Raw genomic sequence first — 227,438 nt, forward strand, 5'->3', positions numbered from 1 at the left:
CGACGGGGTGCGGGCCGGGGTGCTGACCGAGGACTCCCCCGTTCTGCCCGCCCCGGTGCCCGGGGGTGCGCGGGTCGAGCTGTGGGTGGAGTCCCTGGGGCGGGTCAGCTACGGGCCCCGGCTCGGGGAGGCGAAGGGGCTCACGGGCGGGGTGCTGCACGAGCGGCAGTACGTGCACGGGGTGCGGGCGGTGGGGGTGCCGCTGGGGGCGTTCGAGGAGGCGTCGGCGGTGCGGGGCGTGCCCGCGGGCGGTGCCGCGCGGGGCCGCCCGGGGCTGTACCGGGGCGTCGTCGAGGTGGGCGTCCCCGGTGACGCCCACCTCGAACTTCCCGGCTGGACGCGGGGGTTCGTGTGGGTGAACGGCTTCTGCCTCGGGCGGTACTGGGAGGTGGGGCCGCAGCGGGGGCTGTACGTGCCGGGGCCGGTGCTGCGGGAGGGGGCGAACGCGGTGTGGGTGCTTGAGGTGGAGGGGGTGGGGGGTCCGGCGGAGGTGCGGCTGGGGTAGCCCTCGCGGTGCGCCCCAGGCCCGCCCCTTCCCGATCCGGGGCCGCCGCCCCCGGGCCCCCGCTTTTCGGCGCTCCGCGCCTCGTCCTCAAACGCCGGACGGGCTGAAACTGTCGCCGGTTGCGGCGACATGTCAGCCCTCCGGCGTTCGAGGAGCGGGGTCACGCCTCGCGGACCTCGAACGCGTCCAGGACGAATTCCGCCTTCCCGTCTCCCCTGACCTTGCGCAGGCCCACCCAGGCCTCGCCCTCCCCCGGCGCGGTGAACTCGTAGGTGTGGGTGGCGGGGGCGTGGGCCGCCGGGAGGGGTTCGCGGGAGAGTTCGCGGGGGTCGGGGGTGTCGACGGCGGTCACCCAGGCGTACTGGCCCGCGGTCTCGTTCTCGTAGCGGAAGGACACCCGGTAGCGCTTCCCGGCGGCGAACCGGACGGTGTGCGGCACGGTGCGGTAGACGAGGCCCTCGTTCTCGCCGCGGGACTTGAGGGACTGGCCGCCGTCCACGACGTCGTCGACGGCCTTGCCGTTCCAGCCGCGCTGGGTGAACGGGGCGTGCCGCTGCGCGATGTGGGTGCGCGGGTCGGTGACTCCCCCGGCGTCGCCCTTGACGAAGGGCCCCCAGCCCTGGGGCACGTGCTCGAAGTCCTCGCGGCACAGGACGCCTCGGGGCAGGCGGGGCGCGGGCGCGGCGGGCACGACGCGGACGTTGTCGAAGCGGACGCGGGCCCGCCCGGGGGCGGCGCGCAGCGCGAGTCGGACGGGGCCGCCGCCCTCGGGCACGGTGAAGGGGGTGAACAGGCGCTGGAAGCGGGTGCCGTGCTTGCGGTCGGCGGCGACGTGGTTCCCGGCGGTGGAGGTGGCGGTGCGGTTCGCGGCGGTGACGCCGTCGGCGGTGCGGACCTCCAGGGTCGCGGTGCGCTCCTCGCCCGCCCGCTCGCCGACTTCGACCTGGACGGAGGCGACGTACGGGCCGGGGGCGAGGCGGCGCAGGCGCTGGGTGACGGAGGCGGCGGCGCCGGGGGCGATGACCAGTTCGTGGTCGCCCAGGGCGCTGCGGACGACGGTGGCGGGCCCGGTGGCCTGCCAGGCGTCCAGGGTGCCCGCGTGGAAGCCGGGGTCGCGCAGTGGGGTGCCCTGGCCCCAGTCGGGGTCGGGCAGGGCGCGGGGGCGGGTGCGGTACACGACGTAGGGCTGGTCGGCGCGGGCGTCGACGGTGATCTTCCCGGCGCGTACGGGCAGGGCGCGTTCGTGGACGCGGCCCTGGTCGGTGAGGCGGTACAGGTGCACGGTGCGGGTGCCCGCCCAGCCGCGGGGCAGGGTCCAGCGGCTGCTGCCGCCGCGGGGGTTGTAGTGGTAGAGCTTCGCGGGGTCGGTGGCGCGGCGGGGTTCCCAGGGCAGCAGGTAGGTGCCGTCGTCGTAGACGGGGTGGCCGTCGGTGGTGATGCGGCGGGTGCCGCCGGTGTCGGTCACGGAGGTGGCGCCCGCGCCGAAGAAGGTGATCTCGTGTGCGGTCCAGGTTCTGATGGGGTGGGCCTGGAGGTACTTGGCGGGCAGCGCGTGGGTCCAGATCAGCCGGTGGAACGCGGTCCAGTCGGTCTTGCCGACCCAGCCCTCGTAGTTGCCCATGCGGGCGATGCCGAGGAGGGTGGGCCACTTGTCGGCGAAGACGTCCTTCTGGTGGTGGCGGATGAAGCGGATCAGCTGGGAGTTGATGCCGCGTGAGGTGTCGGGGCCGTAGTCGGTCTCGGTGGCCCAGTGGGACCAGACCGCCGAGCGTTCGAAGCCGTGGCCCCATTCGGTGGTGACGGTCCAGCCCTGGTCGCGCAGGGCGCGCTGGAGGCGGTCGGAGGTCCAGCCGGACTCGCGGAACACGTCGATGTAGAGGGTGTCGAGCGCGCGGTGGGTCTCGCGGCGCAGGTCGGCGAAGCGGCCGGCGATGTCGCCGGAGACGAGGTCGCGGCGCTGGTCGATGCGGTAGCTCTGGTCGAGCCAGTCCCACTGTTCGTTGCTCTTGTCGACGAGCTTCTCGGAGAAGGCGCGGGCGACGGGGTAGGACTCGGTGGCGTTGACGTGGACGCCGAAGTCGCTGTTCCACTCGGCGCCTTCGCGGAGCAGGGTGTTGAGGTCGTCCAGGCCGCCTGCGCGGGTGTTGTAGTTGCCCGCGTAGTCGGGGTGGGCGGAGTCGTGGCCCTCGGACTGGTAGCCCTTGAGGAGGGTGTACTGGCGCAGGCCGTCGGTGGCCAGGTGGATGCGTTTGACCTCGTCGAGGGTGGCGAGGAAGGGGTTGGTGGCCTGTGAGGCGAAGTTGAAGGGGATGTGCGGGACGACGCGCAGGTGCTGCTCGTCGGCGCCGAGGGGGTTCACCATGATGTCGCGGAAGGCGATCGCGGCGTCCTGCCAGTCGACCTTGCCGTCGCCGTTGCGGTCGCCGGTGACGACGACGGTGGCGTAGGGCAGCGGTTCGGTGGCGTCGACGGGCGCGGTGGCGGCGCGGTGGGTCCACTGGCCGGGGGTGAGGCGGGCTTCGGTGCGGCCGTCGGTGCGGAGGGTCTGCCGCCACAGGCGGCCGTTGTCCCAGCTGGTCTCGGCGGTGGGCTTGTCGTAGACGGTGTTGGTCTCGACGGCGCCGCCGAGCCGGTCGTGCGCGAGCACGGCGTAGGCGCAGCCCGTGGGTGCCTGGGCGGGGGTGTCCGCGGCGAGCCGGACCAGGGTGTCGCCGCTCTTGGCCTTGTCGAGCTGTACGCGGGCGGCGAGGAGGGTGGCGCCGGGCTGGTCGCTGCGGACGGATAGCAGGGCGAGGCCGGGCACGCGGAGGGTGCCGACGCGCAGGGCCGCGGTGTCCCGGATGCGGGTGACGCGCCAGTGGACCTGGCGGCCTTCGACGGAGATCTCCACGTCGACGCGGGTGCCGCCGTCGAAGGTGAGGACGTAGGCGGCGCGGTCGTCGTGGGTGGTCGCGGTGACCTGTGGGGTGTGCTCCTCGTCGTCGATGAGGAGCGTGGTGACGGGGTCGGGCTGGGCGTGCAGCACGGCGCCGCTCGCACGGTCGGTGTACGACACGACGCGCGGGAAGGCGGTGGCGACGCGGACGTCGAGGGCGGCCGAGCGCAGCACCGCCTCGTCGGCGCGCGGACCGGCGGCGGGCCCGGTGGGCGCGGCGTGCGCCGTGGGCGCGCCCACGGCGGCGCCCAGTGAGGCGAGTGCTCCGGTGGCGACGACGGCTCTGCGGCTCGGCCCGGACGGCTGTGACGGCAGCATGAACGCACCCCTTGGTGGGACGGAATTCGTGACGGTCACGATGCGCCGGGGGCGCGGGGGGCGCCCATGGACAAAGGAGCGGAAGGTGTTGGACTAAGCGCGGGCCTCGGCGTCAGCAGCGCCCCGAAGGATGAGCGCCCCAAAGCGGGAGCGCCCCAAGGAGGCAGCGCCCCAAAAGGGGCGCGGGGAACTGCGCGACAAGCCACAACGCGCCCGCAGCCGAACAACGGCTCAGCACAGCGCAAGCGCACCGGCGGCTCAGGCCGGATCCCCCTGCCCGTACGGCAGCACGGCGCGAACCTCCCAGCCCCCGCCCGGGCGCGGCCCCGCCGCAAGGTGCCCGCCAAGGGCCCGCACACGTTCCGCCAGGCCGACGAGGCCGAACCCGCCCCGGTCGCCGGGGCCGGGCGACGGCGCCGGGGCACCGTCATCAGTGACCCGGACCTCAAGGCCGCCCTCGGCAAGGCGCACGGTGACGCGGACGGCGGTGGCGTCGGCGGCGTGTTTGCGTACGTTGGTGAGCGCTTCGCGCACGATGTGGTGGGCGGTGGCCGCGAGATCGGCCGGAAGGCGTTCCTCCAGGCCGTGTTCCACCTCAACCGTCACGGGTGGCCCGGCGACGGCACCGGGCCGGGCGAGCGCGCGCAGCTCGGCGAGCCCCGGCAGGGGCGCCGTGCGCGCCTCGCCCTCGCGCAGGACGCGCACCAGGCGGCGCATCGCGCCGAGGGCCGCGTCGCCCGCGTCCGCGATGCGGGTGAAGGTGTCGGCGGTGGCGGGCGCCGCGGTACCAGCGGTGCCTGCGGTGCCCGCGGTGTAGGACGCGGCGCGGGCCTGGACGACGATGCCGGTGACGTGGTGGGCGACCAGGTCGTGCAGCTCCCGGGCGAGGTCGAGGCGTTCGGCGGCGCGCGCGGCCTCCATGTCGCGCACCCGCTGGGCCTCCGTGCCGCGCAGCAGCAGCGAGAAGGCGCTCACCACGGCGGCGAGCGCGGAGAACAGGAGCGTGAACCGGCCGGGCGCGGCGTCGCGCACGGGGGCCGCCGCGCAGGCGAGGGCGAGCAGCGGCCCGAGCACGGCGGCGCGCCGGGCGGGCAGCCGCAGCAGGACGCCGGTGAGCAGCACGAGCAGGGCGACGGCCTCGCCCAGGCCCCAGACGGCGAGCGGCCGTCCGCCGGCGAAGACGTACAGGGTGGCGGCCCAGGAGACGCCGGCGGCGGTCCAGGCGCGGGCGGTGAGCGAGGGGCGGGGCCACGGCACGGCGCACAGGCAGGTGACGGTGCCCGCGGTCAGCAGCGCGGCGCGCGGCTCGGTGGGGTTGCGGGTGAGGGTGAGGCTCTCGACGAGGACCAGGAGCACGAGGGCGGCGGCGAGCAGCAGCCGGGCGGCGGGGCGCAGCGCGGGGTGCCGGTCGAGGGCGGGCGGTCTCAGGGCGGGGCGCACGGCGGGCTCACGGGGCCTTGGTGGCGAGTCCGCTCTCCCAGGCCCAGGCGGCGATCTCCACGCGGTTGCGGGCGGCCAGTTTGGCCTGGACGTTCGCGAGGTGGGACTTGACCGTGGACAGGGACACGTACAGCTCGGCGGCGATCTCCGCGTTGGTGCGGCCGCGGGCGAGGGCGCGGACGACGTCCCGCTCGCGCTGGGTGAGGGGTTCGGCGGGACCGGGGGCCGCCTTGCGGGGGGCCAGTTCGCGCAGCAGGCGCACGGTGATCGCGGGTGAGACGAGGGCGTCGCCGACGGCGGCGGCCCGGACGGCCTCGACGAGCATGGCGGGGCTCGCGTTCTTCAGGAGGAACCCGCAGGCGCCGCCGTGCAGTGCGGCGTGAACGTATTCGTCGAGGTCGAAGGTGGTGACGATGACGATGCGGGGGCGGCTGCCGCGGGCGGTGAGGCGGCGGGTGGCCGCCAGGCCGTCGAGGCGGGGCATGCGGATGTCCAGGAGCAGGACGTCGGGGTCGTGCTCCTCGACGGCGTCGAGCGCGGCCTGGCCGTCGACGACGTCGGCGAGCACCTCGATGTCGGCCTGGCTCTCCAGGATCATGCGGAAGCCGGTGCGGACCATCTCCTGGTCGTCCGCGATGACCACCGTGATCGCCATGTGCCGCTGCCTCGCCGTCGCCTGTCTCGTACGCGACGAGTGTCCCATATGTACGCGCCCGGGGTCGTACTCCTGTGCGGGCGGCGGGCCCCGGTCGCACCCGGGCGGGGCGGGCCCCGGTGGCGGCACGCGGAGAGCCGGGCCCCGGTGGGGGCCCGGCTCCGGCACGCGTCGCTCACCGCGTCCGCATCGCGGTGGCGGGGCGGTGCGTCAGAGCTGGTTGGCGTACTTGGTTATGTCGGCCGCGAAGGTCGACACCTCGGTGTAGACGCCGGGGTAGGCCGGGCGGGCGCAGCCGTTGCCCCAGCTGACGATGCCGACCTGGACGTACTGGCCCGCGTCGTCCTTGCGGAACATGGGGCCGCCGGAGTCGCCCTGGCAGGTGTCGACGCCGCCGACGCCGAGCTTGCCCGCGCAGATCTCCTCGCCGGGGATGATCTCGCCGTTGTACGCGCGCGAGCAGTCCGCGTCGCTCACGAACGGCACGGTGGCCTTGAGCAGGTAGCGCTGCTGCGCGCCGCCTTCGCGGGCGGCGCCCCAGCCCGCGATGGTGAAGTTGCCGTTGTTGTACTTGGTGTCCGTGGCGATCTTCAGCGTGGGCTGGTTGATCGGCTTGGCGAGCTTGATGAGCGCCCAGTCCTTGCCGCTGCCGTTGTAGCCGGGGGCCTGCAGGACCTTGGTGGACTTGACCTTGATGGCGCTGGAGCTCTGCAGGTCGACGACGCCGCCGGTGGCGGTGATGGAGGTGTTGTTGCCGGAGCCGTCGACACAGTGCGCGGCGGTGAGGACGACGTCCTGCTTCAGCAGGGAGCCGCCACAGCCCATCGACAGGCGGACCATGAACGGGAACTCACCCTGCGCGGCGCGCGTGCCGCCGACGACCTGCTGGCCGGGGGTGGGGCCGGGGTGCGGGGCCGCCTGGGCGGCGACGGGCTGCAGGCTGAACCCGGCGAGGGCGATCGACCCGAGGACGGCGGCTCTCTTGACTCCACGAAGCTTGTCGGTCTTCAACGTGCTGTCCCTTCATGGGAGGTGTGGGGGGTTGCGCAACGTGACGGGCCCACGCCGCACGCGCCGGAGCACTGCGTGGCATGAGCCCGCCAAAGCGTTGTTGGATTATGAGGAGGCCCGCGCACGGCCGACAAGGGGCGGTTTTCGGCCAGGCGTTGACTTTCGGGCTGGTTACGGACGCGAACAACACCCGTACAGTAGGGACGAGTTGGGATGATCCACGCGGGGTCCGGCAGCGGATCCCGCCGCGGCCCAGGGGGGACGACGTGGCCAACGACCGGCCCGTGGAGCACGGCTACCCCCATCTGGAGACGGTCCGCTCGGCCGTCACCGCGCTGTACAAGCGGCTCTCGTACGACACCGTCCACTCCTTCGACACCAGCGTGGCGCCCGCGGACGTGGCCTTCGGCGACGAGGACGACCTGCATCTGGGCGCGCAGCGGGTGGCCCGCGAGCTGGTGCGGCACCTGCGGCTGCCCGACGCGCGCGTGATCGTGTCGTTCCGCGAGATGGAACACGCCGCGTTCGTCGAGCTGACCGCGGGGCCGGAGTACTTCATCGAGCTGAACGACCGCTTCCGGCGCCATCGCCGGGACGTCGGGGCGGCCCTCGCGCACGAGGTGATGCACGTCTACCTGCACCGCCTCGGCCTGTCCTTCCCCGGCACCCGCGCCAACGAGATCCTCACGGACACCGCGACGACCTACCTCGGCGCGGGCTGGCTCCTGCTTGACGCCTACCGCGAGGACGGCGCGTCCTCACAGAAGCTGGGCTACCTCACACCGGAGGAGTTCGGCTACGTGCTCGCCAAGCGGGCCCTCGCGTTCGGCGAGGCGCCCGAGACGTGGTTCACCAGCGCACAGGCGTACACCGCGTACACGCGGGGCCTGGCGCAGGCCCGCCGCGACGAGCGGCAGCCCCCGCTGAGCGCGGCGGGCTGGGCGGGGCGCCGCCGCTACGCCAAGGACCGGCGCTACGCCCTCGACCACGGCTCGGGGCCCCGGACCGGCGGGCCGTACTCCTTCTCCCGGCCCGACGCTGCGGGGCCGCTGCGGGTCGCCTTCCCCTGCCCCACGTGCCACCAGCGCATCCGCCTGCCGGCGCGGGGGCGGGTGCGGGCCCGCTGCGCCCTCTGCCACACGATCCTGGACTGCGACACCTGAGCGCGCCGGGCCGGAGCCGCGCGAGAGCGCCGACACAGCTGACTGACCGTCAAAAACTCGGCGCGTCCGCCTTCCCCCTTCAAGACCCCCTCGCTACCGTCCGCCACGACCGGACGACTACGGCGGCGGAAGGCGGACCGATGCGCGGCAGCACTCGCACCCTCACGGCGGCCACGGCCGTCGTCGTGGCACTCGGCCTCGGCGCCGCGCCCGCCGCGCCCGCGCCGGGCTCCTCGCACGTGGCCCGGCAACCGGCGGCAGGGCAGCTCCCGCTCCAGGGCGCCGTCAACGTCCGTGACGTGGGCGGCCACCGGACCTACGACGGCGAGCGGGTCCGCAGCGGCCTCGTCTACCGCGCCGACGCCCTCACCCGGCTCACCGGCGCGGACGTCGCCGTCCTCGCCGGGCTCGGGCTGCGGACGGTGGTGGACTTCCGCGTCGCGGAGGAGGTCCGTCACGACGGCCCGGACCGGCTGCCCGCCGGGCTCGCCGCCACCGCGCGGCCGGTGCCCGACAACGGCCTCTTCCAGCAGCTCATGACCGTGCTCGGCTCCCGCGACCCGGTCAAGCAGGAGGAGCTGCTCGGCGGCGGCAGGGCCGAGGCCTTCATGCGGGACGTGTACCGCGCGTTCGTCACGGACGCCACGGGCCGCGCGCACTTCGCGGCGACGCTGCGCGACCTCGCGGCCGGGGGCTCCGCGCCGCTGCTCTACCACTGCACGGCGGGCAAGGACCGCACCGGCTGGCTGACGTACGTCCTGCTGCGCGCGGTCGGCGTGCCCGAACGGACGGCCACGGAGGACTACTTGGCGTCCAACACCTTCCGCGCCGCGTACGACGCCGGGGTGCGCGAGTCGCTTCGGCAGGCGGGCATCATGCTCAGGCCGGAGCTCCTCATCCCGCTCCAGGAGGTCCGTACGGACTACCTGGACGCGGCGCTCACCGAGGCGACCCGGCGCTACGGCGGCTTCGGCGGCTATCTGACCAAGGGCCTCGGCCTGGCCCCGCGCACCCTGCTCGGCCTGCGCGAACGTCTGGTCGGCTGAGCCGCCGCGGGCCCGCGGCGGGCGGTCAGAGCGCGCGCGGGGCGACGATCCCGAGCTCCCGCGCCGCCTTCAGCCAGCGCGGGAACTCCCCCACCAGGCGGTCGTACAGGACGTCGTCGGGCACCGCGCGCGGCTTCTCGCCCGCGTGGAAGAACCCGGCGTTGTCGACGGCCCGCCGCTGGGGCACGGCCAGGTCGTCCAGGCGCCGCAGATAGTCGAACTGCCTGCTTCCGGGGTCGCCGAACCCGATGAACGTCCAGAACATCGGCAGCTTCGCGGCCTTGCACAAGTACCGCTCGGCGGCGGCCTTGTCGAGGGGCCCGCCGTCGGTCTGGAAGACGACGAGCGCGGGCGCGGGCGGGCCGCCGCCCGTGCTCCGCGCGTGCTCCACCGCGTCCAGGTAGTGCTCGATGACGGCGTCCATGGCCAGGTGGTAGTTGGTCTTGCCCATGTGGCCGAGGCCGCGGGCGATCTCCTCGATCCGGCCGTGGTGGCGGGCCAGTTCGACCTCGGCGACGGCGTCCACGTCCGTGGAGAAGAACACGGTGGGCACGACGCCGTCGTCGTCCAGGTGCGCGGACAGGCCGAGGACGCGGTCGGCGAGCGCCTGGACGCTGCCGTCCTTGTAGTACGGCCGCATGGAGCCGGAGTGGTCGACCACCAGATAGACGGCGGCCCGCTCGCCCGCCAGGCCGTGCGCGCGCACGGAGGCGCCCGCCGTCTTGTAGAGGCTGACGAGGGCGGGTGCCGTCTCCTCGACCTTGCGCAGGCTGATCGCCGCGGTCATGCCGGGCCCTTCAGGAAGTCGACGGCCAGGCGCAGGAACTCCTCGGCCCGCTCGGCGAAGGCCAGGTGGCCGCAGCGCGGGAAGACGTGCAGGCGCGCGTCAGGCATGGCCTTCAGGGCGACGAACGCGCCGTCGAGCGGGTTCACACGGTCCTCGCGCCCCCAGGTCAGGAGCGTCGGCCGGGTGACGCGGTGCGCCTCGCGCCACAGCAGCGCGCCCTCGGGCCACCGGGCGAACGCGGCGCCGACGCGCTGGGCGCCGCGCCGGGCCTCCGGGTCCAGGGCGGCGGCGTACCGCTCCTCGACGAGGTCGTCGGTGACCGACGACGGGTCGTGGACGAGGGTCGTCAGGAACGCCCGCATCCCCTCGCGCGTCGGCTCGGGCGCCGCGCCGAACTCGATGAGCCGTCGTACGCCTTCGGGCGGGTCGGCGGAGAAGACGTTCAGGGAGAGGCCGCCGGGCGCCATCAGCAGCAGCCTGTCGGCCTTGTCCGGGTGGTCGAGGGCCAGGCGCACGCAGGCGCCGCCGCCGAGCGAGGTGCCCGCGAAGTGGGCGCGGGCGATGCCCAGTTCGTCGAGGAGCGCGGCGACGGCGGCGGCGCTGAAGGAGAAGAAGTCCCGGTCCGGCTCGGGCTTGTCGGACGCGCCGAAGCCGGGCTGGTCGACGAGGAGCGTGCGGAAGTGGCGGGCGAAGCCGGGCAGCAGGTGCCCGAAGGTCGACCAGGCGGAGGCGCCGGGGCCGCCGCCGTGCAGCATCACCAGGACGGGGGCGGCGGGGTCCTGGGGGCCTGCTTCGTGGTAGCGCAGCCGCAGGCCCTTGGCCCCGGCCACGCGCGAGGTGCCCTCACGCGTGAGGTCCGCCCCGCTCATCTCGCTCGTCACGCCCCCATCCTCCCCCACCTGGCCACCCGCCCCGCACCGGGACGGGTGGCGGCGGCCGGGAGGGTCAGGGCGTGGCGTCGCGGAAGGACGGCAGGGCGAAGATCCTGGTCTTCGCCCCGTCCGACATCAGTTCGACGAGGGGCAGCACGAGGTCCCACAGGTCGCGCTTGTCGACCTCCCGGGCGAGCCCGTCGAGGTCCTCGTCGCCGAGGGCCCCGGCCCGCTCCGCGACGACCCGCCGCGAGGGCTCGGGCAGGGCCTCCACGAGGGGCAGGAACTCCGCCCACAGGCCGGTGGCCACCACGGCGGGCACGACGCCTTCGAGGACGCCCGGCTCCCGGAGCGCGGGCAGGGCCGCGACGGTGCGCCGCTCCTCGTCGGACAGCAGCGCGACCAGCGGGAGCAGCGACTCCCACAGCCCTTGCGCGGCCACGGTCGTGACGAGCGCGTCGAGGTGCTCGGCGGGCCGGGCCGCCGCGAGCGAGGCGATCCGCCCGCGCTGCTCGCCGGTGACCGCCCCGGCGACGGCGAGCGCCTCGGGCCACAGGCCGTCCCTGGCGGCGGCGGCGATGACGGCGGCGAGCCGCTCCTCGCCCATCAACGCGACGATCCGGCCGAGGCGTTCGGGGTCGTCGACGAGGAAGCCGGTGCGCAGCACGGCCGCGTCGTCGACCTGCGGCAGGATGCGGCTCAGCGCCGAGTCCCGCAGATGGCCGACGAACCGCCCCATGGTGAGGTGGTCCTCGCGCCCGGCGAGTTCGAGGGCGATGCGGACGACGAGGCCCTCGTCGAGCCGGTCGACGATGCCGCTGATGCGCCGCGGGTCGAGGTGCCCGCAGGACTCGGCCGTGAAGGCGACGGGGAGCTTGTCGATGATGTCGGCGGCGCGGGCCGGTTCGAGGCGCCCGGCGACGGCCGCGGCGAGCCGGGGCCCGAGCGCCTTCTGCGAGATGGCGGCGGCGACCCCGGCGGGCACCAGCTTGGTCGCGGAGGCGATGCGGTCGAGCATCTCCGGCGACCGGTCGAAGAGCGCGGCCACGCAGTCGGCGCGGAAGCGGCGCACGTCGTCGGCGGGCAGCTCCCCCAGGAAGGCGAGGTCGGCGGGGTCGGCGTCGAGGAGGCGGGCGGTCTTCAGGGTCTCGGCCCTGGCGCGCAGCTTGTCCATGGTGTCCACGCCCCCTAGCGGAAGAGGATCCGGCGGACCGGGCCGCGGGCCAGGGCGGGCACGAGCTTCAGGGCCTCCTCGGCGGCCTCGCCGAGCCCGGCGGCCCGGCGTTCGCGCTCGCGGCGCAGCGCGGTGGCGAGCCGCTCGATGTGTTCGGGCGCCAGCCGCCCGACGCCTTCCGGGGGTTCGGCCCCCAGCTCCGTCTTCAGCTGCTCCACTGCTCGGGTGCTCACGGGGACCTCCCACGACGCGCGGCTGCTGCGGGTTCGCGTCCCGAGCGTGGAGCGGAATTGAATAATAGTCAATAGCGGGGACGGGCCGTCGGCGTCCGGCGTCCGCACCCGTACGCTCGGCCGCCGCACCCGTACGCTTGGCCGAATGAAACGCGCTGGTCTGCTTCTTCTCGCGGTCGTCCCCCTCACCCTCACCGCGGTCGCGTGCTCCGAGGACGCCGGGAAGGACAGGCCCGCCGCCGCGCGGCCGTACGACGAGGACGGTTCCCCGGCCGACCGGCGCACGGACGACGAGCGGCTGGCGAAGCTGCCTGCGGGGCTCGCGGCGCCCGCGAAGAAGGAGCTCGCGATGCGGCTCGTCGCGAGCGCGGAGAACTCCACGCTCGACTGGCGCGGCCAGTACGGCTACGTCGAGGACATAGGCGACGGCCGCGGCTACACCGCGGGCATCATCGGCTTCTGCACCGGCACCCATGACCTCCTGGAGCTCGTCGAGGACTACACGAAGGCCCGCCCGGACAACGGCCTGGCCCGTTTCCTGCCCGCCCTGCGCGCGGTCGACGGCAGCGACTCGCACGCGGGCCTGGGGCGGCCCTTCACGCGCGCGTGGGCGCGGGAGGCGCGCGTCACCGCCTTCCAGCGGGCGCAGGACGCGGTGCGCGACCGCCTCTACTTCGACCCGGCGGTCCGCGCCGCCAAGCTCGACGGGCTCGGCACGCTCGGGCAGTTCGTGTACTACGACGCGATGGTCATGCACGGCCCCGGCACCGGCCCGAAGGCCTTCTACGGCCTGCGCGACGCCGCGCGCAGGAAGGCGAAGACCCCCACGGACGGCGGCCCGGAGAAGACGTACCTCGACACCTTCCTCGACGTACGCCGCACCCTGATGAAGACCGAGAAGTCCCACCACGACACCACCCGCATAGACACAGCCCAGCGCCGCTTCCTGCGCGAGGGGAACCTGGACCTACGACCACCCCTGACGTGGCAGGTCTACGGGGAGACGTACCGAACGGGAGCGCCCTGAAGGGGCGCGGGGAACTGCGCGATCAGCCACAGCAAACCCGCAGACGAACGACGGCACGCCACGGGCCCGGACTCCACGAGGAAATCCGGGCCCGGGACGGGCGTACAGAACCGGTCAGCCCTTGACGGCCCCGGCCGCGAGGCCGGAGCCGAGGCGGCGGTGCACGATCACGAAGAAGATCATCACCGGCAGCGTGACCAGCGTGGAGCTGGCCATGACGGGCCCCCAGGAGGTGGTGTTCTCACCGAAGAACTGGAAGATGCCCACGGCCGCCGTGTACTTGTCGCTGCCCTTCATGAAGGTGTACGCGAACACGAACTCGTTCCACGCCGTGATGAAGGCGAAGATCGAGGTGGCCACCAGGCCCGGCGCGACCAGCGGGAGCAGCACGGACCAGAACATGCGGAACCAGGACGCGCCGTCGATGTACGCCGCCTCCTCGACCTCCTTGGGCACCGCCGCGACGAAGCCGCGCAGGGTCCAGATCGCGAACGGCAGCGACAGCGCGATGTACACGACCGAGAGGCCGAGCAGCGAGTTGAGCATCTCGAAGTCCCGCATCTGGATGAACAGCGGGATGACGAGGGCCTCCAGCGGCACCATCTGCACGATCAGGACCATGATCAGCACGGAGGTGCGGAACTTGAACTTGAACCGGGCCACCGCGATCGCCGCGAACAGCGAGAGCACGGCCGCCGCGGCGATCGTGGCGACGCCGACGATCGCCGAGTTCAGCAGGTACTGGCCGAAGTTGCCCCGGTCGAAGACGAAGTCGAAGTGGTCGAACGTCAGGCCGCTCGGCAGCAGGTCCGAGCCGCGCGTGATCGCCTTCGGGTCCAGCGCCGTGGACACCATCCAGTAGACGGGGAACAGCGTGAAGACGAGGAGCGCGATCACCGCGACCGGCAGACCGATGCGTGAGGCGAGCGTGGTACGGCGGACACTCACAGTTCCTCCTCCCCCTGCCGGAACAGCGTACGGATGTAGATGACGGTGATCACGAGCAGCAGCACCGTCAGCAGGACCGCGGCCGCGGCGCCCGTGCCGTAGTCGTTCTTGGCGAAGGCCTCGATGTACGAGTAGACGCCGAGGTTGTAGACGTCCGGATTGGAGCCGCTGCCTCCCGGCATCAGGAAGACCTGGGTGAAGACCTTGAAGTCCCAGATGGTGGACAGGATGGTCACCACCAGGAAGACCGGCCTGATGCTCGGCACGGTGATCTTCCAGAACCGCTGCCAGGCGTTGGCGCCGTCGATCTCGCCCGCCTCGTACAGCTCCTTCGGGATGGTGAGCAGCCCGGCGAGCACGGTGATCGCGACGAACGGGAAGCCGTGGTGCACGACGTTGATCGTCGCGATCCCGTAGAACGGCAGCCGCTCGGTGAACCAGTTGGTGGTCTCCGCGTCGATCAGGCCGAGCGAGTCCGCGACCTGGCTGACCATGCCGTCCTGCGGCTGGAACAGCCAGATCCACACATACGTTCCGGTGACCGCGGGCATCGCCCACGCGGCCAGGATGGACACCGAGCAGATCAGCTTCCACGTCGGGCCGAGCCGGTTGAGCAGCAGGGCCACGAGCGTCCCGAGCGCGACGGTCAGACCGACGCAGGCGAACGCGAAGAACACCGTGTTCGGCAGGACCGTCTTCCACAGCAGGTCGCCGGTCAGCAGGTCCTTGTAGTGGTCGAACCCGATGTACGTGCCCTCGCCGCCGCCGAACTTGACCTTGTAGTCCTGCAGCGACAGCTTGCCGACCTGGATCAGGGGCCACAGGAGCAGCCCCACGAGCACGATCAGCGCGGGCGTGAGCAGCAGCCAGGGCCGGGTGAGAGTGACCAGTTTCTTGCGGCGGCGCGCGGCTTCGGCGCCACCGTCGTCGGATTGCGGGCGGACCGAAGGCGTGACCTCCGGCCCGTCACTGACGAGCGTGTCTTTCACGGCGTGACTCGTCTTTCGCTTACTTGTCCTTGGCGAAGATGTCGTCCATGTCCTTCGCCGCCTTGTCCGCGGCCTCCTGGACGGACGACTTGCCCGTGAGGATCGACTGGACCATGCCGGTGATGACCTGCGAGGCCTGGATCTCTCCGTACGCCTTCGTCTTCGGAACGGTGGCGCCGGCCTCGATCATCTGCTTCGCGAACGGCTCGACCAGCGGGTCCTTCTGGGCCTCGATCTTCTTCAGCTCGGAGTTCTGGCCGGGGAAGTAGTTGGTCTGCTTGGCCCACTTGGCGGCGAACTCACCGGTGGTCATCAACTTGACCAGCTCCCAGGCGAGTTCCTTCTTGTCCGTGTTGAACGCGGACAGGTACGAGCCGCCGAGGAAGGACTTGCTCATGCCGCCGTTCTGGCCGGGGATCGGCACGGCGCCGAGCTTGCCCTTGAGCTTCGGGTTCGCCTCGATGATGGCCTTGGGGGTCCAGTTGCCGCCGACCGACATGGAGATCTCGCCCTTGTTCCAGGCGTCGCCGACCTCCTTCTCCGTCCAGGTGTTGACCTTGGCCGGGGAGACCTTGTCCTTCCGCGCCAGGTCCGTGTAGTACGTGAGGCCCTTCACGGCCTCGGGCGAGTTGATCGCGGACTTCCACTTGTCGCCCTGCTGGGTGGCGAGTTCACCGCCCGCGCCCCAGACGAAGGCCGTCGCGAACATCTCCGCGCCGCCCGCCACCGGGAAGGCGATCTTGTCCGGCTCCTTCTCCTTGAGCGTCTTCGCCGTCTCCTGGAGCTCCTTCCAGGTCGTCGGCGGCTTCAGGTTGTGCTTCGCGAAGACGTCCTTGCGGTACACGATGGACCGCACACCCGCGTACCACGGCATGCCGTACTGCTTGCCGTCCAGGGTGCCCGCGTCCTTCAGGCCCTCCACCAGGTCGTTCGACAGGCCCGACTTCTTCAGGTCGTCGGAGACGTCGACGAGCGCGCCGGTCTCGGCGAACTGCGGCACCCACGTCGTGCCGACCTCGGCGACGTCCGGGACCTGGTCCTCGCCGCCCTCGATGGCCGTCGTGAACTTCTTCTGGGCGGTGGCCCACTGCTGGTACTCGACCTTGATCTTGGCGCCGGTCTTCTTCTCGAAGGCCGCGCCGACCTCCTTGAAGAAGGGCCGGGGGTCGGGGTTGGTCCCCTCCATGATCCAGACGGTGAGGGTCTTGCCCTTGCCCTCGGTCTTGCCGCCCTTGCCGCCGTCATCGCCGCACGCGGTTGCGGTCAGACCGAGCGTCAGGGCGATACAACCCGCCGCGATGACACGTCGCTTCATGCCGGCCCCCTTCAGGTTCTTGTAGTGGGAGCGATTGTGCTCACGCAGGGTGTTGGCGGTCTAGACCCTTTCGGGGAAGCGGCCGAACCGTAATCACCGTTGCGCGGTGCGCTATCGCTGTGCTTCGACGGTGTCCTACGGTGTCGCCGTGCGGCGGAACGGCTCCGCGGTCCCACCCGTTTGCCCCACATCTGCCGCCCGCCGGGCGACACCGGGCCCCTCCGGGCCCGCCCCGCCCCACGGCTCCCACCGGGCCTCTGGCCTCGGGCGGCGGGGCTCTGGCGGCGGGCGGTGGGGCTCCGGCGGCGGGGTCCGGGGCCGCCGCGCCGTGCCGTGCTCCCCTCATCCCGCCGGTCCGGCGCCCCCCGCTGCCGCGCCGGGTTCCTTTCCCACCCGCCCACCGTTGCGCCGGGGCCGCGCGGGGCCGGGGCGCCGCGGCGGAACCGTGCCGGACGGGGCGACGGGGTTACCCACCGTGGGCCCCGCCACCCACCCCCGCCCCGGCGGGAGCTGGAGCACGGCGGGGCGCACCACGACCGGGCACATGGGCACTACCGCACCAGGGGCATGACCCAGCCACCGGCCCGGTCCGGGGCGAGGCCGCGGTGCGGCTGGGGCCGTGGGGAGGTGGGGGGTGCGGGTGGGTGGGCCGGTGTCGGCCGCGCGGAGCGTGGCGTTCTGTTCGCCGTCCCGCAGGAAACAGGGGCGCGGCCCGAGGCATCGCAGCAGGAGGCCGCCGGGGCGGCCCGTGGGAGGGCAGGCCGAGCCGGGCACGCCCAGGGCCCCGCCGGAGGGAGGACCGGCCCGGGGAAGGGCGGGGAGGGTGCGCGGCGCCTGCCATAGGTCCGGTCGGGGACACGGCAGACGCCACGCTCAGTTCCGTACGCCGTTGTACGGGACAATCAGGGGCCGGACCGCCGGGGAGGCGGTCCGACGGGTCAGACCGTCAGGGACCGGTCCGTGGGACGGATCGGGGCCGGAAGGTCACTCGCACCGGTGAGGAAGCGGTCCACTCCCCGCGCGGCCGAGCGCCCCTCGGCGATCGCCCAGACGATCAGGGACTGGCCACGGCCCGCGTCACCGGCGACGAAGACGCCCGGCACGCTGGTGTGGAAGTCACCGTCACGGGCAATATTGCCACGCTCGTCCAGGTCGATGCCGAACTGGTCCACCAGACCGTTCTCCCGGTCCGTACCGGTGAAGCCCATCGCGAGGGTGACGAGCTGCGCCGGAATGCGCCGCTCCGTGCCCGGCTTCTGCGTGAGCTTGCCGTCCACGAAGGCGACCTCGACCAGGTGCAGCCACTGCACGTTCCCGTCCTCGTCGCCCTCGAAGTGGGTCGTGGAGACGGAGTAGACGCGCTCGCCGCCCTCCTCGTGGGCGGAGGTCACCTTGTACAGCATGGGGAAGGTCGGCCAGGGCTGTCCCGCGGCCCGCTCCTCGCCGGGCCGGGGCATGATCTCCAGCTGGGTCACGGACGCCGCGCCCTGGCGGTGCGCGGTGCCCACGCAGTCCGCCCCGGTGTCGCCGCCGCCGATGACGACGACGTGCTTGCCCGCGGCGGAGACGGGCGTGGTGACGTAGTCGCCCTCCTGGACCTTGTTGGCCAGGGGCAGGTACTCCATGGCCTGGTACACGCCCTTGAGCTCGCGGCCGGGCACCGGCAGGTCGCGGGCCGTCGTGGCGCCCGCCGCGATGACCACGGCGTCGTACCGCTTGCGGAGCTTCGCCGCGTCGATGTCGCGGCCGACCTCCACGCCGGTGCGGAACTTCGTGCCCTCCGCGCGCATCTGCTCGATGCGCCGGTTGATGTGCCGCTTCTCCATCTTGAACTCGGGGATGCCGTAGCGCAGGAGGCCGCCGATGCGGTCCGCGCGCTCGTACACGGCGACCGTGTGACCGGCCCGGGTGAGCTGCTGGGCGGCGGCGAGACCGGCCGGGCCCGAGCCGATGACGGCGACCGTCTTGCCGCTCAGCCGCTCCGGCGCCTGCGGGGCCACGTCGCCCGTCTCCCACGCCTTGTCGATGATCGAGACTTCGACGTTCTTGATGGTGACGGCGGGCTGGTTGATGCCGAGGACGCACGCGGACTCGCAGGGGGCCGGGCAGAGCCGCCCGGTGAACTCCGGGAAGTTGTTCGTGGCGTGCAGCCGCTCGGAGGCCGCGGACCAGTCCTCGCGGTAGGCGTAGTCGTTCCACTCGGGGATCAGGTTCCCCAGCGGACAGCCGTTGTGGCAGAAGGGGATGCCGCAGTCCATGCAGCGCGAGGCCTGCTGGGAGATGATCGGGAGCAGCGAGCCCGGGACGTAGACCTCGTTCCAGTCCTGGACGCGCTCGCCGACCGGGCGGGTCTTGGCGACCTCGCGGCCGTGGTTCAGAAAGCCCTTGGGGTCAGCCATGGGTCGCCGCCTCCATCATCTTCTCGGTGATCTCGGACTCGGAGAGCCCGGCTCGCTCGGCGGCGTCCTTGGCGGCGAGCACTGCCTTGTACGTGCTGGGGATGATCCTGCTGAAGCGGGTCACGGCCACGTCCCACTGGGCGAGCAGCTTCTCGGCGACCGTGGAGCCGGTCTCCTCCTGATGGCGGCGCACGACGTCGTGCAGCCACTGCTTGTCGGTGTCGTCCAGGGGCTCGACGGCCGCCAGGTTCCCGGCGTTGACGTTGGCGCGGTCGAGGTCGATCACGTACGCGATGCCGCCGGACATGCCGGCCGCGAAGTTGCGGCCGGTCTCGCCGAGGACCACGGCGTGGCCGCCGGTCATGTACTCGCAGCCGTGGTCGCCCACGCCCTCGGAGACCACCGTGGCGCCGGAGTTGCGCACGCAGAAGCGCTCGCCGGTGCGGCCGCGCAGGAACAGCTCGCCGCCGGTCGCGCCGTAGGCGATGGTGTTGCCCGCGATGGTGGAGTACTCGGCGAGGTGGTCGGCGCCGCGGTCCGGGCGGACGATCACGCGGCCGCCGGAGAGGCCCTTGCCCACGTAGTCGTTGGCGTCGCCCTCCAGGCGCAGCGTGACGCCGCGCGGCAGGAAGGCGCCGAAGGACTGGCCCGCCGAGCCGGTGAAGGTGATGTCGATGGTGTCGTCGGGCAGGCCCGCGCCGCCGAACTTCTTCGTCACCTCGTGGCCGAGCATGGTGCCGACGGTGCGGTTGATGTTGCGGATGGCGACCTGGGCACGGACGGGCTGGGCGTCCTCCTGGGTGTGCGCGGCGAGCGCGTCGGCGGCGAGCCTGATCAGCTCGTTGTCGAGCGCCTTCTCCAGGCCGTGGTCCTGCGCGACGAGCTGGTGGCGCACCGCGCCCTCGGCCAGGTCCGGGACGTGGAACAGCGGCGCGAGGTCGAGGCCCTGGGCCTTCCAGTGGTCGACGGCCCGGGTGGTGTCGAGGAGCTCGGCGTGGCCGACGGCCTCCTCGATGGAGCGGAAGCCGAGCTCGGCGAGGAGCTCGCGGACCTCTTCGGCGATGAACTCGAAGAAGTTCACGACGTACTCGGCCTTGCCGCTGAAGCGGTCGCGCAGCGCGGGGTTCTGCGTGGCGATGCCGACCGGGCAGGTGTCCAGGTGGCAGACGCGCATCATGACGCAGCCGGACACCACGAGCGGCGCGGTGGCGAAGCCGAACTCCTCGGCGCCGAGCAGCGCGGCGATGACGACGTCGCGGCCGGTCTTCAGCTGGCCGTCGGTCTGCACGACGATGCGGTCGCGCAGGCCGTTGAGCAGCAGCGTCTGCTGGGTCTCGGCGAGGCCGAGCTCCCAGGGGCCGCCCGCGTGCTTCAGGGAGGTCAGCGGGGACGCGCCGGTGCCGCCGTCGTGGCCGGAGATGAGGACGACGTCCGCGTGCGCCTTGGAGACGCCCGCGGCGACGGTGCCGACGCCGACCTCGGAGACCAGCTTGACGTGGATGCGCGCCGCCGGGTTGGCGTTCTTGAGGTCGTGGATCAGCTGGGCGAGATCCTCGATGGAGTAGATGTCGTGGTGCGGCGGCGGGGAGATGAGGCCCACGCCGGGCGTGGAGTGCCGGGTCCTGGCCACCCACGGGTAGACCTTGTGGCCGGGCAGCTGGCCGCCCTCGCCGGGCTTGGCGCCCTGGGCCATCTTGATCTGGATGTCGTCGGCGTTGACCAGGTACTCGGAGGTGACGCCGAAGCGGCCGGAGGCGACCTGCTTGATGCTGGAGCGGCGCGCCGGGTCGTAGAGGCGCTCCGGGTCCTCGCCGCCCTCGCCGGTGTTGGACTTGGCGCCGAGCTGGTTCATGGCGATGGCGAGCGTCTCGTGCGCCTCGCGGGAGATGGAGCCGTACGACATGGCGCCGGTGGAGAACCGCTTGACGATCTCGGAGGCGGGCTCGACCTCGTCGACGGGCACCGGCTGCCGGTCGCTCTTGAGGGCGAACAGGCCGCGGAGCGTCATCAGGCGCTCGGACTGCTCGTTCACGCGGTCCGTGTACTGCTTGAAGACGTCGTAGCGGCGGTTGCGGGTGGAGTGCTGGAGGCGGAAGACCGTCTCGGGGTCGAACAGGTGCGGCTCGCCCTCGCGGCGCCACTGGTACTCGCCGCCGATGTCCAGGGCCCGGTGCGCGGGCGCGATCCCGGAGGCCGGGTAGGCCTTGGCGTGGCGGGCGGCGACCTCCTGGGCGACGACGTCGATGCCGACGCCGCCGATCTTGGAGGTGGTGCCGTTGAAGTACTTCTCCACGAAGGACTCCTCCAGGCCGACGGCCTCGAAGACCTGCGCGCCGCGGTACGAGGCGACGGTGGAGATGCCCATCTTGGACATGACCTTCAGGACGCCCTTGCCGAGGGCGTGGATGAGGTTGCGGATGGCCTGCTCGGCCTCCATGCCGGGCAGGAAGGTGCCCGCGCGCACCAGGTCCTCGACGGACTCCATCGCCAGGTACGGGTTGACGGCCGCGGCGCCGAAGCCGATGAGCAGCGCGACGTGGTGGACCTCGCGCACGTCGCCCGCCTCGACGAGCAGGCCCACCTGGGTGCGCTGCTTGGTGCGGATGAGGTGGTGGTGGACGGCCGCGGTGAGCAGGAGGGAGGGGATCGGCGCGTGCTCGGCGTCGGAGTGCCGGTCGGAGAGCACGATCAGGCGGGCCCCGGCCTCGATGGCGGCGTCGGCCTCGGCGCAGATCTCCTCGATGCGGGCGGCGAGGGCGTCGCCGCCGCCGTGCACCCGGTACAGGCCGGAGAGGGTCGCGGCCTTCATGCCGGGCATGTCGCCGTCGGCGTTGATGTGGATGAGCTTGGCCAGCTCGTCGTTGTCGATGACCGGGAAGGGCAGCGTGACGGAGCGGCAGGAGGCGGCGGTCGGCTCCAGGAAGTTGCCCTGCGGGCCGAGCGAGGAGTGCAGCGAGGTGACGAGCTCCTCGCGGATGGCGTCCAGGGGCGGGTTGGTGACCTGGGCGAACAGCTGGGTGAAGTAGTCGAAGATCAGCCGGGGGCGCTCGGAGAGGGCCGCGATCGGCGTGTCCGTGCCCATCGAGCCGATCGGCTCGGCGCCGGCCTTGGCCATCGGGGCGAGCAGCACGCGCAGCTCTTCCTCGGTGTAGCCGAAGGTCTGCTGGCGGCGGGTGACGGAGGCGTGGGTGTGCACGATGTGCTCGCGCTCGGGCAGGTCGCCGAGCTCGATGGTGCCCGCTTCCAGCCACTCCGCGTACGGCTGCTCGGCGGCGAGCCCGGCCTTGATCTCGTCGTCCTCGACGATGCGGTGCTCGGCGGTGTCCACGAGGAACATCCGGCCGGGCTGGAGGCGGCCCTTGCGGACGACCTTGGCCGGGTCGATGTCGAGGACGCCGACCTCGGAGCCGAGGACGACGAGGCCGTCGTCGGTGACCCAGTAGCGCCCGGGGCGCAGGCCGTTGCGGTCGAGGACCGCGCCGACCTGGGTGCCGTCGGTGAAGGTGACGCAGGCGGGGCCGTCCCAGGGCTCCATCATCGTGGAGTGGTACTGGTAGAAGGCGCGCAGGGCGGGGTCCATGGAGGTGTGGTTCTCCCACGCCTCCGGGATCATCATGAGCACGCTGTGCGGCAGGGAGCGGCCGCCGAGGTGGAGCAGTTCGAGGACCTCGTCGAAGGACGCGGAGTCGGAGGCGTCCGGCGTACACACCGGGAAGGTCCGCTCCAGCTGCTCCTGGGTGCCGAACAGCTCGCTGACCAGCTGCGACTCCCGGGCTCGCATCCAGTTGCGGTTGCCCCGCACGGTGTTGATCTCGCCGTTGTGGGCGACGAAGCGGTAGGGGTGCGCGAGCGGCCAGCTCGGGAAGGTGTTGGTGGAGAAGCGCGAGTGGACGAGGGCGACCGCGGTGGCGAAGCGGCGGTCGGACAGGTCCGGGAAGAAGGGCTCCAGCTGGCCGGTGGTCAGCATGCCCTTGTAGACGATCGTGCGCGCGGAGAGCGACGGGAAGTAGGTGGCGGCCTCGCGCTCGGCCCGCTTGCGCAGGACGAAGGCCTTGCGGTCCAGGGCGAGCCCGGTGCTGTCACCGGCGGTGACGAACAGCTGGCGGAAGACCGGCATGGTGGCGCGGGCGGTGGCGCCGAGCAGCGTCGGGGCGACGGGCACCTCGCGCCAGCCGAGGACGGTCAGGCCCTCGTCGGCGGCCAGCGTCTCGATGTGTGAGACGGCTTCGTCCGTGCCGTGCGGGGGCAGGAAGGCGATGCCGACGGCGTACGCGCCCGCGGCGGGCAGCTCGAAGCCCGCGGCCTCGCGCAGGAACGCGTCCGGGACCTGGAGCAGGATGCCCGCGCCGTCCCCGGAGTCCGGTTCGGAGCCGGTGGCGCCGCGGTGCTCCAGGTTGCGCAGTACGGTCAGCGCCTGCTCGACGAGCTCGTGGCTCGCCTCACCGGTGAGGGTGGCCACGAAGCCGACACCACAGGCGTCGTGTTCGTTCCGGGGGTCGTACATGCCCTGCGGGGCGGGGCGACCGTCCATGGGCGACCAGGCGTCGGAACGCATCGGCACTCCCGTCGTCGTGGTGGGGCACCTCCCAGGCTCTGGGGGCGCGGGCGGCGAGGGACGACGTTGGCCCTGGCGAAATTTCGTGCAGGTTACATGATGGGCCGCTTCTCGAAAAGCGGATACTTCATTCCAGTATCTGGACAGCGCCCTGGGGATGGAGGGCGGCGAAAGGGGGCCGGAACAGGCAGATCGGTGACCGTCGGCCCGGAGCGACCACAGGCCTCATTGCCCGCAGCGCTTACGGCTCATGCCCGGCGGTCAGCGCATCGAAACAGTCCAGAAACGGATACTTGTGCGGCATTCCGCATACCCGTGCGATCGGTCATCCTACGGCCGTCCCGAAGAGGCTGCCCAGGGCGTACGTCACACCCGCCGCCGCCCCACCGAGCACGAGCTGCCGCAGCCCGCTGAACCACCACGAACGGGCGGTCACCTTGGCGACGACGGCGCCGCACGCGAACAGGCCGACGAGCGCGAGCAGCACCGCGGGCCACAGCGCACTGGCGCCCAGGAGGTACGGCAGCACGGGCAGGAGCGCGCCGAGGGCGAACGAGCCGAAGGACGAGACCGCCGCCACGACCGGCGAGGGCAGGTCGCCCGGGTCGATGCCGAGCTCCTCGCGGGCGTGGATCTCCAGGGCCTGCTCGGGGTCCTTCGACAGCTGCCGCGCCACCTCGCGGGCGAGCGCGGGCTCGACACCGCGGGACTCGTAGAGCGCGGCCAGCTCCTGCTCCTCGTCCTTGGGGTGCTTGCGCAACTCGCGGCGCTCCACGTCCAGTTCGGCCTGCACCAGCTCGCGCTGCGAGGCGACGGACGTGTACTCGCCTGCGGCCATGGAGAACGCCCCGGCCGCGAGCCCGGAGAGCCCGGTGATCACGATGGTCTGCTGCGACACGGCCCCGCCCGCGACGCCCGTCATCAGGGCGAGGTTGGACACCAGGCCGTCCATGGCGCCGAAGACGGCCGGGCGCAGCCAGCCGCCGTTGACGTCACGGTGGGTGTGGTTGTCCCGGTGCGCCTCGTGCAGTGTCGCTTCGGTCTCGATGATCGCCATGGTGCGGCCCCCTCATAGTCGCGCTGAACGTTTCGACGTCGCTCTGGAATCCCGTCGGTGAAACCCCGTCGGCGATCTCGAAAGTACGCGCGAAAAATCGCTCCCGCCAGCAAGGAAGGCCGTACTTACCTGCGAAAACACACCCCTGTGGGCCCGCGCGGGCGGCCCGCGCGGAGCCGTCGCGGACATGCCGAAGGAGTGATGCTGAGCGCCTGCGTGCTCACATGAGTGGCTCGGCGTGGCAGGGATGCTCCCAGCACGACTCAGCGGCACGCAGCGGCACGCAGCGGCACGCAGAAGTACTCAGCAGCACTCAGCGGTTCTCAGTGGTTCTCAGTGGTTCTCAGCGCGATGGGAGGCAGGGCATGGCGTCCATCGCCTGTGTTCCCCCGGTCCCGGCGCCCGACGGCGCGGGCGGCCTGCGCGAGCGGGCGCGCGGAGCGATGCTCGGGCTCGCGGTCGGCGACGCGCTCGGCGCGCCCGCCGAGAATCTGAAGCCGTCCGAGATCCGCCGCCGTTGGGGCCGCATCACCGGGTACGTCGCCGAGCGCCCCGCGGGCACGGACGACACCGAGTACGCGATCTTCTCCGGCCTGCTGCTCGCCCGGCACGGCTCGGCCCTCACCGTCGCGCACGTCGAGCACGCCTGGCACCGGTGGATCGCCGACCTGGACGAAGGCCCCTTCCGGGGCGCCGGGTTCAGCGAACGCGGCACCCTGGAGAACCTGCGCAGGGGCCTGGCCGCCCCCATCTCCGCCCAGCACCGGCACGCCTGGAGCGACGGCCTCGCGATGCGGGCCGCGCCCTTCGGCGTCTTCGCCGCGGGGTGCCCCGCGGAGGCGGCCCGTCTGGTCGCCGTCGACGGCACCGTCAGCCACGACGGCGAGGGCATCCACGGCGGCCGGGCCGTCGCGGCGGGCGTCGCGGCGGCGATGGCCGGGGCCCCGGTGGAGTCGGTGGTCGCGGCGGCCCTGTCCGTCATCCCGTACGACTCCTGGACCGCGCGCTCCCTGCGCCGCGCCGTCGCCGTGGCCCACCGGGGCGAACGCGCGGTCCGCTCGGCGGTCGTCATCGGCGGCTACCCCTGGACGGACCTGGCCCCCGAGGCGGTGGGCCTCGCCTTCGGCGCGTACGCGGCCGCCGAGGGCGACTTCGCGGGATCCGTCCTCACCGCGGTCAACATGGGCCGCGACGCGGACACGACCGCGGCGGTCGCGGGCGCCCTGGCGGGCGCCACCTGCGGCGCCGCCGCCATCCCCCCGGAATGGTCCCGGGCGATCGGCCCGGTAAGGGGCACCTGCCTCCCTTCCATGCGGGGCCACCACGTACTGGAGGTGGCGGAGCTCCTAGCGTCCGTCTCCGCTGTGGGCAATCGTCCCGCAGGGCGAGTGGGGTCTCCCCTGCTCGAGCGAAGCCGAGAGCTTGGGGAAGGGTGGGCACAGCCCGAGGTGCCGAGCAACCGTGCAACCAAGCCCCGGGGCCCGGGGCGCAGCCCCGGCAAGCGGGCCCTGGACGGAGCCCAGGTCGAGGGCCTCCTGCTGGGCCTGGCCGCAGGCGACGCGGCCGGTTGGCCATCGGCCCGGCACAGGGCGACCCGCATGCCCGACTGGACCCGCCGCCTCACCCGCGAACTGGACACCTTCGCCGAGCACAACGCCACCACCACCCTCCCCGTCCCCATCGCCCTCAACCAGCCCCCGGAACCCCTGCGCCTCGGCCCCTCGGACGACGCCGAATGGGCCGCGCTCACCGCCGAATCCGTCCTGCGCGCGGCGGACGGCACCCTCGACCCCGCCCTCACCAGGGACCGCCGCACCCGCGCCACCCTCGCCCTGTCCTGGAACACCCTCGCCAGCGAGGTCGCCGCCGCCGCGGCCCGCGCCCCGGAGGTGGAGTCCGCCGTCCTGCCCCTGCGCGCCCGCATCTCCGTGCGCGCGGGCCTGGGCAACCTGGCCGCGGGCCTCACCCCGCCCGCCACCGGCCACGACAACCCGCACTTCTTCGACGACGCGGCCTGCGTACGCGCCTGCGTCCTCGCCCTCGTGCACCCCGGCGACCCCGAACGGGCCGCGGGGCTCGCCGAGTTCGACGCCCGCTACACGCAGGACGGCGACGGCGTGCACGGCGCCCGCGCGATGGCCGCGGCGGTCGCGGCCGCCCTCAGCGGCGCCGGACCCGACGCCGCGGTGGCCGCCGCCCTCGCCCAGCTCCCCGAGCACACCGAGATCGGGCGCAACGCCCGGCACGCCGTGAAGCTCGCCCGCACCTGCGCGCCCGCCGCCGACGCCACGTTCGCCCTGGTCCCGCTCCTGGAGCACGAGATCGTCGACCACGTCTACAGCTACGGCATCGCCGCCGCCGAGACCGTCCCGGTCGCCCTGGCCCTGGCCGTCGCGGCCCGCGGACGGGTCCGCGAGGCGGTGCCCGCCGCCGCCTGTCTGTCGCGCGTCGCGGACTCGGCGCCCGCGCTCGCCGGGGCCCTGACCGGCGTCCTGGGCACGGCCGCCGCGATCCCCGACAGCTGGCGCGCGTCCTGCCGCACCCTGTCGGGCTGTGCCCTGCCCCGCCTCGCGGGTACCGACCTGGTGGAGCTGGCCGGACAGCTGACCCGTACGAACTGACCACCCAGGAGGGCGATCCAGACATGACACCACCGAACAGGACGCCGCTCGCGGACCGTGTCACCGGCGCCCTCGTGGGCGCGGCCGTCGGCGACGCGCTCGGCGGCCCCGTGGAGGGCTACTCCCCCGAGCAGATCGCGGACCGGCACGGCGGCCCGGTCCACGGCGTCGTCGGCCCCTGGCACGGCGACGAATGGCGCACCGCCCGCCCCGTCGCCCCGTACCACAAGGGCGACGGACACGTCACCGACGACACCTTGATGACGCACGCGCTCGTCCGCGTGTACGCCGCCGTACGCGACCACTTGGACGCGTACGCGATCGCCGACCACCTGGTCCCCGACCTGATGACGAACCCGCGCTGGATCCCGGAGCTCGAAGCCGAGGCCCTGCCCCTGCACCGCCTCTTCCTCGCCGAGAAGTGGCTCGTCACCCGGCTGCACTACGGCCACGTGGACCCCCGCGAGGCGGGCACCGGCAACATCGTCAACTGCGGCGCGGCGATGTACATGGCGCCGGTCGGCCTGGTCAACGCCGCCCACCCCGAGGCCGCGTACGCCGAGGCCCTGGACATGGCGGGCGCGCACCAGTCGTCGTACGGACGGGAGGCGGCGGGCGTCTTCGCGGCGGCCGTGGCGGCGGCCTGCGCCCCCGGCGCCACGCCCACCACGGTGATCGACACCTGTCTGGCCCTCGCGAAGGACGGCACCCGGGCGGCGATCGAGGCGGTGGTGGACGCGGCGGCCCGCCACCGCGCGTACGAGACGGCGCTGCGCCCGCTGCGCGCGGCGGTCGCCCCCTTCGACACCGTCGGCCCCGACTACCGCGCGCCGTCCCTGGGCGCCCGCCGCCCCTCGCGGCTGCACGCCATCGAGGAACTCCCCGTCGCCCTCGGCATGCTGCTGATCGGCGACGGCGACTACCGCGCCACCGTGCTCGGCTCGGTGAACTACGGCCGCGACTGCGACTCGATCGCCACGATGAGCGGCGCGCTCGCGGGCGCCCTGCGCGGCGAGGCCGCCGTCCCGCCCGACTGGTCGAAGCGGGTGGCCGAGGCGAGCCGTCTGGACCTGCACGCCCCGGCCCGCGCCCTGACGGCGGTCGCCGAGGAGGTCTTCGCCAAGGACCTGGCCCGCCGCCGCGCCCACGAGCACGCGTTCACGTCCCTGACGGGCGGCACCCCCTGATGCGCCTCACCTGGCTCCAGGCCGAGGACCTCCTCACCCACGAACTCCGCCAGGCGGAGGAGGAGGGCCGCGACGTCACCGCGGCCCGGGCCCGCTGGCTGGCCGCGGGCGGCGACCCGACCCCGCCCCACTCGGGCGCGTCCCCCCGTCCGGCCCCACCCCGCCTGCGGGCCCTGGCGGAAGACCTCTTGGCGGAACTGGACGGCGCGCAAGCGGACATCCAGCCCGTCCGGCGTGTGAGGACGAGCGCGCAGCGCGATGAAGCGGGGTGCCAGGGGCGGCAGCCCCTGGTTTCGGGAAGGGGCGGGCCAGGGGCGCCCCCGCGAGGGCACCGCGCCCGCGTCCACGCGGCCTGGCTCGGCAGAGCCGCGGGCTGCCTCCTGGGCAAACCCGTGGAGAAGCTCCCCCGGCACGCCATCCGCGCCCTCGCCGAAGCCGCAGGCAACTGGCCCCTGACCACCTGGTTCACCGCCCGGGGCGTCCCGCCCGAGCTCCTCGCCCGGCACCCCTGGAACCGCCGCTCCGCCCCCACCTCCCTGGCCGAGAACATCGACGGCATGCCGGAGGACGACGACCTCAACTACCCGCTCCTCAACCTGCTGCTCCTGCGCCGCCACGGCCCCGGCTTCACCACGGCGGACGTGGCCGCGCTCTGGCTCGACGAACTCCCCGCCGCCCGTACCTTCACCGCCGAGCGCGTCGCGTACCGCAACCTCCTCAACGGCGTCGTACCGCCCCGCACGGCCCGGCACCGCAACCCGTTCCGCGAGTGGATCGGCGCCCTGATCCGCGCCGACGTGCACGGCTGGACCCACCCGGGCGACCCCGCGGCGGCCGCCGAGCAGGCCCGGCGGGACGCGTGTCTGACCCACACCGGCAACGGCGTGTACGGCGCGATGTTCGCGGCGGCCACCATCGCCCGGGCCGCGTCCGGGAGCGGCGACGTGCACCACTGCCTGGCTGCGGGTCTGACGGTGGTTCCGCCGGAGTCCCGCCTCGCCCGCGCGGTCGGGCACGGCATCGAACTGGCCCGTACGACACGCCGCTTCGACGACGTCGCCGACGCCCTGCACACCGCGTACGGCCACTACCACTGGGTCCACGTCGTGCCGAACGCGGCCCTGCTCGCCGCCGCCCTCACCCACGCCGACGGCGACTTCACCGGCTCCATCACGCGCGTGGTCTCCGGCGGCTGGGACACGGACTCCAACGGCGCGACGGCCGGTTCGGTCGCGGGCCTGCTCGCCGGGCACCCGGACGCGCTCCCGGCCCGCTGGACCGCCCCGCTGAAGAACCGCCTCGCCACGTCCGTCGGCGCCTTCGACGGCGTCGGCTTCGACGAACTGGCCGATCTGACCACGGAACTGACGCACCATCACCAGCACCCTCACCCCGTAGAGGAGACGTCCCCCTGATGGCCCCCCACATCGTCGTCCTGGGCAGCACCAACATGGACCTGGTCGCCTACGTGCCCGAGGCCCCGCGGCGCGGCGAGACCGTCACCGGCCGCGCGTTCCGCACCTTCCCCGGCGGCAAGGGCGCCAACCAGGCCGTCGCCGCGGCCCGCGCGGGCGCCACGGTCTCGATGGTCGGCGCGGTCGGCACCGACGCCTTCGGCACCCAGCTGCGCACGGCCCTTGAGCACTCGGGCGTGGACACCGACCTGCTGCGCACCGTGGAGGGCACGACCGGCACCGCGCACATCGTCGTCGACGACGACGGCGGCAACGCCATCGTCGTCGTGCCGGGCGCCAACGCCACCCTGACCGCCCTGACCCACGGCGACGAGGCGCTCATCACCTCGGCCGATCTGCTCCTGCTCCAGCTGGAGGTCCCGCTCGACGGCGTCGTCGCCGCCGCGCGCCACGCCCGCGAGCACGGTGTGCGCACCGTCCTCACCCCGGCTCCCGCGCAACCCGTCCCGCCCGAACTCCTCGACGCCACCGACCTGTTGGTCCCCAACGAGCACGAGGCCGCCGCCCTCACCGGGGCCGCGGACCCGCACGCGGCGGCCCACGCGCTCCTCGACCGGGTCCCGGAGGTCGTCGTCACGCTCGGCGCCGAGGGCAGCCTGTACGCGGCGCGCGGCGCCGAACCCGTCACGGTGCCCGCGCCCCGGGTCACGGCCGTGGACACCACGGGCGCGGGCGACACCTTCGTGGGCGCCCTCGCGGTGGCGCTCGGCGAGGGCAGGCCCATGCCGGCCGCGCTCGCCTGGGCCACGGCGGCCGCCGCGCTGTCCGTACGGCGGCCGGGCGCGGCCGCGTCCATGCCCTACCGCGCGGAGATCGACGCGGAGATCGACGCGGGGTCCGGCGCCCGGGCCGAAGCGGCGGCGGACCGGTGACGCGGCCCCCGCTGGACGGCCTGCGCGTCGTCGACCTCGCCACCCTCTTCGCGGGGCCCCTGGCCGCCACCTTCCTCGGCGACTTCGGCGCGGACGTCATCAAGGTCGAGCACCCCACGCGCCCCGACCCGTCCCGGGGCCACGGCCCGGCGAAGGACGGCGTCGGCCTGTGGTGGAAGCTGCTCGGCCGCAACAAGCGCACGATGACGCTCGACCTGTCGACGCCCGGCGGCCGGGCCACCCTGCTGCGCCTGGCCGCCGACGCGGACGTGCTCGTGGAGAACTTCCGCCCCGGCACCCTGGAGAAGTGGGACCTGGGCTGGGAGGAGCTGAGCGCGGCCAACCCGCGCCTGGTCCTGGCCCGCGTCACGGGCTTCGGGCAGTTCGGGCCGTACGCGCGCCGCCCCGGCTTCGGCACCCTCGCCGAGGCGATGAGCGGCTTCGCCGCGGTGACCGGCGAGCCCGGCGGGCCGCCCACGCTGCCGCCGTTCGGCCTCGCGGACTCCATCGCGGGGCTCGCCACGGCGTACGCGGTGATGACGGCCCTCGCGGCCCGCGAGCGCACGGGCCGGGGCCAGGTCGTCGACATGGCGATCATCGAGCCGATCCTCACGGTCCTCGGCCCGCAGCCGCTCTGGTACGACCAGCTGGGCCACGTACAGCCGCGCACCGGCAACCGCTCGACGAACAACGCGCCCCGCAACACCTACCGCACGGCCGACGGCGGCTGGGTCGCGGTGTCCACGTCGGCCCAGTCGATCGCGGAACGCGTCCTGCGCTTGGTGGGCCGCCCCGAGCTGACCGACGAGCCGTGGTTCGCCACGGGCTCCGGCCGCGCCGCGCACGCCGACGTCCTCGACGAGGCCGTCGGCTCCTGGATCGCCCGGCACACCCGCGCCGAGGTCGTCGAGGCCTTCGAGAAGGCGGAGGCGGCGGTGGCCCCGGTCCAGGACGTACGGGACGTGATGACGGACCCGCAGTACGCGGCCCTGGGCACCCTCACCACGGTCCCCGATCCGGAGCTCGGCCCGCTGCGCATGCAGAACGTCCTGTTCCGCCTCTCCGAGACACCCGGCGCGATCCGCTGGGCGGGCCGCCCGCACGGCGCCGACACCGACGAGATCCTCACCGGGCTCGGCCTGACGGCCGCGGAGATCGCTTCGCTGCGCACGGCGGGCGCCCTGTGAGACCGCATCCGCTGACCTGGCTCTACGTCCCCGGCGACCGGCCCGAGGTGGTGGCCAAGGCGCTGGTGGCGGGCGCGGACGTGGTGATCGTCGACCTGGAGGACGCGGTGGCTTCCGACCGCAAGGCATACGCCCGCGCGGCCACCGCCGAGCTGCTCGCCGAGCCGGGCCCCGTACCGGTCCACGTCCGCGTGAACGCCCTCGGCACTCCCCCGTCCGACGCCGATCTGGCGGCGCTCGCCCCGCTGCCCGGCCTCGCGGGCCTGCGGCTGCCCAAGGTCGCCTCGGCCGCCGACGTGATCCGCACCGCCGAGCGGGCCGCTCCCCGGGACGGCGGCGCCCCCGCCCTGTACGCCCTGCTTGAGTCGGCCCTGGGCGTGGAGCGGGCCTTCGCCGTCGCGACCGCCCATCCGGCGCTGCGCGGTGTGTCCATCGGCGAGGCGGACCTCCGCGCCGACCTCGGCGTACGGGACGAGGCGGGTCTGGACTGGTGCCGCTCCCGCGTGGTCGTGGCCGCCCGGGCGGCCGGACTGCCGCCGCCCGCCCAGTCGGTCTACCCCGACGTCCGCGACCTGGACGGCCTCACGGCGTCCTGCGCCCGCGGCCGCGCCCTGGGGCTGCTGGGCCGCGCGGCGATCCACCCGCGCCAGCTGCCGGTGATCGAGCGCGCCTATCTGCCGACACCGGAGGAGGTCGAGCGGGCGGAGGATGTCCTCAAGGCGGCGGCCGCGGAACAGGGGGCGCAGGCGCTCCCCGACGGCCGCTTCGTGGACCGCGCGGTGGTGGAGCAGGCCCACCGGACGCTCGCCCTGTCCCGCCGCACGCCGTAGCCGCCCCTGCCTCAGCCCTTGGAGGCGGACTCCGCCTCGCCGTCGGACCCGGCCTTGTCCAGGCCGACCTTCGCGGCCCCGGCCTTCTCGGCCCCGGCCTTGGACACGGCGTCCGAAGGCTCGGCCTTCTCGCTGTCGGGGGCGGCTCCGCCGGGAAGCGGCTCCACGATCTCCTCGCGCCCCGGCCGCAGCCGGGCCGACAGCACGAGGTACACCACGGCGAGCACGAAGACCAGCAGCGCGGTCCAGTTGTTCAGGCGCAGGCCGAGGAATTCGTGCGCGTCGTCGACGCGCATGTACTCGATCCAGAAGCGGCCCACACAGTACGAGGCGACGTACAGCGCGAAGGCCCGGCCGTGGCCCAGCTTGAAGCGCCGGTCCGCCCAGAGCACGAGCAGTCCGACGCCGACGCACCACAGCGACTCGTACAGGAACGTCGGGTGGTAGGTGCCGGGGACGCGGCCGTCGTCCGAGCTGGTGATCTTCAGCGCCCAGGGGACGTCGGTCGCCCTGCCGTACAGCTCCTGGTTGAACCAGTTGCCCCAGCGGCCGATCGCCTGGGCGAAGGCGATGCCGGGGGCGAGCGCGTCGGCCCAGGCGGGCAGCGGGATGCCGCGCCTGCGACAGCCGATCCAGGCGCCGACCGCGCCGAACGCGATCGCGCCCCAGATGCCGAGGCCGCCCTCCCAGATCTTGAAGGCGTCCACCCAGTCACGGCCGTCGCCGAAGTACAGCTGGTAGTCCGTGATCACGTGGTAGAGGCGGCCGCCGACCAGGCCGAAGGGCACCGCCCAGACAGAGATGTCGGCCACGGTGCCGGGCTGCCCACCACGGGCGACCCACCGCTTGTTGCCGAGCCACACGGCGACGAACACGCCGATGATGATGCAGAACGCGTAGCCGCGCAGCGGGATGGGGCCGAGGTCGACCACTCCGCGCGAGGGGCTGGGGATGTAGGCAAATTCCATGGCAGGGTCGACGCTACCCTGCCGGGCGGGGGCGGCGGCAACCAGCCCGACAACGGGTCCGTAACAGGGGCCCGGCGGCGGGTCAAGATCCGGTCGCCGCCGGGCGGGCGCCCGCTAGCCGTTCGCCTTCTCCACGGCGGCCTTGAGCTTGGCGGGGGTCAGCGGGTTCTTCTGGTCCCCGAAGATGTTCTTCCCGTCGAGCAGGACCGTGGGCGTGCCGCGCAGGCCGGCATCCTCGAAGGCCTTGTCGGACTTGGTCACCCAGCTGTTGTGCGTGCCGTCGGTGACGCACTTCTTGAAGGCGGCGGTGTCGAGTCCCCCGACCTTGCCCGCGAGCTCGATCAGCTTGTCGTTGTCCGCGAAGGCGTCGTCGGTCTCCATGGGCTGGTTCTCGAACAGCACGTCGTGGTACGGCGCGAACTTGCCCGCGTCCTGGGCGCAGGCCGCGGCGTTGGCGGCGCGCAGGGAGCCGGAGCCGCCCATGTTGTCGTCGATGAGGGTCGCCAGGTGGTACTGGACCTTCAGGCTGCCCTTGCCCACGAGGTCGTTGATCGTCGAACGGTAGCCGTCCTCGAACTGCTTGCAGGCCGGGCAGCGGAAGTCCTCCCAGACGGTGAGGGTGGACTTGGCGCCGTCCTTGCCCGACTGGATGGCCAGCTTGTCCTTGCCCGCCGCGCCCGTGGGGGCGACGAGCGGACCCGAGGTGTCCTTCTTCTTGTCGTCGTCCCCCGCGTTGGCCGCGAGCAGGCCGCCGACCGCGGCCAGGGCCAGGACGCCGACGACGGCGGCGCTCACCAGCAGCGCGCGGCGCCGCTTGTCGCTTCTCTGCTGCCGCTCGCGCTCCTCGGCCAGGCGCTCCCGGGCCGTGCGCTTACCCTCACGGTTCTTCTCGCTCATACGGGACCAAACGAACCGGGGAGGCGCGAGCGCGCCTCCCCGGTCCAGGTCCACCCGTACGAGCTACCGCCCGTACTACAAGCCCGCGCGCACGCCCCGGGCCAGCTCGCCCGCGAGGTCGCGCACCGCCGCCAGGCCCGCCGCCTCGTCCTTCGCGTCGAGCATCCGCTGGACGAAGGCCGAGCCGACGATGACGCCGTCGGCGAAGCCCGCCACCTCGGCGGCCTGCTCGGCGTTGGAGACGCCGAGGCCGACGCAGACCGGCAGGTCGGTGGTGGCGCGGGTGCGCCGGACCAGGTCCGCGGCCTGCGCGCCGACCGAGACGCGGGTGCCGGTGACGCCCATCAGGGAGGCGGCGTACACGAAGCCGGAGCCCGCCGCCGTGATCGTCGCGAGCCGCTCGTCCTTGCTGCTCGGCGCGACGACGAAGACGGTGGCCAGGTCGTGCTTGGCCGCGTGCTCGCGCCACAGCGCCGACTCCTGGACGGGCAGGTCGGGCAGGATGCAGCCCGCGCCGCCCGCCTCGGCGAGCTCGGCGGTGAAGCGCTCCACGCCGTAGCGGTCGATGGGGTTCCAGTACGTCATGACGAGGACCGGCTTGCCCGTCGCCGCGTGCGCCTCGCGCACCGTGCGCAGGACGTCCGCGATCTTGACGCCGCCGCGCAGGGCGATGTCGTCGGCGGTCTGGATGACCGGCCCGTCGAGGACGGGGTCGCTGTGCGGCAGGCCCACCTCCACGACGTCCGCGCCGCCGTCGAAGACGGCCTTGATCGCCTCGATGCCGCCGTCCACGGTCGGGAAGCCGGCGGGCAGGTACGCGATGAGCGCGGCCCGGCCCTCGGCCCTGGCGGCGGCGAGGGTGTCGCTCAACAGCTGGACGTTGCCGCTCACTTGGCGTCCTCCTCGATCTCGGCGGTGCCCGCGGCGTCCGCGGCGACCTCGGCGTCGGTCTCGTACAGGCCGAAGTAGCGCGCGGCCGTGTCCATGTCCTTGTCGCCGCGCCCGGAGAGGTTGACGACGATCAGGCCGTCCTTGCCCAGCTCCCGGCCGACCTCCAGGGCGCCCGCGAGCGCGTGGGCGCTCTCGATCGCCGGGATGATCCCCTCGGTGCGGGAGAGCAGGCGCAGGGCCCGCATGGCGGCGTCGTCGGTGACGGCCCGGTACTCGCCGCGGCCGCTGTCCTTGAGGAAGGCGTGCTCGGGGCCGATCCCCGGGTAGTCGAGCCCGGCCGAGATGGAGTACGGCTCGGTGATCTGGCCCTCCTCGTCCTGCAGGACGTAGGAGCGCGAGCCGTGCAGGATGCCCGGCTCGCCCGCGGTCAGCGTGGCCGCGTGCTCGCCGGTCTCGACGCCGTGGCCCGCGGGCTCGCACCCGATGAGCCGGACGCCGGTGTCCGGGATGAAGGCGTGGAAGAGGCCGATGGCGTTGGAGCCGCCGCCGACGCAGGCGATCGCGGCGTCGGGAAGGCGTCCGGCCCGCTCCAGGATCTGCCGCCGGGCCTCGACCCCGATGACGCGGTGGAAGTCCCGCACCATGGCGGGGAACGGGTGCGGTCCGGCCACGGTCCCGAACAGGTAGTGGGTGTGGTCCACGTTGGCGACCCAGTCGCGGAAGGCCTCATTGATGGCGTCCTTCAGCGTGCGGCTGCCGGACTTCACCGCGATGACCTCGGCGCCGAGCATCCGCATGCGGGCGACGTTCAGCGCCTGGCGCTGGGTGTCGATCTCGCCCATGTAGATGGTGCAGTCGAGGCCGAAGAGCGCGCAGGCCGTCGCCGTGGCGACGCCGTGCTGGCCCGCCCCGGTCTCGGCGATCACCCGGGTCTTGCCCATCCGCCGGGTGAGCAGGGCCTGCCCGAGTACGTTGTTGATCTTGTGGGAGCCGGTGTGGTTGAGGTCCTCCCGCTTGAGGAAGACGCGGGCGCCACCGGCGTGCTCGGCGAACCTCGGCACCTCGGTGAAGGCGCTGGGGCGGCCCGTGTAGTTCACGAGCAGGTCGTCGAGCTCCCGGGCGAACTCGGGATCGGCCTTCGCCTTGTCGAACTCGACGGCCACCTCGTCGACTGCCGCGACCAGGGCCTCCGGGATGAACTTGCCGCCGAAGGCGCCGAAGTAGCCTTCGGCGCTGGGGACGTGACCCTCCGGGTCCGGGATGAAGAACTCGCTGGGCATGTGCTGGGTACCTCGTTGTCTGCGTGGGCGAACGTGAGTCAGCGTCTGCACGCCCGTACGCCGCCGCTCCGCGGCGGATCCTCCCACCCACCCGTTTGCTCCCGAGCGGCGAGGCGTGGGCCTCGGGGTCCAGGGGCGGAGCCCCGGTCTCGGGAAGGGGTGGGCTTGGGGAATCCAAGTCCGCCGCGACGGCGAGCAACCCCGGCAGACCGGTCCGGCGGTGCCGAACCAGCCGCGCGCAGGGGTCAGGGGCGCGCGCCGCGAGGGCGCCATCGCATCCCGTTGACCTGCCCGGGCTCGTCCCCGATGACGTACCGCACGCGCCGCCCGTGCACCCGCCGCGCGGGCGCCCGGCAGCCACGCGGCCGGCACCCGCGGGCGAGGCGGGCGTACGGGTCGCGCGTGGCGGCGAGGCGTTCGGCGGACACGGGCCGGGTCAGCTCCGGCCGTGCCGCAGGGCCGGGTGGGCACCCGCAGCGACCAGGTCGGACACGGCGGCCCTCGGGTCGCGGCCGGTGACGAGGGACTCGCCCACGAGCACCGCGTCGGCGCCCGCGTTCGCGTAGGCGATGAGGTCGTGCGGCCCGCGCACGCCGGACTCGGCGATCTTCACCACGGAGTCGGGCAGCTCGGGCGCGACGCGCTCGAACGTGGCGCGGTCGACCTTGAGGGTCTTCAGGTCGCGCGCGTTCACCCCGATGACGCGGGCGCCCGCGTCGAGGGCGCGCTCGGCCTCGTCCTCGTCGTGGACCTCCACGATCGGGGTGAGGCCGATGGACTCGGCGCGCTCGATCAGCGACTCGAGGGCGGGCTGGTCGAGGGCCGCGACGATCAGCAGGGCGAGGTCGGCGCCGTACGCGCGGGCCTCCCACAGCTGGTACGAGGTGACGATGAAGTCCTTGCGCAGCACCGGGATGTCGACCTTGGCGCGCACGGCCTCCAGGTCGGCGAGCGAGCCGCCGAAGCGGCGCTCCTCGGTGAGCACGGAGATGACGGCGGCGCCGCCCGCCTCGTAGTCGGCGGCGAGGCCGGCCGGGTCGGCGATCGCGGCGAGCGCGCCCTTGGACGGGCTGGAGCGCTTGACCTCGCAGATGACCTTGACGCCCTCACCGCGCAGCGCGGCCGCGCCGTCCTTGGCCGCCGGGGCCTTCGCCGCGCGCTCCTTGAGCTCGTCGAGGCTGACACGCGCCTGCCGCTGTGCGAGGTCGGCACGGACTCCGTCGATGATCTCGTCGAGCACACTCACGCGAGCGGCCCCCTTCCCTGCTTTCCGATGGTCACTGCGATGGTATCCGCAGCACGGCGTAGTACTCGCATCCGGTTGACGAGGCTCTCACTACCTGGACTCTACGCCGGTTCCGCGGCGGTCTCCCGGGGGCCGCTAGGGGTGCAGCCAGGACCCGAACGGCAGGTTGCGTACGAGGGTGAAGATCGCGAGGAGGGTGCCGACGGCCCACAGCTGGGCCCGGCCGAGCTCGATCCGCACGGGTCTGCCGCGCACCGCCCGGACGGCCCAGAGCACCCACAGGACGGCGAAGAGGCCGTAGCCGACGACGGCGACGGCGTTGGCGCCGAGGGCCGTGGCGAGGTCGCCGTGGGCGAAGGCGTACGCGCTGCGCAGACCGCCGCAGCCGGGGCAGTAGACGCCCGTGAAGTACAGCAGCGGGCAGGTCGGGTAGTGGCCCGGCTCGTTGGGGTCGACGGTGGCGACGTACGCGAAGGCGGCGGCGACGGAGCCGAGCACGCCGAGCGGCACGGCGAGGCGGCGCAGCGCGGGGCCCGCGCCCGTGGGCACGGCGGTCTCCTGTTCGGCGGTCACCGGGGCATTGTCCCCCGCGTACCGCCCGGGCGCCGTCCGGGCACCCGGGCGGTACGCCGACGGGGCGGCCGGACGTGTGTCCCGGCCGCCCCGTCGGCGTACGCGCGCGGTCAGCTCTCGGAGCCGGCCACCTGGGGCTGGTGCGGCTTCTGGCCGAGGCCGGCGAGGCGCATCGCGAAGCCGACGAGACCGCCGACGAGGATGACCGCCATACCGGCCCAGAAGCCCACGGGCTTCGCCATCACCATGAAGGCACCCGCGACGCAGAAACCGATGAAGGCGATGATGACACCGGTCCAGGCGGCCGGGGTGTGTCCGTGGCCATGTCCCGCCATGACTTGCTCCTCGTTAGCTGTGGCTGTGCGTGTGTTGAACGCTGGGTCCATTGTCCCGTACGCGGGATCATGCCCTGTGCCGGGGTGTCCCGGCCGGTCGGCACGGCCGCTAGCCGGCCTGTGTCGGGTCCTCGCCCCGGTCGATGGCCTTCCACAGGTCCTCGGGGCGGTCGGGGTCCGGGGCGCGGCGGGCGCGCGGGCGCGGGGCGCCGTCGCGCTCGTAGCGGCCGGACATGGCGGGCCAGGCGCGGCCGCGGGCCAGGGCGAGCAGCCCCGCGGCCAGGATGAGCACGCCGGCGGCCACGGCCGCGTACGGCCAGCCGGTGTGGCTGAGCCCGGCGACCTCGGCCGCGGCGCCGCCGGAGGCGGTCGCGGCCTTGTCGTCGAGGGCGGCGCGGTCGCTCGCGCCGAGCAGCGCCGCGACGGCGATGCCGACGCCGCTGAGGGCGAGCAGCGCCGACACGAGCACGCGCCCGGCGCGGCGGACGGCGAAGACCGCGACGAGCGCGGCCAGGCCGACTATCGCGAGCGCGGCGGGCACGCCCGTGACGTCGCTGCCCTTGGCGGTCAGCGGGAAGTCGCCGCCCGCGACGGCCGTGGAGCCGTGCGCCCAGGACTGCCGGGAGGCGAGCAGCGCGAGGGCCGCGCCCGCGGCGCCGAGCAGCAGGGCGGCGGCGAGGCTGCGGCGGCCGCCGCCGCGCGCGGTACGGCCCGCGGCGGCCTGGGGTGCGTCCTCGGTACGGGGCGTCGGCAGGGCAGAAGTCACCCGTCCACTATCCCTCACGGCCCGCGGCGGCGTGCAGGCGGTTCGCGGTATGGATGGCGCGGAGCACGGCGGCGGCCTTGTTGCGGCACTCGGTGTCCTCGGCGACGGGGTCGGAGTCGGCGACGACGCCCGCCCCGGCCTGGACGTAGGCGGTGCCCTCGCGAAGGAGCGCGGTGCGGATGGCGATGGCGGTGTCGGAGTCGCCCGCGAAGTCGAGGTAGCCGACGCAGCCGCCGTACAGGCCGCGCCGGGCGGGTTCGAGCTCGTCGATGATCTGCATCGCACGGGGCTTGGGGGCGCCGGAGAGGGTGCCCGCGGGGAAGCAGGCGGTGAGCACGTCGAAGGCGGAGCGGCCGGCGGCGACGCGGCCGGTGACCGTCGAGACGATGTGCATGACGTGCGAGTACTTCTCGATGGACATGAAGTCCACGACCTCGACGGAGCCCGGCTCGCAGACGCGCCCGAGGTCGTTGCGGCCGAGGTCGACGAGCATCAGGTGCTCGGCGCGCTCCTTGGGGTCGGCGAGGAGCTCGTCGGCGAGCTCCTGGTCCTGCTTGGGCGTGGCGCCGCGCGGGCGGGTCCCGGCGATGGGGTGCACCATGGCGCGCCCGTCCTCGACCTTGACCAGGGCCTCGGGGCTCGATCCGACGACGTCGAACCCCTCGAACCGGAGCAGGTACATGTACGGGGAGGGGTTGGTGGCCCGCAGCACCCGGTAGACGTCCAGGGCACTGGCCGCGCAGGGCGTCTCGAACCGCTGCGAGGGCACGACCTGGAAGGCCTCGCCCGCGCGGATGCGCTCCTTGATGTCCTCGACGGCGGCCTGGTACTCGAGGCCGCCCCAGCGGGCGGTGAACTCCGGCAGCGCGGAGGGCGGCAGGGCGGCCGGGGGCTGCGCGACGGGCCGCGACAGGTCGGCCTCCATGGCGTCGAGCCGGGCCACGGCGTCGGCGTGGGCCTCGTCGACGCCGGTGTCGAGGTCGTTGTGGTTGATCGCGTTGGCGATGAGCAGGACCGAGCCGTCCCAGTGGTCGAGCACGGCGAGGTCGCTGGTCAGCAGCATGGTCAGCTCGGGCAGGCCGAGGTCGTCGACCTCGCCGGGGCCGATCTTCTCCAGGCGGCGCACGATGTCGTAGCCGAGGTAGCCGACCATGCCGCCGGTGAAGGGCGGCAGGCCCTCGGACCCGGTGAGGTCGCGCGGGGTGTGCAGGGCGGCGACGGTGGCGCGCAGCGCGGCGAGCGGGTCGCCGGACGTGGGCACGCCGACCGGCGGGGTGCCCAGCCAGTGGGCCTCGCCGTCGCGCACGGTCAGGGCGGCGGAGCTGCGCACGCCGACGAAGGAGTAGCGAGACCAGAGGAAGTCGGCGCGGCCGTTCTCCGCGGACTCCAGGAGGAAGGTGCCGGGGCGCTCGGCGGCGAGCTTGCGGTAGAGCCCGACCGGGGTGTCGCCGTCGGCGAGGAGCCGGCGGCTGACGGGGATCACTCGGCGGTCGGCCGCGAGCTTGCGGAAGGTCTCAAGATCCATGGGGCGACCCTACTGGCCGAGCGGGAGCACGTCGGAGTCGAAGCAGGTGCGCGTGCCCGTGTGGCAGGCGGCGCCGACCTGGTCGACCTTGACGAGGACGGTGTCGGCGTCGCAGTCGAGGGCGACGGACTTCACGTGCTGGACGTGCCCGGAGGTGTCCCCCTTGACCCAGTACTCCTGGCGGCTGCGCGACCAGTAGGTGCAGCGTCCGGTGGTCAGGGTGCGGTGCAGCGCCTCGTCGTCCATCCAGCCGAGCATCAGCACCTCACCGGTGTCGTACTGCTGGGCGACTGCGGGGAAGAGGCCGTCGGCGCCGCGCTTGAGGCGGGCGGCGATCTCGGGGGCGAGGCTGCTGGGTGCGGGCGTGCTGCTCATGCCCGCCATTGTGCCGCGCCCGGGCGGCGCGCCCCGCGGAGGTCCACTGTGCGGACCGCACGCGCGGTCGTACGCTGGCTCCCATGTCGACCCATGCCAAGCGTGAACGACTCCTCCTCGCGGACCTCCTGGAGGCGGCGGGCCCGGACGCACCGACCCTGTGCGAGGGCTGGAGCACCCGTGATCTCGCCGCGCACGTGGTGGTGCGCGAGCGGCGCGCGGACGCCGCGGGCGGAATCGTGATCAAGCAGCTCGCGTCCCGTCTGGAGCGGGTGCAGGCCGAGTTCGCCGCGAAGCCGTACGAGGAGCTGATCCAGCTGATCCGTACGGGGCCGCCGCGGTTCTCGCCCTTCAACCTGAAGCAGGTCGACGAGGCGGCGAACGCCGTCGAGTTCTACGTCCACACCGAGGACGTGCGCCGTGCCGAGCCCGGCTGGACCCCGCGCGAGCTCGACCCCGTCTTCTCCGACGCCCTGTGGGCACGCCTGGAGCGCACGGCCCGCGTCATCGGCCGCAAGGCGCCCGTGGGCCTGGTCCTGCGCCGGCCCGACGGCCAGACGGCGGTGGCCCACCGCGGCACTCCGGTGGTCACGGCCACCGGGGAGCCCGCCGAGCTCCTGATGTTCGTCTTCGGCCGCCAGGAGGTGGCGGACGTGGAGCTGGAGGGCGACAAGGAGGCCGTGGCCAAGCTCCACGAGACCAAGCAGCTGGGCCTCTAGCGCCGCCGGGCGGCGGGGGCTCCGGGGCGGGTCAGCGCACCGGGTGGCCCGCCGTCCGCAGGGTCTCCTTCACCTCGCCGATCCGCAGGTCGCCGAAGTGGAAGACGGACGCGGCGAGGACCGCGTCGGCGCCCGCGGCCACGGCGGGCGGGAAGTGGTCGAGGCGGCCCGCGCCGCCGGAGGCGATGACGGGCACGGTGACGTGCTTGCGGACGGCCTCGATCATTTCGAGGTCGTAGCCGTCCTTGGTGCCGTCGGCGTCCATCGAGTTGAGCAGGATCTCGCCCGCGCCGAGCTCGGCGGCCCGGTGGGCCCACTCGACGGCGTCGATCCCGGCGGACTTCCGGCCGCCGTGCGTGGTCACCTCGAAGGTGCCCGACTCCGTGCGGCGGGCGTCCACCGACAGGACGAGGACCTGGCGGCCGAAGCGCTCGGCGATCTCGCGGATCAGGTCGGGGCGGGCGAGGGCGGCGGTGTTCACACCGACCTTGTCGGCGCCCGCGCGCAGCAGCTTGTCGACGTCCTCGGCGGTGCGCACGCCGCCGCCGACGGTGAGCGGGATGAAGACCTGCTCGGCGGTGCGGCGGACCACGTCGTAGGTGGTCTCGCGGTTGCCGGACGAGGCGGTGATGTCCAGGAAGGTCAGCTCGTCGGCGCCCTCGGCGTCGTAGACCTTCGCCATCTCGACGGGGTCGCCCGCGTCGCGCAGGTTCTGGAAGTTGACGCCCTTGACGACCCGGCCGTTGTCGACGTCCAGGCAGGGGATGACTCGGACGGCGAGCGTCACGATGGTGCTCCTTGAGGGACTTCTCGGAATGCTTCGAGTTCTGCTTCGACCAGGATGCGCGGGTCGACGAGGACCGGCACCCGGGCGGAGCCGCCCGCCCGGGTGCCGGTCATCGGGACACGGCCTCCAGGGCCTCTTCGAGGGTGAACGCCTTCGCGTACAGCGCCTTGCCGACGATGGAGCCCTCGACGCCCTGCGGGACGAGCTCGGCGATGGCGCGCAGGTCGTCCAGGGACGAGACGCCGCCGGAGGCGACGACCGGGCGGTCGGTGGCCGCGCAGACGGTGCGCAGGAGCTCCAGGTTCGGGCCCTGGAGCGTGCCGTCCTTGGCGATGTCGGTGACCACGTAGCGGGCGCAGCCCTCGGCGTTGAGGCGCTCCAGGGTCTCGTACAGGTCGCCGCCGTCGCGGGTCCAGCCGCGGCCGCGCAAGGTGGTGCCGCGCACGTCGAGGCCGACGGCGATCTTGTCGCCGTGCTCGGCGATGACCTTGGCGACCCACTCGGGGGTCTCCAGGGCGGCCGTGCCGAGGTTGACGCGGGTGCAGCCGGTGGCGAGCGCGGCGGCCAGCGAGGCGTCGTCGCGGATGCCGCCGGAGAGCTCGACCTTGATGTCCATGGCCCCGGTGACCTCGGCGATCAGGTCGCGGTTGTCGCCGGTGCCGAAGGCGGCGTCGAGGTCGACCAGGTGCAGCCACTCGGCGCCCGCGCGCTGCCAGGCGAGGGCGGCCTCCAGGGGGGAGCCGTACGAGGTCTCCGTGCCGGACTCGCCGTGCACGAGGCGGACGGCCTGGCCGTCGCGGACGTCGACGGCGGGGAGGAGTTCGAGCTTCGGGGCCGTGAGAGGGGCCATCAGAGGGTTCCGATCCAGTTCTTCAGCAGCTGCGCTCCGGCGTCGCCGGACTTCTCGGGGTGGAACTGCGTGGCCCACAGGGCGCCGTTCTCGACGGCCGCCACGAAGGGCGAGCCGTGCGTGGCCCAGGTGACCTTGGGGGCGCGCATCGCGGGGTTCGCGACCTCCAGGGTCCAGTCCTGGACGGCGTACGAGTGCACGAAGTAGTAGCGCTCGTCCGCGGCCAGGCCGCGGAACAGCTCGGAGCCCTCGGGGGCCTCGACCGTGTTCCAGCCCATGTGGGGCACGACGTCGGCCTTCAGGGGCTCGACGGTGCCGGGCCACTCGTCCAGGCCCTCGGTCTCGACGCCGTGCTCGATGCCCTGGGCGAAGAGGATCTGCATGCCGACGCAGATGCCCATGACGGGGCGGCCGCCGGACAGGCGGCGGCCGACGAGCCAGTCGCCGCGCACGGACCGCAGGCCCCGCATGCAGGCGGCGAAGGCGCCCACGCCGGGCACCAGGAGGCCGTCGGCGTTCATGGCCGTGTCGTAGTCACGGGTGATCTCGACGTCGGCGCCCACGCGCGCGAGGGCGCGCTCGGCGGACCGCACGTTCCCGAAGCCGTAGTCGAGGACGACGACCTTCTTGGCGGATCCGGCGGAGGTCAATTCCACACCTCCAGGCGGACGATGCCCGCGAGCAGGCACATGCCCGCGCCGATGGAGAGCAGTGTGATCAGGCTCTTGGACTGCTTCTGCTTGGCGAAGGAGTAGACGCCGCCGAGCAGGAAGAGCCCGACGAAGATCAGCATGGTGGAGATGCCGTTCATGCGGTTTACAGCGCTCCCTTGGTGGAGGGGAGGATGCCGGCGGCGCGCGGGTCGCGCTCGCTGGCGTACCGCAGCGCTCGCGCGAGGGCCTTGAACTGGCACTCGACGACGTGGTGGGCGTTGCGCCCGTAGGGCACGTGGACGTGCAGGGCGATCTGCGCCTGGGCGACGAAGGACTCGAAGATGTGCCGGGTCATCGTCGTGTCGTACTCGCCGATCATCGGGGCCAGGTTCTCGGGCTCCGTGTGGACGAGGTACGGGCGGCCGCTGAGGTCGACGGTGACCTGGGCGAGGGACTCGTCGAGCGGCACCGTGCAGTTGCCGAAGCGGTAGATGCCCACCTTGTCGCCGAGCGCCTGCTTGAAGGCGGCGCCGAGCGCGAGGGCGGTGTCCTCGATGGTGTGGTGGGTGTCGATGTGCAGGTCGCCCTCGGTCTTGACCGTGAGGTCGAACAGGCCGTGGCGGCCGAGCTGGTCGAGCATGTGGTCGTAGAAGCCGACCCCGGTCGACACGTCGACCTTGCCGGTGCCGTCGAGGTCGATCTCGACGACGACCGAGGTCTCCTTGGTGGTCCGTTCGACACGGCCTAGGCGGCTCATGCTCCCTGCTCCTTCTTGAGTGCGCGTACCGCATCGAGGAACGCGTCGTTTTCGGCGGGGGTTCCCGCGGTCACCCGCAGCATGCCGGGCACGCCGTTGTCGCGGACGAGGACCCCGTGGTCGAGGATCCGCCGCCAGGCGTCGTGGGCGTCGGCGAACCGCCCGAACTGGACGAAGTTGGCGTCCGACTCCGTCACTTCGAAGCCGAGGTCCCGCAGCCCGGTGACGAGGCGGTCGCGCTCGGCCTTGAGCTGCTCGACGTACCCGAGGAGGGTGTCCGTGTGCTCCAGGGCGGCGAGCGCGGTGGCCTGGGTGACGGCCGACAGGTGGTACGGCAGGCGCACCAGCTGGACGGCGTCCACGACCGCCGGGTCGGCGGCCAGATAGCCGAGGCGCAGGCCCGCGGCGCCGAACGCCTTGGACATGGTGCGCGAGACCACCAGGTGCGGCCGCCCTTCGAGCAGCGGGAGCAGCGACTCGCCGTGGCTGAACTCCACGTACGCCTCGTCGACCACGACCATGGACGGCTTGGCGGCCTGGGCGGCGTCGTACAGGGCGATGACGGCCTCGCGCGGCACGGCGTTGCCCGTGGGGTTGTTGGGCGTGGTGATGAAGACGACGTCCGGCGCGTTCCGCGCGATGGCCGCCGTGGCGGCCTCGACGTCGATCGTGTAGTCGTCGTTCCGCGGCCCGGAGATCCAGCCGGTGCCGGTGCCGCGCGCGATCAGGGCGTGCATCGAGTACGAGGGCTCGAAGCCGATGGCGGTGCGGCCCGGGCCGCCGAAGGTCTGGAGCAGCTGCTGGATGACCTCGTTCGAGCCGTTCGCCGCCCAGACGTGGGCGCGGGTGACCTCGTGGCCGCCGGTGCGGGTCAGATAGGCGGCGAGCTGGGTGCGCAGCTCGACGGCGTCCCGGTCGGGGTAGCGGTTCAGGGAGCGCGCGGCCTCGCGGACGCGCTCGGCGATGCGCTCGACGAGCGGCTCGGGCAGCGGGTAGGGGTTCTCGTTGGTGTTCAGGCGGACGGGGACGTCGAGCTGCGGGGCGCCGTAGGGGGACTTGCCGCGCAGTTCGTCGCGTACGGGGAGGGAGTCGATCCTTGTGTCGCTCACTGGCCGGGCACCTTCCATCCGAACCTGGCCTTGACGGCGGCGCCGTGAGCGGGCAGGTCCTCCGCCTCGGCGAGCGTCACCACGTGGTGGGCGACCTCGGCGAGGGCGTCGCGGGTGTAGTCCACGATGTGGATGCCGCGCAGGAAGGACTGGACGGACAGGCCCGAGGAGTGGCAGGCGCAGCCGCCGGTGGGCAGCACGTGGTTGGAGCCCGCGCAGTAGTCGCCGAGCGAGACCGGCGCCCACGGGCCGACGAAGATCGCGCCCGCGTTCTTCACCCGGTCCGCGACGGCGGGCGCGTCGGCGGTCTGGATCTCCAGGTGCTCGGCGCCGTACGCGTCGACGACGCGCAGGCCCTCCTCCAGGCCGTCCACGAGCACGACCGCGGACTGGCGGCCGCTCAGGGCGGGCGCGATCCGGTCCTCGACGTGCTTGGTGGCGGCGACCTGCGGCTCCAGTTCCTTGACGACCGCGTCGGCGAGCGCCACGGAGTCCGTGACCAGGACGGCGGCCGCGAGCGGGTCGTGCTCGGCCTGGCTGATCAGGTCGGACGCGATGTGCGCCGGGTCCGCGGTGTCGTCGGCGAGGACCGCGATCTCCGTCGGGCCCGCCTCGGTGTCGATGCCGATGCGGCCGGTGAAGTACCGCTTGGCGGCGGCGACCCAGATGTTGCCGGGCCCGGTGACCATGTTGGCCGGGGCGCACTCCTCGGTGCCGTACGCGAACATCGCCACGGCCTGGGCGCCGCCGACCGCGTACACCTCGTCGATGCCGAGGAGGGCGCAGGCGGCGAGGATCGTCGGGTGCGGCAGGCCGCCGAACTCCTTCTGCGGCGGTGAGGCGAGCGCCATGGAGCCGACCCCGGCCTCCTGCGCGGGCACCGCGTTCATGATCACGGAGGAGGGGTAGACGGACCGGCCGCCCGGGGCGTAGAGGCCCACGCGCTCGACCGGCACCCACTTCTCGGTGACCGAGCCGCCGGGCACGACCTGGGTGGTGTGCGGGGCGCGGCGCTGGGCGCGGTGGACGGTGCGGGCCCGGCGGATGGACTCCTCCAGGGCGGCGCGCACGTCCGCGTCGAGGCCCGTGAGGGCCTCGGTGAGCGCGGCCGCGGGCACCCGGACCCGCTCCAGGCGCACGCCGTCGAACTTCTCCGCGTAGTCGATCAGTGCCGCGTCGCCGCGATGATGCACGTCTTCGCAGATGGGCCGCACCTTCTCCAGGGCGGCCGCGACGTCGAAGTCGGCACGGGGCAGCAGGGCGCGCAGCGCGGGGCCCTCGGGGAGGGCCTCGCCGCGCAGATCGATTCGAGAGATCACATGGCCAATTCTCGCAGACGGCCGCGAGCGGCCTGTCGGCCGTATCAGTGAGTGATACGAGACGGTCCGCCACCGGGCGACGGGGCGCCCCGCGCCGGAGCCTTGCGTTCCGAATATCCGGCGCCGTCCAGCGGGAGCGCCCCGAAGGGGCGCGGGGAACTGCGCGACCAGCCACGGACGGCCCGCAGGTGCGACACGGCGCCTCCCGCGAAGCGCTAGCGTTCAGGCGGTCATGGAGCGGGCATGAACAGGTGTACGAGACACGGGCGCCCCAGAGCATCCACGGGAGGACGGCACCAGTGGTCGACGACACCGGCATCGGGGACCCCCCGGACGGGCTGACCGCCGCGGAGATCGGGATGTGGCAGGCGTTCCGCAACGGCACGGTGTACGACCTGAGGTCGGGCAACGCCACGGTCGACGATCCGCACGGCGCCCACCCCTGGGGCCCCGAGCGCAGCGTGCGGGCCCGCATCCTGGCCTGGCTGCTCCTCGACGGGCCGCCCGCGCTCGCGGGCCGGGTGTCGTCCCTGAAGCTCACGGGCGTACAGATCACGGACGTCCTGGACCTCGCGGGCGGCACGGTGGTGCCGTACACGGAGCTGAAGGGCTGCCGCTTCGAGAAGGAGGTCCTCCTGCCCGAGGCCCGCTTCACCACGCTGCGCATGGTCGACTGCTCCATCCCCCGCCTGGAGGCCGCCCGGCTGCACACCGAGGGCGATCTGCACCTGCCGCGCTGCCGGATCCACAACGGCATGCGCCTGACCGACGCCCACATCGGCACGGACCTGCTGCTCAACCAGGCCGTCGTCTACCGCGACCGGCGCACCCGCTCGCTGATGGCCGACGGCATGACCGTCGGCCAGGACCTCCAGGCCGAGATGCTGGAGTCGCACGGGGAGCTGCGCCTGCGCGGCGCGAAGGTCGGCGTCAGCCTGAGCCTGCGCGGCAGCCTCCTGACCAACCCCTACGGCCGCTACGCCCTGAACGCCCCGCAGCTCACCGTCGAGCGCACCCTGTACCTGACGCCCGCGGGGGTCGGCAATCCGCCGCAGACCAGCGGTACGACGCCCGCGCGCGGGACCCGCGTCCAGCGCTTCAGCTGCGAGGGCGGCATCCGCCTCGACGACGGGCGCTTCGGCGACGCGGTGGACTTCGGCCAGGCCCGCTTCACGCTCAAGGACGACCAGGAGGTGTCGCTGCGCCGGGTGCAGACGCCCGAGCTGCGCTTCCTCGGCGAGGCCCCGCAGCGCGGCAGGGTCGTCCTGTCCGGCGCCCGTGTCGTCAACCTGATGGACCGGGCGACGAGCTGGCCGGGCCCCGGTGCCCTCCAGATGGGCGGCTTCACGTACGAGAACCTCATCCCGCAGAGCGGCTTCCCGCTGTCGCGGCGCCTGGAGTGGGTGGCCGCGGCCACCGCCGAGTACAACCCGGAGCCGTACGAGAAGCTCGCCGCCGTCCTGCGCAACGGCGGCGAGGACGCCGACGCCCGCGAGGTCCTGCTCGCCAAGCAGCGCCGCCGCCGCGAGACGCTGCCGCTGGCGGCCAAGCTCTGGGGGTACGCCCAGGACTGGACCGTGGCCTACGGCTACCGGCCGGGGCGGGCCGCGCTGTGGATGGCGGTCCTGTGGGCGGCGAGCGCGATCGCCTTCTCCCGCGCCGACCACCCGCCCCTCAAGGAGGGCGAGCACCCCGACTGGAACCCGGCCCTGTTCGCCCTCGACCTGCTCCTGCCCGTCATCGACCTGGGCCAGGACACCTACTGGCAGCTCCGCGGCGGCTGGCAGTGGTTCGCGGCGGGCCTGATCCTGACGGGCTGGATCCTGGCGACGACGGTCGCGGCAGGCGCGACCCGCCTGCTCCGCAGGAACTGACGGCCCGGGGCACCGCCCGCGACGCCCCCGATTCGCGGCCGAACCGTTATGCGGCCCCGCACAACCAAGCCTTCGCCCCACCCGTCAACAGCAACGACCGCACCAGAACGTCCAGGCGTACGAGGGGGACCGCACATGCCGCTGCTGCGCGCCCTCATCCGCACGGCCCGCATGGTCCGGCACACCCCCCACCTGGCCGACGGCCTCCCCGCCGCCGACGAGGTGCTGCTCGACGTGCCGGACGACCGCCTCGGCCCGGCCCTCGTCGCCGCGGGCCGCGGCGACCACGGTCCGGCCGCCAAGCTGCTCGCCACCACCCGCGAGGCCGCCGAGTGGGAGAACCGCGACCGGTACGCCACCCGCCTCGCCGCCTTCGCCCGCTCCCGGCCCGAGTGGTTCGACGACTGGCTGACCGTCGCCCCGCACGACCCGGACGCCCTGCTGCTCAAGGCCGAGCTGGCGGTGGTGCGCGGCTGGGAGTCGCCCGCGCGCGCCGAGCTCCTGCGCGAGGTGAGCCCGCTGATCACGGCGGCGGCCGCGGCCGACCCGCGCGACCCCGTGCCCTGGCGCGTGGCCCTCGACCACGCCCGCGGCACCCACGCCTCGCACTCCGACTTCGAGGAGCTGTGGGGCCAGGCGGTGCGCCGCTCCTCGTACCACTACGGCTGTCACGCCTCGGCGCTGATGTACCTGTCGGCGGCCTGGTACGGCTCGCACACCGAGTGCTTCGACTTCGCGGAGCGCGCCGCCGCGGACGCGCTGCCCGGGTCGCTGATACAGGCGCTCCCGGTGCGCGCCGCGTTCGCGTACCTCGTGGGCGACGGCGGACGGCTGCCGCGCGGGCGCCTGGACGGGGCCGCCGACCTGGCCATCGCGCTCTCGGCCTCCTACGCCCCCGCCGACCCGTGGCCGGCCGAGGTGCGCAACCTCCTGGCGTACGTCCTCATCCGCCTGGAGCGCTGGCAGGAAGCGCTCGACCAGTTCCGGCTGATCGGCCCGTACGCGACCTCGTTCCCCTGGGACCGGATCGCCGACGACCCGCTCGGACAGTTCCTGGAGCTGCGCGACGGCGTCCGCATCGAGGTGGCCGCGCACACCCCGCTGCGGTCCGGACGCGGCCGCGCGGACGGCGGGGTCACCGGCGGCCGTTAGGCTTTCGGCTCGTGACGACCGTCCGGCTCCCCCTGTTCCCACTCAACTCGGTGCTGTTCCCGGGGCTCGTGCTGCCCCTGAACGTCTTCGAGGAGCGCTATCGCGCCATGATGCGCGACCTGCTCAAGTCTCCCGACGAGGACCAGCGGCAGTTCGCCGTCGTGGCGATCCGCGACGGCAGCGAGGTCGCACCGAGCGCGCCCGGCCTCCCCGACCAGACGACCCGGCCCGAGCAGGGCCCCGCCGCGGGCTTCGGCGACGACCCGCTGCGGGCCTTCCACGCGGTGGGCTGCGTCGCGGACGCGGCGACCATCCGCGAGCGCGAGGACGGCGGCTTCGAGGTGCTCGCCACCGGCACCACCCGGATGCGGCTGCGCTCGGTCGACGCCTCCGGCGCGTATCTGACGGCGGAGCTCGAACCGCTGCCCGAGGAGCCCGGCGACGAGGCGGGAGCCCTGGCCGAGGGCGTCCTGCGGGCCTTCCGCTCCTACCAGAAGCGCCTCGCGGGCGCGCGGGAGCGGTCCCTGTCGACGGGCACGGAGCTGCCGGACGACCCGTCGGTGGTGTCGTACCTGGTCGCGGCGGCCGCGGTCCTGGACACCCCCACCAAGCAGCGCCTCCTGGAGGCCGCCGACACGGCCTCCAGGCTGCGCGAGGAGCTGACGCTGCTGCGCAGCGAGACCGCGATCATCCGCAATCTGCCGTCGCTGCCCGCGACGGACCTCACGCGCGGCGCGACCAGCCTCAACTGACGTACCCCGGACGTATCCCGACGCATCCCCACGGGCAGGCGAAGTGGCGAAGAAGCAAAAGAAGTCCCAGACCGGCGGCACCCCGGCGACGGTCGCCCTCACGGGTGCGGGCGTCGCCTTCACCCTCCACGCGTACGACCACGACCCGTCCCACCCCTCGTACGGCGACGAGGCCGCCGAGGCGATGGGCGTCTCCCCCGACCGCGTCTTCAAGACCCTGGTCGCCGAGGTCGACGGCGAGCTGACCGTGGCCGTCGTGCCGGTCGCGGGCTCGCTCGACCTCAAGGCCCTGGCGGCGGCGGTCTCCGGCAAGCGCGCGGTCATGGCGGACCCGGCCGCGGCCGAGCGCACCACGGGCTATGTGCGCGGCGGCATCTCCCCCCTGGGCCAGCGCAAGAGGCTCCGCACGGTCCTGGACGACTCGGCCTCGGCCCACGCCACGATCTGCGTCTCGGCGGGCCGCCGGGGCCTGGAGGTGGAGCTCTCCCCCGCCGACCTGGCCACCCTCACCTCGGCGACGCTGGCCCCGATCGGGCGTGATTGACCCCTCGACGCCCTCGCGATCCTCGACTAGGACCACACCCATGTCGAAGAAAACGAGAAAGCGGAAGTGGCGGGTCAGGAAATCCAAGTCGAACCACGGCCGCCGCCCGGCCTGACCCTCGCGGTGGCGCCCCGGACCCGCCCCTCCCCGAACAAGGGGGCTCCGCCCCCTTGGACCCCCGTATCGGCGCTCCGCGCCTCGTCCTCAAACGCCGGACGGGCTGAAAGTCCCGGTGCCCGCCGGACGCCTTCTGCGGGCTCGCAGCCGACATCCGGTCCGCACCGGCGACGATTCAGCCCGTCCGGCGTTTGAGGACGAGCGCGTCAGCGCGATGAAGGGCGGGGTCCCAGGGGCGGCAGCCCCTGGTTCGGGAAGGGGCGGGTCTGGGGCGCACGCGAGGGCTCAGGCCTGTTCCTGGCGCGCCCCGTAGGAGGAGAACGGCTCCGGATCCCGGGGCCCGAAGAGCGCCGTGAGCACCAGGTGCACGATCATCGCGGCGACGGGCCACGAGAGCAGCACCCCCTTCGCGTTCAGCTCCATCGGCGCGTCGAACACGACCCCCCGGCCCACGGACCGCGCGTGCGCCACCACGTCCGTGTCGGGCCCGAACCACACGCCGACCTTCCAGGCGAGCACCGCCCCGAGCAGCGCCCCCGCGGCGAGCCCGACGACCAGCGGGATGCCGCCCCGCCGCCGCAGGAGGAAGACGACGAGCGCGCTGACGAAGCCGAACGCGAGCCCCAGCAGGGTGAACGTTCCGTCGACCCCGATGGCCTGCTCGCCCTCGGTGTCCTTGAGGTAGACCGCCTGCTTGTCCGCGATCAGCGGCACCCGGGGCGCGAGCCACAGCCACAGCAGGCCGAGCAGCACGCCGCTGACCGCCACCGCGGCCGCGATCACCGCGGCCTGCCCGATCTCGCGCTTCATGCCGGGCTCGCCCTCCTCGTGCCAGGTGTCGGCCTCGGGCCCCGGCTGGGGCGCGGAGGCCTGCGGCGCCTGCCAGGGATTGTGTTCGGGCTCGGGCTGCGGCGGTTGGGAGGGCGTCAGCGGTGCGGTCACGCACACATGGTGCCAGCTCTGCCTGAGAACCGCGCCACCGGACGGACGCGGCCCGCGCTCAGCGCACGGCCGCGCGCCGGTAGGCCCAGGTGGCGACGGTCAGCGAGACCACGCCGACGGCCGCGCACACCCCGAGGTCGAGCAGCACGACGCCCCAGTCGGGGTCGCCGCCGAAGGTGCGGGCGAGCGCCTCGACGCCGTACGTGGACGGCAGCAGGTCGCGCGCGTACTGGAGGAGGCCCGGCATCCGCTCGGCGGGCAGGACGCCGAGCAGGAGCGCCGCCGACATGCCCATCTGGCCGAGCAGCGTGGCCAGTTCCGGGCGGGGCGCGAGCAGCCCGAGGGCGGCGCCGAGCCCGGCGAGCGCGGCACCGGCGAGCGGGATCACCGCGGCGAGCACCCACAGGTGCGTCAGCGGCAGGCCGAAGAGCCCGCAGCCGACGACGGCCGTGACGATGGTGCCGGGCACGGTGAAGGAGGCGTACGCGGCGGCCGCGCCGAGCACGACGGCTGCGGGCGGCACGGGCAGCGTGGCGTAGTGGTCGAGCCCGCCGTCGGCGCGCAGCTGGCCGAAGTACTGGGCGAGCAGGTTCAGCGCGACGAAGGCCACGACGAGGACGGACGAGCCGGCCACGACCGCGCGGGCCTCGCTGCCGCCGTCCACGACCCCGCGCATGAGGATCATGATGCCGACCGACTGGAAGGTGGCAACGAAGAGCAGCGGGATGCGCGCGACCCGGGCCCGCGACAGCTGGGCGCGGTAGACCGCGGCCAGGGCGGGAAGCATCCGGGCCCGCGGGCCCAGCGGCGCCGCCACGTCCACCGCCGCCGCGCGGTCGTCCTCGGCCCGGATCACGGCCTCCAGGGGAACGGCACTCAACGGACAACCTTCCTGCAGACGTCCCAACGCTTCACGGCTCGGTCCCTCACGCCTTCACCAGTCCGTCCCCGCCGCGCCCGCCGAGGGCCAGATACACGTCCTCCAGGCTGGGCGTGGCCAGCGTGAAGTCGTCGAGCGCGGCGAAGGCGCCGCCGCCCGTGACCGCGGCGACGGCCGCCCTTGCCTCCTCCGGCGCGAGCCGCAGCGTCCAGCGGCGCCCGGACTCCACGGCGGACGACCGCAGCGCGGCGACCTCCGGGACGTCGACGGGCGCCCGTTCCCGCCACACGAGCTCCACCCGCACCTCGCCCGCGACCTTCTCCTTCAGGCCGGTGGGCGTGTCGCAGGCGATGACCTTGCCGTGGTCGAGCACGGCGACGCGGTCGAGCACGGTCTCGGCCTCGATGACGTTGTGCGTGACGAGCAGGACGGTCGTGCCGCGCTCGGCGCGCCGCCGGTCGACCGCGCCCCACACCGCGCGCCGCGCGACCGGGTCCATGCCGGTCGTCGGCTCGTCGAGCACGAGCAGCTGCCGCTCACCGACGAGGGCGGTGGCGAAGCAGGCGAGCCTGCGCTGGCCGCCGGAGAGCTTCTTCAGGGGCCGGGATGCGAGCTCGGTGAGCCCCAGCTCGTCGAGGACGTCGTCGCGCTGGGCCCGGGCACGGGCCGCGTCGAGGCCGCGCAGGCGCGCGGTCGTCTCGACGGCGAGGGAGACGGTCAGCTCGTCGAGGGCGGTCGACTCCTGGCCGAGGTAGGCGAGCAGCCGGGCGGCCCGCTCCGGGTGGCGCACGATGTCGTGGCCGAGGACCTCGACGCTGCCGCTGTCGGGGCGCATGAGGCCGGTCAGCTGGCGTACGAGGGTGGACTTCCCGGCGCCGTTGGGCCCGAGGAGGCCGAAGATCTCGCCGCGGCCCACCTGGATGGCGACGCCGTCGCTGGCGCGCACCTCGGGCGTCGCGGGCCTGCCGCGCCTGCCCCGGGCGGCGGGGTAGACCTTGACCAGATCGCGCACCACGCAGACGGCATCGCTGCCGTGCCCCTGCCGGAGCCCCCCTCGGACTGCCTGTGCCGCGCGCGTACTCACGAAGGACGAGGGTACGGGGTCGGCCGCGCGGCGGGGCGCGCGGGGCGGGCCTCACGCGTGTGTCCGGGCGCGCCGTGAACCCCGGGAGGGTTCTTATCCGGCCCTCGCCCCGGGCCCCACGAAACCCCTCACTCCCCGGCAGGCGCGTGCTCGGCGGCGGTACGAACGTCGATTTCCCGCCAGAATCCGGCACGGATCGCATAGCGGTCGTGCTCGTCGATCTGGTCGTCCTTGTGGGCGAGCAGCCCGAAGCGGGCGGCGTAGCGCAGCAGCTCGCCGTCGACGCGGTGCGGGATGCGCGGGTACATCGTGGACAGCTTCTGCAGGTTGTGCTGCTCGGGCAGGCGCGCCATCCAGCGGCGCGCGAAGACCTGCCCGACCTCGTACGGATCCCCGCCGACGGTGGTGATGTCCTCCTCGCGGTCGGCCCAGCGCTGCTCGGCCGTGGTGAGCTGGGCGAGCGTGGGCAGCGCGGCGGCCTCGGCGGACTCCGAGGGGGTGCCGGGGCGGTCGACCCAGCCCTTGTCCGAGGACCAGCGCAGGGTCGCGCTGGTGTGCTCCTTGCCCGCCTGGACGGGGCCCGGGCCGCGCAGGGCGGCGAGGTCCTTGGGGGTGGGGACGCCCTTGGCGGCCCGGTCGCCGTTCTCCTGGGCGCGCGGGGAGGCGGCCGCGTGCTGGGCGGCGGGCTGCTCGGCGGACTCCGCGGGGGCGGTGGTCAGGGCGGACTCGGGCAGCGGCGCGGAGAGGATCGCGGCGATCTCGGGCCGGGGCGCGGGCGGTGGCGCGCAGACGCCGCCGAGCTCCTTGGCGCGGACGGCCTTGGTGATCCAGGCGCGGTCGAGGACGCGCCGCTCGTCGGCCTCGGCGACGAGGTCCTCGGACTGGTTGTAGTCGCCGTCGGCGGCCTGGACGGCCCACAGGTGGACGGCGACGCCGTGCTCCTTGGCGGCCATCATGCCGGGCAGCAGATCGCCGTCGCCGGTGACGAGCACGACGTCGGAACAGGCGCGGTTGCGGGCCAGCTCCGTCAGCTCGGCGTGCATGGCGGCGTCCACGCCCTTCTGCGCCCACCGCCCGTCGCTGCGGGTCAGGGCGCCCAGGCGGACGGTCACGCGCGGCATGACGCGCAGCCTGCGGTGCTCGGGCTGCGGCACGCGGTCGGGCGCGCCGTCGAACCAGTAGATGCGAAGGAGCGGCCGCTCGGTGTCGGACTCGGCGCGCTCGCGCAGGCCCTGGATGAGCGCGGCGTGATCGACGGTGATCCTGGACCGGGACGGCTCTCCCGCGAGGAGGCTCGCGGCGGCTCCCAGCAGATACCCGGCGTCCACCAGGACGACGCAGCGGTCCACGCGATCCACCCTCTTTCCAGGTTGCCCGGCTTGCCCGGCCTTGCCCGAAAGCTCCCCACGGGTGCCCCGAACGGTCTCACCGGCACATGGCCGCGGACCTGCGGTCCTGGGGGTCACTTCGGGTTCGCTTCGAGTCTGCCCGACCTCGCGGAGGTTAACGGCTCGAAACTCGATCTTCGGCGTGGCGTATCCGCTCCGTACCCTCCGGCAGCCCCTATTACGCACGGTGAGTGCCCGAAATGCACGATTGTCACGCATATGTGAGTCTGGTCGCGTCCTGGCCCCCCGATCCTTCGCAGGAGGAAGATCAATATGGCCAAGAACAAGAACCGCGACCGGAACCAGAAAGCCGCGGCCCAGGCCGAGCGCGGTCAGCAGCAGGCGCAGCAGTCCTCGATGGAGGCCCAGGCGAAGTCCGCCGCCGAGGCGAACCCGGGCGATGTCGCCCGTAAGCACCGCGAACGCCGCTTCGGCCACAACTGACGCGGGCTCAGGCACACCGGAGGGGCGCACCCGATGCGGGTGCGCCCCTCAGCCGTGCAGTGCTCCGGGCCCGGCAGCGGGGCGGTCCGGCAGGCGGTCGGCCCGTTGACCCGGCAGCCGGTCAGGCCCGTCAGCCCGTCAGCCCGTCAGGCAGGACGGGCCGAGCAGCACCTTCAGGTCGCCGAAGAGGGCCGGGTCCGGCTTCACGCGGTGCCGGTCGAGCCGCAGCACCGTGGTCTTCTGCGCCCCCTGGAGCTTGATCCGCACCTCGCTGTTGCCCTTGTGGTGGCTGAGGATCTCGCCGAGCCGGGTGACCATCGGCGGGCTCACCTTCACCGTGGGGATGGTGATGAGGACCGGGGCGTTGGTGCCCGCGTTCGACAGGTCGGGGACCTGGAGCTCCATCGCGACGAGCCGGGGCACGTCCTCGCGCTTGTCGAGGCGGCCCTTGACGAAGACGACGGCGTCCTCGACGAGCTGGGTCGAGACCAGCTGGTAGGTCGCCGGGAAGAACATGCACTCGATGGAGCCCGCGAGGTCCTCGACGGTGGCGATGGCCCAGGCGTTGCCCTGCTTGGTCATCTTGCGCTGGAGGCCGGAGATGATGCCGCCGATGGTGACGACGGCGCCGTCGGAGAAGTCCCCGCCGGTGAGCTGTCCGATGCCCGCGTCGGCCTTGTCCGAGAGCACGTTCTCCAGGCCGAAGAGGGGGTGGTCGGAGACGTACAGACCGAGCATCTCGCGCTCCTGGGCGAGCAGATAGGTCTTGTCCCACTCGTCCTCGGAGAACTCCACGTCCAGGCCGAAGCCGGGCTCGCTGGAGTCGTCCTCGCCCATGCCGCCGAAGAGGTCGAACTGGCCCTCGGCCTCCTTGCGCTTGACCGCGACCACGTTGTCGATCATCGGCTCGTACTGCGCGGTCAGGCCCTTGCGGGTGTGCCCCATGGTGTCGAAGGCACCGGCCTTGATCAGCGACTCCGTGGTGCGCTTGTTGCAGGCGGCGGCCTCGACCTTGTCCAGGTAGTCGGGGAAGGAGGCGTACTTCCCCTTGGCCTTGCGGGAGCGGATGATCGCGTCCACCACGTTGGTGCCCACGTTCCGGACGGCTTCGAGGCCGAAGAGGATCACGTCGTCGCCCTGGGCGGCGAAGTTGTGCACCGACTCGTTCACGTTCGGCGGGAGGACCTTGATCCGCATGCGGCGGCACTCGTTCAGATAGACGGCCGACTTGTCCTTGTCGTCCTTCACCGAGGTGAGCAGCGCGGCCATGTACTCGGCCGGGTAGTTCGCCTTCAGATACGCGGTCCAGTACGTGACCAGGCCGTACGCGGAGGAGTGCGCCTTGTTGAACGCGTATCCGGCGAACGGGACCAGGACGTCCCACAGGGCCTGGATCGCCGCGTCGGAGTAGCCGTTCTTGCGGGCGCCCGCCTGGAAGATGCCGAAGTTCTTCTCCAGCTCCTCCGGCTTCTTCTTGCCCATCACGCGGCGGAGGATGTCGGCCTCGCCGAGGGAGTACCCGGCGATGATCTGGGCGGCCTTCTGCACCTGCTCCTGGTACACGATCAGGCCGTAGGTGAGACCCAGGGTCTCCTTGAGCGGCTCCTCCAGCTCCGGGTGGATCGGGGTGATCTCCTGGCGGCCGTTCTTGCGCTCCGCGTAGTTCGTGTGCGAGTTCATTCCCATGGGGCCCGGCCGGTACAGGGCCGAGACGGCGGAAATGTCCTCGAAGTTGTCGGGCTGCATCTGGCGGAGCAGCGAGCGCATCGGACCGCCGTCGAACTGGAACACGCCGAGCGTGTCACCGCGGCAGAGCAGTTCGAAGGTCTTGGGGTCGTCGAGCGGGAGGTCGAGCATCTCCAGGTCGATGCCCTTGTTGACCTTCACCATCTTGACGGCGTCGTCCATGATCGTGAGGTTGCGCAGGCCGAGGAAGTCCATCTTCAGCAGGCCGAGCGACTCGCACTGCGGGTAGTCCCACTGCGTGATGGTGACGCCGTCGGTGTGCCGCACCCAGATCGGGGCGTGGTCGACGATCGGCTCGCTGGACATGATGACGCCCGCGGCGTGCACGCCCATCTGCCGGACCAGGCCCTCGACGCCCTTGGCGGTGTCGATGACCTTCTTGACGTCCGGCTCGTTCTCGTACATCCCCCGGATCTCGCCCGCCTCGCTGTAGCGCGGGTGGGTGGGGTTGGTGATGCCGTCGAGGTCGATGCCCTTGCCGAGGACGTCGGCGGGCATGGCCTTGGTGAGGCGGTCGCCCATCGCGTACGGATAGCCGAGGACGCGGGCGGAGTCCTTGATGGCGTTCTTGGCCTTGATCTTGCCGTAGGTGCCGATCATGGCGACCTTGTCGGAGCCGTACTTCTCCGTCACGTACCGGATCACCTCGACGCGCCTGCGCTCGTCGAAGTCGATGTCGACGTCGGGCATGGAGATGCGCTCGGGGTTGAGGAACCGCTCGAAGATCAGGCCGTGCGTGATCGGGTCGAGGTCGGTGATGCCCATGGCGTACGCGACGATCGAGCCGGCCGCGGAGCCTCGGCCGGGGCCCACCGCGATGCCCTGCTTCTTGGCCCACATGATGAAGTCGGCGACGACCAGGAAGTATCCCGGGAAGCCCATCGAGATGATCGTGTCCATCTCGTACTCGGCCTGCTTCTGGCGGTCCTCGGGGACGCCGCCCGGGTAGCGGCGCTCCATGCCGCGGCGGACCTCCTCCTGGAACCAGGTGACCTCGGTGAAGCCCTCGGGGATGTCGAACTTCGGCATGAGGTCGCGCTTCTCGAACATGCCGGTGGTGTCGATCTGCTCGGCCACCAGGAGGGTGTTGCGGCAGCCCTCCTGCCAGGCGTCCGAGGAGTCGACGGCGTACATCTCGTCCGTGGACTTCAGGTAGTAGCCGGTGCCGTCGAACCGGAAGCGGTCCGGGTCCGAGAGGTTCTTGCCGGTCTGGATGCAGAGCAGGGCGTCGTGGGCGGTCGCCTCGTGCGCGTACGTGTAGTGCGAGTCGTTGGTGACCAGCGGGGGGATGCCGAGCTTCTTGCCGATCTCCAGGAGGCCGTCGCGGACCCGGCGCTCGATCTCGATGCCGTGGTCCATCAGCTCCAGGAAGTACCGGCCCTTGCCGAAGATGTCCTGGTACTCCGAGGCGGCCTTCAGGGCCTCGTCGAACTGGCCGAGGCGCAGGCGGGTCTGGAGCTCGCCGGACGGGCAGCCGGTGGAGGCGATGAGCCCCTCCGACCACTGGGAGATCGTCTCCTTGTCCATGCGGGGCCACTTCTGGAGCCAGCCCTCGGCGTACGCGTCCGAGGACAGCCGGAAGAGGTTGTGCAGGCCCGTCTTGTTCGCCGCCCAGATCGTTTTGTGCGTGTAACCACCCGAACCGGAGACGTCGTCCCGCTTCTGGTGGGGCTGGCCCCACTGGATCTTGCGCTTGTTGCGCCGCGACTCCGGGGCCACGTACGCCTCGATGCCGATGATCGGGGTGACCCCGGCCTTCTGGGCGGTGTGGAAGAAGTCGTACGCCCCGTGGAGGTTGCCGTGGTCCGACATGGCGATATGGGTCATGCCCATGTCGTTGCACGCCTTGAACATGTCCTTCAGCCGTGCCGCGCCGTCCAGGAGCGAGTACTGGGTGTGCACGTGCAGGTGCGTGAAGGGCGGCTTCGACACGGCTTGGGCCTCCAAGGAAAATGCTGCGGCGCGAAGCGCCTCGGTGAGGGGCGGTGGTCGGGTGACGGGAGGGCGCTCGGCGACAGGCTGCGGACAGTCTGGGGGGACAGCGGGGAAGTCTAGTCCGGGTCACTGACAGCCGAGCGGCACTCAGGAGTACGGTCGGGCGTTGGAAGAGGGCAGGGGGCACGGAACGCCTGTCCCATGTCATGCACCAGGAGGCACCCCGCGATGTCGGTCCCGCAGCCCACCGCCGAGCAGCGCGGCGAGGAGATCCTCGCCGTCTTCGGCACCGCTTTCGGCGAGCTGCTCGCCGCCGACCCCGCGGCGTTCCGGGTGAAGTTCCGGAAGATGGCGGCCTCCGCCTTCGCGTTCTACCGGGGCACGGCCTGCCTCTTCTACCACGACCTGGAGCGCGAGCACGCCGGGCGCGACGGCGGGGAGATACACACCGGACCGTACCTGGACGACCGCACGGGCCGGGTGTGGATCCACGGCGACCTGCACGCGGAGAACTTCGGCACGTACATGGACGCCCAGGGCCGCCTGATCTTCAACGTGAACGACTTCGACGAGGCGTACGTCGGCCCCTTCACCTGGGACCTCAAGCGCTTCGCCGCCTCGCTCGCCCTGATCGGCTACACCAAGGCGCTCAGCGACGAGCAGATCACCGGCCTGGTGCGGACCTACGCGGCGGCGTACCGCGCGCGGATCCACGACCTGGCGACGGACGCCAAGAGCGAGGAAGTGCCCCCCTTCACGCTCGACACCGCCCAGGGCCCGCTGCTCGGCGCGCTGCGCGCCGCCCGCTCCCTGACCCGCTTCGAGCTCCTGGACTCGATGACGGAGATCCGCGACTTCGAGCGCCGCTTCGCGCCGGGCGGCGGCTCCATCGAGCTGGACGCCGCCACGCGCTACAAGGTCCTCGCGGCCTTCGACGGCTATCTGGAGACGCTCCCGGAGTCCTCGCTGACCCGCCCGGACTCCTACCGCGTGAAGGACGTCGTGGGCCGCCGCGGCATCGGCATCGGCTCGGCCGGGCTGCCCTCGTACAACATCCTCCTGGAGGGCAACAGCGACGCGTTGGAGAACGACGTCGTGATCTACCTCAAGCAGGCCCAGACCCCCGCCGTCTCGCGCCATGTGACGGACGCCTCGATCCGCTCCTACTTCCAGCACGAGGGCCACCGCACGGTCATCTCGCAGCGCGCCCTGCAGGCGCACGCCGACCCCTGGCTCGGCTGGACCGAGCTGGACGGCGCGGGCCAGCTCGTCGCCGAGGTGTCGCCGTACGCGGTCGACCTGGACTGGTCGGACATCGACGACCCGGAGGAGATCGCCGCGGTGGTCGCCGACCTGGGCCGGGCCACCGCCGCGATGCACGCCGCGGCGGACGACGAGAGCGGCCACTCGGACCTGGTGCCGTTCTCCACGGAGCGGGCGATCGACGCCGCGATCGCGGCCGACGAGGCGGGCTTCGCGGACCTCCTCGTGGACTTCGCGCACGGCTACGGCGCCCGTGCGCGCGCCGACCACCAGGTCTTCGTCGACCTCTTCCGCAACGGACGGATACCGGGCCTGTAGGGCGCCCGCCGCCACGAGGGACCGCGTCGCCCGATTCACAGGGACCCTTTAGGGGTCCCTTACGACGGCCCGTGGGACACTCACTTCCGCGATGGACATATTCGGGACCCAGCTGAGAGTCGTGCGCGCGGCGCTGTTCACGACGGTCGTCGTGCTGCTGTCCGCCGCGTCGCACATCCTGCTGTCCCGGGCCCCGCTGCCGCTGACCACCTGCCTGGCGATCACGGCCGTCGTCTACGTCATCGCGTACGCCCTGGCCGGGCGCGAGCGCGGCTTCGGCAAGATCGCCGCGCTGCTCGTCCCGCTGGAGCTCGCCGCCGACACGGTCTTCACCACCGGTCAGCACGTCTGCTACGGCCAGGCCGGGGGCCCGGTCGCGGGCCCGCTGCGCTCCTTCGGCGTCGACGTGCTGTGCGGCGGCGCCGACGTCGGCACCCCGCTGGCCCGGATGGCGGGCGGCGAGCGGCTGCACGGCGCCGCCGCCCTGCTCGCTGACGCCGACCCGGGCGCGGCCTGGCTGCTGCTCGCCACGCACATCGGCGTCGGTCTCGCCGCCGCCGCCTGGCTGCACCGGGGCGAGCGCGCCCTCGCCCAGCTCCTTCGCGCGGTGGCCGCGGCCACCTTCCGGCCGCTCCTGATCGCCCTGGCCGTGGTGACCGCCCGGGTCGCCCCGGGGCAGCGCGCGCCGCGGCCCGTGCTCCGGGCCCGGGCGACGCGCACCCGGCTCTTCGTGCACTGCGTGGGACGGCGTGGACCGCCGTACTCGGCCGCTGTCGCCTGAGTACGCACGTCCCCCCTCACCATCACGGAGTACCACCATGAGCAAGCGCAACAGCCAGGGCGCCAAGCAGGCCGCCCGCGAGCGGATCCGCGCCCAGCAGGAGGCCGAGCGCCAGCGCGAGAAGCGCAAGCGGTCGATCATCGTCGGCGCGTCCGTCGTCGGCGTCATCGCCATCGCCGGCGGCATCGGCTACGCCGTCGTCCAGAACAACAAGCCCGGCTACTGGGAAGAGGCCAAGGACCAGAAGCTGGTCAAGCCCGCCAACACCTCGGGCAAGGACGGCACGACGATCGTCGTCGGCAAGGCCAGTGCCAAGAAGACCCTGAAGGTCTACGAGGACCCGCGCTGCCCGATCTGCGCCAGCTTCGAGCAGGCCGTCGGCCCGACCGTCGAGAAGGACCTCAAGGACGGCAAGTACAAGGTCCAGTTCGTCGGCGCGACCTTCCTCGACCGCAACTTCCCCGGCGAGGGCTCGCGCAACGCGATGAGCGCGCTCGGCGCCGCCCTGAACGTCTCCCCGGACGCCTTCCTCGCCTACAAGAAGGCCCTGTACTCCGCCGACAACCACCCCGCGGAGGACCAGGACAAGTTCAAGGACGACTCCTACCTCCTGAAGGTCGCCAACGAGGTGCCCGAGCTCAAGAAGAGCGCGGCCTTCAAGAAGGACGTCAAGGACGGCACGTACGACCGCTGGGCCCTGGCCGTGTCGGACGCCTTCAGCGACAACAAGGACGGCGTCGAGGGCACCCCGGCCTTCGTCATGAACGGCAAGCAGCTCAAGGGCGCCGACGGCCGCAACGCCCCGATGACGCCCGAGGACTTCACCAAGGCCGTGGACAAGGCCCTGAAGGCCTGACCGGGAGTCATCACGCAGACGCAGTAGACGGCTTGGGGAAGAGCGGGCGAACTTTTCGAGGGCGCCCGCTCTTTCCGCGTTACTGGTCCGTAGGGTTCGTCCTCGTGACCAGTCGAATAGACAACAACTCCCCCGCGGCCGCCGAGGACTCCGGCAGACCGCGGGCCGCCGCGCTCACACCGCGCCGCCGGACCGTCGTCAAGGCCGCGGCCGCCACCGCCGTCCTCGCCGCGCCGCTCGCGGCCGCCGGGACCGCCCGCGCCGCCGACGGCCCGGCCTTCGCGCACGGCGTCGCCTCCGGCGATCCGCTGCCCGACGGCGTCCTGCTCTGGACGCGCGTCACACCGACCCCGGACGCGGTGCCCGGCTCCGGCAAGGGCCCCGACGTGCAGGTGGGTTGGGAGGTGGCCGAGGACAAGGGCTTCACCCGGGTCGTCGGCCGGGGAACCACCACCGCGACGGCGGCGAGCGACCACACCGTCAAGGCGGATGTAAGGGGCTTGCGCCAGGCCACCACCTATTACTACCGCTTCTCCGTAGAGGGCGGTTCCACGGTGCGCTCGCCCGTCGGCCGGACCCGCACCGCGCCCGCGCACGACGCGGCCGCGCCCGGCGTCCGCTTCGGCGTGGTCTCCTGCGCCAACTGGGAGGCGGGCTACTTCTCGTCGTACCGCCACCTCGCGGCCCGCACCGAGCTCGACGCGGTCCTGCACCTCGGCGACTACCTGTACGAGTACGCGTCCGGCGGCTACGCCTCCACCCGCGGCCTGGTGCGCGAGCACCGCCCCAAGCACGAGATCGTCACGCTCGCCGACTACCGCGAGCGCCACGGCGTCCACAAGACCGACCCGGACGCCCTGGCGATGCACGCCACGCACCCGGTCATCGCGATCTGGGACGACCACGAGGTCGCCAACGACGCCTGGTCCGGCGGCGCGGAGAACCACCAGCCCGAGACCGAGGGCCCCTGGGCCGCGCGCGTGGCCGCCGCCAAGCAGGCGTACTTCGAGTGGATGCCGGTCCGCCCCTCCACCGAAGGCACCGTCTACCGCCGTCTGCGCTTCGGAAAGCTGGCCGATCTGCACCTGCTCGACCTGCGCTCGTTCCGCTCCCAGCAGGCCAAGCCCGGCAGCGGCGCCGTGGACTCGCCGGAGCGCACGATCACGGGGCGCGCCCAGCTCGACTGGCTGAAGGCGGGCCTGGCCTCCTCCGACGCCGCGTGGAAGCTGGTCGGCACCTCGGTGATGATCTCGCCGGTGGCCTTCGGCTCGCTCCCGGCGTATCTGCTCGCGCCGCTTGCCGAGCTGCTCGGCCTGCCCAAGGAGGGCCTGGCCGTCAACACCGACCAGTGGGACGGCTACACGCACGACCGCAAGGAGCTCATCGGGCACCTGCGGGACAAGGGCGTCAAGAACACGGTGTTCCTGACCGGCGACATCCACATGGCCTGGGCGAACGACGTGCCCGTCACGGCCGCCACGTACCCGTCGTCGCCGTCGGCCGCCACGGAGTTCGTCGTCACGTCCGTGACCTCCGACAACGTCGACGACTATCTGAAGGTGGCGCCGCACACGCTGTCGCTCGTCGGCGTCGCCGCCGTCAAGGCCGCCAACCGCCATGTGAAGTGGCTGGACATGGACTCGCACGGCTACGGCGTCCTCGACGTGACCGCCGAGCGCTCGCAGATGGACTACTACGTGGTCTCCGACCGCAAGGACCCCGAGGCCACGTCGTCCTGGGCCCGCTCGTACCGCACGCTCAGCGGGACGCAGAAGGTGGAGCGGGTGCGCGAGCCGGTGCGCTGACCGCTCGCCGGGCACGGTGCGGCGAGCGCCACACCGTGCCCCGCGGCGCCCGCTGGACCACCGCTAGAGGGTCTCCAGGAAGCCGAGGGCCGTGCGCCAGGTGGTCTCGGCCGCGTCGGCGTCGTAGTCGTCCAGGTCCGGGTCGGTGAACAGGTGGCCCGCCCCGGCGTAGCGGTAGACCTCCACGTCGGCGCCGGCCCGGCCCATCTGCAGGTACCAGGCGCTCAGCCAGTCGTCCGTCTCGAACGGGTCGGGCTCGGCGACGTGCAGCTGCACCGGCAGGCCGTCCACCGACGCGTTCTCGGCGATGTCGCTCGTGCCGTGCAGGAGCAGCAGGCCGCGCGCCTTGTCGTCGCCGAGCGCGAGGGTCTGCGCGACCGAGGCGCCGAACGAGAAGCCCGCGTAGACCAGGCCGCGGTCCGAGTACGGCGCCGCGGCCAGAACCGCACGTTTGAGGAGCTCGTCCCTGCCCACTTCTTCCTGGTGGGCCATGCCCTCCTCGACGGTGTCGAAGACGCGCCCCTCGAAGAGGTCGGGGGTCCACACCTGGTGGCCCGCCGCGCGCAGCCGGTCGGCCGCCGCGCGCACCGCGGGCCGCAGCCCGTACGTCGAATGGAAAAGCACGATGTTCATGGATCCATCGTGCCATCCGAGCCCACCCGCCCCACCTGCTCTCGATCGTCCCACCCGCTCCACCTACCCTCGGAGACATGGAGAACGTCCTGCGACCGTTGATCGTGGTCGGCGCCGTACTCGTGCTCACCCTGGCCGTCGGCTGGCTGGTGGACACGGCACTGCGCCGTGCCGACGCCCTGCAGCCGCAGCGTCCCCTGTGGGGGCTGCTCCGCCGCTGCCGCCTGCCCCTGCAAGTCGTCCTGTGCGCCGCCCTGCTGCGCGGCTCGTACGCGCACGCGCAGATCGCCGAGGACCACTCGGCGGGCATCGGCAGAGCACTCACCCTGGTCCTGATCGGCTCGGTGGCCTGGCTCGCGGTGCGGATCTCCACGGCGATAGTGGAAGCGTCGTACGCGCGCTACGCCGCCGCCCACCGCGACCCCGCCCGGGTGCGCCGCGTCCGTACGCAGGTGACGCTGATCCAGCGCGTCGTCGCGGCCCTGATCGGCGTGGTGGCGGTGGCCGCGATGCTGCTCACCTTCCCCGCGATGCAGGCGGCCGGGGCCTCGCTCCTGGCGTCCGCGGGCATCCTGGGCATCGTGGCGGGCGTCGCCGCGCAGTCCACGCTCGGGAACCTCTTCGCCGGGCTGCAGATCGCGTTCGGCGACATGGTGCGGATCGGCGACACCGTCGTCGTGGACGGCGAGTGGGGCACCGTCGAGGAGATCACGCTGACGTTCCTGGCCGTGCGCACCTGGGACGAGCGGCGGATCACGATGCCCGTCTCGTACTTCACGTCGAAGCCGTTCGAGAACTGGTCGCGCGGCGGCTCCCAGATGACCGGCACGGTCTTCTTCCACCTCGACCACACCGCCCCGGTCGCGGCCATGCGCGAGAAGCTGCACGACGTGCTGCGCGACTGCGCCGCCTGGGACGGCCGGGACTGGGGCCTGGCGGTCACCGACACCACGGTCAGCACGATCCAGGTGCGCGCGCTCGCCACCGCCAAGGACGCCGACGACATCTGGACGGTACGGGTCACGGTCCGCGAGCAGCTCGTCGCCTGGCTGGCCGAGCACCATCCGTACGCGCTGCCGCGGGTCAACACCGCCTGGGCGGAGCTGCCGCCCGACGACGCCCGGCCGCGGCCGACGCCGCCGCACACGCCGCGCACCGGCCGGGGCTGAGCCGGGCGCCCGTCAGCGCAGGCTGCGGACGTCGAGCTGGCGCAGGACCCGGTCCACGATCTCCGGGTCGGAGCCGGGCTCGCTGCGCGCGGAGAGGACCGCGTGCCGGGCCGCCGACATCATCTCGCGCTGGATGCGCTGGACCGCCTTGAAGCGGTCGACGCGCTTGGCGTACCGCTCGCGCCGCTCGTCGTCGACGATGTCCGGGCTGATCCGGGCGCCGATGTCGAAGGCACCGCGCAGCAGCCGCTCGGACAGCTCCTCGGGCAGCTCCTCGACCTCCTCGATCTCCCGCAGCCGGGCCTTGCCGGCCTTGGCTGCGCGCAGGGCGAGAGCGCGCTCCAGGGCCCGCTCGGCGTCGGTGTCCGCGCGTACGCCGAGCTTCTTCACCAGCCAGGGCAGGGTCAGGCCCTGGGCGACGAGCGTGGCCATGATCACGCAGAAGGCGATGAAGACGACCTCGTCGCGGCCCGGGAACGGAGCCCCGTCGTCCGTCTTGAGCGGGATGGCGAGGGCCAGCGCGACCGAGGCGACGCCGCGCATCCCCGACCACCACATGACGACGGTCTCGCGCCACGACATCGGGATCTCCTCGTCGTAGTCGCGCCGCTGGTGCAGTCGCTTGGCGAGCCACGTCGCGGGCAGCAGCCACAGCAGCCGTACGCCGACGACGACGGCCACGACCACGGCGCCCCAGCCGAGCATCCGCCACTCGCGCCCCTCGGACGTACCGAAGACGTTGTGCAGTTCGAGCCCGATGAGCCCGAAGGCGACGCCGGTGACCAGCGTGTCGACGATCTGCCAGAAGGACTGGCCGGTGATCCGGCCGAGCACGTCGTCGGCGTCGACGGCGTGCTCGGCCAGATAGAGCGCGGTGGTCAGGACGGCGAGGACGCCGGAGCCGTGCAGCTCCTCGGCGAGGACGTACGCGACGAACGGCACGAGCAGGGTCAGGCCCGTCTGGAGCGTCGCGTCGGCGAGCCGGCCCATCAGCTGGTTACTCAGCCAGCCGAGCGCGAGCCCCACGGCCACGGCGACGACCGCGGAGAGCACGAGCTGACCGGCCGCCGAGGGCCAGGAGAAGGTGCCGCTGACGGCGGCGGCGATCGCCACGTGGTAGAGCACGATCGCCGTGACGTCGTTGAACAGGCCCTCGCCCTCCAGGATCGACACCAGGCGCCGCGGCAGGCCGAGCGATCCGGCCACGGCGGTCGCCGCGACCGGGTCGGGCGGGGCGACGAGCGCGCCGAGGGCGAGCGCGGCGGCCAGCGGCAGGCCCGGCACGATCGCGTGCGCGACGGCCGCGACGGCCGCCGTCGTCACGAAGACGAGAGCGACGGCGAGCAGCAGGATGGGGCGGATGTTGGCGGCGAACTGCCGCCAGGACGTGCGCTGCACGGCGGCGTACAGCAGCGGTGGAAGCACCAGCGGAAGGATGAAGTCCGGCGGCACGTCCACGTTCGGCACGAAGGGCAGGTACGCGAGGACGATGCCCCCGAGCGTCATCAGGACGGGCGCGGGAAGCCCGAGCCGGTCCCCCAGCGGCACGGTCACCACGGCCCCCAGCAACAGGACGAGCAACAGCGCCAGTTGATCCACGGGTGCCCTCCGGGGCCGAGTCCTGCACGATCAGGACCTCAACCTTGCCACGGAAGGGGGCAAAGCGGGCGAATCACCCGCCCGCCCGGCTGCGTCCGGCTAGCGCAGCGCCTTGCGCATGGCCCGGTGCGGGATCCCCGCGTCGGGGAACTCCGGGCCGTACACCTCGTACCCCAGCCGTTCGTAGAACCCCAGGGCGCGCGTCTGCGCGTGCAGGTCGACGGCGCCGAGCCCGCGCTCACGGGCGGCGTCCTCGATGGCCCGGACCAGCGCGGCCCCGACCCCGAGCCCGCGCGCGGAGCACAGCACGGCCAGCCTGCCGAGGGCCCCCACGGTGGCGTCCCCGCCGTTCTTGACGGCCGCGGCCTCGCCCGTGAGGAGCCGGCCGGTGCCGACCGGCGCCCCGTCCTCGCGGCGCACCGCGAGCACGTGCACGGCCCCCGTGTCGTACGCGTCGTACTCCAGGTCCTCGGGCACGCCCTGCTCGGCGACGAAGACCTCCTTGCGGACGGCGAAACAGGCGTCCAGGTCCTCCTGGCCGACCGCGACCCGGCAGGTCACCGGGGTGTTCACTGGCTCTCCGCCCGCACCCGGTCGAGGGCCTGCTGGAGGTCGTCGGGGTAGCCGCTCGCGTACTCGACCCACTGGCCGTCCCCGGGGTGCTCGAAGCCGAGCCGCACCGCGTGCAGCCACTGCCGGGTCAGGCCGAGGCGTTTGGCGATCGTCGGGTCCGCGCCGTACGTCAGGTCGCCCACGCACGGGTGGCGGTGGGCGGCCATGTGGACGCGGATCTGGTGGGTGCGGCCCGTCTCCAGCTTGATGTCGAGCAGCGAGGCGGAGCGGAAGGCCTCCATCAGGTCGTAGTGCGTGACCGAGGGCTTGCCCTCGGCGGTGACCGCCCACTTGTAGTCGTGGTTCGGGTGGCGGCCGATGGGGGCGTCGATGGTGCCGCTCATGGGGTCGGGGTGGCCCTGCACCAGCGCGTTGTACCGCTTGTCGACCGTGCGCTCCTTGAACTGGCGCTTCAGCGACGTGTACGCCCGCTCGGACTTGGCGACCACCATCAGGCCCGAGGTGCCCACGTCCAGGCGGTGCACGATGCCCTGGCGCTCGGCGGCGCCGGACGTCGAGATGCGGTACCCCGCCGCCGCGAGGCCGCCGATCACGGTGGTGCCGGTCCAGCCGGGGCTCGGGTGCGCGGCGACGCCGATGGGCTTGACGATCACGACGATGTCCTCGTCGTCGTGCACGATCTCCATGCCCTCGACGGGCTCGGCGACGATCTGCACCGGGGCGGGCGCCTGCGGCATCTCCACCTCCAGCCAGGCGCCGCCGTGCACGCGCTCGGACTTGCCGGCGACCGCGCCGTCGACCAGCACCTTGCCGGCGGCCGCGAGCTCGGCGGCCTTCGTGCGGGAGAACCCGAACATGCGCGAGATGGCGGCGTCGACGCGCTCGCCCTCCAGGCCGTCGGGCACGGGCAGGGTACGGATCTCGGGAATCGTGCTCACCCCACGAGTATGCAGGAGGGGGCGGACACTCCCGTACCGAAGGCCCCGCGCGCGGGGCCTTCGGCGTGGGTCAGTCCTTGTGCACGGTCCCGTCCGGGTCAAGGCCGCGGAAGGAGAGCAGCACGATCAGGATGCCGCCGCAGACGATCGCCGAGTCCGCGAGGTTGAACACCGCGAAGCCCTTGGGGGCGATGAAGTCGACGACCGCGCCCTTGAAGACGCCGGGCGAACGGAAGATCCGGTCGGTCAGGTTGCCGAGCGCGCCGCCGAGCAGCAGGCCGAGCGCGATCGCCCACGGCAGGCTGTAGAGCTTGCGCGCGAGCCGGGCGATCACCACGATCACGCCCGTGGCGATCACCGTGAAGATGATGGTGTAGGCCTCGCCCATGCCGAAGGCGGCGCCCGCGTTGCGGATCGCGTTGAAACGCAGCAGGTCACCGACCACGTCGATCGGCTCGTGGTGCTCCAGTTTGGCGACCACGACCATCTTGCTGACGAGGTCGAGGGCGTACGCGACCAGGGCCACACCGAAGAGCACGGCGATCTTGCGCTTGCCCGTGGGCTGCTGTGCGCCCTCGGCGTCCTGACCGCCGCCCTCGGCGTCCTGGCCGCCGTCGGCGCCGTGCTCTGCCTCAGGGATGTCCGGCGTACCGATGATGCGCTCCGCCTCTGCCACGTGAATCCCTCAACCTAGGTACCTGACTGGGACGAGGGTACGACACACGCATAAGGCAGCCGGTTTCCAGGCCGCGCTCAGGAGCGCCGCTCCTGCTTCTGCTTGCACTCGACGCACAGGGTCGCGCGCGGGAAGGCCTGCATGCGGGCCTTCCCGATCGGGTTGCCGCAGTTCTCGCAGAGCCCGTACGTGCCCGCGTCGAGGCGCTCCAAGGCGCGCTCGGTCTGCTCCAGCATCTCCCGGGCGTTCGCGGCCAGGGCCATCTCGTGCTCGCGCGTGATGTTCTTGGTGCCGGTGTCCGCCTGGTCGTCGCCCGCGCCGTCCCCGGAGTCCCGCATCAGCCCCGCAAGGGACGCCTCGGACGCCTCGATCTCGGCACGAAGGCGCATCGTCTCCGCCATCAGCTCGGTCCGCGCCTCGGCGACCTCGGCCGGGGTCCACGGGTCCTCACCGGGCCGCACCGCGAGCTCGCCGGGCACGGTCGCGGCCCGCGCCTTCGGTACCGTTCCCGCCTTCGTCGCGGCTGCCGCCTGCTGCGTCGCCGTCGCCGTGCCCGGAGTCTTCTTCGCAACCACTGTCGTGGCTCCCGTCGTCTCCGCGGCCTGAGCCGCATCCTCGGCCGCGGGCGCGGCCGTCTTCTTGGCCGAACGTGTGCTGGTCCCTCGGTTCCTCGCCGTGGCCCCCGTCCCCTTCTTGGACGCACCACGACCCCCGCTCACCTCCCTGCCGGGGGCGGTACCTCCCGCCGCGCCCTCGCTCCCGGCCCCGGCCGCCGCCGTCTCGTCCGGTGCCTGCGGCCGGACCGCCGCTCCGGCCGACGCCGTCTTCTTGGCCGCGGCCTTCTTGGCAGCTGCCTTCTTGACCGGGGCCTTCTCGGCAGCCGCCTTCTCGGCGACCGCCTCCTTAGCCGCGGTCTTCTTGGTCGCCGTCTTCTTGGCTGTCGTCTTCTTGGTCGCGGCCTTCTTGGTCGCGGCCTTCTTGGTCGCGGCCTTCTTGGTCGCGGCCTTCTTGGTCGCGGCCTTCTTCGCCGGTGGCGCCTGCTCGGCGCCCGCCTCCTCGGGCGGGGCCTTCGCGGCTGCCTTCTTGCCCGCGGCCTCCTTGGTCGCCGTCTTCTTGGTTGTCGTCTTCTTGGTTGTCGTCTTCTCGGCTGTCGTCTTCTCGGCCGTCTTCTTCGTGACCGCAGCCGAGGCCGTCTTCGAAGCGGCGGCCTTCTTGGCGGGGGCCTTGGCGGAGGCCTTCGCCGGGGCCTTGGCGGCGCCCGCCTTCCCGGCCGGGGCTCCGGAGGCAGCCGCCTTCTCGGCGGCGGCCTTCGCGGCCGTCTTCTTCGGCCCCTCCCCGGCGGCGCCCGCCGCCCTGCCCGCCCGCACGGTCTTCACGGCGCGGGACGCCTTGCCGCCCCCTTCTCCGGCCGCCCCGCCGGCCCCCGCGGCTGTGGATCTGCTGGACGCCGACTGCTGTACGGCGGTCTTCTTCGCCACCATGGCCGCGGCCCCTTCACATATTGTGATCTTGCACGCGAATCGTGCTGGGACGATAAATCGACTCCAGGCCCGCGGCAACGGGGCACGCCGCCCGATTCGCCCGCCCCACGGGTGCCGCGCGGCGAGCCTTCATGCGTTGTGCCCAGCTCCCCGCCCCGTAATCCGCCGGCCGGGGCGCACCGGGACACGTTGGCGCACGTCTCGCCATTCGGGTCAGTACGCCCTTCGCACCCCGGACCGCCGGGGGCCCGTCGAAATCCGGTGGGCCGCCCCTCCCCGGGCGCCGTACACTGGCCGGAGCGAAAAGCTTGGATGGGGACGAGTAGCGACGTACGCAGCCATGAGCGACCCGGGGACGGTGCGAGCCCGGGGGCGAGCGCGACGTGAAGATCACCCCGGAGCCGCCGGAGGAAAGCCGCAGCCCACCGCCGCAGAGGCGGGGCCGAGGCGAGTAGAACCGGTATCGCGACCCCAATGAGGGGGTCGTCAAGAGCGCCACCGGCGCCACGACGGCCAAGGAGGGTGGTACCGCGGGAGCGCAGACAAGGCTCTCGTCCCTCCGACGGAACGGAACGCACGTCCGCCGGAGGAAGCGCGATATGACGCCGCCGCAGTACCGCCAGGTACCCGCCCAGGTCGACCTGCCCGCCCTCGAGCACGCCGTGCTCGACTTCTGGCGCGAGCAGAAGATCTTCGCCAAGAGCCTGGAGCAGTCCGAGGGCCGCCCCGAGTGGGTGTTCTACGAGGGCCCGCCCACCGCCAACGGCATGCCGGGCGCCCACCACATCGAGGCCCGTGTCTTCAAGGACGTCTTCCCGCGCTTCCGCACCATGCGCGGCTACCACGTGGCCCGCAAGGCCGGCTGGGACTGCCACGGCCTGCCCGTCGAGCTGGCGGTCGAGAAGGAGCTCGGCTTCAACGGCAAGAAGGACATCGAGGCGTACGGCATCGCCGAGTTCAACGCCAAGTGCCGCGAGTCCGTGACCCGCCACACCGACGCCTTCGCCGAGCTCACGACCCGCATGGGCTACTGGGTCGACCTGGACGACGCGTACCGGACGATGAACCCGGAGTACGTGGACTCCGTCTGGTGGTCCCTGAAGGAGATCTTCAAGAAGGACCTCCTCGTCCAGGACCACCGCGTCGCCCCCTGGTGCCCCCGCTGCGGCACCGGCCTGTCCGACCACGAGCTGGCGCAGGGCTACGAGACGGTCGTCGACCCGTCCGTCTACGTCCGCTTCCCCGTCACCGGCGGCCCCCTCGCGGGCGAGGCCGCCCTCCTGGTGTGGACGACGACCCCCTGGACCCTGGTGTCCAACACGGCCGTCGCCGCCCACCCGGACGTCACCTACGTGGTGGCCACCGACGGCAAGGAGAAGCTGGTCGTCGCCGAGCCCCTGGTCGAGAAGGCCCTCGGAGAGGGCTGGGAGACCACGGGCCAGACGTTCACGGGCACCGAGATGGAGCGCTGGACGTACCAGCGCCCCTTCGAGCTGGTGGAATTCCCGGCCGAGGCCCACTTCGTCGTCAACGCCGACTACGTGACCACCGAGGACGGCACCGGTCTCGTCCACCAGTCCCCCGCCTTCGGTGAGGACGACCTCAAGGTCTGCCGGTCGTACGGCCTGCCCGTAGTGAACCCCGTCCGCCCGGACGGCACCTTCGAGGAGGACGTCCCGCTGGTCGGCGGCGTCTTCTTCAAGAAGGCCGACGAGACGCTCACCCAGGACCTGGACGACCGCGGCCTGCTCTTCAAGCACATCGCGTACGAGCACAGCTACCCCCACTGCTGGCGCTGCCACACCGCGCTCCTGTACTACGCGCAGCCGTCCTGGTACATCCGCACCACGAAGGTCAAGGACCGCCTCCTCCAGGAGAACGAGAAGACCAACTGGTTCCCCGAGTCGGTCAAGCACGGCCGCTTCGGCGACTGGCTGACCAACAACGTCGACTGGGCCCTGTCCCGCAACCGCTACTGGGGCACCCCGCTGCCCATCTGGCGCTGCGAGGAGAACCACCTCACTTGCGTCGGCTCGCGCGCGGAGCTCACCGAGCTGACCGGCACCGACCAGACGGACCTGGACCCGCACCGCCCGTTCATCGACGACATCACCTTCACCTGCACCCACGAGGGCTGCTCCCTCGAAGCGGTGCGCGTGCCGGAGGTCATCGACGCCTGGTACGACTCGGGCTCGATGCCGTTCGCGCAGTGGGGCTACCCGTACAAGAACAAGGAACTGTTCGAGTCCCGCTACCCGGCACAGTTCATCAGCGAGGCCATCGACCAGACCCGCGGCTGGTTCTACACACTGATGGCGGTCGGCACGCTCGTCTTCGACAAGTCGAGCTACGAGAACGTCGTCTGCCTCGGCCACATCCTCGCCGAGGACGGCCGCAAGATGTCCAAGCACCTGGGCAACATCCTCCAGCCGATCCCGCTGATGGACCAGCACGGCGCCGACGCGGTCCGCTGGTTCATGGCCGCGGGCGGCTCCCCCTGGGCGGCCCGCCGCGTGGGCCACGGCACGATCCAGGAGGTCGTCCGCAAGACCCTCCTGACGTACTGGAACACGGTCGCCTTCCAGGCGCTGTACGCCCGTACGTCGAAGTGGGCCCCCTCGGACGCCGACCCGGCGCCCGCCGACCGCCCGCTCCTCGACCGCTGGCTGCTCGGCGAGCTGCACGCGCTCACCGACCAGGTGACGCAGGCCCTGGACGCCTACGACACCCAGCGCGCGGGCAAGCTCCTGTCGGCCTTCGTCGACAACCTCTCCAACTGGTACGTGCGCCGCTCGCGCCGCCGCTTCTGGCAGGGCGACAAGGCGGCGCTGCGCACCCTGCACGAGGTCGTCGAGACGGTCACGCGCCTGCTCGCCCCGCTGACGCCGTTCATCACCGAGCGCGTCTGGCAGGACCTGATCGTGCCCGTCACCCCGGACGCCCCGGAGTCGGTGCACCTGTCCACCTGGCCGGAGGCCGACCTGTCGGCCGTCGACCCGGAGCTCTCGCGGCAGATGGTCCTGGTCCGGCGCCTGGTGGAGCTCGGCCGCGCCTCGCGTGCGGAGTCGGGCGTCAAGACCCGCCAGCCGCTGTCCCGCGCCCTGGTCGCGGCCTCCGGCTTCGAGACGCTGGGCGAGGAGCTGCGCGCCCAGATCACCGAAGAGCTGAACGTGTCCTCCCTCGCCTCCCTCTCCGAGGTCGGCGGCTCCCTGGTCGACACCACCGCGAAGGCCAACTTCCGCGCCCTCGGCAAGCGGTTCGGCAAGGGCGTCCAGGCGGTGGCCAAGGCCGTCGCCGAGGCCGACGCGGCCGCGCTGTCCCTCGCCCTGCGCGAGGGCACCGCGTCCGTCGAGGTCGACGGCGAGACCGTGACGCTCGCCCCGGACGAGGTCATCATCACCGAAACCCCGCGCGAGGGCTGGTCGGTGGCGTCCGACTCCGGCGCCACGGTCGCCCTCGACCTGGAGCTCACGGACGAGCTGCGCCGGGCGGGCCTCGCGCGTGACGCGATCCGGCTGATCCAGGAGGCCCGCAAGAACAGCGGCCTGGACGTCGCGGACCGCATCGCCCTGCGCTGGACGTCCGCGGACGAGGCCACGGCGACGGCCCTCACGGACCACGCCGCCCTCATCGCCGACGAGGTCCTGGCCACGGACTTCGCCTCCGGCGACGCGGACGACAGCTACGGCGAGCCGTTCAAGGACGACTCCCTGAACCTGACGTTCCGCCTCCGCAAGGCGTAACCCCGACGACCGAAGGCCCGGTCCCGCCGAGCAAGCTGCCCGGCGGGACCGGGCCTTCGTCATGCCGTACGCGCCGCCGTGGGACACAGCGGGAACCGGGCAGCGCACCCACGACAGCGCACATACGGCCGTGCCCGCACGGCGGCACGCACACGGCAGTACGTACAAAAGGGCGGAGCCCCCGGGAAATCCGGGGGCTCCGCCCTGAACGCTGCCGACGCCTATGGCGTGGTGTCGCCCGTCAGTTGTCGTCCTCGTCGATGAGGAAGCCGCGCATCGGGGACGGAGCCTGCTGCATCGGCGGCTGGCCCTGCGGCCGCACCGGCGCCATCGGCTGCGTCATCGCGGGCGACATCTGCTGCTGGCCGCCGTACGACGGACCGCCCGCGGGCTGGTTGCCGCCCATCGACTGGTTGCCGCCGTAGGACGGGGCACCCGCACCGGCCGGAGCCATCGAAGGCGCCGGGGACGGCGGCAGCGAGGCGGTCGCCGGAGTACGCGGCGGAGCGAGCGAGTCGTCGGCCTGGGTCTCCAGCTGACGCAGCTGCGACTCCAGGTAGGACTTCAGTCGCGTGCGGTACTCGCGCTCGAAGCCGCGCAGGTCCTCGACCTTGCGCTCCAGGGTGGCGCGGGCGGACTCCAAGGAGCCCATCGCGACCCGGTGCTTCTCCTGCGCGTCCCGCTCCAGGGCGTCGGCCTTGGCACGGGCGTCCCGCTCCAGGCCCTCGGCGCGCGAACGGGCCTCGCCCACGATCTTGTTGGCCTCGGAACGGGCCTCGGCGATCGCCTGGTCGGCGGTCTGCTGCGCGAGCGAGAGCACACGGGCGGCGCTGTCGCCGCCGGGGCCCTGGCCGGGCTGCGGCATCTGCGGGCCGTGGCCACCCATGGGACCGCCCATGGGGCCACCCATCTGCCCCTGGCCCATGGGACCCTGACCCATCGGGCCGGGACCCTGCGGACCGCCCTGCGGGCCGTGCCCACTGGGGCCTGCGGGCAGCTGCGGCGCACCGCCGGGCAGCTGCGGCGGGCCGCCCATCGGGCCGCCCATCTGCTGCTGCGGCGGAACCGGCTGCGGACCAGATATTGCGGCGGGCACGGGCGCGCCGGGACCTCGCTGGTCCTGGGGGCCGCCTTCGGGGCCCTTGCGCATGTTGCCCTGCTGCTGGTTCTGCGCGGCCGCGCGCGTGGCGGCGGCCAGCTTGGCGCGCAGGTCCTCGTTCTCGCGGAGCAAGCGCGTCAGTTCGGCTTCGACCTCATCGAGGAAGGCATCGACCTCGTCCTCGTCATAGCCTTCTCGGAGGCGGACGGTCGTGAACTGCTTGTTCCGCACGTCCTCGGGGGTCAACGGCATCTCTTCACCTCAACGTAGTCGTCGGCATTCGGCAAGACCGTATCGTTCACAGCTGGCTCACGACGGTGATCAGGATGTAGACGATGATCATCAGTACGAAGAAGGACAGGTCGAGCGCCACGCCGCCGAGACGTAGCGGCGGAATGAACCGCCGCAGAAGCTTGAGCGGTGGATCGGTGACAGTGTAGGTGGCCTCCAGAACGACCACCATCGCCTTGCCGGGTTGCCATGAGCGGGCGAACTGGAAGACGTAGTCCATGACCAGCCGGAAGATCAGCACGATGAGGAAACACATCAGCGCGATGTAGATCACTTGCAAGACCACGCCCATGTCCGCGTTTCCCTCTCCCCTGCTTCTGGTCGCATCCGCGCTGAATCGGTCCGGTACTGCTGCTGTCTACTGCACTGCGTCTCAGCTCTGGTTGAAGAACCCGCCCTCTGCGATACGGGCCTTGTCCTCCGCCGTGACATCGACGTTAGCAGGCGACAACAGGAACACCTTCTGCGTCACTCGCTCGATACTGCCATGCAGACCGAAGACCAGACCGGCGGCAAAGTCGACAAGTCGCTTCGCGTCGGTGTCGTCCATCTCCGTCAAGTTCATGATCACCGGGGTGCCTTCGCGGAAGTGTTCCCCGATGGTACGGGCTTCGTTGTAGGTCCGGGGGTGAAGCGTGGTGATGCGGTAGGGCTCACGCTCGGACACGACCTTGGGCATGATCACCGGTGCGTTCTTCTCCAGGCTCTGACGTTCAGGTGTGATAGATGCCACGGGGGCGATTCGCGCCGGTCGTCCCGATTCGGCGGCAAGCGAAGCGGGTCGCGGCGCCGGGTCGCGCTGTGCCGGTGGCTGCACCACTCGTACCGATTCGTCCCGTTCCAAGTCGCGGTCGGCGAGGTGGGACTGGTGCGACTGGTGCGGTGGTTCGTGCCGCCGGCGGTCGCGCTCGGGCTCCGGCTCGGGCTCGAAATCGTCATCGGGGTCGAAGCCCCGGCCGTCGTAACCGTCGTCCTCCACGAGGCCGAGGTAGACCGCCATCTTGCGCATCGCGCCGGCCATGCTCTGAGTCCTCCGCTCTGTGGTGGATCGAGAGGGTCGTCACCAACTGCCCGCGATCCACGAGTCATCCCCGCTCAGCGGTGGGAATGACCATATTTTCTGCTGTGGTCCGACTTCCTGGCGACGTTACCCGAGCCCGCGTCGGACTCCGAGTACCGCTGTCCCGACGCGCACATGTGTCGCACCGGCCGCAACGGCCTGTTCGAGGTCCGCACTCATACCTGCCGACACCATGTTCGCAGCCGGATGGGCCACGCGCAGGGCAGTCGACAAAACCATCAGCCGCTCGAACGCCGCCTGTTGCCGTCCCGCGTACTCCCCGGTGAGCGGCGCGACCGTCATCAGACCGTCGAGCCGGAGCCCGGGGGCGTCGGCCACGAGACCGGCCAACTCTTCGATTCCGCCGGGGCCGACGCCGCCCCGCTCCCCACGCCCGCTCTCCCCGGCGTCGAGGGCCACCTGGAGCAGGCAGCCCACCTCACGCCCGGCGCGCACGGCCGCGGCCGAGAGCGCGGTGACGAGCTTCGGCCGGTCCACCGACTGCACCACGTCCGCGTAACCGACCACGGAACGCACCTTGTTGGTCTGCAGCTGACCGACGAAGTGCCAGTCGAGCGGCAGGTCCGCGCAGGCGGCGGCCTTGGGTGCCGCGTCCTGGTCGCGGTTCTCGGCGACGTGACGGACGCCGAGCTCCGCGAGCGCGCGTACGTCGCTCGCGGGGTAGGTCTTGGTGACCACGATGAGGGTCACCTCTGCACGCTTGCGCCCGGCGGCCGCGCAGGCCGCCTCGATGCGCTCTTCCACCTGCGCCAGATTTGTGGCGAGTTCCGACTTACGGTCCGTCATGCCCCATCAGTCCAGCCAGACATAGCCCGCGAGCCGACCGGTGACGCGGTCGCGGCGGTACGAGAAGTGGTCTCCCGACTCCAGCGTGCACACCGGCGACTGCTCCCGGTCGCGCACCCCGAGCCGCTCGAGCTGGGCGTGCACTCCGGCGGTCACGTCGACCGCGGGTGTGCCCCAGCTCGTGACGGCGTGCGCCGCGGGTTCCACGGCGGCGACGTCGGCGCGCATGTCCGCGGGCACTTCGTAACAGCGGCCGCAGACGGCGGGCCCGGTGCGGGCCACGATCCGGCCGGGCTCCGCGCCGAGGGCCACCATGGCCTCGACGGCCGCGGGCACCACTCCGGCGATCATGCCGGGACGGCCCGCGTGCGCCGCGGCGGCGACGCCCGCCACCGGGTCGGCGAGGAGTACGGGGGTGCAGTCGGCGGTCAGCACGGCGAGGGCGAGTCCCCGCTCGGCGGTGACGACGGCGTCGACCGCCGGAATCTCCTGGTCCGCGGGCCAGGGCCCGTCGACCACGGCGACGTCCCTGCCGTGCACCTGGTTCATCCAGACCACCCGTCCCTGGTCGATGCCCAGGGACTTGGCGGTCAGTTCGCGGTTGTGCAGGACGGCGTCGGGGTCGTCGCCGACCGCTCCGCCGAGGTTGAGCTCCGCGTACGGAACGGCGCTCACTCCGCCCCACCGGTCGGTGAAGGCGAAGTGCGCGCCGCTCACAGTGCTCGTTCCGGAGCGCTTGCCTATCACTTCAGGAAGTCCGGCACGTCCAGCTCTTCGGCCTGGCTGTCCTGGTGCAGACGGGTCGGCGGGACCTGCGGGGGCGTCACCGGCGTCGCGGGCGCCTCGTTCACCGGAGCCGGTTCGACGGGCTCCGGGGCCGGGGGCTCCTCGCGCGGAGTGACGCTGCCGAGGCCGCCGAAGGCCGGTCCCGGACGGGAGGACTCGGTGGGACGGCTCGCGGGAGCGGGCTCCTCGCGCTTGCTGGAGGCCGACCCCAGGACGTTGTCCCGCTTGGCCGGCGGCTGTCCGCCGTCGAACCCGGCGGCGATGACGGTGACCCGGACCTCGTCGCCGAGCGCGTCGTCGATGACCGCGCCGAAGATGATGTTGGCCTCCGGGTGGGCGGCCTCGCTCACCAGCTGGGCCGCTTCGTTGATCTCGAACAGGCCGAGGTCGGAGCCGCCGGAGATGGAGAGCAGCACCCCGCGGGCGCCGTCGATGGAGGCCTCCAGGAGCGGCGAGGAGATCGCCATCTCGGCCGCGGCCACCGCGCGGTCGTCGCCGCGGGCCGAGCCGATGCCCATGAGCGCCGAACCGGCCTCGGACATGACCGACTTGACGTCGGCGAAGTCGAGGTTGATCAGGCCGGGCGTGGTGATGAGGTCGGTGATGCCCTGAACGCCGGAGAGCAGGACCTGGTCGGCCGACTTGAAGGCGTCGAGCACGCTGACCTGGCGGTCCGAGATGGAGAGCAGCCGGTCGTTCGGGATGACGATGAGGGTGTCGACCTCTTCGCGGAGCTCGGCGATGCCGTCCTCCGCCTGGTTGGCGCGACGGCGGCCCTCGAAGGTGAACGGCCGGGTGACCACACCGATCGTCAGGGCGCCGAGGGAGCGCGCGATGTTGGCGACCACGGGCGCGCCGCCCGTGCCGGTGCCGCCACCCTCACCGGCCGTGACGAAGACCATGTCGGCCCCCTTGAGGACCTCCTCGATCTCCTCGCGGTGGTCCTCGGCGGCCTTGCGGCCGACGGCCGGGTTGGCGCCGGCGCCGAGTCCGCGGGTGAGTTCACGGCCGACGTCGAGCTTGACGTCGGCGTCGCTCATCAACAGGGCTTGCGCGTCGGTGTTGATGGCGATGAACTCGACGCCCTTGAGACCGACCTCGATCATCCGGTTGATGGCATTGACACCACCGCCGCCGACACCGATGACTTTGATGACTGCGAGGTAGTTCTGCGGTGCTGCCACGTCGAAGGCCTCTCGCCTCGAGTTACGTGTCGTCGTACCGCACTGCCGCGATACGCCGACTGATGCCGAATGGGACGGTCCGAATCGCCGACCCGAACCCTAACGCTGAAGTTTAGGGTTACCAGTGTGTCTGTTCCCTGGACTCTTCCGAACAGGACACTAAGTCGACAAGTGGCGCGCGTTCAACGAACACGCCGAACCTCCCGTTTTTCTTTTCACCCTATGTGATCAGGCGTAGCAATGCCCATCCAGGGTGCTGGCCTGCGCTGATGTACGTCAACTCGCCGATGACGCCGGGGCGGTGGGGACCGCCACGTCGAAGTGCCGTGCCTTGGGGACGGCTTTCATCAGGGCGCTCAGGGCTTCGGCCTTCATACGGCCGTTCTCGCTGCTCCCCCAGGCGACGGTGCGCCCGTCCGCCAGCTCCAACGAGATGGAGTCGTACGACCGGACCTTGACGGTGGTGGTCTCCGCGGCCACGGCGCCGGGCAGGTCCGTGACCACCCGGACCGCCTCCCGGCGCAGCCGGTCGGGGCCGAAACGGCGCAGGCTGGCGGCCGCGCCACCGGACCGATGCGGCGTCAGGACCAGCCGGGGGGTGTTCTTGGGAGCCTTGTCGACCGTGGCGAAGCGCACACCCTTGGCGTCCACTTCGACGAACTTTCCGCCCTTTTCGATGAGCAGGGCGGCGGTGCGTTCGGTCACCTTCAGGGTGATCCCGTGGGGCCAGGAGCGGATGACGTCGACCGAGTCGATCCGGGGCAATTCTCTGCGCAGCCGCTCCTCGACGGCGTCGGAGTCGACCGAAATCAGCGGTCCGCCCGTGCCGATCCCGGCCACCTCGCGCACCTGGTCCGGCCTGAGGACGACCGTCCCGGTCGCCGTGATCCGCTCCACGCGCAGCCAGGGCGAGGCGTAGAGCACCCAGACCGCGGCCCCGCCGAGAACGCACAGCAGGGCCGCGAGCAGGATCAGGGTGCGCGACTTCGGCAGCCGGGGGCGGCGCGAGCGGGGGCGGGGCGGGCCGGACTTGGGCCCCTGCCGTTCGGCGGTCTTCTGTCCGGCCACTCTCCCCTGCCTTCTCACGCGCTGCGGCGTGACGCAATCGCCTCGTGCACCATGCCGACGAGGAGGTCGTCGGCGTCCCTGCGGCCGAACTCCGAGGCGGCGCGGGACATCTCGTACAGGCGGTGCGGGTCGGCGAGCACGGGGAGCACCTGGGACTGGACCCATTCGGGCGTCAGTTCCGCGTCGTCGACCAGCAGTCCGCCGCCCGCCTTGACCACCGGCTGGGCGTTGAGCCGCTGTTCGCCGTTGCCGATGGGCAGCGGGACGTAGGCGGCCGGGAGCCCGACGGCGGAGAGTTCGGCGACGGTCATCGCGCCGGCGCGGCAGAGCATCATGTCCGCCGCCGCGTACGCGAGGTCCATCCGGTCCACGTACGGTACCGGGATGTAGGGCGGCATTCCGGGCATGTTCTCGACGTACGGCAATTCGTTCTTCGGGCCGACGGCGTGCAGGATCTGGATGCCCGCGCGCTGCAGGACCGGGGCGACCTGCTGGACGACCTCGTTCAGCCGGCGGGCGCCCTGGGAGCCGCCGGAGACGAGCAGGGTCGGCAGGTTCGGGTCCAGGCCGAAGGTGTCACGGGCCTCCGGGCGCACCTTCGCGCGGTCCAGCATGGCGATGGCGCGGCGCAGCGGGATGCCGATGTAGCGCGAGCCGCGCAGCTTGCTGTCGGGCGTGGAGACCGCGACGGCCGCCGCGTACCGGGAGCCGATCTTGTTGGCGAGGCCGGGGCGCGCGTTGGCCTCGTGCACCACGATCGGCACGCCGCGGCGCTTGGCCGCGAGGTAGCCGGGCAGCGCCACGTAGCCGCCGAAGCCGACGACGCAGTCCGCCTTGGTGCGCTCCAGGATCTGCTCGGCCGCCTTGATGGTGCCGCGCAGCCGCCCGGGCACCGTGATCAGCTCAGGTGTGGGCTTGCGCGGCAGGGGGACGGCGGGGATCAGGGCGAGTTCGTAACCGCGCTCGGGTACGAGTCGGGTCTCGAGGCCGCGCTCCGTGCCGAGGGCCGTGATGCCCACGGTCGGGTCCTGCCTGCGCAGGGCGTCTGCGAGGGCAAGCGCGGGCTCGATGTGGCCGGCGGTCCCCCCGCCGGCGAGTACGACATGCACCGAAATTCACCGCTCTCCGGACGAACGCGCCTTGACGCGCCGTCGCATCGTGTTCCATCTCACCCGAGGTTGCCGCATGGCCAGGGCCGCCTTCGCCGCGGGGTCCTGTCGCGCGAAGGCGATGAGGAGTCCGACGGCGAACATGGTCGGCAGCAGGGCTGAGCCTCCGTAGGAGAACAGCGGGAGCGGGACACCGGCGATCGGCAGCAGGCCGAGCACCGCACCGATGTTGACCACGGCCTGGGCCGTGATCCAGGTGGTCACACCTCCCGCGGCGTACCTCACGAAGGGGTCCTCCGTGCGTCCGGCCACGCGGATACCCGCATAGCCTAGAGCCGCGAACAGGGCGAGCACCGACAGTGTCCCCGCGAGGCCGAGTTCCTCGCCGGTGATGGCGAAGATGAAGTCGGTGTGCGGTTCGGGTAGTTGACCCCATTTTTCCACACTCGCGCCCAGTCCGGAACCGAAGAATCCGCCCGAGGCGAGGGCATAGATGCCGTGCACGGCCTGCCAGCAGGAGTCGCCGGGGCCCGGCTCGGTCGCGCCGATGCACTGCAGGCGCGCCATGCGGTTGGGGCTCGTCTTGATGAGGATCACACCGAGGACCGCCGCGATGCTCAGGACGCCCGCGAAGAGCCGCGTGGGCGCCCCGGCCAGCCAGAGCAGGCCGAAGAGGATCGCGGTGAGGATGATCGCCGTGCCCATGTCGCCGCCCAGCATGATCAGGCCGAGCAGCATGAAGGTGACGGGCACGAGCGGCACCAGCATGTGCTTCCACTGCGTGAGCAGCCGCTTGTCCTGTTTGCGCGCCAGTAGGTCGGCGCCCCACAGGACCAGGGCGAGCTTGCCGAACTCACTGGGCTGGAGCTGGAACGGACCGCCCAAATAGATCCAGTTCTGATTGCCGTTGACGCTGCGCCCTATCCCGGGGATCTGGACGAGGACCATCAGGAAGACGGACCCCGCGAGGATCGGGTAGGACAGCGCCCGGTGCAGCTTGAGCGGCATCCGCATGGCGATGAGCAGCAGCGCGCTGCCGAGCACCGCGGCGACGAACTGCTTGCGGAAGAAGTAGGAGGCGGGCAGGTTCAGCTGCAGCGCCTGGATCATCGACGCCGAGTAGACCATCACCAGGCCCAGGGCGGTGATCAGCAGGGCGGCGCCGAAGATCAGGTAGTAGGCGGTCAGCGGCCGGTCCCAGGCCCGCCGGGCCCGGACGTAGAGCCGCCGTACGGGGCTCTCGCGCGGCACCGGGGTGCTGCGCGGGCGGGCCGGCCGTTTCGGCGTACGCGGGGCCCGGGGCGTACGGACCGGGGCGCGCCCGGCCATCAGCGCCGCCCCCGAACGGCGCGCGGCCGTACCCGAGAACGCCCCCACACCCACAACGCCGACGCTTTCACGTGCCCTCCTCACGGTGCCGGGTGCCTGACGACGGCACCCGGCCCGGGTCCGTGTCAGGCGCTCGCGCCGAGTTCGCGAACCGCTTCCGCGAACGCGTCACCACGCTTGTTGTAGTTGGTGAACATGTCCATCGACGCACAGGCCGGGGCCATCAGGACGGTGTCCCCCGGCGCTGCGAGCCGTGCCGCCCGGCGTACCGCCTCGGCCATCGCCCCAGTGTCGGTCCGGTCGAGGTCGACGACCGGCACCTGTGGCGCGTGTCGCGCGAGGGCTTCCCTGATCAGGGCGCGGTCGGCGCCGATCAGGACGGCCCCGCGCAGCCGCTTCGCCGACGCGGCGACCAGCTCGTCGAAGGTCGCGCCCTTGGCGAGGCCGCCCGCGATCCACACGATCGACTCGTACGCCGCCAACGAGGCCTGGGCCGCGTGGGTGTTGGTGGCCTTGGAGTCGTCGACGTAGGCGACCCCGGCCACGTCGGCGACGTGCTCGATGCGGTGGGCGTCCGGGCTGAAGGCCCGCAGGCCGTCGCGGACGGCCGCCGCTTCCACGCCGAAGGCGCGCGCGAGCGCGGCCGCCGCGAGGGCGTTGGCGATGTTGTGCGGGGCCGGAGGCCGGACGTCGGAGACCTCGGCGAGCTCCTGGGCCTGCTTCTGGCGGTCCGGTACGAAGGCACGGTCGACCAGGATGCCGTCCACGACGCCGAGTTGCGAGGGGGCGGGCGCGGCCAGCGTGAAGCCGATGGCGCGGCAGCCCTCCTCGACGTCGGCCTCGCGGACCAGGTCCTCGGTGGACGGCTTGGCGGTGGCGTCGGCGTTGTAGACGCACGCGACCTGGTTGCCCTCGTAGATCCGGCCCTTGTCGGCGGCGTACGCCTCCATGGAGCCGTGCCAGTCGAGGTGGTCCGGCGCGAGGTTCAGCACGGCGGCGGAGTGCGCGCGCAGGGAGGGCGCCCAGTGCAGCTGATAGCTGGACAGCTCGACGGCCAGGACGTCGTAGGCGTTGTCGCCCTCCTGTCGCTCACCGCCCTCGGCCGAACGCGCTTCGCGCGCCGCCCTGTCCTCCAGGACGACGTCGACGATCGGCGTGCCGATGTTGCCGACGGCCGCGGTGCGCAGGCCACCGGCGCGCAGGATCGACGCCAGCATCTGCGTGGTCGTGGTCTTGCCGTTGGTGCCGGTGACGGCCAGCCAGGGGGCGGCTCCGGGGCCGCGCAGGCGCCAGGCGACCTCCACGTCGCCGATGACGTCGACGCCCGCCGCGGCGGCGGCCGCGAACAGCGGGCTGTCCGGCTTCCAGCCCGGCGAGGTGACGACGAGGCCGGTCCCCTCGGGCAGCGTCTCGGCGTCCCCGAGGCGCACGGCGATGCCCGCCTCGGCGAGCTCCGCGGCCCGCGCCCGGAGCGCCGGGCCCGAGCCGCCGTCCACGACGGTCACCGCGGCGCCGAGGCCCGCGAGGGCGCGCGCGGCGCTGACGCCGCTGACGCCGAGCCCGGCGACGGTGACGCGCAGCCCCTTCCAGGAGTCCTGCGAGGCGCTCACTTCTTGGCTGCCCATCCGGCGTAGAAGAGGCCGAGTCCGACGATGACGCACATGCCCTGGATGATCCAGAAGCGGACCACGACCAGGACTTCGGACCAGCCCTTGAGTTCGAAGTGGTGTTGCAGTGGCGCCATCCGGAAGACCCGCTTACCGGTCAGTCGGAAGGAGCCGACCTGGATGACCACCGACATGGTGATGAGGACGAAGAGGCCGCCGAGGAGCGCGAGCAGCATCTCCGTGCGGGAGCAGATGGCGAGGCCCGCGAGGGCGCCGCCGAGCGCGAGGGAGCCGGTGTCGCCCATGAAGATCTTGGCGGGCGAGGTGTTCCACCACAGGAAGCCGAAGCAGGCACCCATCAGCGCGGAGGCCACGACGGCCAGGTCCAGCGGGTCTCTGACCTCGAAACAGGCGGCCGGGTTGGTGAGGTCCTGGGCGTTGGCGCAGGACTCCTGGAACTGCCAGACGCCGATGAACGTGTACGCGCCGAAGACCATCACGGAGGCGCCGGTGGCGAGGCCGTCGAGGCCGTCTGTGAGGTTCACGCCGTTCGACATCGCCAGGATCATGAACAGCGCCCAGACGACGAACAGGACCGGGCCGATCGACCAGCCGAAGTCCTCCACGAAGGACAGCTTCGTGGACGCCGGGGTCTGGCCCCGGCCGTCGGCGAACTGCAGCGAGATGACGGCGAAGGCGATGCCGACGATGAGCTGTCCGGCCATCTTCGCCTTGGCGCGCAGGCCGAGCGAGCGCCGCTTGACGATCTTGATGTAGTCGTCGAGGAAGCCGACCAGGCCCATGCCCGCCATCAGGCCGAGCACGAGCAGACCCGAGATGGTGGGCTCGGCACCCGTGATGATCTTGCTCAGGAAGTACGCGATGAGGGTCGCCAGGATGAAGGCGATGCCACCCATGGTCGGCGTACCGCGCTTGCTGTGGTGCTCGCGCGGGCCGTCGTCGCGGATGTACTGGCCATAGCCCTTGCGTGCCAGGAGCTTGATCAGCAGGGGCGTCCCGACCAGGGTCAGGAAGAGCCCGATCACACCCGCGAAGAGAACTTGCTTCATCATCGGGCGTCAACTCCGCCCGTCGCGGTGCCGGCGGCGGTGTCCGCCACGAGCGTCTGCGCGACGCTCTCGAGGCCCACCGATCTGGACGCCTTCACCAGCACGACGTCTCCTGGGCGCAGCTCGCTGCGCAGCAGGTCGATCGCCGCCTGTGCGTCGGACACGTGCACCGACTCCTCACCCCACGAACCCTCGTTGTATGCGCCCAGTTGGAGCCAGGACGCTTCCCTGCCCCCGACTGCCACGAGCTTGTTCACGTTCAGCCGGACGGCGAGGCGCCCGACCGCGTCGTGCTCGGCGAGCCCCTCGTCCCCGAGCTCGGCCATCGGGCCGAGCACCGCCCACGTGCGACCGCCCTTGGCCTCTGCGGCCTTGCCCATGGCGACCAGCGCACGCAAGGCGGCGCGCATGGACTCGGGGTTCGCGTTGTAGGCGTCGTTGACGACCGTCACGCCGTCCGGGCGCTCGGTGACCTCCATACGCCAGCGGGACAGCGTGCCCGCCTCGGAGAGCGCGAGGGCGATCTCCTCCACGGACATGCCAAGGTCATGGGCGACGGCGGCCGCGGCGAGCGCGTTCGACACGTGGTGCTCACCGTACAGGCGCAGTCGCACGTCGCTGCACCCGGAGGGTGTGTGCAGCGTGAAGGCCGGCTGTCCGTTCTCCATGAGCCGGACATTCTCGGCGCGTACGTCGGCGTCGTCGGCCTCTCCGAAGAGCAGCACACGGGCCTGCGTGCGCGAGGCCATCGCGCGCACCAGCGGGTCGTCGGCGTTGAGGATCGCGGTGCCGTCGGCCGGGAGGCTCTCGACCAGCTCGCCCTTTGCTTCCGCGATCTGCTCGCGGCCGCCGAACTCACCGATGTGGGCGGAGCCGACGTTCAGGACGAGGCCGATCCGCGGCGGGGTGAGCCCGGTCAGGTACCGGATGTGGCCCTTGCCGCGCGCCCCCATCTCCAGGACCAGGAACCTGGTCTCCTCGGTGGCGGACAGGGCGGTCAGCGGCAGCCCGATCTCGTTGTTGAACGAGCCGGGCGTCCACACCGTCGGCGCCGCGCGCTGGAGCACCTGCGCGATCAGGTCCTTGGTGCTGGTCTTGCCCGCCGAGCCGGTGAGGGCCACGAGGGTGGCGCCGAGCCGGGTGACGACGTGGCGGGCGAGCGCGCCGAGCGCCGCCTGTACGTCGTCGACGACGACGGCGGGCACGCCGACGGGCCGCTGCGCGAGGACGGCCACGGCGCCCGCCGCGACGACCTGCGCGGCGTAGTCGTGGCCGTCGACGCGCTCGCCTGCGAACGCGACGAACAGGCCGCCGGGCTCCACCTCACGGGAGTCCCGGACGACCGGCGCGGTGACCCGGACCGACGGATCCGGTATGTCGTACGTCTGCCCGCCGACGACGGTGGCGATCTCGGCGAGGGAGAGGGCGATCACAACTTCATCCCTGGGTTTGCTGGATAGCTTCGCGAAGCACCTGGCGGTCGTCGAAGGGACGGACCACCCCGGCGATGTCCTGGCCCTGCTCGTGGCCCTTGCCCGCGACGAGGACGGTGTCGCCGGGCTCGGCACGGGCGACGGCCGCGGCGATCGCGGCGGCCCGGTCCTCGAAGACGGCGACCTCGGCGCGCTCGTGGGCAGGCACCTCCGCGGCGCCCGCGAGCATCGTGGCGAGGATCGCGAGGGGGTCCTCGGAGCGGGGGTTGTCGGAGGTCAGTACGGCGGTGTCGGCGAGCCGGGCCGCGGCGGCGCCCATCGGCCTGCGCTTGGTCCGGTCGCGGTCACCGCCGCAGCCGAGCACGATGTGCAGCTTGCCCTCGGTGACCTTGCGCAGCGCGCGCAGGACCGATTCGACAGCGTCCGTCTTGTGGGCGTAGTCGACGACCGCGAGGTAGCCCTGGCCCGCGTCGACGCGCTCCAGGCGGCCCGGGACGCCGGGCACCGCGGCCACGCCGTCGGCCGCGGTCTGCGGGTCGATCCCGGCGACGGCCAGCGCGACGATCGCGGCGAGCGTGTTGGCCACGTTGAACGGACCCGCCAGCGGCGACTTCGCGGCGATCCGCTCGCCCTTGGGGCCGACGGCGGTGAACGTGGAGTCCATCGGCCCCACCTGGACGTCCTCGGCGCGCCAGTCGGCGTCCGGGTGGCCCTCGGCGGAGAAGGTGGTGACCGGGACCTCGGACTCGGTCAGGAGCCTGCGGCCGTACTCGTCGTCGTAGTTGACGACGCCGAGCCGGGCGCGCCGCCGTGTGAACAGCTGCGCCTTGGCCCGGAAGTAGTCCTCCATGTCGGAGTGGAACTCCATGTGCTCCGGGCTCAGGTTGTTGAACACGGCCACGTCGAACACGCAGCCGTCCACGCGCCCGAGCACCAGGGCGTGGCTGGAGACCTCCATCGCGACCGCCTGGACGCCGCGCTCGCGCATCACCGCGAACAGCGCCTGCAGATCGGTGGCTTCGGGCGTGGTGCGCTCGGACTTGATGCGCTCGTCGCCGATGCGCATCTCCACGGTGCCGATCAGACCGGTGCTGCGGACCTCTCTGAGGCCGCCCTCCATGAGGTACGCGGTGGTGGTCTTGCCCGACGTACCGGTGATGCCGATCTGGAGCAGGTCGCGGCCGGGGTGGCCGTACACCGCGGCGGCCAGCTCGCCCATGCGGCCGCGCGGGTCCTCGACGACGAGGACCGGCAGGTCCGTGCCGACGGCGCGCTCGGCGCCCGTCGGGTCGGTGAGGATGGCGGCGGCGCCGTGGCCGGCGGCCTGGGCGACGAAGTCGGCGCCGTGCATGCGGGCGCCGGGCAGCGCGACGTACAGGTCGCCGGGGCGCACGGCGCGCGAGTCGTGGGTGATGCCGGTGACACCGGTGGCTCCCGGTGCGGTGCCCGGGGCCGTGGCCCCCAGCTGATCGGCGAGCTCCGCGAGGGGGGTGGCGGAGACCTGGGCCGGCCGGGGCGGTCCCGGATAGGTCACGGGAGCGTCCTTCTGGGTGGTTTGGGACTGATCAGCGTGTGGCACGGCGGTGAGCGTACCGGGCGTACCCCCGCTGGGGCCAAAAGGGAGGGGCCCTGGTGTGCGGTTCCCCGGATCCGGGGTGATCGTCGTCACGGCGGATCCCGCTCAGCGGCCCGGCTTGTCGGCGACCGGAGGGCGGCCGGGCGTCTCCGGTTTGCCCGGGGTGAAGGTGACCGGGAGGCGGGCGGGGGTGTGGCCGGTGGGCGGCACCTGGAGGGTCTTCAGGGAGAACTGCATGACCTTCTTGTAGATGGGCCCGCAGATCTGTCCGCCGAAGTAGCTGCCCTTCTTGGCGTTCTGGATGACGCAGTAGACGGTGACGCGCGGCTTGTCGGCGGGCGCGAACCCGGCGAAGGACGAGGTGTAGCCGCGGTAGCGGCCGGTCTGCGGGTCGACGCGGTTGGCGGTGCCGGTCTTGCCCGCGACGCGGTAGCCGGGGATGCGCGCCTTCGTGCCGGTGCCCTCCTCGTCGTCGACGACGGACTCCAGCATCCGCGCGACCGTGTTCGCGGTCTTCTTGCTGACGACGCGGTTCTTCCCGGGCGCGGGCGCGGGCGTGAAGCGGCCGTCGGGTCCCTTGGTGCCGCGCACGAGCGTGGGCTCGATCCGCACGCCGTCGTTGGCGAGGGTCGAGTACACGGAGGCCGCCTGCATGGCGTTGATGGAGACGCCCTGGCCGAACGGGATGGTGAACTGCTGCGAGGTCGACCACTTCTCGGGCGGCGCGAGGATGCCCTTGGTCTCGCCCGGGAACCCCAGTCCGGTGGGCTTGCCGATGCCGAACTTGCGCAGGTACGAGTAGAGGGTGCGGTTCACCTGCCGCTGGGTGTCGCCCAGCTCGCCGGTGGCCAGGATCGTGCCGATGTTGCTGGACTTGGCGAGCACGCCGTTGAGCGTGAGGTACCAGGTCGGGTGGTCGATGTCGTCCTGGAAGAGCCGGTCGCCGCGGTGCAGCCGGTTGGGCACGGTCACCCGGGTGTGGGGCGTCGCCGCGTTCTCCTCCAGGACGGCGGCCATCGACATGACCTTGGCGGTGGAGCCCGGTTCGTAGGCGTCCTGCACCGCCGCGTTGCCGAGGCTTCCGCTCGCGGCCCGGGACAGGTCGTTGGGGTCGAAGCCGGGCGCGTTGGCCATGGCGAGGACCTCGCCGGTGCGGGTGTCCTGCACGACCACGTAGCCGCGGTCCGCCCGGGACTTCCTGACCTGCTCGGTGATGGCGTCCTGCGCGGCCCACTGGATGTCGCGGTCGATGGTCAGCTCGACGTCCGAGCCGGGCACGGCGGGCTTCTCGTTGGTGCCCGCGGTCGGCACCTGGCGGCCGCCGGACTGGGCGTAGCGGATCTCGCCGGGCTTGCCCGCGAGGCCCTTGTCGAGCTGCTGCTCGATGCCGCCGCCGCCCTTGCCGTCGGCGTTGACCCAGCCCAGTATCCCGGCGGCCAGGTCGTCGTTCGGGTACACGCGCTTGCTGGTGGGCACGGCGAAGACGCCCGCGAGGACGTTGACGGCCGTGGCGTCGGCGTTGGCCTTGTCGGCGAGCGTGGCGCGCAGGTCCTTGATCTGCTTCCACACCTGCGGGGTCTCGCGCCGGGCGAGCAGGGTGAAGCGGGTCTTGGGCGTCCTGAGCTTCTTGGCCAGGACGTCGGCGTCCTCGTCGACGATCGGCGCGAGCAGGGCCGCGGCCTGCTCGGGCGCGTCCTTGATCTTCGTCTCCGCGGCCGTGAACAGCGTGGGGTCGGCCGTGATGTCGTACGCGTCCACACTGGTGGCCAGCTCGACGCCGCGGCGGTCGGTGATGGCCCCGCGCTCGGCGGCGATCTTGTGGCTGGAGTACCGGTTCTTCTCCGCCTTGGCGGCGTACGCGTCGGCGTCGACGGCCTGCACCTGGAGGAGCCGCACCACGAACGCCAGCATCACCAGGGTCAGGGCGAGGCTGACCAGGCGCAGCCGGGGCCGGGGGCTGCCCAGGCGCAGCGGCCTGGCCGCGGCCGGGCGCGGGCGGCGGGCGGGCCGCCGGCCCTGCTGGGGGCGGCGCGGCCCGCCGTCGCGGGCGGGCCGGACGGGGCGGGCCGGTCCGGGGACGCGGCGCCGGGGCGGCGGCTGACGATCCGTCACTTACGTCACCTGCCGGAGGTCGTGGGGGCGGGCTTCGCGGAAGGGGGCGGGGCGGCGCCCGGCGGGGCGGACCCCGGCGGGGCGGCGCCCGGCGAGGTGCCGCTCGCGGGCGGCACGGCGGCCGGGCTCGGCGCCGGGGACGGCACGGCCCCGGGCGTGGGCAGCGCCTCGGGGGCCTGCGGCGCCGGGGGCAGCGGCGCGGGCGGGCGGGCCGCGGACTCGCGCAGGGCCGAGGGACCCGGCGCGCTGCCGGGGACCCCGCGGACGGTGCCGTCGGGGTTCAGGAAGGCCGGGTCGCCGCCGGGGACCATGCCGAGCTCGCGGGCGCGGCGCTGGAGCGCGTCCGGGGCGGCGTACTCGTCGACCTCCCGCTGGAGCTGCTGCTCCTCGTCGGTGAGCTCCTGGGTCTCCCGCTTCACCTTGCTGAGCTGGAAGGACCCTTCGTTGAGCGAGGAGTTGAGCAGCAGGAGCGTGATCAGGCCGCCGCCGAGCAGCAGTACGACCAGGAGCATGAAGGGGGTCCGGGCGGCCTGGCTCGGGCCGCCGGGCAGCAGCCGCGCGAGCCGCGCCGCCCGCCCCCGGAGCTGCGGTCTCCTGCTCACGAAAGCCACCTCCTCCACGAAGCCACCTCGGTCATGCGGACCCCTCGCTCCCCTCGCTCCCCTCGCCTCCGCGAGCCGTCCCGCTCACGCGGGCACCTCGCGGACGCCTCTTACGGAGTGACGTCCTCGCGGATGCGCTGGGCTCCGCGCAGCCGCGCGGGCGCGGCCCTGCGGTTCTCCGCGATCTCCTCCTCGGTGGGCAGTTCGGCACCGCGCGTGAGGAGCTTGAGCCGCGGCTGGTACTCCTCGGGCACGATCGGCAGGCCGGGCGGCGCGGTGTTCGCCGCCCCGGCCGCGAACACCTGCTTGACCAGGCGGTCCTCGAGGGAGTGGTACGACAGGACGGCGATGCGGCCGTCCACGGCGAGCGCCTTCACCGCCGCCGGGACGGCCCGCTCCAGGACGCTCAGCTCGCCGTTGACCTCGATGCGCAGGGCCTGGAAGGTGCGCTTGGCGGGGTTGCCGCCGGTGCGCTTGGCGGCCTGCGGGAGCGCGTCCCTGATCAGCTCGACGAGCCGGGCGCTGTTGCTGAAGGGCTCCTTGTCGCGCTCGCGCACGACGGCGGAGACGATCCGCTTGGCCTGCTTCTCCTCGCCGTACGCGCGCAGGATCCGCACCAGCTCGCCCGCGGGGTAGGTGTTGAGGACCTCGGCGGCGCTCATGCCGGTCGTCTGGTCCATGCGCATGTCGAGGGGCGCGTCCTGGGCGTAGGCGAAGCCGCGGTCCGCCTCGTCGAGCTGCATGGAGGAGACGCCGAGGTCGAACAGGACGCCCTGGACGCGCGGGATGCCGAGCCGGTCGAGCACCTCGGGCAGCTCGTCGTAGACCGCGTGGACGAGGGTCGCGCGCTCGCCGTAGGGCGCGAGCCGCTCGCCGGACAGGCGCAGCGCCTCCTTGTCCCGGTCCAGGGCGACGAGGCGGGCCTCGGGGAAGGCGGTGAGGAGGGCCTCGCTGTGGCCACCGAGGCCGAGGGTGCAGTCGACGACGACGGCTCCCGGCCGGGTGAGCGCCGGGGCCAGCAGGTCCAGGCACCGCTGGAGCATCACCGGGACGTGTCGGCCCGCCCGTCGCCCAGCACCCTTATTGGGAAGCGCTTCGCGCCCTGTCACTTTGGGGCCCTCTCAGGTCCGGCGGGTGTCGTACGCACCGCCGGGTCCCCGCCCGCTCGGTGAAGGGGAGCCGGATGCCGGCGCCGGGGAGGCGGCGTCAGCCGACCGGGAGCGGGAGGAGGCCGAGCCGTACGTACGCGCCACGCACGTGGGGAATTCTGCGAATCTCCGGATGTACCAGCGGGGAGCAGGTCTCCGCTCCCGCTTCGCGTCACTTTAGTCCACCCTGTCTCGCGGTCAATCAACCGGCCTGCGCGGCGCGGCCCGGCCGGGATCACGTCCGCGATCAGCGCGACTTCACCCGTTCGGCGGGCCCGGGCGCCTCCCTGTGGGTTACCTCACAACAACGTTCGATGACGTTCTTTGTCCCCTCCCACGGCAGGCCCGCACCCGCGGTGACCACTACCGTCATAGTCATGACGACTTCCGCATCCCTCCCCACCGAGCCCGAAGGCGCCATAACCACGGGTGCCCGCGAGGACGCCACCGTCACCGACCGCCTGGTCGACGCGAACACGCGCTACGCGGCGGGCTTCACCGACCCCGGCATGGACGCCCGGCCCGTCCTCCGGGTCGCGGTCGTGGCCTGCATGGACGCCCGCCTCGACCTGCACGCCGCACTCGGCCTCGAACTCGGTGACTGCCACACCATCCGTAACGCGGGCGGCGTCGTCACCGACGACGTCATCCGCTCGCTGACCATCAGCCAGCGCGCGCTCGGCACCCGCAGCGTGGCCCTCATCCACCACACCGGCTGCGGCCTGGAGTCCCTCACCGAGGAGTTCCGGCACGACCTCGAGATGGAGGTCGGACAGCGGCCCGCGTGGGCCGTGGAGTCCTTCCGCGACGTCGACCAGGACGTGCGGCAGTCGATGCAGCGCGTGCGCACCTCGCCGTTCCTGCTGCACACCGACGACGTGCGCGGCTTCGTCTTCGACGTGCACACGGGCCTGCTGCGCGAGATCGACCCCGCCTGAGGCCGCGACACACCCGCCGGACACGAGCGGGGCGCCGACCGGGAACGGCGGCGCCCCGCTCGCGTGCGACCGCGGAGGGCCCGCGTGACCGAATCGACAGTGTGTGACCCCGAGGTACCGGGTACCGGACAATTTCCGGCACCCGAAACGCCGCAAGATCCGACATAACGGCGCCAGTTATCCACAGGCAAGTGACACGAACCGGTATGCCCAACAAGAATGCCTGTGTGGCGCCGCGCTGAACCATTCACGCGTGGTGTCCGTGTTTCGGGGTGGGCCGGTCCGCACGTGAGTGTCGGCCCGGGGAACCATGAAAAGAGGTGTCCCTTGCTCCTTGCCGAGCGTGGGGAAGGGCCGAGGAGGGCCGGGTGACGACCTATGACGATCGAGCGAGCCTCACAGATCTGACCGCCACGGCGGAGCGTGTCCGCGGGTCGGTCGAGGGTGTGATCGAGGGCAAGCCGGAGGTCGTACGGCTCTCGCTGACCGTGCTCCTCGCCGAGGGGCACCTGCTCATCGAGGATGTACCGGGCGTGGGCAAGACCATGCTCGCCAAGGCGCTCGCGCGGTCCATCGACTGCTCGGTGCGGCGTATCCAGTTCACGCCGGACCTGCTGCCGTCGGACATCACGGGTGTGTCCATCTGGGACCAGCAGCGCCGTGACTTCGAGTTCAAACCGGGAGCGATCTTCGCGCAGATCGTGATCGGCGACGAGATCAACCGCGCGTCCCCGAAGACGCAGTCCGCGCTCCTGGAGTCCATGGAGGAGCGCCAGGTCACCATCGACGGGCAGACGTACGAGCTGCCCAGTCCCTTCATGGTGGTGGCCACGCAGAACCCGGTGGAGATGGAGGGCACCTATCCGCTGCCCGAGGCGCAGCGCGACCGCTTCATGGCGCGCGTCTCGATCGGCTATCCGGGCCCCGAGGCCGAGCTCCAGATGCTGGACGTGCACGGCGGGGTGTCCCCGCTGGACGACCTCCAGCCGGTGGCGCACGCGCACGACATCGTGAAGCTCATCGACGCGGTCCGCACGGTCCACGTCGCCGAGGCCGTGCGGCGGTACGCGGTCGACCTGGTCGGCGCCACCCGCAACCACCCCGATCTGAGACTCGGCGCGTCGCCGCGCGCGACCCTGCACCTGCTGCGGGCCGCCAAGGCGTCCGCGGCGCTCAGCGGCCGTGACTTCGCCCTGCCGGACGACGTGCAGGCGCTGGCCGTCGCCGTCCTCTCGCACCGGCTGCTGCCCACGGCCCAGGCGCAGTTGAACCGCCGCACGGCCGAATCGGTCGTCCTGGAGATCCTGCAGCGCACTCCGGTCCCGGCGGCACAACAGCCCGGCCAGGGATTCTTCGGCCAGCAGCCGCCCGGCGCCCGGAGGCTGTGATGACGGCCGGGGGGATGCCGTCGGAGCGACCCGGCGGTACCGGCGGCATCGGCGGCACTGGGCACAACGGAGACGACGGAGGCAGCGGAAACAACGGGGACAGGGGGGAGCCGGGCGGCCTGCGCACGGCGCTCGCCGGGCTCACCACCCGGGGCCGCTCCTTCTTCGCCGCGGGCATCGCCGCCGCCGTCTGCGCCTACGTGCTCGGCCAGGGCGACCTGCTGCGGGTCGGGCTGCTCCTCGCGGTCCTGCCGCTGGTGTGCTCCGGCGTGCTGTACCGCACGCGCTACCGCGTCGCGGGCAGCCGCCGGCTGACCCCCGCGCGCGTGCCCGCCGGTGCGGAGGCGCGCGTGCACCTGCGCATGGAGAATGTCTCGCGGCTGCCCACGGGCCTGCTGATGCTCCAGGACCGCGTTCCGTACGTGCTCGGGCCGCGGCCTCGGTTCGTGCTCGACCGCGTGGAGGCGAGCGGGCGCCGCGAGGTGTCCTACCGCGTCCGCTCCGACCTGCGCGGCCGCTATCCGCTGGGCCCGCTCCAGCTGCGCCTCACCGACCCCTTCGGGATGTGCGAGCTGACCAGGTCCTTCTCCACGTACGACACGCTGACGGTGGTCCCGCGCGTGGAGGCGCTCCCGGCGGTGCGCCTGACCGGCGAGGCCAAGGGGTACGGCGACGGACGGCACCGCTCGCTCGCCCTCGCGGGCGAGGACGACGTCATTCCGCGCGGCTACCGCTACGGCGACGACCTGCGCCGCGTCCACTGGCGCTCCACCGCGCGCTACGGCGAGCTGATGGTGCGCCGCGAGGAGCAGCCGCAGCGCGCCCGCTGCACGGTCCTCCTGGACAGCCGCGCGGTGGCCTACCAGGGCGCGGGCCCGGACTCGGCCTTCGAGTGGGCGGTCTCGGGCACGGCCTCCACGCTGGTGCACATGCTCGAGCGGGGCTTCTCCGTACGCCTGTTGACCGACACCGGCAACTCGCTGCCCGGCGAGGGCGCCGACGGATACGCGGGCACCGGCCAGGAGTCGGCGGACGCGGCCGGGCTGATGATGGACACGCTCGCCGTGATCGACCACTCGGACGGCGCGGGCCTCTCGCGCGCGTACGACGTGCTCCGCGGCGGCAACGAAGGCCTCCTCGTGGCCTTCCTCGGCGACCTCGACGAGGAGCAGGCCACGGTGGTCGCCAAGATGCGCCAGCGCAGCGGTGCCGCGGTCGCCTTCCTCACCGACAGCCACGCCTGGCTGCGGGGCGCGGGCGCCCCGCCGTCCCCGGCGGCCGCGAACGGCCTGCGGCTGCTGCGCGAGGCGGGCTGGACGGCGGTCGCCGTGCCGCCCGGGGTGTCGCTGGTCGAGCTGTGGCGCCAGGCGGACCACCTGCGCACCGGCACGGTGGCGGCGCCCGCGGCGAGCGCGGGTCCGATGGCGGGCGGGACAGGGGGATGGACATGAGTGGGCGTACGCGACTGGCGCTGTGCGCCGCCGCCGCGACGCTGATGGCGTCGGGCGCGATGCTGCCGCTCGTCGACGAGTCGGGCTGGGTGGTGCAGGCGGCGATCCTGCTCGCGCTGCAGAGCGGCGTGGGCGCCCTGGCCCGGCGGGTGCCGCTCGCCCGGCCGCTGACGGTGGCCGCGCAGGCCCTGGTCACGCTGCTGCTCCTGACGCTGGTCTTCGGCCGGGAGCAGGCGCTCGCCGGGGTGATCCCGGGGCCCGAGGTGTTCCGGCACTTCGGGCTGCTCCTGGAGGCGGGCGGCGACGACGTCGGGCGGTACGCGATCCCGGCGCCGCTCACCGACGGCATCCGGCTGATGCTGGTCGGCGGGGTCCTGGTGGTCGGGCTCATGGTGGACGCGCTCGCGGTGACGTTCCGCACGGCCGCGCCGGCGGGCCTTCCACTGCTCGCCCTGTACTCGATCGCGGCGGGCCTCGCCGAGGACGGCGCGGGGTGGCTGTGGTTCCTGCTCGCGGCCGCCGGATATCTGCTGCTGCTCCTCGCGGAGGGCCGGGACCGGCTCTCGCAGTGGGGGCGGGTCTTCGGCGGGGCGGCCCGGCCGCCCGGCCGGGTCTCGGCGGGCCTGGACGGTGACGGCGGCGCGCTCGCCCCGGTGCGCACGGGCCGCCGCATCGGCGCCGTCGCCCTGGGCGTCGCCCTGGTGGTGCCGCTCGCGCTGCCCGCCCTCGACGGCGGCCTCCTGGACGACTCGAACGGGCCGGGGGGCGGCGGCCGCGGGGGCGGCGGCACCATCTCCGCGGTGAACCCGCTGGTCGCGCTCCAGGACAGCCTGAACCAGCCGGAGGACCGCGAGGTCATCTCGTACCGCACGAACGCGAAGAACTCCCAGGGGATGTATCTGCGGATCGTGTCGCTCGACCAGTTCGACGGCACGACGTGGAAGACCACCGTCCGGGACATCGAGGACATCCCCTCGCGCCTGCCGGACCCGCAGGGCCTGTCCCCCACCGTCCGCAGGACCGAGATCCAGACGAACCTCTCGGCGGCGGACGGCTACGCGCAGAACTGGCTGCCCATGCCGTATCCGGCGAGCCAGGTGCGCATCGAGGGGCGCTGGCGGTACGAGCCAGTGGGCCGCGCCGTGGTCGGCGACCGCGGGCAGACCACGCGGGGCGTGCAGTACTCCGTCAACAGCCTGGTCGTGGAGCCCACGGCCGAGCAGCTCGCGGCCGCTCCCCCGCCGCCCGCGGCCGTGAAGCGGGAGTTCACCAAGGTGCCGGACTCGCTGCCCTCGGTGGTGGAGGAGACGGCCCGCAGGATCACCCGCGACGCGGCGAACGACTACGAGCGGGCGGTGAAGCTCCAGGACTGGTTCGCCTCCGACGGCGGCTTCACGTACAACACGCAGGTCCGCGCGGGCAGCGGGCCCTCGGCGATCGCGCGCTTCCTGGACCAGAAGGAGGGCTTCTGCGTCCACTTCTCCTTCGCCATGGCGTCGATGGCGCGCACGCTCGGCATTCCGGCGCGCGTGGCGGTGGGCTTCACACCGGGCTCCGCGCAGGCGGACGGCACCATGTCGGTGGGTCTGCGGGACGCGCACGCCTGGCCCGAGCTGTACTTCGAGGGCGTGGGCTGGACCCGCTTCGAGCCGACGCCGACCCGTGGCTCCGTGCCGGAGTACACCCGGGACCAGACCCCGACCGACGACTCCAGCGACCCGGCGGCGCCCGGGCCGTCCACGTCGGCGAAGGAGTCCCCGGGGCCCTCGCAGTCCTCGGACTGCCCGCGTGACCAGCGGCAGGCGGGCGGCTGCGGCAGCGCGATGCCGCAGCTCGCGTCCGGCTCCGACGACGACGGGCCGCCGGTCGCGATGATCGTGGGCGGGTCGTTGGCGGGGCTCGCCGTGCTCGCGGTGCCCCTGTTGCCGCTGCTGTGGCGGACACGGGTGCGCGCGGTGCGCCTCGGCGTCGGCGGGCGCACCGAGGCGGACGCGGCGGCGCGGACCCTCGCGGCGTGGCTAGAGGTCACGGACACCGCGTGGGACCACGGCATCCCGCCGGACGAGTCCCGGACACCGCGCACGGCGGCGGCCCGGATCGTCCGCCTCGGCAAGCTGGAGGCGGGCGCCGCGGAGTCCGTGCACCGGGTGGCCGCGGCGGTGGAGCAGGTCCTCTACGCGCCGCAGCCGCGGCACGCGACGGGGCTGCCGGACGACGTGCGGCGGCTGCGGGCGGGGCTGCGGGCCTCCGCGAGCCGTCCGGCCCGGCTGCGGGCGACGCTCGCGCCGCGTTCGGCCGCGCGGGTGATGGGGGCGCTTTCGGAGCGCTGGGCCGGGCTGCGCGCCCGGTGGCAGCGGCGCCTCGCCAAGCGCTGGCCGGCCCGGCCCGCGGCGCGCGAGGGGAGTTGAGGCCCCGGGTCCGGCCGCCCTGGCCTGGCCCGAAACGTCCGTGGGGTGACCGCCTGTGCGCGGTCACCCCACGGTCGTGTGCGGCTCCCTCACCCTTGCCTCGTGTGCGGGTGCACATGTATGAGCAAACGCCGGAGCCACTGCTTCACGGGGCCCGGTCACCAGGGCGTGCGGGCCCCGGAGCCCGCCCGGGCCACCGGGTGCCGACGGCGGCGCGGACGGTCACACGGGCACCGGCCCCGGCGCGGACCGTCGCCCGGCACCGGCGTCCACCCGGGCGGCGCCGGACAGCGACAAGGCCCGGCGCGCGGGGTGCGCGACGGGCCTTGGGCGGAGCTGGGAAGTCAGGCGCGGCGGGGAAATCCTCCGGGAGAGCTACTGGCCGCCTTGCTGCTCGTCCCTGCGGCGCTGCCAGCGCTGCTCGATGCGGTCCATCATGGACCGCCGCTGCCTGGGCTGATGCTGCCGCCGCCCGTGCGGGGCGGCGGATCCACTCGGGGTGCCGGGGGCCTGCTCGCCCGGCTTGGGCGCCTTGCGCCAACCGGTGACGGCGAGCACCGCGCAGCCCAGCATGACGAGGAATCCCACCACGCTCACCCAGATCAGCTGGGCGACCATTCCGGCCATGAGAAGGGCGATGCCCACCAGGAAGCCCGCGACCGCTTGGTAGACCCGCTTCCGGGTGTACGTACGCAGCCCGCTTCCCTCAAGCGCTGTCGCGAACTTGGGATCTTCGGCGTACAGCGCTCGCTCCATTTGCTCGAGCATGCGCTGCTCGTGCTCCGAGAGCGGCACGGAGTCCTCCTCATCGTGCAGTCGCCGGGGCGACCGGGGGGTCCCCTTCAGGATAGGCAGGGAATCGCCCCCGTGAAACCCGCCCCTCTGCGCCAACTTCGCCAAACCGGACCGTCAGGTCGCTCCGGCTCGCTGAAGCCTGCATTCCCCAGCGGCCGGTCTGTCATGCCGGACGGTGTCCCTCGATCATACGGCGCCCGTAGCCCGTTCGGGGGGCCTGTGGCGTACTCCATGTGCTGCTGCGCCCCTGATCAGCGAGGTAGCCCCAGGCGTCACAGGAGCCGCAGCGGCCCGTCGGCGCTCAGGCCCCGCTCGCCTCGGGGGTCTCGCCGAGCACATGCAGCTGGGTGGCCACGGAGTGGAACGCGGACAGCTCGGCGGCCGCCGCCTCCAGCTTCAGGAGGGCCTCCAGGGCGCCGGGCTCGGTGTCGACGAGGACGCCCGGCACGAGGTCGGCGAAGACCCGCACGCCGTGCACCCCGGCCACGCGCAGGCCCGCGCCCTCGACCAGGTCGGTGAGCTGGTCGGCGGTGAAGCGGCGCGGCACCGGGTCGCCCTCGCCCCAGCGTCCGGCCGGGTCCGCGAGCGCGCGGTGGGCCTCGGTGAAGTGTCCGGCCAGGGCCCGGGCGATGACGGCGCCGCCGAGGCCCGCGGCGAGCAGACTCAGGACGCCGTCGGGGCGCAGCGCTCCGACCACGTTGCGCACGCCTTCGGCGGGGTCGTCCACGTACTCCAGGACGCCGTGGCAGAGCACCGCGTCGTAGCCGCCGCGCTCAACGACGTCGAAGAGGCCGTGCACGTCGCCCTGGACGCCGCGCACGCGGTCGGCGACACCGGCCTCCGCGGCGCGGCGCTCCAGCGCGAACAGCGCGTTGGGGCTGGGGTCGACGACCGTGACGCGGTGGCCGAGGCGGGCCACGGGTACCGCGAAGTTGCCACTGCCGCCGCCGGTGTCCAGGACCTCCAGGCCGCCGGGGCCGTCGCCCGCGGTGGCCTTGACCCGGCGGTCGAGGGCGTCTTTCAGGACCTCCCAGACCACGGCCGTACGGAGCGAAGCGCGGGGGCGAGGGGGGTCGGAGCGCAGCGACGCCGCTTGCGGCGGGCGGGGGGAGGCGGGCGGGCGCATCGGGTCCGACACGGCAGTTGACTCCTCGGCGCGGCTCCGCCTGTGCGTCGGCGGGCTGTTCGGGTACGGGCGCTCCCACCCTATTGCCTCTGGACCTGTGCCCCGGCATCACCGGGGGCGGGCGGCGCGGGCGCCCGCTCACGGCGGCACCCGGCCGCCCCCGGGCCGGGCGCGCGCCGCGGGGCCGGCCCGGACCGCACGGCGCACGCCCAGGTCAGCCCGCATCCGGCGGCTCCTGGCGGGCCTGTGGCAGCACGGGCTGGAGGACCAGCATCCGCTCGACGAGGCGCAGGAACATCGCCGCGTCGCGCAGCAGGTCGTCGGCGTCGCGGACGCTGGCCGCGCCCTGGATGCCCGCTTCGGCGCGGGCCCTGCGGGCGGCCCCGGAGGCGAACAGGGCGCTCCACTCGGTCAGCTCGGGGGCTATCTCGGGCAGCACGTCCCAGGCGCTGCGGATGCGCTGCCTGCGCCGTGGGTTGAGCTCGGGGCGGCCGCGGGCGGCGAGGACGGCGGCGGCGGTGCGCAGGGCGGCCAGGTGGGCCGTGGCATAGCGCTCGTTCGGAGGGTCCAGGCGGGCGGCCTCGTCGAGTCCGGCGCGGGCCTGGGCGAGCAGTTCGAGGGCGGCGGGCGGGGCCGTGGCGCGGCGCAGGACGGGGTGCACGTCGCTCGCCGGGCCGGTCAGTGAGGGGGCAGGGCCTGCGGCGCGGCGCCGGGGTGCGGCGGCCGCTGCGTGCGAACGGGCCATGACGAACCTCCTGTCGTCTGTGTGACGGCGCAGTGGCCGTATGTGCCCATCGTGGGGTACGCCACTGACAATCGGCGCTGACCTGGGGCTTTGCCCCGTTCGTTGGTTCGGGCTACCTTTTGAACTGACCAGTCAGTACAAAAACTTGCCCGGTGGCCCCGCACGGCGGCCTCGGCCGGGCGGCTCGGGCTTACCGGCCCCTGCTGGTCGGCCGGTCGGCCACCACGTTTCGGACGACGTGAAAGGCGAGGAAGACCGTGAACGGTTCGCACGGCGCCGCCGTCAGCGCGGCGGACTTCGGACTCCAGGGGCCACGCGGCTGGGCCTTCCGCGGCATCGGCTTCGCGGCGGAGCCGGGCGCGCTCGTCGCCGTCGAGGGCCCTTCCGGGTCCGGCCGCACCTGTCTGCTGCTCGCCCTCACGGGACGCATGCGGGCCACCGAGGGCACGGCGTCCGTGGACCGCGCCCGGCTTCCCGGCCAGCTCACCGCGGTGCGCCGGATCAGCGCGCTCGGCCCGGTGCCGGGCGTCAACGACCTCGACCCCGCGCTGACCGTCGCCGAGCACCTGCGGGAGCGCGCGCTCCTGGAGCGGCGGTACGAGGGCTCGCTGCGCGGCCTGCTGCGGCCGCGCGCCGAGCGGGCGACCGCGTCCCGGCTGCGGATCGACACCGCGCTCGGGGCCGCCGGTCTCGACGTCGCCGCGCTCCCCAAGGGCTCGCGGACATCGGTGCGGGACCTGGAGCGCCTCGACGCGCTGCGGCTCTCGGTGGCGCTCGCGCTCGTCGGACGTCCCCGGCTGCTCGGCGTCGACGACACCGACCTCAAGCTGTCGGACGCCGAGCGGGACGAGGCCTGGGCACTGCTGCGCTCCGTCGCCGCGCGCGGGACGACGGTCGTGGCCGTGTGCAGCGAGGCGCCCGAGGGCTCGGTGGTCGTCTCGACCGCGCCCGCCGCCGAACGCCCCGACGCGACCGGCCCCACCGGCCCTGCCGGCCCCACCGACGACGACAAGGAGACGGCGGATGCGCTCCCCGAAGCTCGCCGCGCTTGAGCTCAAGCGCTTCGGCAGGGGCAGGCTCCCGCGCGCGGCACTCGTCGCGCTGCTGCTGCTTCCCCTGCTGTACGGCGCGCTGTACCTGTGCTCGTTCTGGGATCCGTACGGCCGCCTCGACCGGATCCCCGTGGCGCTCGTCAACGACGACAAGGGGACCCGGGTCGACGGCGAGAAGCTCGCCGCGGGCGACAACATCGTCAAGAAGCTGCGGGACAGCGAGACCTTCGACTGGCGCGAGGTGAGTGCCGCCGAGGCCCGTGAGGGCGTCGAGGACGGCACGTACTACCTCTCGCTGACCATGCCGTCCGACTTCAGCAGGCGCGTCGCGTCGAGCTCGGGCGCCTCCCCGGAGACGGGGGCCCTCCAGGTCCGTACGAACGACGCGAACAACTACATCGTCGGGCAGATCTCCCGCACGGTGTTCTCGGAGGTGCGCACGGCGGCCTCCACGAAGGCCTCGCGCGGCTTCCTCGACAAGATCTTCATCTCGTTCTCCGACATCCACGGGGCGACGGCGAAGGCGGCCAAGGGCGCCGACAAGCTCGAAGGCGGCATCGGGAAGGCGGAGAAGGGCTCCAAGGACCTCGTCGACGGCCTGAAGAGCGCCAAGGACGGCAGCGGGAACCTCGCCTCGGGCGTCAGGAAGCTGCACACCGGCGCGGGCGACCTGGAGGACGGCTCGCGCCGCGTCGCGGACGGCACGCGGAAGCTGGCCGACCGCGTCAACGGCGAGGCGGCCAAGGTACGGCCGTACCTGAAGGACAACGGCAAGACCCTCGGTGACAGCGCGCAGCTCGTCGCCGACTCCTCCAGGGCGGTCCGCCACAACCTGGGCACCCTGGTCGAGAAGGCCCCCAGGGCCGCCACCGACGCCAAGGAGGCCTCGGCCGCCCTGGACGGCGTCTACGAAGAGCAGTGCCTGCGCGCTCCCGAGGCCCCGCCCTGGTGCCCGAAGCTGAAGAAGGCCAAGGAGGTCGCGGCCGACGTCTCGACCATCGCCGGGGACGTGGACACGCTGGTCAAGGACCAGAACGGCGATCTGAAGCGGCTCGACACGAGCCTCGCCACGCTCCAGAAGAAGGCCCAGGGCCTCGCCGACCGCGCCCCGCGTCTGGACGAGAAGCTGGAGAAGACCGTCCGGGACGTCAACACGCTCGACAAGGGCGCGGGGGACGTCGCCAAGGGCGCCAAGAAGCTGCACGCGGGCCTCGGCACCGCCAAGACCGGCGCCACGGACCTGGACGCGGGCGTCGGCAAGCTGAAGACGGGCGCGAGCGACCTCAACGGCGGCCTGTTCAAACTGGCCGACGGCTCCCAGAAGCTGGCGGGCGGCCTGCACGACGGCGTCGAGAAGATCCCCGACTACGACAAGAAGGACCGCGACCGGCGCACCGACGTCATGGCCGACCCCGTGCAGCTCGCCTCCCAGTCCCTGCACAAGGCGCCCAACTACGGCACCGGCTTCGCCCCGTACTTCATCCCGCTGTCCCTGTGGGTCGGCGCGATGGTGGCGTACATGCTGATCCAGCCGCTCAACCGGCGCGCGCTCGCCGCGGGCGCCGCCGCGTGGCGCGTCGCGCTCGCGGGCTGGCTGCCGGTCGCGGCCCTGGGAGTGCTGCAAGTGGCCGCCCTGATGTCCGTACTGCACTGGGGCCTCGGGCTCCAGATGACGCGGGCCGCCGGAACCGTCGGCTTCCTGACCCTGGTGACGGCCTGCTTCGCGGCCATCGTGCAGTGGCTGAACGCACGCTTCGGAGCGGCCGGGCGGATCCTCGTCCTCGCGGTCCTGATGCTCCAGCTGACGTCGGCGGGCGGCACGTACCCCGTGCAGACGAGCCCCGGCTTCTTCCGCGCGATCCACCCCTACTTGCCGATGAGTTACGTCGTCGACGCCCTCAGGAGGCTCATCACGGGCGGCGGCCTCGGCCCGGTCTGGCAGGCGTGCGCGGTCCTGGCGGCCTTCACCGCGGGCGCCCTCGCGCTCACCGCCGTCACCGCGCGCCGCAAGCAGGTGTGGACACTCGACCGGCTGCACCCGGAGCTGAGCCTGTGAACGGGACGGAACCTGTGAAAATCAGGCGCATGGAAAGCAGCGCGAGCAGCACGCGGCGTGAGGCCACCAGACAGAAGTTGTACGAGGCCGCCGTCACCCTCATCGCGGAACAGGGGTTCTCCGCCACGACAGTTGACGAGATCGCCGAACGGGCGGGCGTCGCGAAAGGCACGGTCTACTACAACTTCGCCAGCAAGTCCGTCCTCTTCGAAGAGCTGCTGCGACACGGCGTGGGCCTGCTCACCGCCTCCCTGAAGGACGCCGCCGAGCAGACCGTCCTCCAGGGCGGCAGCAAGGTCGACGCCCTGGACGCGATGATCCGCGCGGGCCTCCTCTTCATCGACCGCTACCCGGCCTTCACCCAGCTGTACGTCGCCGAGCTGTGGCGCACCAACCGGGCCTGGCAGTCCACCCTGATGGTCGTCCGCCAGCAGGCCGTCGCCGTGGTCGAGGACGTCCTGCGCGCGGGCGTGGCGAACGGCGAGCTCAGCGAGGAGATCGACATCCCCCTGACGGCGGCGGCCCTCGTGGGCATGGTCCTGGTGGCCGCGCTCGACTGGCAGTCCTTCCAGCCGGAGCGCTCGCTCGACGACGTGCACGCGGCGCTGTCCCGGCTGCTCCAGGGGCGGGTGAGCGGCAGCCGCTGACCCGGGCGGGCCACCGGCGCGCACGCGCGCCCCGGTTCACCCGTTCGTACGCATCCCCCGTCGCGTGGCACCGGTCCGGTGCGGCCTGGCACAGGCACACCGGACCGGCGCTCACTCGGTCCCCCGCGCGACCCCCGTGGTCGTTCCCCCGGTCGCCCCCGTGACCTCGCTCCCGCCCTTGAGAGCGGGAGGAGCGGTCAAGGGCGCCGCCCCGTTCCGCCGCCCCGTGTCGGCGGTGCCGGTGCCGCGCCCTTCTCCGTGTCATCACTCTCCCGTCCGCGCACGTCGGACCCCATCCGCGCGCGTACTCATCTCCACCCCTAGGTACGGATACTCAGGCCCGGGTGCTCACGCGCAGGCCGGAACGTCGCTTGCTAGTTGCGATCTCGTCCGTGTCCGTGCTTCGCCGTGCCCTTCCGGGCCTTGATACGGGCCGCTCGGCCGGCATGAGTCGTGGTGAAGGCCTGGGCGAGCTGAGTGGCCAGGGCGGCGAACACACCCACCGCGAGGAGCCCGTACGGGATCGTGAAGACCCTTCCGAGAGCGGTGGCGGGAGCCAGGTCCCCGTACCCGATCGTCAGCCCGGTGCACACCGCGAAGTAGAAGGAGTCCAGCACGCCCCACCCCTCCTGATGCGCGTAGAAGAAGGTGGCCGAGGTCCACAGCAGCGCCAGCGTCCACGCCGTTCCCCGGAACGCGGGCCTTCCCCACGCCGTACGCAGCGCGCTCCCGAGCCGCACGAGCATGACCACAAGACCGAACACGCCCGCACCGTAGTCCTCGCCCCGCGGCGCTCTTCGCATTGCTGCGGTCCCCGTGCGTGTCGCCCGCGGCGCAGGACGCTTCGCGTCGCTTCTCGATGGCGTACCGCGTCCCGCTGCATGATCCTGGGGTGGTGCTGACCCGTACTGACTCCCCCGCCCGCCTGACGCGCGGTCCCGCAGGCCGGTGACCTTGTGAGTGTGCTCCCCCTGGTGTTCACCAGCGGCTGGGCCAGCGGGATCAACGCCTACGCGGTGGTCCTGCTGCTCGGTGTCTTCGGTGCCACGGGGGTATCCGACGACGTGCCCGAGTCACTGCAGAGCCCGGGGGTGCTGATCGCCGCGGGCGTGCTCTTCGCCTGTGAGGCCGTCGCCGACAAGATCCCGTACGTGGACTCGGTGTGGGACGCCGTGCACACCGTCATCAGGCCGCTGTCCGGCGCCTGGGTGGGCGCGCTGCTCGCCGGGCAGAGCGGCTCGCTCCCGGACGTGGCGGCGGGCGCGATCGGCGGCTCCACGGCCCTGGCGAGCCACGCCGTCAAGGCCGGGACGCGGATGGCGGTCAACACCTCGCCGGAGCCGTTCAGCAACGCCATCGTGAGCACCGCCGAGGACCTCGGCGTCGGCGGGGTGGTCAGCTTCGCGATGTTCCACCCCGAGGCCGCGGCGGTCATCGCGGGCGTGCTGCTGCTCATCGGCCTGCTGCTGCTCGCCTTCCTCGCCTCGCGCATCCGCCGGTTCCTGCGGCGCAGGGCGCAGCGCCGCGAGGAGCGCCGCCTGGCCGCCGCGGCGGGACGGCCGCCGGACCGGCCGCCTGCCGGTCCTGACCGCCCGCGGGACGGGCGGCCGTAGGGGCGGGAGGCCACAGGGGGCGGGCGGCCGACGGCGTTGTCAGTGGCGGCGGATAAAGTCCCTGGCATGGCACGGATTGTGGTGATCGGCGCCGGGATGGGCGCCATGACGGCCGCCGCCCGGCTGGCCGTCGCGGGCCACCGGGTGGTGGTGCACGAGCGCGCGCGGACGTACGGCGGCGCGGTCGGCCGCGTGGAGCGCGACGGCTTCGGCTTCGACACGGGCCCGGCCCTGCTGCACCTGCCCGCGGTCTACCGCGACCTGTTCGTGAAGACGGGCAAGCAGCCCCTGGAGGACTGCGTCGAGCTGTCCCAGGTCGAGCCCGCGGTCCGGCACGTCTTCGCGGACGGCACCACGACGGACCTGCCGAACGCCTCGCGGGCGGGCGTCAGCGAGGCCCTGGACGCGGCCCTCGGCTCCGGCGCGGGCGCCCAGTGGTCGGCGTTCATGAACCGCGCGCGGGAGGCCTGGGACCGCACCCGCCGCCCCCTCCTGGAAGAGCCCCTGTGGCCGAACTGGCAGGTGCTCGCCGAGCGCGAGCCCTACCCCTCGGTCGCCCGGCGCCGCCTGCTGCGCAAGGAGCGGCGCGCGGCCACGCTCGCCGAGATCGGCGCCTTCGAGCTGAGCGGCGAGCCCCGCCTGTGCGCCCTGCTCGAGCACTTCGCCCTGGCCCACGGCCTCGACCCGCGCACGGCACCCGCGAGCGCGGCCGTCCTGCCCTATCTGGAGCAGACCTTCGGCTCCTGGTCGGTGCGCGGCGGCCTGCGCGCGCTCGCCCGGGCGGTGTACGAGCGGTGCCTGGCCCGCAGGGTCGAGTTCGTCTTCGGCTCGGCGGTGACGCGGATCGTGGTGAAGGACGGCCGCGCGGCGGGCGTCGCCCTCGCGGACGGCACCGTGGTGGACGCGGACTTCGTGGTCGCGGGCGTCCCGCCGCGCACGCTGGAGGCCCTGGTGTCCGACGTGGCCGGTCCGGACGCGGGGACACCGGTGCGCGCCCCCGGCGACGTCCCCGCGCGCTCGGGCCTCCCCAGCCGCCTCACCGTCCTGCTCGCCCTGCGCGGGGCCCGCCCCGAGGGCACCCCGCACCGCACGGTGCTGCACACCCCGGACCGCGCGGACGAGCTCGACCGGGTCTTCGGGCCGCGCCCGGGGCTGCCCGCCGCCCCGACCCTCGCCGTCCTGCGTCCGGACGACCCGGCGGGCAGACCGGACGCGGACCACGAGGCCGTGACCCTGACCGCCACGGTCCCGGCGGGCGCCACCGTCACGGACACGGACGTACGGTCGCTCGTCGAGCGCGCCGAGACTGCCGTCCCCGGCCTCCGCGACCGCCTCCTGTGGCACGAGGTCCGCACCCCGGCCGACGTCGAGGAGGCCACCGGCGCCGAGGGCGGCGCGGTCCCGCCGCCCGCTCTCGCGGCGGCGGGCGGACACCTGCTGCACCCCGCCAACAGCACGGCCGTGGCAGGCCTGTTCGCGGCCGGGGGCTGGGCGCACCCCGGCGGCGGCCTGCCGCACGCGGGCATGTCCGGCACGCTGGTCGCCGGGCTGATCGTGGAGGGGCCGGAGTTCCGCGGCTCGCAGTGACCGGAGTTCCGCGGCTCCCGTGAGCCGGGCCGCGCGGGCCCGGGGCCGCTCAGTACCGGTACTGCTGCTCGCCGTTGTACCCCGGCTCGTAGCCGAAGACGTTCCGCTGGTCCGGCTCGCCGTCGGCGGGGTCGAACGGCGGGTACGGAGGCTGGTCGAGCGGCGGTTCGGCGCCGTAGGGCGCGGTGTCGCCGGTGCGCTGGTGCGGCACCCAGACGCCGCCGGGCGGGGTGTCCTGATAGCCCGTGCCGTACGCGTCCCCGCCGTAGGGCGCGTAGGCGGCCTTGTCGGCGTAGGCGTCGTAGCTCGGCTGGGCGCCGTAGGTCTGCGGGCCGATGTACGGGTCGGAGTAGGCGGCGTACCGCTGCTCCCCCGTGTCGCCGTAGGCGAAGTGCAGGGGGTCCTGCTGGGCCGGTGCGCCCTGCTGGTCGTACGGGGCGTAGGCGTCGAAGGCGTAGCCGTCGCCGGTGGCGGGCGGGGGCTGCGGGGCGTCGCCGTAGACGCCGTACTGGCCGGTGTCGTCGGGCATCGGCTCGGGTGCGTACACGCCGGGGCCCGCGGTCTGCACCTCCATCATGGCCGTCGACTCCAGCGCGTCCGGCTCGGCGGAGGGCTCGGGGCCCGCGGCGTCCGCCTCGTACTCCAGCTCGGAGACCTGGAGCGTCGGCTGGGCCGCGGCGGCGCCGGAGCCCGCCCTGCGGCGCTTGCTCGCGCCGGGCCTGCCGCCGACCGCCCAGCCGCTCGCGAAGCCGCGGCGGAACGACAGCGTCACATAGGTCTGCCCGACGGCGAAGGCGACGGCGCCCGCGGCGATCACGAGCACCGACGACATCAGCACGCCGACGACCACGCCGAGGAAGCCGACGAACGCGAGGACCCGCCAGCGCAGCCGCGCCTTGTACTGCAACAGCACCTCGCCGAGCAGCCACAGCGCGACCGCGCCGAACGCGCAGTAGAGGACCGTCAAGCCCATGTACGCCCCTCTCCCCTGCGGTCGCCGCGCGGGTACGACCGGTCAGGCCTGCTGGTGGTGCAGGCCCAGGTTCTCGTAGATCTCCAGTGTCGCCGTGGAGTTGTTCAGCGTGATGAAGTGCAGCCCCGGGACGCCCTCGGCGAGGAGCCGCGCGCAGAACTCCGTCGCGAACTCGATACCAATGGAGCGTACAGCGGCGGGATCGTCCTGCGCCGAGAGGATCCGCTCTTTGAGCGCGGGCGGGAAGTCCGCGTTGCTGAGCTGCGGCAGTCGCTCCAGCTGGCGCACGTTCGTGACCGGCATGATCTCGGGGATGATCGGCGTCTCGCAGCCCGCCGCGGCGACGCGGTCGCGCAGCCGCAGGTATTCCTCGGGGTGGAAGAACATCTGCGTGATCGCGTAGTCCGCGCCCGCGCGGCACTTGTCGACGAAGTGCCGGACGTCGGAGTCCCAGTCGGTCGAGCGCGGGTGCATCGCGGGAAAGGCCGCCACGCCCACGCAGAAGTCGCCGGACTCCTTGATGAGCTGGACCAGTTCGGCGGCGTAGGTAAGCCCTTCGGGGTGTTTGCCCCATTCGCCCATCGGGTCGCCGGGCGGGTCGCCGCGCAGCGCGAGCATGTTGCGGATCCCCGCGTCCGCGTACTGCCCGATGATGTTGCGCAGCTCGGCGACCGAGTGGTCGACGGCGGTGAGGTGGGCGACCGGGGTGAGCGTCGAGTCGGCGACGATCTGCTGGGTCTCCTTGACCGTGCCCGCGCGCGTGGAGCCGCCGGCTCCGTACGTCACGGACACGAAGCTCGGCGCGACCGCCTCGACCCTGCGCAGCGAGTTCCACAGGTTCCGCTCGCCCTTGGGGGTCTTCGGCGCAGAGAACTCGAAGGAGTACGTGGTCTTGCCGGTCGCGAGCATGTCGCGCACGGTGCGTGCGCGGTCCGTCCTGGTGGAAGCAGTGCCTAGGGCCATACCGGCAGGTTAGCCAGGCCGCGCCGGTCACCCAACCAAAGGCAGGTGATATGTCCATTTGGTCAGCTTGTTGTCCGCCCATCGGACACCCACAAGCTATTGATCAGACGGGTGTACGTACATATTGATGCGACCGGGGTACCCCTCGGGCCTCGTGCCCCCGTCGTATGCCACGGCCACGAGCACCGCCGCCCCAGGCGCGGCACGGCCACAAGCGCCGACGCCCCGCGCACGCCGCGGCCGTGGCCGCGGGCGCCGTCGTCCCGTCAGACGGTACGCAGCCGCTCGGCGAAGTCCGCCGCGGCGGCGCCGGGGTCGTCCGCCTCCGTGATCGCGCGCACGACGACCACCCGACGGGCGCCCGCTTCGAGCACTTCGTCCAGATTTGCCGCGTCGATGCCGCCGATCGCGAACCAGGGGCGGTCCGTGCCGAGCCCGGCCGTGTGGCGCACCAGGTCCAGGCCCGGTGCGTGGCGGCCCGGCTTCGTGGGCGTCGGCCAGCACGGTCCTGTGCAGAAGTAGTCCACGCCCTCCTGGGCGGCGGCCGCGGCGGCCTCCTCCTCGGCGTGCGTGGAGCGGCCGACGAGGACGTCCGCGCCGAGGATCGCGCGGGCCGCGGGCACCGGCAGGTCGCCCTGGCCCAGGTGCAGCACGTCGGAGCCGATGGCGTGCGCCACGTCCGCGCGGTCGTTGACCGCGAGGAGCTTGCCGTGGCGGCGGCAGGCGTCGGCGAAGACCTGGAGGTGCTCCAGCTCCTCCGCGGCCTCCATGCCCTTGTCGCGCAGCTGCACGATGTCGACGCCGCACGCCAGGACGGCGTCCAGGAACTGCGGGAGGTCCCCCTGGCGCCTGCGCGCGTCCACGCACAGATAGAGCCGTGCGTCCGCGAGCCGGGCGCGTGCGGAGCCGCCCGCCGTGTCGGTGGCCATGGAGCGTTCCCCCCGATGTCGGTGGCGTACGGGCCGGGCGGCTGCCCCGGCCCGTACGCCAGATGGTTGTCAGGTCAGACGGCGAGCGCCTGCGCGCGGCGCTTCACCTCCGTGCCGCGATTCTCGCTCAGGGCCTGCGCGGGCGTGCCGGGCAGGGTCGGGTCGGGGGTGAAGAGCCACTCGAGCGCCTCTTCGTCGGAGAAACCGTCGTCCCGCAGGAGCGTCAGCGTTCCGGACAGGCCCTTGACGACTTTGTCGCCGTCGATGAAGGCCGCCGGAACCTGAAGCGTCCTGTTCTCACCGCGGCGCACGGCGATCAGCTGGCCCTCCTTGACCAGCTGCCGCACGCGCGTCACCTCGATGTCGAGCATCTCTGCGATGTCGGGGAGGTGGAGCCAGGCGGGGACGAGAGCATCGGTCTTTGCGTCAATCTCGGTCACGGATCAAGCGTGCCACCTCCGGCCGGGGGCCGGTAGCGGGGGGCCGGGGCTTCGCGCCCCGGGCCCGTGTGCTGGGGCGCTCCGGCGTGAGCCGCGTCGCCGCGCGCAGGCGCCTCAGGAGCGGATCGCCTTCTTCAGCGGGATCGCCGGGTCCGTGACCAACGTCGCGTCCATCGGGGTGGCCGCGTCGATCAGCTTCCTCGACTGGGCCAGGTCCCGGGGGCGGCCCACCGCGAGGACGGCCACCAGGGCGCCGTCGCGGAGCCAGCAGGCCGTCCAGGACGGGGTCGCGGGGTCGCCGCGCCAGATCAGCTCGTCGGCGGCCGCGTGATGGCCCGCGTACTGCACGAAGCGGCCGAACTGCTCGGACCAGAAGTACGGCACCGGGTCGTACGCCTCCGGGGCCTCGCCGACGATGGCGGCGGCCACCGTGCGCGGTCCCTGCACGGCGTTGTCCCAGTGGTGGACGAGGAGCCGTTCGCCGTAGCGGCCCGACGGGAAGGACGCGCAGTCGCCGACCGCGTACACGTCGGGCACGGAGGTGCGGAGCCGGTCGTCGCCCACGACCTCGTGGTGGGTGCCGAGCTCGATGCCGGAACCGGCGAGCCAGGCCGTCGCGGGCCGGGCGCCGATGCCGACGACGACGGCGCCCGCGGGCAGCCTGCTGCCGTCGTCGAGGAGGACCGAGCCCGGCTCGACGCGCGCCACGCGCGCGTGGGTACGCAGTTCGGCGCCCGCCTCGGCGTACCAGCCGGCCATCGGGGCCGCGACCTCGGCGGGCAGCGCGCCCGCGAGCGGCCGCCCGGAGGCCTCCACGACGGTCACGGCGCAGCCCGCGTCGCGCGCGGCCGTGGCGAACTCCGCGCCGATCCAGCCCGCCCCGACGACCACGACGTCGTGCTGCTCGGCGAGCACCGGCCGCAGCCGCTCCGCGTCGTCGAGCGTGCGCAGCAGATGGACCCCGGGCACGCCGTCCGAGCCGGGCAGGCGGATCGGTTCGGCACCGGTGGCGAGGACCAGGCTCTCGTACCCGACCGGGCCCGCCGCCGTGTCCAGCGCGTGGTCCGCGGGACGGACGCCGGTGACCTCCACGCCGAGCCGCAGCTCGATGCCGAGGGCCTCGAAGTCGATGTCGAAGGCCGAGCCCTCGGCCTTGCCGAGCAGCACCGCCTTGGACAACGGCGGCCTGTCGTACGGCTGGTGCGGCTCCGCGCCGATCAGGGTCACCGGGCCGGTGAACCCCCGTTCGCGCAGCGCCACGGCCGTCTGCACCCCGGCCATGCCCGCGCCCACGATGACGACCCGCTGTTCCGCCCGCTTCCGCTCTTCGCTCACCCGATCAACTGTAGGACGGCCCCCCGCGCCGGAACACGACGGGCTTACCGGCCCGGCGGGCGACGGGCTAGGCTGGCCGGTGCAGAGCACTCGCGGGAGCCCGGACGACCGGGCTGAGAGGGAGGCTGGGACGGCCTCCGACCGTACGAACCTGATCCGGGTCATGCCGGCGAAGGGAGGGGCTGGACGCCCATGCGTTCCCATCCGAAACCACCGAACGCGTCCGTTTCCCGTACGTCACCTTCTCGTACGTCACCACCGTCCGCCGGCCCGGCGGACGTCCTGGTCGTCGGCGGTGGCGTCATCGGTCTCGTCACGGCCTGGCGGGCCGCGCGGCGCGGCCTGTCCGTCACGGTCGTGGACCCCGAGCCCGGCGGCGGCGCCGCACAGGTCGCGGCGGGCATGCTGGCCGCCGTCACCGAACTGCACCACGGCGAGCAGACGCTGCTCGGTCTGAACCTGGCCTCCGCCCGGCGCTATCCGGACTTCGCCGCCGAGCTGACGGAGGCGTCCGGCGAGGACATCGGCTACCGAGCCTGCGGCACGCTGGCCGTCGCGCTCGACTCCGACGACCGCGCCCACCTGCGCGAACTGCACCTCCTCCAGCGGCAGTCGGGCCTGCACCCGGAGTGGCTGAGCGGCCGCGAGTGCCGTCGCCTCGAACCGATGCTCGCCCCCGGAGTGCGCGGCGGCCTCCGCGTCGACGGCGACCACCAGGTCGACCCGCGCCGGCTCACCACCGCCCTCCTGGTGGCGTGCGAGCGGGCCGGAGTGGCCTTCACGCGCGCGTGGGCGGAGCGGCTCGTCGTCGCGCGGGACCGCGCCACCGGCGTCGTCCTCGCCGACGGCACCACGCTCGGCGCCGGACAGACCGTCCTCGCCGCGGGCAGCCTCAGCGGCCGACTCGCCGGGGTCCCCGACCACGTCCTGCCGCCGGTGCGGCCCGTGAAGGGCCAGGTCCTGCGGCTCACCGTGCCCGAGCGGTACGCGCCGTTCCTGAGCCGCACCGTGCGCGCCGTCGTCCGCGGCAGCCACGTCTATCTCGTGCCACGGCTCAGCGGCGAGCTCGTCGTGGGCGCGACCAGCGAGGAACTCGGCTGGGACACCACGGTCACCGCGGGCGGCGTGTACGAGCTCCTGCGCGACGCCCACGAGCTGGTCCCCGGCATCACCGAGCTGCCGCTCACCGAGACCCGGGCCGGGCTGCGGCCGGGCTCGCCCGACAACGCCCCGCTGCTCGGGCCCACCGCCCTGCCCGGCCTGCACCTGGCCACCGGCCACTACCGCAACGGCGTGCTCCTGACCCCCGTCACCGGCGACGCCATGGCGCACCTCCTGACCACCGGCGAACTGCCCGACGAGGCCCGGCCGTTCACGCCGCTGCGCTTCGCCGCGGCCGCCCCCGCCACGCCCAAGGACCTTTCGGAGCTGCCCGTATGACCACGCCCTCCGCCGCCCTCGCCCTGTCGGTCAACGGCGAGGCACGCGACGCCGCCGCGGGCACCACGCTCGACGCCCTCGTCGCCGAGCTGACCACCGCGCCGTCCGGCGTCGCCGCGGCCCTCAACGAAACCGTCGTCCCGCGCGCGCGGTGGGCCACCACCGTGCTCCGGGACGGCGACCGCGTCGAAGTCCTCACCGCCGTCCAAGGAGGCTGACGACATGGCGGACGACCCCCTCGTCATCGGCGGCCTCACACTGTCGTCCCGGCTGATCATGGGCACCGGCGGAGCGTCGAGCCTCGACGTCCTGGAGCGCTCCCTGGTGGCCTCCGGGACGGAGCTGACCACCGTCGCGATGCGCCGCGTCGACCCGGGTACGCACGGCTCCGTGCTGTCCGTCCTGGAGCGCCTGGGCATCCGCGTGCTGCCCAACACGGCGGGCTGCTTCACCGCGGGCGAGGCCGTGCTCACCGCGCGCCTGGCGCGCGAGGCGCTCGGCACGGACCTGGTGAAGCTGGAGGTGATCGCCGACGAGCGCACCCTCCTGCCCGACCCCGTGGAGCTGCTCGACGCCGCGGAGACCCTCGTCGACGACGGCTTCACCGTCCTTCCGTACACGAACGACGACCCGGTGCTCGCCCGGAAGCTGGAGGACGTCGGCTGCGCGGCCGTCATGCCGCTCGGCTCCCCCATCGGCTCCGGGCTCGGCATCCGCAACCCGCACAACTTCCAGCTCATCGTGGAGCACGCGCGCGTGCCGGTGATCCTGGACGCGGGGGCCGGGACGGCGTCCGACGTGGCGCTCGCGATGGAGCTGGGCTGTGCCGGGGTGATGCTCGCCTCCGCGGTGACACGGGCGCGGGAGCCGGTCCTCATGGCGGAGGCCATGAGCCACGCGGTCGTCGCCGGACGCCTGGCCCTGCGGGCCGGACGCATCCCCCGGCGGCACTTCGCCGAGGCGTCGTCCCCCGCGGAGGGCCTGGCCGCCCTGGATCCGGAGCGGCCCGCCTTCTGAGCCGCGGGATCGGTCACAGCTCCGCTGCAGTCTGCCCCGGGCGGGGCCCGGGGCGGCTCCGGCGTCAGTGGCGGCTCGTAGACTCCCTGCGTGGACACGACCCTTAAGGACCCCCTCGTCGGGCAGGTGCTCGACGGGCGGTATCGCGTGGACGGGCGGATCGCGGTCGGCGGGATGGCCACGGTCTACCGGGCCGTGGACACCCGCCTCGACCGCGTGCTCGCGCTCAAGGTGATGCACCCGACGCTCGCCGCCGACGCCTCGTTCGTCGAGCGCTTCATCCGGGAGGCCAAGTCGGTCGCCCGCCTCGCCCACCCGAACGTGGTCGGGGTCTTCGACCAGGGCACCGACGGCCCGTACGTGTATCTGGCGATGGAGTACATCGCGGGCTGCACCCTGCGCGACGTGCTCCGCGAGCGCGGCGCGCTGCGCCCGCGCGCCGCCCTCGACATCCTGGAGCCCGTCCTCGCCGCCCTCGGCGCCGCCCACCGCGCCGGGTTCGTGCACCGCGACATGAAGCCCGAGAACGTCCTCATAGGGGACGACGGCCGCGTCAAGGTCGCCGACTTCGGCCTCGTCCGTGCGGTGGACTCGGTCACGAACACCACGGGCACCGTCCTCGGCACGGTGTCGTACCTGGCCCCCGAGCAGATCGAGCAGGGCACGGCCGACACCCGCGTGGACGTGTACGCGTCCGGGGTCGTCCTGTACGAGATGCTGACCGGCGCCAAGCCGCACTCCGGCGACTCCCCCGCCCAGGTCCTGTTCCAGCACCTGAACGAGGACGTGCCGCCCCCGTCCGCGGCCGTGCCGGGCCTCGCCTACGAACTGGACGAGCTGGTCGCGACGGCCACCGCCCGCAACCCCGACCTCCGCCCGTACGACGCGGTGGCCCTGCTCGCGCTGCTCCGTGAGGCGCGCTTCGCGCTCACCGACGCGCAGCTGGACACGGTGCCGCCGCTGGCCCGCACCGGGGAGCACACCGCCCACGACACCTCCGAGGACCGTACGAGCGTCATCCCGCGCGCGGACCGGGCCGTGCAGCTGCCGCTGCCCGCCACCCGGGACGTCGGCCGCCCGGAGCAAGCCGGGCAGGACGGGCTCAACCGCACCAGCGTGCTGCGCACCCCGCAGCCCCCGCCGCGCCCCGCCGGGGCACCGGCCGCCCGCCCCGCCTCCGTCAAGGAGCGCATCCGCCGCCGGCTGCTCGCCCGACGCGGGATAACCGTGGCGATAGCGGCCGTGCTGCTCGTCCTGGGCGTCGGCGCGGGCGTCTGGTACATCAACTCCGGCCAGTTCACGACGGTCCCCGCGGTGCTCGCCAAGACCGAGAAGGAGGCCCGTACGCGGCTCGACGACGTCGGGCTCGACGTGCGCAAGGTCAAGGGCGCGTACAGCGACACCGACAAGCGCGGCACGGTCATCGCCACCGACCCCGACGTCGGCGACCGCATCCGGCAGAACGGCAAGGTCACGCTGACCGTCTCGCTCGGCCCGCAGACCGCGAAGGTCCCCGACCTGGAGGGCACGCCGCTCTCCGAGGCGAAGGACAAGCTCGACGACGCCGGGCTCGGCGCCGGGATGGTCACCAAGACCTTCAGCGAGGACGTGGCCAGGGGCTCCGTGATCAGCACCGATCCGAAGCCCGGCACGGTCCGCAGGGCGGGCACCGCCGTCGCCCTCCTCGTGAGCAAGGGCAGCCCCATCGACGTGCCCGACGTCGTCGGTGACTCCGAGAGCGACGCGCGCGAGGAGCTCAAAGAGGCGGGCCTCAAGGTGAGGATCGAGCCGACGCGGGTCTTCTCCGACGAGGACAAGGGCGCCGTGGCCGAGCAGTCCCCCGAGGCGGAGAAGCGGCTCGCCGGGGGCGACACGGTGACGCTGACGCTGTCCAAGGGGCCGGAGATGGTGGAGGTCCCCGACGTCGAGGGGATGAAGGTCGGCGAGGCCACGGACAAGCTGAAGGCCGCGGGGTTCGACGTCGACGAGGACCGGGGGCTGCTCGGGCTCTTCGGCGACACGGTGAAGGACCAGTCGGTGGACCCGGGGGACGAGGCGCCCAAGGGGTCGACCGTCACCATCAAGATCCGCTGACAGCTGCCCTCGCGGGGGCGCCCCTGACCCGCCCCTTCCCGATGCCTGGGGCTCCGCCCCAGACCCCGCTCCTCAAACGCCGGAGGGGCTGAAATACAGCCGCAACCGGCGACAGTTCCAGCCCGTCCGGCGTTTGAGGACGAGGCGCGAAGCGCCGAAAAGGCGGGGCCCGGGGGCGGCAGCCCCGGATCGGGAAGGGGCGCCCCGCGAGGGACCGGTCCCGGCGACGTGCCACCCTGGTTCGAATGAGCAGCAAGAAGTCCCCCATCGGCAGCCACGTCCCCGTCGCCGGCGGCCTCGCCCGCGTCGGTCTCGCCTACGCCCGCGACCTCGCCGCGGAAACCGTCCAGGTCTTCGTCGCCAACCCGCGCGGCTGGGCGACGCCCCCGGGCAACCCCGAGCAGGACGAGGCCTTCCGCGCGGCCTGCGCCGCCGAGGGGATCCCGGCGTACGTCCACGCCCCGTACCTCATCAACTTCGGCTCGCACACCGAGGCCACGGTCGAGAAGTCCGTGGAGTCGCTGCGGCACTCGCTGCGCCGCGGGCGGGAGATCGGCGCGCTCGGCGTGGTCGTGCACACCGGCTCGGCCACCGGCGGCCGGGGCCGCGACGTGGCGCTGCGCCAGGTGCGCGAGCACATGCTGCCGCTGCTCGACGAGCTGACGCACGACGACGACCCGTTCCTGCTCCTGGAGTCGACCGCGGGCCAGGGCTCCTCGCTGTGCTCCCGCACCTGGGACTTCGGCCCGTACTTCGAGGCCCTGGACGCCCACCCGAAGCTCGGCGTCTGCCTGGACACCTGCCACGTCTTCGCGGCCGGGCACGACCTGGCCGGTCCCGGCGGCGTGAAGCAGACGCTCGACCTGCTCGTCGACACCGTGGGCGAGGGCCGCCTGAAGCTGGTCCACGCCAACGACTCCAAGGACGTCGTCGGCGCGCACAAGGACCGCCACGAGAACATCGGCACCGGCCACATCGGCGCCGAGGCCTTCCGCGAGCTGCTGGCCCACCCGGCCACGGACGGCGTCCCGCTGATCATCGAGACACCCGGCGGGAAGGAAGGGCACGCCGCCGACGTGGCACGGCTCAAGGAGCTCAGGGGATAGCGGGGGCGGCCCCCGGCCCCAGGCCCCGGCCCCGGCAGCGGCTTTCAAGATCTTGAGGAATACCCCGCGGGGGTATACGGTTCCTGCTCAGAGGCAGGAACCGTTATCTGACGTCGGGGGATTTGTCATGCAGCACGACACGCATGCAGAACATGGGCACCACGAGCACCACGGACACCACACAGAGCACGGGAACCACGCGGAGCACCAGCACCACGGCCACGCGGGCCACGGCGCGCACGCCCACCACGGAGCCGGCGGCGGCAAGGTCAGCTGGTCCATGGCCGCGCAAGCGACGCTGCACTGCCTCACCGGGTGCGCCATCGGCGAAGTGCTCGGCATGATCATCGGCACCGCGCTCGGCTGGGGCAACGTGCCGACGATGACCCTCGCGATCATCCTCGCGTTCCTCTTCGGCTACTCGCTGACGCTGCGCGGCATCCTCAAGGCGGGCGTCGACTTCAAGACAGCCCTGCGCGTCGCGTTCGCCGCCGACACGCTGTCCATCGCCGTCATGGAACTCATCGACAACGGCGTGATCGCACTGTGGCCCGGCGGCATGGACGCCCATCTGTCGGACGCGATGTTCTGGTACCTGCTCGCGATCGCGCTCGCCGCCGCCTTCGTGATCACGACACCGGTCAACAAGTGGATGATCGGCCGCGGCAAGGGCCACGCGGTGGTGCACCAGTACCACCACTGACCGGCGCGGACAGCGCCGCCAGGAGTCAGAGCTCGGGGCCGTCCCCGGGCTCTTCCTGGTAGGAGTAGCGCTGCTCGCGCCAGGGGTCGCCGATGTTGTGGTAGCCGCGCTCCTCCCAGAAGCCGCGGCGGTCTGCGGTCATGTACTCGATGCCGCGGACCCACTTGGGGCCCTTCCAGGCGTACAGATGGGGCACCACGAGCCGCAGCGGGAAACCGTGCTCGGCGGTGAGCAGCTCACCGCCCTTGTGCGTGGCGAAAATCGTGCGGTCGCTGAGGAAGTCCGCGAGGCGCAGGTTCGAGCTGAAGCCGTACTCGGCCCAGACCATCACATGGGTGGCGTTCGGCGCGGGCGGCGCGAGTTCGGTCAGATCACGGGCGAGCACGCCGCCCCATTCGGCGCCGAGCATGCTGAACTTCGTGACGCAGTGCAGATCGGCGACCACCGTCGCGTACGGCAGGGCCGAGAACTCCTCGTGCGTCCAGGAGTGCTTCTCACCGTCGGCGGTGGCACCGAACACCCTGAAGTCCCAGCGCTCCGGGCGGAACTTGGGGACCGGGCCGTAGTGCGTGACCGGCCAGCCGCGCTGCAGTCGCTGCCCCGGCGGAAGGTCCGGCTCCACTACGTCTCGAGATGTACGACCCACCGGCTGACCCATGCCTCCATCCTGACAGACCGGAAGCAGTGGACGTGACCAGGTATACGCGGATTCGGGCAACTCCTACTAAGCGTGCACTTACTGGACGCCCCTCGGACGCCGGTGCAAGGATGCGCGCTACCTGCCAGTCCCCCGCTTGGAAGGAGCCTCTGCGATGCAGGGCGACCCCGAGGTCATCGAATTCCTCAACGAGCAGCTGACCGCCGAGCTCACCGCGATCAACCAGTACTTCCTGCACGCGAAGATGCAGGAGAACAACGGCTGGACGAAGCTCGCCAAGTTCACCCGGTCCGAGTCGATCGACGAGATGAAGCACGCCGAGGTGCTCACCGACCGGATCCTCTTCCTCGACGGCCTGCCCAACTACCAGCGGCTGTTCCACGTACGCATCGGCCAGTCCGTCACCGAGATGTTCCAGGCGGACCGCCAGATCGAGGCGGAGGCGATCGACCGCCTCAAGCGCGGCATCGAGGTGATGCGCGCCAAGGGCGACATCACGTCCGCGAACATCTTCGAGTCGATCCTCGAGGACGAGGAACACCACATCGACTATCTCGACACCCAGCTCGAACTGGTCGAGAAGCTCGGCGAGCCGCTGTACATCGCCCAGCTCATCGAGCAGCCGGAGAGCTAGGCCGCCTCCGGAAGCTCCGCCTCAGGGGCCAGGGCCACCGCGGGTTCCCCCTGGTCGAGGAGGTCACGGCGGGGGCATGTGCCCCGGCCGAGCAGCGCCTGGATGCGCCGCACGCAGGACCCGCAGTCGGTACCCGCCTTGCTGGCCGACGCTATCTGCCGGGGGGTGCAGGCGCCGTCCTCCGCGTGCTGCCTCACCTGCGCCTCGGTGATACCGAAGCAGTTGCAGACGTACACGCGGGTTCACCTCCCGATCGGGGCCCAGAGGCCGGTGGGCAGCGCCGTACCGAACTCTTTGATCGGTGAGGCTAACCTAACCTTACCCGCGACCCGGGACCCACAAAAGCCCCGGGTACGCCGGTGGGGCGCGGATCACATGGATCCGCGCCCCACCTGTACAGATGCCGCCGTGCGCCTACTGGTCCCGGTACATCTCCGCGACCAGGAACGCCAGGTCGAGGGACTGGCTGCGGTTCAGCCGCGGGTCGCAGGCCGTCTCGTAGCGCTGGTGCAGGTCGTCGACGAAGATCTCGTCGCCGCCGCCCACGCACTCCGTGACGTCGTCGCCGGTCAGCTCCACGTGGATGCCGCCGGGGTGGGTGCCGAGCGCCTTGTGGACCTCGAAGAAGCCCTTGACCTCGTCCAGCACGTCGTCGAAGCGGCGGGTCTTGTGGCCGGAGGCCGCCTCGTAGGTGTTGCCGTGCATCGGGTCGGTGATCCAGGCGACGGTCGCGCCGGACGCGGTGACCTTCTCGACCAGCTCGGGGAGCTTGTCGCGGACCTTGTCCGCGCCCATGCGGGCGATGAAGGTCAGGCGTCCGGGCTCGCGCTCGGGGTCGAGGCGCTCGATGTACTGGAGCGCCTCCTCGGCCGTCGTCGTCGGGCCGAGCTTGATCCCGATCGGGTTGCGGATCTTGGAGGCGAACTCGATGTGCGCGCCGTCCAGCTGGCGGGTGCGCTCACCGATCCACACCATGTGGCCCGAGACGTCGTACAGATCGCCGGTGCGGGAGTCGACGCGGGTCAGCGCCGACTCGTAGTCGAGCAGCAGCGCCTCGTGGGAGGCGAAGAACTCGACCGTCTTGAACTCCTCCGGGTCGGTGCCGCAGGCCCGCATGAAGTTCAGCGCGTTGTCGATCTCGCGGGCGAGCTGCTCGTAGCGCTGGCCGGAGGGGGAGGACTTCACGAAGTCCTGGTTCCAGGCGTGCACCTGGCGCAGGTCGGCGTAGCCGCCGGTGGTGAAGGCGCGCACCAGGTTGAGCGTCGACGCGGAGGCGTTGTACATCCGCTTCAGGCGCTCGGGGTCCGGGACGCGGGCCTCCTCCGTGAAGGCGAAGCCGTTCACGGAGTCTCCGCGGTAGGTCGGCAGCGTCACGCCGTCGCGGGTCTCGGTCGGCTTGGAGCGCGGCTTGGAGTACTGCCCCGCGATGCGGCCCACCTTCACGACGGGCACGGAGGCGGCGTACGTCAGCACGGCGCCCATCTGGAGGAGGGTCTTCAACTTGGCCCGGATGTGCTCGGCGCTCACCGCGTCGAACGACTCGGCGCAATCGCCGCCCTGGAGAAGGAACGCCTCGCCCCTGGCGACAGCTCCCATGCGGGCGCGCAGCTGGTCGCACTCACCCGCGAAGACGAGCGGCGGATAGGAGCTGAGCTCGGCGATGACGTCGCGCAGGGCCTCGGCATCGGGGTACTCAGGCTGCTGCGCCGCGGGCAGGTCTAGCCAGGTCGCCTTGGCGGCGACGGCTTGGGAATCAGCGTTCACGGTCACCCCGTAAACCTTACGGGGTCGTGCCCGGTGGTTTTGCCTCCGCCCGTCAGATGAGACGACGGGGGAGCGACGCCGCCCGTCGCGCCCCGCAACCCCGCAGAAGCGGGGATCACACTGCGCCTACCTGCAGCAGAGTCTTGAGCTTGGGGCCATCCCCAGCATGCGGGGAGCAGGTGTCTCGGGGCCATAACGAGCGTTCCCTCACGTGGTCACCGTCCGCTCCGCCCGCTCGGCCGCGCTCGGGGTCGTCAGGGCCAGGGCCCGGTGGGTGCGGCGCAGCATCAGGCGGGCCAGGAAGGGGTGTCCGAGGCGGACCGCGCTCCAGTAGAGGCGGCCGCGGGCGGTATCGGTCCGCACGGCTGTGCTCAGGGTGACGTACTGCTCGTCGATCAGGATCGACGCCCGGGCGGTCAGGCCCGTGACCTGGACGTCCAGGAGCACCTCCCCGTCCTGGCGGGCCAGGACGGGGAGGCCGCGCAGGACGCCGGTCCAGGCGTCGGGGTCGCGGGGCTGGCCGGGGAGCAGGGGCATGCGGTACGCGTCCCGGTACCCGGGCCGGTCGACGGCGGCGCGGAGCAGGCGGGCCCCTTCGGGCCGGGCGACGGCTTCCGGGCGGTCCCAGGAGAGCCGGTTGAACAGTTGGACGCGCGGGGTCCAGCGGACGGGGCGGGCGCAGGTGCCGGTCGCGGCGCGCTCGACGTTGTCGAAGAGCTCCTCGATCACCGTGTCGTGCACGGGCCGGATCACCGCGAGCCACCGGATGCGCCCCAGCCCCTTCGGCGTGGTCTCCAGGACGTGCCGCACACGGCAGCGGCGCTCCCCCAGCGGCTCGACGGTCAGCTCGTGGAAGCCGCCCGAGGCGGCGGTGAAGTCGAAGCGGATCCGGCGCCCGGGCTCGTACGCCGCCACCCGGTAGCGGATCGGGCCGTGGCCGCCGGTGGCGCCGACGGCGAGCGGGCCGTCGAAGGTCATCGCGGGCCAGGCCGGTGTGGGGAAGAGCGGGTCGTCCGGCGCGGACAGCCGGTCCAGGAGGGCCCCCACCGCGCCGGCCGGAGCCTCGACCACCCGCTCGTGCTCATTGCGTACGACACTCATGGCACCCCTCCATACGCTGGCGTATGGTAACCGTACGGTACCGTATGGCCATGGCGCAACGGCAGCGGAGGACCACCCCGGCGAAGCCCCGGCTCACCGCGCGGGCCTGGGCGGACGCGGCGCTCGTGGCGATCGGCGAGGGCGGGCTCGCGGCCGTCGCCGTGGAGCCCCTCGCGGCCCGCCTCGGCACCACGAAGGGCAGCTTCTACTGGCACTTCGCGAACCGCGACGCCCTCATCGACGCCGCCCTGGAGCGCTGGGCGGAGACCAACACCGAGGAGACCATCAGCGAGGTCGAGGCGGAGCCGGACGTGCGGCGGCGCATCCGGCTGCTCTTCGCCGAGGCCATCGGCGCGGCCGCCGCCGACCCGCTGGAGGTCGCGCTGCTCGCGACCGCGTCGGACCCGCGGGTCGCCGCGGCCCTGCGGCGGGTGACCGAGCGCCGCGTCGCGTACGTCGCCGGGCTCTTCGGCCTGCTCGGCTTCCCCGAGCAGGAGGCGCGCCGCCGGGGCCTGCTCGCGTACACGGTCTATCTGGGGCACGCCCAGCTGGGGCACGCGGTGCCCTCGGTGCTGCCGGGCGAGGCCGAGTTCGGCGCCTATCTGGACGAGGCGCTCGACGTGCTGATGATGCGCTAGGGTGCGGGCATGTTCACGCAGTCGACCCGCTCCTGGTGGTGGCCCGCTCATCCGGCGGCCCACTGACTGCGCGTACCCAGCAGACATCGCGAAGGCCGCCCGAGGGGCGGCCTTCCGTGCTTCCCGGACGGTGTCCGGGACCGGCCGTTCCTCTCCCTCCCAGCGAAGGAACCGCCCATGCACCTGTCCGACCTCCTGACCGACGACCGCCCCTTCGCCCTGCTGCGGCGCCGCGCCCCGGGCCGTGACCACGCCGTGGTGGAGGTGCTTCGCGGCCCCGTGACCACGTACGAGCGGCTCGCCGACATCCCGGAGGGGCTCGCGCTCGTGCCGTTCCGGCAGATCAGGGAGCGCGGCTTCGACGTCACGGACGACGGCACCCCGCTCGCCGTGCTCACCCCCGAGGAGACGTACGAGATCCCGCTGGAGCAGGCCCTGTCCCAGCTGCCCGGGCACGACGTCCGGGTCACGGGCCACGGCTTCGACGTGAGCGACGACGCGTACGCGCGGATCGTCGGCCGGGTCCTGCGCGAGGAGATCGGGCGCGGCGAGGGCGCCAACTTCGTGATCCGGCGTACGTACGAGGGTGAGATCCCCGGCTTCGACCGTGCGGACGCCCTCGCGCTGTTCCGCAGGCTCCTGGAGGGCGAGCGGGGCGCCTACTGGACCTTCGTCGTGTGCACCGGGGACCGAACGCTGGTCGGGGCGAGCCCCGAGGTGCACGTGCGGATGTCCGGCGGGACGGTCGTGATGAACCCGATCAGCGGGACCTACCGCTATCCCGCCGAGGGGCCGTCGGTCGACGGTCTGCTGCGCTTCCTCGGCGACGCCAAGGAGACCGAGGAGCTCTCGATGGTCGTCGACGAGGAGCTCAAGATGATGTGCACGGTCGGCGACATGGGCGGCGTGGTGGTGGGGCCGCGGCTCAAGGAGATGGCGCATCTGGCGCACACGGAGTACGAGCTGCGCGGCCGCTCGTCGCTCGACGTGCGGGAGGTGCTGCGGGAGACGATGTTCGCCGCGACCGTGACGGGCTCGCCGGTGCAGAACGCCTGCCGGGTGATCGAGCGCCACGAGAGCGGCGGGCGCGGCTACTACGCCGGTGCCCTCGCGCTCGTCGGGCGGGACGCGGGCGGCGCGCAGACGCTGGACTCGCCGATCCTGATCCGCACCGCCGACATCGACGCGGCCGGGCGCCTGCGGGTGCCGGTCGGCGCGACCCTGGTGCGCGGTTCGGACCCGGCGGGCGAGGTGGCCGAGACCCATGCGAAGGCCGCGGGGGTCCTCGCGGCGCTCGGGGTGCGTCCCGGGCGGCCGCGGGCGGAGGGCGCGCGGCCCGCGCTCGCCGACGACCCCCGGGTGCGGGCGGCGCTCGACGCGCGGCGGGCGGGGCTCGCGCCGTTCTGGCTGCGGATGCAGGAGGTGGCGCGCGAGCTTTCGGGGCACGCCCTGGTGGTGGACGGCGAGGACACGTTCACGGCGATGCTCGCGCACGTCCTGCGCTCGGCGGGCCTCGGTGTGAGCGTGCGGCGGTACGACGAGGCGGGGCTGCGCGCCGCGGTGCTCGGCCACGGCGGTCCCGTGGTCCTCGGGCCCGGCCCCGGCGACCCGTCCGACACCGCCGACCCGAAGATGCGGCTGCTGCGCGGGCTCACGGCCGAGCTGATCCGCGAGCGGCGCGGCCCGGTGCTCGGCGTGTGCCTGGGCCATGAGCTGATCGCGGCGGAGCTGGGCCTGGACATCGTCCGCAAGGACGTCCCGTACCAGGGTGCGCAGACGACGATCGACCTGTTCGGGCGGCCGGAGACTGTGGGCTTCTACAACAGCTTCGCGGCGCGCTGCGACGACGAGGCCGAGCGGGAGCTGGCGGCGCACGGCATCGCCGTGAGCCGGGACCCGGCGACGGGCGAGGTGCACGCGCTCCGCGGGCCCGGCTTCGCCTCGCTGCAGTTCCATCCGGAGTCGGTGCTGTCCCTGCGCGGGGCGGCGGTGGTGCGCGAGCTGCTGGGTCAGCTGGCCGGGAGCGCGGGCACCAGCACGTTCTCGGAGCGGCGGCCCGCCAGGTAGTCCAGGACGTTGGTGACCGTGGCGTCGATGATCTGGCCGACGGCGTCCTCGGTGTAGTACGCCTGGTGCGAGGTGACCACCACGTTCGGGAAGGTGACGAGGCGGGCCAGGGTGTCGTCCTCGACCACCTCCAGCGACTTGTCCAGGAAGAAGAGCCCGGCCTCGGCCTCGTAGACGTCGAGGCCGACGCCGGTGAAGCGGCCCGCGCGCAGTTCGGCGACGAGGGCGTCGGTGTCGATGAGGCCGCCGCGGCTGGAGTTCACCAGGATCGCGTCGTCCTTCATGGCGCGCAGCGCCGCGGCGCCGATCAGGTGCCGGGTCGCGGGCAGCAGCGGTACGTGCAGGCTGACCAGGTCGGACTCGGCGAGGAGCTGGTCCTTCTCGACGTACTTCATGCCGAGTCCGACGCAGGCGGGGTTCTCGGCGACGTCCCAGCCGAGCAGGTTCATGCCGAAGCCGTGCGCGATCCGGGTGAAGGCCTCACCGATCTTGCCGGTGCCGAGGACGCCCGCGGTGCGGCCGCGCAGGTCCCGGCCCATGAGGCCGTCGAGCCGGAAGTCGAAGTCGCGGGTGCGGTTGCTGGCGCGGACGATGCGGCGGTTCACGGCCATCGCCAGGGTCCAGGCGAACTCCGCCACGGAGTACGGGGAGTAGGAGGAGACGCGGGCGACGGTGAGGCCCAGGCGCTCGGCGACCTGGAGGTCGATGTTGTTGAAGCCGGTCGAGCGCTGGGCGACCATCTGGGTGCCGCCGGCAGCGAGGGTCTGGAGCACGCGGTTGTCGAGGATCGCGTTGACGCTGGTGGAGATGACCTCGTAGCCGGCGGCGATGGGGGCGGTGTCCTCGGTGAGGAAGACGTCCAGGCAGCGGATGTCGTGGTGCGGGGCGAAGGCCTTCTCGATGAGGGGGCGCTCGTCGGCCTGGACGCCGAAGGCGAGAATCTCCACGGTTTCACTCCCGTTCAGGGGGCGCGGGTCCTGTACGGGGTGAATATACGTTTTGGCCTAGTGAACAGCGCGGGGCGGTGAGGGCTGTGCCCACCCTTCCCCAAGCTCTCGGCTTCGCTCGAGCAGGGGATGCCCCACTCGCCCTCTGGGCGGACCAGCTGCCCACAGCGGGGAGCGGCGGATATCAGCCGAAGAAGACTTCCACTTCCTTGTAGAGGGCGGGGTTCACCGTCTTGAGGTGGGCCGTGGCCTCGGCGATGGGGACGCGGACGATGTCCGTGCCCTGGAGGGCGACCATCTTGCCGAAGTCTCCGTCGCGGACGGCGTCGATCGCGTGCAGGCCGAAGCGCGTGGCGAGCCACCGGTCGAAGGCGCTGGGCGTGCCGCCGCGCTGCACGTGGCCGAGGACCGTCGTCCGGGCCTCCTTGCCGGTGCGCTTCTCGATCTCCTTGGCCAGCCACTCCCCCACGCCGGACAGGCGCACGTGCCCGAAGGAGTCGAGGGACCCGTCCTTGAGGACCACGTCGCCGTCCTTGGGCATGGCGCCCTCCGCGACGACCACGATCGGCGCGTACGAGGCCTTGAACCGGGAGGTCACCCACGCGCAGACCTGGTCGACGTCGAAGCGCCGCTCGGGGATGAGGATGACGTTGGCGCCGCCCGCGAGCCCGGAGTGCAGCGCGATCCAGCCCGCGTGGCGGCCCATCACCTCGACCACCAGGACGCGCATGTGCGACTCGGCGGTGGTGTGCAGCCGGTCGATGGCCTCCGTGGCGATGCCGACGGCCGTGTCGAAGCCGAAGGTGTAGTCGGTGGCGGACAGGTCGTTGTCGATGGTCTTCGGCACGCCGACGACGGGCACGCCGTACTCGTCGGTGAGGCGCGCGGCGACGCCGAGGGTGTCCTCGCCGCCGATGGCGATGAGCGCCTCGACCTCCAGCTTGGCGAGGTTCTCCTTGATGCGGCGGATGCCGTTCTCGGCCTTGAGGGGGTTGGTGCGCGAGGAGCCGAGGATGGTGCCGCCGCGGGGCAGGATGCCGCGGACGGCCGGGATGTCGAGCTGGACGGTGTCGCCCTCGAGCGGTCCGCGCCAGCCGTCGCGGAAGCCGACGAAGTCGTAGCCGTACTCCTGTACGCCCTTGCGGACGACGCCCCGGATGACGGCATTGAGCCCGGGGCAGTCGCCGCCTCCGGTCAGAACTCCGACCCGCATGGAAATGTCCCTTCGCCGCAGTTGCGCTGACGCGAGCCACGCTAATGGTGATCCGCGTCACTCCGGGATGGGGCGAACCGTGAATTCCCGGGCGCGCCAAGGGAGTTGCCCGGGAGGGGAGCGGACCGGTTCACCCGAAGGGGGCATGCCGGGGCGTCACTCCTGTGACTCCCGGGGGTCAGGTGCCGTCGGTGTCGTCCGTGTCGAGGCCGCGTTCGATCGCGTACCGCACGAGCTCCACCCTGTTGTGCAGCTGGAGCTTGCCGAGGGTGTTCTGGACGTGGTTCTGGACCGTGCGGTGGGAGATGACGAGGCGCTCGGCGATCTGCTTGTAGCTCAGGCCCTTGGCGACCAGGCGCAGCACCTCCGTCTCGCGGTCGGTCAGCCGCGGGGCGCCCGGCTCGTCGGGCGTCGCGGACGCGGGCTCGGAGGCGAGGCGGCGGTACTCGCCGAGGACCAGGCCCGCGAGGCCGGGGGTGAAGACGGCGTCGCCGACGGCCGTGCGGCGCACCGCGTCGATCAGCTCGGCGGTGGACGCGGACTTCAGCAGATAGCCGGTGGCGCCGGACTTGACCGCCTCCAGGACGTCGGCGTGCTCGCCGCTCGCGGACAGGACGAGGACGCGCAGGGCCGGGTTGGCGCCGACGAGTTCCTTGCACACCTGGACGCCGGGCTTCAGCGGCAGGTTCAGATCGAGGACGAGGACGTCGGGCGCGGCGGCCCGGGCGCGGCGCACCGCCTGCTCGCCGTCGCCCGCGGTGGCCACCACGTCGAAGCCGGACTCGCCGAGGTCGCGGGCGACGGCGTCGCGCCACATCGGGTGGTCGTCGACGACCATGACCCTGACCGGGTCCGCGGCGTCCTGGCCGGTCGGTTCCTTGTGCTGTTCGCTCATGTCCGCGTTTCCGCCTTCCCCCGCGCGTCCTTGGGGACGCGTAGTTCCACTTCCGTTCCCTGGCCCGGCACCGAGATCAGTTCGGCCGTGCCGCCGATGTCCCGCAGCCGGCCGCGGATCGACTGGGCGACGCCGAGCCGCCCCTCCCCCTCGGCCTGGGCGAGCCGCCCCTCGGGGATGCCGGGCCCGTCGTCCCTGACGGTGACGACGACGGCGTCCGGCTCGTCCTCGACCAGGATCCAGGCGCGGGCGTCGGTCCCCGCGTGCCTGCGCACATTGTCCAGGGCGGCGCCGACGGCCGCCGCGAGTTCCCGGGCCGCGTGCCCGGCGAGCGGCACCGGGGCGCCGGGCTCGGACAGGGTCACCAGCGACCCGGCGTACGGGGAGAGGAGTGTCCGCAGGTCGCACGGCGAGGCCCCGGCCGACGCGTCGTCCGGCTCGTCGACGACGCGGACGACGGCCCCGAGCGCGGCGTCCTCGGAGACGCGCGAGGCGGGCACCAGGCCGCCCGCGACCAGCGAGCGCAGGGCGACCTCCTGTTCGCCCGCCATCCGGCCGAGCTCGGCCGCCTCGCCGCCGATGGCGGTGCCCCGGCGCTGCACCATGGCGAGGACCTGGAGGACGCTGTCGTGGATGTCGCGGGCGAGGCGCTCGCGCTCCCGGGTCGCGGCCTCGATCTCCAGGGCCCGGGCGAGGGTGCGCTCGGAGGCGCGTGCCACCTCCACGACGTAGCCGATGGCGATGGAGGCGATGCAGACGAGCAGCACGTTGTGGACGGTGTCGCGGCTGAAGGCGCCGCGCTGTACGACGTTCGCGACGCCGACGAGCAGCGAGGCGAAGGCGGCCCAGCGCCAGCCGCCCTTGATCGCGAAGGCGAGGACGGCGCCCGCGGTCCATATGGAGGGCAGGGTCGGGCCGCCGTCGCTGATCCGCTCGGCGGCGTCGGCCGCCCGGGTCAGCAGGATGCCGGTCAGGGCGATGGTGAGGTCGGCGGCGAGGAAGCGCTTGGTGCAGTGCGCGGCGCCCGAGACCTTCGGCAGCGTGGCGAGGGTCCAGACGGCGAGCACCGAGAAGTAGGCGACGGCGACCCAGGGCCGGGCGAAGTCGTCGTGCGCGGCGACGAACAGGCCGATGGCGTACAGCATCGTCAGGACCCGGTACCCGGTCAGCGCGCGCCACAGCGGCTGCTCGACCGACATCCTCATGACTCTCTCGCGCTTGGCCATGCCCCCCACCCCACGGGACGCCCGGCGCGCCCCTCTTGCACCGACGCCACCGGGAGCCGGACCGTTCCCCCGCGGTCCTTCCGGCCTACTCGGCGTCGGCCTTCTGTGCCTTCTCGGCGGCGGGCTTCTGGGCCTCCGCCTTCTCCGCCTCCGCCTTCTGGGCCTCGGCCTTCTGGGCGCGCGCGAGCTCCTTGGCGGCTTCCTTCTCCGCCTTGGCCGCCTCCTGGATCTGGCGCTTCGCGGCGGTCGCGTACACGTCCACGTACTCCTGGCCGGAGAGCTTCATGATCTCGTACATGACCTCGTCGGTGACCGCGCGCAGGACGAAGCGGTCGCCCTCCATGCCCTGGTAGCGGCTGAAGTCCAGCGGCTCGCCGATGCGGATGCCCGGGCGCATCAGCTTGGGCACGACCTTGCCGGGCGGCTGGATCTTCTCCGTGTCGATCATCGCCACGGGGATGACGGGCGCCCCGGTGGCGAGGGCCACGCGCGCGAGGCCGCCGGGCTTGCCGCGGTAGAGGCGGCCGTCGGGCGAACGGGTGCCCTCCGGGTAGATGCCGAACAGCTCGCCGCGCTCCAGGACCTCGATGCCGCTCTTGATCGCGGCCTCGCCCGCGCCGCGCGCGCCGGAGCGGTCCACCGGGAGCTGGCCGACGCCCTTGAAGAAGGCGGCCGTCATGCGGCCCTTGATGCCGGGGGTGGTGAAGTACTCGGCCTTCGCGATGAAGGTGACCTTGCGGTCCAGGACCGCGGGCAGGAAGAAGGAGTCCGAGAACGACAGGTGGTTGCTGGCCAGGATGGCGGGGCCCTCGGCGGGAATGTTCTCGAGGCCTTCCACCCAGGGCCTGAAGGCGAGCTTCAGGGGCCCTCCGATGGAAAACTTCATTGCGCCGTAGATCAAACCGAGTGCCTCCTGTGTCTGTGGATCAGACCATAACCCGAGCAGGGCTCCGGCTCCCCCCGGAGCGGGGCCGACGGGCCCGCTCCGCCGCCCGGAGCGGGGCCCGGAGGACCTGGTCGGTGTCAGTCCGGTCGCGTACGGTGAGGTACTCCCCGAACACGACGTGCCCCACCCCGGAGCCTCCTCTCACGCCCCCTCTGCCCCTCGCACGCCTCTCCCCGCCGCGTCACCCCGTTCCACACATTCCACGCATCCCACCTCACGAAGGAGACCGAAGGTGCCGGTCCTCCCCGGAGCCGAGCCGTACCGCCACGAGGGCGGCGAGGTCGGCGTCCTGCTGTGTCACGGCTTCACCGGATCCCCCCAGTCGCTGCGCCCCTGGGCCGAGTACCTGGCGGAGCGCGGCCTGACCGTGTCCCTGCCGCTGCTGCCAGGGCACGGCACACGCTGGCAGGACATGCAGGTCACCGGCTGGCAGGACTGGTACGCGGAGGTGGACCGCGAGCTGCGGCTGCTCCTGGAGCGGTGCGCGGAGGTGTTCGTCTTCGGGCTCTCCATGGGCGGCGCCCTGACGCTGCGGCTCGCCGCCAAGCACGGCGACGCGGTGCGCGGCCTGGTCCTCGTCAACCCGGCGAACAAGGTGCACGGCCTGGCCGCCCACGCCCTGCCCGTCGCCCGCTTCCTGCTGCCCACCACCAAGGGCATCGCCAGCGACATCGCCAAGGAGGGCTCGGCCGAGATCGGGTACGACCGGGTGCCGCTGCACGCCGCGCACTCGATGCGGCGCTTCTTCCGCCTGGTCGACGCGGAGCTGCCCCAGGTCACCCAGCCGCTGCTGCTCCTGCACAGCCCGAACGACCACGTGGTGCCGCCCGCCGACTCCGCCCGCATCCTCAGCCGCGTCTCGTCCACGGACGTCACCGAGATCCTGCTGGAACAGAGCTACCACGTCGCGACGTTGGACCACGATGCGGACCGGATCTTCGAGGAGAGCTACGGATTCATCGGCCGGCTCGCCCCCAGCGCAGGCAAGGAAGGGACGGCCACCGGTGGCTGAGCAGCAGGACCGCGACGAGAGCCGCGAGCCCGAGGAGCAGACCGCGCCCGCCGGCGAGGAGCGCGCGGTGCCCCTGGACGAGGACGCCGCGTGGCGGGCCATCGTCGCGGGGTACGGCGAGGAGCCCGCGGACCCGCCCGGCGCGAAGCCGTTCAAGTCCGTGGAGGACCTGGCGCTCCTGGAGCCGGAAGCCAACGACACCGCGGACGACGGGCCGCGCCCCGACCTGTCCAAGGACACCGGCGACAAGTCCGGCGCGGGCGACGCGGCGCGTCCGCTCGGCAGCTCCGTCTCCTTCGCCCCCGGTGTCGCCGGGGGCGGCCCGCGCGACTACGCCGCGGCCGAGGCCTCGGACGACGACTTCGACGAGAGCGACGAGGGCCACTTCGTGCCGCCCGAGCCGCCGCCGCTGCCGGACGCGGACGTCACCGCCAAGTTCGCCTGGCTCGCGGTGCTCGGCGGCCCGCTGCTGCTCCTGCTCGCCGTGCTGCTCGGCTGGGAGATGACGTGGTGGCTCACGACGATCGGCATCGGCGGCTTCCTCGGCGGCTTCGCGACCCTGGTGGCCCGCATGAAGAGCGGTGACGAGGAGGAGGACGACGACCCCGGACGCGGGGCCGTGGTCTAGGGCCTGTCCGAGCCCGCCGACTGTGCGGGCACTCTGAGCGCGGCGAGGACCGGCAGGTGGTCCGTGGCCGCCCCGAGGTCCGCGTCGCGTACGCCGGGGTGGCCCAACGGCACGCCGCAGCCGAGGACTTGGACGCCCGGCGTGGCGAAGACCGCGTCGATGCGCTGGTGCGGGTCGGCCGGGGTCGAGGTCTGTTCGCCGCCCCAGGGGGCGGTGGCCCAGCAGTCCTGGAGGCCGTCGGCGAGCCTGCGGAACGTACGGCCGTCGGGGCGGTCGTTGAGGTCGCCGCCCGCCACCGCGTGCGGGACGCCCATCCCGGCGATCCGGTCGAGGAGCATGCCGCCCTGCGCGTACCGCTCCTCGTCCCGCAGGCTCAGATGACAGCTCAGGACGCCGAGCCGGGCGCCGCCGAAGCGGACGACGGCCGTCGCGAAGCCGCGCCGGTGCTGGCCCGGCGTCAGCGGGAGCAGGACGTCCTCGGTCCGCTCGACGGTGGCCCGCAGCGAGCAGAGCAGCGCGGGCCCCGCCGCGGTGCCGCCGCCGGAGAGCGTCACCAGGTCGCAGGCGCGGGCGAGCCGCGCGAGCTTCTTGCGCCAGCGGAAGAACCGGGGTGCCTCCTGCACGAGGACCAGGTCGGGCTCGCACGCGGAGATGACGCGGGCGAGCGCGTCGGTGTCGTCGCGCATCGAACGGATGTTGTAGCTGAGCACCCGGATGACGGCCGAACCGTCCGGCTCGGTGCGGGAGTTGGGCAGCGTACGCGTCGGGCTCGTGGGCATGGCGATCAAGATACGGGAAACGCCGGGCGGGCCGGACGGCACCGGCTCACCCGGCGGACGTCCGGCCCGCCCGGCGTGTGCGGACGGGCGCGGGGCGCGGTCGGCAGCAGCCCCGGCTCCGCGCGGGGAGCCAGGGGCGTCACATCACCGGGTCGGGCTCCCTGGCGAGGTCCGCGGCGCCGACCAGGCCCGCCTTGTTGCCGAGCTGGGCGGCGATGACCTTGGCCTCGGGGCGCCACTGCGCGCCGACGAGCCAGCGCTTGAAGGACTTGCGGATGGGTTCGAGCACCAGCTCGCCCTCGTCCGAGAGGCCGCCGCCGATGATGAAGGCCGACGGGTCGAAGAGGGAGGCCAGGTCGGCCAGGCCCGCGCCGACCCAGCGGGCCAGCTCGCGGTAGGAGTCCACGGCGACCAGGTCGCCCTGGCGGGCGGCCATGGAGATGTGCTTGCCCTCGATGCCGTCGGGGGTGCCGTCGCCGAGCGAGAGGAGGTACTCGGCGTTCTCCGGGGCGGCGTTGGCGCGCTGCTTGGCGTACCGCACGAGGGCGCGGCCGGAGGCGTACTGCTCCCAGCAGCCCTGGCTGCCGCAGCCGCACAGCAGGCCGTCCGGCACCATGCGGATGTGGCCGAACTCGGCGGCGACGCCGAAGTGGCCGCGGCGCAGCTTGTTGCCGATGATGATGCCGCCGCCGAGGCCGGTGCCGAGCGTGATGCAGATGGCGTTGCGGTGGCCCTTGCCGCCGCCGAACTTGTACTCGCCCCAGGCGGCCGCGTTGGCGTCGTTCTCGACCACCACCGGCAGGCCCACGCGCTCTTCGACCTTGTCCTTGAGCGGTTCCTGGCGCCAGTCGATGTTCGGCGCGAAGTAGACCGTGGAGCGCTGGCGGTTGACGTATCCGGCGGCGCCGATGCCCACGCCGACGATCTCGTGCCCGGCTCGCGCGCCCTCCACGGCGGAGGCGATCGCGTCGACGATGGCCTCGGGGGTGCCCGGTGTGGGCACCTTGAACGTCGACAGGATGTGACCGTCCTCGTCGACCACTCCGGCCGCGATCTTCGTGCCGCCGATGTCGACGCCGATGGTGAGTCCCATGTATCCCTCAGTTCGATCGAGCCCCGCTACGGCCCACCGTACCGGAGGGGGGTCAGTCCAGATCGATGTGTTCGCCGGGTCCGGGACCGTCTTCGGGACGCCCGGATCCGTCCGGGGCGGCCGGGCGGCCCGCCTCGTCGCGGGTCCAGCGGCCCTCCTGGGCCGTGACCGCGCTGCGGTAGGCGGCGAGCAGCTCGGAGCCCGCGGCGGCCAGGTGGTCGAAGACGTCGGGGTTGCGCTCGATGACGGGCTCGACGGCGGCCTTGGCCTGGCGGACGACCTGCTGCACCGTCTCCTGCACGGCGCCCTGGGCGACCGCGCCGAGCAGCGGCGCCTGGAGGCCGGAGAGCTTCTCCGAGACGGCGTCGACGAGCTTGCGCAGCTCTTCGGCCGCGGAGCCGGGCGGCGGGCCGTACCGCGCGCGGCGGCGGGCCTTCTCCGCCGCGAGGTCCTCGGCGCACGCGGTCGCCCAGGCGTCGTCGTCCGGGGCCGCGGCGGCGTCCTCGCGGGGCTCGGGGCCCTCGGGGGCGGCGTCCCGCGGGCGCTCCGGCTCGGACGCGTCGTGCGCGTCACGCTCAGTGGCATCGCTCATGGCGGGCTGACTCCTGCGCAGGGCCGACGATTTCGTACTCTCGACGTTACCCGAATGGCGGTAAGGCGTTCACCGGGTCCGGGGCCACAGGTCCGGGTCGGGGGTGAAGCGGACGCGCAGGCAGCCGTCGCGCAGGCCCGCTCCGCTGACGGTGCAGCGGCGCAGCGCGGAGGGCAGCGAAACGATCCGGCGGAACGGGCCCGCGGTCAGCACCAGTTCGTCGCCGCGCCGCACCAGGCCGAGGTCGTCGCGGACGGCGCCGGGCAGCGGGACGGTCCAGATCAGCAGGGACTCCTCGGCGAGCGCGTCGGTGACGGGCCAGTCCAGGGGCGCGGGCGCGGGGCCCGGGGCCGCCGGACCCAGCGCGGTGAGGTCGTCGAGGCCGCGCGGGTCCTGGCCGAGGTGCGGAACGCGGTGCGTGGGGTGGGCGGCGCCCCACTCCGCCCGGGCGGCGTCCCACTCCGCCAGGGCCTTGTGCTGCTGGGCGCGGAGCGCGGCGAGCCAGGGGCTGTCGCCGCCGTCGGGCAGCACGCGGTTGGCGACGAGGCCGTCCAGGCGCAGGCCGTGCAGGGCGAGGCCGAGCGCGGTGCGGGCCACGGCGTCGACGGCGGCGGGGCCCGGTTCGACGACCAGGCGCACGCTGGTGCCCGGGGCGTCGAGCAGGCTCCGCGCGGCGGCGAGCCGGTCGTCCCAGCGGGCCGCGTTCTCGTACAGGGACGCGGCGGGCACGGGGACGCCCGCGAGCCGGCCGAGGACGGGGCGCAGCGCGCGGGCCGCCTGCCGCTCCGGGGGAAGGAGGCGGCGCAGATAGCGGCGCAGCTGTTCGGGCAGGGCGAGCAGCGCGAGGGCGCGGGGCGCGGCGGGCAGGTCGACGACGAGGGTGTCGTACGGGCCGTGCGCCCCCCGGGCGGCGTCGCGCAGGGCGCGCAGCAGGGCCAGCTCCTCGGCTCCCGGCAGCGGGGTCAGCTCCTCGCCGTCGAGCCGGTCGGCGCCGAGCAGGTCGAGGGCGGCGCCCGCGTGGTCCTGGAGGGCGAGCAGGTCGTCGCGGAAGGAGTCGTCCGGGGCGGGCCGCAGCGCCGTCAGGCCGTCGGTGACGGCCCGGGGGCGGGGGCCCGTGGGGGTGCCCAGGGCCGTGCCGAGGGTGTCCTGGGGGTCGGCGGAGAGCACCAGGGTGCGGGTGCCCGCGCGGGCGGCGGCGAGGGCGGTGGCCGCCGCCAGGGTGGTCCGCCCGGCGCCGCCGGGGCCGGTGATGAGGAGGGTGCGCATGGGTCTGTACGGGGCCTAACTGTCCGGTTGCTCGGCGCCTGGGCTGTGCCCACCCGTCCCGTCCCGCGGGACGATGGCCCGCGGCCGGGACCAGCAGAGCCGGACTACTTCGTCTCCACGCGCTGCTTCAGGCCCGCCAGGGCGCGGTCGATGATGACCTTCTCCGCCTTGCGCTTGATCATCCCGAGCATGGGGATCTTGACGTCGACGGTGAGCCGGTAGGTCACCTCGGTGCCGGTGCCCGCGGCCTTGAGGAGGTAGGAGCCCTCCAGGGAGCGCAGCATCTGGGACTTGACGAGGGTCCAGGAGACCTCGTGCTCGCCGGTCCAGGTGTAGGCGAGCGTCTGGTCGTCCTTGATCGCGCCCGCGTCCATGACGAGGCGGACCTGCTCGGCGCGGCCCGCGCCGTCCGTCGCCAGGACCTCGGCCTGCTTGACCTCTCCGGTCCATTCCGGATAGCGGGCGAAGTCGGCGATCACGCCCATGACGTCGGCCGGTGCCGCCTCGATCGTGATGCTCGAGCTGGTGTGTTCCGCCATCGCCGTGGCTCCTCCAGATGCGGTCCGGTACGGGGTGGTGTGTCTGCCGCGTGAAGGCTACCCCGGGCGCCGCGCGCGCTGGTCACCACTCCAGGGCCCAGGGCCGTCCGGCACTCGCGAAGTGTCCGACGTTCACGCACTCCGTCGACCCGATCCGCATCCTCCGGACGAGCGGCTGGTGGACGTGGCCGAAGAGGGAGTAGCGCGGCCGGGTCCTGCGGATGGCGGCGAGCAGGGCGCGGCTGCCGCGCTCGAAGCGGCGGGCCACGGTGTCGTAGACGAGCTCGGGGACCTCCGGCGGGATGTGCGTGCAGAGCACGTCCACCTCGCCGACGGCCTCGATCTTGGCGGCGTACTCCTCGTCGCTGATCTCGTACGGGGTGCGCATGGGGGTGCGCAGGCCGCCGCCGACGAAGCCGAAGACGCGGCCGCCGATCTCCACCCGCTCGCCGTCGAGGACGGTGGTGCCGGGCCCGGCGTATTCAGGCCAGAGACGCGGGATGTCGACATTGCCGTACGTGGCGTACGTCGGGGCGGGAAAGGCCGCGAAGAGTTCCGCGTACTGCTTGCGGACGGCGCTCTCCACGGCGGGGCCCCGGTCGATGCCCGCCCACAGGGACGCGCCGAACACGCGGGCCTCCTCGAAGCGGCGCGCGGTGCGCAGCTCGACCAGGCGGGTGGCGTTCTCCTTGCCGAACAGGTCGGGGAAGATGCCGCGCGCGTGATCCGCGTAGTCGAGGAAGAGCACGAGATCGCCCAGGCAGACCACGGCGTCGGCGCCGTCGCCCGCGCGGGCCAGATCCTTGGCGTTGCCGTGCACGTCACTGACCACATGGACCCGGAAACCTGGCATGCCGGTCACCCTAAGCCGCCCGGTGCGGGGCGGGACAGGGCGGGGTGAGGGGGCCGGGCGCGGCGGGGGACCTGCGGTTACTTCCGAGTCAGGAAGTGCGTGGCGTACTGTGCGGTTCAGACCACAACGTCGTGTGACGCACGGAACATCTGGCCCGGCCCCCCTACCGAACCAGCCATACCGGTGGGTAACGTCCGGGCAGTCCAGTAGCGCTCGGCACCTCGACGAACCCCCCGTAAGCCCCCCTTCGGCTGAGCGCCTGCCCGACCTTGGACCGCACCGTCGCATCGCACAACGTCGTGGCGTCGGCGCCCTATGTAGGAGCAGCAGTCTTGCGCGAGTTCAGCCTTCCGGCCCTGTACGAGGTCCCCGCGGACGGCAATCTGACCGACATCGTCCGCCGCAACGCCGCGCAGCATCCGGATGTCGCCGTCATCGGCCGCAAGGTGAACGGACGTTGGGAGGACGTCTCGGCGACGGCCTTCCTCGCCGAGGTGCGGGCCGCCGCCAAAGGGCTGATCGCGGCGGGCGTCGGGCCGGGCGACCGGGTGGGTCTGATGTCCCGTACGCGCTACGAGTGGACGCTGTTCGACTTCGCGATCTGGAGCGCGGGCGCGGTCACCGTGCCGGTGTACGAGACCAGCTCGGCCGAGCAGATCCAGTGGATCCTCGGCGACTCGGGCGCCGTGGCCTGCGTCGTCGAGTCGGACGCGCACGCGGCGGCCGTGGAGTCGGTGCGCGACCGGCTCCCGGCCCTGGCGCACGTGTGGCAGATCGACCGGGACGCCGTGGCGGAGCTGAACCGGACGGGCGCGGAGGTCTCCGACGCGGCCGTGGACGAGCGCAGCGCGGTCGCGGGCGCCGACGACCCGGCGACCATCGTCTACACCTCGGGCACCACGGGCCGCCCCAAGGGCTGCGTCCTCACCCACCGCAGCTTCTTCGCGGAGTGCGGCAACGTGGTGGAGCGGCTCAACCCGCTGTTCCGCACGGGCGAGTGTTCGGTGCTCCTGTTCCTGCCCGTCGCGCACGTCTTCGGCCGTCTGGTGGAGGTCGCCGCGCTGATGGCCCCCATCAAGCTGGGCCACGCCCCCGACATCAAGCACCTCACGGACGAACTGGCCGCGTTCCGGCCGACGTTGATCCTCGGGGTGCCGCGCGTCTTCGAGAAGGTCTACAACGGGGCGCGCGCCAAGGCCCAGGCCGACGGCAAGCTCAAGATCTTCGACAAGGCCGCGGACACGGCGATCGCCTACAGCCGCGCGCTCGACGCCCCGGGCGGCCCCTCGCTCGGCCTGCGGCTGAAGCACAAGCTCTTCGACAAGCTCGTCTTCAGCAAGCTGCGGGCCGTCCTCGGCGGGCGCGGCGAGTACGCCATCTCCGGCGGCGCCCCGCTCGGCGAGCGCCTCGGCCACTTCTTCCGCGGCATCGGCTTCACCGTTCTGGAGGGCTACGGCCTCACCGAGTCCTGCGCGGCCACCGCCTTCAACCCCTGGGACCGGCAGAAGATCGGTACGGTCGGGCAGCCGCTGCCCGGCTCGGTCGTCCGCATCGCCGACGACGGCGAGGTGCTGCTGCACGGCGAGCACCTGTTCAAGGAGTACTGGAACAACGAGGGTGCCACCGAGGAGGCCCTCGCGGACGGGTGGTTCCACACCGGGGACATCGGCACGCTCGACGAGGACGGGTATCTGCGGATCACCGGCCGCAAGAAGGAGATCATCGTGACGGCGGGCGGCAAGAACGTCGCGCCCGCCGTCATCGAGGACCGCATCCGCGCGCACGCGCTCGTCGCCGAGTGCATGGTCGTCGGGGACGGGCGGCCGTTCGTGGCCGCGCTCGTCACGCTCGACGAGGAGTTCCTCGGCCGGTGGGCCCAGGAGAACGGGAAGCCCGCCGGGGCCACGGCGGCCTCGCTGCGGGAGGATCCCGAGCTGCTCGCCGCGGTCCAGCGGGCCGTGGACGACGGCAACGCGGCGGTCTCCAAGGCGGAGTCGGTGCGCAAGTTCCGGGTCCTGTCCGCGCAGTTCACGGAGGACTCCGGGCACCTCACGCCGTCCCTGAAGCTGAAGCGCAACGTGGTGGCGAAGGACTACGCCGACGAGATCGAGGCGCTGTACCGGGGGTAGCCCGCGCGGGTTCATCGGCGCTTCGCGCCTCGTCCTCAAGCGCCGGACGGGCTGAACGTCTCCGGCTCGGGCCGTGACCATCCAGCCCGTCCGGCGTTTGAGGACGAGGCCGCAGGCCGATCAAGGCGAAGCCAGGGCTACAGCAGGTCCCGCAGCCGCTCCGCCAGGAGGTCCCAGCGCCAGCGCTCCTCGACCCAGGCGCGGCCCCGCTCCCCCATCCGCCGGCGCAGCTCCGCGTCGCCGAGCAGGGGCAGGATCCGCTCGGCCGCGGCCTCGGGGGACCCGCCCCTGACGACCCAGCCGGTCTCCCCGTCGAGGACGGCGTCCGGTGCCCCGCCGGAGTCCCCGGCGACGACCGGCAGGCCCGTGGCGGAGGCCTCCAGATAGACGATGCCGAGGCCCTCGACGTCGAGCCCGCCGCGGCGGGTACGGCAGGGCATGGCGAAGACGTCCCCGGCGCCGTAGTGCGCGGGCAGCTCGGCCCACGGCACGGCCCCGGTGAACACCACGGAGTCCGCGACCCGCGTCTCGGCGGCGAGCTTGCGCAGCTCCTTCTCGTACGGCCCGCCGCCCACGATCAGCAGCACCGCGTCGGGCTCGGCGGCGAGGATCCGGGGCATGGCGAGGATCAGGGTGTCCTGCCCCTTGCGGGGGACGAGCCGGGACACGCAGACCACGACGGGGCGGTCGGTGAGGCCGAGGCGCGCCCGCACCGCGGCGCCGCCCGAGCCGGGGTGGAAGGTCTTCTCGTCGACGCCGGGCGGCAGTTGGACCATGCGCGCGGCCGCGGCGGGCGTCAGCGCGGCGGCGATGCGCGAGCGCGTGTACTCGCCCAGGTAGGTGAGGGTGTCCGTGGACTCGCCGATGCGGCGCAGGAGCTGACGGGACGCGGGCAGCCGGGCCCAGCCCGCCTCGTGCCCGTGCGTGGTCGCGACCAGGCGCCGGGCCCCCGCCTTGCGCAGGGCGGGCGCCATCAGGCCGAGCGGTGCCGCCGCGCCGAACCACACCGACGTACAGCCGTGTTCGCGCAGCAGCGAGACGGCGCGCTGCGTGACGCGGGGCGTGGGCAGCAGCATCGTCGTCCGGTCGCGGACGACCGTGAAGGGCTGCTCGGCGTCGAAGGCGGCGGTGGCCTCGGCGCCCTCGCGGCCGCGCTTCCAGGTGGAGGCGTAGACGACTAGCTCGGCCGGGTCGAGCCGCAGCGCCATGTTGTGCAGGAACGCCTGGATGCCACCGGGCCTGGGCGGGAAGTCGTTCGTGACGATCAGGGTCTTGTGCATCGCGGCTGACAGTACCGGCCGGGCGCCCCCGCGCGTCGCACGGCCCCGCCTCACACGACCCCGCCCCCGGTCCGGGCATCATGACCGACGAATAGGAATGAAGTACTGGAAAACGGGCGAGGTGCGCATGGCGGGCACGAGCACGAGCACGGCCGCGGGGCAGGACACGGAGACGAGCACGGGTGCGAGCACGCTCGCGGACCCGGCACCCGCACCCGCACCCGCACCCGCACCCGCACCGCGGACCGGTGTCCACGAGCTGGGGCTCCTGGCCGTCTGGATCCTGACCAGGGCCGTGCTCCTGCTGTGCGTCTTCCGGGTGATCGTGACGCCGGGCCCCGACGTCACCAGCGACGTCACGTTCATCTACCAGGGCTGGTACGACGTCCTGCGCACCGGCACGTTCCCGCTCGACGACGTCACCTGGCAGTACCCGCCCGCCGCGGCGCTCGCGGTGCTCGGTCCCGGGCTGCTGCCGTTCCTCAGCTATCCCGCCGCGTTCTTCCTCCTGTCGTTCGCGGCGGACGCGGTGGTGACGGGCCTGCTGGCGCACGCGGGCGGACGGCCGGGCCGCACGCCGCGCGGCGTGTGGGTGTGGACGGCGGGCGTGGCGCTGCTCGGCCCGACCGCCTACGCCCGGTACGACCTGATGGTGACGGCGCTCGCGGTCGCCGCCCTGCTGGCGGGCGCGCGCCGGGCCCGCGCGGCGGGAGCCGTCGCCGGGCTCGGCGCGCTGGTGAAGGTGTGGCCGGTGCTGCTGCTCGTGGGCGCCCCGCGCGGAGCCGCGACGCGGCGCTCCTGGGGCGCGGCGGCGGCCACGGCGGCCGCGGTCGCGCTGGTGTCCGTGGTGGCGATGCCGGGCGCCTTCGCGTTCCTGGCCTTCCAGCGCGACCGGGGCACGGAGGTGGAGTCCCTCGGCGCGCTCGTCTTCCACGTCGCGCGCCACCTGGGCTGGCAGGGCACCGTGCAGCTCAACTACGGCTCGGTGGAGTTCCTCGGCCCCTACGTACCCGTGGTGAGCACGGGCGCGCAGGTCCTGTCGGTGGCGGCCCTCGGCTGGCTGCTGCTGTGGCGGGCGCGGGCCCGCGCCTGGTCGGTGACCACCCCGGCGGACGCGGCCTTCGCGGCGGTGCTGCTCTTCACCACGACGAGCCGGGTGATCAGCCCGCAGTACCTGGTGTGGCTGGTGGGGGTCGCGGCGGTGTGCCTGGCGTACCGGGACAGCCGGATGGCCGTGCCCGCCCGGCTCGTGCTGCTCGCCACGCTCGTGACGTTCCTGGAGTTCCCCGTGTGGTTCGCGCACGTGGTGGCGAGCGACGCGCTCGGCGTGACGCTGCTCGTCGTGCGCAACGGCCTGCTCGTGGCGGCGGCGTTCCTCGCCTGCCGGACGCTGTGGCGGCAGACGGTCGTCAAGGCCGCCCCCGCGCTCAGCCCAGCTGCCGCCGCAGGTAGTCCCGCCAGCGCGCGGTGAAGTCCTCGGTGCTGACGCCCAGGACGTCCCGCAGCTCCTTCTCCACCGCGCCCGCGCGCTCGTCGTGGGCGCCGACGGCCGCGTAGAACTCCACGAGCTTCCGCTCGCCCCACTTCTCGACGATCATCCGGCAGGCCAGCCAGGACCCCTCGTACGCCCGGGAGAGGCGGTTCGCGTCGCCGCTGAAGCCGAAGTCGGCGTCCTCGGGCAGGACCGCGGGCAGCGAGCCGTCCACGACCGCGCGGCGCAGCTCGGGGGCGGCCTGCTCGGGCGCGCGGCCCGTGCCCCGGTAGCCGACCCAGTCCGCGAAGCCCTCGGAGAGCCACAGCGGGGTGGCCCGTGAGGTGTCGGCGCGGGTGGCGACGTGCGTGGCCTCGTGCGTGAGGACGACCTGTTTACCGAGGTCGCCGAGGACTCCGTACGCGTCGGGGTTGATGATGATCCGGTCCGCGGGCGCCCGGCCCGAGCCGCCCGCCTCGCCCGTGGTGACCGCGGCGATGCCCTGGTAGCCGGAGGCGGGCGCGCCCAGCAGGTCGGCCATGCCGTTCAGGGACCTGGGGACGAGCACCACGACCCGGCCCGCCCACGGGCGCGGCCAGGCGGCGCTCACGTCGGGCACCGCGTCGTCGGCGAGCCGCGCGTACCGCCTGAGGTCCGCGCGCTCCCTGCCGACGCCGAGGACCAGGCTGTGGGTGCCGCGCACGGACTCCACGCGGCCCTGGTCCCAGAGCTGCTCGGCGGCCTTGCGCGCGGGCCGCTCGGAGCCCACGGACCAGCGGCCGTCGCGCTCGCGCAGGACCAGCGTGCGGTCGACGCCGAGCGGCGCCCGGTCGTAGCCCGCGACGCGGTAGCGCAGCTCGGCGGTGACGGTGGCGCGCGCCCCGTCGCGGTCGAAGTCCTTGAGGCGGTACGACCACGACCTCAGCGGCAGCTCACGGACGTTGTCGAACGTGGTGACCGGGCCGCCCGTGGCCCGGTAGGCCCGCTCGTCGCGGTCGAGCACCGCCGCCGCGCGCCGCTCCAGGAGCTCCCGCACCCCGTCGGGCACGGTGTCCGCGGGCTCGGGGCCGCCGCAGCCCGCGAACGCGAGGGGGGCGAGCACCGCGAGACCGACTCCCGCCGCCCGCACTCCACGTCCACGCCGTCGACCAGCCACGTTGTCGATCGTACGGGGGCGGGGCGCGCGGCCCCCGGCGGACGGCGGGTCACCCGCGCAATCGCGTCACTCAGACCCGGGTCACGGACGACACCGGCATCATCCCCACCGGGTCGTAGCGCACCGCGGCGCCCGGGTAGGGCGCGTGCACGACCTGGCCGTTGCCCACGTACATCCCGACGTGGCTGGCGTCGTCGCGGTAGGTGACCAGGTCACCGGGTTGCGCCTGGGAGAGCGGGACCTGCGTCCCGGCGTAGCGCTGCGCCTGCGAGGTGCGCGGCAGGCCGACGCCGGCCTGCGCGTACGACCACTGGGTGAGGCCCGAACAGTCGAAGCCGGAGGGGCCGTTGGCGCCCCACACGTAGGGCTTGCCGACCGCCGAGCGGGCCGCGGCGATGGCGGCGGCCGCGCGCGAGGACGCCGGTGCCCCGGCGCTCGCGAGGTCGGGCCGCGACGAGCCGCCGTCCGTCGAGCGCGAGGACCTGTCGTACGCCTCGCGCTGCGTCGCCGAGAGGGAGTTGAGCAGCCGCCGCGCCTTGGCCAGTTTCTCCTCGACGGTGCGCTTGTGGCGGGCCACGGTCGTGCGGCTCTTCTCCAGTTCGGCCAGTTTGCGCCCCGCCTCGGTGCGCTCCTGGGCGAGGGCGCGCTGGGCGCGCTGGAGCTTGGTGAGGTGGCCGGTCTGGCGGGCGCTGAGGCGGTCCAGGGCCGAGGCCTTGTCCAGATAGGCGTCCGGGTCGGAGGAGAGCATGAGGGCGAGCGAGGGGTCGATGCCGCCCGAGCGGTACTGGGCCTCGGCGAGCGTGCCGAGCGTGCCGCGCATCTCGTTGATGCGCTCCTGGCCGCGGGCGACCTTGTCCTTGGACCGCTCGACCTGGCGGCGCAGCGTGTCCGCGCGCTCGTCGGCCTTGTTGAACGCCTCCGTCGCCTGCTCGGCCTGCTCGTAGAGCCGGTCGACCTTGGCCTTTGTCGCGGCCGGCGGGTCGGCGGGGGCGGCGCTCGCGGGCACCGCGAAGGCCGCGGCCGCGGTGGCGGCGGACAGCACGGTGACGGTGGCGGCGCGTGCGCTCCGGTCGAGGCCGGTGACTGCGGGACGGCGATGGGACCCCACGGGTAGCCGCTCTCCCTTCCGCTGGACGGACCCCCGCGGACGCGGGAGCCGTACCCCGGTTGTCGGGGAACGCGCGCGACAGTAGCCGCGTGATCAGGTCGCGACCAACGACCTCCGGTGCCTACGCACGGTGACGCCCCGCCTCAGACGCAGGTCATCGGCGGGGCGCGGGGTCACTGGAAGGTGGCGGAATTCGCCCGATTGGGCGGTGCCGCTACGGCCGTCGGGGTCAGATGCGGACGCCGAACTGGAACGGCATGTTGTTGATCGACTCGTAGCGCACCACGGCGCCGGTGCGCGGGGCGTGCAGCACCTGGCCGTTGCCCGCGTAGAAGCCGACGTGGTGCAGGTCGCCGTAGAAGATGACCAGGTCACCGACCTTGAGGTCGCTCTGCGACGCGATGCGGGTGCCGAAGCTGGCCTGGGCCTGCGAGGTCCGGGGTATGGAGACGTCGGCCTGGGCGTAGGCCCAGGAGGTGAGGCCGGAGCAGTCGAAGGAGCTGGGGCCGCTGGCGCCGTAGACGTACGGCGAGCCGATCTTGCTCTGCGCGGCGGCGTACGCGGCCATCGTGCGGCTCGAACCCTTGACGCCGCCCTGGGGCGCCTTGGTCTTGGGTGCGTCGGCCGTGTCCGAGGCCTTGCGCTCGGCGTCGCGGCTCGCGCGGTCCTCCTTGGCCTTGAGGGCGGCGCGCTCCTTGGCGGACAGCGTGTTGAGCAGGCGCTGCGCCTCGCCGAGCTTGCCCTGGACCTCGCGCTTCTTCTTGCCGAGCTCCTCGCGCGTGGTGGCGAGGTCGGCGAGCTTGTCGGAGGCCTCCTTGCGCTGCTGCGCGAGGGTGCGCTGCTTCGCCTGGATCTTCTTGAGCGCCTCGGCCTGCTTGGTGCTCAGCTGGTCGAGCGCGGAGGCCTTGTCCAGGTAGCTGTCCGGGTCGGCGGAGAGGAACAGCTGCAGGGAGGGGTCGATGCCGCCGGAGCGGTACTGCGCGCTGGCGAGCGAACCGAGGCCGCCGCGCAGGTCGTTGAGGTCGTCCTGGCCGCGGGCGACCTTGTCCTGGAGGCGGTCGACCTGCTTCTCCAGCTTCTGCTGCTTCTCCTTGGCGCCGTTGAACTTCTCGGACGCCTTCTCCGCCTCTTCGTAGAGCTTGTCGACCTTGGACTTCACCTCGTCCTTGCTCGGCTTCTCGCTCGGTGCGGCGTTGGCCGCCTGCGAGGTGAGCGCCACGGCCGCCGCGGCGGTCGCGGTGAGCACGGTCACGCGGGCGCGGCCCGGCTGCTTGAGACGACGGTGGGAAGCCACGAAGGCGGCTCCTTCGATGAGTGATCAACAGAGCGGAGGTCTGGCCGCGACCCTAGTGACCCCGTTGTGATCAGATCAAATCCTGACCGCGAAAAATTCGGTCAACGAGCGTTTTCTTTACAGTTGATCGACGGACCGTAGCGGTCAGTTGACGCTCCGTCGCATGCGGCAACGGTCCAATTCAGGCATAGGGAACGTGAGTTACGGATCCCGGCTAGCCGCGCGTAAGCCGCTTCAGGAGCACCACGGACGCCACCGGCCGCGCCCCGGCCTTGGCGATGCCGTCGGCCACCTCGCGGTCGGTCGAGGCGACGATCACCGGCCGCCCCGGCGGCTCGGCGCGCACGAGCTGACGGATCAGCTCGTCGGCCGTGACACCCGGCTTCGAGAAGAGCACCCGTACCCCGCGCGGCGGCGCGAGCAGCACCGGCGCGGCCAGCTCGGCGCCGTCGAAGACGCAGGTGACCTCGGCCCCGGTCTGCAGCGCGAGCTGCGAGAGCGAGCCGAGCAGGCGCAGCCGCTGCTTGTCCAGGGGCATCGTGGGATAGCCGGTCTTGGTGACGTTGTAGCCGTCGACGACCAGATGCGCCTGGGGCAGCGCGAGCAACTGGTCCAGGATCGCCGGGTCGTTCTCGGACAGGGCGCGGGCCGCGATGTCCTTGGGCGTCATGCGGCCGGGCTCGACGGCGTCCACGGTCTCGGCGGGGCGCACCGACACCGGCGGCAGCGCGAGTTCGCGGCGCAGCCCCTGGGCCGCGTCGAGCACGGTGTCGAGCAGCAGGCGCACCCGCATGTCCTCGACGCTGCGGCCCTCGCGCGCGGCCCTGCGGGTGGCCTCAAGGGCCGCCTCCGCCTCGCTGAGGCGGGCCTTCAGGCGCCGGGTCTCGCTGTCACTGGCCGAAAGCTGCGTCTGCCCCTCGGCACGCGCGGCCTCGGCGTCGGCGGTGACCTTGCGCAGGGCCGCCTCGCCGCGCTTGACGTCGCTGAGTGCCCCGCGCAGCTTGCGGTGCATCGATTCGGCTTCCTTCTTCGCCGCGTCCAGCTCCGCGCGCAGCCGCTCGGTCTCGGCCTTGGTGTGGGCGCGGGCGGCGGCGAGTTCCGCGCGCAGCCGCTCCAGCTCGGCCCGGGTCTCCTCGTCGGCGCGCTCGGCGTCCGCCCGCTGGGCCTCCTCGCCCGCGGCGGTGACGAGCTTCACCCAGCCGGTGGGGCGCAGCACATAGGCGGCGGCCGCCACGTCCAGCGGGTCGGCGGCGGGCGGGGGCGTGCCCGCGTCCAGGGCCGCGGTCAGCTCGGGCTGGGCCTCGCGGAGGCGTTCGCCGATGCGCTGGCGGAACACCGGGTCGCCCTCCAGGGCCGCGGCCATGGCGTTGCCCGCGAACTTCACGCGCCGGGTGGGCGTGAAGCGCGCGTACTGCCGCAGCTGCGGCGGCAGTTCTCCCACCGTGAGGCCGCCGAAGCCGTCCGACACGATCTGTACGACCGCCCGCCGCACGCCGTCGGGCAGCGGACGGTCGAGCACCTCGGCGGCGCCGTCCTCCGGCGTTCCGCCCGCGCTCTCCACCATCGGTCACCCCACTAGCTGTGCGGGGCCCGCTCCCTTCAGGAGCCGGCCCCGGGCCTGTCCACGAGTTCCACCTGGTCCACCGCGTTGCACCAGCGGCAGCGGACCGACTCGATGGTCTCACTGACCACCTCGCGTTCCTCGACGTTCGGCTCTCCGGCCAGGTCGAGGTGCACATATTCGACGACCTTCGAGGAGCGGGTCACATCGAACCGCGTGAGGTTGCCGCAGAGCGTGCAGCGCCATCGGGTGGTGTCGGTCGGCAGGGGAACCGTCATCGTGACGTTCGCTTTCCTTCAGGAGGCCGTGATGCGTATTTCCCGTAACCCTAAGGCCTGCGTAAGGACCACCGCGCGCACCTGCGGAGGCTGCCCGTCCTGTACCCCCCACGACCCGGGCGAGGCGGTCTGTACCGTTTGGCTCGCTTACGCCATGCTCTGTGCATGATCAACACGTGGGGCGTGGCGACGGTCCGCGCGCTCAGGCGCCCGACCGCCCCGGTGACGTGCGCGCTGATCGCCGTCTGCTGCGTCGTCTTCGTCCTGTCCCCGCTGTCCGGACTCAACCCCTCGTACGGCACGGGCGACCGGCTCATCGCCGCCCAGCAGGCCTACTTCGAACGCTGGGGGGTGGTACCCGTCGAACTCCTCAGCGGCAAGCCCCGTGCCGCTCTCACCCCCCTGACGGCCCTCTTCGTGCACGGCAGCTGGCTGCACCTCCTGGGCAACATGCTGTTCCTGTACGTGTTCGGCGTGATGGTCGAGGAACGCATGGGCCACCTCCGGTACGCGTTCTTCGCCGTGTGCTGCGGCTGTCTCGCCCTGTTCGGCTACGCCGTCGCGCACGCGGGGTCCGGGCAGACCCTCGTCGGTGCGTCCGGGGCGATCTCCGCCGTGCTCGGCGCCTTTCTCCATCTCTTCCCGAAGGCGCGCGTCACCAGCCTCTTCCCGTTCCTGTTCTTCCTGCCGCTGCGGTTCCCGGCCTGGGTGGTGCTGCCGTTCTGGGTGGCGCTGCAGTGGGTGGCGGCGGGGCAGCAGCGACAGGGGCCCGGTGTGGCCTATCTGGCGCACCTGGTGGGGTTTTCGCTCGGTTTTGTCCTCGCCTGGGTGTGCTGTCGGCGGGGGACTAGAGTGAAAGCCTCAGGACCGGCCACCGAGGGAGACAGCCAGCCGTGATCACCGCGATCGTGCTCATCAAGACCAGCGTCGACCGGATCCCGGAGATCGCCGAGTCGATCGCCGCCCTCGACTGCGTCAGCGAGGTCTTCTCGGTGACGGGCACGTACGACCTGATCGCCATGGTCCGGGTGGCCCGCCACGACGACCTGGCCGACGTCATCCCCGGCCGGATCAGCAAGATCCCGGGCGTCGAGGGGACGGACACGCACGTCGCCTTCCGCACGTACTCGCAGCACGACCTGGAGGCCGCGTTCGCGATCGGCCTCGACTCCTAGCGCCGGACCGCGCCGGATGGGGGCTTCCGCGCCGGATGAGGGTTTCTTCATCCCCGGCTCATCCAGATGACGCGGTACGCCCCGCACGCTCGCTGCCATGGTCTTCTCCCACCGCATGGCGGCGCTCGCGGCCGTCGTGGCGATCCCCCTCGGCATCGCCGCGACCAGCTACGCCCTGACGGACTCCCCCGCCGAGCCGAAGGTCCCGCCCAAGGTGGAGCTGGAGAGCGGCTCCCCGTCGGGCACGCCCACCGGGCCGCAGCCCACCCCCGGCGACCAGGTCGTCGACCGGCCTCCGGTCAGCGAGAGCTCCGAGGAGAGCGGGAACGGCAAGGGCGGCGCGGGGGCCACAGGGGACACGGATGACGATGACGACGACCGGGGCTCCGGATCCGGCGGACCCGGGCGGCCGGGCGACGATGCCGACGACACCGACGACGACGGGCCGGGCGACGACGGCTGACCCGCGTGCCTCCCCCGACCCGCGTGACCCCCGCGACACCCATGAGCCGCCCGGCTCCCCCGGATCCCCCGACTCCCAGGGCTCCCAGGGCTCCCAGGGCTCCCAGGGAGGCGACTCCCGCGGGGCCGTGCGCCGGCGCATCTCGGCGCGCGTCCGCATCCTGCTGTGGCTGCTCGTGGTGATGGCGGTCGCGTTCGCCGCCGTCGCCGCGACCACCCGCTCGATCCTGCTGCGCGACGTCGACCACCGCGTGAACCGGCTGCTCACCCAGGAGACCGGGGAGTTCACGCACTTCGTGGACGGGGGCGTCGACCCGGAGACCGGCGCGGGCTTCACCGACCCGCGCCGCCTCCTCGAAGTCTTCCTGGAGCGGCAGTACGCCGACCCGGGCGAGGAGCTGATCGGGCTCGTCCACCGCCCCGGCCAGGGCCCCGCCCAGCTCACCCAGGCCCGTGAGCTGTCCGTCGCGCACCCGCTGCACCGCGACCCCGCGGCCCGTCGCCAGATCTTCGCCGCGCAGGGCTCCACCGGCACCCTCGACCGGCCGTCCGGCGAGCTGCGCTGGGCCAAGGTCGAGGTGGCCCCGCACGGCGGCGAGCCGGAGGCCGCCTTCGTCGTCGCCTTCCACCCGGGCGGCGAACAGGCCAGGGCGGACGACGTGTTCCGCATCCTCCTCGCCATCTCCGGCGTCGCGCTGCTGCTCACGACCGGCATCGGCTGGGTCGTGGCCGGGCGCATCCTCAAGCCGGTCCGTCTGGTGCGCACCGCCGCCGCCCAGCTGACCGAGCAGGACCTGACCCGGCGCATCCCGGTGCGCGGGCGCGACGACGTCGCCGCGCTCGCCGAGACGTTCAACGGCATGCTGGACCGCCTGGAGCGGGCCTTCGCCGCGCAGCGCGAGTTCGTCGACGACGCCGGGCACGAGCTGCGCACCCCGATCACCATCGTCCGCGGCCATCTGGAGCTCATGGGCGACGATCCGGCCGAGCGCGAGGAGACCGTGCGCCTGGTCACCGACGAACTGGACCGGATGAGCCGCATCGTCGAGGACCTGCTGCTGCTCGCCAAGGCCGAGCGCCCGGACTTCATCACCCCGGAGCCGGTGCGGCTCGCCGAGCTCACCGCCGACGTCTTCGTCAAGGCCCGCACGCTCGGCGAGCGCCACTGGGAGCTGGCCGAGGTCGCCGACCGCGAGGCCGTCCTCGACCCGCAGCGCATCACCCAGGCCATGGTGCAGCTCGCGCAGAACGCCGTGCAGCACACCACGCGCGGCGAACGCATCCGCGTGGGCTCCCGCGTCGCGGGCCCGCGCATCGAACTGTACGTGGCCGACAGCGGCCCCGGCGTCCAGGCCCAGGACGCCGACGTCATCTTCGAGCGCTTCCGGCGCGGCACGTCCCGGCGCGGCGCCCGCACCAGCGGCGCGGGCCTCGGCCTGGCCATCGTCCGGGCGATCGCCGAGGCCCACGGCGGCCGGGTCGGCCTCGGCGCCACCGAGGGCGGCGGCGCCACCTTCACCCTCACCCTGGACCTCGTACGCCCCCTGGAAGAGGTACGCACGTGAACCGCATCCTCATCGTCGAGGACGAGGAACGCATCGCCTCCTTCGTCGAGAAGGGCCTGCGCGCCAACGGCTTCACCACCACCGTGGTCGGCGACGGCGACGCGGCCTACGAGTACGCCCTCACCGGCGGCTTCGACCTGGTCGTCCTGGACATCGGGCTGCCCGGCCGCGACGGCTTCACCGTCCTGCGCGAACTGCGCGAGGCCCGGGTGACGGTGCCGGTGATCGTGCTCACCGCCCGGGACTCCGTGCGGGACACGGTGGCCGGTCTGGAGGGCGGCGCCGACGACTGGATGACCAAGCCGTTCCGCTTCGAGGAACTCCTCGCCCGGGTGCGCCTCAGGCTGCGCACGGCGGCGCGCGCGCCGGAGGTGACGGTCCTCAGGTCGGGCACGCTCTCCCTCGACCTGCGCACCCGCAGGGCCCGCTCCGGGGAGCGGACGGTGGATCTGACGGCCCGTGAGTTCGTGCTCCTGGAGCTGTTCCTGAGGCACCCGGGGCAGGTGCTCGCCCGCGAACAGATCCTGTCCCACGTGTGGGGCTACGACTTCGACCCCGGCTCCAACATCGTGGACGTCTACGTACGGGCGCTGCGCAAGAAGCTGGGCGCGGAACGCCTGGAGACGGTGCGCGGGATGGGGTACCGGCTGCCCGCCTGAGCCGTGCCGCCCGAGCCGTGCCGCCGGGGCGGTAGCACCCGCGCGCCCGTGCCGGTGGCGGGGGCGCGCTCGGTGAAGTTTCCTTCATGTGCGGCTCATTGAGGGCTCACCGCGCCCCGCGACGCTGGACGCGTGACAGCGACACCGCGGCAACTGATCCTCCTGTGCCTGGCCCTGAGCCTGTGCGCGCTCCTCGCCGTCCCCGGCACCTTCGCGGGGCTGAGCGGCGACGCCCGGCTCACGCTCGCCGTGTTCGCGCTCGCCACCTGCGCCTGGATCGGCACGCCCATCGACGACACGTACATCGCGCTCGGCGCGGGGCTCGCCCTCACCGCCACCGGCGTGATCAGCAGCGACACCCTCTTCGGCACCCTCGGGGACGCCACCGTGTGGCTGCTGATCTGCGCGTTCGTGCTCGCCGCCGCCGTGGCGCGCAGCGGGCTCGCGGGGCGTGCGGCGGCGTTCCTGGTCAGCGGGGCGCGCAGCGTGCGGCAGCTGACCCATCTGACGACCGCCGCACTCGTGGTCACGGCGTTCGCGGTGCCCGCCACCTCCGGCCGGGCCGCGCTCGCGCTGCCCGTCTTCCTGGCCCTCTCCAAGGTCCTCGCCGACCGCGGGCGCCTGGTCGTGATGCTGGCGCTGCTCTTCCCGACCGTCATCCTGCTGTCCGCGGTCGCGACCCTGATCGGGGCCGGAGCGCATCTGATCACGGTGTCCGTCCTGTGGGAGAGCACCGGGCAGGAGATCGGCTTCACGAAGTGGCTGCTGCTCGGCCTGCCGCTCGCGGTCGTCTCGTCCCACCTCGCCGCCGAGGCCGTGCTCCTGACGACCACGCGCCGCGCGGACCGCGCGGGCCCGGTCGCGATCACCGCCGAGGACATCCAGGCGCACAGCGACCGCCCGGTGACCGGGCCCTGGGATCCCGCGGAGACGCGCTGCGCGCTGCTGCTCGCCACGGTGGTCGCGCTGTGGTGCAGCGAGCCGCTGCACCGGGTCCCGCCCGCGGTGGTCGCGCTGATCGGCGCGGTCGTGGCGGCCTCGCCCGCGCTCGGCACCGTCCGCCTCAAGGACGCCCTGAAGACCGTGCCGTGGTCGCTGCTGCTCTTCATGGCCGCGACGATGGCGATGGGCGTGGCGCTCGCCGACTCGGGCGCGGCGACGTGACTCGTGACGGGGCTTCCCGTCGACGTGCCGCCCTGGCTCTTCCTCGCCGTCGTCGTCGCGGTCAGCACGGCGGCCCACCTGGTCCTGCAGTCCCGCTCGGCCCGCTCGTCGGTCCTCGTCCCGCTGGTCGTGGCCGCCGCCCTCGGCGCGGGCGTGAACCCGGTCGCCGCGGCCCTCGCGTCCACGGCCGCCGCGGGCTTCTGCCACACCCTGCCCGCCTCCGCGAAGCCGGTCACCCTCTTCGCCGAGGTCCCAGGCACCCCCACCTACACCCCGCGCGACCTGCTGCGCCTCTCCGCCGTCCTGGCCCCGCTCACGGCCGCCCTCGTCCTGCTGTTCGCCCTCGCGGTGTGGCCGCTGCTCGGCGTGCCCGTCAGCCGCTGAGCCCCGCCCCGCCCCGCCCCGCCCTCAAGGAGTACGTCCCGTGCCGCACACGCCCCCCGCGCCGTCCTCGCTCCGCCGTGTCGCCATCGCCCCCAGCGGCTTCAAGGAGTCCCTGTCCGCCCAGTCCGCCGCCGAGGCCATCGCACAGGGCGTCCGGCGCGTCCTGCCCGCCGCCGAGGTCGACCTGATCCCGCTCGTGGACGGCGGCGAGGGCACCGCCCAGGCGCTCGCCGCGGCCGCGGGCGGGCGGCTCGTCGCGCTGCCCGCCACCGGCCCGCTCGGCGAGCGCATCGGCACCCACTTCGCGCTCCTCGACTCGGGCACCGCCGTGGTGGAGATGGCGGCCGCGGCGGGCCTGCGCCTGGTGCCGCGCGAGCTGCGCGACCCCGGCGCCACCACGACGTACGGCGTGGGCGAGCTGATCCGCGCCGCGCTCGACACGGGCGCCCGCCGCATCCTGGTGGGCTGCGGCGACTCGGGCACCTCGGACGGCGGCGCGGGCGCGCTGCAGGCCCTCGGCGTGCGGCTCCTGGACGCCGACGGCTGGGAACTGCCGCAGGGCGGCCGGGAGCTGCCGCGCCTGCACCGCGTCGACGCCTCCGCCGCCGACCCGCGCCTCGCCGAGGCCGAGCTGCTCGTCGCCTGCAACCAGCACAACGTCCTGTGCGGCGAGCAGGGCGTGGCCCGCGTCTTCGGCCCGCAGAAGGGCGCGACCCCGGCCCAGGTCGAGGAGCTCGCCGCGGGCCTGGAGCGCTGGGCGTACGTCCTCACCCGCGATCTCGACGTCGGCGCCGATCTGTTCCACGGCCCCGGCACCGGTGCGTCCGGCGGCCTCGGCGCGGGCCTCGCCGCGCTCGGCGCCCGGCTCCTGCCGCGCTTCGACGTGCTCCTCGACCACCTCGACCTGGACGCCCGCCTGGCCCGCGCCGACCTGGTCGTCACCGCCGAGGGCGCCCTCGACCGGCAGACGCCGCGCGGCAAGGTCCCGGCCGAAGTGGCCCGCCGCGCCAAGCGGTTCGGCCGCCCGGTGCTCGCCCTCGCGGGCACCATCGGCGACGGGGCGCACCTGGTGCGGGCGGCGGGCGTGGACGCCTACAGCGCGATCCTGCCCGCCCCCGTCACGCTCACCGAGGCGCTCGGCCGGGGCGGGGAGTTCCTCACCGACGCCACCGAACGGGCCCTGCGGATGATCCTGCTCGGCTCGCGCCTGCCGGGTCAGGCCGCGGTGGCCGCCGTGTCGGCGCCGGTGTCGGGCACGCAGCGCCCGTCCTCGGTGCGGTAGCTCCACCGCGCGCCGTCGCTGACCAGCTCCTTGACGGCCCGTACGAACCGCTCGACGTGCTCGTCCGGGGTGCCCGCGCCGAAGCTCACACGGATCGCGTTCAACGACCGCTCGCCGGGGGCGGCCTCCGGGGCGCCGCACTCGCCGGGCTCGTCCGGGGCGCTGCCGAGGAGCGTGCGCACCAGCGGGTGCGCGCAGAAGAGTCCGTCGCGCACGCCGATGCCGTACTCGGCGGACAGCGCGGCCGCGAAGTGCGAGCTGTTCCAGCCGTCGACCACGAAGGAGATGACCCCGACGCGGGGCGCGTCGTCGCCGAACAGCGAGAGCACCCGCACCTCGGGCACCTCGGCGAGCCCCTCGCGCACCTTCTGGATGAGCTGCCGCTCCCGCGCGACCAGGGAGTCGAACCCGGCCTCGGTCAGGGCCTTGCAGGCGGCGGCGATGGAGTAGGCGCCGATGACGTTCGGCGAGCCCGCCTCGTGCCGGGCGGCCGTGTCGTGCCACTCGACGTCCACTCCCCCGTCGGCGCGCCGCGTCACCGTGCGCGAGGCACCGCCGCCGGCGAGGTAGGGCTCGGCCTCGCCCAGCCAGTCGGCCCGCCCGGCGAGCACCCCGGAGCCGAAGGGCGCGTACAGCTTGTGCCCGGAGAAGGCGATCCAGTCGACGTCCAACTCGGCGATGTCCACGGGGTGGTGGGGCGCGAGCTGCGCGGCGTCGAGGACGATGCGGGCGCCGTGGGCGTGCGCGGCGGCGGCCAGCTCGCGCACCGGCCACAGCTCACCGGTGACGTTCGAGGCACCGGTCACGCACACCAGGGCGGGCCCGTAGGGGTCCCGGTCGGCGAGCGCGCGCTCCAGGGTGCGCACCGCCTCGCCGGGCGTACGGGGGGCGTTCAGATACGTGACGCGCGCGTCGCGCCACGGCAGGAGCGAGGCGTGGTGCTCGGTCTCGAAGACGAAGACCTGGCAGTCGGCGGGCAGGGCGGCGGCGAGCAGGTTCAGCGAGTCCGTCGTGGACCGGGTGAAGACCACCTGGTCGCCCTCCCGGCAGCCGAGGAACTCGGCCACCGTCCTGCGGGAGTTCTCGAACAGGTCGGTCGACAGCTGCGACAGGTACCCGGCGCCGCGGTGCACGCTGCCGTAGTACGGCGCGTACGCGGCCACGTCGTCCCACACCCGCTGCAGCGCCGGGGCGCTCGCCGCGTAGTCGAGGGCCGCGTACGTCACCTCGCCGCCGGTGACGAGGGGCACGGTGACGTCGCGGCCGAGCACGGGCAGCGGCTCGGCGCAGCAGGGGTCGGCGGACTCGGCGGCGGCGGTGGCGGTGGCGGTGGCAGCGGTGGAGGCAGACATGGCGAACTCCCGTAAGAGGCAGGCGAGATCACTGTGCGGACAACGGTCGACGGGACCGGTCAACGGCACAGGAGAAGAAGTAAGGGGGTACGGAGAACGGGGCCTTCGGCCCTATCGCATTCGCTGGCTCACGAGACTGCTCCCTCGACGACCAGGACCCCTGGTGACGCGAGGGGTCCGCGCTTGCGGTGAACCTTGCTGTTCACCGCCTGGTCTTCACCCGGGGCACCCCGCCACGGACGGAGGGTTGCCGGACAGCGGGCCGGGGCCGTAGTCGCTGTCACTCATGACCTGCGCAGCATCTTGCCACACGATCTTGCAAGCGCAACACCGCCGTCCACGATCCGGACCGGCGGGCCCCGTCAACCGGGCTGGGTTGAGGTGCCCCGAAGGGGCGCGGGGAGCTGCGCGCTGAGCGCGCAGCTCCCCGCGCCCCTTACGGGCGGGGCTCAGGCGTTGCTGGCGGCTACCCAGCGCGCCAGCGCCGCCTTCGCCGCGCCGGAATCGATGGCGTCGGCCGCCTTGGCCATCCCCGCGTGGATCTGCTCCGCGAGCGGGCCCTCGCCCGGCTCCAGGGCGACGAGCGCCGCCGCGGCGTTCAGCAGCACCGCGTCCCGCACGGGACCGGTCTCGCCGTCCAGGAGCCGCCGTGCGACCTCCGCGTTGTAGGAGGCGTCGGCGCCCCGGAGGGCCTCGACGGGCACCAGGTCGACACCGACGTCGCGCGGGTCGAAGGCCTCCTCGCGGACGCCGCCGTCGCGCACCACCCACACCCGGGAGGCGGCCGTGGTGGTCAGCTCGTCCAGGCCGTCGTCGCCGCGGAAGACGAGCGCGGAGGAGCCGCGCTCGGCGAGCACGCCCGCGAGGATCGGCGCCATCCGCGCGTCCGCGACACCGGTGGCCTGGGCCCGGACCTTCGCCGGGTTGGTCAGCGGGCCGAGGAAGTTGAACGTGGTGCGGATGCCGAGCTCGCGCCGCGCGGGGGCCACGTGGCGCAGCGCCGGGTGGAACTTCACCGCGAAGCAGAAGGTGATCCCGGCCTCGTCGGCGACCTCGCGCACCCGCTGCGGCGTCAGCTCCAGATTGACGCCGAGCTTCTCCAGGACGTCGGAGGCGCCGGACGCGCTGGAGGCCGCCCGGTTGCCGTGCTTGACGACCTTCGCGCCGGTCCCGGCGACGACGATCGCGGACATGGTGGAGATGTTGACGGTCTTGGCGCCGTCGCCGCCGGTGCCGACGATGTCGACGCTCGGTCCGGGTACGTCGATGACGTGCGCGTGCGCGTACATGGCGCGGACGAGACCGGAGATCTCCTCGACGGTCTCCCCCTTGGCGCGCAGCGCGACGGCGAAGCCCGCGATCTGCGCGTCGGTCGCCTCGCCGCGCATGATGCGGTCCATCGCCCAGGCCGTGTCGTCGGCGCTCTGGTCGCGGCCGTCGAGCAGTCCGTTCAGCACGTCGGGCCAGGAACGGGCCGCCGCGGTGTCGCCTCCTGCGGGGGTCACAGCGCTCATGGCCGCTCCTGTGTGTTCGTCTGTGTGCGTCGAGGGGGTCCGTCCCGCCTCCGCGGGTGCCCCCACCCTATCCAGCCCGGGGACGGCGAAGAGCCCCGTCCAGCACCTGGACGGGGCTCTTGCCGTGGCGACCTGCAACGGTCTGGGACCTAAGGGTCAGTGGTGGCCGTGGCCGCTCGTGATCTCCTTGTACTCGTCGACCGTCGGCTTCGGGATCTGGCCGTCCTCGCCGTACATGCCCTTGGACAGCTTCGCCCGCAGCTTCTGCGAGCCCGTCACCTTGCGCTCGACGCCGTTCTCGTCGACCGTCGGGCCGATCTCGAGCGGCTTGTACTGCTCGTGCGCGGTGAGGGTGTGCAGCTGGTCCTGGTCGAGCGGCTCGTGCACCTCGATGAACTCACCGTGCGGCAGGCGCTTGATGATGCCGGACTCGCGCCCGTGCAGCACCTTGTCCTTGTCGCGGCGCTGGAGGCCCAGGCAGATCCGCTTGGTGACGACGAACGCGATGACCGGTCCGACGAAGAAGAAGATCCGGACGAACCAGGTGATGGCGTTGATCGACAGGTGGAAGTGCGTGGCCCACAGGTCGTTGCCGCCACCGACCAGCATGATCATGTACGCGGTGACCCAGGCGACACCGAACGCGGTCCGCGTCGGGGCGTTGCGCGGGCGGTCCAGGATGTGGTGCTCGCGCTTGTCGCCGGTGACCCAGGACTCGATGAACGGGTAGACGGCGATGGCCGCGAGGACCAGCGGGAAGATGACCAGCGGGATGAACACGCCGAGGACCAGCGTGTGGCCCCAGAGGTTGATCTCCCAGCCCGGCATGACACGGATCAGACCCTCGGCGAAGCCCATGTACCAGTCGGGCTGGGCGCCGGTGGACACCTGGTCCGGGCGGTACGGGCCGATGGCCCAGATCGGGTTGATCGAGGCGATCGCCGCGACGGCCGCGATGACACCGAAGACCAGGAAGAAGAAGCCTCCGGCCTTGGCCATGTAGACCGGAAGGAGCGGCATGCCGACGACGTTCTTGTTGGTCTTTCCGGGGCCCGCGAACTGCGTGTGCTTGTGGTAGAAGACCAGGATCAGGTGCGCCACCACGAGGCCGAGCATGATGCCCGGCAGCAGCAGGATGTGCACCGAGTAGAACCGCGCGACGAAGTCACCGCCGGGGAACTCCCCGCCGAAGAGGAACATCGACAGGTACGTGCCCACGATCGGCACGGACAGGACCGCGCCCTGCATGAAGCGGACACCGGTGCCGGAGAGCAGGTCGTCGGGCAGCGAGTAACCGGTGAAGCCGGTGAACATGCCGAGGACGAACAGCAGGAAGCCGAACAGCCAGTTGACCTCACGCGGCTTGCGGAACGCACCCGTGAAGAACACGCGCATCATGTGCACGAACATGCCGGCGAGGAAGATCAGCGCCGCCCAGTGGTGGATCTGCCGGATCAGCAGACCACCGCGCACATCGAAGGAGATGTGCATGGTCGAGTTGAACGCCTCGGACATCAGCTGGCCCTGCAGGGGCACGTAGCTGCCGTGGTACTCCACCTCGTTCATCGACGGGTGGAAGAACAGCGTCAGGTACACACCCGTGAGGATGATGATGATGAAGCTGTAGAGGCAGATCTCACCGAGCATGAAGGACCAGTGGTCCGGGAAGATCTTGCGCATGTTGGCCTTGGCCAGGGAGTAGATCCCAAGGCGGCCGTCGGCCCAGTCCGCGACCCGCTCACCGGCGGGCGCTTTCTTGCGTGAATCGGTCGACGGGGCCGCCGTCGCCGTGGTGTTCTCGGTGCTCATCCGCGCTCCCAGAAGGCAGGACCGACGGGCTCTTCGAAGTCGCCGTGCGCCTCGAGGTAGCCCTCCTCGTTCACGCCGATCTTCAGCTGCGGAAGGGCGTGACCGGCGGGGCCGAAGATGACTCGGGCGCCGTCGGAGAGGTCGAAGGTGGACTGGTGGCACGGGCAGAGGACGTGGTGCGTCTGCTGCTCGTACAGGGAGATCGGGCAGCCCACATGGGTGCAGATCTTGGAGTACGCGACGATGCCCTCGTGCGACCACGCCAGCTCGCGCTTGTCCTTGATGTCGTCGGGCTGGAGCCGGACGATCATCAGGGCGGCCTTGGCGATCTGGGTCTGGAAGTCGTGGTCGTGCTCCTCCAGGCCCTCCGGCTTGGCGAAGGTGAGCGAGCCGACGGCGACGTCGGAGGGACGCAGCGGCTCGTTCGTGTTCATGTTCACGAGCAGCTTGCCCTTGGACCACAGGGTGTGCCGCAGCTTGTCCTCCGGCAGCGGACCGAGGTCACGCAGCAGGACGACACCGGACAGCGGGACCAGGGTCAGCGCGCCGAACATGGTGTTGCGGATCAGCTTGCGCCGGCCGAGCTGGGACTCCTTCGCGCCCTCCGCGAAGTCCGCCATGACCTTGGCCTTGACCTCGGGCTCGGCCTCGATCGCGTGCCGCTCGTCGGCGACCTCGACGTCGGACATCAGGGTGCGGGCCCAGTGGACCGCGCCCGCGCCGATGCAGAACAGCGCCACGCCGAGGGTCATGCCGAGCGCGAAGTTCAGCGCGCTGATGTGCCCGATCGGCCAGATGTAGACGTTCTTGTCGACCGGGAACGCCACGTACGAGGCGATGAAGCCGACGGTCGCCAGCATCGAGATCGTGAAGAGCATCGCGACCGTGCGCTCGGAGCGCCGGGCGGCCTTCTCGTCGATGTCCTGGACGCGGTGCTCGTGCGGCGGCAGGCCCGGGTCCGCGAAGGGGTCCTCGGCGACGGCCACCGCGCCGTGCGCGGACTCCTGCTCGCTGGGCAGGTTCTCTTCTGGGGTTTCTTGGCTACTCATGACTTCTTGGCCTTTGCGGTCCGGGCGGCGACCCACACGGCGACCGCGATCAGCGCGCCGAGGCCGAAGATCCAGGCGAAGAGGCCTTCGCTGACCGGTCCGAGACCGCCCAGCTTGAGACCGCCGGGGCTCTCGGTCTTCTCGCTGTTGACCGCGTCGATGTACGCGATGATTTCCTTCTTGTTCTTCTCCGGCATGGTCGTGTCGGGGAAGGAAGGCATGTTCTGCGGGCCGGTCTGCATGGCCTCGTAGATGTGCTTCTTGCTGACGCCTTCGAGGCTCGGCGCGAACTTGCCGTGGGTCAGCGCGCCACCCTCACCGGTGAAGTTGTGGCACTGGGCACAGTTGGTGCGGAACAGCTCGCCGCCCTTGGCGATGTCGGCGCCCTTCGGGTCGACCTGCTTCTCGGTCGGGACGGAGGGGCCGGCGCCGAGCGAGGCGACGTACGCGGCCAGCTGGTCGATCTGGGCCTGGCTGTAGATGACCTTCTTCTTCGGCGCCTGGGCGCCCTGCTGCTGCAGCGGCATGCGGCCGGTGCCGACCTGGAAGTCGACAGCGGCAGCGCCCACGCCGACCAGGCTCGGGCCGTCGGACGAGCCCTGACCGCCGGTTCCGTGGCAGCTGGAGCAGCCCACGGCATAGAGCTTCTTGCCCTCGTCGATGGCGAGGGACTGAGCGGTTTCGTCGGCCTGCGCCTTGTCCGCCGGCGCGAACGCGGCGTACAGCCCCCCGGTGGCCGCCAGCGCGAGGAGTAGGACGACGACCGCCGCCAGCGGATGGCGTCGTCGTGCGGAGAGCTTTTTCACGGATTACCCCGGTGTCAGGATCTTCTGCGTCGATGCTTCTGGAATGTGTCGGTACGTCGGGCTCTGCGGGCGACGCGGTGCCGCCCCGACCCCGGCGCCGACTACTTGATCATGTAGATCGTGGCGAAGAGGCCGATCCAGACGACATCGACGAAGTGCCAGTAGTAGGACACGACGATGGCGGCGGTCGCCTGCTCGTGGGTGAACCTCCTGGCCGCGTACGTACGGCCGAGGACCAGCAGGAAGGCGATGAGACCGCCCGTCACATGCAGTCCGTGGAAGCCGGTGGTCAGGTAGAAGACCGAGCCGTACGGGTCGGACGAGAGCGAAAGGCCCTCGTGCTTGACCAGCTCGGTGTACTCGAAGACCTGGCCGCCGATGAAGATCGCACCCATGATGAAGGTGACGATGAACCACATCCGGAGCTTCTTCACGTCACCGCGCTCGGCGGCGAACACGCCGAGCTGACAGGTGAGAGAGGAAAGCACCAGGATCGTGGTGTTGGTCGCCGAGAACGGGAAGTTCAGGGCATCGGCCATTTCCTTCCAGTGGTCGGGACCGGTCACCGATCGCAGGGTGAAGTACATCGCGAAGAGGGCCGCGAAGAACATCAGCTCGGAACTCAGCCAGATGATGGTTCCGACGCTGGTGAGGTTCGGTCGATTGACCGGCGGGTGCGCGTGCCCGGTGTCTACTGTCGTTGCTGTCGCCACGACCGACATTATGTCGGTCGCTTATCCCGCCCTCACCCCGGGGGGTGCCGTTCGGAGTGTCTGCGGCCTGTGTCCTGCCCGGATGGCCCATCGCGGCACTGTCCGAACCGGTGTTGACGGGGTGTCGGGAGGAGTAGCATCCGCGCGAGATCCCTCGACGAAGCGGAGGAACCATGCAGCCGACCGCCACAGTGTTGATCTACAGCGATGACGCGAGCACCCGGGAACAGGTCCGCCTCGCGGCCGGGCGCAGGCCGGCCGTCGACGTCCCCGAAGTCCGCTTCGTCGAGTGCGCGACGCTGCCCGCGGTCCTGAAGGAGCTCGACCACGGCGGCATCGACGTGTGCGTGCTCGACGGCGAGGCCGTGCCCGCGGGGGGCATGGGCGTCTGCCGCCAGATCAAGGACGAGGTCTTCCAGGCCCCGCCCGTGCTGCTGCTCATGGGGCGGCCGCAGGACGCCTGGCTGGCCACCTGGAGCCGCGCGGAGGCGGCGGTGACCCTGCCGGTCGAGCCGGTGGAGTTCGCCGCCGCCCTGGCCTCCCTGCTGCGCTCCAGGGCCGCCCTGAGCGCCTAGGAGCCCCGCTCCCGCCCGCCCCCCCCCTACGCGGACTGGGGGCGCAGGCGGGTCGCCGCCAGTGCCGCGCGGCCCGCCTTGGTGTCCGCCAGGAGGGCGCTGCCCTTGCGCCAGGACTTCCAGGGGACGTTCCAGTCGCCGTAGCCGTTGCCGAAGTGGTCCATGTCGGCGCCGTAGCTGTTGACGACCTCGACGATGTCGCCCTGGCGGACCGTCTCGTAGAACCAGGCGGCGTTGCCCGTGCTCATGCCGGTGCAGCCGTGGCTGGTGTTGGCGTAGCCCTGGGAGTCCACCGACCAGGGGGCCGCGTGGATGTATTCGCCGCTGTCGGTGACCCTCGTGGCGTAATAGACCATCTTGTCGTAGAAGTCCGATGCGCCGATGCTGGCGCTGGTCATCCGTACGGCGTACTCCTTGCCGAGCACCACCTTGATGCCGTTGCGCGTGGAGTATCCGGGCTTGCCGGTGGTGACCGGGATGGAGTTGATCTCCTCGCCGTTGCGGTAGACCGTCATCCAGTGCGAGGCGGCGTCCGTGACGGCCACGACCTTGTCGCCGGTGGTCAGCTTCAGGGGCTTGGACCCGGCGCCCCACAGCTTGTCGGTGACCTTCACGCCCTCCAGGTTGCTGTGCGCCTCGATGGTGGCGTGGGTGGGCCAGAACTCCTTGGGGCGGTAGTGCAGCGTCCTGCTGTCCACCCAGTGCCAGGAGCCCTCCGTCGCGGGCTGTGAGCGGACCTTGAGCGCCCGTTCGACGACGGCCCTGGCCGCCTTGGCCTTGACGGGGGCGCTGAGCTTGGCGGTGACGGGCTGGCCGACGCCGTACTTGCCCGCCTCCGGGCCGAAGGTGACCTTCAGCCGGCTCTTCTTGGCGGCCGCCGCGGTGTCGAGGGCCAGGACCTTGCGGCCGGGCGAGCCCTCGTCGTCCTCCGTGCTCACCCGCACGGTGTAGTGGGCACCCGCCGCCAGGGGGACCGTGCTGTGCCAGCGGGTGCCGTCGGCGGAGAGTTCGCCCGCCACGTAGCGGCCCTGCTCGTCGGTGGCCGTGACGTCCGTGATGCGCCCGTCGTCGCCCTGTGCGGTGACTTCGAGGGGCTTGTCCGGGTCGGCCTTCCCGCTGCTGCCCGCGGGGCCGTTGAAGGCGATCTGGCCCGCCGCGTCGTACGGCTTCGCCGAGAGCGGATGGCCGCCAGCCCCGCAGGCCGTGGTGACCGTGCCGACGGCGACCACAAGGAGGGTGCAGCTCAGTACCGTGCGGATTCGCGGAGAGTGGCTCATGACCACACGGTATGAAGGTATGACACGCCGTGCGCGGTGAGTGACCCGTACGAGGGTTCACCCGGAAGGCGGACGCGGGGCGGCGGCGGAAACGGCCAGGGGCCCGGACGCTCCTGACGGAGTGTCCGGGCCCCTGGGGTGCGGCGGGAGTCCCTACTGGTTCTGGTTCTCGCCGCGGTAGTACTCGAAGACCCAGCCCCACAGACCGATGAGGATCATCGGAGCCGAGAAGTACATCAGCCACCAGCCGAAGACGACGCCCATGAAGGCGAGCGCGCCACCGACGGCCAGGGACAGCGGCTGCCAGCTGTGCGGGCTGAAGAAGCCCACCTCGCCGGCCTCGTCCGCGACGTCCGCCTCCTTGTTGTCCTGCGCGGCAGCGTCGACTCGCCGGGCCGTGAAGGCCAGGTAGTAGCCGATCATGATGCACAGGCCGAAGGCCAGGAAGAGCGCGGTGGTTCCGGCGGGCTCCTTCGACCACCAGCCATAGACGATCGCCATGGCCAGTACGAAGACGCTCAGCCAGATGAACATCTTGCCCTGGATCTTCACTTGCCGGCCTCCTTGCCACCGGCCACGGCAGCCTTCTCACCGTGACCGGCGTTCTCCAGCTGGTCGAGCGCGGCGATCTCAGGGTGGTGCAGGTCGAACGCCGGGGATTCGGAGCGGATCCGCGGCAGGGTGAGGAAGTTGTGCCGCGGCGGCGGGCAGGACGTCGCCCACTCGAGCGAGCGGCCGTAGCCCCACGGGTCGTCGACCTCGACCTTCTTGCCGTACTTGGCGGTCTTCCACACGTTGTAGAAGAACGGCAGGATCGACAGGCCGAGCAGGAACGAGGCGATCGTCGAGATCGTGTTCAGGGCGGTGAAGCCGTCGGCGTCCAGGTAGTCCGCGTAGCGGCGCGGCATGCCCTCGGCGCCCAGCCAGTGCTGGACGAGGAACGTGCCGTGGAAGCCGATGAAGAGCGTCCAGAACGTGATCTTGCCGAGCCGCTCGTCGAGCATCTTGCCGGTGAACTTCGGCCACCAGAAGTGGAAGCCGGAGAACATCGCGAACACCACGGTGCCGAAGATGACGTAGTGGAAGTGCGCGACCACGAAGTACGAGTCGGAGACGTGGAAGTCCATCGGCGGCGAGGCCAGGATGACGCCGGTCAGACCACCGAAGGTGAAGGTGATCAGGAAGCCGACCGCCCAGAGCATCGGGGTCTCGAAGCTCAGCGAGCCCTTCCACATCGTGCCGATCCAGTTGAAGAACTTCACACCGGTCGGTACCGCGATGAGGAACGTCATGAAGGAGAAGAACGGCAGGAGCACGCCGCCTGTGACGTACATGTGGTGCGCCCACACCGTCACCGACAGACCGGCGATCGCGATGGTCGCGCCGACCAGGCCCATGTAGCCGAACATCGGCTTCCGGGAGAAGACCGGAATGACCTCGGAAATGATTCCGAAGAATGGTAGGGCGATGATGTACACCTCTGGATGGCCGAAGAACCAGAAGAGGTGTTGCCAGAGCAAGGCCCCGCCATTGGCCGGATCGAAGATCTGGGCACCGAACTTGCGGTCCGCCTCCAGGGCGAACAGCGCGGCCGCCAGGACCGGGAAGGCGAGCAGGACGAGCACACCGGTCAGCAGCACGTTCCAGGTGAAGATCGGCATGCGGAACATGGTCATGCCGGGCGCGCGCATGCAGATGATCGTGGTGATGAAGTTGACCGAGCCGAGGATCGTGCCGAAGCCGGAGAAGGCCAGACCCATGATCCACATGTCCGCGCCGATGCCCGGGGAGCGGACCGCGTCCGACAGCGGGCTGTAGGCGAACCAGCCGAAGTCGGCCGCGCCGTTCGGCGTGAGGAAGCCGCCGACCGCGATCAGCGAGCCGAACAGGTACAGCCAGTAGGCGAACATGTTCAGTCGCGGGAAGGCGACGTCGGGAGCGCCGATCTGGAGCGGCATGATCCAGTTCGCGAAGCCCGCGAACAGCGGCGTCGCGAACATCAGCAGCATGATCGTGCCGTGCATCGTGAACGCCTGGTTGAACTGCTCGTTCGACATGATCTGCGTGCCGGGACGGGCGAGCTCGGCGCGCATGAAGAGCGCCATCACACCGCCGATGCAGAAGAACGCGAACGACGTGACCAGATAGAGCGTGCCGATCGTCTTGTGGTCAGTGGTGGTCAGCCACTTGATGACGACGTTTCCCGGCTGCTTGCGCCTGACCGGCAGCTCGTCCTCGTACGAGTCGTTCGCTGCGGCGGCACCCTGGGGTTCGTTGAGGATGCTCACAGGTTGTTCGTCTCCCGGTTCTTCTCGTGGCCCGTCTGCTCGATGCCGGCCGGGATGTAACCGGTCTGGTTCTTCTTCGCGAGGTCTTCGAGGTGCTTCTTGTAGCGCTCGGGGGAGACGACCTTGACGTTGAAGAGCATCCGGGAGTGGTCGACGCCGCAGAGCTCGGCGCACTTGCCCATGAAGGTGCCCTCCTTGTTGGGAGTCACCTCGAAGGCGTTGGTGTGGCCCGGAATGACGTCCTGCTTCATGAGGAACGGCACCACCCAGAAGGAGTGGATGACGTCACGCGAAGTCAGAACGAAGCGGACCTTCTCGCCCTTGGGGAGCCAGAGGGTCGGACCGGGGTTGCCGTTCTGCGGGTTCCGCTCGCCGGGCGTACCGACCTCGTAGACGCCGCCGGCGTTCGCCGGGAAGTCCTTGCGGAAGCGGTCCGGAATGGCGTCGAGGTCCTTGGACGTCTTGGCGTCGCCCTTGTCGGAGCCCGGAACGTCCTCGATGTAGTTGAAGCCCCAGCTCCACTGGTAGCCGACCACATTGATGGTGTGGGCCGGCTTGTCGTCGAGCGCGAGGAGCTTCGATTCGTCACGGGCGGTGAAGTAGAACAGCACCGAGACGATGATGAGGGGGACGACCGTGTACAGCGCCTCGATGGGCATGTTGTAACGGGTCTGCGGAGGGACCTCCACCTTGGTGCGGCTGCGCCGGTGGAAGATGACGCTCCACAGGATCAGGCCCCAGACCAGCACGCCCGTGGCGAGCGCAGCCGCCCACGAGCCCTGCCAGAGGGAGAGGATCCGCGGAGCCTCCTCCGTGACCGGGGTCGGCATACCCAGGCGGGGAAAGTCCTTGTATGTGCAACCGGTGGCGGTTACCAGGACCAGGCCCGCAGTCAGTGCCTGCAGCAGCTTCCGCCGCATCGGGCGCCGCGGCGAGCGGTCGGAGCCGTTGGGACTCACGTAGCGCCTTCCCGAGAGTCTCGCCCGCGCGGTTCGGCTGCGGCCTTCTCGCTGGTCGGTCGCCGCCCTGCGTCGGGCAGGGGTTTGGATGTTTATGCGGACCAAACCCTACTGGACGCTATTTGGGGTCGCGCGGGGAGGGTGCCTAACGCGCCGCGGGTCACTCCGAAGGGGGGCGGTTGCCCCTCCGGGGCCGCCTTCTGACGGGGCCTCGGGACCCGGTCGCCCGGCCGGAGGTCTTAGCGTTGCCGCGTGTCCTACTTCGACGCGGCCTCGTCCGCCCCCCTCCATCCCGTGGCCCGTCAGGCCCTGCAGGCCGCCCTGGACGAGGGGTGGGCGGATCCCTCCCGGTTGTACCGGGAAGGACGGCGGGCGCGGCTGCTGCTTGACGCGGCGCGGGAGGCGGCCGCCGAGGCCGTGGGCTGCCGCCCGGACGAGCTGGTGTTCACCACGTCCGGGACGCGGGCGCTGTACGACGGCGTGGCGGGAGCCCTGGCCGGGCGGCGGCGCGCGGGGCGGCACCTGGTGGTGTCCGCGGTGGAGCACTCCGCCGTACTCCATTCGGCCGCGGCGCACGAGCGGGCGGGCGGCACGGTGACCGAGGTGGACGTGGACCGCGCGGGGGCGGTGGACGCCTCGGCGTACGCGGCCGCGCTCCGCGACGACACCGCGCTCGCCTGTCTGCAGTCCGCCAACCACGAGGTCGGCACCCGGCAGCCGGTGGCCGAGGTCGCGGCGGCGTGCCGGGCGGCCGGAGTGCCGCTGCTCGTGGACGCGGCGCAGTCGCTGGCGTGGGGGCCGGTGGACGGGCCCTGGTCGCTGCTCACGGCGAGCGCGCACAAGTGGGGCGGCCCGTCCGGCGTGGGGCTCCTCGCGGTCCGCAAGGGTGTGCGATTCGCGCCCCAAGGGCCGGTGGACGAGCGGGAGTCGGGCCGGTCGGCCGGGTTCGAGAACATCCCGGCGATCGTGTCGGCCGCCGCGGCGCTGCGGGCGGTGCGGGCCGAGGCGGCGGCCGAGGAGGCCCGGCTGCGCGAGCTGACCGGGCGGATCCGGGCCCGGGTGCCCGGCCTCGTACCGGACGTACAGGTCGTCGGCGACCCCGCGCGGCGTCTTCCGCACCTGGTCACCTTCTCCTGTCTCTACGTCGACGGGGAGTCGCTCCTGCACGAGCTGGACCGGGCCGGGTTCTCCGTCTCCTCCGGGTCCTCCTGTACCAGCAGCACGCTCACGCCGAGCCATGTCCTCAAGGCGATGGGGGTGCTCAGCGAGGGCAACGTACGGGTGTCGCTGCCGCTCGGCACGGGCGAGGCGGAGGTGGAGCGGTTCCTGGAGGTGCTGCCGGACGCCGTCGCCCGGGTCCGCGCGACGCTGGGCGCGCCGGTGTCCGACGCGGCTCCGGCCGACGCGCTCGACGAGCTCACCGTCGACGCCCTGGGCGAGCGCTGCCCGCACCCCGTCATCGAGCTGGCCAAGGCGCTGCCGCGGGTACGGACCGGCGGCACGGTGACCGTCCTGGCGGACGACGAGGTGGCCGCCGTGGACATCCCGGCGTGGTGCTGGACACAGGGCCAGGAGTACGTGGGTGCCGAGCCCCGGGGGCTCGGCACCGCCTATGTCGTACGCCGCCGCGCCTGAGGCCCTCTCCCCCGTCCACCCTTCCGTCGGCGCTTCGCGCCTCGTCCTCAGACGCCGGACGGGCTGGATGGCCTCGGCCGAGCGCCGTCGCCGTCCGCCCGCCCCCTCAGGGGCGGGCGGATGAGGACCGGCCCGGGGTCAGGCCAGGTGGGTGCGGACCTCCGCGGCGGCGGCCTCGCCGTAGGCCACGGCGAAGCGGTCCATGAACGAGCTGCGCCGCAGCTCGTACTCCTGCGTGCCCGTCGTCTCGATGACCAGCGTCGCGAGCATGCAGCCCACCTGCGCCGCCCGCTCGTGCGACACGCCCCAGATCAGCCCGGAGAGGAACCCGGCGCGGAAGGCGTCGCCCACGCCCGTCGGCTCGACCTTGGCCTCCTCCTGCGGCACGCCGACCTCGATCGGGTCCTGCCCGGCGGTCTCGATGCGCACGCCCTTGGCGCCGAGGGTGGTCACCCGGTGCCCGACCTTGCCCAGGATCTCCTCGTCGGACCAGCCGGTCTTGGACTCGATGAGGCCCTTCTCGTACTCGTTGGAGAAGAGGTACGTGGCGCCGTCCATGAGGGTGCGGATCTCGTCGCCGTTCATGCGGGCGATCTGCTGGGAGAAGTCCGCGGCGAAGGGGATGTCCCGGCTGCGGCACTCCTCGGTGTGGCGCAGCATCGCCTCGGGGTCGTCGGCGCCGATCAGCACGAGGTCGAGACCGCCCACGCGGTCGGCGACGGTCTTGAGCTCGATGAGGCGGGCCTCGCTCATCGCGCCGGTGTAGAAGGAGCCGATCTGGTTGTGGTCGGCGTCCGTGGTGCAGACGAAGCGGGCGGTGTGCAGCGTCTCGGAGATGCGCACCGACTCGGTGTCCACGTTGTGCCGGTCGAGCCAGGCGCGGTACTCGTCGAAGTCGGGGCCCGCGGCGCCGACCAGGACGGGCCGGGTGCCCAGCTGGCCCATGCCGAAGCAGATGTTGGCGCCGACGCCACCACGGCGGACATCGAGGGCGTCGACGAGGAACGAGAGGGAGACCGTGTGCAGTTGGTCGGCGACCAGTTGGTCGGCGAAGCGGCCGGGAAAGGTCATCAGGTGGTCGGTGGCGATGGAGCCGGTGACTGCGATACGCACGGCTGGAAGCTCCTGCGGCGTGTAGCGGCGGCGCACCGCCCTCGTGGTCAAGGCGGTGACGGACGTCGCGTGGGCGGTTGACGGTTAACGCTATCCGGTCGGACCCGGAACGATGAACGGCTGAAAATACCCGATAGTAGGTCTTTCTCCTTGAGCTCAGCGGTGCATACGGTTCCGGTATGACCCTCTTTCCGCAGGACAGCGCAGCGCCGCAGGCTTCCGAGCAGGGAGTCGAGACCTGGGAGGCATTGCGTGGTGCTTGCACGCGCATGGTCCGGCACTGGGCCGTGCCCGCGGTGCCCACCGGGGCGCCCGTACCGCCGTCCCGGATCCATGGCGTGACGGTCCCGGCCGCGTCCGCGCGCCTCCTCGACGGGATGTCCGAGTACGGGGACTGAGGCGCACGGGACGGGAGGCGCACCGGGCTGGGACGCGAGGGGCCCGGGACGGGTCGAGGGAACCGGTCGCTCCCCCGCCGCGTCCCATCGCCGTCCCCCGTCGGGGGGATGTCATGTACGACGGGACGCCGCGGCGCGCGTGCGCCGTGACGGATCGCCGTGCAGGCTCGTGAGGACGGCCGGGCACGCGAAGGAGCGATGCGGTGAGCACCGAGCAGGCACAGGACGGACGGCGGCGACGGCCCTCGCTGGTGGTCGCGTCGGTGGCGGCCGCGGTCCTGTTGGCGGGCGGCGGCGGGGCCTATCTCGCCATGGACCCCTCCGGCAAGGACGACAGCCCGGCGGGCGACGGCGGGCCGCCCCCGCCGCTCGCCCTGGGCGGGTACGCGGACGGATCAGGCGGACACTCCGATTCCGGGACGGATCGCACGGACGGGACGAACGGCGGGGGCGGCACCACCACGTCCGAAGGCATCGCCCCGGGCGAGCCCGACCCCTCGGGCGTGACCTACCGGGCCGTGGGCGAGCTGCCCGACGGCCCCGACGAGGCCGCCGTGTACGAGCCGCGCGGCGAGGTCGGCAAGGACCGGGTGACCCGGCTCGCCAAGGCGCTCGGCCTGTCCGGCACGCCGACCGCGCAGGGCGACTCCTGGCGGCTCGGCCCGGCGAACGACGGCTCGGGCCCCTCGCTCCAGGTGTCCCGCAAGGCCCCCGGCACCTGGTCGTTCACCCGGTCCGAGCCCGGCGGCGGCGACAACTGCCTGAAGGGCAAGCCGTGCCCGCCCAGGACCGGTACGGAGCTGGACGGCGGCACTCCGGTCAGCGTGCGGGACGCGAAGGCGGCCGCCGCGCCCGTCCTGAAGGCCATCGGCCAGGACAGCGCCAAGCTGGACGCGCGCCAGCTCATGGGCTCCGTGCGGGTGGTGAACGCCGACCCCGAGGTGGACGGCCTGCCGACGTACGGCTGGTCGACCGGCATCCAGGTGGGCCCGGACGGCGAGGTGGTGGGCGCCAGCGGCCAGCTCGCGAAGCCGCACAAGGGCGCGACGTATCCGGTCGTGGGCGCGGCCGAGGCCCTCGCCCTGCTGAACGCGTCGGGCAAGGGCGGCGGCGTGAGCATCGGCGGCTGTGCGACACCGGTGCCGCACCGGGGTGACAAGAGCGACAAGAGCAACAAGGGTGACGGGGTCGCCCGGCGCGACGAGGTGCGCTGCCCGCCGACCGTGCCGCCGAAGCAGGAGCCGATCGCCGTGGAGGGCGCCACGTTCGGCCTGGCCGCGCACTTCGTGGCCGGGCGGCAGACGCTCGTGCCGTCGTGGCTGTTCGAGGCCAGGCCGCAGGGCGCGCGGGACTCCTCCACGGTGCAGCACCCGGCGGTGGACCCCGCGTATCTGACGGCGCCCGGGGCGCCGGGCGACCCCGAGCCGAAGCCGAAGCCGGACACCAAGGGCGACACCTACACCAGCGACATCAAGGTCGACGGCTACACCGCGTCGGGGCGGACGCTGACCGTGCACTTCACGGGCGGGGTGTGCGGCACGTACGAGGCGTCGGCGCGGGAGAGCGGCGCACAGGTCGCCGTGAAGGTCACCGCGACGGAGGAGAAGGGCAAGGTGTGCATCGCGCTCGCGAAGTTCTACACGCCGCCCGTGACCCTGGACAAGCCGCTCGGTGACCGGAAGGTCGTCACGCCCGGCGGCACGGCGGTGCCGCGCGCCGAGGGCGTGGCGAAGGGCGAGCCCGCGCCGCGGTCGTAGCCCCCGCGGGCCGGACGGGCTCCGGACACGCCGAAGGCGGCGGCTCCCCCGAGGGGAGCCGCCGCCTTCGTCCGCACGGTCTAGCTGAAGGAGTCGCCGCAGGCGCAGGAACCCGTGGCGTTCGGGTTGTCGATCGTGAAGCCCTGCTTCTCGATGGTGTCGACGAAGTCGATGGAGGCGCCGCCCAGGTAGGGGGCGCTCATGCGGTCGGTGACGACCTTGACGGTGCCGAACTCCTTGACGACGTCGCCGTCGAGCGCGCGCTCGTCGAAGAAGAGCTGGTAACGCAGACCCGAGCAGCCGCCGGGCTGAACGGCGACGCGCAGTGCCAGGTCCTCACGGCCTTCCTGGTCGAGCAGGGCCTTGACCTTGGCCGCGGCGGCGTCGGTCAGGATGATGCCGTCGGTGACGGTGGTGGTCTCGTCCGATACGGACATCTACATCGCTCCCGGGTAGTACGGAGACTGCTTGCCGACCGGTTCCAACCGGTGTGGCCGCGAATTCATTCCCATGCTCGCACACGGGGACACACAGGGGATGCGTCACATCGACACTATGGCCATCGTCAAACTGACGTGAAGCAGTTATGATAGATAACGTCAATTAGACGAAAAGGCATCGTCTGCAGAACAGAAAGGGTGCGTGACGTGACCACCGCCCAATCCCCCGCGGCCCCCGTGGACCTCGGCGTCGAGCCGACCCCGCTCGCCCTCCTGCTGCTCGGCCGCGAGGCCGACCCGAGGAGCGAGCGCGGTGTGGAGTGCCCGGGCGACCTGCCCTCGCCGTCGGACCCCGGCCTGGTGGAGCGCGCCCGCGCCGCCAAGGAGAAGCTCGGCGACAAGGTCTTCGTGCTCGGCCACCACTACCAGCGCGACGAGGTCATCCAGTTCGCGGACGTCACCGGCGACTCGTTCAAGCTGGCCAAGGACGCGGCCGCCCGGCCGGACGCCGAGTACATCGTCTTCTGCGGCGTGCACTTCATGGCCGAGTCCGCGGACATCCTGACCACCGACGACCAGAAGGTCGTGCTCCCGGACCTGGCCGCGGGCTGCTCGATGGCCGACATGGCCACGGCCGAGCAGGTCGCGGAGTGCTGGGACGTGCTGACCGAGGCCGGCGTCGCCGAGCAGGTCGTGCCCGTCTCGTACATGAACTCCTCCGCCGACATCAAGGCGTTCACGGGCAAGCACGGCGGCACCATCTGTACGTCGTCGAACGCCCAGCGGGCCCTGGAGTGGGCCTTCGAGCAGGGCGAGAAGGTCCTCTTCCTGCCGGACCAGCACCTCGGGCGCAACACCGCCGTCCGCGACCTCGGGATGTCCCTGGACGACTGCGTCGTCTACAACCCGCACAAGCCGAACGGCGGCCTGACCGCCGAGCGGCTGAGCGCCGCGAAGATGATCCTGTGGCGCGGCCACTGCTCCGTGCACGGCCGCTTCTCGCTGGAGTCGGTCGAGGACGTCCGGGCCCGCATACCCGGCGTGAACGTCCTGGTCCACCCCGAGTGCAAGCACGAGGTCGTGGCGGCGGCGGACCACGTCGGCTCGACCGAGCACATCATCAAGACCCTGGAGGCCGCCCCGGCGGGCTCCAAGTGGGCCATCGGCACCGAGCTGAACCTGGTGCGCCGCCTGGCCAACCGGTTCGCGCCGGAGGGCAAGGAGATCGTCTTCCTCGACAAGACGGTGTGCTTCTGCTCCACCATGAACCGCATCGACCTGCCGCACCTGGTGTGGGCCCTGGAGTCCCTGGCCGACGGCAAGCTCGTCAACCGCATCGAGGTCGACCGCGAGACCGAGCAGTTCGCGAAGCTGGCGCTTGAGCGGATGCTGGCGCTGCCGTAGCCGGTGCGCCGTACGGCCGCTGCCCGGCGGCTGTACGGCGTCAGTCGCCGCGCGGCCGTACGAGGCCCGACTCGTAGGCGATCACGACGAGTTGGGCCCGGTCGCGGGCGCCCAGCTTCGCCATGGCCCGGTTCACATGGGTCTTCACGGTCAGCGGGCTGACTTCCAGGCGCTCGGCGATCTCGTCGTTCGACAGGCCGCCCGCGACCTGGACGAGGACCTCGCGCTCGCGTCCGGTGAGCGCGTCGAGGCGCTCGCCGCGGCCGGGCGCGTCACCGTCCGAACCGTCGCTCTGCGCCAGGAACTTGGCGATGAGCCCCTTCGTCGCGGTGGGCGACAGAAGCGCCTCGCCCGCGGCCGCGATCCGGATGGCGCCGAGGAGTTCGTCGGGCTCGGCGCCCTTGCCGAGGAATCCGGACGCCCCCGCCCGCAGGGACTGCACCACGTACTCGTCGACCTCGAAGGTCGTCAGCATCACCACACGTACGTGGGAGAGCGCCGGGTCCTCGCTGATCATCCGGGTCGCGGCCAGGCCGTCCGTGCCCGGCATGCGGATGTCCATCAGGACGACGTCGGCCGCCTCGGCCTTCGCGAGACGCACGGCCTGGGCGCCGTCGGAGGCCTCGCCGACGACCTCCATGTCCGGTTCGGAGTCGACGAGGACCTTGAACGCGCTGCGCAACAGCGCCTGGTCGTCGGCGAGCAGCACCCGGATCGTCACGCGGTCCCTCCCCTGGCCGGGCTGTGCTCCCGGCCGCCCTGTTTCACGGTCGTGACCGGCAGGATCGCATGTACGCGGAAACCACCTCCGTAGCGGGGCCCCGCACTGCACCGCCCGCCGAGCGCGCTGACGCGCTCCCGCATGCCGAGGAGCCCGTGTCCGCCGCCGCGGTCGGGGTCGTCGACGGGCTGCGCGTCGTCGCCCGCGCCGTCGTCGAGCACCGTGATCTCCAGGTTCGGCCCCACCCGCACCACGCTGACCTCCGCCCTGGCCCGCTCGCCCCCGTGCTTCTGCACGTTCGTCAGCGCCTCCTGGATGATGCGGTACGCCGCCAGGTCCACGGCGGCGGGGGGCGGCTGGCCGCTGTCGCCGCGGGCCACCTCCACGGGCAGGCCCGCGTGCCGGAAGGTGTCGACGAGGTCGTCGAGGCGGGCCAGGCCGGGGGCGGGCTCCGTGGGGGCCTCCGGGTCGCCGTTCTGCCGCAGCAGGCCGACGGTCGCGCGCAGCTCGCCGAGCGCGGACCTGCTGGCCTCGCGGACGTGCGCGAGGGCCTCCTTCGCCTGGTCCGGCCGCTTGTCCATGACGTGCGCCGCGACCCCCGCCTGGACGTTGACCAGGGCGATGTGGTGGGCGACGACGTCGTGCAGGTCGCGGGCGATGCGCAGCCGCTCCTCGGCGACCCGGCGCCGGGCCTCCTCCTCACGGGTGCGCTCGGCCCGCTCGGCGCGCTCCCTGATGGCGTCGACGAAGGCGCGGCGGCTGCGCACCGCGTCGCCCACGGCGGCGGCCATGCCGGTCCAGGCGAAGATGCCGAGGTTCTCCTGGCCGTACCAGGGCAGGGGCCCCGCGACCATGGCGACGCCGGTGAGCCCGGCCACGGTGATCAGGCCGATGCGCCAGGTGGTGGGGCGGTTGGTGCGGGCCGCCACGGTGTACAGGGCGACGACGGCGCACATCACGACCGGCGCGCGGGGGCCGGTCGACACCAGCTCCACGATGGAGAACGCGGAGGTGGCGGCGAGCACCGCCCACGGGGCGCGGCGGCGGAAGACGAGGGCGGCCGCGCCGACGACCATGAGGACGATGCTCATGGTGCTCGGGGCGTGCACGTTCCAGCTGGAGCCCTGCTCCCCGTAAGGCTCGGCGAAGGAGCCGATGACCATGAAGACGAGGGCGGCGGCCGCGAGGACTGCGTCCACGGCCAACGGGTGCGTTCTGGCCCAGCCGCGGCACCGTTCAAAGTTGGTCACGGCTAAACGGTACGGGGCGCCGTCCGGCGGGGGGAACGGAAAGCGGGTTCAGGGCGCGGGGGTTGACGTCACCCCCGGCCCCCGGGGGCTTGGGGGGGGACGGGGCGTCAGCCGGGGATCAGGCCGTCGTCGGAGAGCATGTCGCGGACTTCCGCGAGGGTGGCGTCCGGGGCGGGGAGGATGAGTTCCGAAGGTTCGAGGGCGTCGTCGGGGAGGGGTTCCCCCAGTTCGCGGACCTTGTCGAGGAGGGCGTGCAGCGTGCGGCGGAAGCCGGGCTCGTCGCCGCCCTCCATCTCTTCGAGCAGTTCGTCGTCCAGCTTGTTCAACTCGGCGAAGTGGCCGTCGGCCAGCTTCACCTGCCCCTCCCCCATGATCCTTACGATCATGACGCCCTCCTCGGACGTGAGCGGTGGCTACTGCTTGTCGAAGCGGGGCGTGTCCTGCGGGCGCCCCTGGCCGCCCTCGATGGCGGGCTTCGGCGAGGCGCTGGAGCCCCCGGCCAGCTCGGCCTTCATGCGCTGCAGCTCCAGCTCTACATCTGTACCACCGGAGAGCCGGTCCAGCTCGGTCTGGATGTCGTCCTTGGCGAGGCCGGAGGAGTCGTCGAGGGCGCCCGAGGCGAGGAGTTCGTCGATCGCGCCGGCGCGGGCCTGGAGCTGGGCCGTCTTGTCCTCGGCGCGCTGGATCGCCATGCCGACGTCGCCCATCTCCTCGGAGATGCCGGAGAAGGCCTCACCGATGCGGGTCTGGGCCTCGGCCGCGGTGTAGGTGGCCTTGATGGTCTCCTTGCGCGTACGGAACGCGTCGACCTTGGCCTGCAGGCGCTGGGCCGCGAGGGTGAGCTTCTCCTCCTCGCCCTGCAGGGTCTGGTGCTGCGTCTCCAGGTCGCTTACCTGCTGCTGGAGCGCCGCGCGGCGCGAGAGCGCCTCACGGGCCAGGTCCTCGCGGCCGAGCGCGAGCGCCTTGCGTCCCTGGTCCTCCAGGGTGGAGGACTGCTTCTGGAGCTGGTTGAGCTGCAGCTCGAGGCGCTTGCGGGAGGTCGCCACGTCGGCGACGCCGCGGCGCACCTTCTGCAGCAGCTCCAACTGCTTCTGGTACGAGTAATCGAGGGTTTCGCGCGGGTCCTCGGCCCGGTCAAGGGCCTTGTTCGCCTTCGCGCGGAAGATCATCCCCATACGCTTCATGACACCGCTCATGGGCTTCGCGCGCCCCCTTCTGACGGACTCCAGCTCCAGCTGCTGCAACAGAACCCACGGTACGGGGTCTGTATCCATTACCGCACTGTTCGCGGGCGGATGCGCTCATCCCCAAGGACGACTGCTCCGCCCGCCCCTCCGGCGCAAGGAGTAGGTGCGCCCCCGGGAACGGCCCGGGACGACCCCCTTTGTCGCTCGGCCACATCAGCAAGACGCCCGGTGTGGCGGGATCGTTCCCCGGCGGGCGCCCGTCCATGCGCCCGCCCGTCCTCCCCCGGTCCTCCCCGGTCCTCCCCCTGTGCGCCCCCGGCAAAGCCCCGGGAAAGGCCCGGGAAAGCCCCAGGAAAGGGGTCCTCCGGCCCCACCGCTCCGGCCGACCCCGTACCCTTGGCTTTTGTGTTCCGTAGCCGATCCAAGGACGACAAGGCCCCGGCCGCCAAGGCGCCGGTAGCCGAGAGCGCGTCCGCCCCCCGTGACCCCGAGGCCCCCAAGGGCCGCCCCACCCCCAAGCGTGCCGTGGCCCAGTCGCAGCGCCGCAGCGTGATGAACACGCCGACGACGCGCAAGGAGGCCGCCAAGCGGTCGCGCGAGGAGCGCCGCGCGAACATGGAGAAGCAGCGCCAGGCGCTGGCCAGCGGCGACGAGCGGTATCTGCCGCCGCGGGACAAGGGCCCGGTGCGCAAGTACGCCCGCGACTTCGTGGACTCCCGGTTCTGCGTGGCGGAGTTCTTCCTGCCGATGGCCGTACTCATCCTCGTCCTGAGCCTGGTCCGCGTGGCCCAGCTGCAGAACATCGCGCTGCTGCTGTGGCTCGTCGTGATCGTCCTGATCGTGCTCGACTCGATCGTCACGGGCTTCCGTCTGAAGAAGCGCCTGAACGAGCGCTTCCCCGACGAGCACAAGAAGGGCGCCGTCGCGTACGCCCTGATGCGTTCGCTCCAGATGCGTCGGCTGCGGCTGCCGAAGCCGCAGGTCAAGCGCGGGGAGCGACCCTGAGCGAGGTCCAGGGCGCGGGCCCTGGAGAGCGTACGGCCGTGTGCCAGGAGCTGGTGGCACGGCAGCTTGACGAGCAGATCGCGGCGCGCTTCCCGGTGGGACGGCGGCTGCGGGTGCTCGACGTCGGCATGGGGCACGGGGTGCAGGCACTCCGCCTCGCCCGCGCCGGACACGAGGTGACGGGCGTCGAACGGGCCGCCGAGGGGCTCGCCGCCGCGCGGGCCGCGGCGGCCGCCGAGCCGGAGGGCATCCGGTCCCGCATGCGCATCGTCGAGGGCGACGGGCGGGACACGGGGGTGCACTTCCTGCCCGGGAGCTTCGACGTCGTGCTCTGCCACGGCGTGCTCATGTACGTCGACGAGCCCGACGCACTGCTCGCGGGCCTGGGGCGGGTCCTCGCCCCCGGCGGCCTGCTCTCCCTGGTCGTACGGAACGCGGACGCGCTGGCCATGGCCCCCGCGCTGCGGGGCGACTGGGGCGGGGCGCTCGCCGCGTTCGGCACCGACACGTACGAGGACCCCTCCGGGGGGCGTGCGCGGGCGCATCGGCTCGACGCGGTCTCCGGGGCGCTCGCGGGCATCGCCGCGCCGCTGCGGGCCTGGTACGGGGTGCGGGTCTTCTCCGACGCGGTGCCCGCCGCCGGGGCCGAGCTCGACGCTCTCCTCGCCGCCGAGGAGCGGGCCGGACGCACCGACCCCTACCGCACGGTGGCCGCCCTCCTGCACGTCTGCGGCACCCGCGACTAGCCTCGGGCTCCGCTCCGGCGGGTGCGCCCCCTGTTCGGCCCCGTACCGGAGGACGGTCGGGGCGGCGGCGGTGAGACTCGGGGGGTATGAGAGCTTCGCGTGGGTTCGTGGTGGCGGGGGTGCTGGTCTCGGTCGCGGTGGCGGCCGGGTGTGCCGGGGAGGGCGGGGGCTCCCGGGAGAAGGAGTCGACGACTCAGGCGGCCGCTCCCGCCGCGGCCAATGACCTCCAGGACGACTATCTGAAGGTCATCAAGGACGCGCTGCCCTCCGTCGTCCAGATCGACGCCTCCGACAGCCTGGGCTCCGGGGTGGTCTACGACGACAAGGGGCACATCGTCACCAACGCCCACGTGGTGGGCCGGGAGAAGACCTTCAAGGTGACCACGGCCACCGGTGAGCAGCCCCTCGCGGCCACGCTCGTGTCGGCGTACCCGGAGCAGGACCTCGCCGTCATCAAGCTCGACAAGGTGCCGCGCGGCCTGAAGGCCGCCGACTTCGGCGACTCCGCGAAGGTGGAGGTCGGCCAGATCGTGCTCGCGATGGGCTCACCGCTCGGCCTGTCCTCCAGCGTCACGCAGGGCATCGTCTCGGCGACCGGGCGCACGGTCAGCGAGGGCCGGGCGGGCGGCGGCACCGGCGCCACCATCGGGAACATGGTGCAGACGTCCGCCGCGATCAACCCGGGCAACAGCGGCGGCGCCCTGGTGAACCTCGACGGCGACGTCATCGGCATCCCGACCCTCGCCGCGACCGACCCGGACATGGGCGACGGCGCGGCACCCGGCATCGGCTTCGCGATCCCCGCCTCGATGGTGCGTACGGTGGCCGATCAGATCGTGAAGAGCGGCAAGGTCACCGACTCGGGCCGGGCCGCGCTCGGCATCAGCGGGCGCACGGTCCTCGGGGACGACTACCGGCCCGCGGGCGTCGCCGTGGCCGAGGTCAGGAGCGGCGGCGGCGCCGACAAGGCGGGCATCAGGCCCGGCGACATCATCACCGGGCTCGGGGACGACGAGATCACCACGGTCACCTCCCTCTCGGAGGCGCTCGCCGGGGACGAGCCGGGCGACAAGGAGCGGGTGACGTACGTACGGGACGGCGCCGAGCGGACCGCCGAGGTGACCCTCGGGGAGATGTGAGGACGCGGAGGGAGGCGGGGCCGATGGCCCCGCCTCCCTCCGCGTTCGTGGATCCGGCGCGTCAGGGCCGCGCCGGCTCCTGCGCGTGGCGCGTCAGGCCTGCGCCGCGTCCTGCGCGTGCAGACTCATCGGGCCGTAGATCTCCGAGGTGTCCTCGAAGAGCGTCACCTGGTCCGCGCCGCCCTCGGCGAGCTCCTTCCAGTGCTCGCCGATCCAGGTCTCCGCGTCGCCCTGCGTGGTGAACTCCTCCGGCTGCACCGCGGGCTGGACCTCCGTCCCGTCCGCCTTCTCGAACCGCCACGTCCATGCCGCCATGTCAGCCTCCCGAGGTCCAGTGGTGTCCGAAGCCGCTTGAAGCCTAGCCGGGCGCGCGGCGCGCGGGGCGACGCGGGAGGATCTTCCTGTGGAACTGACTCTGCTCGGCACCGGAGCCCCCGAGGGGCTGCCCCGCCCCGGCTGTCCCTGCGCCGCGTGCGCGACCGCGCTCGGCGACCAGGCGCGGGCGGCGACGGCCCTGCTCGTGGACGGTGTGCTGCTGCTCGACCTGACCCCGGGCGCCGCCTTCGCCGCCGCCCGCGCCGGGCACTCGCTCGGCGGGGTGCGCCAGGTGCTGCTCTCGCATCCGCACGACGGGCCCGCCGTGGAGGTGCCCGCCGGGCTGCCGCAGCCGGGCCGGGTGCCCGACGGCCGCGAGCTGGCGCTGCTCACCGGGCACCGGGTGCGGGCCGTAGCGATGGACGCGCCCGGCACCGGCTACGAGGTGACCGGGCCCGACGGCGAGCGGCTGCTGTACCTGCCGCCGGGCTGCGCGCCCGCGGGGGTGGGCCCCGAGAACGGCGGCGGGCAGGTCGTGTACGACATGGTCGTGGCCGACGTCGTGGGCCGCCCGGACGGGCTCGCGCGGCTGCGGGCGGCCGGTGCGTCGGGCCCGACCACGGACGTGATCGCCGTGCACATCGGCCACGAGGTGCCGCCGGGCCCCGAGCTGGCCCGGCGGCTCGCGGCGGCCGGGGCGCGGGCGGTGCCGGACGGCACGACCCTGGAGGTCGGCGCGTACGAGGACGTACCGGACGTGCCGCGGCGCACCCTCGTGCTCGGCGGCGCCCGCTCGGGCAAGTCGGTGGAGGCCGAGCGGCGCCTGGAGGCCTTCCCCGACGTGCTGTACGTGGCCACCGGCGGGCTGCGCGGCGGGGACCAGGAGTGGGCGGAGCGGGTGCGCGCCCACCGCGAGCGGCGGCCCGGCTCCTGGCGCACCACGGAGACCTGCGACCTCGTGCCGCTGCTCGCCGAGCCGGGGCCGCCGCTGCTCATCGACTGTCTGTCGCTGTGGCTGACGCACGCGATGGACGACGTGAACGCGTGGGACGACACCGAGTGGGCGGGCGGCGGCGAGCGCGCGCTGCGCAAGCGGGTCACGGAGCTCACGGACGCGGTGCGGGCCGCGCGGCGCACAGTGGTCGCGGTGTCGAACGAGGTCGGCTCCGGCATCGTCCCCGCGACCGCGTCGGGGCGCCGCTACCGCGACGAACTGGGCCGGCTGAACGCCGCGTTCGCCGCCGAGTGCGAGCACGTGCTGCTCGTGGTGGCGGGGCAGGCGCTGGCGCTGCGCGGCTGAGGCAGGCTCAGCCGTCGCTCTCGCGGCGGGCGATGACGCGGTAGGTGTTGCCGAAGCCGGTGCGGACGAGCAGGGGCGCGAGCAGCTGGTCGAGGGCGTAGGCGAGGACGATCAGGGGGGCCGCCGCCCATCCGCACGCCCGGCGCGGCCCGGCGGCCCGCGGCAGCCGGCGGCCGACGACGAGGACGGCCGCGCCGGTCAGGTCCAGCGGCAGGTGCGGGGTGCGGCGCTCGACGTCGACGAGGGTGAAACCGAGGTCGTCCAGGGCGCGGCGGAGCCTGCCGAGGGGCAGCAGGCACGCCCGCGGCGAGCGCGCGTGCGGCGGCCACCAGGGGCCGAGGAGCCGGGCGGAGCGGGACTCGGGGTCGGCCGCCTCGATCAGCAGGTGGCCGCCGGGGCGCAGGACGGTGCGGGCGGCGGCGAGCTCCGCGTCCGGGTCGGGGACGCGCTCCAGGTGGTGGACCATGCTCACCGCGTCGTACCGGTCGGCGAGGCGCGGCGCGAGGTCCGGCAGGAGCCCCTGGTGGGCCTCCTCGATGTGCCCGGCCTCGCGGGCCTCCTCGACGGCGTCGCCCGGGTCCGTGCCGTCGTACGCGGTGTACGGCAGGACGTCCTTGGCGGCGGCCGGGAGGCGGCCGTGGCCGGTGCCGACGTCGAGCCAGCTCTCGGGTTCGAGGTGCCGTGCGAGGGCGTGGGCCGTGGCGCGGTGGCGCCGGGTGGAGTGCCGGGCGCGGAGGACGCGCTCGACGGGGTCGTCGGTGGCCTGCTGACGGACGGACGGGACAGGGCGATTCGGCACAAATGGAACGTATGGGATCAGTGGTGGCGGGGCAACGACGTCGCGGGGCCTGTCTCACCGGTGGCGGACCGGCCCGGGGCCGTTCGCGCGCGTGTCACCGCCCGCCGGTACTGTTCGCCGAATGAGCTCGCTGATTCTCGACGACTTCACCGACCTGATCGAGCGGCCCGACGGCGGGGTGCGCCGCGACGCCGAGGAGCGCAGGGAGCGGCAGAGCCTGCCGCCCGGCGCCCTCGGCCGGCTGGACGAGCTCGCCGAGTGGCTGTCGGCGGCCCAGGCGTCCGTGCCGGTCAAGCCGATCGAGCGGCCGCGGGCACTGCTCTTCGCGGGCGACCACGGCGTCGCCGAGCTCGGCGTGTCGGCGCGGCCCGCGGGCGGGGCGGCGGACCTCGTGCGGTCCGTCCTGTCCGGCGAGGCGCCCGCGGCCGTGCTCGCGCGGCGGCTCGACGTGCCCGTGCGGGTGGTCGACCTGGCCCTGGACTGCGAGCCGGACGAGCTGCCCGCCGAGGTCGCGGGCCACCGGGTGCGGCGCGGCTCGGGCCGCATCGACATCGAGGACGCGCTCACCGCCGACGAGGCCGAGCGCGCGGTGCGCGCGGGCATCGCGCTCGCCGACGAGGAGGCCGACTCCGGCACCGACCTGGTCGTGCTCGGCGACGTCAGCGTCGGCGGAACGACACCCGCGGCGACGCTGATCGCGGCGCTGTGCGGCACCGACGCGTCCGTGGTGACCGGGCGGGGCGGGCGGCCGATCGACGACCTGGCGTGGATGCGCAAGTGCGCGGCGGTCCGGGACTCCCTGCGGCGCGCGCGGCCGGTGCTCGGCGACCAGCTGCAGCTGCTCGCGGCGGTGGGCGGGGCCGACGTCGCGGCCATGACCGGGTTCCTGCTCCAGTCCGCGGTGCGGCGCACGCCCGTGGTCCTGGACGGCGTGGTGGCCGCGGCGGCGGCCCTCGTGGCCCAGCGGGTCGCCTTCCGGGCGCCGGACTGGTGGCTGGCCGGGCACGACAGCGGGGAGCCCGCGCAGGCCAAGGCGCTCGACCGGATGGCGCTCGAACCGCTGCTCAGCCACGGGGTGAAGGTGGGCGAGGGCGTGGGCGCGCTGCTCGCGGTGCCGCTGCTGCGCTCGGCCGCGGCGCTCGCGGCGGAGCTTCCCGTCTCCGAGTAGCCGCAGGTCGCGGCGGGAACCGGGACAGCAAGCCCCATATCACACCACAACACCCCATAAGATCCCGCTTTATGGGAGAAGAACGGCCGAAGGAAGAACAGCGCACGACGTCCACCCCGGTCTCACGCAGAGCCGCGGCGGCCGCCGTCTGGTATCTGCGGGCCGTGGCCTTCGTCAACTTCCTCAGTGCCGTCTGGGTCTCCCTGGGGCAGGACCTCAGACGGCACAACACGGAGAACTACTTCACCCCGTACATGCTCACCGCGGGGTTCGCCTCCGGTGTGTTCACCGCGTTCCTCGCGGTCACGATGCGCCGCCGCAAACGGGCCTCCTGGATCCTCAACCTCGTGCTGAGCGGCCTGTTCCTGCTGCTCTTCGCGGTGGCGATGTTCTTCCCCGAGATCCGGCAGTACGCGCAGAACTGGATCTCGCTCGTCCTGACCGCGGGCTTCGTCGCCGCACTGCTCGTCGGCCGCCGCGAGTTCTACGCCAAGGGCGACCGGTCCAACCCCAAGCTGGCGGCGGCCGTCGCCGTCGGCGGGCTGCTCGCGACCTCGCTGCTCGCGGCGCTCCTGGTGACCGTCACCAACCACGCCCACGACGACTACCGCTCGACGTTCCTCGACCGCTGGCGCTACGGCACGATGCGCCTGGTGTCGCTGGCCGCCGACGACTCCCGGTTCGCGGGCATCTCGACCCCCGGCTGGGTCAACGTCACCATCAACGTCCTGAGCACGCTCCTGGTCATCGCCGTCCTGTACGCGGCCTTCCGCTCCCGCCGGGCCGTCGACCCGCTCAGCGAGGACGACGAGGCACGCCTTCGCGCCCTGCTCGCCAAGCACGGCGAGCGCGACTCGCTCGGCTACTTCGCGCTGCGCCGCGAGAAGAGCGCCGTCTGGTCCCCGACCGGCAAGGCCGCGGTCACCTACCGCGTGGTCGGCGGCGTCTCGCTGGCCTCCGGCGACCCGATCGGCGACCCCGAGGCCTGGCCCGGCGCCATCGAGCCGTGGCTCGCCGAGGCGCGCGAGCACGGCTGGACCCCGGCGGTGATGGGCGCGAGCGAGGAGGCGGGCACGATCTACGCCCGGCACGGCCTGGACGCGCTCGAACTCGGCGACGAGGCCATCGTGGAGATCGCCGACTTCACCCTGGAGGGCCGGGCCATGCGCACGGTCCGCCAGGCCTACAACCGGGTCAAGCGCGCCGGGTACGAGGTGCGCGTACGGCGCCACGCGGACATCCCCGAGGAGGAGATGGCCCGCCTCCTCGAACGCGCCGACGACTGGCGCGACGGCGCCACCGAGCGCGGCTTCTCCATGGCGCTCGGCCGCCTCGGCGACCCGGACGACGGCCAGTGCGTGATGCTGGAGTGCACCGACGACAAGGGCGAGCTGCGCGCGGTGCTCTCCTTCGTCCCCTGGGGGCCGCACGGCCTCTCCCTCGACCTGATGCGCCGTGACCGGGACTCCGACAACGGCCTGATGGAGTACATGGTCATCGAGCTGCTCCAGCGCGCGGCGGAGATCCAGATCACGCAGGTGTCGCTGAACTTCGCGATGTTCAGATCTGTCTTCGAGCGTGGTTCGCGGCTCGGCGCGGGCCCGGTGCTCCGGCTGTGGCGTTCGCTGCTCAGCTTCTTCTCGCGGTGGTGGCAGATCGAGTCGCTGTACCGCGCCAACGCCAAGTACCGACCCATCTGGGAGCCGCGGTTCCTGCTCTTCGAGAAGAGCGCGGACCTGCCGCGCATCGGTGTCGCGTCCGCCCGCGCCGAAGGCTTCCTGGAAGCGCCGGGGCTGCCGAAATGGCTGCACCGTACACACTTGGAGTCCCGAAGATGAGCACCCTGTCCCGGCTGGCCCGTGCCGAGTGGGGCGATCTGTACTCCACGGTGCGCCGCGGCCTCGCCGCGCGGCGCTGGCGCGCGATCCCGATGACGCTCGGTGCCGTCGGCCTGACCGCGGCCTTCCAGTACGTGCAGAACCAGTCCTGGGGCTATCAGTTCGTCCAGAACGTCGGCTCCGTGCGGGCCGAGGAGCCGCTGTGGCTCGCGCTGGTCCGCACCCCGCTCTCGCTCTTCGTCCCCGCCCTCGACCTGCCGGTGTGGGGCGCGCTCGCGCAGATCCTGCTGGTGTTCGGCATCGCCGAGATCTGCGTCGGCTGGTGGCGCACGCTGCTCGTCGGGTACGCGGCGACGCTCGCGGGCACCCTCTACGCGCGCGTGGGCATCGCCATCGGGCCCGACAGCTGGGTCGGGCTTCCCGCCTCCGACGCGCAGGTCATCGACACCGGCCCGTCGGCGGCGGTCGTCGGGCTCGCGGTGTTCGTGTGCTGGCGCTACCGGGCGTACGCGACCGGCGCCCTGGTGATCGCCCTGATGGTGGTCGAGGTCCTGGTCAAGAACAACCTCGCGGGCAAGGAGCACCTGGCGGCCATCGCGGGCGTCCTGGTCGTGTGCGCGGCGGCCACGGCGGTACGTCACCTGCGGCGCGGCGACGCCGAACGCGGCTCCGGGTCCGGCCTGCCGCCGATGACGTCCTGAAGCCAGCGCCGCTTGGCCGTCCAGCGGCGGTCGTGGCGGAAGGCGCGCAGCCCCGCCCGGGCCCGGACGCGCGGCCGGTTGCGGTAGAACCGCCGCGCCCAGGCCGATCCCGGGCGGGCGAGGCGGATCGCGCCGACGAGCGCCACGAACGGCACCACCATGCCGATCAGGGCCGTGCGCAGCTTGCCCTTGAGCATCGCGATCAGCGCGAAGCCGCAGTTCACGGCGACGTTCAGGGCGAAGGCGAAGCGGTTGTGCCGCTCGGCCACGGAGAGCTCGTTCACGCCGAACGGGGTGAAGCCGGTGAGGATCAGGACCACCAGGGCCGTGGTGAGGACCACCACCTCCACGCTCTTGCGGCCCTGCTCGCTCCAGTACACGTCGTCCAGGTGCAGGATCAGCGCGAACTCGTCGAGGACCAGGCCCGCGCCGATGCCGAAGATCACGGCCGCGCACATCGAGCCGAAGCCGTGCCGCCCGGCCGCCACCGCCCAGAAGCCGCCCACCAGCATCAGGAAGATGCCCGGGACGACGTGGTGGACGTGCACGTCCCCCGTGGTGATGTTCCGGAACGGGCCCTTCCCGGCGCGGATGAGACGGGTGATGGTGCGCGTCACCAGGAACGAGCCCACGAAGGAGACCAGCGCGAGCAGCAGGGGCAGCTTCCCCGGCTCGACGACGTTCCGGTACCACCAGCCGTCCATGGGCCCATCTTGCGGTTCGCCGCCGCCGCGCGCAGGCCGGGGCCCCGCCGCGGCAGGGCGGCGACGGGTGCCCCGGGCCGCCCGGGTAATCTCGCCCAATGCTCAGACCCACCCCCGCCGACGGCCTCCGCTTCGCCTTCGGGACGCTCACCGCGCTGCCGGTGCGGGTGCGCCGGTGGGACCGCGAGGCCGCCCGGACGGGCATGCTGTGCGCCCCGGTCGCGGGGCTCGTGCTCGGCCTCCTCGCCGGGGGTCTCGGGGCGGCGCTGCTCGCCCTCGGCGCGAGCCCGCTGCTCGCCGCCGTCGCCGCCGTCGCCGTGCCCGCCGCGGGCACCCGGGGGCTGCACCTCGACGGTCTCGCCGACACCGCCGACGGCCTGGGCAGCGGCAAGCCCGCCGCCGACGCGCTGCGGATCATGAAGCAGTCCGACATCGGGCCGTTCGGCGTGATCACCCTGGTCCTGGCCCTGTTCGCGCAGGTCGCGGCCCTGGCCGAGCTGTACGACGACGGCTGGGCGCGCGGTCTGTGCGGCGCCGCCGTGGCCGCCACCGCCGCCCGGCTCGCGCTCACCCTCGCCGCCCGCGCCGAGGTGCCGCCGGCCCGGCCCGAGGGGCTCGGCGCGGCCGTCGCGGGCACGGTCCCCGCGCGCGCGGCCCTGGCCGTCCTCGTGGCCGTCACCGCCGCGGCCGCCGCCGCGGGAGCGGTCACGGACCCCGGCACCGCCGTCTCCACCGTCCGGAACGCGGCCGCCGTGCTGCTCGCCTGCGCCGCCGCCGAGGCCCTCCTGCGGCACTGCGTACGGCGGTTCGGCGGCGTCACCGGCGACGTCTTCGGCGGGCTCGCCGAGACCGCCGCCACGGCCGCGCTGCTTGTGCTCGCCCTCGGCCAGCACGCACAGTGAGGCGCACCGCATTGCTTGCGGGCGTAGGCTCGCGACGGGCTTACCACCCCAAAGCCCGCAAGAACTCCGTGAAACCTCCTATGAAAGAGGGACTTCAGCACCGTGACTGCTCTGACTCTCAGCACCGCCGCCGCGTCCGGCCTGCGTGCCGACGCGATCGTCGTCGGTGTCGCGAAGGGCGCCAAGGGACCGGTCGTGGCCCCTGGCGCCGAGTCCGTGGACAAGGCGTACGACGGCAAGCTCGCGTCCGTCCTGGAGACCCTCGGTGCCTCGGGCGCCGAGGGTGAGGCGACGAAGCTGCCCGCGCCGTCCGGCTTCAAGGCGCCGGTGATCCTGGCAGTCGGCCTCGGCGCGGTCCCCGAGAAGGACCAGGCTTATGACGCGGAGGTGCTGCGCCGGGCCGCCGGTGTCGCCGCGCGCGCTCTGGCCGGTTCGAAGAAGGCCGCGTTCGCGCTGCCCCTGGAGTCCGCCGCCGACGCGGGCGCGATCGCCGAGGGCGCGCTCCTCGGCGCCTACGCCTTCGACGCCTACAAGGGCACCGCCGACGCCAAGGACGCCAAGGCCAAGAAGGGTGCCAAGGACGCCAAGGGCCCGCTCCCCGAGGCCGCCCTGCTCGGCGGCAAGCCGCGCGACAAGGCCTACAAGGCCGCCGTCGAGCGCGCCCTGGCCGTCGCCGAGGAGCTCAACCGCGCCCGCGACCTGATCAACACCCCGCCGAACGACCTCTACCCCGAGGCGTTCGCCGCGGTGGCCCAGGCCGCCGGCAAGGAGCACGGCATCAAGGTGCAGGTGCTCGACGAGAAGGCGCTCGCCAAGGGCGGCTACGGCGGCCTCCTCGGCGTCGGCGCGGGCTCGGCCGCCCCGCCGCGCCTGGTCAAGCTGTCGTACACCTCGTCCAAGGCGAAGAAGCACCTGGCCCTCGTCGGCAAGGGCATCACGTACGACTCGGGCGGCATCTCGCTGAAGCCCGCGGGCCACAACGAGACCATGAAGTGCGACATGAGCGGCGCCGCCGCCGTGTTCGCGGCCGTGGTCGCCGTCGCGCGCCTCGGCCTGGAGGTCAACGTCACCGGCTGGCTGGCCCTCGCCGAGAACATGCCGTCCGGCTCGGCCACCCGACCGGGCGACGTCCTGCGCATGTACAGCGGCAAGACGGTGGAGGTCCTGAACACCGACGCCGAGGGCCGTCTGGTCCTGGCCGACGCGCTCACCAAGGCCTCGGAGGACAAGCCCGACGCGATCGTCGACGTGGCGACGCTGACCGGCGCCATGGTCCTGGCCCTGGGCGACCGCACCTTCGGCATCATGGCCAACGACGACGCCTTCCGCACGTCGATCCACGAGATCGCCGAGGAGGTCGGCGAGCCGTCCTGGCCGATGCCGATGCCCGAGCACCTGCGCAAGGGCATGGACTCCCCCACCGCCGACATCGCCAACATGGGCGAGCGCATGGGCGGCGGCCTGGTCGCGGGCCTGTTCCTGAAGGAGTTCGTGGGCGAGGGCATCACCTGGGCCCACCTGGACATCGCGGGCCCCGCCTTCCACGAGGGCGCCCCGTACGGCTACACCCCCAAGGGCGGCACCGGCTCCGCCGTCCGCACCCTGGTGCGTCTCGCGGAGCGCACCGCCGCGGGCGACCTCGGCTGAGCAGCCACTGACGTACGGCCCCGGGGCGCCCTCGCCCGCGGGGCCGTACGCGTCGGTACCGCTCCCCGGCCCGCTCGTCCCGCACCAGCCGCACCTCCCGCACCGGGATTTCGCTGTCGATGAAATCCGTACGTGCGTACGTGGTCCTGACCTCCGGCGGAGACCGATCAGCCCGGCCCGGCGTCCCGCCTGCCGCCGACAAGTGCGAAGATGGGTTCTCGGCAGGACAGGGCCCCCACCACAGGGCCGAAGAAGAGCGGCCGTATACCAGCCGACCGACCGGTCGTCCCCGGCAATGAGGGGTCCGGCGCACGGCGCACATGCATGGAGGACGTGACGTGGCGAACGACGCCAGCACCGTTTTCGACCTAGTGATCCTCGGCGGTGGTAGCGGCGGTTACGCCGCGGCCCTGCGCGCGTCGCAGCTGGGTCTCGACGTCGCACTGATCGAGAAGAACAAGCTCGGCGGCACCTGCCTGCACAACGGCTGCATCCCGACGAAGGCGCTGCTGCACGCCGGCGAGGTCGCCGACTCGGCGCGCGAGGCCGGCCAGTTCGGTGTCAAGGCCACCTTCGAGGGCATCGACATCAACGCCGTCCACAAGTACAAGGACGACGTCATCGCGGGCCTGTACAAGGGCCTGCAGGGTCTGGTGGCCTCCCGCAAGGTCACCTACATCGAGGGCGAGGGCCGCGTGTCGTCCCCGACCTCCGTCGACGTGAACGGCCAGCGGATCCAGGGTCGCCACCTCCTCCTGGCGACCGGTTCCGTGCCGAAGTCCCTGCCGGGCCTGGAGATCGACGGCAACCGCATCATCTCCTCGGACCACGCGCTGACCCTGGACCGCGTGCCGCAGTCCGCGATCATCCTGGGCGGCGGCGTCATCGGCGTCGAGTTCGCCTCGGCGTGGAAGTCCTTCGGCACCGACGTCACGGTCGTCGAGGGCCTGAAGCACCTCGTGCCCGCCGAGGACGAGAACAGCTCCAAGCTGCTCGAGCGCGCCTTCCGCAAGCGCGGCATCAAGTTCAACCTCGGCACCTTCTTCGAGAAGGCGGAGTACACCGAGAACGGCGTGCGCGTCACCCTCGCCGACGGCAAGACCTTCGAGGCCGAGGTGCTGCTGGTGGCCATCGGCCGCGGCCCGGTCTCCCAGGGCCTCGGGTACGAGGAGCAGGGCGTCGCCATGGACCGCGGCTACGTCCTGGTCGACGAGTACATGCGCACGAACGTCCCGACGATCTCCGCCGTCGGCGACCTCGTCCCCACCCTCCAGCTCGCGCACGTCGGCTTCGCCGAGGGCATCCTGGTGGCGGAGCGCCTGGCCGGTCTGAAGACCGTGCCGATCGACTACGACGGCGTGCCGCGGGTGACGTACTGCCACCCCGAGGTCGCGTCGGTCGGCATCACCGAGGCGAAGGCCAAGGAGATCTACGGCGCGGACAAGGTCGTCGCCCTCAAGTACAACCTGGCGGGCAACGGCAAGAGCAAGATCCTCAAGACCGCGGGCGAGATCAAGCTCGTCCAGGTCAAGGACGGTGCCGTGGTCGGCGTCCACATGGTCGGCGACCGCATGGGTGAGCAGGTGGGCGAGGCCCAGCTGGTCTACAACTGGGAGGCTCTGCCCGCCGAGGTGGCGCAGCTCATCCACGCCCACCCGACGCAGAACGAGGCGCTCGGCGAGGCCCACCTCGCCCTCGCCGGCAAGCCCCTGCACTCCCACGACTGACCTTCAGTCCACGGACGCGACCGACCACAGACTTCTTCCCCGCGCTCTCGGCTACGCTCGAGCAGGGGAGACCCCATTTTCGTAAGGAGCAACCGAAACCATGGCGGTTTCCGTATCCCTTCCGGCGCTCGGCGAGAGCGTCACCGAGGGCACTGTCACCCGTTGGCTGAAGGCCGAAGGCGAGCGCGTCGAGGCCGACGAGCCGCTGCTCGAGGTGTCGACCGACAAGGTCGACACCGAGATCCCCTCGCCCGCCGCGGGCATCCTGGCCTCCATCAAGGTCGCCGAGGACGAGACCGTTGAGGTCGGCGCCGAGCTGGCCGTCATCGACGACGGCTCCGGCGCTCCCGCCGAGGCCCCGGCCCCCGCCGCCGAGCCCGCTCCGGCCGCCGAGCCCGCCCCGGCGCCCGCCGCCGAGGCCCCGGCCGCTCCGGCCGCCCCCGCCGAGGCGCCCGCCGCCCCGGCCGGCGGCGCCGCCGAGGGCACCGACGTCACGCTGCCCGCGCTCGGCGAGTCCGTCACCGAGGGCACCGTCACCCGCTGGCTGAAGGAGGTCGGCGAGGAGGTCTCGGCCGACGAGCCCCTCCTCGAGGTCTCCACCGACAAGGTCGACACCGAGATCCCCGCGCCGGTCTCCGGCGTGCTGCTCGAGATCACCGTCGCCGAGGACGAGACCGCCGAGGTCGGCGCGAAGCTCGCCGTCATCGGTGCCGCCGGTGCCGCCCCCGCGGCCGCTCCGGCCGCCGCCCCGGCCGCCCCCGCCGAGGCCCCGGCACCCGCCCCGGCCCAGCCTGCCGCTCCGGCCGCTCCCGCTCCCGCTCCGGCCCCGGCCCAGCCCGCGGCCCCCGCCGCTCCGGCTCCGGCTCCGGCCAAGGCCGCCGCTCCGGCCGCCCCGGCCCCGGCCCCGGCCACCCCGGCCGACGACGGCGCCTACGTCACCCCGCTGGTGCGCAAGCTCGCCGCCGAGAACGGCGTGGACCTGGGCTCGGTCAAGGGCACCGGCGTCGGTGGCCGCATCCGCAAGCAGGACGTGCTCGCCGCCGCCGAGGCCGCGAAGGCCACCCCGGCTCCGGCTCCCGCCCCGGCCGCCGCCCCGGCCGCGTCGAAGGCCCCGGCCCTCGAGGTGTCCCCGCTGCGCGGTCAGACGGTCAAGATGACCCGCATGCGCAAGGTCATCGGCGACAACATGATGAAGGCGCTGCACGGCCAGGCCCAGCTCTCCAGCGTGGTCGAGGTCGACATCACCAAGCTGATGAAGCTGCGCGCCAAGGCCAAGGACGGCTTCGCCGCCCGCGAGGGCGTCAAGCTCTCCCCGATGCCGTTCTTCGTCAAGGCGGCGGCGCAGGCGCTGAAGGCCCACCCGGTCGTCAACGCCCGCATCAACGAGGACGAGGGCACCATCACCTACTTCGACTCGGAGAACATCGGCATCGCCGTGGACTCCGAGAAGGGCCTGATGACCCCGGTCATCAAGGGTGCCGGTGACCTGAACCTGGCCGGCATCGCCAAGGCGACCGCCGACCTGGCCAACAAGGTCCGCGCCAGCAAGATCACCCCGGACGAGCTGTCCGGCGCGACCTTCACCATCTCCAACACCGGCTCGCGCGGCGCGCTGTTCGACACGATCATCGTGCCGCCGAACCAGGTCGCCATCCTGGGCATCGGTGCCACGGTCAAGCGCCCGGTGGTCATCAACCACCCGGACCTCGGCGAGACCATCGCCGTGCGCGACATGACCTACGTGACGCTGTCCTACGACCACCGTCTGGTGGACGGCGCGGACGCCGCCCGTTACCTGACCACGGTCAAGGCGATCCTGGAAGCGGGCGAGTTCGAGGTCGAGCTCGGCCTGTAAGGGTCCGGAGACGGACTGTAAGACTCGTCTCATCGGCGGCTGCGCCCCCGTCCGGAGGTTTCCGGACGGGGGCGCAGCCGTATTGTCTAGAGGTCGCCCGTAGTAGCCGACCTCCGGAGCCCCCATATGACCGCGCCCGTCATTCACTCGCTGCGCGAACAGATTCGCGAGCACATTGTGGAAGGCATCGTCAGCGGTCGCTGGAAGCCGGGCGAGCGGATCGTGGAGCGGCGCATCGCCGTCGAGCTGGAGGTCAGCCAGACGCCGGTGCGCGAGGCCCTGCGGGAGCTGGAGTCCCTGCGCCTGATCGAGTCCGCGCCCAACAAGGGCGTGCGCGTGCGGAACCTCTCCGCGGCCGACCTGGAGGAGAGCTACCCCGTCCGGGCGGGCCTGGAGGCCATCGCGGCCGAGCTCGCCGCCGACGGGCTCGCGGCGGACTGCTCGGCCCTGGAGCCGCACGTCGCCGCCCTGTATGAGGCGGACCGGGCGAGCGACGGCACCGGGCAGGTGCGGCACACGGTCGCCTTCCACCGCGAGATGGTGCGGGCGGCGGGCAACTCGGTGCTCCTGCACACCTGGGAGGGGCTCGGCATCGAGGTCTTCACCGCGCTCTCCATCCGCTGGCTCGGCACCGTCCAGCAGTCGTACGCGGAGGAGCACGAGGCCCTCGTCCAGGCGTTCCGGCGCCGTGACCCCCGGATCGCGGAGCTGGTGAAGGCCCATGTCCTCGGCTGCGCGCCCCGGCCCGACGGTGACGCTCATCCCGAGTGAGCCGCGCTCATACGTCGCCCCACCTGCGCGAATCCGATGAATCCAAGGCACCCGGTGCCCTGCACCCTGGCACCCTGTGCCTACTTTTGCCCCGAGAGGGAAGTTTTCCGCTCAACGCTTTGATCGATCATCGATCGCTGGCTTACAGTCGACGACGGGCTCCCACCGGGGCCCCACGCCCTGTCCTGCCAAAGACCTAGGGCACCCCCGACCCTTTCCGTTAAGGGCCCCCGCCCGACCAGGCACGGGAACCCCTCCGACTCAGGAAGGCGGCGTAATGACCGACCCCTCCCGCATCCAGCCGAGCGAGCTCGACCAGCTCCCGGACCGCGACCCCGAGGAGACCGCCGAATGGCAGGCCTCCCTGGACGCCGTGACCAAGGCGGCCGGGCCGCACCGTGCCGCGTATCTGATGCGCCGCACGCTGGAGCGCGCCGAGGGCGCGGGCCTGGCGCTGCCCAAGCTCCTTGAGACGGACTACGTCAACAGCATCCCGACCTCCGCCGAGCCCGTCATCGACGGCGACGAGGCGATGGAGTCCCGCATCACCGCGTGGAACCGCTGGAACGCGGCCGCGATGGTGACCCGCGGCGCGAAGTACGGCGTCGGCGGCCACATCGCCACCTTCGCCTCGGCGGCCTGGCTGTACGAGACCGGCTTCAACCACTTCTTCCACGGCAAGGAGGGCGACGGCTCCGGCGACCAGCTGTACATCCAGGGCCACGCGTCGCCCGGCATCTACGCCCGCGCCTTCCTCGACGGACGCCTCGGCGAGCAGCAGCTCGACAACTTCCGCCAGGAGGCGGGCGGCGACGGCCTGCCGTCGTACCCGCACCCGCGCCGGCTGCCCTGGCTGTGGGAGTTCCCCACCGTCTCCATGGGCCTCGGCCCGCTGTCGGCCATCTACCAGGCCCGCTTCAACCGCTATCTGACGAACCGCGGCATCAAGGACGTCTCGTCCTCGCACGTGTGGGCGTTCCTCGGCGACGGCGAGATGGACGAGCCGGAGTCGACGGCGGCCCTCGCACTCGCCGCCCGTGAGGAGCTGGACAACCTCACCTTCGTCATCAACTGCAACCTGCAGCGCCTCGACGGCCCGGTGCGCGCCAACTTCAAGATCGTGCAGGAGCTGGAGGCCCAGTTCCGCGGCGCGGGCTGGAACGTCGTCAAGTCCCTGTGGGGCGGCGCCTGGGACGAGCTGTTCGCGCTCGACACCACCGGTGCCCTCGTCCGCCGTCTGCGCGAGGTGCCGGACGCGCAGGTGCAGACGTACCAGACGCGTGACGCCGCGTACATCCGCGAGGACTTCTTCGGCAAGGACCCGGCGCTCGTCGAGATGGCGAAGCTGCTGAGCGACGACAAGATCCTCGAGTGTTTCCACCTGTCCCGCGGTGGCCACGAGCCGCGCAAGGTGTACGCCGCGTACAAGGCGGCCCTGGCGCACAAGGGCGCGCCGACCGTCATCCTGGCGCAGACCGTCAAGGGCTTCACCCTCGGTGAGGGCTTCGCGTCCAAGAACGCGAACCACCAGATGAAGAAGCTGTCGACGGACGAGTTCAAGAACATGCGTGACCTTCTTGAGCTGCCGATCTCCGACAGCCAGTTCGTCGACGGCCAGGTGCCCTACGGCCACCCCGGCGCCGACTCCCCCGAGGTCCGCTACCTCCAGGAGCGCCGCGCGGCCCTCGGCGGCCCGGCCCCGGCCCGCCGCACGCACGCGCTCGCCCCGCTGCCCGCGCCCGCCGACAAGGCCTTCGCGGCCTTCGACAAGGGCTCCGGCTCGCAGTCGGTCGCCACCACCATGGCGCTCGTCCGGCTGGTCAAGGACCTGGTCCGCGACAAGGAGACCGGCAAGCGCTGGGTGCCGATCGTCCCCGACGAGGCGCGCACCTTCGGCATGGAGTCGCTGTTCCCGTCGCTCGGCATCTACTCGCCCAAGGGCCAGACGTACGAGCCGGTCGACCGCGACCAGCTGATGTACTACAAGGAAGCCAAGAACGGCCAGATCCTCAACGAGGGCATCACCGAGGCCGGCTCGATGGCGGACTTCATCGCCGCGTCGTCCGCGTACGCCACGCACGGCGAAGCGATGATCCCGTTCTACATCTTCTACTCGATGTTCGGCTGGCAGCGCACCGCCGACCAGATGTGGCAGCTCGGCGACCAGCTCGGCCGCGGCTTCCTCATCGGCGCCACGGCCGGTCGTACGACGCTGACGGGTGAGGGTCTGCAGCACGCGGACGGCCACTCGCCGCTCATCGCCTCCACCAACCCGGCGGCGCTGACGTACGACCCGGCGTTCGCCTACGAGATCGGGGCCATCGTCAAGGAGGGCCTGCGCCGCATGTACGGCGAGGCCAAGCCGGGCGACGCCGCCGAGGACAAGGACGTCTTCTACTACCTGACGGTCTACAACGAGCCGATGCCGCAGCCCGCGAAGCCCGCGGGTGTGGACGAGGGCATCATCAAGGGCCTGTACCGCTTCAACACGGCCGAGACCGCGGGCCTGTCCCCCGCGGCCAACGCCGCGCGGATCCAGCTCATCGGCTCGGGCACGGCCATCCACTGGACCCTCAAGGCCCAGCGGATGCTCGCCGAGGAGTGGGGCGTGGCCGGTGACGTCTGGTCCGCGACCTCCTGGACGGAGCTGCGCCGGGACGCCCTGGAGGCGGACGAGGCGCTGCTGCGCGGCGAGGAGCGGGTGCCCTACGTGCGCCAGGCGCTCGCCGGTGCGGAGGGCCCCGTGCTCGCGGTGTCCGACTACATGCGCCAGGTGCCCGACCAGATCGCCCAGTGGGTCGAGCAGGACTACTCCTCGCTCGGCGCGGACGGCTTCGGCCTCTCCGACACGCGTGACGCGGCCCGCCGCCACTTCGGCGTCGACGCCGAGTCGATCGTCGTCGCGGCGCTCGCGCAGCTGGCCCGCCGCGGCGCGGTGCCGGCGTCGGCGGTGAAGGAGGCCCGGGCCAAGTACGGCCTGTAAGCCTCCGGCTCGGTACGAGGGGTGCGGGGGTCCTGCCCGGGGTGGGCAGGACCCCCGCACCCCTCTGTTTGCGCCGCTGACGCGGCGGTTTCTCCCACCCGCCCACCCGTGACCCCACGGCTTCGCGGGGTGCGGGTCCGACGCGGAGCGCTTTCCCGCCGTCCTCGCGCGCGCGGCATGATGGGGGCATGCGTGCTGCCCGGCTTATCAAGATGGTGTTGCTGCTGCAGGCGCGGGCCTCGATGACCGCGGGCGAGCTCGCGGCCGAGCTCGAGGTGTCGGAGCGGACCATCACACGGGACGCGCAGGCGCTCTCGGAGGCGGGCGTGCCGGTGTACGCGGACCGGGGGCGGGCCGGGGGCTACCGGCTGATCGGGGGCTACCGGACCCGGCTCACCGGGCTCGCCCGCAGCGAGGCGGAGGCCCTGTTCCTGTCGGGCGTGCCGGGGGCGCTGCGCGAGATGGGCCTGGAGGACGCCGCGTCCGCGGCCCGCCTCAAGGTGTCCGCCGCCCTCCTGCCCTCCCTGAGCGACGCCTCCCAGAACGCGGCGCAGCGCTTCCACCTGGACGCCCCGGGCTGGTTCAAGGAGACCCCGGCCCCGGAGCTGCTGCCCGCCGTGGCCGACGCGGTGTGGGACGACCGCCGCGTCATCGCCCGCTACCGCCGCCAGGACAGCGAGGTGGAGCGGGAGTTGGAGCCGTACGGCCTCGTCCTGAAGGCAGGTGTCTGGTACCTGTGCGCCCGTGTCCCGGACACCGGTTCCTTCCGGGTGTACCGCGTCGACCGCTTCACGGCCCTCTCCTCGGCCGCCTCCGGCGACGACCGCTTCGTACGGGACGAGGAGTTCGACCTGCCCGGCTTCTGGGAGGAGCGGGCCGCGCAGTTCGCGCGGGCCATCCTGCGGGACGAGGCCGTGCTCAGGCTGTCGCCCGACGGGGCCCGGCAGCTTCCGTACGTCACGGACCGCGCCGCCGCCCACGAGGCCCTCGACGGCGCCGAACCCGACGAGCGGGGCCGGGTGACCGTCACCCTGCCCGTCGAGTCCCCCGTCGTCGCGTACACGCAGATGCTCGCGCTGGGCCCGGAGGTGGAGGTCCTGGAGCCGCCTGAGCTGCGCGAGCGGCTCGCGGCCACGGCGGCGCGGATGGCCGAGCTCTACCGGTGACGGCCGCCCCGTGACGGCCGCCCCGTGACGACCTACCGGTAGTCGGTCACGTCCGCGGTCGGGCTCTCCTGGTCGACCTCCGTGATGTACCGCCAGGCGTCCGGCGCCGAGCCGTCCACGTCCGTGAAGCCGTACTCCTTGGCGAGCCCGCCGCTGGAGAGCGACTGGCCGTTGAAGCGCGCCACCTCGGGGTCGGCGGCGAGCGCGGCGAGGGCGCGGCCGACGTACGTGGGGGTCTCGGAGATCGCGAAGTGCGGGTTCTGCTTGGTGCCTTCGTGCCAGTTCTCCTCGGTGACCTTGAAGTACGTGTCGAGCATGGCCTCCGAGCGCAGCCAGCCCGGCGTCAGGCAGACCGCCGTGCAGCCGTACTCCGTGAGCTCCTCGGCGAGCGCGCGGGCCATCCGCAGCGGGGCCGCCTTGGCGAGGTCGTAGTAGTAGGGCTTGCGGTAGCGCTTGTTGTACTCCTCGGTGCCGTCGGTGACCTCGACGACCAGGCCGCCCTCGTTGCGGACGAGCAGCGGCAGCGCGAAGCGGCTGGTCACGATGTGGGTCTCGACGCCGAGGCGCAGGATGCGCAGGCCCTTGTCGAGGTCGTGCTCCCACATCTTCTTGTCCCACTCGACGTGGACGTCACCGCCCCAGATGTCGTTGACGAGGATGTCGAGGCGGTGCTGCTCCTTGTCGATGCGGTCCACGAGCGCCCTGACCTGCTCGGGGTCGAGGTGGTCGGTGGGGACGGCGATGCCGCGGCCGCCCGCCGCGGTCACGAGTTCCGCCGTCTCCTCGATGGTCTCGCGGCTGCGGCCGACCTCGCTGACGTGCTCGCGGGTCGTGCGTCCGGTCGCGTACACGGTGGCTCCGGCCCGGCCGAGTTCCACGGCCATGGCCCGCCCGGCCCCGCGTGTGGCCCCGGCGACGAGGGCGATCTTTCCGGACAGGGGGGCCGTGGTCGTCTGTGCGTTCTCCATGGGACGAGCCTTCCACCGAAAGCCGACATCTTCTGTCGGGCTTTCCAGGGGCATGTGCACACATAACGACACAGCCGCATTCCGGAGCACTCCGCGTGCGCCCCTACCCGCCAGGGCAGATGCTTGTCCCGTGATGGACGAGACGGAGTTCTGGGAGATCGTGGACAGCACCCGGGAGGCCGCCGACGGCGACCCGGAGGACCACGCCGAGCTGCTGGTCGAGCGGCTGCTCCGGGCCGACCCGGACGCCGTGCTCGACTTCGCGCGGCACTTCGAGGCCCGCTACAACCGCGCCTACCGCTGGGACCTGTGGGGCGCCGCGTGGGTGCTGCTCGACGGCGTCAGCGACGACGCCTTCGACTACTTCCGGTGCTGGCTCATCGGGCAGGGCCGCGAGGTCTTCGAGGGCGCCCTGCACGACCCGGACTCCCTGGCCGAGCTCCTCGACGACTTCGACGAGGAGCTCGACGGCGACGGCGAGGAGCTCGGCTACGCGGCCGACGAGGCGTACGAGCAGCTCACCGGTGTCGTGGCGCCGGACCTCGGCATCGCCCCCGCGCCGCCGGAGCCGGAGGGCACCGCGATCGACTTCGAGGACGACGCGGTGCTCGCGCAGCGGTTCCCGAAGCTGTGGGAGCGGTTCGCCGCCCGCTGAGCCCCGGCCCGCGCCCCCTCCGCGTCCCCCGTCCCCGTACCCGTCCCCCGGTGTCCCCGTCCCCTGGTGTCCTCGTCCCGTCAGCGCTCCCACGCGAACACCAGGAGCGCCACGTCGTCCCGTACGCCGCCGGAGAACCGCACCAGATCCCGCCAGATCGCGTCCGTCAGGGCCGCCGGGTCGTCCCGCTCGGCCTCGAAGAGCGCGGGCAGCCGGGCCACCAGCGGATAGAAGGCCCCGGAGGCGTCCCTGGCCTCGGTCACGCCGTCCGTCACGGTCAGGAGCCAGTCGCCGGGCCGCAGCGCCACCACGGTCTCCTGGGGCGGCGCGACCCCGGCGATGCCGAGGCCGAGCGGAGGCCCCGGGGACACCTCCAGCTCGGTGACGGCGGTGCCGCGCAGCAGCAGGGGCGGCGGATGGCCGCAGGAGACCAGGCGCAGCGCGTCGGCGTCGGCCTCGGCCCCGAACTCCATGAGCAGGGCGGTGGCGAAGAGTTCGCCGGGCTCGCCGCGCCGCGCGTCCCCGGTGTCCGCGACGGCCTCGGCGTCGGTGACCAGGCGCCGGTCCAGGCGGGCGGCGACGCCCTCCAGGCCGGGCTCGTCCAGGGCCGCCTCCCGGAAGGCGCCGATCAGCGCGGCCACGGTCCCGACGGCCGCGAGGCCGTGCCCCTGGACGTCGCCGACCATGGCCCGCACGCCGCGAGGGCCCCGGCGGACGTCGAAGAGGTCGCCGCCGACCAGGGTGCCGTGCTGCGCCGCCCGGTACAGGCCCGCGCAGCGCACCGGGCCCACCCGCTCCGGCAGCGGCGGAAGCACCGCGAACTGCGCGGCCTCCGCGACCGTGCGGACGGTGATGAGCTGGGCGTCCCTACGGCTGCGGACGGCGGCGAAGACCACGCTGAGCACGGCCACGAAGGCCACGGTCGCGGTGTCGCTCTCGCCGGGGTGGCCGAGGTCGTAGCGCGGGAGGTTGAGCATCAGGAGCACGAGGCCGCCGAGGAGCGCCGTGGCGGCGGGCCCGTAGGCGAGGGCGGCGAGCGGCGGGACGGCCGCGAGCAGGAAGCTCAGGTCGAGGGTCTTGGGCGTGAGGACCTGGATGACCACGGTCAGGACCAGGAGCACGGGCGCGGGCCAGCGCATCCAGGGCGGGGTGGGCAGGCGGCCCGGCAGGTCGGGGTCGCGCGCGCTCCGCCGCCCTACCGCGGGCCTGGGCATGCGGGCTCCTTCCCGGCGACGGGGGTCGTCCTCACGCTCCTACGAGCGCGGGGCGTCCGCACGCCGGGCCGGTCAGGTCGGGTGTCGCACCGTCCCCGCGCGGCCGCCCGGGGACGGCTCCACGGCCGTACGGGCAGCCGGGTCCTGGCAGGTCACAGCACGCGGCCCATCAGCACGTCGTCCACGTACTGCCCGTCCAGGAGGAACTCCCCGGGCAGGACGCCCTCGGTCACGAAGCCCTCGGACTCGTACAGCGCCCGGGCGGGCGCGTTGTGGCCGAGCACCCGCAGGGTGAGGCGGCGCGCGCCCTGGCGGCGGGCCTCCGCCACGACCGCCCTGATCAGCTCCCGGCCCACGCCCTTGCCGCGCACCTGCTCGGCGACGACGAAGCCGAGGATCTGGCGTACGTGCGCGTTGACGGCGAGCGGGGTGGGGAAGCCGAGCCGGATGTAGCCGACGACCTGGCCGTCCACCTCGGCGACCAGGTGGTCGCGGGGGCCGAAGCGGTCGGAGAAGAACGGCTCGTGCGGGGGTGCGGGGCGGGGCTGCACGGAGTGCACGGTGGACCAGTTCTCGCGGTCCAGGCGGGCCAGCACGTCGTCGTCGCCCACGCGGGCCGCGCGTATGTACGTCTGCTGCATGAGCAGCACTGTACGGCGCGAGTACGACGCCCCACCCGCCCTTTTCGCGGCAGGATGGGCCCATGGAGCCTACGCGTCCGCAGCCTTCGGACCCTTCGGAACAGCCCGCCCGTGTCGCCGTCGCCGGCGCCTCCGGACTCATCGGATCGGCCCTCACGCGCTCCCTCGCGGCCGACGGACACGAGGTGGTGCGGCTCGTCCGGCGCGCCCCGCGCACGGCGGACGAGGTGCGCTGGGACCCCGCGGCGGGCCGCGTGGACACGGCGGGGCTCGCGGGCTGTACCGCCGTGGTCAATCTGGCGGGTGCCGGGATCGGCGACCGGCGCTGGAGCGACGCGTACAAGCGGGAGATGTACGACAGCAGGGTGCTCGGCACGAAGGCGCTGGCCACCGCCGCGGCCTCGCTGGACGAGCCGCCCCGGGTGTTCGTGAACGGCAGTGCGATCGGCTACTACGGGGACACCGGTGACCGCGCGGTCGACGAGAGCGCCCCTGCGGGCGAGGGCTTCCTGCCGTCGATGTGCGTGGACTGGGAGGCGGCGGCCCGGCCCGCCCAGGACGCGGGCATCCGCACGGCCTTCGCGCGCAGCGGCCTGGTGGTGGCGCGCTCGGGCGGCGCGTGGGGGCGGATGTTCCCGCTGTTCAAGGCCGGCCTGGGCGGACGGCTCGGGAACGGACGGCAGTACTGGAGCTTCATCGCGCTGCGCGACGAGGTGGCCGCCCTGCGGCATCTGCTGGCCCGCGACGAGCTGTCCGGCCCCTTCAACCTGACCGCGCCGACGCCCGTGACCAACCGCGAGGTGACGGCCGCGATGGGCCGGGTGCTGCACCGGCCGACGCTGTTCCCGGCCCCCGCGCCGGCCCTGCGCGTGGTGCTCGGGGAGATGGCCGGGGACGTCCTCGGCAGCCAGCGGGTGCTTCCCGCGCGGCTCTTGGAGTCCGGGTTCGCCTTCGCGCACCCGACGGTCGACGAGGCGGTGCGGGCGGCGCTGAAGTAGCCGCGGGCCCGGGTCCCCCAGGGGCGCGGGGAGCTGCGCGCCCGGCCCCCGCGCACCGCACCCGACGAACCACGGGCAAGGGGTGCCACGGGGTCGGCCCCGGCGTTCACGGCGCTCCCGCGTGCCCACGCGCCATCGTTTCGCCGTGCGCGTGCGACCGCCGTGCGACCATGCCCGGTCCATGCGCGACTGCCGCCGCCCCGGGGGGCTTCTACCCTCAAGCGGAACTCGGGGATTCCGCCGCCCTGTGACGGGCATAAGCGTCCCCAGCAGCCGCGCAACCTCCGGGAGGAGCACGTGCCAGAGCCTGCGCACCATGCGGATGTCGTCATCGTGGGAGCCGGGGTCTCGGGACTGTCGGCCGCACACCAGCTGAACAGGGCCGGAGTAACGACCGTCATCCTGGAGGCCGCCCCTTACGTCGGGGGCCGCATGTCGACCGAGAAAGTGGACGGCTTCCGGCTCGACAAGATCGGGCAGCTGCTCAGCACGTCGTATCCGGAACTACGTCACACGCCGGGTCTCGACGCGCTCGCCCTGCGCCCGTTCGCACCCGGCCTGCTCGTCCACAGTGAGGGACAGCACCACCGTGCGGCGGAGTTCATCGGCGGCCAGGGCCCCCGGCGCACAAGGGGCGCACTCCATGCGGCACGCGCCCTGGCGAGCGCCCCCCTGGTCCCGCGCCCGGCCCGCGCGGGTGCCAGGGCGCCACTGCGGACGCCGGACGGGGCCCCGTCCGGCCGTGCGCCGCGGCCCTCACGACCGGCCGCGCGCAGCACCCCGCTGGGGAGCGCGCTCGACCAGGCCCGGCTCGGTGCCGCGCTGGCCCGGCTCGCCGCCACGCCGGTGCGGCGGCTGCTCGCGCGCCCCGAACTCCCGGCCGCGCGGGCCCTGTCCGCGCACGGCCTGCCCGCCCGCACCGTCGAGGGCTTCCTGCGCCCGCTGCTGTCCGCGCTGCTCTGCGACCCCGACCTGACGACGTCCAGCCGGTGCGCCGACCTCGCCCTGCACGCGTTCGCGCGCGGCCGTCTGTGTCTGCCCGAGGGCGGCGCCGACGCCCTGCCCGAGCTGCTCGCGGCCGCGCTGCCGCCGGGGACGGTGCGCACCGGCGTCCGCGTCACCGCGGTGGCCGCCAACCGCGTCACGACCGCCGAGCACGGCGAGCTGACCTGCCGGGGCGTCCTCCTGGCCACCGACGCGCGCGCCGCCGCCGAGCTGCTTCCCGGTCTTCGCGTGCCGTCCTTCCACGCGATGACCGTCGTGCACCACGCGGCCCCCGAGCCGCCGCTCGCCGAGCCCGCGCTGCTCCTGGACGCCGACCGGCGCGGCCCGGTCGCGCACACGGCCGTCGTCAGCCACGTCGACCCCACGCGCGCGCCCGCGGGCCGCTTCCTCGTCTCGTCGACGGTCCTCGGGCCGCCGCCGGACGACCTCGACCGCACCGTGCTCGCCCACCTCGCCGAGCTGTACGGCACGCCGACGGACCGGTGGGAGCTGCTCGCCGCGCATCACACCCGCGAGGCGGTGCCCGCGATGCCGCCGCCGCACGACCTGCGCCGTCCGGTGCGGCTCCTGTCGGGTCTGTACGTGTGCGGCGACCACCGCGACACGAGCACGGTGCAGGGCGCCCTGCACTCGGGCCGCCGCGCGGCCCACGCGGTCCTGTCCGACCTGGGTATCACCCCCACGCACACCAAGGACCAGCTCCCGACCGCCGCGTAGGGGGCAGCGCCCCGAAGGGGCGCGGGGAACGGCGCGACCAGCCCCCACGAACCCGCACCCGGCGACGAGACAAGGGGGAAAGGGGAAGGGGGGCGCCCCGCCGGAGGCGCCCCCGTGGTCAGCCGAGCGCCGCGATCTTGTCGCGGTACCCGCGCACGGGCGCCGCGTCCCGGTACGGCTCCAGGCGGCGCTCGAAGTCGCGCACGTACTCCACCGCCCGCACCGAGCGCATCTCGCCCGCCGCCTGGGCCGCCTCCGCGCCCAGCTGGCAGGCCTGCTCCAGCTCGCCGAGGCCGAGGCGCGAGGTGGCGAGGACGACCCGGCAGAAGAGCCGGGAGCGGGCGTAGCCGGGGGCCCGCAGCTGGAGGGAGCGCTCGGCGTGCTGGGCGGCCGCGCGGTACTGCTGGAGGTCGCGGTTGCAGTGCGCGAACTCGTCGGCGAGCTGGGCCTCGTCGAAGAAGCGCGCCCAGTACGGGACCTCGTCACCGGGCCGGGCGGCTTCCAGGGCGCGCTCGGCGCGCACCATGGAGGCCGTGCACGCCCTCACCTCGCCGAGTACGCCGTGGCCGCGCGCCTCCACGGCGTGCAGCAGGGCCTGCACCACCGGCGGCGCGGAGGAGCCCACGCCCTGCTGGGCGACCCGGGCCAGCTGCACGGCCTCGCGGCCGTGGCCCAGATAGACGGCCTGGCGGCTCATCGTGATCAGGACGTAGGAGCCGTACGCGCGATCGCCCGCCGCCTGGGACAGGCGCAGGGCCTGCACGAAGTACCGCTGGGCGAGGCCGTGCGCCGCGATGTCGTACGACGTCCAGCCCGCGAGCCGGGTGAGGTCGGCGGCGGCCGCGAACAGGCGGCGCCCGGCCTGTTCGTTGTAGGTGCCGCGGAGCATCGGCTCGGCCTCGTGCTCCAGATAGCGCACGAGGGCCTGGCGGGCGTGGCCGCCGCCGTAGGCGTGGTCGAGCGCGCGGAACAGCTCGCCGACGGAGCGCAGCGCCGCGATGTCGCCGCCGGACACGCGGTGCCCGGGGCCGCGGTCGGTGTCGCGGCGCTGGCGCGGCACCCCGGGGCGGCCCTGCGGGGGCACCCGCGGCGGCTGCGGCGGCTCCCCGCCGCGGGCGACGCGCTCGTCGGCGCGGCCGATGAGCCAGTCCCGGCTCGGCACCACGAGCCCGGCCGGGGTGAAGGCGATCTTGCGCAGTTCGGCGTGGCTGCCGGAGTCCTTGCGCCACAGGCCGCCGACGATGTCGATGGCCTCCTCGGGCGTCGCCGCGAACTCGAGCCCCGCGTAGACGGGCGCGCAGGCGTCGAGCCCGAGGTCCTGCGCGGACAGCCGGCGGCCGAGGCGGCGGGTGAAGACCTCGGCGATCAGCGCGGGCGTCGTACCGCGCGGCTGCTGGCCACGGAGCCAGCGTGTCACCGATGTTTTGTCGTACCTGAGGTCGAGCCCGTGTTCGAGCCCTAGCTGATCGACGCGACGGGCCAGGCCCGCATTGGAGAATCCAGCTTCCGCGATGAGCGCGGCGAGCTGGCGGTTGGGGGTGCGCTGCGGGGGTCGTTCCGTCATCAGCTGTGCGGTCTCCTGCCCTTTGGGCCTGCCTTGAGCAGCCCATTTGGCCTCGTGAACGGCGTGAATGTAACGGCCTGCACCGCCCCCATCGCGACCTTCAAGCCGCATTCATCCGATCGTGTGAGGATTGACCGGAGGGCTGACGGGAGAACGCCAGTCGTACAGTGGCTGGGGCGCGATCCGTGCACGGTGAAGGTTTCCGTGTGCGGTGAGGTTTCGGTGCACGGTGAGGTTAGGGAGGCACGCGCCGTGGGCGAGTTGCGATTCATCCGGCTGGGCTTCGGCCCGGACTACGTCGAGTACCAGGAGGCCTGGGACGAGCAGCGCCGCGTGCACGCGGCCCGGTTCGCGGACGAGGGCCCCGACACCTGCCTGCTGCTCGAGCACTCGCCGGTGTACACGGCGGGCCGCCGCACGGCCGACAACGAGCGCCCGCTGGACGGCACGCCCGTGGTGGACGTGGACCGCGGCGGCAAGATCACCTGGCACGGCCCGGGGCAGCTCGTCGGCTATCCGATCCAGAAACTGCCCCGTCCGGTGGACGTCGTAGCACATGTACGGCGTCTGGAAGAGGCACTTATCCGAACGTGTGCCGACTTCGGTGTGGTCACCACGCGGGTCGAGGGCCGCAGCGGTGTGTGGGTGCTCGGCGACCCGGTGGAGCGGCGCCCGGCCCTCGGCGGGCTCGACCTGGACTTCGACCCGCGCCTGACGGACGACGAGTTCGACCCCCGTCTCAACGGCCCGGAGTACGCGCCCTCCAACGCGGGCCAGCGCCGCGAGGACCGCAAGGTCGCCGCGATCGGCATCCGCGTCGCCAAGGGCGTCACGATGCACGGCTTCGCGCTGAACGTGAACCCGGACAACACCTGGTTCGACAGGATCGTCCCGTGCGGCATCCGCGACGCGGGCGTGACGTCGATCGCCAACGAGCTGGGGCGCGACGTCACGATCGCCGACGTCCTGCCGGTGGTCGAGAGGCACCTCAAGGACATCCTGGAGAACGCGGACCTGAAGCCGCGGGTCATCGAGCAGCAGCCCGCGGAGGCCTCCGGGCACGCCGCCGCGGCACCGGCCGCCGAGCGGGTCCCCGAGACCGCCGCCTCCTAGCCGCCGCACGGCCGGGGGGCGCGTTCGGGAATGCACCCCCTTGGCCAGAGGTTGGCCGGGAGTAAGCCCCATGAGACAACGGGCGTACCCTGGGGTGCGCCGATGAATCGAAGTTACGCCAGCTAGCAGGGAGCCGATGTGTCCGCAGTCGCACCCGACGGACGCAAGATGCTGCGCCTGGAGGTCCGGAACGCCCAGACCCCCATCGAGCGCAAGCCCGAGTGGATCAAGACCCGGGCGAAAATGGGCCCCGAGTACAACGCCCTCCAGAAGCTCGTGAAGAGCGAGGGCCTGCACACGGTCTGCCAGGAAGCGGGCTGTCCCAACATCTACGAGTGCTGGGAGGACCGCGAGGCGACGTTCCTCATCGGCGGTGACCAGTGCACGCGGCGCTGTGACTTCTGCCAGATCGACACCGGCAAGCCGCAGGCCCTCGACCGCGACGAGCCCCGCCGCGTCGGCGAGTCCGTCGTCACGATGGACCTGAACTACGCCACGATCACCGGCGTCGCCCGCGACGACCTGGAGGACGGCGGCGCCTGGCTGTACGCGGAGACGGTCCGCCAGATCCACGCGATGACGGCGGAGCGCGCCGAGGGCTACACCAAGGTCGAGCTGCTCATCCCCGACTTCAACGCCGACCCCGACCAGCTGGCCGAGGTCTTCTCGTCCCGCCCCGAGGTGCTCGGGCACAACGTCGAGACGGTGCCGCGGATCTTCAAGCGGATCCGCCCCGGCTTCCGCTACGAGCGCTCCCTCGAAGTGATCACGAAGGCCCGCGAGGCCGGTCTGGTCACCAAGTCCAACCTGATCCTCGGCATGGGCGAGACCCGCGAAGAGGTCAGCGAGGCGCTGCGCGAGCTGCACGAGGCGGGCACCGAGCTCATCACCATCACCCAGTACCTGCGCCCCACGCCGCGCCACCACCCCGTCGAGCGCTGGGTGAAGCCGGCCGAGTTCGTGGAGCTGAAGCAGGAGGCCGAGGAGATCGGCTTCTCCGGCGTCATGTCGGGCCCGCTGGTCCGCTCCTCGTACCGCGCCGGGCGGCTCTACCAGATGGCGATCGAGCGCCGCGGCGCGTACGTGGCCTCGCAGGCGGTCTGACGCACGAGCGGGGGCCCGGCGTACGGCCGGGCCTCGGGGCGCGCGTCCGTGGCGGAGCGTACGCATCCGCATCGGGGCGAGCGCGTGTGAATCCGCGCACAAGCAGCTACCGCTCGGTAGTGGCCGAGTTCCCGCGGCCCATACGGTCTCCGCAGGTAGGGGCGACCGTATGGGCCGCGTCAGCGTTCGGGCCCTTCGCGTCAAGGCTTCATCGGTGTTTGACCGCTCGGTCACGCCCTGGTAACACCAATCAGTGACGCTGGAACTACCGCACGTAGGGCCTTGACCAGAGGCCTGGCGGCAGCCCCAGCCACTGGCCCCCACCGCACGACGCAGTGCCAGCGAGAGCCACTCGTAGCGTTCCCCCGTTCACCATCGCTTCTCGGATCTCGGAGGGCATCACCATGCAGGCCGCGCCCGTACGCGCCACCGCCATTCCGTCCGTCACCGACGCGCTGCGCGCCGTCGAGTCCCTGCTCCTGCGCGGTGGCCAGCGCACCGCACGCCGCAATGCCTGGACCTCGGTGCTCGAGGACCGGCGCCGCGCGAAGGACCGGGTCGAGGCCCAGCGCGTACTGGAAGAGGCGGGACCAACCCGCACGTCGTAGTACCCCGCCGGGACACGTAGACTTCACCGCATGGCGAGGAAGGAAACCACCGCGGCGGACGCCGCGGCGAACCCGGGGCGACTCAAGCAGATCGCCCTCACGTACAAGATGACCCGACGGACCGACTCCAAGATCGGTCTCGTCATCGCAGCTGTGGGAATCGTCACCTTCGGTGTCTTCCTCGCGATCGGCCTCTGGATCGACCACCCCGTTTATCTCGGCATCCTGGGCTTCGTGCTCGCCTTCCTCGCGATGGCGATCGTCTTCGGGCGCCGCGCCGAGCGGGCGGCCTTCGGCCAGATGGAAGGCCAGCCCGGCGCGGCGGCCGCGGTGCTCGACAAGATCGGCCGCGGCTGGACGACGACCCCCGCGGTCGCGATGAACCGCAGCCAGGACGTGGTGCACCGGACCGTCGGCAAGGCGGGCATCGTCCTCGTCGCCGAGGGCAACCCGAACCGCGTGAAGCCGCTGCTGGCCGCCGAGAAGAAGAAGATGGCCCGCATCGTCGCGGACGTCCCCGTGCACGACGTCATCGTCGGCACGGGCGAGGGCCAGGTCGAGCTGAAGAAGCTGCGCACGACGCTCCTGAAGCTCCCCCGCGTCCTCCAGGGCCCCCAGGTGACGGCGACCAACGACCGTCTGAAGGCGATGGGGGACCTCATGAGCAACATGCCCCTGCCGAAGGGCCCGATGCCCAAGAACGTGCGCATGCCGCGTGGTCCGAAGGCGCGCTAGCGCGACGTACGCGTGAACGCCGATGGGGCGGCCCGAACCTGCTGGTTCGGGCCGCCCCATCGGCGTCTGTACGCGTGTGCATCGGCGTCTGTGGGTGTGTGTACGCCGGCCCGGCCCGGCGTACCGTACGGGAGCGGTGTCCGGCGACGTACGGGTACGCGTACGAGCGACGTACGAGTACGGGCGACGTACGGGTACGCGTACGAGTACAGGGCGACGTGCGGGACAGGTACGGGCGCGGGTACGGGAGCTAGCCGCGGATCTGTACCGCGCGGGCCAGGCGGTCGTGGAGGCCGCGGCCGTCGCGGTCCCAGATGATGGCGGGGATGCCGAGGCACAGCAGTACGCTGCGCACCAGCACGCGGCCCGGGCCGAGGCGGCCGCCGTCCTCGGCGATGACGCGCAGGCCGAAGAGGCGCTTGCCCGGCGTGCAGCCGACCGTGCCGACGGTCAGCACGCTCATGACGAAGAGCAGGCCGAGCGCCCAGTTGCCCGCCGCCTGCGCGTTGTCCCGGGCGAACAGGCCGTATGCGATCACCATGACCAGGGCCCAGTCCACGGCGATCGCCCCGAGCCTGCGCCCGGGCCGGGCGATGGAACCCGGGCCCTCCTCGGGCAGGCCGAGCCGCTCTCCCCGGTATCCGAAGTCGACGCCCGCGTCCTCTGCTGCCGCGCGGGGGCCGGAGAGCCACGATCCGATTGCTTGCCTGTTGTCCACCCGTCCACGGTACTGCGCCCGATCGCGTACGGGGCCCGGCGGGGTCCGGGTGGCGAGGGGCCCGCGAGGCCCCGGGCGGGTCGCGGCAACCCGCCCGGTTAACTTCGGCGAAACAAACGGGTCACGCTTGAGAAATGCCCCCTCCCTATGGTCGGGTCCAGCGTGTGCCACCGCACTGGCCGCACGACCGAGCTGCAACCCCGCTCCTCCTGGGCGGGAGTAGGAGGAGCTGGATGTTCCAGAACGCCGACGACGCCAAGAAGTTCCTCGCGGACGAGGACGTGAAGTTCGTAGACGTCCGCTTCTGCGACCTGCCGGGTGTGATGCAGCACTTCACGGTGCCGGCGGAGGCGTTCGACCCCGACGAGGAGCTGGCCTTCGACGGCTCGTCCATCCGCGGCTTCCAGGCCATCCACGAGTCCGACATGGCGCTGCGCGCGGACCTGTCGACAGCCCGCGTGGACCCCTTCCGCCGTGACAAGACACTGAACGTCAACTTCTTCATCCACGACCCGATCACGGGCGAGCAGTACTCCCGCGACCCGCGCAACGTCGCCAAGAAGGCCGAGGCCTACCTCGCCTCCACCGGCATCGCGGACACCGCGTACTTCGGCCCCGAGGCCGAGTTCTACGTCTTCGACTCGGTGCGCTTCGAGACCTCCGCCAACCGCTCGATCTACGAGATCGACTCCGAGGCGGGCGCCTGGAACACCGGCGCGATCGAGAACAACCGCGGCTACAAGGTCCGCTACAAGGGCGGCTACTTCCCGGCTCCCCCGGTCGACCACTTCGCCGACCTCCGCGCGGAGATCTCCCTGGAGCTGGACAAGCAGGGCCTGAAGGTCGAGCGCCAGCACCACGAGGTGGGCACGGCGGGCCAGGCCGAGATCAACTACAAGTTCAACACGCTGCTCGCCGCGGCCGACGACCTGATGCTCTTCAAGTACATCGTGAAGAACGTCGCCTGGCGCAACGGCAAGACCGCGACCTTCATGCCGAAGCCGATCTTCGGTGACAACGGCTCGGGCATGCACGTCCACCAGTCCCTGTGGACCGGCGGCGAGCCCCTCTTCTACGACGAGCAGGGCTACGCGGGCCTCTCGGACACCGCCCGCTACTACATCGGCGGCATCCTCAAGCACGCCCCCTCGCTCCTCGCCTTCACGAACCCGACGGTGAACTCCTACCACCGCCTGGTCCCCGGCTTCGAGGCCCCGGTCAACCTGGTCTACTCGCAGCGCAACCGCTCCGCCGCGATGCGCATCCCGATCACGGGCTCCAACCCGAAGGCCAAGCGCGTCGAGTTCCGCGCCCCCGACCCGTCCTCCAACCCCTACCTCGCCTTCTCGGCCCTCCTCCTGGCCGGCCTCGACGGCGTCAAGAACAAGATCGAGCCGGCCGAGCCGATCGACAAGGACCTCTACGAGCTCGCCCCCGAGGAGCACGCGGGCGTCCCCCAGGTCCCCACCTCCCTCCCCGCGGTCCTCGACGCCCTGGAGGCGGACAACGAGTACCTCCAGGCCGGCGGCGTCTTCACCTCCGACCTGATCGAGACCTGGATCGACTACAAGCGCACCAACGAAATCGCCCCGATCCAGCTCCGCCCGCACCCGCACGAGTTCGAGCTTTACTTCGACATCTAAAAGGTGGGGTCGGGTGACCTGCGAGGGTCATCCAGAGCGTGCTGCGGCCTGCGAGAAGACTCCTCGTGAGTTCTCACAGTTCCCGACTGGTTTCCGCCGCGTTGTGCACCGAGTGTGCACCGGACGACGGAATCTCTGACCTAGCGTCAGTCACGACGTGAAGGCCGTCATCTACGGGTGGCGGCCTTCACTCATTACTCAGGCCGTATGCCGCCACGACATCACCCCATGTGAGCCCTCGCCTGCCCCGGCCTCCTCAAGGGAACTGTGAGAGGCATGGAAGCTGTGGGAGAACCAGACCCAGCCTGCGTGCCACCTCGCCGCAGAAAACCTGTGGGCGTTGTCGGGTGGGCGGTTCTACGATCGTTGGTCATGGGCGTATATGCGAGCCAGAGTCGGACGGATTCCTCGCCGAAGCGTGCAGCAGAGTCGCAGTCCGAGTTCCTTGGGAGGATCGCCGGCCCGTTCTGGGATCAGGTTCGGGATGTGATCAACGAATGGTGGTCACACCTCCCGGACCAAGCCCGGCCCGGTTTGCGTAGTCGGCTGTTGGATCGGAACTTCGACGCGAACGTCTACTCCGCGCTGTGGGAGTTGTACCTGCACGAGATGCTCATTCGCTCCGGTTGCACCGTGGAGGTCGAGCTTGGAATCGGCACTCGCGGTGCGAATCCCGACTTCCTGGTTAGCCAAGAGGGCAAGCAGTTCGTCGTCGAGGCAAAGTGGACGGTTCAGCGTCTGGACGAAACGGTACCCAACAGACAGCTCCCACCCGTCCTGATCGATGCTATCGATGATGTACCCAGCCCCAACTTCTTCGTGTCTTACAGGATTCACCAGGCAGGGTCGGCAACACCATCGCAGAGGCGGCTGAAGGATGAGCTGCAGCGTTGGCTCGCCAGCCTTGACCCCGATCAGGTCATCGCTGATTACGAGCGAAAGGCGCCATTGCCCAAACACACCTGGCAGGAAGCCAACTGGTGCCTCTCGTTCGAAGCAATCCCCCGCAGCCCCAGCAAGCGAGGAAATCCCACGAGCAGGACAATCGGCATCTACCCCGCGATGGCCTGGATTAATGACGAGTCGACTCAAGTGCGCAAGGTAGTCAAGAAGAAGGGAGGGAAGTACGGTGATCTAGCGCTGCCGTTCATCGTGGCGGTTGGCCGTGCGGGCTTCTTCCCCGAAGACGAAGACGTGGAGACCGCGCTGTACGGAACCTCCGTCGAGTACGTCCACAACAGCGCGCCAGCCTTCGGCCGACGGCACGACGGCTACTGGACCGGCACCTACGCCCACGCTCACAGCCGGGTCAGTGGCGTGCTTACCGTAAATAACCCGGCGCCCTGGACCTGGACCAAGAACACCCCCGTCCTTTGGCAGAGCCCTGACCCCAGTTCGCTTCGGGCTCCCGTCCTCTCCGCCTGGAAAACGGCACAACTGGTCAATACCCAGGTTCGCTACCAGCCACCGGCCGACCCCGTCCACACCGCCCTCGGTCTGCCCGAACACTGGCCAGGCGGTGCCCCCTTCCCTCGAAACCACCGGAGTAATGCGGACTGACTGCAGTCGCCGTCGCCCATGTCCGTCCAAAGGCTGCCCCCGCCATCAGAGATAGTGCCTGCAGGCATTGCAGCGGGGCAGCTACTCATGGCTTACGGTCGGTTCCTCGGAGCCATTGCCGTCGTCGGGCCTTACGAACGGGCGAGTGTTCACTGGCGCCCACCAGCGAGAGACACCTGCGGGCCATTGTCAAGGTATCGGTGAAGGGCGCTGGCGGTAGTGCCGACGAACTCCTCGGGGACGGCGCTGGCATCGACCCAACTGACCTGAGCGTGTTTGCGGGGTTCACGGTTTTCGGGTTCGCCGGTCCATTCGTGGGCGACGAAGACGACTGTGAGGAAGGCGTTTGGCGCTTCCCCTCCCCAGGCTCCGTGGATGATGTGGGCGACCTTGAGGGACCCAGGCTTCACTGTGAGGCCGGTTTCCTCGTAGAGCTCACGCACCGCGGTTTCGGTGATGGGTTCGCCGGGTTCGCTCTTGCCGACGGGCAGGTCCCACATGCCCTTGGCGAACTTGGCGTTCTGGCTGCGTTGGAGGAGGACGACGCGGTTGGTGGCCCTGTCGTGGACGATGACGGCGGCGACCAGCAGGGTCATGGATTCGAGGGCGGGCTTGAGCTCTTGAGGGCGGCCGTCGGACGTGGGCCCAGCCACGTGGTTCGAGCGCGGAATCGAGACGGCCTTGCGGGTGCGGTCCGACGTCATGCCTGGTCAGCCACCACGCGCTTGATCTCAATGGCCAAGGCGCCGAGGGCTTCCTTCTCGGGGTCGTAGATGGAGCGGATGTTGGCCAGCTGTTCGTCGCGGCTCGCACGGGGGTTGACGTTGGCCGGGCCTTCGCCGTCGAGGAGCGCTTCGAACGTCTCGTACTCGGTGACGCGCAGGACGTGGACTTCGCAGGTCTCGTCGGTGCCCTTGATGCGGAAGCGGATGGTGTCGCCTGCGGCGAGGTCCTCCAGGTGCGGGTATTTCACCCGCACCTCGATCGTCTTGGTGCCCGCGGCCACGAGGTCGAAGTACTTGCGGTAGAGGTTGAGTTCGTGGACGCGGGCGGTGGTGTCGGTCATGGGGTGGGGACGCTCCTGGGCGCTGGTGTCGTCATCATGCGGCCGATCTCGGCAGCTGAGTACGAGCGGAAGAAGTGGCGGGGGTCGGACAGCAGGGTCTCGGTCAGGTCGAGCAGTTGCTTGGCGTACTCGGGCAACGAGCCGGGCCACTGCCGGGTGTCGAGCATCCAGTCGGTGGCGCCGTCGGGCAAGGGTGCGTGGCCCTCGCGGATCAGGGACTTGGACAGCTTCGCGCCGGTGTCGGTGACGATCTGGGGGCAGAAGAGTCGGGCTGGGAGCTGGGCTCGTGTGAGGCCGGCTGCCTGGAGGGCTCCGTCAACGGGGTGGGAGCCGAAGACCCAGTCGCCGCCCTTGACCATGACGTGGAGCGTGTCGCGTGGGCTGGACAGGGCGAGTTCTTTGACGAGGTTGCGGTACAGGGTGGCCAGGTCCAGATACGCGCCTGCGGTGGGCTTGATGGTCGTCTCATAGGGGCCGTGGCGCAGGCACACAGCGGTCACCGTGGCGGCCTCCGGGCTGCTGGCGTACACCTGCGTGCGCTCGGCGTACTTCTCCGCCCAGCCGCATCCGAGATGCGGGCACGGAACGCGAATGTGCGGGGTGCCCGTCGAGGGGGCGAGCCACCAGCGGGCGGCGTCGATGCGCGGCAGGATCCGTAACCAGGTGCGGCGGAAGTGCTCGCCCGCCTGCTGCTGTGTGTACGTCTCGACGCGGTACGGGATGCCCAGGCGCCGGGACAGCGCGGTGAACAGGGGCTCGTACAGGGCGGCGACGAGGTCGGTGAGAGCTTGGGCGCCGAGGACCTGGGCGTAGGCGCGCTGGTAGCGGTGGCCGGTCGCCGGGTCGGTGGTCAGGTCGTAGGGGGCATTGTCGAGGGCGCTGAAGAGGACTTCCATCGGCAGGTCGAAGCGGGTGCGGAGGCGGGCGGCCACGGCGAAGGCGAGGGACTGGATCAGTGAGGTGCCGAGGTGCGGGGCGCCGTTGATCTGGGTGCCGACGACCAGCACGATCCGTTCCGGTGGGTCGGCCATGATGCGCGGGGTCAGGACGTCCTCGGCGTGGTGGAGGGCGTTGGCGAGCACGGTGTTCGGCGAGACGGGGTGCACTGTCACGGCGGATTCCCTTGCGTCGGGGAGCAGTTCATTCGGTCCAGGTGTGGCCGAAGAGGAGCCGTCGCTGGAGCGAGGCGCGGTCGAGCTAGGCGTCGATCTCAGCGGGTGCGGCGGCATGCGAGAGGGCGTCGAGGCCCAGCACGAGGGCGGCCGGGGCGCGCTGGCGAAGAAGTAGGCTCCAGGGTCTGCCTGCGGGTATGCGCTTGCGGTACGGAGTTCCGTTGAAGCGCAGGGCGACGTCGGTCGGGGTGAGAGGGCGCAGGCGCGGCCCGATGTCGGGTGGTGGTGCTGTGGCGGGGCCGAGGCCGAGCGAGGTCGCGACGGCGCGCATGCGCTGCTCGATGATCGCGGACGTCTCGTACGGGCTGCGGGGCAGCTGTGGCACGAGGAGCAGGCTGACGAGTTCCGGCGTGCAGAGACGGACGTCGTCGAGGCGTTCGCCGCAGCCCCACTGGGTAAGGGCCTCGGCGATGAACTCGCGGGCGGCGCGTGCGGTGAGCTTGCGCCGGGCGAAGAGCATCGCGCGCTGCACCGTGGCACCTGCGGTGTGATCCGGCTCGTCGGTATTCGGCTCATCGCGTGGTTTGTTGAGCATGCCCAACAGCCAACCGCCGTCGCTCGTTCGGGTCGGGAGCCAGCGCGGGGGCCAAGCAGGGGGCCACTATGGGGGCCAGGATCCGCATGCTCCGGGGAGACGGGATGGGCGACACGGGTATCGGTGCCTTGCTCCTCGGTCTGCGCAAAGGTCGTGGGTGGTCCCAGCAGAAGGTCGCCGACGAGTACAACGCCCGAGAGGGCCGTGCCGCCATGACCGGCAAGGAGATCGGGCGCTACGAGCGTGAGGCGCGCATCCCGGTCCCGTACACCCGAAGCCACTTGGCTCGGGTCTTCGCGGTCGACGTCGGTGTCCTCGACCGCGCTGTCGCGCTCACCAAGCGGCGTCGTGGTGACAGGGATGGGGACGGTGTGGAGGGCCTGCATGGTCTGCCGGTTCCGAGCCCTGCCGTACGGTCCGTGACCGGCGCCGTGTCGGAGGACGCCTCGTCGTCGGCCGAGTTCGCCAGGTTCATCACGCAGCGCAACGCCGACGAGGTGGTCGTCGAGCAGTTGGAGGCCGACGTGGCGCGACTCGCGCGCTCGTACGTCAGCCACCCTCTGCTGGAGTTCTACGCCGAGATCAAGCAGCTACGGGACGGCGTCTTCGACCTGCTGCGTGGGCGCCAACGGCCTCGGCAGACCAGCGACTTGTACGTCTCCGCCGCACGACTGTGCGGGCTGTGCGCCCACGTCTGCCTGGATCTGGGGCACTACGACTCGGCAGCCACCCATGCCCGCACCGCCCGCGCGTGCGCCGAGGCCGCCGGACACGAGGGGATGCTGGCCTGGGTGCGGGCGGTGGAATCGCTGATCGCCTACTGGACCGGGCGCTACGAGCAGGCCGCCTGGCTCGCTCAGGCGGGGCGTCAGCACCGAGCAGGAGGAAGCATTGGCGCCCGCCTTGCGAGCCTGGAGGCGCGTTCACTGGCGATAGCGGGCGACAAGGCGGGCGCCACAATCGCCCTGGCGGACGCGGAGTCCTCACGCGACGGGATGCTCGGGCACGACGACGCTCCAGGAGTCTTCGCCTTCCCCGCCGCCAAGCAGTTCGCGTATGCCGGGACGACGCATCTGGCCATCGGCGGTCGTGGCCATGTGCGGCAGGCCATCACCAGCGCGGGCACGGCGATCCGGCTCTACCGCGGCGCCGAGGCCGACGACCAGTCGGTCGGTGACCTCTTCGCCGCCCACCTCGATCTCGCCCGTGGCCACATGCTCTTGGATGACCTCGACGGCACGGAGGCGATGGTCGGCTTCGTGCTCAAGGCGCCTGTGGAACGGGTGTCGGCGAGCATCGTGCGGCGGTTGGTCGATCTCGGACGGGAGCTGGGCGGGCGGCAGTACGGTGGAGCTGCGCAGGTGGCCCAACTGCGCGAGCGCATCCAGCACACGGCCGTCCTCGTGGCCTCCCCCGCCGCCCGTCCTCCGGAGCTGCCGACGTGACTGAACTCTCCGCCGCCCACGACGCCGCGGTGACCGACCGCGACCGCCTCTCCAAGAGTGCGTACAACGGTGACCGGGACCTGGCCGCCCGCCAGTCTCTCTACCAATGGCAGAAGCCCCGCTACGACCTTCCTGGCATGGTCACGGAACATCTGAGCACCGTGCGCGGGCGGGTCGTCGATGTCGGCTGTGGGAACGGCAGGTTCATCAAGCGTCTGCGCCAGGACCGACCCGATCTGGAACTTCTGGGCCTGGACATCGCCCCCGGCATCCTCGCCGACGTACCCGGCGCGGTCACGGTGGCGGACGTGGCGAGGCTCCCTCTGGGGACGGCGAGCGTGAACGCCGCTCTGGCACTGCACATGCTCTACCACGCCCCGGACATCGCCCAGGCGGTGCGCGAACTCTCCCGCGTCGTCACCTCCGACGGCCTGCTGATCGCCTCCACCAACAGCGACCGCGACAAGGCCGAGCTGGACGAGTTGTGGATGCGCGCGGCCGGTGACGTCCTCGGCACCGGCCGCGGGCCCGCTCGCATTTCGCTCAGCGCCCGGTTCTCACTGGAGAAGGCGCCGTTCTTCCTCGGCGAGGAGTTCGGCCGCGTCGAGACGATCGAACTGCCCGGCACCATCACAGTTCGCGACGCCGGACCCGTGGTTGCGCACATGGCCTCGTATCAGGCGTGGGCAGACCAGCACGACGTGCCCTTCACAGCCGTGGTCGAGCGGGCCCGCACCATCGTGGACGAACACATCGCACGGCATGGGGCATTCGAAATCCATTGCCTGGGCGGGATCCTCGTCTGCTGTCGCTAACGGCGGCGAGCGCGTACTTCGTGGCGCCCGGGTGAGGGGCGGAGCTGGGCTGCGGTGCTGATGTATCCGCTGTACTTCGACATCTAAAGAGGCCTGGCCTGATGTCGGGCTCGGTGTGGAGGGCCGTCGCCTAGGGGTGGCGGCCTTCGTTGTGGGTGGGGCGGGGTGGCGTCGAGGGAGGCTGGGGGAGCGTCAGGGTGGCGGTGGCGCCCTGGGGGGTGGCGTTCGTCAGGGTGAGGTGGGCGTTGAGGACGCGGGCGTGGCCGAAGGCGATGGTGAGGCCCAGGCCGTGGCCGTGTCCGCGTTCGGCGGCGGCGGTGTGGAAGCGCCGCGGGCCGTGGCGGAGCAGGTCCTCGGGGAAGCCGGGGCCGTGGTCGCGGACGACGACGGTCGTGCCGTCGACGGTGACCTCCACCGGGGCCCCGCCGTGGCGGTGGGCGTTGAGGACCAGGTTGGTGACGACGCGGTCGAGCCGGCGCGGATCGGTCTCGGCCACGGGGTGTCCGACGACGGTGACGGTGACGTGTTCCGCCAGGCCCGCCCTGCGCACGGACTCCGTCACCAGTTCGCCGAGCGGCACCGGCTGGACGTCGGCCCGCTCCGCGCCCGCGTCCAGGCGCGAGATCTCCAGGAGGTCGTCCACCAGGCCGCGCAGCACCCGCACCCGGTCGCGGACCAGGTCGGTGGCCTCGCTCTCGGGCAGCAGCGAGGCCGAGGTGACCAGGCCGGTCAGCGGTGTGCGCAGCTCGTGGGCGACGTCCGCGGTGAAGCGCTGCTCGCTCCGCAGCCGCTCCTGGAGCGCGTCCGCCATGTGGTCCACGGCCGAGGAGATCTCGCTGATCTCGTCGTGGCCGCGGCCTTCGGTACGCGCGTCGAGGTCGCCGTGGCGGATGCGGCGGGCCGTCCCCGCGACGCGCCGCAGGCGTCGTACGACCAGTTCGGCGGCCAGGAGCGTAAGGGGGACGACGACGGCGAGCGTGGCGATGGCCGCGTAGCGGATGTGCCGGTCGAGGGCTTCCAGGCTGAGCTGCTCGCCGAGCATGCTGGTACTGACGGCGATCACGGTGCCGTCGACGCGTTCGGCCGCCCACATGCTGGGCCCTTGGAGCGGCTTGCGGGTGTCGTACCAGGTCACGATGGTGGAGGTCGAGGAGTCCAGCCGGTCACGCAGCGGGTCGGGCACCTCGTCGCCGAGGACGTAGTCCGAGCGCTCCCGGGGGTCGCGCGTGGGCCGCTCGCCCCGGAAGTCGGCCTTGGCCAGGTCCAGTTCGCGCATCGCCGCGGCGCGGCCGATGCCAAGGCCGCGCTCCTCGGTGCGCTGGTGCACCAGCAGCCCGATGCCGACGGCCATCGCGCAGGCCGCGGCGGCGACCCCGGCGGCGATCTTCCAGCGCAGCGAGCGGGGGTCGGCGAAACGCAGCAGCGCGCGGCCCTCGCGACCCGTGTCACGTCCCACGTCAGCGCCGGAACCGGTAGCCGAAGCCGCGCGCGGTCTCGATGTGATCGGCGCCGATCTTCTTGCGCAGCCGCTGCACCGCCAGGTCGACGACCCGGCTGTCGCCCTCCCAGCCGTAGTCCCACACGGTGCGCAGCAGCCGCTGCCGTTCCAGGACGACCCCGGGCGCGGCCACGAATTCGAGGAGCAGACGCAGTTCGGTGGGGGTGAGCGCCACCAGGCGTCCGTCGACGCGCACTTCGAGGCCCCGGGTGTCGACGGTGAGGTCCCGGAAGGCGAGCACCCCGCCCTCGTCGGCCGCCTCGGGCGCGGCCTCGGCGAACGTGGCCCGGCGCAGCAGCATGCGGATGCGCGCCACCAGGACCGTGGTGTCGACGGGCTTCACGACGTAGTCGTCGGCGCCCGCTTCGAGTCCGGCCACCACGTCCAGCGCGTCGCCCCGGGCGGACATCATCAGGATCGGGGCCTGGCTCGTCTCCCGGATCCTGCGGCACAGCCCGATCCCGTCGAGGAACGGCAGCATCACGTCGAGCAGCAGCAGGTCGTGGCGCCCGTCCCGGAACGCCTCCAGGCCCGTCAGCCCGTCCGGCGCGGCGGACACCTCGTAGCCGTAGCGCTCCAGGACCATGCCGACGGACCTGCGGATCGTCTCGTCGTCCTCGACCAGCAGGATGCGGACACTGGCGGAGCCGCCGCCACGGTTCTGTCCCATCACGTCACCCTAGATCGTGGCCGCGGTGTTGATCGACCGCTCGCCTCGGCGGAGGTCCCGGCGTACGCGGGCGTGGTCCTCATGCGCGCTCCCCCGTCACAGCCGGAAGGACGCCGCGACCGGCAGGTGGTCGCTTCCCGTGCGCGGCAGGGTCCAGGCCGACACCGGCGTGACCCCCCGCGCGAGGATCTGGTCGAGCCGGACCACCGGGAAGGCGGCGGGCCAGCTGAACCCGAAGCCCTGCCCCGCCTCCTCCTGCGCCGACCTGAGCCGCGAGGTCAGCGGCCGCAGCGCGCGGTCGTCGGTGGTGCCGTTGAGGTCGCCCACCACGACGACCCGGGGCAGCCTCTCCTCGCGTACGAACCCGGCGAGCCGCGCGCCCGCCTCGTTGCGCTTCTCCGTGGCGAATCCGCTGCTCGGGTGCACACGGATGGACGCGAGATGGGCGACGTACACGGCGAGCGGCCCCTTGGGGGTGTCGACGGTGGCCCGCAGGGCGCGGGTCCACGGCATGATCGCGAGGGGCTCCGCGGCACGGAGCGGGCGCTTGCTCCACAGCCCGACGGACTCCCGTACCGCGTGGTACGGATAGGCGGAGGCCAGCGTCCGCTCGTACACCGGGGCGGTGCGCGAGGTCAGCTCCTGCAGGGCGATGACGTCGGCGCCCGAGGCGGCGAGGTCGCGGGCGGTGCGCCGCGGGTCGGGGTTGCCGTCGTGGACGTTGTGGCTGACCACGGACAGGTCCCCGCCCCCGGAGCTCTTGTCGAGCACCGTACCGGCGAACAGGGAGCACCAGACGAGGGCCGTGAGCGCGACGGCGGCGCAGGCCACGACGGACCGGCGCAGCAGGGCCGCCGCCAGCAGGACGGGCACGCTCACGCCGAGCCAGGGCAGGAAGGTCTCCAGCAGGCTGCCCGCGTTCCCGAGGGCGTTGGGCACGAGCGAGTGCCCGAGCATGAGCAGCGCGACGAGCACGGCGAGCGTGGTGACGAGCCAACCGGACCGTGCGGTGACATGCCGACCGGACCGTGCGGTGGCGAGCCAACCAGGCCGTGCGGTGACGAGCCGACCGAAACGTGTGGTGACGAGCCGACCGAACCGTGTGGTGACGAGCCGACCGACCTCTGCGGAACGTTCGCTTCCGGCCTGGGAGTCGGCGCGTCCGGGCCGCTCAGCCACACCTGTCGCGGACGGCTCGGCTCCACCTGTCGCGGGCAGCTGGCCCCCGCCTGTCGCGGGCGGCTCGGCCCCGCCTGTCGCAGATGGCTCGGCCCCGCCCGCGGCAGGCGCCTGCGCCCGGTCATCGGCGTGTTCCGGCAGCACGGTCATGTCCGCACCCGCTCACCGTCGCGCAGCGCGGCGGGAAGGCCCGTCCGCACCGCCTCGATCAGCGCGCCGCTCTTCTCCAGGGCGGCGTCCAGGCCCTCCGCGGGGTTGGTGTGGGCGCGCTGGCCCAGGACGACCCCGAGGACGAGGTGCCGCCGCGCGCCGGAGGTCACTTCCGCGGCCCACATGAGGTTGCCGCCCGCGGGCGTGCTCGACCCGGTCTTGAGCCCGATCACCCCGGGCTCGTCGAGGAGGCGGTTGGTGTTGGTGACGGTGCCGGGCACCCCCGGCACCTTCGTGCTGCGCAGCGCCACCACCGCCCGCAGCACGGGCTCCCTCATCGCCTGCCGGGCGAGCTTGAGCTGGTCGTCGGCGGTGCTCGTGGTGCTGGCCTCGAAGCCGCTGGCACCGGTGTACGTCGTACGGCTCATGCCGAGCCGGGCGGCGGCGCGGTTCATCTTCGCGACGAACGCCTTCTCGCTCCCGGCGTCCCAGCGGGCCAGCAGCCGGGCGACGTTGTTGCCGGAGGGCAGCAGCAACAGTTCGAGGAGCTGGCGCTGGGTGTGCCGCCGTCCTTCGCGGAGCGGGGCCGTCGACTCGCTGAGCGAGTGGGACTCCTCGGCGGCGGCCGTGTCGACCGTGATCCGCGGCCCCTGCTCGCCGCGCGCGAGCGGATGCTCCTTCAGGATCACGTACGCGGTCATGACCTTGGTGACGCTCGCGATCGGCACGGGCTCGTGGCCGCCCGCGCGGCCGAGGCCGCCGAGGCCCTCCACCGCGACGCTCGTCTGCCCCTCCCGGGGCCACGGCAGGTCGAGCCGCTCGGCGACCGCGGCGGTCCCGTACGACGCCTTGGCCCCGCCGTCCTCGCTCCCGGAGAGCCCGAACCACCCGCCGACCCCGACGACGGCCAGCAGCCCGGCGGCCCCGCACACAGCCCCGACGTCCCGCACCCGACGACCCCTCACCGCAAGCACCTCTCCGCAGCCCGGCACGTGCGGTGGTCCCCGCACGCCTCCCAGCCTTGGCGGAGCGCGCATCCAACCGGTCAGGGTCGTGCATCCGGCGGCCCGCGAACATGTGTCATCCACGTATCGGCCGCCCACCGCCGGAGCGCCGCCGGAACGGGTGCTCCTGCCGAGCGGTTGGCCCGGAACGCGTCCCCGGGCGAAGAGCATCGCCCCGCGTCGGCCCGCGCCGGCCCGCGCACCCGATGGCGGCCGCGCCGCCAGTGATCGTTTTGCCCGCATTTGTGCTAGTCAATACGCATGTCGCATCCCGGGACACTGATCCTGATCATGGCCATGGCGGTGCTCGCCCCGCTCCTCGCGTACGCGGTCGGGCGTCGGCTCACCGTCCCCGTGGCCCTCTTCGAGATCGCGCTCGGCATCCTGATCGGCCCGGACGTGCTCGGCCTCGCCCACCCCGACGCCGTCATCGACACACTGTCCGATCTGGGACTCTCGATGCTGATCTTCCTGGCCGGGTACGAGATCGAGTTCGCCGCCGTCCGCGGGGACACGCTGCGCCGCTCCGTCGGGGCCTGGACCGTGTCGCTCGCCGTGGCGCTCGGCATGGCCTTCGCCCTGACCGGTGCGCAGGCCACCAAGAGCTTCGTCATCGGCACCGCGCTGACCAGCACCGCGCTCGGCGCCGTCCTGCCGATGCTGCGCGACGCGGACCTGCTGCGCGGCCGGTTCGGCACCGTGGTGATGGCGTTCGGGGCGGTCGGCGAGTTCGGGCCGGTCATCGCGGTCTCGCTGCTGCTGAGCGGCCGCAGACCCGGCGTCGCGACCGCGCTGCTCGTCGCCTTCGCCGCGATCACGGCCGTCGCCGTCTTCTGGGCGCTGCGCCCGCGCCCTTGGTGGTTCACCCGCGTCGTCGCCAAGACCCTGCACTCCAGCGGCCAGTTCGCCGTGCGGTACGTGATGCTGCTGCTGGCCTCGATGCTCGGTCTGTCCGCCGCGTTCGGCCTCGACACGCTCCTCGGCGCGTTCGCCGCCGGGCTGCTCACCCGGCTCGTCCTGCGGGGCGCGGACCCCGAGGCGGGCGCGGAGGTCCTCGGCAGGATCGAGGCGATGGGGTTCGGCTTCCTGGTCCCGGTCTTCTTCGTCGTCACCGGCATCGGCTTCGACCTCTCCGCCCTGCTGCACGGGGGCCGTCCGCTCGCCCTCCTGCCGGTCTTCTTCCTGCTGTTCCTCCTGGTGCGCGGGGGACCGACGTGGCTGCTCGCCCCGCGCGACCTGTCCCGGCGCGAACGCGCCGCGCTCACCCTGTACTCCTCGACCTGTCTGCCGCTCGTCGCGGCCATCACCGCGATCGGCACCGACGACGGCGTCCTGGGCGCGGGCGAGGCCGCCGCCCTGGTCGGCGCGGCCATGCTCTCCGTCCTGGCCTTCCCGCTGCTCGCCCTGAAGGCCCTCGCCGGCCGGCGGGCCGGGCCCTCCTCCCCCACGGCCGGGGCGGCCGAGACGTGGTGACCCCGTCGGCCCACCGCGCCCCGGCCGCCGGTCGCCGCCGGGCCGTCAGCTCCGCGCGCCCTGCGCGGCCCGCGCCCCGGGGGCGGCGGCCGCGTGGCGCCCTGCACGGGCGATGACGGCGTGGGCCGCCTCCGCCGCGACGAGGCCGAGGGCGATGAAGGCCGCGCCGACGGGCCCGAGCCAGTGGGGACCCGCCCAGGCCATGCCCGCCTGGCCGACCAGGGGGGCCGCCGAGACGCCTACGTAGACCATGGCCGAGGCCAGCCCCGTCAGCAGGGGAGCCGCGGTCGGCAGGGCGGTGATCAGGCGGTGGGTCTGCGGGGCCAGGAGGCCCCAGCCGCACACGCCCCAGACGAGCAACGCCACGACGGTGGACGCGAGATGGGCGCTCGTCCACGGCAGGAGGGCGAAGTCGACCGCCGCCACGGCTGTCGCGGTGTTGATGACGCGGCGGCCGCCGAAGCGGTCGACCAGGCCGCCCGAGCCGAGCGTGCCCGCGGTGGCGGCCAGGCCCCAGACGAAGAGCAGCACCGCCAGGGTGGTGCCGCTGCCGTCCGTCGCGCGGTCGAGGCTCTCGCTGATGAAGGAGTAGACCGTGTAGAGGCCGGTGTAGACGAGGAGCGTGGTGAGGAGGGTGAGGCCGATGCGGCGGTCGGCGAGCGGGGCGAGGCGCGTGCGCAGCGGGACCGCCGGGGGCGTGGGGATCGTGGGGAGCAGCAGCGCGACGGCCGCGGCGGCGAGGACCCCGAGGGCCGATACGAAGACCATGGTGAGGCGCCAGTTGCCGGTGACGCTGCCGATCGCCGTGCCGAGGGGCGAGCCGAGGGCCGTCGCCGCGCTGAGGCCCGTCATCACGGTGGCGATGGCCCGGCCGCGCCGCTCGGGCGGGGCGAGGGCCGCGGCCGCCGCGACGGCCGCCGGGGTG

General features: G+C 72.7%; 202 protein-coding genes, 3 pseudogenes and 2 riboswitches (2 of these 207 running past the window's edge). Of the genes and pseudogenes, 83 read left to right on the plus strand and 122 right to left on the minus strand.

The window, feature by feature from the left end:
* A protein-coding gene (locus C9F11_RS11415) for a beta-galactosidase family protein (RefSeq protein ID WP_138959165.1) crosses the window boundary here: on the plus strand, positions 1-505 show its end. The gene continues 1,247 nt to the left of window position 1, outside the view; only the last 505 of its 1,752 coding nucleotides appear in the window; its start codon lies off the left edge, out of view; the stop codon is at positions 503-505.
* Between the two features lie 160 nt (positions 506-665).
* On the opposite strand, the gene C9F11_RS11420 is transcribed toward C9F11_RS11415, so the two are convergent.
* The 4 genes from C9F11_RS11420 to C9F11_RS11435 all read right to left on the minus strand — a co-directional run bounded on the left by C9F11_RS11420 (position 666) and on the right by C9F11_RS11435 (position 6,864).
* Positions 666-3,758 (minus strand): endo-alpha-N-acetylgalactosaminidase family protein, encoded by a 3,093-nt coding sequence (locus C9F11_RS11420; RefSeq protein ID WP_138959166.1) that lies wholly within the window; start codon positions 3,756-3,758, stop codon positions 666-668.
* Between the two features lie 258 nt (positions 3,759-4,016).
* Positions 4,017-5,198, minus strand: a complete 1,182-nt coding sequence (locus C9F11_RS11425; RefSeq protein WP_138959167.1) for a histidine kinase — start codon at positions 5,196-5,198, stop codon at positions 4,017-4,019.
* 7 nt (positions 5,199-5,205) lie between these two features.
* Positions 5,206-5,853: a response regulator transcription factor gene (locus C9F11_RS11430; RefSeq protein ID WP_138959168.1), complete on the minus strand. Its 648-nt coding sequence runs from the start codon at positions 5,851-5,853 to the stop codon at positions 5,206-5,208.
* Between the two features lie 210 nt (positions 5,854-6,063).
* Positions 6,064-6,864 (minus strand): serine protease, encoded by an 801-nt coding sequence (locus tag C9F11_RS11435; protein WP_138959169.1) that lies wholly within the window; start codon positions 6,862-6,864, stop codon positions 6,064-6,066.
* Between the two features lie 266 nt (positions 6,865-7,130).
* On the opposite strand from C9F11_RS11435, the gene C9F11_RS11440 reads away from it, so the two are divergent.
* The gene (locus tag C9F11_RS11440) at positions 7,131-8,027 is read left to right on the plus strand and encodes a hypothetical protein (protein ID WP_138959170.1); all 897 of its coding nucleotides are present in this window, start codon (positions 7,131-7,133) and stop codon (positions 8,025-8,027) included.
* A 140-nt stretch (positions 8,028-8,167) separates the two neighbouring features.
* On the plus strand, positions 8,168-9,073 hold the full coding sequence (locus tag C9F11_RS11445) for a tyrosine-protein phosphatase (protein WP_138959171.1): 906 nt from the start codon (positions 8,168-8,170) through the stop codon (positions 9,071-9,073).
* Between the two features lie 25 nt (positions 9,074-9,098).
* Here the strand turns inward: C9F11_RS11445 and C9F11_RS11450 are convergent, their stop codons facing one another.
* The 4 genes from C9F11_RS11450 to C9F11_RS11465 all read right to left on the minus strand — a co-directional run bounded on the left by C9F11_RS11450 (position 9,099) and on the right by C9F11_RS11465 (position 12,139).
* Complete coding sequence (locus tag C9F11_RS11450) at positions 9,099-9,860, minus strand: VWA domain-containing protein (protein ID WP_138959172.1); 762 nt, start codon at positions 9,858-9,860, stop codon at positions 9,099-9,101.
* Entirely contained in the window at positions 9,857-10,741 is an 885-nt protein-coding gene (gene hsaD / locus C9F11_RS11455; RefSeq protein WP_249401690.1) for a 4,5:9,10-diseco-3-hydroxy-5,9,17-trioxoandrosta-1(10),2-diene-4-oate hydrolase, read from the minus strand. Before hsaD ends, C9F11_RS11450 begins: the two co-directional genes overlap by 4 nt.
* A gap of 64 nt (positions 10,742-10,805) precedes the next feature.
* Positions 10,806-11,906 carry a hypothetical protein gene (locus tag C9F11_RS11460; protein ID WP_138966358.1) on the minus strand — a complete coding sequence of 367 codons (1,101 nt, stop codon included), beginning with the start codon at positions 11,904-11,906 and terminating at the stop codon, positions 10,806-10,808.
* Between the two features lie 14 nt (positions 11,907-11,920).
* Entirely contained in the window at positions 11,921-12,139 is a 219-nt protein-coding gene (locus C9F11_RS11465; RefSeq protein WP_138959173.1) for a hypothetical protein, read from the minus strand.
* A 145-nt stretch (positions 12,140-12,284) separates the two neighbouring features.
* Here C9F11_RS11465 and C9F11_RS11470 point away from each other — a divergent pair, with 145 nt between their 5' ends.
* A complete protein-coding gene (locus tag C9F11_RS11470) occupies positions 12,285-13,166 on the plus strand; it encodes a chitosanase (RefSeq protein ID WP_138959174.1) in 882 nt (293 codons plus the stop codon).
* A gap of 114 nt (positions 13,167-13,280) precedes the next feature.
* Here C9F11_RS11470 and C9F11_RS11475 read toward each other — a convergent pair whose 3' ends face one another.
* From C9F11_RS11475 to C9F11_RS11500, 6 genes are all read right to left on the minus strand, one after another.
* On the minus strand, positions 13,281-14,114 hold the full coding sequence (locus C9F11_RS11475) for a carbohydrate ABC transporter permease (RefSeq protein ID WP_138959175.1): 834 nt from the start codon (positions 14,112-14,114) through the stop codon (positions 13,281-13,283).
* Positions 14,111-15,103, minus strand: a complete 993-nt coding sequence (locus tag C9F11_RS11480; RefSeq protein WP_138959176.1) for a sugar ABC transporter permease — start codon at positions 15,101-15,103, stop codon at positions 14,111-14,113. Before C9F11_RS11480 ends, C9F11_RS11475 begins: the two co-directional genes overlap by 4 nt.
* 19 nt (positions 15,104-15,122) lie before the next feature.
* Positions 15,123-16,418 (minus strand): sugar ABC transporter substrate-binding protein, encoded by a 1,296-nt coding sequence (locus C9F11_RS11485; protein WP_138959177.1) that lies wholly within the window; start codon positions 16,416-16,418, stop codon positions 15,123-15,125.
* A 938-nt stretch (positions 16,419-17,356) separates the two neighbouring features.
* Positions 17,357-18,817 (minus strand): glutamate synthase subunit beta, encoded by a 1,461-nt coding sequence (locus tag C9F11_RS11490; RefSeq protein WP_138959178.1) that lies wholly within the window; start codon positions 18,815-18,817, stop codon positions 17,357-17,359.
* On the minus strand, positions 18,810-23,321 hold the full coding sequence (gene gltB / locus C9F11_RS11495; RefSeq protein WP_138966360.1) for a glutamate synthase large subunit: 4,512 nt from the start codon (positions 23,319-23,321) through the stop codon (positions 18,810-18,812). Before gltB ends, C9F11_RS11490 begins: the two co-directional genes overlap by 8 nt.
* 376 nt (positions 23,322-23,697) lie before the next feature.
* Complete coding sequence (locus C9F11_RS11500; RefSeq protein ID WP_138959179.1) at positions 23,698-24,429, minus strand: VIT1/CCC1 transporter family protein; 732 nt, start codon at positions 24,427-24,429, stop codon at positions 23,698-23,700.
* Between the two features lie 443 nt (positions 24,430-24,872).
* Here C9F11_RS11500 and C9F11_RS11505 point away from each other — a divergent pair.
* The 7 genes and pseudogenes from C9F11_RS11505 to C9F11_RS11535 form a co-directional block, all read left to right on the plus strand.
* Positions 24,873-25,634: pseudogene (locus tag C9F11_RS11505) on the plus strand (ADP-ribosylglycohydrolase family protein); the annotation flags it as partial.
* Between the two features lie 303 nt (positions 25,635-25,937).
* A pseudogene (locus C9F11_RS11510) lies at positions 25,938-27,035 on the plus strand (ADP-ribosylglycohydrolase family protein); the annotation flags it as partial.
* A 38-nt stretch (positions 27,036-27,073) separates the two neighbouring features.
* Positions 27,074-28,237 carry an ADP-ribosylglycohydrolase family protein gene (locus tag C9F11_RS11515; protein WP_138959180.1) on the plus strand — a complete coding sequence of 388 codons (1,164 nt, stop codon included), beginning with the start codon at positions 27,074-27,076 and terminating at the stop codon, positions 28,235-28,237.
* Entirely contained in the window at positions 28,237-29,652 is a 1,416-nt protein-coding gene (locus tag C9F11_RS11520) for an ADP-ribosylglycohydrolase family protein (RefSeq protein ID WP_138959181.1), read from the plus strand. The genes C9F11_RS11515 and C9F11_RS11520 overlap by 1 nt, the downstream gene beginning before the upstream one ends.
* Positions 29,652-30,584, plus strand: coding sequence for a ribokinase (gene rbsK / locus C9F11_RS11525; protein ID WP_138959182.1), 933 nt, complete (start codon positions 29,652-29,654; stop codon positions 30,582-30,584). The genes C9F11_RS11520 and rbsK overlap by 1 nt, the downstream gene beginning before the upstream one ends.
* The gene (locus C9F11_RS11530) at positions 30,581-31,771 is read left to right on the plus strand and encodes a CoA transferase (RefSeq protein WP_138959183.1); all 1,191 of its coding nucleotides are present in this window, start codon (positions 30,581-30,583) and stop codon (positions 31,769-31,771) included. The genes rbsK and C9F11_RS11530 overlap by 4 nt, the downstream gene beginning before the upstream one ends.
* On the plus strand, positions 31,768-32,601 hold the full coding sequence (locus C9F11_RS11535) for a CoA ester lyase (protein ID WP_138959184.1): 834 nt from the start codon (positions 31,768-31,770) through the stop codon (positions 32,599-32,601). Before C9F11_RS11530 ends, C9F11_RS11535 begins: the two co-directional genes overlap by 4 nt.
* Before the next feature lie 11 nt (positions 32,602-32,612).
* Here C9F11_RS11535 and lgt read toward each other — a convergent pair whose 3' ends face one another.
* The 11 genes from lgt to hisI form a co-directional block, all read right to left on the minus strand.
* The gene (gene lgt, locus C9F11_RS11540; RefSeq protein ID WP_138959185.1) at positions 32,613-33,569 is read right to left on the minus strand and encodes a prolipoprotein diacylglyceryl transferase; all 957 of its coding nucleotides are present in this window, start codon (positions 33,567-33,569) and stop codon (positions 32,613-32,615) included.
* Between the two features lie 114 nt (positions 33,570-33,683).
* Positions 33,684-34,466: a thioredoxin domain-containing protein gene (locus C9F11_RS11545; RefSeq protein WP_138959186.1), complete on the minus strand. Its 783-nt coding sequence runs from the start codon at positions 34,464-34,466 to the stop codon at positions 33,684-33,686.
* A gap of 75 nt (positions 34,467-34,541) precedes the next feature.
* Complete coding sequence (gene trpA, locus C9F11_RS11550) at positions 34,542-35,357, minus strand: tryptophan synthase subunit alpha (protein WP_138959187.1); 816 nt, start codon at positions 35,355-35,357, stop codon at positions 34,542-34,544.
* On the minus strand, positions 35,354-36,637 hold the full coding sequence (trpB, locus tag C9F11_RS11555; protein WP_138959188.1) for a tryptophan synthase subunit beta: 1,284 nt from the start codon (positions 36,635-36,637) through the stop codon (positions 35,354-35,356). The genes trpA and trpB overlap by 4 nt, the downstream gene beginning before the upstream one ends.
* Before the next feature lie 245 nt (positions 36,638-36,882).
* Positions 36,883-37,077 (minus strand): hypothetical protein, encoded by a 195-nt coding sequence (locus C9F11_RS48585; protein ID WP_249402163.1) that lies wholly within the window; start codon positions 37,075-37,077, stop codon positions 36,883-36,885.
* On the minus strand, positions 37,074-37,883 hold the full coding sequence (trpC, locus tag C9F11_RS11565) for an indole-3-glycerol phosphate synthase TrpC (protein WP_138959190.1): 810 nt from the start codon (positions 37,881-37,883) through the stop codon (positions 37,074-37,076). The genes C9F11_RS48585 and trpC overlap by 4 nt, the downstream gene beginning before the upstream one ends.
* Before the next feature lie 135 nt (positions 37,884-38,018).
* Entirely contained in the window at positions 38,019-38,456 is a 438-nt protein-coding gene (locus C9F11_RS11570) for a DUF2752 domain-containing protein (RefSeq protein WP_138959191.1), read from the minus strand.
* Positions 38,457-38,566: 110 nt separating this feature from the next.
* Entirely contained in the window at positions 38,567-38,791 is a 225-nt protein-coding gene (locus C9F11_RS11575; RefSeq protein ID WP_138959192.1) for an HGxxPAAW family protein, read from the minus strand.
* A 109-nt stretch (positions 38,792-38,900) separates the two neighbouring features.
* Positions 38,901-39,557 carry a TIGR02234 family membrane protein gene (locus C9F11_RS11580; protein WP_138959193.1) on the minus strand — a complete coding sequence of 219 codons (657 nt, stop codon included), beginning with the start codon at positions 39,555-39,557 and terminating at the stop codon, positions 38,901-38,903.
* A 7-nt stretch (positions 39,558-39,564) separates the two neighbouring features.
* On the minus strand, positions 39,565-41,082 hold the full coding sequence (locus C9F11_RS11585) for an anthranilate synthase component I (protein ID WP_138959194.1): 1,518 nt from the start codon (positions 41,080-41,082) through the stop codon (positions 39,565-39,567).
* Positions 41,083-41,091: 9 nt separating this feature from the next.
* Positions 41,092-41,457 (minus strand): phosphoribosyl-AMP cyclohydrolase, encoded by a 366-nt coding sequence (hisI, locus tag C9F11_RS11590; RefSeq protein ID WP_138959195.1) that lies wholly within the window; start codon positions 41,455-41,457, stop codon positions 41,092-41,094.
* 83 nt (positions 41,458-41,540) lie between these two features.
* Here hisI and C9F11_RS11595 point away from each other — a divergent pair, with 83 nt between their 5' ends.
* Positions 41,541-42,176 (plus strand): TIGR03085 family metal-binding protein, encoded by a 636-nt coding sequence (locus tag C9F11_RS11595; RefSeq protein ID WP_138959196.1) that lies wholly within the window; start codon positions 41,541-41,543, stop codon positions 42,174-42,176.
* A gap of 31 nt (positions 42,177-42,207) precedes the next feature.
* Here C9F11_RS11595 and hisF read toward each other — a convergent pair whose 3' ends face one another.
* The 7 genes from hisF to hisD all read right to left on the minus strand — a co-directional run bounded on the left by hisF (position 42,208) and on the right by hisD (position 47,651).
* Positions 42,208-42,963: an imidazole glycerol phosphate synthase subunit HisF gene (gene hisF / locus C9F11_RS11600; RefSeq protein ID WP_138959197.1), complete on the minus strand. Its 756-nt coding sequence runs from the start codon at positions 42,961-42,963 to the stop codon at positions 42,208-42,210.
* A gap of 109 nt (positions 42,964-43,072) precedes the next feature.
* Entirely contained in the window at positions 43,073-43,813 is a 741-nt protein-coding gene (gene priA / locus C9F11_RS11605) for a bifunctional 1-(5-phosphoribosyl)-5-((5-phosphoribosylamino)methylideneamino)imidazole-4-carboxamide isomerase/phosphoribosylanthranilate isomerase PriA (RefSeq protein WP_138959198.1), read from the minus strand.
* Complete coding sequence (gene hisH, locus C9F11_RS11610; RefSeq protein WP_138959199.1) at positions 43,813-44,463, minus strand: imidazole glycerol phosphate synthase subunit HisH; 651 nt, start codon at positions 44,461-44,463, stop codon at positions 43,813-43,815. The genes priA and hisH overlap by 1 nt, the downstream gene beginning before the upstream one ends.
* Entirely contained in the window at positions 44,460-44,624 is a 165-nt protein-coding gene (locus tag C9F11_RS47330; RefSeq protein ID WP_171075704.1) for a hypothetical protein, read from the minus strand. The genes hisH and C9F11_RS47330 overlap by 4 nt, the downstream gene beginning before the upstream one ends.
* Before the next feature lie 5 nt (positions 44,625-44,629).
* Entirely contained in the window at positions 44,630-45,223 is a 594-nt protein-coding gene (hisB, locus tag C9F11_RS11615) for an imidazoleglycerol-phosphate dehydratase HisB (RefSeq protein ID WP_138959200.1), read from the minus strand.
* Entirely contained in the window at positions 45,220-46,332 is a 1,113-nt protein-coding gene (locus C9F11_RS11620; RefSeq protein ID WP_138959201.1) for a histidinol-phosphate transaminase, read from the minus strand. Before C9F11_RS11620 ends, hisB begins: the two co-directional genes overlap by 4 nt.
* The gene (hisD, locus tag C9F11_RS11625; RefSeq protein ID WP_138959202.1) at positions 46,329-47,651 is read right to left on the minus strand and encodes a histidinol dehydrogenase; all 1,323 of its coding nucleotides are present in this window, start codon (positions 47,649-47,651) and stop codon (positions 46,329-46,331) included. The genes C9F11_RS11620 and hisD overlap by 4 nt, the downstream gene beginning before the upstream one ends.
* Positions 47,652-47,950: 299 nt before the next feature.
* On the opposite strand from hisD, the gene C9F11_RS11630 reads away from it, so the two are divergent.
* The 4 genes from C9F11_RS11630 (at position 47,951) to ybaK (ending at position 51,973) form a co-directional block, all read left to right on the plus strand.
* Complete coding sequence (locus C9F11_RS11630; protein WP_138959203.1) at positions 47,951-49,525, plus strand: oxidoreductase; 1,575 nt, start codon at positions 47,951-47,953, stop codon at positions 49,523-49,525.
* A 135-nt stretch (positions 49,526-49,660) separates the two neighbouring features.
* Positions 49,661-50,677 (plus strand): hypothetical protein, encoded by a 1,017-nt coding sequence (locus C9F11_RS11635; protein WP_138959204.1) that lies wholly within the window; start codon positions 49,661-49,663, stop codon positions 50,675-50,677.
* Between the two features lie 11 nt (positions 50,678-50,688).
* The gene (locus C9F11_RS11640; protein WP_138959205.1) at positions 50,689-51,429 is read left to right on the plus strand and encodes an LON peptidase substrate-binding domain-containing protein; all 741 of its coding nucleotides are present in this window, start codon (positions 50,689-50,691) and stop codon (positions 51,427-51,429) included.
* Positions 51,430-51,472: 43 nt separating this feature from the next.
* Positions 51,473-51,973 carry a Cys-tRNA(Pro) deacylase gene (gene ybaK / locus C9F11_RS11645; protein WP_138959206.1) on the plus strand — a complete coding sequence of 167 codons (501 nt, stop codon included), beginning with the start codon at positions 51,473-51,475 and terminating at the stop codon, positions 51,971-51,973.
* A 402-nt stretch (positions 51,974-52,375) separates the two neighbouring features.
* Here the strand turns inward: ybaK and C9F11_RS11650 are convergent, their stop codons facing one another.
* From C9F11_RS11650 to C9F11_RS11665, 4 genes are all read right to left on the minus strand, one after another.
* Positions 52,376-53,032, minus strand: coding sequence for a DUF2567 domain-containing protein (locus C9F11_RS11650; RefSeq protein WP_138959207.1), 657 nt, complete (start codon positions 53,030-53,032; stop codon positions 52,376-52,378).
* A gap of 58 nt (positions 53,033-53,090) precedes the next feature.
* On the minus strand, positions 53,091-53,897 hold the full coding sequence (locus tag C9F11_RS11655) for an ABC transporter permease (protein WP_249402164.1): 807 nt from the start codon (positions 53,895-53,897) through the stop codon (positions 53,091-53,093).
* 61 nt (positions 53,898-53,958) lie between these two features.
* The gene (locus C9F11_RS11660; RefSeq protein WP_138959209.1) at positions 53,959-54,924 is read right to left on the minus strand and encodes an ABC transporter ATP-binding protein; all 966 of its coding nucleotides are present in this window, start codon (positions 54,922-54,924) and stop codon (positions 53,959-53,961) included.
* 200 nt (positions 54,925-55,124) lie between these two features.
* The gene (locus C9F11_RS11665) at positions 55,125-56,345 is read right to left on the minus strand and encodes an NYN domain-containing protein (protein WP_138959210.1); all 1,221 of its coding nucleotides are present in this window, start codon (positions 56,343-56,345) and stop codon (positions 55,125-55,127) included.
* A gap of 312 nt (positions 56,346-56,657) precedes the next feature.
* On the opposite strand from C9F11_RS11665, the gene C9F11_RS47335 reads away from it, so the two are divergent.
* The gene (locus C9F11_RS47335) at positions 56,658-56,828 is read left to right on the plus strand and encodes a hypothetical protein (RefSeq protein ID WP_170316405.1); all 171 of its coding nucleotides are present in this window, start codon (positions 56,658-56,660) and stop codon (positions 56,826-56,828) included.
* 138 nt (positions 56,829-56,966) lie between these two features.
* Here C9F11_RS47335 and dnaE read toward each other — a convergent pair whose 3' ends face one another.
* Positions 56,967-60,506 carry a DNA polymerase III subunit alpha gene (dnaE, locus tag C9F11_RS11670; RefSeq protein ID WP_138959211.1) on the minus strand — a complete coding sequence of 1,180 codons (3,540 nt, stop codon included), beginning with the start codon at positions 60,504-60,506 and terminating at the stop codon, positions 56,967-56,969.
* 231 nt (positions 60,507-60,737) lie between these two features.
* Between dnaE and C9F11_RS11675 the strand changes: the two genes are divergently transcribed.
* The 4 genes from C9F11_RS11675 to C9F11_RS11690 all read left to right on the plus strand — a co-directional run bounded on the left by C9F11_RS11675 (position 60,738) and on the right by C9F11_RS11690 (position 65,532).
* Positions 60,738-62,090, plus strand: coding sequence for a DUF2252 domain-containing protein (locus C9F11_RS11675; protein WP_138959212.1), 1,353 nt, complete (start codon positions 60,738-60,740; stop codon positions 62,088-62,090).
* Positions 62,091-62,181: 91 nt separating this feature from the next.
* Positions 62,182-62,871 (plus strand): hypothetical protein, encoded by a 690-nt coding sequence (locus tag C9F11_RS11680; RefSeq protein ID WP_138959213.1) that lies wholly within the window; start codon positions 62,182-62,184, stop codon positions 62,869-62,871.
* A 37-nt stretch (positions 62,872-62,908) separates the two neighbouring features.
* Entirely contained in the window at positions 62,909-63,727 is an 819-nt protein-coding gene (locus C9F11_RS11685) for a thioredoxin domain-containing protein (RefSeq protein WP_138959214.1), read from the plus strand.
* Positions 63,728-63,843: 116 nt separating this feature from the next.
* Positions 63,844-65,532 carry an alkaline phosphatase D family protein gene (locus C9F11_RS11690; RefSeq protein WP_249402165.1) on the plus strand — a complete coding sequence of 563 codons (1,689 nt, stop codon included), beginning with the start codon at positions 63,844-63,846 and terminating at the stop codon, positions 65,530-65,532.
* Positions 65,533-65,595: 63 nt separating this feature from the next.
* On the opposite strand, the gene C9F11_RS11695 is transcribed toward C9F11_RS11690, so the two are convergent.
* Entirely contained in the window at positions 65,596-66,165 is a 570-nt protein-coding gene (locus tag C9F11_RS11695; RefSeq protein ID WP_138959216.1) for a dienelactone hydrolase family protein, read from the minus strand.
* Positions 66,166-66,242: 77 nt separating this feature from the next.
* On the opposite strand from C9F11_RS11695, the gene C9F11_RS11700 reads away from it, so the two are divergent.
* The gene (locus C9F11_RS11700; RefSeq protein WP_138959217.1) at positions 66,243-67,334 is read left to right on the plus strand and encodes a mechanosensitive ion channel domain-containing protein; all 1,092 of its coding nucleotides are present in this window, start codon (positions 66,243-66,245) and stop codon (positions 67,332-67,334) included.
* A gap of 12 nt (positions 67,335-67,346) precedes the next feature.
* Here the strand turns inward: C9F11_RS11700 and C9F11_RS11705 are convergent, their stop codons facing one another.
* The 5 genes from C9F11_RS11705 to C9F11_RS11725 form a co-directional block, all read right to left on the minus strand.
* Positions 67,347-68,933, minus strand: a complete 1,587-nt coding sequence (locus C9F11_RS11705; protein ID WP_138959218.1) for a Na+/H+ antiporter — start codon at positions 68,931-68,933, stop codon at positions 67,347-67,349.
* Positions 68,934-69,032: 99 nt separating this feature from the next.
* Complete coding sequence (locus C9F11_RS11710; RefSeq protein WP_138959219.1) at positions 69,033-69,506, minus strand: GNAT family N-acetyltransferase; 474 nt, start codon at positions 69,504-69,506, stop codon at positions 69,033-69,035.
* Positions 69,503-70,444: an RluA family pseudouridine synthase gene (locus C9F11_RS11715; protein ID WP_138959220.1), complete on the minus strand. Its 942-nt coding sequence runs from the start codon at positions 70,442-70,444 to the stop codon at positions 69,503-69,505. Before C9F11_RS11715 ends, C9F11_RS11710 begins: the two co-directional genes overlap by 4 nt.
* 70 nt (positions 70,445-70,514) lie before the next feature.
* Positions 70,515-71,120: a signal peptidase II gene (gene lspA / locus C9F11_RS11720; protein ID WP_138959221.1), complete on the minus strand. Its 606-nt coding sequence runs from the start codon at positions 71,118-71,120 to the stop codon at positions 70,515-70,517.
* 77 nt (positions 71,121-71,197) lie between these two features.
* Complete coding sequence (locus C9F11_RS11725; RefSeq protein ID WP_138959222.1) at positions 71,198-72,601, minus strand: TraR/DksA family transcriptional regulator; 1,404 nt, start codon at positions 72,599-72,601, stop codon at positions 71,198-71,200.
* Between the two features lie 599 nt (positions 72,602-73,200).
* Between C9F11_RS11725 and ileS the strand changes: the two genes are divergently transcribed.
* Complete coding sequence (gene ileS / locus C9F11_RS11730) at positions 73,201-76,344, plus strand: isoleucine--tRNA ligase (protein WP_138959223.1); 3,144 nt, start codon at positions 73,201-73,203, stop codon at positions 76,342-76,344.
* Positions 76,345-76,585: 241 nt separating this feature from the next.
* Here the strand turns inward: ileS and C9F11_RS11735 are convergent, their stop codons facing one another.
* The 16 genes from C9F11_RS11735 to rsmH all read right to left on the minus strand — a co-directional run bounded on the left by C9F11_RS11735 (position 76,586) and on the right by rsmH (position 94,523).
* Positions 76,586-77,695 (minus strand): DivIVA domain-containing protein, encoded by a 1,110-nt coding sequence (locus C9F11_RS11735; RefSeq protein ID WP_138959224.1) that lies wholly within the window; start codon positions 77,693-77,695, stop codon positions 76,586-76,588.
* Positions 77,696-77,741: 46 nt separating this feature from the next.
* Entirely contained in the window at positions 77,742-78,026 is a 285-nt protein-coding gene (locus tag C9F11_RS11740; protein WP_030679335.1) for a YggT family protein, read from the minus strand.
* Positions 78,027-78,107: 81 nt separating this feature from the next.
* Positions 78,108-78,755, minus strand: coding sequence for a cell division protein SepF (sepF, locus tag C9F11_RS11745; RefSeq protein ID WP_138959225.1), 648 nt, complete (start codon positions 78,753-78,755; stop codon positions 78,108-78,110).
* A gap of 126 nt (positions 78,756-78,881) precedes the next feature.
* Positions 78,882-79,601 (minus strand): YggS family pyridoxal phosphate-dependent enzyme, encoded by a 720-nt coding sequence (locus C9F11_RS11750; RefSeq protein ID WP_138959226.1) that lies wholly within the window; start codon positions 79,599-79,601, stop codon positions 78,882-78,884.
* A 6-nt stretch (positions 79,602-79,607) separates the two neighbouring features.
* Positions 79,608-80,348: a peptidoglycan editing factor PgeF gene (pgeF, locus tag C9F11_RS11755; RefSeq protein ID WP_138959227.1), complete on the minus strand. Its 741-nt coding sequence runs from the start codon at positions 80,346-80,348 to the stop codon at positions 79,608-79,610.
* Positions 80,345-81,571 (minus strand): cell division protein FtsZ, encoded by a 1,227-nt coding sequence (gene ftsZ / locus C9F11_RS11760; RefSeq protein ID WP_138959228.1) that lies wholly within the window; start codon positions 81,569-81,571, stop codon positions 80,345-80,347. The genes pgeF and ftsZ overlap by 4 nt, the downstream gene beginning before the upstream one ends.
* Positions 81,572-81,847: 276 nt before the next feature.
* Entirely contained in the window at positions 81,848-82,639 is a 792-nt protein-coding gene (locus C9F11_RS11765) for an FtsQ-type POTRA domain-containing protein (protein WP_138959229.1), read from the minus strand.
* A 14-nt stretch (positions 82,640-82,653) separates the two neighbouring features.
* A complete protein-coding gene (murG, locus tag C9F11_RS11770) occupies positions 82,654-83,748 on the minus strand; it encodes an undecaprenyldiphospho-muramoylpentapeptide beta-N-acetylglucosaminyltransferase (RefSeq protein ID WP_138959230.1) in 1,095 nt (364 codons plus the stop codon).
* Between the two features lie 6 nt (positions 83,749-83,754).
* Positions 83,755-85,077: a putative lipid II flippase FtsW gene (ftsW, locus tag C9F11_RS11775; protein ID WP_138959231.1), complete on the minus strand. Its 1,323-nt coding sequence runs from the start codon at positions 85,075-85,077 to the stop codon at positions 83,755-83,757.
* A gap of 125 nt (positions 85,078-85,202) precedes the next feature.
* On the minus strand, positions 85,203-86,702 hold the full coding sequence (gene murD / locus C9F11_RS11780) for a UDP-N-acetylmuramoyl-L-alanine--D-glutamate ligase (protein WP_138959232.1): 1,500 nt from the start codon (positions 86,700-86,702) through the stop codon (positions 85,203-85,205).
* Positions 86,684-87,757: a phospho-N-acetylmuramoyl-pentapeptide-transferase gene (gene mraY, locus C9F11_RS11785; protein WP_030679360.1), complete on the minus strand. Its 1,074-nt coding sequence runs from the start codon at positions 87,755-87,757 to the stop codon at positions 86,684-86,686. Before mraY ends, murD begins: the two co-directional genes overlap by 19 nt.
* A complete protein-coding gene (gene murF, locus C9F11_RS11790; protein WP_138959233.1) occupies positions 87,754-89,187 on the minus strand; it encodes a UDP-N-acetylmuramoyl-tripeptide--D-alanyl-D-alanine ligase in 1,434 nt (477 codons plus the stop codon). Before murF ends, mraY begins: the two co-directional genes overlap by 4 nt.
* Positions 89,188-89,191: 4 nt before the next feature.
* Positions 89,192-90,856, minus strand: a complete 1,665-nt coding sequence (locus tag C9F11_RS11795) for a UDP-N-acetylmuramoyl-L-alanyl-D-glutamate--2,6-diaminopimelate ligase (RefSeq protein ID WP_171075705.1) — start codon at positions 90,854-90,856, stop codon at positions 89,192-89,194.
* A 12-nt stretch (positions 90,857-90,868) separates the two neighbouring features.
* Complete coding sequence (locus tag C9F11_RS11800; RefSeq protein ID WP_138959235.1) at positions 90,869-92,875, minus strand: penicillin-binding protein 2; 2,007 nt, start codon at positions 92,873-92,875, stop codon at positions 90,869-90,871.
* Positions 92,876-92,880: 5 nt separating this feature from the next.
* On the minus strand, positions 92,881-93,477 hold the full coding sequence (locus tag C9F11_RS11805; protein WP_138959236.1) for a septum formation initiator family protein: 597 nt from the start codon (positions 93,475-93,477) through the stop codon (positions 92,881-92,883).
* 110 nt (positions 93,478-93,587) lie between these two features.
* Positions 93,588-94,523: a 16S rRNA (cytosine(1402)-N(4))-methyltransferase RsmH gene (gene rsmH, locus C9F11_RS11810; protein ID WP_269078079.1), complete on the minus strand. Its 936-nt coding sequence runs from the start codon at positions 94,521-94,523 to the stop codon at positions 93,588-93,590.
* Positions 94,524-95,002: 479 nt separating this feature from the next.
* On the opposite strand from rsmH, the gene C9F11_RS11815 reads away from it, so the two are divergent.
* The 4 genes from C9F11_RS11815 to C9F11_RS11830 all read left to right on the plus strand — a co-directional run bounded on the left by C9F11_RS11815 (position 95,003) and on the right by C9F11_RS11830 (position 100,810).
* Positions 95,003-95,563: a carbonic anhydrase gene (locus C9F11_RS11815; protein WP_212767814.1), complete on the plus strand. Its 561-nt coding sequence runs from the start codon at positions 95,003-95,005 to the stop codon at positions 95,561-95,563.
* Between the two features lie 368 nt (positions 95,564-95,931).
* Positions 95,932-96,951: a MoxR family ATPase gene (locus tag C9F11_RS11820; protein ID WP_138959239.1), complete on the plus strand. Its 1,020-nt coding sequence runs from the start codon at positions 95,932-95,934 to the stop codon at positions 96,949-96,951.
* 14 nt (positions 96,952-96,965) lie between these two features.
* Positions 96,966-98,402, plus strand: coding sequence for a DUF58 domain-containing protein (locus C9F11_RS11825; RefSeq protein ID WP_138959240.1), 1,437 nt, complete (start codon positions 96,966-96,968; stop codon positions 98,400-98,402).
* Positions 98,399-100,810: a DUF3488 and transglutaminase-like domain-containing protein gene (locus tag C9F11_RS11830; protein ID WP_138959241.1), complete on the plus strand. Its 2,412-nt coding sequence runs from the start codon at positions 98,399-98,401 to the stop codon at positions 100,808-100,810. Before C9F11_RS11825 ends, C9F11_RS11830 begins: the two co-directional genes overlap by 4 nt.
* Before the next feature lie 375 nt (positions 100,811-101,185).
* Here C9F11_RS11830 and C9F11_RS11835 read toward each other — a convergent pair whose 3' ends face one another.
* From C9F11_RS11835 to C9F11_RS11845, 3 genes are all read right to left on the minus strand, one after another.
* Positions 101,186-101,605, minus strand: coding sequence for a DUF3040 domain-containing protein (locus tag C9F11_RS11835; protein ID WP_138959242.1), 420 nt, complete (start codon positions 101,603-101,605; stop codon positions 101,186-101,188).
* 301 nt (positions 101,606-101,906) lie between these two features.
* On the minus strand, positions 101,907-102,743 hold the full coding sequence (locus C9F11_RS11840; RefSeq protein ID WP_171075707.1) for a methyltransferase: 837 nt from the start codon (positions 102,741-102,743) through the stop codon (positions 101,907-101,909).
* Positions 102,744-102,945: 202 nt separating this feature from the next.
* Complete coding sequence (locus C9F11_RS11845; protein ID WP_138959243.1) at positions 102,946-103,476, minus strand: SAV_6107 family HEPN domain-containing protein; 531 nt, start codon at positions 103,474-103,476, stop codon at positions 102,946-102,948.
* Between the two features lie 257 nt (positions 103,477-103,733).
* On the opposite strand from C9F11_RS11845, the gene C9F11_RS11850 reads away from it, so the two are divergent.
* The 3 genes from C9F11_RS11850 to C9F11_RS11860 are packed head-to-tail and all read left to right on the plus strand — an operon-like array spanning position 103,734 to position 107,231.
* Positions 103,734-104,528, plus strand: coding sequence for an ATP-binding cassette domain-containing protein (locus tag C9F11_RS11850; protein WP_138959244.1), 795 nt, complete (start codon positions 103,734-103,736; stop codon positions 104,526-104,528).
* Complete coding sequence (locus C9F11_RS11855) at positions 104,500-106,584, plus strand: YhgE/Pip domain-containing protein (RefSeq protein ID WP_138959245.1); 2,085 nt, start codon at positions 104,500-104,502, stop codon at positions 106,582-106,584. The genes C9F11_RS11850 and C9F11_RS11855 overlap by 29 nt, the downstream gene beginning before the upstream one ends.
* A 29-nt stretch (positions 106,585-106,613) precedes the next feature.
* Complete coding sequence (locus tag C9F11_RS11860) at positions 106,614-107,231, plus strand: TetR/AcrR family transcriptional regulator (RefSeq protein WP_138959246.1); 618 nt, start codon at positions 106,614-106,616, stop codon at positions 107,229-107,231.
* 374 nt (positions 107,232-107,605) lie between these two features.
* On the opposite strand, the gene C9F11_RS11865 is transcribed toward C9F11_RS11860, so the two are convergent.
* Positions 107,606-107,995: a potassium channel family protein gene (locus tag C9F11_RS11865; protein WP_212767815.1), complete on the minus strand. Its 390-nt coding sequence runs from the start codon at positions 107,993-107,995 to the stop codon at positions 107,606-107,608.
* Between the two features lie 192 nt (positions 107,996-108,187).
* Between C9F11_RS11865 and C9F11_RS11870 the strand changes: the two genes are divergently transcribed.
* Both C9F11_RS11870 and C9F11_RS11875 read left to right on the plus strand, forming a co-directional pair.
* Positions 108,188-108,844: a DUF4126 domain-containing protein gene (locus C9F11_RS11870; protein WP_138959247.1), complete on the plus strand. Its 657-nt coding sequence runs from the start codon at positions 108,188-108,190 to the stop codon at positions 108,842-108,844.
* Between the two features lie 66 nt (positions 108,845-108,910).
* Positions 108,911-110,431 carry an NAD(P)/FAD-dependent oxidoreductase gene (locus tag C9F11_RS11875; RefSeq protein ID WP_138959248.1) on the plus strand — a complete coding sequence of 507 codons (1,521 nt, stop codon included), beginning with the start codon at positions 108,911-108,913 and terminating at the stop codon, positions 110,429-110,431.
* A 49-nt stretch (positions 110,432-110,480) separates the two neighbouring features.
* Here C9F11_RS11875 and C9F11_RS11880 read toward each other — a convergent pair whose 3' ends face one another.
* The 5 genes from C9F11_RS11880 to C9F11_RS11900 form a co-directional block, all read right to left on the minus strand.
* Positions 110,481-111,404, minus strand: a complete 924-nt coding sequence (locus C9F11_RS11880; protein ID WP_138959249.1) for a hypothetical protein — start codon at positions 111,402-111,404, stop codon at positions 110,481-110,483.
* A gap of 42 nt (positions 111,405-111,446) precedes the next feature.
* Positions 111,447-112,367: a methylenetetrahydrofolate reductase [NAD(P)H] gene (gene metF, locus C9F11_RS11885; protein WP_138959250.1), complete on the minus strand. Its 921-nt coding sequence runs from the start codon at positions 112,365-112,367 to the stop codon at positions 111,447-111,449.
* A gap of 266 nt (positions 112,368-112,633) precedes the next feature.
* Positions 112,634-113,296: a thiamine phosphate synthase gene (gene thiE / locus C9F11_RS11890; protein WP_138959251.1), complete on the minus strand. Its 663-nt coding sequence runs from the start codon at positions 113,294-113,296 to the stop codon at positions 112,634-112,636.
* A 74-nt stretch (positions 113,297-113,370) separates the two neighbouring features.
* Positions 113,371-113,736 carry an Rv2175c family DNA-binding protein gene (locus tag C9F11_RS11895; RefSeq protein WP_030679421.1) on the minus strand — a complete coding sequence of 122 codons (366 nt, stop codon included), beginning with the start codon at positions 113,734-113,736 and terminating at the stop codon, positions 113,371-113,373.
* Between the two features lie 114 nt (positions 113,737-113,850).
* Complete coding sequence (locus C9F11_RS11900; protein WP_249402166.1) at positions 113,851-115,017, minus strand: FAD-dependent oxidoreductase; 1,167 nt, start codon at positions 115,015-115,017, stop codon at positions 113,851-113,853.
* Positions 115,018-115,153: 136 nt separating this feature from the next.
* A riboswitch (TPP riboswitch) is annotated at positions 115,154-115,266 on the plus strand.
* Between C9F11_RS11900 and thiO the strand changes: the two genes are divergently transcribed.
* The 6 genes from thiO (at position 115,264) to C9F11_RS11930 (ending at position 121,431) form a co-directional block, all read left to right on the plus strand.
* The gene (gene thiO / locus C9F11_RS11905; RefSeq protein WP_138959253.1) at positions 115,264-116,511 is read left to right on the plus strand and encodes a glycine oxidase ThiO; all 1,248 of its coding nucleotides are present in this window, start codon (positions 115,264-115,266) and stop codon (positions 116,509-116,511) included. (Overlaps the previous riboswitch by 3 nt.)
* Positions 116,508-116,729: a sulfur carrier protein ThiS gene (gene thiS, locus C9F11_RS11910; protein ID WP_138959254.1), complete on the plus strand. Its 222-nt coding sequence runs from the start codon at positions 116,508-116,510 to the stop codon at positions 116,727-116,729. The genes thiO and thiS overlap by 4 nt, the downstream gene beginning before the upstream one ends.
* A gap of 4 nt (positions 116,730-116,733) precedes the next feature.
* Positions 116,734-117,528, plus strand: a complete 795-nt coding sequence (locus tag C9F11_RS11915) for a thiazole synthase (protein ID WP_138959255.1) — start codon at positions 116,734-116,736, stop codon at positions 117,526-117,528.
* Between the two features lie 90 nt (positions 117,529-117,618).
* On the plus strand, positions 117,619-119,622 hold the full coding sequence (gene pknB, locus C9F11_RS11920; RefSeq protein ID WP_138959256.1) for a Stk1 family PASTA domain-containing Ser/Thr kinase: 2,004 nt from the start codon (positions 117,619-117,621) through the stop codon (positions 119,620-119,622).
* A gap of 245 nt (positions 119,623-119,867) precedes the next feature.
* A complete protein-coding gene (locus tag C9F11_RS11925; protein WP_138959257.1) occupies positions 119,868-120,728 on the plus strand; it encodes a deoxyribonuclease IV in 861 nt (286 codons plus the stop codon).
* Between the two features lie 127 nt (positions 120,729-120,855).
* Positions 120,856-121,431, plus strand: coding sequence for a DUF4396 domain-containing protein (locus C9F11_RS11930; protein WP_138959258.1), 576 nt, complete (start codon positions 120,856-120,858; stop codon positions 121,429-121,431).
* A gap of 25 nt (positions 121,432-121,456) precedes the next feature.
* Here the strand turns inward: C9F11_RS11930 and C9F11_RS11935 are convergent, their stop codons facing one another.
* On the minus strand, positions 121,457-122,089 hold the full coding sequence (locus tag C9F11_RS11935) for a sulfite oxidase-like oxidoreductase (protein WP_138959259.1): 633 nt from the start codon (positions 122,087-122,089) through the stop codon (positions 121,457-121,459).
* A 154-nt stretch (positions 122,090-122,243) separates the two neighbouring features.
* Here C9F11_RS11935 and bfr point away from each other — a divergent pair, with 154 nt between their 5' ends.
* Complete coding sequence (gene bfr, locus C9F11_RS11940) at positions 122,244-122,723, plus strand: bacterioferritin (RefSeq protein ID WP_138959260.1); 480 nt, start codon at positions 122,244-122,246, stop codon at positions 122,721-122,723.
* Here the strand turns inward: bfr and C9F11_RS11945 are convergent.
* The 3 genes from C9F11_RS11945 to C9F11_RS11955 all read right to left on the minus strand — a co-directional run bounded on the left by C9F11_RS11945 (position 122,720) and on the right by C9F11_RS11955 (position 125,588).
* Positions 122,720-122,959, minus strand: coding sequence for a (2Fe-2S)-binding protein (locus C9F11_RS11945; protein ID WP_138959261.1), 240 nt, complete (start codon positions 122,957-122,959; stop codon positions 122,720-122,722). The genes bfr and C9F11_RS11945 overlap by 4 nt on opposite strands.
* Positions 122,960-123,137: 178 nt before the next feature.
* Complete coding sequence (locus tag C9F11_RS11950; RefSeq protein WP_171075708.1) at positions 123,138-124,493, minus strand: 3-deoxy-7-phosphoheptulonate synthase class II; 1,356 nt, start codon at positions 124,491-124,493, stop codon at positions 123,138-123,140.
* A 201-nt stretch (positions 124,494-124,694) separates the two neighbouring features.
* Positions 124,695-125,588: a DUF2867 domain-containing protein gene (locus C9F11_RS11955; RefSeq protein WP_138959263.1), complete on the minus strand. Its 894-nt coding sequence runs from the start codon at positions 125,586-125,588 to the stop codon at positions 124,695-124,697.
* 44 nt (positions 125,589-125,632) lie between these two features.
* Here C9F11_RS11955 and C9F11_RS11960 point away from each other — a divergent pair, with 44 nt between their 5' ends.
* Both C9F11_RS11960 and C9F11_RS11970 read left to right on the plus strand, forming a co-directional pair.
* Positions 125,633-126,226 (plus strand): TetR/AcrR family transcriptional regulator, encoded by a 594-nt coding sequence (locus C9F11_RS11960; protein WP_171075709.1) that lies wholly within the window; start codon positions 125,633-125,635, stop codon positions 126,224-126,226.
* 177 nt (positions 126,227-126,403) lie between these two features.
* A complete protein-coding gene (locus C9F11_RS11970) occupies positions 126,404-128,293 on the plus strand; it encodes an anthranilate synthase family protein (RefSeq protein ID WP_138959265.1) in 1,890 nt (629 codons plus the stop codon).
* Here C9F11_RS11970 and C9F11_RS11975 read toward each other — a convergent pair.
* The 5 genes from C9F11_RS11975 to C9F11_RS11995 form a co-directional block, all read right to left on the minus strand.
* On the minus strand, positions 128,236-129,240 hold the full coding sequence (locus tag C9F11_RS11975) for a 2-hydroxyacid dehydrogenase (protein WP_138959266.1): 1,005 nt from the start codon (positions 129,238-129,240) through the stop codon (positions 128,236-128,238). The genes C9F11_RS11970 and C9F11_RS11975 overlap by 58 nt on opposite strands.
* Before the next feature lie 184 nt (positions 129,241-129,424).
* Entirely contained in the window at positions 129,425-130,453 is a 1,029-nt protein-coding gene (locus C9F11_RS11980; RefSeq protein WP_138959267.1) for a 6-phosphofructokinase, read from the minus strand.
* Between the two features lie 178 nt (positions 130,454-130,631).
* Positions 130,632-131,348: a response regulator transcription factor gene (locus C9F11_RS11985; RefSeq protein ID WP_138959268.1), complete on the minus strand. Its 717-nt coding sequence runs from the start codon at positions 131,346-131,348 to the stop codon at positions 130,632-130,634.
* Positions 131,345-132,574 (minus strand): DUF5931 domain-containing protein, encoded by a 1,230-nt coding sequence (locus C9F11_RS11990; protein ID WP_138959269.1) that lies wholly within the window; start codon positions 132,572-132,574, stop codon positions 131,345-131,347. Before C9F11_RS11990 ends, C9F11_RS11985 begins: the two co-directional genes overlap by 4 nt.
* Before the next feature lie 85 nt (positions 132,575-132,659).
* Positions 132,660-133,460, minus strand: a complete 801-nt coding sequence (locus C9F11_RS11995) for a lysophospholipid acyltransferase family protein (RefSeq protein WP_171075710.1) — start codon at positions 133,458-133,460, stop codon at positions 132,660-132,662.
* A gap of 292 nt (positions 133,461-133,752) precedes the next feature.
* On the opposite strand from C9F11_RS11995, the gene C9F11_RS12000 reads away from it, so the two are divergent.
* Positions 133,753-134,532: an alpha/beta fold hydrolase gene (locus C9F11_RS12000; RefSeq protein WP_138959270.1), complete on the plus strand. Its 780-nt coding sequence runs from the start codon at positions 133,753-133,755 to the stop codon at positions 134,530-134,532.
* Positions 134,525-135,160 (plus strand): hypothetical protein, encoded by a 636-nt coding sequence (locus C9F11_RS12005; protein WP_138959271.1) that lies wholly within the window; start codon positions 134,525-134,527, stop codon positions 135,158-135,160. Before C9F11_RS12000 ends, C9F11_RS12005 begins: the two co-directional genes overlap by 8 nt.
* Here C9F11_RS12005 and C9F11_RS12010 read toward each other — a convergent pair.
* The 6 genes from C9F11_RS12010 to C9F11_RS12035 form a co-directional block, all read right to left on the minus strand.
* Complete coding sequence (locus tag C9F11_RS12010; protein ID WP_138959272.1) at positions 135,157-135,939, minus strand: endonuclease/exonuclease/phosphatase family protein; 783 nt, start codon at positions 135,937-135,939, stop codon at positions 135,157-135,159. The two genes, C9F11_RS12005 and C9F11_RS12010, sit on opposite strands and share 4 nt — an antisense overlap.
* Before the next feature lie 139 nt (positions 135,940-136,078).
* Positions 136,079-137,032 (minus strand): ROK family glucokinase, encoded by a 954-nt coding sequence (locus C9F11_RS12015; protein ID WP_138959273.1) that lies wholly within the window; start codon positions 137,030-137,032, stop codon positions 136,079-136,081.
* A gap of 52 nt (positions 137,033-137,084) precedes the next feature.
* Positions 137,085-137,624 (minus strand): DUF5304 domain-containing protein, encoded by a 540-nt coding sequence (locus tag C9F11_RS12020; protein WP_138959274.1) that lies wholly within the window; start codon positions 137,622-137,624, stop codon positions 137,085-137,087.
* Positions 137,625-137,693: 69 nt separating this feature from the next.
* Positions 137,694-138,890 carry an ArsA-related P-loop ATPase gene (locus tag C9F11_RS12025; protein WP_138959275.1) on the minus strand — a complete coding sequence of 399 codons (1,197 nt, stop codon included), beginning with the start codon at positions 138,888-138,890 and terminating at the stop codon, positions 137,694-137,696.
* Positions 138,891-138,994: 104 nt separating this feature from the next.
* On the minus strand, positions 138,995-139,429 hold the full coding sequence (locus C9F11_RS12030) for an SRPBCC family protein (RefSeq protein ID WP_138959276.1): 435 nt from the start codon (positions 139,427-139,429) through the stop codon (positions 138,995-138,997).
* A gap of 82 nt (positions 139,430-139,511) precedes the next feature.
* Positions 139,512-140,282, minus strand: a complete 771-nt coding sequence (locus C9F11_RS12035; protein WP_138959277.1) for a metallophosphoesterase — start codon at positions 140,280-140,282, stop codon at positions 139,512-139,514.
* Positions 140,283-140,614: 332 nt separating this feature from the next.
* Here C9F11_RS12035 and C9F11_RS12040 point away from each other — a divergent pair, with 332 nt between their 5' ends.
* Positions 140,615-142,411, plus strand: a complete 1,797-nt coding sequence (locus C9F11_RS12040) for an AMP-dependent synthetase/ligase (protein WP_138959278.1) — start codon at positions 140,615-140,617, stop codon at positions 142,409-142,411.
* Between the two features lie 137 nt (positions 142,412-142,548).
* Here the strand turns inward: C9F11_RS12040 and C9F11_RS12045 are convergent, their stop codons facing one another.
* Positions 142,549-143,691, minus strand: coding sequence for a glycosyltransferase family 4 protein (locus tag C9F11_RS12045; RefSeq protein WP_138959279.1), 1,143 nt, complete (start codon positions 143,689-143,691; stop codon positions 142,549-142,551).
* 97 nt (positions 143,692-143,788) lie between these two features.
* On the opposite strand from C9F11_RS12045, the gene C9F11_RS12050 reads away from it, so the two are divergent.
* On the plus strand, positions 143,789-145,162 hold the full coding sequence (locus C9F11_RS12050) for a glycosyltransferase 87 family protein (protein WP_249401691.1): 1,374 nt from the start codon (positions 143,789-143,791) through the stop codon (positions 145,160-145,162).
* Here the strand turns inward: C9F11_RS12050 and C9F11_RS12055 are convergent.
* The 5 genes from C9F11_RS12055 to C9F11_RS12075 all read right to left on the minus strand — a co-directional run bounded on the left by C9F11_RS12055 (position 145,119) and on the right by C9F11_RS12075 (position 150,559).
* Complete coding sequence (locus tag C9F11_RS12055; RefSeq protein ID WP_138959280.1) at positions 145,119-146,318, minus strand: hypothetical protein; 1,200 nt, start codon at positions 146,316-146,318, stop codon at positions 145,119-145,121. The genes C9F11_RS12050 and C9F11_RS12055 overlap by 44 nt on opposite strands.
* 70 nt (positions 146,319-146,388) lie before the next feature.
* Entirely contained in the window at positions 146,389-147,426 is a 1,038-nt protein-coding gene (locus tag C9F11_RS12060; RefSeq protein ID WP_138959281.1) for a C40 family peptidase, read from the minus strand.
* Positions 147,427-147,655: 229 nt separating this feature from the next.
* Positions 147,656-148,720 carry a C40 family peptidase gene (locus C9F11_RS12065; RefSeq protein WP_138959282.1) on the minus strand — a complete coding sequence of 355 codons (1,065 nt, stop codon included), beginning with the start codon at positions 148,718-148,720 and terminating at the stop codon, positions 147,656-147,658.
* Between the two features lie 214 nt (positions 148,721-148,934).
* A complete protein-coding gene (locus C9F11_RS12070) occupies positions 148,935-150,284 on the minus strand; it encodes an NYN domain-containing protein (protein WP_138959283.1) in 1,350 nt (449 codons plus the stop codon).
* 35 nt (positions 150,285-150,319) lie between these two features.
* Entirely contained in the window at positions 150,320-150,559 is a 240-nt protein-coding gene (locus C9F11_RS12075; RefSeq protein ID WP_138959284.1) for a hypothetical protein, read from the minus strand.
* A gap of 165 nt (positions 150,560-150,724) precedes the next feature.
* On the opposite strand from C9F11_RS12075, the gene C9F11_RS12080 reads away from it, so the two are divergent.
* The 7 genes and pseudogenes from C9F11_RS12080 (at position 150,725) to C9F11_RS12110 (ending at position 157,250) form a co-directional block, all read left to right on the plus strand.
* The gene (locus C9F11_RS12080) at positions 150,725-151,456 is read left to right on the plus strand and encodes a rhomboid family intramembrane serine protease (RefSeq protein ID WP_138959285.1); all 732 of its coding nucleotides are present in this window, start codon (positions 150,725-150,727) and stop codon (positions 151,454-151,456) included.
* Positions 151,453-151,734: an Lrp/AsnC ligand binding domain-containing protein gene (locus C9F11_RS12085; protein WP_055550052.1), complete on the plus strand. Its 282-nt coding sequence runs from the start codon at positions 151,453-151,455 to the stop codon at positions 151,732-151,734. Before C9F11_RS12080 ends, C9F11_RS12085 begins: the two co-directional genes overlap by 4 nt.
* Before the next feature lie 97 nt (positions 151,735-151,831).
* Positions 151,832-152,197 carry a small secreted hydrophilic protein gene (locus C9F11_RS12090; RefSeq protein ID WP_138959286.1) on the plus strand — a complete coding sequence of 122 codons (366 nt, stop codon included), beginning with the start codon at positions 151,832-151,834 and terminating at the stop codon, positions 152,195-152,197.
* Entirely contained in the window at positions 152,097-153,761 is a 1,665-nt protein-coding gene (locus C9F11_RS12095; protein ID WP_249401692.1) for a HAMP domain-containing sensor histidine kinase, read from the plus strand. The genes C9F11_RS12090 and C9F11_RS12095 overlap by 101 nt, the downstream gene beginning before the upstream one ends.
* Positions 153,758-154,420, plus strand: coding sequence for a response regulator transcription factor (locus tag C9F11_RS12100; RefSeq protein ID WP_138959287.1), 663 nt, complete (start codon positions 153,758-153,760; stop codon positions 154,418-154,420). The genes C9F11_RS12095 and C9F11_RS12100 overlap by 4 nt, the downstream gene beginning before the upstream one ends.
* A 132-nt stretch (positions 154,421-154,552) precedes the next feature.
* Positions 154,553-155,968: pseudogene (locus C9F11_RS12105) on the plus strand (SLC13 family permease).
* Positions 155,969-156,008: 40 nt separating this feature from the next.
* Complete coding sequence (locus tag C9F11_RS12110) at positions 156,009-157,250, plus strand: glycerate kinase (RefSeq protein ID WP_138959288.1); 1,242 nt, start codon at positions 156,009-156,011, stop codon at positions 157,248-157,250.
* On the opposite strand, the gene C9F11_RS12115 is transcribed toward C9F11_RS12110, so the two are convergent.
* The 6 genes from C9F11_RS12115 to C9F11_RS12140 form a co-directional block, all read right to left on the minus strand.
* Positions 157,184-158,602 (minus strand): aminotransferase class V-fold PLP-dependent enzyme, encoded by a 1,419-nt coding sequence (locus C9F11_RS12115; RefSeq protein ID WP_138959289.1) that lies wholly within the window; start codon positions 158,600-158,602, stop codon positions 157,184-157,186. The two genes, C9F11_RS12110 and C9F11_RS12115, sit on opposite strands and share 67 nt — an antisense overlap.
* A gap of 174 nt (positions 158,603-158,776) precedes the next feature.
* A riboswitch (SAM riboswitch) is annotated at positions 158,777-158,894 on the minus strand.
* Between the two features lie 157 nt (positions 158,895-159,051).
* On the minus strand, positions 159,052-160,116 hold the full coding sequence (gene trpD / locus C9F11_RS12120; RefSeq protein WP_138959290.1) for an anthranilate phosphoribosyltransferase: 1,065 nt from the start codon (positions 160,114-160,116) through the stop codon (positions 159,052-159,054).
* 156 nt (positions 160,117-160,272) lie between these two features.
* Positions 160,273-161,925, minus strand: coding sequence for a ubiquinol-cytochrome c reductase cytochrome b subunit (locus tag C9F11_RS12125; RefSeq protein ID WP_138959291.1), 1,653 nt, complete (start codon positions 161,923-161,925; stop codon positions 160,273-160,275).
* Complete coding sequence (locus tag C9F11_RS12130) at positions 161,922-162,974, minus strand: Rieske 2Fe-2S domain-containing protein (RefSeq protein WP_138959292.1); 1,053 nt, start codon at positions 162,972-162,974, stop codon at positions 161,922-161,924. The genes C9F11_RS12125 and C9F11_RS12130 overlap by 4 nt, the downstream gene beginning before the upstream one ends.
* Entirely contained in the window at positions 162,971-163,780 is an 810-nt protein-coding gene (locus tag C9F11_RS12135; RefSeq protein ID WP_138959293.1) for a cytochrome c, read from the minus strand. The genes C9F11_RS12130 and C9F11_RS12135 overlap by 4 nt, the downstream gene beginning before the upstream one ends.
* A gap of 101 nt (positions 163,781-163,881) precedes the next feature.
* On the minus strand, positions 163,882-164,502 hold the full coding sequence (locus C9F11_RS12140; RefSeq protein WP_138959294.1) for a heme-copper oxidase subunit III: 621 nt from the start codon (positions 164,500-164,502) through the stop codon (positions 163,882-163,884).
* 164 nt (positions 164,503-164,666) lie between these two features.
* On the opposite strand from C9F11_RS12140, the gene C9F11_RS12145 reads away from it, so the two are divergent.
* Positions 164,667-165,068 carry a response regulator transcription factor gene (locus C9F11_RS12145; RefSeq protein ID WP_138959295.1) on the plus strand — a complete coding sequence of 134 codons (402 nt, stop codon included), beginning with the start codon at positions 164,667-164,669 and terminating at the stop codon, positions 165,066-165,068.
* Positions 165,069-165,094: 26 nt separating this feature from the next.
* Here the strand turns inward: C9F11_RS12145 and C9F11_RS12150 are convergent, their stop codons facing one another.
* The 4 genes from C9F11_RS12150 to coxB all read right to left on the minus strand — a co-directional run bounded on the left by C9F11_RS12150 (position 165,095) and on the right by coxB (position 169,592).
* Positions 165,095-166,345 carry an Ig-like domain-containing protein gene (locus tag C9F11_RS12150; RefSeq protein WP_138959296.1) on the minus strand — a complete coding sequence of 417 codons (1,251 nt, stop codon included), beginning with the start codon at positions 166,343-166,345 and terminating at the stop codon, positions 165,095-165,097.
* Positions 166,346-166,498: 153 nt separating this feature from the next.
* A complete protein-coding gene (locus C9F11_RS12155) occupies positions 166,499-166,897 on the minus strand; it encodes a cytochrome c oxidase subunit 4 (RefSeq protein WP_138959297.1) in 399 nt (132 codons plus the stop codon).
* Positions 166,894-168,633: a cytochrome c oxidase subunit I gene (ctaD, locus tag C9F11_RS12160; RefSeq protein WP_138959298.1), complete on the minus strand. Its 1,740-nt coding sequence runs from the start codon at positions 168,631-168,633 to the stop codon at positions 166,894-166,896. The genes C9F11_RS12155 and ctaD overlap by 4 nt, the downstream gene beginning before the upstream one ends.
* Entirely contained in the window at positions 168,630-169,592 is a 963-nt protein-coding gene (coxB, locus tag C9F11_RS12165; RefSeq protein WP_138959299.1) for a cytochrome c oxidase subunit II, read from the minus strand. Before coxB ends, ctaD begins: the two co-directional genes overlap by 4 nt.
* Before the next feature lie 252 nt (positions 169,593-169,844).
* Here coxB and C9F11_RS12170 point away from each other — a divergent pair, with 252 nt between their 5' ends.
* On the plus strand, positions 169,845-171,227 hold the full coding sequence (locus C9F11_RS12170) for a cysteine desulfurase/sulfurtransferase TusA family protein (RefSeq protein ID WP_138959300.1): 1,383 nt from the start codon (positions 169,845-169,847) through the stop codon (positions 171,225-171,227).
* 138 nt (positions 171,228-171,365) lie between these two features.
* On the opposite strand, the gene C9F11_RS12175 is transcribed toward C9F11_RS12170, so the two are convergent.
* Complete coding sequence (locus tag C9F11_RS12175) at positions 171,366-172,340, minus strand: carbohydrate kinase family protein (protein ID WP_138959301.1); 975 nt, start codon at positions 172,338-172,340, stop codon at positions 171,366-171,368.
* A gap of 179 nt (positions 172,341-172,519) precedes the next feature.
* On the opposite strand from C9F11_RS12175, the gene C9F11_RS12180 reads away from it, so the two are divergent.
* Positions 172,520-172,738, plus strand: a complete 219-nt coding sequence (locus C9F11_RS12180) for a hypothetical protein (RefSeq protein WP_138959302.1) — start codon at positions 172,520-172,522, stop codon at positions 172,736-172,738.
* Between the two features lie 203 nt (positions 172,739-172,941).
* Complete coding sequence (locus C9F11_RS12185) at positions 172,942-174,495, plus strand: hypothetical protein (protein ID WP_138959303.1); 1,554 nt, start codon at positions 172,942-172,944, stop codon at positions 174,493-174,495.
* A gap of 80 nt (positions 174,496-174,575) precedes the next feature.
* On the opposite strand, the gene erpA is transcribed toward C9F11_RS12185, so the two are convergent.
* Complete coding sequence (gene erpA, locus C9F11_RS12190; protein WP_138959304.1) at positions 174,576-174,932, minus strand: iron-sulfur cluster insertion protein ErpA; 357 nt, start codon at positions 174,930-174,932, stop codon at positions 174,576-174,578.
* A gap of 210 nt (positions 174,933-175,142) precedes the next feature.
* Here erpA and nadA point away from each other — a divergent pair, with 210 nt between their 5' ends.
* Positions 175,143-176,339 (plus strand): quinolinate synthase NadA, encoded by a 1,197-nt coding sequence (gene nadA / locus C9F11_RS12195; protein ID WP_138959305.1) that lies wholly within the window; start codon positions 175,143-175,145, stop codon positions 176,337-176,339.
* A 40-nt stretch (positions 176,340-176,379) separates the two neighbouring features.
* Here the strand turns inward: nadA and C9F11_RS12200 are convergent, their stop codons facing one another.
* From C9F11_RS12200 to C9F11_RS12215, 4 genes are all read right to left on the minus strand, one after another.
* Complete coding sequence (locus C9F11_RS12200) at positions 176,380-177,060, minus strand: response regulator transcription factor (RefSeq protein WP_138959306.1); 681 nt, start codon at positions 177,058-177,060, stop codon at positions 176,380-176,382.
* Positions 177,057-178,310 carry a sensor histidine kinase gene (locus C9F11_RS12205; RefSeq protein WP_249401693.1) on the minus strand — a complete coding sequence of 418 codons (1,254 nt, stop codon included), beginning with the start codon at positions 178,308-178,310 and terminating at the stop codon, positions 177,057-177,059. The genes C9F11_RS12200 and C9F11_RS12205 overlap by 4 nt, the downstream gene beginning before the upstream one ends.
* Before the next feature lie 107 nt (positions 178,311-178,417).
* On the minus strand, positions 178,418-178,696 hold the full coding sequence (locus C9F11_RS12210) for a hypothetical protein (RefSeq protein ID WP_138959307.1): 279 nt from the start codon (positions 178,694-178,696) through the stop codon (positions 178,418-178,420).
* Between the two features lie 27 nt (positions 178,697-178,723).
* Positions 178,724-179,506, minus strand: coding sequence for a PspA/IM30 family protein (locus C9F11_RS12215; protein WP_138966379.1), 783 nt, complete (start codon positions 179,504-179,506; stop codon positions 178,724-178,726).
* A gap of 387 nt (positions 179,507-179,893) precedes the next feature.
* Between C9F11_RS12215 and C9F11_RS12220 the strand changes: the two genes are divergently transcribed.
* The 3 genes from C9F11_RS12220 to C9F11_RS12230 all read left to right on the plus strand — a co-directional run bounded on the left by C9F11_RS12220 (position 179,894) and on the right by C9F11_RS12230 (position 182,387).
* Positions 179,894-180,502 carry a DUF3043 domain-containing protein gene (locus C9F11_RS12220; protein WP_249401694.1) on the plus strand — a complete coding sequence of 203 codons (609 nt, stop codon included), beginning with the start codon at positions 179,894-179,896 and terminating at the stop codon, positions 180,500-180,502.
* Between the two features lie 53 nt (positions 180,503-180,555).
* Positions 180,556-181,248 carry a methyltransferase domain-containing protein gene (locus tag C9F11_RS12225; protein WP_138959309.1) on the plus strand — a complete coding sequence of 231 codons (693 nt, stop codon included), beginning with the start codon at positions 180,556-180,558 and terminating at the stop codon, positions 181,246-181,248.
* Between the two features lie 86 nt (positions 181,249-181,334).
* Positions 181,335-182,387, plus strand: coding sequence for a trypsin-like peptidase domain-containing protein (locus C9F11_RS12230; RefSeq protein ID WP_138959310.1), 1,053 nt, complete (start codon positions 181,335-181,337; stop codon positions 182,385-182,387).
* Between the two features lie 93 nt (positions 182,388-182,480).
* Here C9F11_RS12230 and C9F11_RS12235 read toward each other — a convergent pair whose 3' ends face one another.
* Positions 182,481-182,702: a hypothetical protein gene (locus C9F11_RS12235; protein ID WP_138959311.1), complete on the minus strand. Its 222-nt coding sequence runs from the start codon at positions 182,700-182,702 to the stop codon at positions 182,481-182,483.
* A gap of 88 nt (positions 182,703-182,790) precedes the next feature.
* On the opposite strand from C9F11_RS12235, the gene C9F11_RS12240 reads away from it, so the two are divergent.
* On the plus strand, positions 182,791-184,002 hold the full coding sequence (locus tag C9F11_RS12240) for a bifunctional adenosylcobinamide kinase/adenosylcobinamide-phosphate guanylyltransferase (RefSeq protein ID WP_138959312.1): 1,212 nt from the start codon (positions 182,791-182,793) through the stop codon (positions 184,000-184,002).
* A gap of 7 nt (positions 184,003-184,009) precedes the next feature.
* On the opposite strand, the gene C9F11_RS12245 is transcribed toward C9F11_RS12240, so the two are convergent.
* Positions 184,010-184,801 carry a class I SAM-dependent methyltransferase gene (locus C9F11_RS12245; protein WP_249401695.1) on the minus strand — a complete coding sequence of 264 codons (792 nt, stop codon included), beginning with the start codon at positions 184,799-184,801 and terminating at the stop codon, positions 184,010-184,012.
* Between the two features lie 121 nt (positions 184,802-184,922).
* Here C9F11_RS12245 and cobT point away from each other — a divergent pair, with 121 nt between their 5' ends.
* The 3 genes from cobT (at position 184,923) to C9F11_RS47340 (ending at position 188,508) form a co-directional block, all read left to right on the plus strand.
* A complete protein-coding gene (gene cobT / locus C9F11_RS12250; RefSeq protein WP_138959314.1) occupies positions 184,923-185,969 on the plus strand; it encodes a nicotinate-nucleotide--dimethylbenzimidazole phosphoribosyltransferase in 1,047 nt (348 codons plus the stop codon).
* Between the two features lie 71 nt (positions 185,970-186,040).
* Entirely contained in the window at positions 186,041-187,807 is a 1,767-nt protein-coding gene (locus tag C9F11_RS12255; protein WP_138959315.1) for a phosphatidylglycerol lysyltransferase domain-containing protein, read from the plus strand.
* Positions 187,804-188,508 (plus strand): hypothetical protein, encoded by a 705-nt coding sequence (locus C9F11_RS47340; protein ID WP_171075712.1) that lies wholly within the window; start codon positions 187,804-187,806, stop codon positions 188,506-188,508. The genes C9F11_RS12255 and C9F11_RS47340 overlap by 4 nt, the downstream gene beginning before the upstream one ends.
* Here the strand turns inward: C9F11_RS47340 and C9F11_RS12265 are convergent.
* Positions 188,445-189,212: a hypothetical protein gene (locus tag C9F11_RS12265; protein ID WP_138959316.1), complete on the minus strand. Its 768-nt coding sequence runs from the start codon at positions 189,210-189,212 to the stop codon at positions 188,445-188,447. The two genes, C9F11_RS47340 and C9F11_RS12265, sit on opposite strands and share 64 nt — an antisense overlap.
* A 98-nt stretch (positions 189,213-189,310) precedes the next feature.
* Here C9F11_RS12265 and C9F11_RS12270 point away from each other — a divergent pair, with 98 nt between their 5' ends.
* From C9F11_RS12270 to C9F11_RS12300, 7 genes are all read left to right on the plus strand, one after another.
* The gene (locus C9F11_RS12270; protein ID WP_138959317.1) at positions 189,311-190,114 is read left to right on the plus strand and encodes an adenosylcobinamide-GDP ribazoletransferase; all 804 of its coding nucleotides are present in this window, start codon (positions 189,311-189,313) and stop codon (positions 190,112-190,114) included.
* Positions 190,115-190,216: 102 nt separating this feature from the next.
* Entirely contained in the window at positions 190,217-191,761 is a 1,545-nt protein-coding gene (locus C9F11_RS12275) for a leucyl aminopeptidase (protein ID WP_138959318.1), read from the plus strand.
* 338 nt (positions 191,762-192,099) lie between these two features.
* The gene (lpdA, locus tag C9F11_RS12280; protein WP_138959319.1) at positions 192,100-193,488 is read left to right on the plus strand and encodes a dihydrolipoyl dehydrogenase; all 1,389 of its coding nucleotides are present in this window, start codon (positions 192,100-192,102) and stop codon (positions 193,486-193,488) included.
* A 100-nt stretch (positions 193,489-193,588) separates the two neighbouring features.
* A complete protein-coding gene (gene sucB, locus C9F11_RS12285) occupies positions 193,589-195,343 on the plus strand; it encodes a 2-oxoglutarate dehydrogenase, E2 component, dihydrolipoamide succinyltransferase (RefSeq protein ID WP_138959320.1) in 1,755 nt (584 codons plus the stop codon).
* Between the two features lie 126 nt (positions 195,344-195,469).
* Entirely contained in the window at positions 195,470-196,114 is a 645-nt protein-coding gene (locus C9F11_RS12290; RefSeq protein ID WP_138959321.1) for a GntR family transcriptional regulator, read from the plus strand.
* 277 nt (positions 196,115-196,391) lie between these two features.
* Positions 196,392-199,097 (plus strand): pyruvate dehydrogenase (acetyl-transferring), homodimeric type, encoded by a 2,706-nt coding sequence (gene aceE / locus C9F11_RS12295; RefSeq protein WP_138959322.1) that lies wholly within the window; start codon positions 196,392-196,394, stop codon positions 199,095-199,097.
* A gap of 188 nt (positions 199,098-199,285) precedes the next feature.
* Positions 199,286-200,263, plus strand: coding sequence for a WYL domain-containing protein (locus tag C9F11_RS12300; RefSeq protein WP_138959323.1), 978 nt, complete (start codon positions 199,286-199,288; stop codon positions 200,261-200,263).
* Between the two features lie 32 nt (positions 200,264-200,295).
* Here C9F11_RS12300 and C9F11_RS12305 read toward each other — a convergent pair whose 3' ends face one another.
* Entirely contained in the window at positions 200,296-201,231 is a 936-nt protein-coding gene (locus C9F11_RS12305) for an SDR family oxidoreductase (protein WP_138959324.1), read from the minus strand.
* Positions 201,232-201,364: 133 nt separating this feature from the next.
* On the opposite strand from C9F11_RS12305, the gene C9F11_RS12310 reads away from it, so the two are divergent.
* Entirely contained in the window at positions 201,365-201,886 is a 522-nt protein-coding gene (locus C9F11_RS12310; protein ID WP_171076078.1) for a DUF4240 domain-containing protein, read from the plus strand.
* Positions 201,887-201,966: 80 nt separating this feature from the next.
* Here the strand turns inward: C9F11_RS12310 and C9F11_RS12315 are convergent, their stop codons facing one another.
* A complete protein-coding gene (locus tag C9F11_RS12315; RefSeq protein ID WP_138959326.1) occupies positions 201,967-203,100 on the minus strand; it encodes a PP2C family protein-serine/threonine phosphatase in 1,134 nt (377 codons plus the stop codon).
* A 152-nt stretch (positions 203,101-203,252) separates the two neighbouring features.
* Positions 203,253-203,741: a GNAT family N-acetyltransferase gene (locus C9F11_RS12320; protein ID WP_138959327.1), complete on the minus strand. Its 489-nt coding sequence runs from the start codon at positions 203,739-203,741 to the stop codon at positions 203,253-203,255.
* 62 nt (positions 203,742-203,803) lie between these two features.
* Here C9F11_RS12320 and C9F11_RS12325 point away from each other — a divergent pair, with 62 nt between their 5' ends.
* Together C9F11_RS12325 and C9F11_RS12330 are read left to right on the plus strand one after the other, a co-directional pair.
* Positions 203,804-204,739, plus strand: coding sequence for a TIGR01777 family oxidoreductase (locus C9F11_RS12325; RefSeq protein WP_138959328.1), 936 nt, complete (start codon positions 203,804-203,806; stop codon positions 204,737-204,739).
* Positions 204,740-205,036: 297 nt separating this feature from the next.
* A complete protein-coding gene (locus C9F11_RS12330) occupies positions 205,037-206,461 on the plus strand; it encodes an NAD(P)/FAD-dependent oxidoreductase (RefSeq protein ID WP_138959329.1) in 1,425 nt (474 codons plus the stop codon).
* A 118-nt stretch (positions 206,462-206,579) separates the two neighbouring features.
* On the opposite strand, the gene C9F11_RS12335 is transcribed toward C9F11_RS12330, so the two are convergent.
* Positions 206,580-208,025, minus strand: a complete 1,446-nt coding sequence (locus C9F11_RS12335; protein ID WP_138959330.1) for a regulator — start codon at positions 208,023-208,025, stop codon at positions 206,580-206,582.
* A gap of 252 nt (positions 208,026-208,277) precedes the next feature.
* Between C9F11_RS12335 and lipB the strand changes: the two genes are divergently transcribed.
* The 4 genes from lipB to C9F11_RS12355 all read left to right on the plus strand — a co-directional run bounded on the left by lipB (position 208,278) and on the right by C9F11_RS12355 (position 211,585).
* Positions 208,278-209,138: a lipoyl(octanoyl) transferase LipB gene (gene lipB, locus C9F11_RS12340; RefSeq protein ID WP_138959331.1), complete on the plus strand. Its 861-nt coding sequence runs from the start codon at positions 208,278-208,280 to the stop codon at positions 209,136-209,138.
* A gap of 138 nt (positions 209,139-209,276) precedes the next feature.
* Positions 209,277-210,242, plus strand: a complete 966-nt coding sequence (locus C9F11_RS12345; protein WP_138959332.1) for a lipoyl synthase — start codon at positions 209,277-209,279, stop codon at positions 210,240-210,242.
* 404 nt (positions 210,243-210,646) lie between these two features.
* The gene (locus tag C9F11_RS12350) at positions 210,647-210,850 is read left to right on the plus strand and encodes a hypothetical protein (RefSeq protein ID WP_138959333.1); all 204 of its coding nucleotides are present in this window, start codon (positions 210,647-210,649) and stop codon (positions 210,848-210,850) included.
* A gap of 30 nt (positions 210,851-210,880) precedes the next feature.
* Positions 210,881-211,585, plus strand: coding sequence for a DUF4191 domain-containing protein (locus C9F11_RS12355; RefSeq protein WP_138959334.1), 705 nt, complete (start codon positions 210,881-210,883; stop codon positions 211,583-211,585).
* A gap of 250 nt (positions 211,586-211,835) precedes the next feature.
* On the opposite strand, the gene C9F11_RS12360 is transcribed toward C9F11_RS12355, so the two are convergent.
* Positions 211,836-212,303, minus strand: coding sequence for an RDD family protein (locus tag C9F11_RS12360; RefSeq protein ID WP_138959335.1), 468 nt, complete (start codon positions 212,301-212,303; stop codon positions 211,836-211,838).
* A gap of 233 nt (positions 212,304-212,536) precedes the next feature.
* Here C9F11_RS12360 and glnA point away from each other — a divergent pair, with 233 nt between their 5' ends.
* Complete coding sequence (glnA, locus tag C9F11_RS12365; RefSeq protein ID WP_138959336.1) at positions 212,537-213,946, plus strand: type I glutamate--ammonia ligase; 1,410 nt, start codon at positions 212,537-212,539, stop codon at positions 213,944-213,946.
* A gap of 372 nt (positions 213,947-214,318) precedes the next feature.
* Positions 214,319-215,506, plus strand: a complete 1,188-nt coding sequence (locus tag C9F11_RS12370; protein ID WP_249401696.1) for a hypothetical protein — start codon at positions 214,319-214,321, stop codon at positions 215,504-215,506.
* A gap of 149 nt (positions 215,507-215,655) precedes the next feature.
* Here the strand turns inward: C9F11_RS12370 and C9F11_RS12375 are convergent, their stop codons facing one another.
* The 4 genes from C9F11_RS12375 to C9F11_RS48590 form a co-directional block, all read right to left on the minus strand.
* A complete protein-coding gene (locus tag C9F11_RS12375) occupies positions 215,656-216,102 on the minus strand; it encodes an NUDIX domain-containing protein (protein ID WP_249402167.1) in 447 nt (148 codons plus the stop codon).
* A 104-nt stretch (positions 216,103-216,206) separates the two neighbouring features.
* Positions 216,207-216,572, minus strand: coding sequence for an ASCH domain-containing protein (locus C9F11_RS12380; protein ID WP_138959338.1), 366 nt, complete (start codon positions 216,570-216,572; stop codon positions 216,207-216,209).
* Entirely contained in the window at positions 216,569-217,684 is a 1,116-nt protein-coding gene (locus C9F11_RS12385) for a hypothetical protein (RefSeq protein ID WP_138959339.1), read from the minus strand. Before C9F11_RS12385 ends, C9F11_RS12380 begins: the two co-directional genes overlap by 4 nt.
* Before the next feature lie 85 nt (positions 217,685-217,769).
* Entirely contained in the window at positions 217,770-218,279 is a 510-nt protein-coding gene (locus tag C9F11_RS48590; RefSeq protein ID WP_249401697.1) for a hypothetical protein, read from the minus strand.
* Positions 218,280-218,383: 104 nt separating this feature from the next.
* Here C9F11_RS48590 and C9F11_RS12395 point away from each other — a divergent pair, with 104 nt between their 5' ends.
* Both C9F11_RS12395 and C9F11_RS12400 read left to right on the plus strand, forming a co-directional pair.
* A complete protein-coding gene (locus C9F11_RS12395) occupies positions 218,384-219,724 on the plus strand; it encodes an XRE family transcriptional regulator (protein ID WP_138959340.1) in 1,341 nt (446 codons plus the stop codon).
* Positions 219,721-220,539 (plus strand): class I SAM-dependent methyltransferase, encoded by an 819-nt coding sequence (locus tag C9F11_RS12400; RefSeq protein WP_138959341.1) that lies wholly within the window; start codon positions 219,721-219,723, stop codon positions 220,537-220,539. Before C9F11_RS12395 ends, C9F11_RS12400 begins: the two co-directional genes overlap by 4 nt.
* 130 nt (positions 220,540-220,669) lie before the next feature.
* On the opposite strand, the gene C9F11_RS12405 is transcribed toward C9F11_RS12400, so the two are convergent.
* The 4 genes from C9F11_RS12405 to C9F11_RS12420 all read right to left on the minus strand — a co-directional run bounded on the left by C9F11_RS12405 (position 220,670) and on the right by C9F11_RS12420 (position 225,001).
* On the minus strand, positions 220,670-221,995 hold the full coding sequence (locus C9F11_RS12405) for a HAMP domain-containing sensor histidine kinase (protein ID WP_249401698.1): 1,326 nt from the start codon (positions 221,993-221,995) through the stop codon (positions 220,670-220,672).
* Position 221,996: 1 nt separating this feature from the next.
* A complete protein-coding gene (gene cseB, locus C9F11_RS12410) occupies positions 221,997-222,707 on the minus strand; it encodes a two-component system response regulator CseB (protein WP_138959342.1) in 711 nt (236 codons plus the stop codon).
* Positions 222,708-222,803: 96 nt separating this feature from the next.
* Entirely contained in the window at positions 222,804-223,682 is an 879-nt protein-coding gene (locus tag C9F11_RS12415) for an endonuclease/exonuclease/phosphatase family protein (protein WP_249401699.1), read from the minus strand.
* Positions 223,683-224,032: 350 nt separating this feature from the next.
* Positions 224,033-225,001, minus strand: coding sequence for a serine hydrolase (locus tag C9F11_RS12420; protein ID WP_249401700.1), 969 nt, complete (start codon positions 224,999-225,001; stop codon positions 224,033-224,035).
* Positions 225,002-225,301: 300 nt separating this feature from the next.
* On the opposite strand from C9F11_RS12420, the gene C9F11_RS12425 reads away from it, so the two are divergent.
* Complete coding sequence (locus tag C9F11_RS12425; protein ID WP_138959345.1) at positions 225,302-226,513, plus strand: cation:proton antiporter; 1,212 nt, start codon at positions 225,302-225,304, stop codon at positions 226,511-226,513.
* Between the two features lie 45 nt (positions 226,514-226,558).
* On the opposite strand, the gene C9F11_RS12430 is transcribed toward C9F11_RS12425, so the two are convergent.
* Positions 226,559-227,438 carry the 3' portion of an MFS transporter gene (locus C9F11_RS12430; protein WP_138959346.1) on the minus strand. Its footprint extends 323 nt past the window's final position, so 880 of the gene's 1,203 nt are visible here — the last part of the coding sequence; its start codon lies off the right edge, out of view — the gene reads right to left on this strand; it ends in the stop codon at positions 226,559-226,561.

This window comes from Streptomyces sp. YIM 121038, assembly GCF_006088715.1.
GTDB lineage: Bacteria > Actinomycetota > Actinomycetes > Streptomycetales > Streptomycetaceae > Streptomyces.

Bases quoted from the DNA above. Each gene is read 5' to 3' on its own strand.
- aceE (WP_138959322.1), top strand. From the start codon at position 196,392: ATGACCGACCCCTCCCGCATCCAGCCGAGCGAGCTCGACCAGCTCCCG.
- C9F11_RS11860 (WP_138959246.1), top strand. From the start codon at position 106,614: ATGGAAAGCAGCGCGAGCAGCACGCGGCGTGAGGCCACCAGACAGAAG.
- C9F11_RS12025 (WP_138959275.1), bottom strand. From the start codon at position 138,890: ATGCGCACCCTCCTCATCACCGGCCCCGGCGGCGCCGGGCGGACCACC.
- C9F11_RS12230 (WP_138959310.1), top strand. From the start codon at position 181,335: ATGAGAGCTTCGCGTGGGTTCGTGGTGGCGGGGGTGCTGGTCTCGGTC.
- C9F11_RS12070 (WP_138959283.1), bottom strand. From the start codon at position 150,284: ATGGTGGAGAGCGCGGGCGGAACGCCGGAGGACGGCGCCGCCGAGGTG.
- thiE (WP_138959251.1), bottom strand. From the start codon at position 113,296: ATGGCCACCGACACGGCGGGCGGCTCCGCACGCGCCCGGCTCGCGGAC.
- C9F11_RS12335 (WP_138959330.1), bottom strand. From the start codon at position 208,025: ATGACGGAACGACCCCCGCAGCGCACCCCCAACCGCCAGCTCGCCGCG.
- C9F11_RS12180 (WP_138959302.1), top strand. From the start codon at position 172,520: ATGACCCTCTTTCCGCAGGACAGCGCAGCGCCGCAGGCTTCCGAGCAG.
- C9F11_RS11875 (WP_138959248.1), top strand. From the start codon at position 108,911: ATGGCACGGATTGTGGTGATCGGCGCCGGGATGGGCGCCATGACGGCC.
- C9F11_RS11830 (WP_138959241.1), top strand. From the start codon at position 98,399: ATGAGTGGGCGTACGCGACTGGCGCTGTGCGCCGCCGCCGCGACGCTG.
- C9F11_RS12075 (WP_138959284.1), bottom strand. From the start codon at position 150,559: ATGACGGTTCCCCTGCCGACCGACACCACCCGATGGCGCTGCACGCTC.
- C9F11_RS12350 (WP_138959333.1), top strand. From the start codon at position 210,647: ATGCAGGCCGCGCCCGTACGCGCCACCGCCATTCCGTCCGTCACCGAC.
- C9F11_RS12145 (WP_138959295.1), top strand. From the start codon at position 164,667: ATGCAGCCGACCGCCACAGTGTTGATCTACAGCGATGACGCGAGCACC.
- C9F11_RS11675 (WP_138959212.1), top strand. From the start codon at position 60,738: ATGTCGGTCCCGCAGCCCACCGCCGAGCAGCGCGGCGAGGAGATCCTC.
- C9F11_RS12215 (WP_138966379.1), bottom strand. From the start codon at position 179,506: ATGAGCGGTGTCATGAAGCGTATGGGGATGATCTTCCGCGCGAAGGCG.
- C9F11_RS12235 (WP_138959311.1), bottom strand. From the start codon at position 182,702: ATGGCGGCATGGACGTGGCGGTTCGAGAAGGCGGACGGGACGGAGGTC.
- C9F11_RS11935 (WP_138959259.1), bottom strand. From the start codon at position 122,089: ATGGGTCAGCCGGTGGGTCGTACATCTCGAGACGTAGTGGAGCCGGAC.
- C9F11_RS11520 (WP_138959181.1), top strand. From the start codon at position 28,237: ATGCGCCTCACCTGGCTCCAGGCCGAGGACCTCCTCACCCACGAACTC.
- priA (WP_138959198.1), bottom strand. From the start codon at position 43,813: ATGGCCCCTCTCACGGCCCCGAAGCTCGAACTCCTCCCCGCCGTCGAC.
- C9F11_RS12020 (WP_138959274.1), bottom strand. From the start codon at position 137,624: ATGAGCGATGCCACTGAGCGTGACGCGCACGACGCGTCCGAGCCGGAG.
- C9F11_RS12255 (WP_138959315.1), top strand. From the start codon at position 186,041: ATGGGAGAAGAACGGCCGAAGGAAGAACAGCGCACGACGTCCACCCCG.
- C9F11_RS12380 (WP_138959338.1), bottom strand. From the start codon at position 216,572: ATGACCGACACCACCGCCCGCGTCCACGAACTCAACCTCTACCGCAAG.
- C9F11_RS12395 (WP_138959340.1), top strand. From the start codon at position 218,384: ATGGGCGACACGGGTATCGGTGCCTTGCTCCTCGGTCTGCGCAAAGGT.
- C9F11_RS11825 (WP_138959240.1), top strand. From the start codon at position 96,966: ATGCCGTCGGAGCGACCCGGCGGTACCGGCGGCATCGGCGGCACTGGG.
- C9F11_RS11980 (WP_138959267.1), bottom strand. From the start codon at position 130,453: ATGCGGGTCGGAGTTCTGACCGGAGGCGGCGACTGCCCCGGGCTCAAT.
- erpA (WP_138959304.1), bottom strand. From the start codon at position 174,932: ATGTCCGTATCGGACGAGACCACCACCGTCACCGACGGCATCATCCTG.
- C9F11_RS11735 (WP_138959224.1), bottom strand. From the start codon at position 77,695: ATGCCGTTGACCCCCGAGGACGTGCGGAACAAGCAGTTCACGACCGTC.
- trpB (WP_138959188.1), bottom strand. From the start codon at position 36,637: ATGCCCAGCGAGTTCTTCATCCCGGACCCGGAGGGTCACGTCCCCAGC.
- C9F11_RS11740 (WP_030679335.1), bottom strand. From the start codon at position 78,026: ATGGGCGTGGTCTTGCAAGTGATCTACATCGCGCTGATGTGTTTCCTC.
- cseB (WP_138959342.1), bottom strand. From the start codon at position 222,707: ATGGGACAGAACCGTGGCGGCGGCTCCGCCAGTGTCCGCATCCTGCTG.
- lgt (WP_138959185.1), bottom strand. From the start codon at position 33,569: ATGGAATTTGCCTACATCCCCAGCCCCTCGCGCGGAGTGGTCGACCTC.
- C9F11_RS11725 (WP_138959222.1), bottom strand. From the start codon at position 72,601: ATGGTGGCGAAGAAGACCGCCGTACAGCAGTCGGCGTCCAGCAGATCC.
- C9F11_RS11985 (WP_138959268.1), bottom strand. From the start codon at position 131,348: ATGAGCGAACAGCACAAGGAACCGACCGGCCAGGACGCCGCGGACCCG.
- C9F11_RS12010 (WP_138959272.1), bottom strand. From the start codon at position 135,939: ATGCCCACGAGCCCGACGCGTACGCTGCCCAACTCCCGCACCGAGCCG.
- C9F11_RS11955 (WP_138959263.1), bottom strand. From the start codon at position 125,588: ATGAGTGTCGTACGCAATGAGCACGAGCGGGTGGTCGAGGCTCCGGCC.
- C9F11_RS12305 (WP_138959324.1), bottom strand. From the start codon at position 201,231: ATGGAGAACGCACAGACGACCACGGCCCCCCTGTCCGGAAAGATCGCC.
- C9F11_RS11815 (WP_212767814.1), top strand. From the start codon at position 95,003: ATGACGACTTCCGCATCCCTCCCCACCGAGCCCGAAGGCGCCATAACC.
- C9F11_RS12370 (WP_249401696.1), top strand. From the start codon at position 214,319: ATGGGCGTATATGCGAGCCAGAGTCGGACGGATTCCTCGCCGAAGCGT.
- C9F11_RS11420 (WP_138959166.1), bottom strand. From the start codon at position 3,758: ATGCTGCCGTCACAGCCGTCCGGGCCGAGCCGCAGAGCCGTCGTCGCC.
- C9F11_RS11855 (WP_138959245.1), top strand. From the start codon at position 104,500: ATGCGCTCCCCGAAGCTCGCCGCGCTTGAGCTCAAGCGCTTCGGCAGG.
- C9F11_RS11515 (WP_138959180.1), top strand. From the start codon at position 27,074: ATGACACCACCGAACAGGACGCCGCTCGCGGACCGTGTCACCGGCGCC.
- C9F11_RS11585 (WP_138959194.1), bottom strand. From the start codon at position 41,082: ATGGATCTTGAGACCTTCCGCAAGCTCGCGGCCGACCGCCGAGTGATC.
- C9F11_RS11545 (WP_138959186.1), bottom strand. From the start codon at position 34,466: ATGAGCGAGAAGAACCGTGAGGGTAAGCGCACGGCCCGGGAGCGCCTG.
- gltB (WP_138966360.1), bottom strand. From the start codon at position 23,321: ATGTACGACCCCCGGAACGAACACGACGCCTGTGGTGTCGGCTTCGTG.
- C9F11_RS12210 (WP_138959307.1), bottom strand. From the start codon at position 178,696: ATGATCGTAAGGATCATGGGGGAGGGGCAGGTGAAGCTGGCCGACGGC.
- C9F11_RS11695 (WP_138959216.1), bottom strand. From the start codon at position 66,165: ATGAACATCGTGCTTTTCCATTCGACGTACGGGCTGCGGCCCGCGGTG.
- ftsW (WP_138959231.1), bottom strand. From the start codon at position 85,077: ATGGCCGGGCGCGCCCCGGTCCGTACGCCCCGGGCCCCGCGTACGCCG.
- metF (WP_138959250.1), bottom strand. From the start codon at position 112,367: ATGGCCCTAGGCACTGCTTCCACCAGGACGGACCGCGCACGCACCGTG.
- glnA (WP_138959336.1), top strand. From the start codon at position 212,537: ATGTTCCAGAACGCCGACGACGCCAAGAAGTTCCTCGCGGACGAGGAC.
- C9F11_RS12310 (WP_171076078.1), top strand. From the start codon at position 201,365: ATGGACGAGACGGAGTTCTGGGAGATCGTGGACAGCACCCGGGAGGCC.
- sepF (WP_138959225.1), bottom strand. From the start codon at position 78,755: ATGGCCGGCGCGATGCGCAAGATGGCGGTCTACCTCGGCCTCGTGGAG.
- C9F11_RS11595 (WP_138959196.1), top strand. From the start codon at position 41,541: ATGTCGACCCATGCCAAGCGTGAACGACTCCTCCTCGCGGACCTCCTG.
- C9F11_RS12030 (WP_138959276.1), bottom strand. From the start codon at position 139,429: ATGGCGGAACACACCAGCTCGAGCATCACGATCGAGGCGGCACCGGCC.
- C9F11_RS11450 (WP_138959172.1), bottom strand. From the start codon at position 9,860: ATGACCGCGGCGATCAGCCTGCGCAAGGTCGAGGAGACGGCACCCGCC.
- C9F11_RS12080 (WP_138959285.1), top strand. From the start codon at position 150,725: ATGATCAACACGTGGGGCGTGGCGACGGTCCGCGCGCTCAGGCGCCCG.
- bfr (WP_138959260.1), top strand. From the start codon at position 122,244: ATGCAGGGCGACCCCGAGGTCATCGAATTCCTCAACGAGCAGCTGACC.
- hisB (WP_138959200.1), bottom strand. From the start codon at position 45,223: ATGAGCCGCCTAGGCCGTGTCGAACGGACCACCAAGGAGACCTCGGTC.
- C9F11_RS12140 (WP_138959294.1), bottom strand. From the start codon at position 164,502: ATGTCGGTCGTGGCGACAGCAACGACAGTAGACACCGGGCACGCGCAC.
- C9F11_RS12125 (WP_138959291.1), bottom strand. From the start codon at position 161,925: ATGAGCACCGAGAACACCACGGCGACGGCGGCCCCGTCGACCGATTCA.
- C9F11_RS12325 (WP_138959328.1), top strand. From the start codon at position 203,804: ATGGAGCCTACGCGTCCGCAGCCTTCGGACCCTTCGGAACAGCCCGCC.
- thiO (WP_138959253.1), top strand. From the start codon at position 115,264: ATGCGTTCCCATCCGAAACCACCGAACGCGTCCGTTTCCCGTACGTCA.
- C9F11_RS11680 (WP_138959213.1), top strand. From the start codon at position 62,182: ATGGACATATTCGGGACCCAGCTGAGAGTCGTGCGCGCGGCGCTGTTC.
- C9F11_RS12425 (WP_138959345.1), top strand. From the start codon at position 225,302: ATGTCGCATCCCGGGACACTGATCCTGATCATGGCCATGGCGGTGCTC.
- C9F11_RS11700 (WP_138959217.1), top strand. From the start codon at position 66,243: ATGGAGAACGTCCTGCGACCGTTGATCGTGGTCGGCGCCGTACTCGTG.
- ileS (WP_138959223.1), top strand. From the start codon at position 73,201: ATGACGCCGCCGCAGTACCGCCAGGTACCCGCCCAGGTCGACCTGCCC.
- C9F11_RS11915 (WP_138959255.1), top strand. From the start codon at position 116,734: ATGGCGGACGACCCCCTCGTCATCGGCGGCCTCACACTGTCGTCCCGG.
- C9F11_RS11995 (WP_171075710.1), bottom strand. From the start codon at position 133,460: ATGAAGTTTTCCATCGGAGGGCCCCTGAAGCTCGCCTTCAGGCCCTGG.
- C9F11_RS11485 (WP_138959177.1), bottom strand. From the start codon at position 16,418: ATGAAGCGACGTGTCATCGCGGCGGGTTGTATCGCCCTGACGCTCGGT.
- C9F11_RS11490 (WP_138959178.1), bottom strand. From the start codon at position 18,817: ATGGCTGACCCCAAGGGCTTTCTGAACCACGGCCGCGAGGTCGCCAAG.
- C9F11_RS47340 (WP_171075712.1), top strand. From the start codon at position 187,804: ATGAGCACCCTGTCCCGGCTGGCCCGTGCCGAGTGGGGCGATCTGTAC.
- C9F11_RS12115 (WP_138959289.1), bottom strand. From the start codon at position 158,602: ATGTCTGCCTCCACCGCTGCCACCGCCACCGCCACCGCCGCCGCCGAG.
- C9F11_RS11445 (WP_138959171.1), top strand. From the start codon at position 8,168: ATGCGCGGCAGCACTCGCACCCTCACGGCGGCCACGGCCGTCGTCGTG.
- C9F11_RS11970 (WP_138959265.1), top strand. From the start codon at position 126,404: ATGCACCTGTCCGACCTCCTGACCGACGACCGCCCCTTCGCCCTGCTG.
- C9F11_RS11845 (WP_138959243.1), bottom strand. From the start codon at position 103,476: ATGGCCCGTTCGCACGCAGCGGCCGCCGCACCCCGGCGCCGCGCCGCA.
- trpD (WP_138959290.1), bottom strand. From the start codon at position 160,116: ATGAGCGCTGTGACCCCCGCAGGAGGCGACACCGCGGCGGCCCGTTCC.
- C9F11_RS12270 (WP_138959317.1), top strand. From the start codon at position 189,311: ATGCTCAGACCCACCCCCGCCGACGGCCTCCGCTTCGCCTTCGGGACG.
- C9F11_RS48590 (WP_249401697.1), bottom strand. From the start codon at position 218,279: ATGCTCAACAAACCACGCGATGAGCCGAATACCGACGAGCCGGATCAC.
- C9F11_RS12095 (WP_249401692.1), top strand. From the start codon at position 152,097: ATGACGATGACGACGACCGGGGCTCCGGATCCGGCGGACCCGGGCGGC.
- C9F11_RS11460 (WP_138966358.1), bottom strand. From the start codon at position 11,906: ATGGACAAGCTGCGCGCCAGGGCCGAGACCCTGAAGACCGCCCGCCTC.
- C9F11_RS12130 (WP_138959292.1), bottom strand. From the start codon at position 162,974: ATGAGTAGCCAAGAAACCCCAGAAGAGAACCTGCCCAGCGAGCAGGAG.
- C9F11_RS11685 (WP_138959214.1), top strand. From the start codon at position 62,909: ATGAGCAAGCGCAACAGCCAGGGCGCCAAGCAGGCCGCCCGCGAGCGG.
- hisI (WP_138959195.1), bottom strand. From the start codon at position 41,457: ATGAGCAGCACGCCCGCACCCAGCAGCCTCGCCCCCGAGATCGCCGCC.
- murD (WP_138959232.1), bottom strand. From the start codon at position 86,702: ATGGGCAGCCAAGAAGTGAGCGCCTCGCAGGACTCCTGGAAGGGGCTG.
- C9F11_RS12035 (WP_138959277.1), bottom strand. From the start codon at position 140,282: ATGCCAGGTTTCCGGGTCCATGTGGTCAGTGACGTGCACGGCAACGCC.
- C9F11_RS12265 (WP_138959316.1), bottom strand. From the start codon at position 189,212: ATGGACGGCTGGTGGTACCGGAACGTCGTCGAGCCGGGGAAGCTGCCC.
- C9F11_RS12045 (WP_138959279.1), bottom strand. From the start codon at position 143,691: ATGCACAAGACCCTGATCGTCACGAACGACTTCCCGCCCAGGCCCGGT.
- C9F11_RS11635 (WP_138959204.1), top strand. From the start codon at position 49,661: ATGCCGCTGCTGCGCGCCCTCATCCGCACGGCCCGCATGGTCCGGCAC.
- C9F11_RS11990 (WP_138959269.1), bottom strand. From the start codon at position 132,574: ATGGCCAAGCGCGAGAGAGTCATGAGGATGTCGGTCGAGCAGCCGCTG.
- C9F11_RS12290 (WP_138959321.1), top strand. From the start codon at position 195,470: ATGACCGCGCCCGTCATTCACTCGCTGCGCGAACAGATTCGCGAGCAC.
- C9F11_RS12375 (WP_249402167.1), bottom strand. From the start codon at position 216,102: ATGACCCTGCTGGTCGCCGCCGTCATCGTCCACGACAGGGCCACCAAC.
- C9F11_RS12320 (WP_138959327.1), bottom strand. From the start codon at position 203,741: ATGCAGCAGACGTACATACGCGCGGCCCGCGTGGGCGACGACGACGTG.
- C9F11_RS11430 (WP_138959168.1), bottom strand. From the start codon at position 5,853: ATGGCGATCACGGTGGTCATCGCGGACGACCAGGAGATGGTCCGCACC.
- C9F11_RS11960 (WP_171075709.1), top strand. From the start codon at position 125,633: ATGGCCATGGCGCAACGGCAGCGGAGGACCACCCCGGCGAAGCCCCGG.
- rbsK (WP_138959182.1), top strand. From the start codon at position 29,652: ATGGCCCCCCACATCGTCGTCCTGGGCAGCACCAACATGGACCTGGTC.
- C9F11_RS47330 (WP_171075704.1), bottom strand. From the start codon at position 44,624: ATGAACGGCATCTCCACCATGCTGATCTTCGTCGGGCTCTTCCTGCTC.
- C9F11_RS11925 (WP_138959257.1), top strand. From the start codon at position 119,868: ATGAGCAGCAAGAAGTCCCCCATCGGCAGCCACGTCCCCGTCGCCGGC.
- C9F11_RS12300 (WP_138959323.1), top strand. From the start codon at position 199,286: ATGCGTGCTGCCCGGCTTATCAAGATGGTGTTGCTGCTGCAGGCGCGG.
- C9F11_RS11930 (WP_138959258.1), top strand. From the start codon at position 120,856: ATGCAGCACGACACGCATGCAGAACATGGGCACCACGAGCACCACGGA.
- C9F11_RS12015 (WP_138959273.1), bottom strand. From the start codon at position 137,032: ATGGGACTCACCATCGGCGTCGACATCGGCGGCACGAAGATCGCGGCC.
- C9F11_RS11880 (WP_138959249.1), bottom strand. From the start codon at position 111,404: ATGGGCTTGACGGTCCTCTACTGCGCGTTCGGCGCGGTCGCGCTGTGG.
- C9F11_RS47335 (WP_170316405.1), top strand. From the start codon at position 56,658: ATGGCCAAGAACAAGAACCGCGACCGGAACCAGAAAGCCGCGGCCCAG.
- sucB (WP_138959320.1), top strand. From the start codon at position 193,589: ATGGCGGTTTCCGTATCCCTTCCGGCGCTCGGCGAGAGCGTCACCGAG.
- C9F11_RS12315 (WP_138959326.1), bottom strand. From the start codon at position 203,100: ATGCCCAGGCCCGCGGTAGGGCGGCGGAGCGCGCGCGACCCCGACCTG.
- C9F11_RS12355 (WP_138959334.1), top strand. From the start codon at position 210,881: ATGGCGAGGAAGGAAACCACCGCGGCGGACGCCGCGGCGAACCCGGGG.
- C9F11_RS12050 (WP_249401691.1), top strand. From the start codon at position 143,789: ATGAAGTACTGGAAAACGGGCGAGGTGCGCATGGCGGGCACGAGCACG.
- mraY (WP_030679360.1), bottom strand. From the start codon at position 87,757: ATGATGAAGCAAGTTCTCTTCGCGGGTGTGATCGGGCTCTTCCTGACC.
- C9F11_RS11500 (WP_138959179.1), bottom strand. From the start codon at position 24,429: ATGGCGATCATCGAGACCGAAGCGACACTGCACGAGGCGCACCGGGAC.
- C9F11_RS12150 (WP_138959296.1), bottom strand. From the start codon at position 166,345: ATGAGCCACTCTCCGCGAATCCGCACGGTACTGAGCTGCACCCTCCTT.
- C9F11_RS11470 (WP_138959174.1), top strand. From the start codon at position 12,285: ATGAAACGCGCTGGTCTGCTTCTTCTCGCGGTCGTCCCCCTCACCCTC.
- C9F11_RS11575 (WP_138959192.1), bottom strand. From the start codon at position 38,791: ATGGCGGGACATGGCCACGGACACACCCCGGCCGCCTGGACCGGTGTC.
- cobT (WP_138959314.1), top strand. From the start codon at position 184,923: ATGAGCTCGCTGATTCTCGACGACTTCACCGACCTGATCGAGCGGCCC.
- C9F11_RS11750 (WP_138959226.1), bottom strand. From the start codon at position 79,601: ATGACGGACCGTAAGTCGGAACTCGCCACAAATCTGGCGCAGGTGGAA.
- C9F11_RS12090 (WP_138959286.1), top strand. From the start codon at position 151,832: ATGGTCTTCTCCCACCGCATGGCGGCGCTCGCGGCCGTCGTGGCGATC.
- C9F11_RS11900 (WP_249402166.1), bottom strand. From the start codon at position 115,017: ATGGCCGGGGTGCAGACGGCCGTGGCGCTGCGCGAACGGGGGTTCACC.
- thiS (WP_138959254.1), top strand. From the start codon at position 116,508: ATGACCACGCCCTCCGCCGCCCTCGCCCTGTCGGTCAACGGCGAGGCA.